The following is a 230,686-nucleotide window of genomic DNA, read 5'->3' on the forward strand; positions in this document are numbered from 1 at the left end:
AGTTGAGGTAAAAAAAATGACTGTAAAAATTAATACAAAAGATGGTCAAATCGAACTGACAGATGATGTGATCGCTACTGTTGTAGGTGGTGCAGCAACTGAGATTTTTGGTGTGGTCGGTATGGCTAGTAAAAATGCCCTCAAAGATAATTTCCAAGCCCTTCTTGGTAAGGAAAACTATTCTAAAGGTGTAGTTGTTAAAGCGGCTGAAGATGGTAGCATTGCAGTTGATGTATACACTGTCTTGAGCTACGGAACAAAAATCAGCGAAGTATCAAAAAACATCCAAGAGCGTGTACGTTTTAGTTTGGAAAATCAACTTGGAATCACTGCTCAGACTGTGAATGTCTTCATTCAAAATATCAAAGTTGCAGGAGAATAATCGTGTCAAATATTACTACAAGCTTATTTCAAGAAATGGTCCAGGCTGCTTCTACTCGATTAAATAAGCAAGCCGAATATGTCAATTCATTAAACGTCTTCCCAGTTCCAGACGGAGATACAGGAACAAACATGGGAATGACTATCGAAAATGGTGCTAAGGAAGTCGCAGACAAACCAGCTTCAACAGTTGGAGAGGCTGCAAGCATCTTGGCTAAAGGTCTTTTGATGGGTGCGCGTGGGAACTCTGGAGTTATCACTTCTCAACTTTTCCGCGGATTTTCACAAGCTATCAAGACAAAAGAAGAGTTAACAGGGAAAGACCTAGCTCTTGCCTTCCAATCAGGTGTTGAGGTCGCCTACAAGGCTGTTATGAAGCCGGTTGAAGGAACTATCTTAACTGTATCACGTGGTGCTGCCATCGGTGCTAAGAAAAAAGCAGAGCAAACAGATGACGCAGTTGAAGTGATGCGTGCAGCCTTGGAAGGAGCTAAAGCGGCCCTTGCTAAAACTCCAGAAATGCTTCCAGTCTTGAAGGAAGTTGGCGTTGTGGACTCAGGTGGTCAAGGTTTGGTCTTCATCTACGAAGGTTTCCTTTCAGCTCTTACTGGTGAATATAGTGCTTCTGAGGACTTTGTAGCGACTCCAGCTAATATGGGTGAAATGATCAATGCAGAACACCATAAGTCTGTTGCTGGACATGTGGCAACAGAAGATATCACATTTGGTTACTGTACTGAGATTATGGTTGCCCTTAAGCAAGGTCCAACTTATGTTAAAGACTTTGACTACGAAGAATTTCGTAACTACTTGAATGACCTCGGGGATTCTCTACTTGTTGTTAATGACGACGAAATCGTTAAAGTTCACGTCCATACAGAAGATCCAGGACTTGTTATGCAAGAAGGTCTCAAATATGGTAGCTTGGTCAAGGTTAAAGTCGATAACATGCGTAACCAACACGAAGCACAAGTAGAAAAAGAAGCTCAAGTCAGCAAGCCAGCTGAAGAAAAAGAATATGCTCTTATCGCAGTAGTAGCTGGACAAGGATTGGCAGACATCTTCCGTGCTCAAGGCGTGGACTATGTCATCGAAGGTGGACAAACCATGAATCCTTCGACAGAAGACTTTATCAAGGCTGTTGAGCAAGTCAATGCTCGCAATATCATCTTCTTGCCAAACAACAAAAATATCTTTATGGCAGCTCAAACTGCCGCAGAGGTATTGGAACAACCAGCAGTAGTAGTAGAAGCTCGTACACTTCCTCAAGGATTGACTAGTCTTCTTGCCTTCGATCCAAGCAAGTCTATCGAAGAAAACAAAGAACGTATGACTGCAGCCCTTGGCGATGTTGTCAGCGGTAGCGTAACAACAGCCGTTCGTGACACAACGATTGACGGCTTGGAAATTCACGAAAATGATAATCTTGGTATGGTAGATGGTAAGATCCTCGTATCAAACCCTGACATGCACCAAACCCTGACTGAAACCTTGAAACATATGTTGGATGAAGATAGTGAAATCGTAACCTTCTATATCGGTGAAGATGGAAGCGAAGAATTGGCTAACCAAATTGCCCAAGAAATCGCAGAAGAATTCGAAGATATCGAAGTAGAAATCCACCACGGTCAACAACCAGTTTACCCATATCTTTTCAGTGTGGAATAAAGATTAAATAATAGAAAAAAAGAAAGTTGAGAAATCAACTTTCTTTTTTTATGACATTTGTCATATCTCTTCATGACAGAAGCTTCTAGTGATTCTACCTTCAAAGAATTATACTAGATGTATCAAATGGAGGAAGAAAAAATGAAAGATAAAGTAATTGTCGCAATGAGTTTAGTAGCAGCAGGAGTCATGACTTATCTCATGTTCTCAGGATTGGACGAAGGTTTCTATCATTTCCCTTGGGAGTTATTTGCAAGTTTTGGAATCATGTCTTGGTTGATCCGAGAAGGCTTGAAATTGGTCTCAGATGTGAAAAAGGAGTTTGAAAAATGAAAAAAGCGATTCTCTATCTCTTTATTGGATTGTCACTAGTGGTATGGTTGGTCGAAATGTTTACAGGTTGGTTTGACCAAGCCTTCCTTCACCAATTCATCCGTGGTGCCTGGGGTCTAGGATTTATGATTTTTATCGCCTTTCCGATGGGGAAGGAGTGGTTGAAAGGAGAATATCATGAACATGATTAAGGTAGAAAGCTTAAATAAAAGCATTAAGAGCAAGGCTATTTTGAAGGATATTTCCTTTGAGGTGGCTGAAGGCGAATGCGTCGCCTTGATTGGTCCAAATGGCGCCGGTAAGACAACACTCTTGGACTGTTTGCTTGGAGATAAATTGGTCACCAGCGGTCAAGTATCCATCCAAGGCTTGCCAGTGACGAGCTCTCAGTTAGACTATATTAGAGGCTACCTCCCTCAAGAAAATGTCATCGTCCAGAAATTAAAGGTTAAAGAGTTGATTGCTTTCTTTCAAAGCATTTATCCAAATCCCTTGAACAACCAGGAAATCGATCAACTATTGCAGTTTGACAAGCAGCAAAAAGAACAATTAGCAGAAAAATTGTCAGGTGGGCAAAAGCGTCTCTTTTCATTTGTCTTGACCTTGATTGGCCGACCAAAGCTTGTCTTTTTAGATGAGCCAACTGCGGCCATGGATACTTCAACCCGTCAACGTTTTTGGGAAATTGTTCAGGATCTAAAAGCGCAGGGAGTTACCATTCTCTATTCGTCCCATTATATCGAAGAGGTAGAGCATACAGCGGACCGGATTTTGGTTTTAAATAAGGGAGAGTTGATCCGTGATACAACCCCTCTAGCCATGCGCAGTGAAGAGATTGAAAAGCACTTCATCCTACCTATGGCTTACAAGAAAGTCGTTGAGCGGTCTAACTTGGTTGAAAACTGGTCACAAAAACAAGATGCTTTGCAAGTAGTTACACGTGAAGCGGATGCTTTCTGGGAACTGTTAGTACAGGCAGGCTGTAGGATACAAGAAATTGAAGTTAATAACCGTAGCTTGCTGGATACAATTTTTGAAGAAACACAAAAGGGAGATGACTAAGATGAAACGATGGATCGCACTAAACAAGATAGAATTTCTATTGACCAAACGACAATTAGTCTATTATCTATTATCCGTAGGAATGCCGACGGCCTTCTATTTATTCTTTTCAGGCATGTACCAGGATACACCAGGTGGGCCGGCTAATTTTATGCGCGACTACCTCATCTCCATGACGGCCTTTTCCATGATGTCGACAGCTATCTTTTCATTCCCAGTTGTTTTACATACCGATAAAATCAACAACTGGCAGAAAACATTACGCCATACTCCAGTAAATATGGTAGAATATTATCTATCAAAGCTAACAAGTATGATAGTTGATTATTTGGTTTCAATCCTGGTTGTTTTCTCAGTTGGGCACTTGGTCAGAGGTGTGGATATGCCTTTAGGAAGCTGGATTGGGGCTGCGCTCTTGCTGATAGTAGGAAGTGTAGCTTTTGTAGCTCTTGGCTTGACCTTGACTCTCTTACCTTCTAGTCAGTTGATGTCTGTCGTAGGCAATCTTCTTTACTTTGGCTTGGCTGTGTTAGGCGGACTCTGGATGCCTGTCTCTTTATTTCCAGACTGGATGCAAGCAATCGGGAAGTGCCTACCAAGCTATCAGTTGATGGAGTTGCTCAAGACCTTCTTAAACGAGGGTGGCATCAATTTATCAGCCACAGTTTATCTACTTGTTTTTTCAGCAGTTTTGTTTGGTTTGACCATTTACCTTCAAGGTCATAAGGAGAATGCTTAATGCTTGAAAGACTGAAAAGCATAGACTATATGTACTGGGCCAGTTTGATTTTTATGGTTTTTCCCATCGTTCCTGTAATGACTGGGGAAATTCCTAGCTGGCATTTATTGATTGATATTCTATTTGTAGTGGCTTACTTAGGCGTTTTAACCACCAAGAGCCAGCGCCTATCTTGGCTTTTCTGGGGGATCATGCTGACTTATGTAGTTGGGAATACTGCCTTTGTTACTGTTAATTATATCTGGTTTTTCTTTTTCCTATCCAATCTCTTAAGTTATCATTTCAACGTAGGTGGTTTAAAGTCTTTACATGTCTGGACTTTTCTTCTTGCTCAAGTCCTTGTTTTGGGCCAACTTTTGATTTTTCAGAGAATCGAAGTTGAGTATCTATTCTATCTACTTGTAATTCTTGCTTTTGTCGATTTAATGACTTTTGGTTTGGTTCGGATTCGTATTGTGGAGGATTTGAAAGAAGCTCAGGCTAAGCAAAATGCCCAGATAAATCTATTGCTTGCTGAAAATGAACGTAGTCGTATCGGTCAGGATTTGCATGATAGTCTGGGACATACCTTTGCTATGCTCAGTGTCAAGACAGATTTAGCCTTGCAGTTATTTCAGATGGAGGCTTATCCACAGGTGGAAAAGGAATTAAAAGAAATTCACCAGATAAGTAAGGATTCCATGAATGAAGTGCGAACTATCGTGGAAAATCTGAAATCACGGACCCTAGCTTCAGAACTTGAGACTGTTAAGAAGATGCTGGAAATTGCTGGGATTGAGGTTCAAATTGACAATCACTTGGACAAGGCTAGTTTGACTCAGGATGTGGAGTCGACGGCTGCTATGGTTTTGTTAGAACTGGCGACCAATATCATCAAGCATGCCAGCGCTGAAAAAGCCTATCTAAAACTGGAACGTACAGATCAGGAATTGCTCCTGACAGTTAGAGATGACGGGAAAGGATTTGCAACTGTAAAAGGAAATGAACTCCATACAGTCCGTGACCGTGCTGCAGCCTTCTCAGGGCAAGTAGAGCTGGTCAGTTTGAAAGGTCCCACAGAAGTGCGCGTGCATCTGCCTTATAAGGAGAGAAAGTAGATGAAAGTATTAGTCGCAGAAGATCAAAGTATGCTGAGAGATGCCATGTGCCAGCTCTTAAGCTTTCAACCAGATGTGGAGACTGTCTTGCAGGCGAAAAATGGAGCCGAGGCTATCGAGGTTTTGGAGAAAGAAGCAGTAGATATTGCCATCCTTGACGTCGAAATGCCAGTCAAGACGGGATTAGAAGCACTCGAGTGGATCAAACAAGAAGTGCCTGAAACCAAGGTGGTTATCGTTACAACCTTTAAACGTCCAGGTTATTTTGAACGAGCAGTCAAAGCAGGAGTAGATGCCTATGTCTTGAAAGAGCGAAGCATCGCTGAGCTCATGCAAACCCTGCATACGGTGTTAGAGGGGCGCAAGGAATATTCTCCAGAGCTGATGGAAGTCATGATGACTCACCCCAATCCCTTGACCGAGCAGGAAGTCGCTGTTCTACATGGAGTAGCACAGGGGCTGTCCAACCAAGAAATTGCGGACAAGCTCTACCTCTCAAACGGCACCGTCCGTAATTATATGACCAACATCCTCTCCAAACTAGGCGCCAGCAACCGAACCGAAGCAGCCAAAACTGCCGAAGAAGAAGGCTGGTTGTGAGGATGAGAAAGAAAAAATCTCTTAGAAATCAATCTAAGAGATTTTTTGTGTTGTTCAGGTCTATTTTGCTACCCAGCCGATGGCATCGCTTGGTGGATTTTCGGTATCGATCCAGATGAATTCGATGCCGATTTCACCATTTTTAAACTTGGTCAATCGAATACCGTTGATTTCCAGTTCATTGAGTCGTTGACCTGTCAAGATTTCTCGTTCCTTCAACTGGAAAACACCACGCAAGATCCAATTTCCAAGAATTTCTTGCTTATCAGTGGATTGAATTGCCTTGCCAGCTTCTTGGTTGATATAGGCATTGATGACATCTCCAGAAGGTAAGAAGCGTAGCTTAAAGGTTCTTTCTTCTTTTGATAGAGCTAGTTTTTTAGTACCAGGTTCAAAAGTCCCAAATCCTGGACCAAAGAAATCAGGTCTTTCGTCATGGAAGTTCTTGGAGTCAGGCAGGGGAATGTAAACTTCACTAACTGGACGATACACTAACTGCTCAATTTCTTTAATAAGTCTTTCATTGCCAGTCTTGTGGACAAAGTGAATCAAGTCCTCACGAATAGCTTTCATCTGGGCTTTTTCTTCCTTACTGGTCCATTTCTTCAAAAGGATTTCTTCTAAAGAAAAAGTTACAAAAGCTAGTTCTTCTGGAGCCAGACTGTCTTTGAATTTTTCCTGAATCTTTAAAATTCGTGGCAGACGATATTTTTGGGATAATTTCGGCCCACTGTTAAAGGCATTGAAACCAGAGTTTTCTTTCACATTTCCATGCTTGTCTGTGATTACCCAAGATACTGTTTCTAAGATATCGGATTGTTCCTTTTCAGCTGTTAGTAAATGAAGATTTTCAAAGAGAGTAAAAGGATCTTCAATATAATGGACGTCCCAAGCATCTACCACAATGTCTTTATTATTAAAAGTCATGTGAAGCTGGCTGTCAGCTGCTGTATACTTGTAGTGGTGTTGTCCATCCGTAAATCGAAAATTAGTAGGATTGTTTTTGGTAGTTGATCCTTCAATGACTAGGTTATCAATATCGACTGGTAAATAAGATGTTTCACCTACAAAAATCTTCGGATTTTCTCCCTTTGGTGTTGGCATCAGAACGTGGTAAACAGCTTCAACATTGACCGAGTCAGAGTTGAATCCCTTGATTTGCGCCTTAGAGGACTCAATTCTCTGATTCCGCAGAGTCGCAATCTTTCGCGCCAACTCTTCATAGCGCTGATAGTTTTCCTTGTCTGCTGCTTCTTTATCTGCAGCAATATCTGCATGAAACTTGATGTCACCCAACAAGTCTGTCCAAGATTGAGAATCTTTCTTGAACTGGGCAATTTTTTGGTCTCCAGAATTAATCCCAAAAGACTTGATACCCACTAAGTATTTATGATTTTCATCCACAATGACGGAAGCATCATAGGAAGTATTGGCGATATCTTCCCCTACGGCATTAAAGGCTTTTTGAAAAACAGTCTCCTGGAATTTGGAGTTAACGATCGGAGCAACATACTGTTCTGTTTGTCTCTCGTCTTCGGATTCTGCCTTTTGAGAGAAAGCTTGACTCAAACTAGCGAAGTTGGTAATTAAGGTTTTGTATTTTTCTTTTTGTTCAGACTTTAGATGTTCCCACATATGCACCCTCTTTTCTATTTTCAGTATATCAAAAGAAGATTAGTTTTTCACTAATCCTCTTATATATTCGTTAATTAATACTGTAAAATTCGAGTTTACCTTGTTTTTTGACAAGTCTCAAATACTCTTCATCTGATAGAAGAGCTAAACCATCATCATAAGCCTTGATTTTTTCAAGAGCTTGGTCATAGCTATCCGCAAAGTCTTTCACATACGACTCGCCTTCAAACTGGCCATTCATCTTGGTGTAGATAATGGCAAATTTTCCTGAACGGTCAAGTTGAGACTGTCCTTGACTTTCATTCAAAGCTTTAGCAACATTCTCTGCGATGCGTTTAATTACGGGAACAACTACACTATTTCCAGCTTGTTTGTATAACTGACCGTTAGAAACCCCTTCAGGGATTTTGAAGGATTTAGGATAGCCTTGGACATTAAAGGTCTCTTTGGGAGTCAACTTACGAATCTCACCACTGTCTGTCAAAATCAATGGAACATTGTGTCCACCTGTTCCCATATTTGCTGTGAGGGTAGGAACAACGCCGTTTTTGTTTTCACGAACATACTGACGGCGCCATTGGTAAACCGTATCTTGACTGGTGACTTCAAACTTTAACTGGTCGTAGAAATTCTGCTTTCCTTCACGGTAGTAGTAGACCTCATCTAGCTTATCGCCAAAGTTAATCACATCTTGAAGAGTCGTTGTCAGCTTGATTTCCTCTGGGAATTCAAACAAATCATAAGCTTCCTTGGTATCAAAACCAACAATATAAATCCGCTCACGGTTTTGTGGGATATTCCCATAGTCTTTCCCGTTAAGAACCTTCCACTTGATAAAGTAGTTGTTCTCCGTCAAGGCTTCACGAATAACCTTAAATGTATTGCCGTGGTCATGACCGACCATATTTTTGACGTTTTCGATGAAAATGGCACGAGGTTTACGTCCTTCAATCATGCGAAGCAATTCAAAGAAAAGATCCCCACGATCATCATCAAAGCCCTTGCGATAACCTGCAATACTAAAGGCCTGGCAAGGGAAACCTCCCATAATCACATCCACGCGCTCAGCTGGAATGTCCTCTGGCTGAACATCGTGAATATCACGACCATCCAAATAGGTATCTGGATGGTTTAACTGATAAGTCTGACGCGCATACTTATCAAACTCATTGGCATACACCACTCTGAACTCGTTGGTCTGTTCAAATCCCAACTCAATCCCCCCGACACCTGAGAAGAAAGCTGCAATGTTGTACTTCTCAGGTCGGTTCGAACTTACAGAATTTGTCATGTAGTAACCTGCTTTCTAAAAATTAAAATTTGCTATGAGTCAATCATCTCAATTCATTTTGATATCATAATTTCAGTTGACTATTTCGGAAATAGTTATCATCTATGAAATCTAATATTTCTATAATACTACAAATTAATGATACATTTTTTTGTTTGGACTTATTAGATTTACGTTTAATAATATTAAGTGAAGAATAGACATAGTCTAACTTATATAATTCTTTAGATAATCCTATGGTTTTTATATACTCCTCCGCCAAACTTCTTTGCTCTTCTGGTAGATCATTATTTGGTACAATCGCTCCTCTATTAGTTCTATAAAATAATTTTTTATATTCTTCACCTAAAGGATCTAAATCAGAAGGAAGATCTCTATCATTTTTTGTTGTATTACATATTGGACAACTTAGTGCCAAATTACTATAATCATCTATTAAAGCATTGTTGCCTATTTGACTTTTAATGTGTTCTATATGAAAATTAGCCGCATCATATCGTTTACAATTCCACCCACAATAGATACACATTGCGCTAAAATCTTCAACTAAGTATCTTTTTATCAGTGGCCGTTGACTTTTTACAGAATATTTTTCAGTAACATTTTCTCGTCTAAATGGTAGAGATTCATATCCCCTATAATCTTTCTTATATAATTTTCTTATATAATTCACTATATATCTCCTGACTCATCAATAATTTTATATGCTATTTCTATTAAATTGTCTAAATCATTCGCAACATCATCCCTTATAAGACGAGGTTGAGTAATAGAAAATTGATGATCAATTTTCACTTCATTAATTGCAACTTCTGTTGAAAATGCATTTGATTTTTTCAAGCCTTGGTTGACTCTCTTAAGCGTATTTATATTTTCTATTCCTAATTTAACTTGTCTATCAATGTACTCTAACATATTATCGATTTCATCTTCCTTGGTGAATACCTCTCCATTTCCATCTTTAGAAAACTTCTTCTCTATTGATGGATCAATTTGGACATCATCACTATGTGAAGTATATATACAAACAGGAAAAAATGGATTTTGCTTTTTAATGGTTTCCCACAATTCAATAGCATCACCATAAATATTACTATTTGCTAAATCATAGTCCAAAATAACTCCATATTTTTCTTTTGAATACAGATTTTCCAAGAAATCTTCCTTTGATTTTTCATTTATTATTCCCAAAAATTCAACACTATAGCCCTTTTTAGAAAATTTTTGCTCTAATTCCCCTAATGTATACATAGCATCTTCATCATCGTCAATATAATAAATTGTTTTTTTATCAGACATTTTATTCCACTCCACCTTTTAAAGTCATTTTAATTTTAAAGCCTTTTTCCCCAGGTTTAGATAATAACTCTTTATCTCCTTTTAAATTAGATATAACTGAGGCTAAAATTGACATTCCCATTCCAGTCCCACCTTTATTATAAGATTTATATGGTTCGAAAATCAAATTTGGGTTTTCAATTTTCTTATTCAAACCATTACCATTATCTTCATAGGTAATCTTAATTAGTGTATCTTCCATAATTTCTAAAGAAATATTGATAATTCTATGGTTGATTTTATCCGGTGATTTAAAACTTTTATAAGAATTAGTTATTAAATTTAGGAAAATACTATCTAACTGCGTTTCACTTGCATAAACATAAATATTTTTTATTGCCTCAGGTAAAGATTCTAAAGAGGATTCCCCATTGATTAAATAGTCATACGAATAAAAATTATCTCTTATTGAATTATCCCACCAAGAATAAACTTTAAAAAGATAAGAAGATAGATTAATTTTTTCTTTCTTATCCCTTGTTGGATTATTGACACTACTTTCTATAAATCCTAATATATTGGTTGTTTTGCGTTCAACCGCTTCCGAAAAATCATATAAATTATACCTTTTCTTAATCTCATGAAAATCCGACTTAAAAAGTATTGAATAATGGTCTCCTATATCTTTTAAATTTTGAGGAATCGTTTTAAAGAACATCTTATCATTCTTAATTTGATGTGCAAAAGTTGACATAACTATTCCTTGAGTTGCCATAGTTCGTAACGTATCACCCTCACTAACAAGTGAACTATTCTCTTCCTCAGTAGTATCCTGTAATGAATACATCTCAAATAACGATTGTGGATTAGAGACTAGTGCCTCATACTCCGGATCTTTATAAAGCCCTTGTAAATTTCCCTGGTGTTTATTAACAAGATTGTCTAACTTTTTCTTTGTCTTCTTTCCTCTTTCACTAAAAAGCGGAACATCAGCTTTCTCTTTCAAAAAATCATTATATAAAATAATAATTTCTGAACGCACAGAAGAAAAATCTTTTATAATTCTGAGAATAACACTCTCAAGATATTCAAACTCTGCACTATTTTTTAAACCTTCACGATTAGCTTGATCTTCAAACCCTCCATTTTTTTCCTTAGTTATGTTTACATAACCACTCAACTGATTTGCTTGCATTATGTAGCTACTACGGCCAACACCAGCTGGATTTTTAGTTCTTTCTTTTTCAATTCCAACCCAGTCAAACCCAATAGTATCAACCTCACCATAAGGTCTAATCCTAAAACCATCTCTATATAATAAAATTCCGGGTTCAATATCAACAGTATTCGTTCCTATTGCTGGTCTTTTTAAAAAAGGATACTTATTAGAACCAGTTTTCTTTGTAAAATAGAGAACTCCATCAAAATCACCTATCGGATTATTAGGCATTTTATCAGGGATATACTCTGAAATTTTAAACTCTCTCTCAAAATGGTATCTACTTCTTTTTTTACCACTCTTTTCTTGAATATAATCTTTTAGTTTATCGAATTTCGCATTTACAAAATCCGGCGGTAATTGACTAATATCAATTTCATCAAAATACCCCTCTAAGATTAACATATCACTGTCGTGTGAAAAAGCAAACGAAATTTCTGCATCTGTTGAAACATCAGACAAAGAAGGCTCTATTTCTTCTTTTTCGTCAAAGTAGTCTAATATAATTTTAAATTCACCTGATTTTTCTAATTTAAGAGGGTTTTTTAATTTATTTAAAGTTAGCTTCAATAGAGAATAATTTGTTCCCGATTGTCCTTTATCTGATAGTAACCATTCATCTTTCAACTCACTGGCTATTAAAATTGTTCCTGAGCATTTTGGGTTTTCTAAACCTCTATTTGTATACTCTGAAATGAACTCATTCAATGATAATTGTTCAATATTTACTTTTACAGTATCTAAAGCTTCTCCCGTTATGAAGTTATTCCAATTGATACTAAATCTATATGCTTCGCTACCATCTGAAGTAATAACGGAGCTTATATTCCCAAGTCTACCAAGTGATAATCTACCTATTCCCATAGAACCATTCATCACACGCTCAGAATCTAGGTGTTTTATTGAAGTAGTATAAGTTTTATCATCCGTTCCCAATGTAAAAAAGACATTAATGATTTTATCCAAACTCATCCCTTGACCGTAGTCAATTATTTCTATAGAAGTAGCTTTTTTGTCTTTTCTTTTGTTAATAGTTATATCTTTTCCTATTATTCGAATATTTACTTGATTCGAAAATGCATCGTAACTATTTTTTACTAATTCTAATATCGCACTTCTGTAATCTAGTACATTATCTCTCCCTAAAAGGTTTACCGTTCTTGTTGTTGATTTAAAACTTACTTCTTTCACTTTTTCAGCCATTGTTCATCCCTCATACTCTTATTGGATAATTTTTTACATCATTCACGGATATACGAATTGATTTTCCACTCGCATTAATTGCTCTAGTTTCTATATAATTATAGAAATCTTCTGATTCAAGTATTTTTTTTGCATAATCAAGACCTTTTTCTGCTAATGGAATAATATAAAATCCCGAATATGGTATCATTTGAGAATCTAACTCGTATACATTTACTTTCTCAGTAATTACCGATGAAATCATTAATTTTTCCTGATTCATGAATTTCAAACCTTGTGATCGACCATACTCAAACCATTCCCCATCAGATTTTCTGTTATCTAAAACCTCTTTCCATTCTCGAAGATATCTAGTTGTTTTAGGAAAGATTCTTTCAAACTCTTCTCTAGGATATCTTCTAAGTTCATTATTTACAAACTTATATGGGAAAATAATTTTATCTACAATATTTTTCGATAACTTTCTTGGACTAGCCGCAGGTTTTAAAATTTCATCCTCCAAGTCCAAATCTTCTTGCTCAGGAATTAGAAATACCTTATTCGCTAATGTAGCTACGCTATTTGAGACTTTAAATAACTCTCCAAAGGTTAACTGATTAGCTTTAAAATCGATATTTTCAGTAAAATACCATTTAGACCCTAAATCTTCTTTTCTTATAAGAAAGGACTTATTAAAATCACTATCAATATATTCTAAGTAATTATATATTCTAGAATTATCAATGACCATAATTGCTGATGATGTTAGAATTCTCCCAAAAATATGCGTATGTCTGTAATCAATTAATTGTAGAATATTTTTTTTTAAGATTTCTCTTAGATTTTCAGCAAAAACATTTTTAAATATGCTATTAGGGATTAGATAACACATTTTTCCTGTCGTTTTTTTCAAATCTAGTAAACTCTTTTCGATGAAAGCATAACAATAATCAAATTTGCCTTTTTTACAAGAAGTAAAATTATTTTTCAAGAAACTTCTATCCATAGTATTAAGTTCTTGATAGGTGATATATGGAGGATTACCAACAATAAAATCAAATCTCATTTTAAGATTGTATCTTAAATAATCATCAGAAAGAATTTGCCAGTTTACCTCTTGAATTCCGTATTCCAAAGCAATATTATCTAAATTTCTTAAACAATTTTCCTTTAATTGAGGGGCAATTTCAAAAGCAACAAAGTATTTTTCTAAATCAGATTTTATGGATGAAGTGGAATATCTGTGCTTAAGTGCTACTTCAATGTATCTTTTAATTGCTACACACAAAATATTTCCTTCACCTACAGAATTCTCTAAAAAATATTTTTTAAGTATATTTTTCCCATCATATTCTACCTTATCAAGCATAAAATGAACATATTTTTCAGGGGTAAAAACTTGGAATTTTTCCATATTTATTATTTATAGATCGCTTTCTAACGTTTTATTTATTATATCAAAAAACACGGCATTCCGCCGTGTTTCTGTGTTTATTTCACCAACTTCTTCATCTCATCAATACGTGCGACCGTCGCGTCGTATTTAGCTTGGTAGTCGGCTTGTTTGTCGCGTTCTTTTTGGACGACTTCTGGTTTGGCATTGGCTACGAAGCGTTCGTTAGAGAGCTTCTTACCAACCATGTCCAGTTCTTTTTGCCATTTAGCAAGTTCCTTGTCGAGACGAGCGAGTTCTTCTTCGACATTGAGGAGGTCAGCGAGTGGCAAGTAGATTTCTGCTCCTGTGATGACGCTTGACATAGCGAGTTCAGGTGCAGGGATGGTTGATGCGATTTCCAAGTGTTCTGGATTTGTGAAGCGTTTGATGTAGTTGACATTGCTGTTAAAGAAAGCTTCCAAATCACTATCGCTAGTCTTCACAAGGATGGTGATTGGCTTGCTTGGTGCTACGTTTACTTCAGCACGCGCATTACGAACAGCACGGATCAAGTCTTTGAGGCTTTCGACACCTGTGTGAGCAGCGAGGTCTTCAAAGACTGGGTTGACAGTTGGGTATTCTGCTGTAACGATAGATCCTTCTGAGATTTGTCCAAAGATTTCCTCTGTCACAAATGGCATAATTGGGTGAAGGAGACGAAGGATTTTGTCCAAAGTATAGAGGAGAACAGAACGTGTGATGACTTTCTCTTCTTCGTTATCGCTATAAAGGACTTCCTTGGTCAACTCAATGTACCAGTCTGCAAACTCGTCCCAGATGAAGTTGTAGAGGATGTGTCCAGCTACACCAAATTCAAACTTGTCAAAATTTTCAGTGACTTTGCCGATGGTTTCATTGAGGTTGTGGAGAATCCAACGGTCAGTGACATTTCCAGCTTCCTTGTTGACAACTTTTTCGACATTGGCAGTTGCTTGCTCAAGGGTCAAGCCTTCATTGTTCATGAGGATGTAGCGAGAGATGTTCCAGATTTTGTTAATGAAGTTCCATGAAGCATCCATTTTCTCGTAAGAGAAGCGCACGTCTTGGCCTGGTGCAGAACCGTTTGAAAGGAACCAACGAAGGGCATCGGCACCGTATTTCTCGATCACATCCATTGGGTCAATCCCGTTACCGAGAGATTTAGACATCTTGCGTCCTTGCTCGTCACGAATGAGACCGTGGATAAGGACGTTTTGGAATGGTTGACGGCCAGTGAATTCCAAAGATTGGAAGATCATACGAGACACCCAGAAGAAGATGATGTCGTAACCTGTTACCAAGGTTGAAGTTGGGAAGTAACGTTTGAAGTCTTCTGAGTCGACATCAGGCCAACCCATGGTTGAGAATGGCCAAAGGGCAGAACTGAACCACGTATCCAAGACGTCTTCGTCTTGAGTCCATCCGTCACCTTCTGGAGCTTCCTCACCAACGTACATTTCACCCTCAGCATTGTACCAAGCAGGGATTTGGTGACCCCACCAGAGCTGACGAGAGATTACCCAGTCATGGACATTTTCCATCCATTGGAGGAAGGTATCGTTGAAACGAGGTGGGTAGAATTCTACCTTATCGTCTGTGTCTTGGTTAGCAATAGCGTTCTTAGCCAATTGGTCCATCTTGACGAACCACTGAGTAGACAAACGTGGTTCAACCACAACCCCTGTACGCTCTGAGTGACCAACGCTGTGGACACGTTTTTCGATTTTAACAAGGGCACCGATTTCTTCCAACTTGGCAACGACTGCCTTACGAGCTTCAAAACGGTCCATGCCTGCAAATTCGAAGGCCAAGTCATTCATGGTTCCGTCGTCGTTCATGACGTTGACTTGTGGCAAGTTGTGGCGTTGACCAACCAAGAAGTCATTTGGATCGTGGGCAGGTGTGATTTTCACGACACCCGTACCAAACTCAGGATCTGCGTGTTCGTCTCCAACGATTGGAATCAATTTATTAGCGATAGGAAGGACGACGTTTTTACCGATCAAATCCTTGTAGCGCGGGTCTTCTGGATTGACCGCAACGGCAACGTCCCCAAACATAGTCTCAGGACGAGTTGTCGCAACTTCAAGGGCGCGTGAGCCGTCTTCCAGCATGTAGTTCATGTGGTAGAAGGCACCTTCCACGTCCTTGTGGATCACCTCGATATCAGAAAGGGCTGTGCGAGCTGCTGGGTCCCAGTTGATGATAAATTCACCACGGTAGATCCAACCTTTCTTGTAAAGGTCCACAAAGACCTTGCGAACCGCTTTTGACAAACCTTCATCAAGGGTGAAACGCTCACGAGAGTAGTCTACAGAGAGTCCCATCTTACCCCATTGTTCTTTGATAGTAGTGGCATATTCGTCTTTCCATTCCCAGACTTTGTCAAGGAATTTTTCACGACCAAGGTCATAACGGCTAATGCCCTCACCACGCAAGCGCTCCTCAACCTTAGCCTGAGTCGCAATCCCCGCGTGGTCCATACCAGGAAGCCAAAGGGTGTCAAAACCTTGCATACGTTTTTGACGGATGATGATATCCTGTAAAGTCGTATCCCAAGCGTGACCAAGGTGAAGTTTCCCAGTTACGTTTGGTGGTGGAATAACGATTGAATAAGGCTTAGCCTTTTTATCGCCAGAAGGCTTGAAAACATCTTCGTCAAGCCATTTTTGGTAACGACCAGCCTCAACCTCGGCTGGATTGTATTTAGGTGAAAGTTCTTTAGACATGTGTGTGTCCTTTCTAGTTATTTCTATTTTTTAATGTTGGCCTTGATCTTCCCACTCACTCTTCAGCAAGCCGTATCTCAAATCATCACAGCGATTGCCTTGGGCATCTTTGCGGTCTCTTACGCGAGCTTCTAGAGTGAAGCCAAGCTTCTCTGCGACTCGTTGACTTTGGACATTGTAGCCAAAGCAAGACAATTCTACCTTGTGAAGCCCCAATTCTTTAAAAGCTAGGTCAATCAAGGTACGTGCCGCTTCGGGCACAAAGCCTCGGCCCCAATAGTCGGGGTGCAAGGTATAGCCAATCTCCAGCACATCGTCTTCGTGGCGATAGTTGAAATCAACAGAGCCGATGATTTTATCAGTCCCTTTGACCACAATTCCATAGCCTGCTGGGAGATTGTCTTTTTGATTGCGCTCAGGAAGGATGTGTTCTAAGTAATAGATTTCATCTTCCAAGGTATTGACAGGTGGAAAACCTGCTGGGTAAGAGACTTCTGGACGACTGGCATAGTCAAAGATAACCTCGGCATCAGCCACTGTACGGACTCGTAAGACTAGACGCTCGGTTTCGATTCGTTCTGGCAACTCTGCTTTTGTCATTCCTCCCTCGCTTTCTACAAAAAATCGCCCCTGTCATTAATCTGACAGGGACGAATGTGTTTAATCCGCGGTACCACCCAATTTCGGGCAGAGCCCGCAACTTTAATTTTCTTGTTTCACTTTTATGACGTCGTTAGCTCGTCTTGGCGTACTTGAGTACAGCCTGCAACTCGCTGCCTAGTCCTAAAAGGAAACAAAAAGATTTATATTTCAATTTTTAATTTCAACTCACTAGCAACCAGTTTTGACACATTTGTGGACTTCTCAGCTCCGCCACTTTCTGTAAAATGTGGGACTCAAAACACCTCTAATGGCTATATTTTAACAAGTTTTTTACGGAAATGCAAGGAACAAGAAAGATTACTTGAACTTGATGCCGTTTTCTTTTAATTTCTTGATTGTAGCTGGACCGATTCCTTTCAAAGCAAGGAGTTCTTTTTCTGTCCAGTTTTTGAAGTCAGCAGCAGACTTGATTCCTTCATCGTAGAAAGTTTTTGCACGGTCAAGTGGAAGTCCACCTAAGTTAGCTGCGAAATCTTCAACAGAAGTTGTAACCTTTTGGGCTTGCTCTTTAGTCGCTTCTACAGCTTTTTCTACTTGCTTAGAGACAGCTTTTCCAGCCTCGCTTGCTGCGTGCTCTGCATGTTTAACGACTTTCTTTGTTTCTTCGACAACCTTATTCACAGCATTTGAAAATGCACCTGAACGACGAAGGCTGTTTCTTAATTGTTTTTTACGTTGTAGTTTCTTTGACATGGTAAAATCCTTTCAATAAAAAACCCCTGTGATTGAACAAGGATTAATCTTTGTGTTTTTATTGTATCAACTTTCTTTTGAAAATGCAAGGTTAGAAATGATGCGCTTATTTGTAAACTATAGTAAATTCCCTTCTAGAATAAGCTATGAAGATAGAAGAAAAGCGAAAAATATGGTATAATGAAACGATAGATTTTTGAATAGGAATACAAGCATGTTTGGATTTTTTAAAAAAGATAAACCAATAGAAACTCCAGTACCAACAATGGTACCGTCTCATATCGGTGTTATCATGGATGGAAATGGTCGTTGGGCCAAAAAACGAATGCAACCTCGAGTTTTTGGACATAAGGCTGGGATGGATGCTTTGAAAAAAGCTGCAATTACAGCTAGTGATATGGGAGTTAAGGCCTTGACTGTTTATGCCTTTTCGACCGAAAACTGGGCTCGTCCAGATCAAGAAGTTAAATTTATCATGAACTTGCCAGTTGAGTTTTATGACAAGTACGTGCCTGAATTGCATGAGAGAAACATGAAGATTCAGATGATAGGTGAAACCAATCGTTTGCCTAAAGAGACTTTTGAAGCTCTGAAAAAAGCGGAGGAATTGACCCAGTCAAATACAGGCTTGATTCTTAATTTTGCTCTCAACTATGGAGGAAGAGCTGAAATTACACAGGCTCTCAAGTTGATTGCAGAGGAAGTTTCAGAAGGTAAGATAAGTTCTGCAGACATTAACGAAGAATTGATTGGAGACTATCTTTTTACAGGACATTTACCGAAAGAGTTTCGTGATCCAGATTTGATTATTCGAACTAGTGGGGAACTTCGTTTGAGTAACTTCTTACCTTGGCAGGCTGCTTATAGCGAGCTTTATTTCACAGATGTCTTGTGGCCGGATTTCGATGAGCAAGCTTTGAAGGAGGCTGTTGCAGAGTTCAATCGTCGTAACCGTCGATTTGGAGGAGTTTAGGAGAAATTATGAAAAAGGATTTATTAAAGAGAACCATCTTTGCCGCTTTGGCATTGGCTATCTTTATACCGCTCTTAATCTTGGGCGGCCTATGGTTACAGATTGCCATGGGATTGATTGCTATGTTAGGGGTTCATGAATTACTTCGTATGAAAGGTTTAAATACCATGACACCCGAAGGTTTGTTGACCTTATTAGCAACATTTGCTCTTACGATTCCCTTGGAAAACTATTTGACCTTCTTACCAGTAGATGGGAATGTTGTTGCCTATAGCGTCTTGATTTTTATCATGTTAGGTTGCACAGTATTTAGTAAGAATTACACGATTGAAGATGCGGTCTTTCCAATTGCCATGAGTTTTTACGTCGGCTTTGGATTTAATGCCTTGGTCGATGCTCGTGTAGCAGGTCTAGATAAAGCCCTTTTGGGACTTTGTATGGTTTGGGCAACCGATAGTGGTGCCTACCTTGTAGGAATGAATTTCGGTAAGAGAAAGCTAGCTCCAAGAGTCTCTCCAAATAAAACAATTGAGGGAGCTTTGGGTGGAGTCGTCACTGCTATGATAGCAACAGCCATCTTTATGATGGTAGATAGTACCGTTGCCCTACCTTACGGGATTTACAAAATGACTGTTTTTGCTATCTTCTTTAGCTTGGCAGGTCAGTTGGGTGACTTGATTGAGAGTGCCATGAAACGCCACTTTGGGGTCAAGGACTCAGGGAAATTCATCCCTGGACATGGTGGTGTATTGGACCGCTTTGACTCTATGTTAGCTATTTTCCCTATTATGCACCTATTCGGCTTATTTTAAGGAAAGGGAATCAGAAACTAAATGATTGGATTATTAACGTTTATCCTGGTTTTTGGAATCACCGTGGTGGTCCACGAGTTCGGGCATTTTTACTTTGCCAAAAAATCTGGGATTTTAGTTCGTGAGTTTGCCATTGGTATGGGGCCAAAGATTTTTGCCCATATCGGAAAAGATGGTACTGCCTATACGATTCGTCTCTTGCCACTAGGTGGTTATGTCCGTATGGCAGGTTGGAGCGAGGATGCTACAGAGATTAAGACAGGGACTCCTGTCAGTTTGACTCTTAACCAAGATGGTAAGGTCAAGCGGATTAATCTCTCTGGTAAGAAAATTGATCAGACAGCTCTACCTATGCAGGTAACTCAATTTGATTTTGAAGACAAGCTTTTTATCACAGGTTTGGTTTTAGAAGAAGAAAAAACTTTTTCAGTAGACCATGATGCAACTATTGTGGAAGCTGATGGAACGGAAGTTCGTATTGCTCCTCTAGACGTTCAATATCAAAATGCGACTGTCTGGGGCAAATTGATTACCAACTTTGCTGGGCCGATGAACAACTTCATTTTGGGAGTCATTGTCTTCTGGATTTTGATTTTCATGCAAGGTGGGGTTCGTGATACGCAAACGAATAACTTCAGTATTATTCCAGATAGCGCCTTGGCCAAGGTTGGTGTTGAACATACAGCTCAGATTACCAAGGTAGGAAATTATGAGATTTCAAACTGGTCTGACTTGATTCAGGCGGTTGAGGCGGAGACAAAGGACAAGACTGCACCTGTCTTGGATGTGACCATTTCTGAAAATGGGACTGAAAAACAAATAACCGTGACACCTGAGGAAAACCAAGGACGCTATATTCTAGGTGTTCAGCCTAGTCTCAAGTCTGATATCTGGTCTATGTTCATGGGTGGATTTACCTCTGCAGCTGACTCGGCTTTACGAATTCTCAATGCCTTGAAAAGTTTGATTTTCCAGCCTGACTTGAATAAGTTAGGTGGTCCAGTTGCTATCTTTAAGGCAAGTAGTGATGCTGCTAAAAACGGTCTTGAGAACGTCTTGTTCTTCTTGGCCATGATTTCCATCAACATCGGAATTTTCAACTTAATTCCTATTCCTGCACTTGACGGTGGTAAAATCGTGCTCAACATCATCGAAGCCATTCGCCGCAAACCATTGAAACAAGAAATTGAAACCTATGTTACTCTCGTTGGAGTTGTGATTATGGTTGTCTTGATGCTCGCCGTAACATGGAACGACATCATGCGCACCTTCTTTTAAGAATTAGGGGAGAAATATGAAACAAAGTAAAATGCTTATTCCAACGCTTCGCGAAATGCCAAGCGATGCTCAAGTTATCAGCCATGCTCTTATGTTGCGTGCTGGATATGTTCGTCAAGTATCAGCAGGAGTCTATTCTTACCTGCCACTTGCTAACCGTGTTATCGAAAAAGCCAAGAATATCATGCGTCAAGAGTTTGACAAGATTGGTGCTGTAGAAATGTTGGCTCCGGCCCTTCTCAGTGCAGACCTTTGGCGTGAGTCTGGCCGTTATGAAACCTACGGTGAAGATTTGTACAAATTGAAGAATCGTGAAAAATCTGACTTTATCTTGGGTCCAACTCACGAAGAAACCTTCACAGCTATTGTGCGTGATTCTGTTAAGTCTTACAAGCAATTACCACTGAACTTGTACCAAATCCAACCTAAGTACCGTGACGAAAAACGTCCACGTAATGGACTTCTTCGTACGCGTGAATTCATTATGAAAGACGGCTATAGCTTCCACGCTAACTACGACAGTTTGGATGTAACCTACGATGAGTACAAGTCGGCTTATGAACGTATCTTCACTCGTAGTGGCTTGGACTTTAAAGCTATCATCGGTGACGGTGGAGCCATGGGTGGTAAGGATAGCCAAGAGTTTATGGCCATCACACCTGCGCGTATAGACCTGAATCGTTGGGTAGTTTTAGATAAATCTGTAGCCTCGTTTGATGAAATTCCTGCAGAAGTGCAAGAAGAAATCAAGGCAGAATTGCTGAAATGGATGGTTTCTGGTGAAGATACCATTGCCTACTCAAGTGAGTCAAGCTATGCAGCTAATTTGGAAATGGCAACCAACGAGTACAAACCAAGTAACCGTGTTGTGACGGAAAATCAAGTGGCTCGCGTAGAAACACCAGGTATTAAATCTATTGATGAAGTAGCAGCCTTTCTAAACGTTCCAGAAGAACAAACCATCAAAACCCTATTCTACATGGCAGACGGTGAGCTTGTAGCAGCCCTTCTAGTTGGAAATGATCAACTCAATGAAGTAAAAATGAAAAACCACTTGGGAGCAGATTTCTTTGACGTAGCCACTGAAGAAGAAGTCGTAGCTGTTATCCCAGCAGGATTTGGTTCTCTAGGACCAGTCGGTCTACCTGAAAATATTAAAATCATTGCAGACCGTAAGGTTCAAGATCTTCGCAATGCTGTTGCTGGTGCAAACGAAGATGGTTACCACTTAACTGGTGTCAATCCAGGTCGTGATTTCACTGCTGAGTATGTCGATATCCGTGAAGTACGTGAAGGTGAAATTTCGCCGGATGGAAAAGGTATCTTAAACTTTGCGCGTGGTATCGAAATTGGTCACATCTTCAAACTAGGAACTCGTTATTCAGCAAGTATGGGAGCAGATGTATTGGATGAAAATGGTCGTGCGATCCCAATTATCATGGGATGCTATGGTATCGGTGTCAGCCGTCTCCTTTCAGCAGTTATGGAGCAACACGCTCGCCTCTTTGTTAACAAAACTCCAAAAGGTGAATACCGTTACGCTTGGGGCATCAACTTCCCTAAAGAATTGGCACCATTTGATGTGCACTTGATTCCAGTTAATGTCAAGGATGAAGACTCTCTTGCATTGACAGATCGTATCGAAGAAGCCTTGGTCAACAAAGGTTACGAAGTTTTGACGGATGACCGTAACGAACGTGTTGGTGTTAAATTCAGCGATAGCGACTTGATTGGTCTTCCAATCCGTATCACTGTTGGTAAAAAAGCAGCGGATGGTATCGTAGAAGTGAAGATCAAGGCGACAGGAGATACAATCGAAGTTCACGCAGATAGCTTGCTTGAAACCCTTGAAATCCTAACAAATAAATAAAATCTATAATCAGAAGAAAAACAAGACAAAAATGTAACTAGTTTTTGCCTTGTTTTTTCTTTATAATGAGATAAAATAAACATAAAAAGAGTAAATAAAGAGGTAGAGCTATGCTAAAATTTCCAATGGATTTTGTCTGGGGTTCCTCAACTTCTGGACCACAGACAGAAGGACGAGTTCCTGGTGACGGCAAGGGAGATAATCTCTGGGATTATTGGTTCCAAGTAGAGCCAAATCGCTACTACAATGGGATTGGACCTGACAAAACATCAACCTTCTATGAAAACTGGGAAAAGGATATCGACCTTTTGTTAGAAACTGGCCACACAGCCTTTCGTACCTCTATCCAGTGGTCTCGTATTTTTCCACAGGGGCGTGGAGAAGTCAACCCACAAGGTGTGGCTTTCTACCGTCAGGTCTTTGAAGCTATTAAGGCCAAGGGAATCCGCCTTTTAGTCAATCTTTATCACTTTGACCTGCCTTTTGCCCTTCAAGAAGATGGGGATGGTTGGGAAAATAAGGCGACCATCAAGGCTTATGAAGACTACGCTCGTTTCTGTTTTGAAACTTACGGAGACATGGTTGACCAATGGATTACCTTTAATGAGCCTATCGTTCCGGTAGAGTTCGGCTATTTCTATGATGCCCATTATCCTCACAAGGTGGATGCCAAAGCAGCGATTAAGGTTGCCTACCACACGCAATTAGCCAGCACTCTTGCGGTTAAGGCATGCCATGAGGTCTTGCCTGGTTCTAAGATTGGGATTGTCCTAAATTTGACTCCAGCCTATCCACGTAGTCAACATCCTGCGGATGTCAAGGCTGCACGCATTGCTGACCTTTTCCAAGCCCAATCTTTCCTAGATCCGTCTGTCTTGGGAACTTATCCAGAAGAGTTAGTAGAAATTTTAGCTGAGCATGATTTGCTGCCAGATTCTACAGCTGAGGAGCTGGAGCTCATTCGTGAACACACAGTAGATTTCCTTGGAGTCAACTACTACCAGCCTTTGCGTGTCATGGCGCCACGTTTTGCTAAGCATCCTGATAGTCCGCTCTTGCCAGAACATTTCTATGAGCCTTATGTCATGCCTGGTCGTAAGGTCAATCCGCACCGCGGCTGGGAAATCTACGAGCAAGGAATTTACCATATCGCTCAAAATATCAAGGAAAATTATGGCAATATCGAGTGGATGCTGACGGAGAATGGGATGGGTGTTGAAGGTGAAGATAAATTCCGTGAGAATGGTATGATTCAGGACGATTATCGTATCGACTTTGTCAAAGGTCATCTTCGTGAACTTCATCGTGCCATTGAAGACGGTGCTAATTGTAAAGGATACTTGATCTGGACCTTTATCGATTGCTGGTCATGGCTTAACAGCTATAAGAACCGCTATGGTTTGGTAGAGCTTGACCTTGAAACGCAAGAACGCCGTCTGAAAAAATCAGGCCACTGGTTCAAAGAACTCAGTGACAATAATGGATTTTAAAAGTAAAATAACCAATTAGATTAAGAAAAAACCATTGGAAATAAAGCTCTCTGAGAGAGTTTCCAATGGTTTTTATTTGTCTTAAAGTAATCCGATAAAAAGCAACAAAGCAGACAGAGCAATAAAAGCTAGGGTTGCTAGACCACGTTGCCCTGGGTTGTAAATCTTTCGTTCGCCTCGAACTGGGAAGACGATAGCTAGTAAGGCACCCCCGACAGCACCCCCGACATGTCCAGCAAGGCTGATGCCAGGCATTAAAACGCTACCTATTAGGTTGATGATTAAGAGGGAGAGATAGGATTGACCAAGCTGTTGAAGATAGGGGTTGTGTGTAGCATAACGAAGAACGACAATAGAAGCGAACATGCCGTAGAGGGCAGTTGAAGCACCTGCAGTAATAGCATCAGGGCTAAAAACGAGAACAAAGAGATTTCCCATCATACCTGACAGAAGGTAGATAAAGAAAAACTGTTTGGAACCAAAGATTTGCTCCATCTGACGTCCCAAAAAGTAGAGGGATAGCATATTGACGAAGAAGTGCTCCAAGCCAATGTGGACAAAGGTGGCTGAGAATAAGCGCCAGCTTTCTTCAGGCATGGCCTTGATAGCAGGGGGATACACAGCTCCGAACTGGTACAAGGTAGCTGCGCTGGTATAGTTGAAACCACTGGTTAGAAACATGAGTATGAAAACCAGGGTTGTCACAAGAAGAAAGAAGCTTGTGACGGGATAGCGACGATCAAAAATTTCTTTCATAGATGAGTACCTCCTCAACAGGAATATCGTGTGGATCAGGATGGAAGTCCTGAATCTGACAAGGATAAAGTGTACTGATAGTGTTGCCTGGGAAATGCTCCAAGTAGCGATCGTAATAGCCACCACCGTAGCCAATTCGATAACCAGAAGGATTGAAAGCTAAACCAGGAACATGGATCAAGTCAATCTGAGACGGCTCAAAGACAATAGTTTTCCCCTGTGGTTCAAGAAGTCCAAAAGAATTTCTTTCGAGTTTCTCTGGTTCATATAGAACAAAGTCCATTTTCCCATGTGGATAGGTTTTGGGAATGAGGATAGTCTTTCCATCTTTTTGAGCTTCTTCAATGAGTCTAGCTGTCTGAAATTCATGAGGAAAAGACAGGTAAGTGGCGATGGTTTTTGCTTCCTTGTAGAAGGGATGTAGAAGTAGTTGCTCAGTCAACCAAGCGCCCATGACTTCCTTTTCTTCTTTGGATAGAGATTTGAGTTCTTGCAAGACCTGCTTGCGTAAGGCTTTTTTCATTGTTTACTCCGCAGCTTTCTTGGCTAAAAAGCTTGATACAGCCTCAACACCGACAGCCAGAGCTTCTTCCTTAGGACTCATCTGTGGATGGTGAAGAGCATAAGGGCTGTCAATGCCAAGCCAGAACATGACACCAGGAACCCTAGAGAGAAGATAACCAAAGTCTTCTCCTGTCATAGCAGGTTCGATGTCGATCAGTTCAATGCCCTCTTTTTCATTAAAGAAAGTCATCAATTCCTGGGCTAATTTAGGGTTGTTTTCGACAGGTAGGTAACCTCCCTGCTTGAGTTCAACTTCAACTTCCATATCAAAAGCAGCTGCTACACTTTCTGCAATGGCTTTGACTCGTTTTTGTACCAGAAGGCTCATCTTATGTGTTAAAGCTCGGATAGTTCCATGCAAAAAGGCCTTATCAGTGATAACATTATTGGCAGTACCGGCTTGAAAGACACCAAAAGTTACAACCGCTCCCTCGATAGGATTAACATTACGGCTGACGACTGATTGGACTTGAGTTATAAAATAGCTCGCAGCAACCAAGGCATCCTTTGTTTCATGAGGAAAGGCTGCGTGTCCACCTTTCCCCTTATAATGAATCTTGACCTCGCATGTTCCCGCAAATAAAGTGCTTGTATTGGTCGCAATCTGTCCAACTTTTAAGTCTGGACGAACGTGAAGAGCGTAGAATTGGTCAGGCAACCAGTCTCCAAAAGCTCCATCCTCATACATGAGCATGCCACCTGCTTCGTTTTCCTCAGCAGGTTGGAAGAGAAAGAGGAGATTGTTTTTAGGTTGGTTTTTTAGAGCACGTTCGAGACTTCCAAGGGCAATGGTCATGTGAAAATCGTGTCCACAAGCATGCATACGGTCTGGGTGCAGAGAGGCAAAAGGAAGGCCTGTTTGTTCAAGGATTGGGAGTCCGTCAATGTCTGTCCGCCAACCAATGGTACGTTCTGGCTGACTTCCCTGCAAATAAACTAAAATACCTGTTCGCCAAGTACGAATTTGAACAAAATCCTTACCAGCTGTTAATTTATCAATGACGCTTAGTAAATAAGCTTGAGTCTTGAATTCTTCTAATCCAATCTCAGGGATTTGGTGAAGATCTCGTCGAATCTGAATTAAATCTAACATATTTAGTTCCTTTCTACTAGACAATAAAGAGGCAGAAATTCCGCCTCTGTCAATAATTACAAGGTACGAAGTGCATCTTCAAGCGCTGTTTTTTGTTGGGTTTGGCTGTCAATTTCTTTGATAATACGGGCCGGGACCCCAGCTACAACAACATTTTCAGGGACGTCTTGAGTCACGATAGACCCTGCAGCAACGACAGATCCGCTACCGATTTGAACACCTTCGATAACAACTGCATTGGCTCCAATCATGACATTATCTCCAACACGGACAGGCTCTGCACTTGCTGGTTCAATGACACCTGCAAGGACTGCGCCTGCACCAACGTGGCTATTTTTACCAACAATAGCACGTCCCCCAAGGATAGCACCCATGTCAATCATAGTACCGGCACCAATTTCAGCACCAATATTAATAACAGCTCCCATCATAATAACAGCGTTGTCACCAATTTCAACCTGGTCACGAATGATAGCACCTGGCTCGATGCGAGCATTAATATCGCGTTTATCAAGAAGAGGTACAGCAGAGTTGCGAGCGTCTTGCTCAACAACATAGTCTTTATTTTCTGTTAGTCCTTCAAGAAGTGGATCGATATCTTTCCAGTCTCCAAAGAGAACATTCCCAAGCTTGATAACAGAGGCAGGGATAGCTCCGGCAAGTTGCCCCTCAAAGGTTATCTTGACACTTGTCTTTTTCTCAGCATTTGCGATAAATTGGATAATTTCTTGTGCATTCATTTTTGTAGCAGTCATGGGGGTTCTCCTCACTCTTTGTAATGCTTACTATTCTACCAAAAAAGGCTTCAAAATAGAAGCCTCAACCATTAAAAGGAGGAAGATTCATTTCCTTCTTTTGCTTTTTCAACAGAGAGAAAAATCATAGGGATTATAATTAAAATCATGGAAATCAGTAAAAAGCTATCTAATACAAGGCCTAGAAATAGGACGCTGAGAATTGCAGATGACAGGGGCTCACTGGCACTAACGACAGATACGACTAATGGAGAAACCAGGGATACAGCTTTCATAGAGAGGAAAAAGGCAAAGGCAGTCCCTAAAAAAGCAATTGTTAAACAGATGGCAATACTGATCCAATCAAGCTGAAAGCTTATTTGATAGACAGGATAGAGAAAATTACTAAAAGTACCTGCAACAATCATTCCCCAACCGACAGTTGGAACAAAGCCATATTCTTTGGCAAACTTTTGTGGTAAAATCACATTAAACATGACTCCAAGGGCGCTGAGTAGTCCTGTAATTAAAGCTAAGGGTGTGATAGATAAGGTCGAAAAGTCACCTTTTGTAGTCATCAAGAAGACTCCGAACATAGCGATTAAGACATAGAGGATTGCATTTCTAGAAGCTTTCTTTTTATAGATAATCCGATCATAAGCTAAGATAAAAATAGGACTAATGAATTGGAGGATGGTAGCAGTCGTTGCATTTGAGTATTCGACGCAGAGATAAAAGAAAAACTGAACGGAGAAAATTCCCAATATAGCATAAGCAAGAAAAGAAAGATAATTCTTTTTATCCCGCCAGATATCGAATAAGTGAAATCTAAGTTTGGAAAAAGCCAAAACGAGTACAGAGCTACCGGCTATCAGAAGCCTCATAGAAGTAATCCAGCCTGAAGAAACCTGGTAGTGTGTAAAAAAGTATTCCCCTAAAATACCACATATTCCCCAAATTAAGCCAGATAAGAGAGAATAGATGGTTCCCTTAAAGATATTCTTTTGATATTTATTCATGAAGCTATTGTACCATGAATGAGAAAAAGAAAAAAGAGAGCGAGAATTATCATTTCTCGCTCTCCTATCGGTAAGAAACTTAGCGTTGTTGGTTATTGCTGTTATTGCTTCCATTATTATTGCTATTGCTATTACCATTATTGTTACCGTTATTATTGTTGTTACTTCTATTATCGTTATTATTGCTGTTATTGTTACCGTTATTATTGTTGTTGCTGTTATTGTTACCGTTATTATTGTTGTTGCTGTTATTGTTACCGTTATTATTGTTGTTGCTGTTATTATCGTTATTATTGCTGTTATTGTTGTTATTATTTTTATCTTTATTGTTTTGTTCAATTAGATTTCCAATAATAACGTTCCAAGCATGTCGATAGTCAGCATCAGTACCACCAATTGCAAAGCGGAAGGTCGTAGTTGGGGCTCCAGCTTTATTGGCCCAGTAACTTGTAACAGTTTCCCCACCGACTTCATAATCTTTTCCGTTGAGGTTAACTCGTCCAGGTTTTTGACCAGTTGATCTAAGGACTTGGGAAGAGGTTACACTAGGATCAAGGCTAAACCTCTCGGTTCCCCAAGCTGATGGGGAAGCTTGCTGGATAGCATTTACTAGGTAGGCCATATATTTAGCGTTACGGTAATATCCCGCTAAATTTTCTAATGGTCGATTATCATCGTGTCCCATCCAGCCTCCGAGAGTTAGTCTTGGAGTGGAAAGCATCAACCACATGTCACCATTTTCATTAGTTGTACCAGTTTTCCCAATCCAGTCAGCACTTGCTAAACTTGGGTTAATAGCTGCAAGGTTGTTTGCAAATGTTGTTGTGGCACGTGATGAAATAACATCTCGCAACAAGCTTTGCATGATAGTTGCAGTTGCTTTAGAGTATACCTGAACAGGCTCATCTTTATGCTCATAAATGACATCGCCATTGGCCTTTTCGATTTTTGAAATCATATGCTTCTTATGGTAAACTCCATTATTAGCAATTGTTTGGTAACCATTTGTATGTTGAGCTACAGTAACATCAATTCCTCCCCCCATAGGAAGACTTTCGATATCATACTCTGGGATATCATAGCCCATCTTTTCCATATAGGAACGAACATCAACCCCTTTTTCTCGAAGCATACGGTAAGTCCAGTAGGCTGGGATATTCCAAGAGTAATTGAGAGCTTCTCTCAGACTCATCATACCTGTACCAGGACTATTGACATACATGATTGGATTTCCATTAACAAATTTGGTTGGATAGTTGGACAAAACGCTAGCACTACCCATTAATCCTTGGTCAATGGCAATGCTGTAAGCCAAAATCGGTTTCGTAGTCGAAGCAGGAGAACGCTTAGTATCAAAGGCATGGTTATTTTGGTTGCTTTGATAATCTCGACCGCCTACAAATCCCAGAATAGCACCAGTTTGGTTATCCATTAAGACATTTCCAACTTCTGGTTGTCCTGTACTATCATTTAGTACGTAACCATAATCTGCAACTGCTTTTTGCATAGCTGTATGGATATTCTTATCAATGGTTGTAGTGATCAGATAGCCACCATTCTGAATTTCTTTTTCTGCTAATTCACGGTAGGATTGTTGAATGGATTCATTTTTTAATTCTTGCGTAGACACATTATCTTTTTGAACTAGATAATCATACATGAGGTTAGTAGCCTCATTAAGCGTAGCAAAGTAGAGGAATCCTTTTGAAGCGATATCCACATTTTCTGCAGGCAAGAAATCCTGTTTGATATCATAGTCTCTATAGGATTCATAGTCTTCCTTGCTTAGAAGACCAGTTCTATACATATTGTAGAGAACATCTTTAGAACGTTTAATACCTATAGCCATATCTTCTTCGCTTTTTTGCTCACCAGTAGATTCATATGGAGAGTACACGATAGGGCTTTGAGGCAATCCTGCTATGAAGGCAGCTTGAGGAACGCTAAGTTGACTAGCATCAACTCCAAAGATACCCATTGCTGCTTGCTGAGCCCCTGCGATATTTTGTCCCTTGTTATTACGACCAAAAGGTGCTACGTTAAGATAAGTTGTTAAGATTTCATCCTTGCTCATAGCACGTTCGAGTGCTAAAGCATTAACGATTTCATTAGCTTTACGGGCTAAAGTAGGAGCGTCTCCAACAACTTGCTGTTTGATAAGCTGTTGGGTTAGAGTAGATCCACCACTCGATGAGCCAAGCCCGATAAAGTTACCTAGACTAGCACGAATGATAGCCTTTGGAACAACTCCATTATGTTCAGTGAAATGTTCATCCTCTGTAGCAATGACTGCATTTTTAAGGTTGTCAGAAATACCTTCTGATGTAACTGATGTTCTTAGGAGGTCACTTTCGATAGAAGCAATCAAGGAACCATCTGCATAGTGAATTTCAGATATGGATGAAATATTATTAACTTGTTTGATCAAATCTTCAGTCTGAGGGACGCTAACTTTATCAAAAAGCGAAACGGCATAACCAAAAACAATACCTGTACCTAAAAGGCCACCAATAAAAGCTATAATGAATAAGATATTGAAGGTAGCTTTTATCCCAAATAAAATTTTAGCCAAAATAGCCCAGATATTGGAACTAGTATTGGAGTTTTCATTTGAGGTTTGGTTAGAATCCTTCGCTTGAATTTTATCAGTAATTTTTGATTTTAGAGACTGGAGTAAGGCCAGTCCTTTTTCTTTGAATTCAATTAATTTATTCTTCATTTCTTTCCTCACTCTTTTTATTATACCATAAAAGCTTTTATTGCAATAAATTAGGCTTATAATAGGACTATATAGCAGTTTGTATCTAAGATTTCAAAAAAGTCAGATTCTATTAGAATCTGACTTTTCACATAACTTACTCTTCTCCTGACAGTTCTTTTCCAAGATCAATCAAGTAGTCTTTCAAGTGGTCTTTAACTTGTGGATGTTTCAGTGCGTATTCAATTGAAGTCTTCATAAATCCAAATTTATCACCGACATCATAACGTGCCCCAGTAAATTCACGTGCAAATACTCTTTGAGTTTTATTGAGTGTATCGATTGCATCTGTTAATTGAATTTCATTTCCTGCCCCTGGTTTTTGATTTTCAAGGATATTAAAAATTTCAGGAGTTAGGAGGTAACGACCGATAATTGCTAGATCACTTGGAGCATCTTCGGGTGCTGGTTTTTCAACAAAGGTTTCTACACTGTATAGACCATCGATGCCTTCTCCTTGTGGAGCAATAACACCGTAGGATGAAACTTCTTCGTGTGGGACTGGCATAACAGCAATAGTAGAAGCATGAGTTTTCTCATAGTCATTCATGAGCTGTTTAGTCAATGGAATAGCTTTATCGTCGTTGATATCCATGAGATCGTCTCCAAGCATAACAACAAAAGGTTCATTCCCAACAAATGCTTTAGCCTGTAAGACGGCATCTCCAAGGCCGCGTGGATGTGTTTGTCGAATGAAATGCAGGCGCATACCAGTCGTTTCATCGACTAATTTCAAGAGATCGTCTTTCCCTTTTTCTTTGAGGTTATATTCTAATTCAAAGTTTGAGTCGAAATGGTCTTCAATAGAGCGTTTCGATTTACCAGTGACAACGAGAATATCTTCGATACCAGACTTAAGAGCTTCTTCAACAATGAATTGGATTGTTGGCTTATCTACGATTGGCAACATTTCTTTTGCCAAAGCTTTGGTTGCAGGAAGGAAGCGAGTTCCAAGTCCTGCTGCAGGAATGACTGCTTTTCTGACTTTCTGTGTCATATATTTCCTTTCTAACAATGGCTTAAGACCACTCGTTTTCCGCTTTAAATTCATTACTCATGAGTTCAGCTACGGCTTCTTTGATATCGACATTTTCATAAATAACTTTATAGATAGCTTGAGTGATTGGCATATAGACATCAAGTTCTTTTGCCAATTCAAAAGCTGCCTTGGTTGTTGAAATACCTTCGATAACCATTCCCATATTAGCTTCGATATCAGCTAAAGCTTCGCCCCGACCGAGAGCATCTCCTGCTCGCCAGTTGCGTGAATGGACAGACGTTCCTGTAACAATTAAATCCCCAACTCCTGAGAGACCGCTATAGGTAAGTGGATTTGCTCCAAGTTGAACACCTAGACGTGTAATTTCTGCAAGACCGCGCGTGATAATCGCAGCTTTTGCATTATCTCCAAAACCAAGACCGTGAAGGGCTCCAGCCCCAACAGCGATGATATTTTTGAGAGCTCCAGCTGTTTCAACTCCAATAACATCCGTATTTGTGTATAGACGGAAGTAGTTGTTGCTAAAGAGTGATTGAACATATTGTGCTGTTTGCAGATCTTTTGAAGCTGCTGTAATCAAGGTGATGTCACGGACAATGGTTTCCTCGGCATGGCTAGGTCCAGATACGACGACAATATCACTTCTTAATTCAGCAGGAATTTCTTCCTCTAAAACAGTTGAGAGACGCTTGTGGCTATCTGGTTCAAGTCCTTTGGAGGCATGCATGACAACCACTTTATGATCAAGAACTGCAGCGACTTGTTGAGCCACTAATCGGGTTACCTTGGTTGGTACCACAAACAAGATAGCATCAACATCCTTTAAGGTCTCTCCCAAATCATGATAGGCAACAATTTTTTCGTCTAATACAGCTTCCTTAAAATAGCGTTTGTTAGTATGTTGTGTATTGATTTCATCAATTTGATCAGGAATATTTCCCCAGATACGCACTTGATGTCCGTTGTCATTGAGGACTTGTGACAAGGCAGTACCCCAAGAACCAGGACCTAAAACAGCGATGGTTTGTTTATTCATATTTTCCTCCTTTGAGAAAGCACTTTCCTATATTTTACCATAAAAAGCCCCATTATGCACCTATATAACAGACTAAGTTCTTTTTGAAAAATTTAAATAGATATTTGTCGTCATAAATTGAATAAGAGAATTGATGAAAGTAATGATTTTAGAAGTTCCATCATCAAATTAAAGAAAAGAAGAGCCCAATTTCTCTCAAAAATGGTATAATAAAAACATCACGAAAATTGGAGAGATACCATGAGTTTTTACAATCACAAAGAAATAGAGCCTAAGTGGCAAAAACACTGGGCTGACAATCACACTTTTAAGACAGGAACAGACGCCTCAAAACCTAAGTTTTATGCGCTTGACATGTTCCCTTACCCATCTGGAGCAGGTCTGCACGTAGGACACCCAGAAGGCTACACAGCGACTGATATCCTTAGCCGTTACAAACGTGCGCAAGGTTACAATGTCCTTCACCCAATGGGATGGGATGCTTTTGGTTTGCCTGCAGAGCAATATGCTATGGATACAGGGAATGACCCAGCGGAATTCACAGCGGAAAACATTGCCAACTTCAAACGCCAAATCAATGCCCTTGGTTTCTCTTACGACTGGGACCGTGAAGTCAATACGACAGATCCAAACTACTATAAGTGGACGCAATGGATCTTTACTAAGCTTTACGAAAAAGGCTTGGCCTATGAAGCTGAAGTGCCAGTAAACTGGGTTGAAGAATTGGGAACAGCTATCGCCAACGAAGAAGTTCTTCCTGACGGAACATCTGAGCGTGGGGGCTATCCAGTTGTCCGTAAACCAATGCGCCAATGGATGCTTAAAATCACTGCCTATGCGGAGCGCTTGCTGAATGATTTGGATGACCTTGACTGGCCAGAGTCTATCAAGGATATGCAACGCAACTGGATCGGGAAATCAACTGGTGCCAATGTAACCTTCAAAGTAAAAGGAACAGACAAGGAATTCACTGTCTTTACGACACGTCCTGATACCCTTTTCGGTGCGACTTTCACAGTTTTAGCTCCTGAGCATGAACTAGTAGATTCCATCACAAGTCCAGAACAAGCAGAGGCTGTAGCTGACTACAAACATCAAGCTAGCCTCAAGTCAGACTTGGCTCGTACAGACCTTGCCAAAGAAAAAACAGGGGTTTGGACTGGTGCTTATGCCATTAACCCTGTAAATGGCAAGGAAATTCCAATCTGGATTGCCGACTATGTCCTTGCTAGCTACGGAACAGGTGCTGTTATGGCCGTACCTGCCCACGATGAGCGTGACTGGGAATTTGCTAAACAGTTTGGTCTTCCAATCGTAGAAGTGTTGAAAGGTGGAAATGTAGCAGAAGCTGCTTACACAGAAGATGGCCTTCACGTCAACTCTGACTTCTTGAACGGTCTCAACAAAGAAGAAGCGATTGCTAAAATCGTGGCTTGGCTAGAAGAAAAAGGCTTTGGTCAAGAAAAGGTTACCTACCGTCTCCGCGACTGGCTCTTTAGCCGTCAACGTTACTGGGGTGAGCCAATCCCAATCATTCATTGGGAAGATGGAACTTCAACAGCCGTTCCAGAAAGTGAATTGCCATTTGTCTTGCCAGTAACCAAGAATATCCGCCCTTCAGGTACTGGTGAAAGCCCATTGGCTAACTTGACAGACTGGCTTGAAGTGACTCGTGAAGATGGCGTCAAAGGTCGTCGTGAGACCAATACCATGCCACAATGGGCTGGTTCAAGCTGGTATTACCTCCGCTATATCGATCCACACAACACAGAGAAATTGGCTGATGAGGACCTTCTCAAACAATGGTTGCCAGTCGATATCTACGTGGGTGGTGCAGAACATGCTGTGCTTCACTTGCTTTACGCTCGTTTCTGGCACAAATTCCTCTATGACCTTGGTGTTGTACCGACTAAGGAGCCATTCCAAAAACTCTTTAACCAAGGAATGATCTTAGGAACAAGCTACCGTGACCACCGTGGTGCTCTTGTGGCAACTGACAAGGTTGAAAAACGTGATGGTTCCTTCTTCCATGTGGAAACAGGCGAAGAGTTGGAGCAAGCACCAGCCAAGATGTCTAAATCCCTCAAGAACGTGGTTAACCCAGACGATGTGGTGGAACAATACGGTGCGGATACCCTTCGTGTCTATGAAATGTTCATGGGACCACTTGATGCTTCTATCGCTTGGTCTGAAGAAGGTCTGGAAGGAAGCCGTAAATTCCTTGACCGTGTTTACCGTTTGATCACAAGTAAAGAAATCGTTGCGGAAAACAATGGCGCTCTAGACAAGGTTTACAACGAAACTGTTAAGTCTGTCACTGAGCAAATCGAGTCGATGAAATTCAACACTGCCATTGCTCAGCTCATGGTCTTTGTCAATGCAGCTAACAAGGAAGACAAACTTTATGTAGACTACGCCAAAGGCTTTATCCAATTGATCGCTCCATTTGCGCCTCACTTGGCAGAAGAACTCTGGCAAACAGTCGCAGCAACAGGTGAGTCTATCTCTTACGTGGCTTGGCCAACATGGGACGAAAGTAAATTGATTGAAGATGAAATTGAAATCGTCGTTCAAATCAAAGGAAAAGTCCGTGCTAAACTCATGGTTGCGAAGGACCTGTCACGCGAAGAATTGCAAGAAGTTGCTCTAGCTGATGAAAAAGTCAAAGCAGAGATTGATGGCAAGGAAATCGTAAAAGTGATTAGTGTACCTAACAAGCTTGTTAATATCGTTGTGAAATAAAAAATGATAAGTCTTCAAAGTTTTACTTTGGAGGCTTTTTTGGAAGCTTAGTACGGATATATGATATACTATTCACATCTTTAAACTTATAAGAGTGAGATAAGGAGAAAACTATGCCTGTAAATGAATATGGTCAGATGATTGGTGAACCTGTAGACGACACACCTGGAGTTTTGCCTTCACTTGTATGGATAGAAGGGCGATATACGACTATAGAAGCTCTATCGGTGGAAAAGCATGCAGAGGATTTATTAGCTGTTTATGGTCCAGATACACCTCGGGAGATGTGGACCTATCTCTTTCAATCACCAGTAGAAAATCTTGAAGAATTAATCGTCGCTTTAAAGCAGATGATTGAGTGCAAGGATCGTTTCTATTATGGGATTATCGATAAAGCGACTGGAAAGGTGCTGGGAACATTTTCTCTCATGCGCATTGACCGAGCCAATCGCGTGATTGAAGTTGGCGCGGTAACCTTTTCTCCGGCTCTCAAACAGACCAGGATGGGGACAGAAGCCCACTATTTGCTAGCTCGTTATGTCTTTGAAGAGCTCAACTACCGCCGTTATGAGTGGAAATGTGATGCACTAAATCTACCTTCCAGAAAAGCAGCAGAACGTTTGGGCTTTGTCTATGAAGGAACCTTCCGTCAAGCTGTTATTTATAAAGGGCGTACCAGAGACACGGACTGGATGTCTATGATTGATAAGAATTGGCCAAAGGTCAAAGCTCGTTTTGAATCGTGGTTGCGTCCAGATAATTTTGATGAAAATGGACAACAGTTGAAATCTCTTAGAGAATGTTAGAAAGGTTTGCTATGATTAAGATTACAAAAGAAACATCTGTTTCAATTGATGACGTTTTGCATCTCTATCAGGCAGTTGGTTGGACAAACTATACAAATCAGCCCCAAATGTTGGCCCAGGCCTTGTCTCATTCGCTAGCGACTTATCTTGCCCATGATGGTGAGAAAATCGTTGGTTTAGTGCGTTTGGTTGGAGACGGATTTTCATCCGTTTTTATCCAGGATTTGATTGTCTTGCCTACTTATCAGCGTCAAGGAATTGGTAGTAACTTGATGAAAGAAGTCTTAGCTGACTATAAGGGTGCCTACCAAGTACAACTAGCGACTGAACAGACTGAAAAAACATTGGGGTTTTACCGTTCTCTGGGGTTTGAAACCTTATCTACTTATGATTGTACAGGAATGATTTGGGTGGATCGAAAAAAATTAAAATAATTTTTTTATCTTAAGTTAACTTTAAGTTTACTCATGTATCATGTAATCATTAAGTAAAGACCTCCTAACTTTATTTAATAGAAATCCTAAACTTTTCTTTTTCATAATAATCTCCCTAAAGAAGCCACCAAATCAGGTGGCTTTTTTGTTTGTAGGCTGGATTTTTGCTATAATAGGAGCATGAGTAGAATTTTAGATAATGAAATCATGGGTGATGAGGAGTTGGTTGAGCGTACCCTCCGTCCCCAATATTTACGTGAATATATCGGACAAGACAAGGTCAAGGATCAGCTTCAAATCTTTATCGAGGCAGCAAAAATGCGTGATGAGGCGCTGGATCATGTTCTTTTGTTTGGTCCTCCAGGTCTCGGGAAAACGACCATGGCCTTTGTCATTGCCAATGAATTGGGAGTCAATCTCAAGCAGACGTCAGGTCCTGTCATCGAAAAAGCCGGTGATTTGGTAGCAATTTTGAATGACTTGGAACCAGGAGATGTTCTTTTTATTGACGAGATTCATCGCTTGCCCATGGCTGTTGAGGAAGTTTTATATAGTGCCATGGAAGATTTTTACATCGATATTATGATCGGTGCTGGTGAAACCAGTCGCAGCGTTCATCTGGAATTGCCACCATTTACCTTGATTGGTGCGACAACTCGAGCAGGGATGCTGTCCAATCCTCTCCGAGCTCGTTTTGGAATTACAGGCCATATGGAATACTATACCCATGATGACTTGACAGAGATTGTCGAGCGGACGGCAGATATTTTTGAGATGGAAATCACTCATGAAGCAGCTTCGGAGTTGGCTCTCCGCAGTCGTGGAACTCCTCGTATCGCCAATCGTCTCCTCAAGCGCGTGCGTGACTTTGCCCAGATTATGGGCGATGGCTTGATTGATGATGTCATTACGGATAAGGCTTTGACTATGCTGGATGTAGACCATGAAGGTTTGGACTATGTGGACCAGAAAATCCTTCGCACCATGATTGAGATGTATGGCGGCGGCCCTGTCGGTCTAGGAACTCTTTCGGTTAATATCGCCGAAGAGCGTGAGACGGTAGAGGATATGTATGAACCTTACCTGATCCAGAAAGGCTTTATCATGCGAACTCGTTCAGGACGGGTCGCGACAGCTAAGGCTTATGAGCATTTGGGGTATGAATATATTGAAAAATAAGGCTGAAATCTTAGACTCTTTTAGAGAAAATCCTGACATGATGGCTATTCTGACCATCATCCGTGACTTGGAGTTGAAAGATTCCTGGTTAGCAGCTGGTTCGGTTCGAAATTTTATCTGGAATCTCTTGTCAGATAAGCCAGCTTTTGACCGTGAAACGGATGTGGATGTGATTTTCTTTGACCCAGATGTGAGTTATGAAGAAACGCTGGCAATAGAAAACAAGCTGAGAGAGGACTTTCCCCAGTACCAATGGGAATTAAAAAATCAGGTCTATATGCACCAGCATAGTCCCCATACGGAACCGTATGTGAATTCCTGTGACGCTATGAGTAAATATCCCGAACGTTGTACGGCGATAGGACTTCGCTTGCAAGCTGACGCAACTTTAGAGCTCTTTGCTCCTTATGGTTTAGAGGATATTTTGAACTTTCAGGTTTCTCCAACTCCCCATTTTTTGGAAAATGACGACCGGATGAAGCTTTATCAACAGCGTTTATCTAAGAAAAACTGGCAAGTAAAATGGAAAAATCTGACATTTAAAAATACTTAAGGAAACTTTAAGATAGGAGCTGTATACTTATCTTATAAGTTAAGAAGACCTTAACTTAAACTCCTAAAACTTTTTCATAATAATCTCCCTATAAAAAAATTAAGTCGCCCAATTAGGTGGCTTTTTTTATTCTAAGGCCAAGAACTTTCATGATATAATTGTTTTATGAGATTAGATAAATTTTTAGTAGCCTGCGCTGTCGGGAGTCGGACTGAGGTTAAAAACTTTCTCAAGTCAGGGCGCGTGACGGTCAATGGCAAGAAAGAAAAATCTGCTAAGTCGCAAATTAATGAAGAGACAGACGAGATTTGCTTTGACGGGCAAAAGCTAGACTACGAGGAGTTTGTTTACTATATGATGAACAAGCCTCAAGGAGTTATCTCAGCGACTGAAGATCCTAAACACAAGACGGTGTTGGACTTGTTGGATGACTATGCACGTGCTAAGGAAGTTTTCCCAGTAGGGCGCTTGGATATTGATACGCATGGACTCTTGGTCTTGACCAATGATGGCAAGCTGGCTCATGCTCTACTTTCACCAAAACGTCATGTGGATAAGACCTATTTGGCGCAGATTAATGGAATCATGACAGATGCAGATATTGAGACATTTGCGCAAGGAATTCCGCTCAAGGACTTTACCTGTCAGCCTGCCAAGCTGGAGCTTGTGTCTAATGATACGGAAAAGGAAGAAAGCCTGGTCCGAGTAACCATTGCAGAAGGGAAATTCCACCAGGTCAAACGGATGGTGGCCTACTGTGGTAAGGAAGTTGCGGACTTGCAACGTTTAACCATGGGAACTTTGACCTTGGATGAGGATTTAAAACGTGGAGAATGGCGTCGTTTAACCAAGGAAGAGCTAGAAGCTTTGCTTGAAAGTGTTCAATAAAGTGGATAATCGGAAAAGGAAGGGAGAATATCCCTACCTTTTTCAGTTTTTGGTTGCTTCCTTTGTGAAAAGAGTTATAATAGACAGTAAGAAAAAAGGAGGATTTTATGAACGCGATTCAAGAATCATTTACAGATAAATTATTTGCCAACTATGAAGCAAATGTAAAATACCAAGCTATCGAAAATGCAGCTAGCCACAATGGAATTTTTGCAGCCCTTGAGCGTCGTCAAAGCCATGTAGACAACACACCTGTTTTCTCACTTGACTTGACTAAGGACAAGGTCACTAACCAGAAAGCATCTGGTCGTTGCTGGATGTTTGCGGCCCTCAATACTTTCCGCCACAAACTCATCTCTCAATACAAACTTGAAAACTTTGAATTGTCACAAGCCCACACCTTCTTCTGGGACAAGTATGAAAAATCTAACTGGTTCTTGGAGCAAGTCATTGCGACAGCTGACCAAGAATTGACAAGCCGCAAGGTTAGCTTCCTACTCCAAACTCCACAACAAGATGGTGGTCAGTGGGATATGGTAGTTTCTCTCTTTGAGAAATACGGTGTCGTTCCTAAGTCTGTTTATCCAGAGTCTGTTTCATCTAGCAGCAGCCGTGAGCTCAATGCAATCCTTAACAAATTGCTTCGTCAAGATGCTCAAATCTTGCGTGACCTCTTGGCTTCTGGTGCTGACCAAGCGACTGTTCAAGCCAAGAAAGAAGACCTCTTGCAAGAAATCTTTAATTTCCTTGCCATGTCACTAGGTCTCCCACCACGTCAATTTGACTTTGCTTATCGCGATAAGGATAACAACTACCAAAGCGAAAAAGGCATTACTCCACAAGAGTTTTACAAGAAGTATGTCGACCTTCCATTAGAAGACTACGTTTCTGTGATCAATGCTCCAACTGCTGATAAACCATACGGTAAATCTTACACAGTTGAGATGTTGGGAAATGTTGTTGGTAGCCGTGCAGTTCGCTACATCAACGTACCGATGGAACGCTTGAAAGAATTGGCCATTGCCCAAATGCAAACAGGAGAAACTGTCTGGTTTGGTTCAGATGTTGGCCAGCTCAGCAATCGCAAAGCCGGAATCCTTGCGACAGATGTTTATGACTTTGAATCAAGTATGGATATTCAACTGACTCAAGACAAGGCTGGACGTTTGGACTACAGCGAAAGCTTGATGACCCACGCCATGGTCTTGACAGGAGTGGACTTGGACGAAAATGGTAAATCAACTAAGTGGAAGGTTGAAAACTCATGGGGAGACAAGGTCGGTACAGATGGTTACTTTGTTGCCTCAGACGCTTGGATGGACGAATACACTTACCAAATTGTTGTCCGTAAGGAATTGCTGACAGCAGAAGAACAAGCTGCCTATGAAGCAGAACCAATCGTACTCGCACCATGGGATCCAATGGGTGCCTTGGCAGAATAAATGAGATATAAAAAGAATCAGTTGATAAACCTGATTCTTTTTTGTTTATATATTCTCACCGAGATTACATGATACCGAAGAAACGAGCTGCGATACCAACTGCAAAGAGGGCAAGGATGATTGTGATTGGAGATACTTTTTTCTTAAGCAACCACATGCAAAGGAAAGTAAGGAGAAGTCCCATCAATCCTGGAATCAATAAGTCCAACTGACCTTGAAGCGTTTGTGGTTGAACTCTATCTAGGCTCATACCACTAAGCGCTTGACCAAGAATGCCCTTCAACTCAGCTCCTGTAACAGGACCTTCTGGGAAGTTGATGTAGGCACCTTCTGACAATTGTTTGCCTGGAAGGTTGATAGTGAAGTTGATGGATACCCAACGTTGTACAAGAACGGCAAGGATGAACATACCAAGGATAGAAGCTCCTTTAGTGATGTCTTTCAAAATGCCACCTGACATGTCTTTAGTGATTTCAGATCCAGCCTTGTAACCAAACTCTTGTGTGTACCAAAGGAAAGACATACGGATTGCATTCCATCCAAAGAAGAAGAGAAGTGGTCCAACAATGTTACCAGTTGCAGCAAGTGATGCACCAAGGGCACCAAGAATCGGACGAACTGTAAACCAGAAGACTGGGTCACCGATACCAGCAAGAGGTCCCATCATACCGATCTTAACCCCTTGGATAGCAGCGTTATCGATTTCAGTACCGTTAGCGCGTTCTTCTTCAAGAGCCAATGTAACCCCCATGATTGGAGCAGCTACGTATGGGTGAGTATTGAAGAATTCAAGGTGGCGCTCAAGAGCAGCAGCTTGATCTTCTTTAGTTGTGTAAAGTTTCTTGATAGCTGGGATCAAAGAGTAAGCCCAACCCAAGTTTTGCATACGTTCGTAGTTCCATGAACCTTGAAGGAATTGTGAACGCCACCAAACTTTTTGGCGATCTGATTTTGATAATTGAATTTTTTCAGCCATGATTGTTCCCCTTTCTAGTAGTCTTCTAGGATATCACCGATTGGATCGTTAGAAGTTGCAGCTCCTCCGCCACCGTTTCCACCTTGTTTTGAAAGGTTGAGGTAGATGAAGGCAAGGGCAACACCGATGACACCAAGGGCAATCAAAGTCAATTGAGAGATTGCTGCAAGAGCAAAACCGATAGCGAAGAATGGCCATACTTCACGAGTTGCCATCATGTTGATAACCAAAGCGTAACCAACGGCAACGACCATGGCACCACCAACAGCCATACCACCGTTCAACCAGTCTGGCATTAAACCAAGAGCGTCTTGAACAGCAGAAGCTGGGATAGCGATAAGGAAGGCTGCAGGAACAGCGATACGAAGACCCTGAAGAATAAGGGCAAAGTAGTGAGCACGCTCAACAGCTGCAATGTTACCTTCTTTAGCGGCAGCATCAGCAGTGTGAACCAAGGCGACTGAAATTGTACGAACAATCATAGTCAAGAAAAGTCCAGCTACGGCAAGAGGGATTGCAGTTGCAGTTGCCACTGCTATACCTTCAGTAGTAAAGTTACCACCTTTAATCATGATGATTGCAGCGGCAACAGAGGCAAGGGCAGCGTCAGGAGCTACGGCAGCACCGATGTTTGCCCAACCTAGAGCAATCATTTGAAGTGATCCACCAAGCATAACCCCTGCTTCGAGGTTACCAGTTACAAGACCGATAAGGGTACATGCGACGATTGGTTGGTGGAATTGGAATTGGTCGAGGATACCTTCAAGACCTGCAAGGAAGGCAACAAATACGACCAAGATAGCAGAAATAATTGAAATATCTGACATGGTTTTATTCCTTTTCTATTTAATTATAATGAAGAGTATTATCATTCTTCTAATGATTCCTTAGAAGTAGATTTTGATTATTGAACGTTAGCTTTTTTGATTAAATCAAACAAATCTTTCTTAGTGTCGTTTGGTACTTTACGTACGTCAAATTCAACACCGAGATCACGCATTTTTTCAAATGTAGCAACGTCGTCTTTGTCCATTGACAATACGTTGTTGACCATTGTTTTACCAGTTGAGTGAGCCATTGATCCAACGTTAAGAGTCTTGATAGGCACACCGCCTTCGATAGCACGAAGAGCATCTTGAGGTGTTTCAAACAAGATAAGGGCGTGTGTTTCACCAAAACGAGGGTCTTTTGCAACTTCAATCAATTTTTGGATTGGAACAACGTTAGCCTTCACTCCGTTTGGAGCTGCTTGTTTGATCAATTCTTTACGAAGGTCATCTTTAGCAACGTTATCTGAAGCAACGATAATACGGTTAGCTTTTGAATCTGGTGTCCAAGCAGTTGCGACTTGTCCGTGAAGAAGACGAGTGTCAAGACGTGCAAGATTGATCTTAAGTTTTCCGTCTCCGATGACAGTTCCTTCTGGAATAGCAGCTTGGGCTACAGGTGTAGCTGCAGCAGTTGCAACTTCCTCAGCTGGATTTAGCTCTTCTGGAAGAGCCTTGATGCCATCTTTGGCCTCTTTAATGATGTTCGCAGCGACTTTGTCCACTCCAGCATTGGCGTCCATCAGGCGCTCAGTGTAGGCTTGGATTAACATCGGTAAGTTAAGTCCTGTGATGATAGCAAATTTACGTTCAGGGTTTTCTCCCATCACGCGGCTAGCTTGGTTAAATGGAGACCCACTCCAAAGGTCAGCCAAGACTAGAACCTCATCTTCTGCGTCAAATGCAGCCACAGCATTATTGAACTTCGCGTATAAATCGTCTGGACCTTCGTTTGGCATAAAGGTTACAACTTGAACCTTTTCTTGTTCACCAAAGATCATAGATCCTGACTGATGAATACCAGCGGCAAATTCACCGTGGCTCGCAATAATGATTCCGATACTCATTATTGTCATTCCTCCTTATAAAATGTTTGACTCGTAGTTTAAGAAAACTTTAAGACTATTTAAGTATAAATCGTTTTCATAAAAAAATCAACTACTTATACTAAACTTTCAAAAAATTGTGAAAATGTTTACTTTTAAAACATTGATATATCAATGTATTTAAATATAACATAAAAATAATAGTATAAAAATTAGTATAAAAGTTTTAAATGTCTTATTAAAATTAGGAAAGACATTTTTCAAGATGCTTCTGATTCAGTTTTTGATATAATAGATAGTAATTTATTTTTCTGGTTAGAGAATTTAGAGTGAGAGGTGTTTATGTCCCCTTCAATCCAGTTATTGAAAAACCGTTATTTAAAACATATTAAAGAAAATCCTGACTTATTTGTTGGAATTGAATTAGAGTTTCCTATCGTCCATATAGGTGGAAATCCTACTAATATTGAAGTTAGCAAGGAATTAATGCGATTCTTAGTAGAAGCTCTTGATTTAGAAGTTGAAAGATTGGATGAAGAGGGCAATCCAATTCAACTTGTAGAACCAATCAGTCAAGATCGTATTTTATTTGAGGTTTCCTACACGACCTTGGAGTTTGCCTTTGGTAGGGCTCAGAATATCCAAGAGGTTGAAGGACGTTTTCAGGCCTATATGAAGGTAATCCAAAGAAAACTAGGAGAAAAGCACCATGCTATCCAGGGATGGGGGATTCACCCGAACTGGGATATCAATGATAATAGACCTGTGGCTTATCCACGCTATCAGATGCTGATGGATTATCTGAGTATGGGGAGTCACCAAGAAAGTGCGCATTTACATGACTTTCCACAATACGGAGCCTTCATCTGCGGGAGTCAAGTCCAGTTGGATGTTTCGACCGCTAACTACCTACGTGTCATCAATGCTTTCACTCAGATTGAGTCAGCCAAAGCTTTCTTATTTGCCAATTCTGAGTTTTCGGGAGCAGACTGGGACACCCAGATTTCACGAGATATTTTTTGGGAAGAATCCATGCATGGGATTTATCCAGAGAATGTTGGTGTCAATACCAGACTCTTTAAAGATGAGGATGATTTCTTTGATTATTTAGACCATTCTGCGATTTTCACAGCAGAACGAGATGGAGAAACCTATTATTTTTCTCCGATTCAAGCTAGAGATTACCTAGCTACTAATGAGATTCATGCTTATACTATAAATGGGAAAGAGACTCTGCTTGCCCCTCAAGAGAAGGATTTCCAAACGCACCGTAGCTACCAGTTTCAAGACTTGACAACAAGAGGTACTGTTGAATTTCGTAGTGTTTGTACACAACCGCTAGACCGCACCTTTGCTTCAGCAGCCTTTCATCTAGGTTTGTTGGTGAATCTTGACAAGTTTGAAACTTACCTAGAAACAGCACCCTTCTTTGAGAGATTTGGTCGTGACTACAAGTCTTTGAGAAGACAGTTTTCTAAGAAGCAACTCACAGATGAAGAAACAGTTGGGATTGTCCAATTCTCCAAAGACTTGCTAGCGATAGCAGAGCAAGGACTTGAGATGAGAGGTCAGAGCGAAATGGCTTATTTAGTGCCTTTGAAAGAAGAATTGGGCCTATAATTTTCCGATAAAGGAAGAATTTTCTAAAAAATCATGTTATAATGAATAAGACTATAGATAAAGGATAGAGATTTATGACATTAGTTTATCAATCAACGCGTGACGCGAACAATACAGTAACAGCCAGCCAAGCAATTTTGCAAGGTTTGGCAACAGACGGAGGCTTATTTACTCCAGTTAGCTATCCAAAGGTAGATTTGGATTTTGACACATTAAAAGATGCTTCTTACCAAGAAGTGGCCAAGCTTGTCTTGTCAGCCTTCTTGGATGACTTTACAGCAGAAGAATTGGACTACTGCATCAACAACGCCTATGACAGCAAGTTTGATACGCCAGCTATTGCCCCTCTTGTGAAACTCGATGGCCAATACAACTTGGAACTCTTCCATGGATCAACCATTGCCTTTAAAGACATGGCCTTGTCTATCTTGCCATACTTTATGACAACAGCTGCTAAGAAACATGGCTTGGAAAACAAGATTGTCATCTTGACAGCAACATCTGGAGACACTGGAAAAGCTGCCATGGCTGGATTTGCGGATGTACCTGGAACTGAAATTATCGTCTTTTATCCAAAAGACGGTGTCAGCAAGGTGCAAGAGTTGCAAATGACCACTCAAACTGGGGACAACACTCATGTTATCGCCATTGATGGAAACTTTGATGATGCTCAGACAAATGTGAAGCATATGTTCAACGATGTGGCCCTTCGCGAGAAATTGGCAGCAAACAAGCTCCAATTTTCATCAGCCAACTCTATGAATATTGGCCGTTTGGTACCACAAATTGTCTACTATGTTTATGCCTACGCTCAGCTTGTTAAAACTGGCGAGATTGTGGCTGGTGACAAGGTTAACTTTACCGTACCGACAGGAAACTTTGGAAATATCTTGGCTGCCTTTTACGCTAAGCAAATCGGCCTACCAGTCGGCAAGCTAATCTGTGCTTCAAATGACAACAATGTCTTGACAGATTTCTTTAAAACTCGTGTCTACGACAAGAAGCGTGAGTTTAAGGTAACTACTAGCCCGTCTATGGATATCTTGGTCTCTTCAAACTTGGAGCGTTTGATTTTCCACCTTTTGGGAAATGATGCTAAAAAGACCGCTGAACTTATGAATGCCTTGAACACTCAAGGTCAGTATGAATTGACAGACTTTGATGCAGAGATCCTTGACCTCTTTGCAGCAGAATATGCGACAGAAGCAGAAACAGCTGCAGAAATCAAGCGTGTTTACGAATCAGATTCTTATATTGAGGATCCTCATACAGCGGTTGCCTCAGCTGTTTATAAAAAATACCAAGCAGCGACAGGTGATGCGACTAAGACTGTGATTGCTTCAACAGCTAGTCCATACAAATTCCCAGTCGTTGCAGTAGAAGCTGTGACTGGACAATCAGGTCTTAGTGACTTTGAGGCCTTGGCTCAATTACATGAAATCTCAGGAGTAGCAGTGCCACCAGCAGTTGATGGTCTCGAAACAGCTCCGGTTCGTCACAAGACAATTGTTGCAGCAGCAGATATGCAGGCTGCAGTAGAATCTTATCTAGGACTTTAAAACAGAGGAAGTAAACTCGGTTGGGCAACTAACTGAGTTTCTTTTCATCAGGAGGAAGGATTGTTTAAGAAATATAAAGACATTCTCAACATAGCCCTGCCAGCCATGGGTGAAAATTTCTTGCAGATGCTCATGGGAATGGTGGATAGTTATCTGGTGGCCCATCTAGGTTTGATAGCCATTTCGGGTGTGTCAGTAGCTGGTAATATTATTACCATTTACCAGGCAATTTTTATTGCTCTAGGAGCTGCGATTTCAAGCGTCATTTCAAAAAGTCTGGGGCAGAAGGACCAGTCTAGACTTGCCTACCATGTGACAGAAGCTCTCAAGATAACCTTGCTATTGAGTTTAATTTTAGGTGGCTTGTCCATCTTTGCAGGTCAAGAGATGATTGGTCTTTTGGGTACTGAACAGGCTGTGGCTGAAAGTGGAGGCTTATACCTATCTTTAGTTGGTGGGACAATCGTTCTCCTGGGGTTGATGACTAGTCTGGGTGCCTTGATTCGTGCTACTCATAATCCTCGGCTGCCGCTTTATGTTAGTTTTTTATCCAATGCCTTGAATATTGTCTTTTCAAGTGTCGCCATTTTTATCCTTGATATGGGGATAGCTGGTGTAGCTTGGGGGACTATTTTGTCTCGTTTGATCGGGGTTGTAATTTTGTGGTCACAATTAAAACTTCCATATACGAGGCCAAGGTTTGGACTGGACAAAGATTTGCTGACCTTAGCTTTACCTGCAGCGGGAGAGCGTCTCATGATGCGAGCTGGAGATGTGGTTATTATTGCCCTAGTTGTTTCCTTTGGGACAGAGGCTGTCGCGGGAAACGCGATTGGTGAAGTCTTGACTCAATTTAACTACATGCCTGCTTTTGGTGTCGCTACGGCAACAGTTATGCAGGTGGCACGAGCAGTAGGGGAGAATGATTGGGCAAGGGTGGACAAACTCAGTAGGCAAACTTTTTGGCTATCCCTCTTTCTCATGTTGCCCTTGACGCTTAGTATCTATGCTCTCGGAACACCACTAGGTTACCTCTACACCAGTGATTCTGCGGCTATTAAAGCCAGTGTTTTAGTGACGCTGTTCTCTCTACTAGGGACTCCTATGACGACGGGGACAGTCATTTATACAGCTGTCTGGCAGGGTTTGGGAAATGCCCGCCTTCCCTTTTATGCAACAAGTATCGGGATGTGGTGTATCCGTATCGGAACAGGCTACCTGATGGGAATTGTTCTTGGTTGGGGCTTGCCTGGTATTTGGGCAGGAACGCTTTTGGATAATGGTTTCCGTTGGATGTTCCTACGCTATCGTTATCAAGTTTATATGACATCGAAAGGATGAGAAATGCAAGAAACAGCTTTTATCTGGGATTTAGATGGGACCTTATTGGACTCCTATGAAGCTATTTTGTCAGGAATTGAGGAGACCTATGCACAGTTTTCCATTCCTTTTGACAAGGAAAAAGTTCGAGCTTTTATCTTGAAATACTCTGTCCAGGATTTACTAGTGCAAGTGGCAGAAGAAAGAGGCTTGGATGTTGATAAGCTCAATCAAGTCCGTGCTCATAGCTTGGCTGAAAAGAATGCCCAGGTCATCTTGATGCCAGGTGCGCTTGAAGTCTTATCTTGGGCAAAACAGCAAGGGATTCAACAGTTTGTCTATACTCATAAGGGAGACAATACGTTAACAATTCTAAAAGATTTGGGATTGATTCACTATTTTACTGAAATTTTAACGAGTCAGAGTGGTTTTGCTCGTAAACCAAGCCCAGAAGCAGCTATCTATTTATTAGATAAGTATTATTTAGATATAGATCAGACCTATTACATAGGAGATCGCCTTTTGGACATAGAATTTGCACAAAACAGCGGAATAAAAAGTCTTAATTTTTTAAGTTGTACTGAAGAAGGAAACCAACAAATAAGAGCATTAGAGGATATTATTACTCTCTTGAACGATCAATGATATCTGGAGCAATATGTCGACTTTATGACAAAAATCTAACAAACTATTTCAATTAATGTGGTTTGTTACAGAGTCTAAACAGTTTTGTTAAATAGCCCCCAAAGGGCTTTTTTTCTTTTTTCTTTGTGTTATGATAGACATGTACTACATTGAAAAAGGAGTTTGAATAGTATGAAGAAACGAATTATTTTAGCATCAACGGTAGCTTTATCAATTGCCCCTGCCTTGGTAGCTCAAGCAGAGGAAGTTGCATGGTCACCACGTACAATTGAGCAAATTCAAAACGATGTTGCTAAAAGTGAGAATAAAACAAGTTATACAATTAAGTATGGAGATACCTTAAGCACGATTGCGGAAGCTTTGGGAGTTGACTTAAATGTCCTTGCTAACTTGAACAAGATTACGAATATTGACTTGATCTTCCCAGATACTGTGCTTACTACAATTGTGAATGAACAAGAAGAAGTAACAGGTGTTGAGGTATACACACCTGAAGAAGTAGGTTCTGATGTAGCAAGTGCAACAGCAGATTTGAAAAAGAACCAAGTAATCGTAGATGACCAAACTGTACAAGTTGAAGATTTGACTAAACCAGTAGAAGAAACAGAAACTGTAGCTGATTCTGTAACAACTCAAACTGATGAAGAGCCTGCAAGTCCAGCAGTATCTGCCGAAGTTGCAGCTCCAGTAGCAGAAACAGTTCCTGCAGCAACAACAGAAGTTTCTCCAGAAGCGGTTCAACCAGTAACTGAAGCACCAGTTGTAGAAGAAACAACAGTTCAGCCAGTAGTTGAAACCACTACTGTTTCGGAGGAACCGGTAGCAGAAACAACGACTGTAGCTGAGCCAGCAACAACAGAAGCTGAACCAGTAACAACAACTTATCAGGCAGAACCAAGCCAAGCTTCATCGCCAACTTATGCGGCACCAGCGGCTCCTGATTATGCAACTATTGCAGCTACAAAATCTGAAAATGCAGGTCTTCAACCACAAACAGCTGCTTTCAAAGAGGAAGTTGCCAAGTTATATGGTATCACGTCATTTAGTGGTTACCGTCCAGGAGATCCAGGTGACCACGGAAAAGGTCTAGCGATTGACTTCATGGTTCCAGTTAGCTCAGCTCTTGGAGATCAGGTTGCTGAGTATGCGATTCAGAACATGGCTAGCCGTGGAATCAGTTATGTTATCTGGAAACAACGTTTCTATGCACCATTCCCAAGTAAATATGGACCAGCCTACACTTGGAATCCAATGCCAGACCGTGGTAGCGTAACAGAAAACCACTATGACCACGTTCACGTATCTATGAACTAATAAATGAGGAGAAGTTGGGAACTAATTCAGTTTCCACTTCTTTTTTTATTTTCAAATTCTTAGATAACGTAAATAAAATCCAGATATAAAATTTGGGAATATAGTTTTCTGGGATTGTAGCTAGGATACTAATTTAACGGATTGAGCAAAAGATTTGCATCGTCAATTTATTTGCAGTATACTTGATGAGTCAATTATTGATAAATCAAATATTGACAAAAGGAGAAAAATACTAAAAATGCATGAATTACTGTACCAGCTCCATTTAACAGATCAAACGATCACTCAACTTTTTGAGAAACAATTGGGAATTAGTTTGACCCGCTATCAAATTCTGCAGTTTTTATTGCAAAAGTCACCGTGTAACCAAACTGCCGTTCAAGAGAAGTTACAGATTGACCAGGCAGCTTTGACCCGACATTTTAAGGTATTAGAGTCAGAGGGCTATGTCAGTCGTAAGCGCAATCCGGTCAATCAGCGAGAAGTTTTAGTTGAATTAAGCCAAGAAGCTAAAAATCAACTCTTGCTTAGCCCACCTAAACATCACATGAAAGTGAAGAAACAGATGGAGAGCATTTTATCGATAGCTGAGCAGCAAGAACTGACGGCTTTACTGACTAAACTAGTATCAGGTCTAGAAAAAATAGAATTTTAAGGAGAAAACGATGTCAATCATTACTACTATCTTAGCAACTATCGTTGCCCTCGAGCATTTTTATATTTTTTATTTGGAAAGTATCGCAACCCAATCAGACGCAACCAGCCGTGTCTTTAATATGAACAAGGAAGAATTAGCACGACCATCTGTCACCTCACTGTTTAAAAACCAAGGAATTTATAATGCCTTGATTGGGGTATTTCTGATTTATGGGATTTATTTCTCACATAGCTTAGAAGTCGTAACAATCTTTGTATTGTTTGTCATAGGAGCAGCGGCCTATGGTGCCTTAACTGCAGATAAAAAAATCATTCTCAAGCAAGGTGGCCCAGCAATCTTAACTCTTTTGAGTATCCTTTTCCTAAAATAAAAACAACCAGCACTTTCTATGAAGGTGCTGGTTTTTAATAACTGATATTAAACTCTTCTTTGCTTGATTTCGAGTAACCTTTGATAGAAGAAAATTTGATTGCTATAAATATAGGGGTATATAGAAATACTTGCAATGCCAAAGCTAATCCAGATGAGGAAATACCATGGTAAGAGCTGTAAATCAAGGACAAAGCGTTGGAACTTGTAGCCTTTCATAAGGAAACGGCTGGTTTCAAGTGTACGAATTGGTTTGGCAATCCCTATTGCTAGAGTGTCGCAAAGTAGTAGTTCTACTTGGGAGTATGCATAGTATTGAGGAAGATAAAGAGCGGTTCCTATAAGTATCAGAAAGACACTGCCAAAAAAATAAAGTGCAAAAGTAAGCAGAAACTGTTCAATATCTGGATTCGTAAGATCGACAGATGGAAATTCAGGATGAAGTTCCACAAATTTTCGAGCCATTAGATTGCTGTAAAAAAGATAGTAAACTCCAAGTAGATTGGGTAGGCTCCATAAAAAGAGGTAGAAACGTTTCAGTAGAAGAGTTAGGAAAGTTTGAGTAAAGAAACGGTTGTCAAACAATGCCAAACTATCCTTGAAAGAAAGTTCTATCTCAGGAACTCTGAAGAGATTGAGGGTTGTAAAAAGAGCACCAACTAAGATAATGGAACTTGCAAAACCAAAAACTAGAGGAAAGAGGGAGGATTGAATGACCGTTATTAAAAAACTGAAAAAGGATTGCTCCAGAATTTCCTCATTAAGCAATGATAAGGGGCTTATAAAACTAGAGATAATCAAAAGGATGCTTGGTAATAAATAAACAATCATCAGTCTAGGATGTTCTGCTGAGAATTGTCGTGCTTGTTGCCGGACTTCTTTTAAATCAATCTTTGGGTATTTCATGCTTTCATTATACCATAGTTCGTGACAGTTCCTGTTTTTTTTGATAGAATCATACAGTATGCCCTTGGGTGCAGAGTAAGAACTAGGACTGTTTTTCCTAGTTTCGGAGGTAAAAAATGTCAGAATCACCAATCAAATATCGATTAATTAAGAAAGAAAAACATACAGGAGCTCGTCTGGGAGAAATTATCACACCACATGGAACTTTCCCAACGCCCATGTTTATGCCAGTTGGTACACAAGCAACTGTCAAAACTCAGTCTCCAGAAGAGTTGAAAGAGATGGGTTCAGGAATTATCCTTTCTAACACTTATCATTTGTGGCTTCGCCCTGGGGATGAACTGATTGCTAGAGCTGGTGGTCTTCACAAGTTCATGAATTGGGATCAACCGATTTTAACGGATAGTGGTGGCTTCCAAGTATATTCATTGGCTGATAGCCGAAACATTACTGAAGAGGGTGTTACCTTTAAGAACCACCTCAACGGTTCGAAAATGTTTCTATCACCTGAAAAGGCCATTTCTATCCAGAACAATCTAGGCTCAGATATCATGATGTCCTTTGATGAATGTCCTCAATTTTATCAACCTTATGATTATGTGAAAAAGTCAATCGAGCGTACTAGCCGTTGGGCTGAACGTGGGTTAAATGCTCACCGTCGTCCACATGACCAAGGTTTGTTTGGGATTGTACAAGGGGCAGGATTTGAAGACCTTCGTCGTCAATCAGCTCAAGACCTTGTAAGTATGGACTTCCCAGGCTACTCTATCGGGGGCTTAGCAGTTGGAGAAACTCATGAGGAGATGAACGCTGTTTTGGATTTCACCACTCAGCTGCTTCCTGAGAATAAACCTCGCTACTTGATGGGAGTGGGAGCGCCAGATAGCTTGATTGATGGGGTCATTCGTGGGATAGATATGTTTGACTGTGTCTTGCCGACTCGTATCGCTCGTAACGGGACTTGTATGACTAGTCAAGGTCGCTTGGTTGTAAAAAATGCTCAGTTTGCTGAGGACTTTACACCTCTTGATCATGAGTGTGATTGCTACACATGTAAGAACTATACTCGTTCCTATCTTCGTCATTTGCTTAAGGCAGATGAAACCTTTGGTATTCGCTTGACAAGTTATCATAATCTCTATTTCTTGCTTAATCTCATGAAACAGGTTCGTCAAGCTATTATGGATGATAATCTTTTGGAATTTCGTGAACATTTTATTGAAAAATACGGCTATAATAAATCTGGACGCAATTTCTAACATTTATTGATAATAAAGCTGAAATCCTAAGTTTTCTCTTAGGATTTTTCTCGTTTTTTTGATAAAATAAATGTATTATGGAATGAAAATTAGAAGACTTTTAAGCTTCTAATAAATGGAGAATAAACTCGTATGCGTATTAAATGGTTTTCCTTGATTAGGATTACAGGTCTGCTCTTGGTGCTTTTGTACCATTTCTTTCAGACGATTTTCCAAGGGGGATTCTTTGGTGTGGATGTCTTTTTCACTTTCTCAGGTTTCCTTATCACCTCACTATTGTTAGAGGAGTTTAGCCAAAAAGGGGAAATTGATATCATAGGTTTTTTCAGGAGACGCTTTTATCGAATATTTCCTCCTGTTGTGATGATGGTACTTGTCATCATGCCTTTTACCTTGATGGTTCGACAAGATTATGTAGCTGGAATTGGTGCTCAAATTGCAGGAGTTCTTGGCTTCATGACCAACTTCTATGAAATGTTAACAGGAGGGAGTTACGAATCACAGTTTATCCCTCATCTCTTTGTTCACAACTGGAGTTTGGCAGTTGAAGTTCACTATTATATTTTGTGGGGATTAGCAGTTTGGATCCTGTCCAAACGCTATAAGACAAGCAGTCAGTTACGAGGTACAGTCTTTATCCTCTCATCAGCTGCCTTTCTGATCAGTTTTCTTTCCATGTTCATTGGTAGTTTTATCGTAAGTTCATACTCTACAGTTTACTTTTCTAGTTTTACGCATGTCTATCCTTTCTTTTTAGGTAGTGTGTTGGCAACTATAGTAGGAGTTCGTCAAACAACACCGATTTTAAAACGATTAAATAAGGTTCTAGATTTGAAGCAAACCTTGCTAGTTTTTGCGGGAGGTCTAGGAGTATTGCTCTTACTAACTTTCTTTGTCAAGTTTACTTCCCTATTTACTTATTTGCTAGGTTTCTTGCTAGCAAGTCTAGCAACACTTGTTATGATAGTAGCGACTCGCCTTTTGCATGAGAAAACAGAGTCTATTGAAGAGCCTAAAATCGTCAGCTTTTTAGCAGACACTAGCTATGCTGTCTATCTATTTCATTGGCCCTTCTATATTATTTTCTCTCAATTAATGGGAAATCTATTAGCAGTTATCCTAACAACGATCTTCTCGTATCTTTTTGCGACACTATCTTTCTACGTGATTGAGCCTTTAATTGCAGGAAAGTCGACTTGGCTCTTGGAAAAAGCAAAAGAGATTCCGCATATTAAGCCTATTTTCGCTGGGAGCATTGGAGTGCTTGGGTTAATCATGCTGATTGTAGTGATATTAGCTCCACAAGTTGGTGCCTTTGAAACAGACTTGACTGTTAATGGGCTTAAACAAGCTCAAACAAGTCTAGCTCGAACCAAGACAATGGCAGATCAAGAAGAAGCAAGTCGATACAATATTGCTGAAGGTGTATCCATTATTGGGGACTCTGTAACCTTGAGAGCAACTCCTGGTTTACAAGAAGTTTTACCTGATGCTCAGACAGATGCGCAAGTTAGTCGAAATACTAAACAAGCAAGTGCTATCATGCTATATAATAGCCAAAATAAAGCTTTGCCTAAAGTTGTAGTAGTTGCTACGGGAGTCAATAATCCTGAGGATTATAAAGCAGATCTTGATTTCTTGATTTCGAATTTGCCAAAAGGACATCAGCTTGTCCTTGTGACTCCATATGAGGGTGATACAAGTCAAGAAACTCAGCCATATGTTGAAAAATATGCAAGCTATGCTCGTGAAGTAGCTCAACAATACCCATATGTTGAGATTGCCGACTGGAACCAAGTGTCTAAAGACAACCCAGATATTTGGAAAGGTACTGACCAGGTTCATTTTGGTAAAGATAATACCAAATTAGAAGAAGGTGCCAAGCTATATGCAGAAACAATTGCTTCTGCTATCAAAGCTCTTGAAGATAAGCCGGTCAAATCAAAATAATTACTTGTAAGCAGAGATAATCATCTCTGCTTTTTTAGTGTTAATGAAGGAGACAATAAACTAATATAGCATTTATGAAAAAACTTGCCAACTTTTTGGAATTATGAGAAAATAGAGAATATTTATCAGGTGGAGGAACTGCTATGAGAGACGATATCAAGATCAATGACCGTGCTCTAGCCTTGGAAAATCAGATTATTGAAAAACTAGAAAAAGTATATGATACTGATGTAGAGCTAGATGTATACAATCTTGGATTGATTTACGAGATTGACTTGGACGAAAACGGACTTTGTACAATAGTCATGACATTTACAGATACCGCTTGTGACTGTGCAGAAAGTCTGCCTATTGAAATCGTAGCTGGATTAAAACAAATTGATGGTATTGAGGATGTCAAGGTGGAGGTTACTTGGTCACCTGCTTGGAAGATTACACGCATTAGTCGTTATGGACGTATAGCCTTAGGGTTACCTCCACGTTAAATAATAGAGAGATATGGGATGGATTATGAATCGGGATTAAAGACCCGATTTGTATTTTCCTTTTTTTGTTTATTTATTTTATACAATAAACAAAAATTTTTGTTAAGAGTAGCCACTTCCTTCAAAAAAATGTTATTATAGTAGAAGTGATTATAATAAAAAGAACAAGGTAGGATAGATATGAAATTATCTGTAGTCATTCCGTTTTATAACGAAGAGAATATGATTCAAAAAATGTATGATGAATTGGTTAAAGAAATCAATCAAATTACAAAAGCGGAATTTGAAATTATTTTTATTAATGACGGTAGTAAGGATCGCACTTTTGAACGTATGTTAGCCATCGCAGCTGGCGATTCACGTGTTAAATATATCAGCTTCAGTCGAAATTTTGGGAAAGAAGCTGGAACTATTGCAGGACTAGAATACGCAACAGGAGAAGCAGTGATTCTAATGGATGGAGATTTGCAGCATCCACCAGCAATGCTTCCACAAATGATTGAAGCTTATGAGCAAGGATACGATGTCGTAAGTGCTCGTCGTACACGTACAGGCGAAAAACCTCACCGTACTTTTTTAGCCAAACATTTTTATAAACTTGCTAATAAAATGATGGATATCGAGCTAATGGACGGAGTCTCTGAATTCCGATTGTTTAGCCGTAAAGTTGTAAACGCCATTATTTCTATGCAAGAATACAATCGTTTTTCTAAAGGGATTTTTGCTTGGATTGGTTTTAACGAAAAAGTTATCGAATATGAAAACCAAGTACGTACAGTCGGTGAAACAAAATACTCATTGAAGTTCTCGTTGAACTATGCGATTCAAGGGATTTTATCATTCAACGATAAACCTCTTCGTATGTGTATTAATTTTGGTTTATTCTGCCTAGTAATTTCATTGGTTTATGTTCTTTGGACCTTTATCCAATACCTTGTAGTACCAGATTCACTCGTGAGTGGATACTTTACTACAATCTTCTCAGTAGTTCTCTTTGGTGGAATTCAATTGATTTCTATCGGGGTACTCGGAGAATACATCGGTAAGATTTATTATGAAGTGAAGAAACGTCCACATTATCTTGTTGACCAAACGAACATTACCGTGAAAGGAGAGCAAAATGACGACTAAGAAAAAAGTCTATCTAGCAAGTTTTATTGCGCCTATGGCCATCATGTTTGTGGCTTGGGCTATTGATGGCTTCTTTCCTTTCGGGACAAAGTCACTCATGGCGGTTGACTTTAATGCTCAGTATATTGGCTTATATGCTTATTTCAAACATTTATTTTTAAATGGCGATTGGAGTAGCTTCTTCTACTCTTTCTCTAAATCCATTGGAGGTGGGATGTTAGGGATTTGGGGCTTCAACCTGTTGAGTCCGTTTAACTTCCTGTTCCTACTATTTTCTGAGGAAAATTTCCAATGGGTGGTACCTATCGTTATTGCCTTACGTTATGGAGCGATGGGATTAACCATGGCACATTTCTTGGTTAAACGTTATGATGGATTAAAGAACAAAGCCTACTTGGTTCCAATCGTCGCTACCATTTATGCCTTAAATGGATTTAATGTTAGTTATCAAATGAACCCAATTTTCTATGATGGAATGGTTATGCTTCCGTTGGTTTTAATTGGGGTTGAACAAGTATTGGATAACAAGTCTCCAAAAGGCTACATTGGCATGCTTGCCTTATCTCTCTTTGTACAATTTTACATGGGTTATATGACCTGCATTTTTGTGGTCATTTATGCTTTGTTCTACATTATTCGTTCAGAGAACTTACGAAATAAAAAAGTTATTCTAACAAGACTGGGTAAATTAGCTGCCGCATCTATACTAGCTGTTGGTATAGTATCAGCTGTTTTGCTCCCAATTCTTATTAGTTTAGTGTCAACAAAGGGTGGTTTACAGAGCTCGCTTAAATTTGAATGGAAGTTACAGATTAACCCGTTTGAAATTTTAGCAAAACTCTTCTTAGGAGCTTTTGATAATACTTCTTGGCCAGCTGGTCCTAACTTGCCGAATATATACGTGGCTAGCTTTGGTATACTAGGAACACTTTATTACTTTATTTCTAGTAAGATTTCCAAATGGAGTAAAATTGCAGCGAGCTTTGTTCTCGTAGTGTTTTTGATTTCTTGTGCCCATGAATTCACAAGTAAGTTGTGGCATATGGGACAAAATCCTGCTGGATTTTTCTATCGCTTCTCATGGATTATTGCTTTCTTTTTAGTTTATTTGGCTTATCTAAGTCTACGAGAAGTGGAGAAATTTACTAAAAGAGAAGCTAGCTTCCTACTGATTAGCGGTACAGTTATCTTTTCTATTGTACAGTTACAACAACATTCTTTCTTAACAGTTTGGCAACGTCTTGCTACTATTTTTATTTTTGTGGCTTTGCTTGCAGCCTTATTCTATCCTAAAGTGAAACACTCTTGTATGATTATTGCTGCTTTGACTGTGGTTGAGTTAACAGCTAATGCAGCGCTTGTTCAATCAAGAGTTGGGTATACAGATGCCTATAAGTATCACGATGCAGTTTTACAATTAAAGGAAGCGATTAATCCAATTAGACCTGACCACAGTGATTTTTACAGAATTAATAAATCATTTAATCTAAGTAAGAATGATCCATTTATGGTGGACTATCCAGGGCTATCGGTCTTCAGTTCCAACTTGGAAAATAGTACACGTGACTTATTTGACCGTTTAGGAAATAACGGAATTAACGCAACGACCTACTATCAAGGAACTCCGTTCCAAGATGCTCTCTTCTCAGTAAAATACCTAGTGACTCCAAAACCGGTGACTAAAGAGGACTATCCTGATACGTCCAAACTGTATGTATTCGGAAACATGGTAACGCGTAAAGATATTACGACAAAAGAACCTGTTTATGAAGCTGCTAGAACAAAGACATTTGAGACAGGTTTGATTTTGCCAATTGCTTACGGTGTTAATGATGAAACGGTGAATCTAAAATTAGAGAACCATCAACCGATTCAAAATCAAAATAAGATAGTACAAGCAATGGGAGCAACGAGCGATTATTATTTAGATATATTAGCAGCAAATGAATTGAAATTGGATAATATGGAAGTTGTAGATCCATCTAAACCGGAAACCTATAGGCGTATTGATTCTTCAAAACCAGGAACGATTACCTATCATTTAGTTCCTCAATCTGCTGAGGATTATTGGGTAGCAATTCCGCAAAAATTATCTCATACAGATAAAAATAAAGTTCGTGTCATGTTAAATGGCAAAAATTATGAATTCCAAGATAAATTCCAACAAACACAGTTCATCCAGATTGCGCATAATTCTGCTGGCCAACCTGTAGATTTAACGATTGAAATTGATTCGGATAATGAGTATAATTTATCTGGATTGCGCTTGGCTCGTTCTAATAGTGCATTAGCAAATCGTATCATTCAAGAACGTCAGCTGCAAGGAATAAAATTAACGCATTGGAATAATCGTAGTTTTAAAGGAACAGTTAATATAACTGATGACAGTACTTGGATGATGACCAGTATTCCATATGAAAAAGGTTGGACTGTTAAAGTAGATGGAAAAGTAGTTGAAACTGCTAAAGTTTGGGATAGCCTGTTGGCATATAAAATTACGCCAGGTGAACATACAATCGAAATCAGTTATTTGCCAAACGGGTTTGTTGCAGGTTTTGTAATTTCAATCTTATCAACCTCTCTTTATGGATTTGCAATTTATAAAAAATGGATTTAATTTAGTAGGAGTAGACTATAATGAAAATTTCAAAAATGAATTTAAAATTTAGTTCGCTATTCTGTGTTCCATTTATGGGTATGTTAGGAGTCTTCCTTTGTTTAGGGTTGACTCCCTTTTCAGAAAAGTCGGTTCAGAATGGAGATTTCTTTTTGCAGTATTTCCCACTCTATATCGGATTACATAAACTATTTTGGAACGGCGATTTTAGCGGTCTGTTTTGGTCCTTCTCTAAATCCCTAGGAGGAGCAATGCCGAGTGTATGGGGCTTTAATAGTTTGAGTCCATTCACATTTTTATACGTAATTTTCCCAATTTCGACCTTTCATATTTTGACTTATGTGATTCCACTTATTCGTTTTGGAGTAATGGGAGTGGCGTTTGGATATTTTCTTGAGAAGAAATATCAGGGTATTAGCAAAAATTATTGGCTTTCATTAGGCTTATCAACATCGTATGCACTTAGTGGATTTATTGTTTCTCAGCATTTCAATCCTAACTTTTTAGATAATCTAGTTTATGTCCCTTTCATTCTTCTTGGTATTGAAGAAATTGTAGAAGGAAAACGATCGTTTAAATTACCTATTTTCCTTGCCGTCAGCTTGATTACGAATTTCTACACAGGCTATATGATGTGCCTTTTTGTGGTCCTCTATACATTCTATGTTGTTTTTTCAAAGAAAGCTTCCTTGAAAGACTACCTATTGTTAATCGGAAGGGTTGCTTTGTTTGCAATGATTGGAATAGGACTAGCAATGTTCTGGCTGCTACCAGTCTTTGGTGCCTTGGTAGAGAGTAAGGCAAGTGCAGGAAGTACATTTGAATGGTCTTCTAAAATCGTAAATGATCTTATAACTTTTCCTCAAAAATTCATTTTAGGTTCTTTTAGTCATAAAGAGTGGGGCGACTCAAAAGCCTTACCTCACCTTTTCATTGGTAGTTTAGGCCTCTTTGGACTGTTTGTTTTCTATGTAAAAAAAGAAATTTCTCTTCGTAGTAAATTATCTGCAACATTTGTTTTGTTAATCTTACTACTTTCTTTTAATATTAAAGGCTTTGATCAGATTTGGCATATGGGGCAACGTCCGGTCGGTTTCTATTTTAGAAATTCTTGGGTTGCAAATGCCTTTATGTTGGTTTTGGCTTCCGAAAGTTTGATGAAGTGGAAAAATAGCTTCCGCTTTAATGAGTTCTTGGTAGCTCTTCTAGGTTTTGGGTCAATTTTATTGTTCTCAATACTTGCTACACTTTCTTATGTAGAAACATCACAGAAAATTCTTGCATTCATTATTTATAGTATCGTTTTATGTGCATTTTTTCTTACAAAGGTGGATTTTTCTCGAAGACTACAAGTAGTTACAGGAGTTGTTATTGTAGAATTACTATTGGGTGCGTTTATTGGACTGAAGAGAGTACCATATTTCTTTTTTAATTCTAGTTTGAAGATTCAAATGGAGTATGCAATTGCTTTTGATGAAGAAGGTTACAGTAAATCAGATCAATTTACACGTATGGAGATGCATAAGGGTTTGTCGCATGCCAATTTCCCGATTGCTCATAATTATAATGGAGCCTCTCACTTTACATCGAGTTTAGAGCATACATTGATTGAAGAATTTAGTCACTTAGGACTTCCTGCCTCTCAATCAATTGTAAACTATACAGGGCGAAATATCATTTTAGATTCTATGTTTGGTTTTTCTCGTTTTATGATGGATGGAGATGAGAAAAGGATCTTTGCGGATGTTCGTGATTTATATACTAAAGAAGGGACGCTCAAGCACTATTTTGTGTATCAAAATCCATATGCTCTTTCCTTGGGTTATCTGACAAATAAGGATCTTGCAACAAATGTAAGTTTTGAAAAGAACAAACCTGTTAATAATTTAAATCAGTTGTTACAAGTTGTGGGGATTTCTGAGAAAGAAGGTCTTAAAGAAGTAAGTGTATCAGAAGCCCATGTTGAAAATTTAACGAAGAATGGAGACAAATATACAATTACGCAAGAGGGTACTCCGGTAAAAATTGAATGGCAATTATCTCTTGAACCCAATAAGTTGTACTTTGTTGAAATTCCAGAAAGACAAGCCGGTTCAGTCATTCAGTCAAAAGTGTTGGTAGATGGATTAAGTTATCCTTATGAAAATCGATTCCGAGAAAATCAACTATGGGTGGTTGGAAATGGCAACTTAAACAAAACGCTCACATTTACAATTGATGAAGGAAAAGCAAAAGAATGGGATCTTCGAGGTTTTAAATTCTATTCAATCGATATACCGACCCTAACCAATGCATTGACTCAGTTTAAAAAAGCAAATGATATCACCATTGATTCTTATTCAAATTCAACGGTGAAAGCTCACGTCAATGTTACAAATAGTGAAGAATCCTTTGCGACCTTTACTATTCCATACCACTCAGGTTGGAGTGTAACAGTAGATGGTCAAAATCAAGAAGTTCAAAAATCTCTTGGTTTCTTTATGGGTGTTTCACTAACTGAAGGAGAACACGAGATTGTATGGAGTTATAGCCCACCAGGGTTAAACACTGGAATAGTGCTTTCAATAACTTCTCTTATCGTGCTCATTTACTTGTGGAAAAAGCAAAAAGTGGAGTAGATAACATGCTTTGTTGCCTATTCCACTAAAAAAGGATGAAGTTCTTATGAACTTCATCCTTTTTGTGTGCCTATTATATTAGACTGTAATAAGGAAATTCTTTATAGAATAATATGAGAGCTTATTTTTTACCAGATTGTTCCATATTCCAAAAGTCTGTAACGGCACCACGTGATGCAGAAGATACGGTATGGGCATATTTACCGAGGACACCACGGCTATAAAGTGGTGGCAAGGTTGTTTCTGCCTTGCGTTTTTCAAGCTCTTCATCGGATACTGCCATGGAAATTTCTTTAGTATCTTGGTCAACCGTAACGATATCTCCTGTACGAAGGTAGGCAATTGGTCCTCCATCCTGAGCTTCAGGAGCGATATGTCCGACAACCAGACCATAAGTTCCACCAGAGAAGCGTCCGTCTGTCAAGAGGGCAACCTTGTCTCCTTGACCTTTACCAACGATCATTGATGAAAGTGATAGCATTTCAGGCATACCAGGACCACCCTTAGGTCCAACGAACCGAACCACGACTACATCGCCATCAACGATTTCATCTGTCAAGACTGCTTGGATAGCATCTTCTTCAGAGTCGAAGACCTTAGCTGGACCAACGTGACGACGAACCTTAACACCTGACACCTTGGCAACTGCACCGTCAGGAGCAAGATTACCGTTCAAGATGATAAGCGGACCGTCCGCACGTTTAGGATTTTCAAGTGGCATGATGACTTTTTGACCTGGAGTAAGATCTGCAAAGTCAGCTAAGTTTTCAGCGACAGTTTTACCAGTACATGTGATACGGTCTCCATGAAGGAATCCATTCGCCAACAAGTACTTCATAACCGCAGGCACACCACCAACTTCGTAGAGGTCTTGGAAGACATATTGACCAGAAGGTTTCAAATCGGCCAAGTGAGGCACACGTTCTTGGATGGTATTAAAGTCCTCAAGTGACAAGTCAACATTAGCTGCGTGGGCAATGGCGAGTAAGTGAAGAGTGGCGTTAGTAGAACCACCGAGTGCCATAGTAACAGTGATTGCATCTTCAAAGGCTTCGCGAGTCAAGATATCTGAAGGTTTGATACCCAGTTCAAGCATTTTGACAACGGCGCGTCCAGCTGCTTCGATATCTTCTTTCTTATCAACTGATTCAGCTGGGTGAGATGAAGAGCCTGGCAAACTCATACCTAGAACTTCGATAGCAGTCGCCATAGTATTGGCAGTATACATACCACCACAACCACCAGGGCCAGGGCAGGCATTACATTCGAGACGTTTGACGTCTTCAGCTGTCATATCACCGTGGTTCCATTTACCGATTCCTTCGAATACAGAAACCAAGTCGATGTCTTTACCATCCAGTTTTCCAGGGGCGATGGTACCACCGTAAGCAAAAATGGCTGGGATATTCATATTGGCAATGGCAATCATAGAACCAGGCATGTTCTTGTCACAGCCACCGATAGCTACAAAGGCATCCACGTTGTGACCACCCATAGCAGCTTCGATAGAGTCCGCGATGATATCACGAGATGTCAAAGAGAAGCGCATACCAGGCGTTCCCATGGCAATCCCATCTGCTACCGTAATGGTTCCAAATTGAACAGGCCAAGCGCCAGCAGATTTGATACCTTCTTTTGCCAATTTCCCAAAGTCATGCAAGTGGATATTACATGGCGTGTTTTCCGCCCAAGTCGAAATCACTCCCACAATCGGTGTTTCAAAGTCCTTGTCTGTCATACCAGTCGCACGAAGCATGGCACGGTTTGGCGATTTGACCATGCTGTCATAGACACTGCTGCGGTGGCGTTTATCTAGTTCTGTCATTATGTTCCCTCTCATATCAGTTTTTACCATTATAGCATATATTTGACAAGATTTACAGGGCAAAATTTTTAAATTTTCAGACAATTCAGCGGTGTACGATAAAAAAATACAACTTTTTTTGTCAAGTAACTTTACTTTACAAAAAAGTTTTGATATACTATTAAAGTTGATGAAAATCAAACCTAACTGAATTATATCTTAAAAGGAGAAAATAAAATGGCAGTACCTGCACGTCGCACTTCAAAAGCGAAGAAAAACAAACGTCGTACACACTACAAAGTAACAGCTCCATCTGTAAACTTTGACGAAACTACTGGAGATTACTCACGTTCTCACCGTGTATCACTTAAAGGATACTACAAAGGACGTAAGATCGCTAAAGCTGCATCAGCTGAATAATAGAAGGGAGATACCATGCGCGTAAATATTACACTTGAACACAAAGAATCTGGTGAACGCTTGTACCTTACTTCTAAAAACAAACGTAACACTCCAGACCGTCTTCAATTGAAGAAATACTCACCAAAACTTCGCAAACACGTTGTGTTTACAGAGGTTAAATAGTGGGTCATTACGTTTCAGTAGAAACGAAAAAACCTTGATTTAAGGCGATTCTTGAATTTTCAAATTTCAATGTATTGCAATAAAAATCAACCGAATGACTACATTTTTGACTACATTTTTTGTGAAATAAATTAGATGTTCGGATATATAAAAAACGCTCTAGTCATATTGTCTAGAGCGTTTTTTTAGTTTAGCTCTAATAGTCGTATATATTTTAAGTTATATAGATTTTACTATTTCCTCGGTTTTTTAAAACAGTGAATTATAGTTTTTAAAAATAGTTAAGGCAAGATAATATAGTAGAAGAAATTTTAAGATATAATTTTTTGTGATATAATTAATACTATAGTAAATCATAGTGATTTTATAGTATTGATAGATGAGAGACTTATAATTGTGGGAATTAAGATTTTTGAAACAAGAATTAATTTAGGAGCTAAGTTAACAAGCAGAGGGTTGAAAGCTAATAAAAATGAATTGGAAAAGGCTTTGGTTAATTATAATTATTTTGAGATGTTTAATGGAATTGAGTCGTTACTCTTAGATAATCGTACCCCTAAAAGGTATAAAGGAGTACACCTAAGAGATTTTTTAAATATATATGAATTTGATAAAAAATTTACTTCGGATGTGCTTGGTATACTTAATCAGGTTGAAGAGAGACTGAAAGCATCTGTTTCATACCATTTTTCTGAAGCTTATTGTTCTAATTTAAATGATACGATGCAGTATACAAATAAGAATAATTATATGAATCCGAGTGAGAATAATTCATCAAGTAATACTTATTGTAGTTTTTCAGCTTCTTATCCGTTTCTAAATGAACAGAATTATCCTATTTATAATTATTTTGATGACTTTGTGTTATTTAAAACTAACTTCTTGAAAAATCTTATTGATAATAATGATCATATTGATTATCGTTTTTATCAAGATGCCTCGTATATACCACCGCATGGTGTAGCTACCTATAATAATTCGACAGTTGCTGTACCATTGTGGGTAGCAATTGAAACACTTGATTTTGGGAAATTGTTAAGATTTCTGCATTATTTAAAAATTCCTGTATTAGAAGAGGTTATGAAAGACTTTGGGATTGAGCCGAGTAAAAGAGATCAATTTTTGAATATGCTAGACTTTTTGTTATGTTTAAGAAATAGTTGTGCTCATAATTCACTAGTTCAAAGGTTTAGAACACCGAATAAGTATAAAATTAACGGATTATTGATCAGAAGTTTTAACTTAAATCCAATCCATTTAGGTACTTTATCTTCTGGATTAAAACTTTATGATACGTTAAAAATTCTTAGTTTTTTTGCAGATATATCTATACTTGAAAGGCATTTAAGAAAAATATATATTGCTAATATTTTTAGTATGGGACTGAAAAAAGGCAAGTTGACAAATAACTTACTTCTTAAACGAATGGGCAATGAAAATTTTAGAGAATGGAAAGCTGTATTAAGAGGCCAAAAATATATTCTGTAAAATAGTTGACAATTTTCTTTTTATTTTGTATATTATTTATATATGAGACGCTCTTAAGAGCACAAAGCGATGGCGGCATTGCTTTAAATAAAAAAACCAGCAAAAATTAGTGCTGGTTTTTTTATTTAGAAGTAATTTTATAAAAACAACATAATCTACTAATTCAAATATTATAAAATTTAAAATAGAATATTAATAAAGTTGAGGAAAATTCATTATCGTTAAGATAATTGTTAGATTTGTTATATTTATAAAAGATTTCTAACGAATTAACAGTGAATTTTAATAATCAATTATATTTAGAAGAAGACGGGTGTGTTAAAAATACTACCTGGCTTTTTTATGTAAAATTTCTTCATACATCTCAAATAATCGTGGAACTGTCTCACTTTCAGTTAACCAAGTTCTCTTACCATCTACGACCCCCCAATAGTTCAATAATCAACAATCAAAAATTTTTGTGCAAAGACTAAAATAATTATAAATTTCTCATTATATCCATGAAGAAATTGGGGGAGGTAAAACCATCTATGGGAAACGAACAAACAATCAGATATTTTTCATTACTAAATAAAGGGAGTCCCGATAAATCAATAATAGAGAAAATTTAATTTATAAAAGAGGTGTTATCTATGATTAAAAATAGACGTTCGAATAAGTGGGCTTTCTTACTTTATCAAGATAGTATGCCGAACAACTATCTAGAGATTCTTGAGCATATGCGAGTTCCGTATGCGATTAGTCCTTGGCATGATATGGATGTAAACAAAGAAACTGGCGAAATCCTGAAACCTCACAAGTATGGTGTACTGTTCTTTGATTCTCTCAAAAGTTATTCTCAAGTTTCTGAATTGTTGACTGAAAATTTGAATACTCCAGCCCATGTTGAGATTGTGATGTCTCCATCAGGGTTGTATAATTATTTCACACATGCAGATAATCCTGAAAAAACCAAGTATGATGCCAATGATATCGAATGCGGTTGTGGGTTTGATCGAGAAAAATTTATTTTGGGAAATGATCATGAATTCTTCTTAGCTCAGGTGCTTGATGTAATTGATACAATGGGATTTGTAGAATTTGGTAGTTTAGTAAGTTATGCTCGCGCACACGATCCTAATCTTTTGCGATTGATCATGAATAAGAGCTATTTCTTTGCGAGGCTTATCGATTCAAAGAGGCATAGTAAGTACGAAAAACAATATAAAGAACTTGAAAAGCATAAGTTACTTCCGCGACTTACAAAAACTCAAAAAGAACGGGATGGAGAACTAGACAGATGAATTCTAGTGAATTAACAAAATTGAACCAAATTGAAAATTTATTAACTATTTTGTTGAGTCTAATTCAACGTTATAATCAAAAAAGTATGTATTGTAATATTTTAACTCAAAAAGAACTGCTTTCTATTCTTCATATTTCGCCCAATACTTTAAAAACTTGGGAAATGACAGGGCTAAAAAGATTAGAACCACCGATTGAGGGGACTAGAACCGTTTTTTACAAAATGGAGGATGTGCTGAACTATTTAACTCCCTAATTATAAAATTGTGCTAAAATAGTAATATCACATAAATAGTGTGAGGTTGTTATTTTAGCCTTTTATATATCCGAACGTGAAAGGCTACTATGCAGAAAGAAACTATCATTCACAACAATCGAAAAATCATTAAAACTACAAAGAGTAATGGGACTATTAGCTATACGCAACGTGGTGTGTATATTGGTGTAGATGTTAAAACTGGTAAAAAAGTTACATCGTCTATAACTGCTAAAACTCTAAAAAGTCTTGATAGGAAAATCATTCAAGCACGGATCGATTTTGAAGAGAAGGGCTCAACTCTAAAAGAGACCTTGTCGATTAATAACTTCGAGGAATTAGCAGAAGCCTGGTTTGTCAGTTTTGTGACTTGGGTGACTTCTCAGAATACGATTAACCGGGTTCGAAGCTATCTTGATACCTATCTTATCCCTAAGTTTGGAGAGTATAAGCCTGAAGAGATAAAATCTGCAGATATTCAGATTTGGGTTAATAAATTAGCTCAACAATCTAAAAAGTCTGTTGAATCGGGTGTTAAAAAATCCAAAAAGGGACACGCAAAAGATTTCGGTGCAGTTATCTATAAGCTCAGTGATATTTTCGATTATGGGATCACGAATTTTGAACTTTCTCATAATCCAGCTCGGACAGTAAAAATCCCTCCAAAACCGAAGGTGGTAAAGGAGAGAATCATGGTATTGCATGGAGAGGACTTGGCTACTTGGCTGCACTATCTTGATACTCTTCCTGATACTCGAGCAAATCGAAGATTTAAAGTTATCTGCGACACACTACTAGCTTCTGCGCTTAGAATCAATGAGCTTCTTGCTTTATCGATTCATGATCTTGATTTTGATTCTAATGAAATCATCATTAATAAGACGCTGATGTGGAAAGCTGGAAATAAAACACTTGGGATTAAGGGCGAGATTGTTTGTAAGAACAGTGCTAAGACTGATGCTGGTAACCGGCGAGTTGCAGTTCCGAGACAAGTTTTGGATGACTTGAAAGCTTTTCATGCTGAGATGAGTGATTACTTTGTGAGTCATGATTTACCAACTGTGGACTTGATTTTCCCGACAATTTACGGTAACTATATGTGTGATAGAAATGAACGTGCAACGCTTAAAAAGCGTTTGACTGAGTTGGGACTGCCAAACTATGGTTTCCACCTTTTTCGTCATACACATGCTTCTTTGATGTTGAATGCTGGTGCAAACTGGAAAGAACTCCAGTTAAGAATGGGGCATAAGTCGATTAAAACGACAATGGATACATATGCTGAATTGGCACCGAAAAAGAAGGCAGAAGCAGTTGAAATCTATCTCAAAGAAATTGCAAAATTGACAGCATAGCAAAATGACTACATTTTCTAAAGAATAATCTAAAAACGTTGATATGACGGCGTTTAAAGAGTGCTAAAATAACATTAACAACCTTTACAGAAGTGAAGTAAGCATTCAATACGAATCAATACATAAGAAAAACGCTCTAGTCATATTGTCTAGAGCGTTTTTTGTGTTGTTTTAAAAAATAGACATTTTATTAAAGCATATATTCGTGAGCATATAATTTGTGTGCGCTCTCATATCATGATATACTGAATGCAATCAAAAGAGCTTTTGTGAATTCAAAAGACAATTTTTTGGTTAAAAGAAAGGAGGCCCGTTATGTTGTGGTCAATTATTATCGGAGGCTTTATCGGTCTCGCTGCAGGAGCAATTACTAAAAAAGGTGGTTCAATGGGAATTATCGCAAATATTTTTGCTGGTTTAATTGGGTCATCCGTCGGCCAATCGCTTTTTGGGACATGGGGACCTTCTCTAGCGGGAATGTCACTTATTCCATCGATTGCTGGTGCGGTGATTGTTGTCGCTGTAGTATCATTCTTTTTGGGTAAAAAAGGTTAACTTTTTACTCAATCATAAACTATAGATTTAAATTTAGTATTGACGGGTAAACCTATAGTTTAGTGCTTTAATTGAAAGGATTTTATATGTCAAAATCAAAGAAAATATTATTACTTATTTTCTGTATTCTAATCTTGACAATTTTCCTTCCTATTTTGATAGATTACCACCAGGTTAGTGATTTAGGGATTCAATTGACTAGCTGGCGACAGACATCATTTGAATATTATCTTGCTAGATATATATTTTGGGGGCTTCTAGGCCTGTCTATCTTAGTTTTATTATGGATGTTAGTAATCCTGTTTTATCCTAGACAATATCTGGAAATAAAACTTGGAACTAAAGACGATAAATTAAAACTAAAAAATTCAGCTGTCGAAGGTTTTGTTCGATGCTTACTGAATGAACATCGTATGATTAAAGAACCAAAAATTCAAGTGCATACACGAAAAAAGAAATGTTTTGTTTATGTAGAAGGTACAGCTGTTCTTTCAGATAACATTGCTAACAAATTTGAAGTAGTCCAAAATGAAATAGCTCAAGGCTTAAAAGAGTTCTTTGGTATTGATCGAGAGGTTAAACTAGAAGTTTCAGTAAAAGAATATAACCCTCAAAAAGCAACTAAGAAGATTGTTAGTCGTGTAAAGTAAGGAAGTAAAAAATGGAATTGTTAAAAAAATACCAATATCCAATCTTATGTGGTATAGCTGGGATTCTTCTAGCTTGCTTCATCCTATCCTTCGGTTTCTTTAAAACACTATTTGTTTTAATTTGTGGGACATTAGGAATTGGATTCGGATACTATGTTCAGAAAAATTATTTAAATAAATAAAGGAGTTTTATATGTCAAACGTAGAAAAAAATGTAAATGTAGATACTGAAAAGAAAGATGTCGTTGTTTCTAAAGATGTTCGAGGAGAATTAACTTACGAAAATAAAGTTATTCAAAAAATCATCGGTCTTTCACTAGATAAAGTCCCAGGACTATTACATGTGGATGGCGGTTTCTTCTCAAATCTTACAGAAAAACTCGTCAATACTAACGATGTAACACACGGTGTTAACGTTGAAGTTGGTAAAGAACAAGTAGCAGTTGACTTGAACGTTATTGTGGAATACAGAAAAAACGTTCCAACTCTATACAAGGAAATCAAAGATGTTATCGTATCAGAAGTTGCGAAAATGACTGATCTAGAAGTAGTTGAAGTTAACGTTAATGTTGTTGATATTAAAACTAAAGAACAACATGAAGCAGATTCAGTTAGTCTTCAAGACCGTGTAACTGACGTGGCAGAATCAACAGGCGAGTTTGCGTCAGAACAACTATCTAGAGTGAAAGCTGGAATCGGTTCAGGTGTTGCAGTAGCACAAGAAAAACTTGGCGAAGGGGCTGAATTCGTTCAAGAAAAACTTGGCGAAGGCGTTGAAACTGTTAAAGATGCTGCAGCTCAAGCTAAACCACGTGTACAATAATTACTAATTTAGAAAAAAATAAAAGGAGGACATAGATATGTCTACAGAAGAAAAATTCAATCAAGCAGCAGGTGCTATCAAAGAAGGCGTTGGTAAATTGGTAGGCGACAAAGAACTTGAAAGCGAAGGAGCAACAGAAAAAGTTGTTTCTAAAGTTAAAGAAGTCGCTGAAGATGCAAAAGATGCTGTAGAAGGTGTCGTTGAAGATGCAAAAGATGCTGTAGAAGGTGTCGTTGAAGGTGTTAAAAACATGCTTCATAAAGACGATGCTAAATAATAAAATTTAGCTAATCTTGCTATTTTTCTTGAAAACACTCCCAGCTAGGGGGTGTTTTTGTCAATGTACATTTATCAGAGACAATATCGCAGCTAACATGGATTGCAATTTTCTAATTTAAACATCTTATAATATAAAATGTAGTAAGAGAAAATCTTACTACATTTTTTGAACTATAAACCTAGTTTACTAAATTAATTCAATCAATATTAACCTCTGGTATCTTTTTCAACTGATTTTAATAGTTTACTTGCAAGATAGGCTAAAAGAATAGAGAAAGCAACTAATAGAATCCAAGCAACTAATAAATTTACTTGTACTTTTGTTGAGGTGCTGAAAAATGATCCTCCCTCTTTAAAGTCAGCTAAGTCTAAAAGCCCATCGAAACTATAACGACTAAGTGTAAAATAAGATAAGAACTGTAAAAAGCCATTTAAGGGGATATTTCCGGCAAAGAGAAATTGAAGGAGAATGACAAAGGGCATTACAGTCATTGCCTTTTCGACATTTTTAACGATTGAAGAGACAAATAGACCTAAAGCATCTGCCGAATAAATGGTTAAAAATATAGTTAGGAAATAGGAGATGAATCGTAAACTATCATTATCCAAGATAGTCTTAAATTCTGAAATCGAGTGGTGATAGAATAAGAATAAAATACTGGAGAAAATAATAGCTTGAATTAGAGAAACAAGGGCTTGGAATAACATGTGAGCGAACATATACGATGACAGATTCATACCCCCTCGGTATTCGTGCTTAATAATATCTCTTTCTTTACAAATCAATGTAATAGAGTTAAAAACCCCTATCCAAATACAAGCACAAACAATAATGAACGAAGTGGATTTCACTTCTGCACCTAAGCCGGTCGAAAATCCGTCTTTTCCTGCTACAATACAAGTAACAAGGGCAATAATAGCAGTACTTATAAAAGAATACCACCCGTTAGAATTTAAAAAATTTCGTTTAAATTTACCCAAATAGATCAAAATTTGTTCTTTATTCGATGCGTAATTCATCTTAATCTCCTCTATATTCTCTATATTTTTCGATGTAGTAATCTGGAGTTTGCTCTACTTCCGATACAACAAGTTCAAGTTGGTTGACATTAAAGAATTTTAGGGTATCTTCTACAGAGCCATAAAAGGCCAGTTTACCGCACGATTCTTCCTCACTTTTAGCGAGAACTAATACTTTATCAAATAATTCTGGTGTTCGATCTGGACTATGTGAGATAACAAAAACAATCTTATTGTCATCTGCGATACTTCTTAAGCTAGCCATAATTGAACGAGCGTTACTGCCATCTACTCCAGAATCTGGTTCATCTAGAACGAATACAACCGGATCTGCGATATACTCAGTAGCAATACTCAATCTTTTTTTCTCTCCGCCGCTTAATTCAGATACCAAGGCCTCTTTTTTCTTTGTTAGTTTGACTGTTTCTAATACTTTTGAAATTTTTTCTTCTAATAAAGCAGAATCCTTGGTAAAGTCTCGTACGAGTTTCATCTCTGCGGCATTTTTTAGAGTCATATAAACACTATCTTTTTCACGATGAAGACTGAATTGGGGTACATTAGCAATCATTCTTCGAACTTTGTCAAATTGATTATAGATGTTTATATTTCCTAATAAGATATCAGCATCCGCTTTTTCTATGCCCATAATTGCATTGATTAGTGTGGTTTTTCCTGCTCCTGAACCACCTAAAATGAGCACGATTTCGCCAGAGGATACTTGAAAGTCAATCTCTGATAATAAAAGCTTCTCTCCTGCGAGACGCTTTCGAATTCGAACAGATAACTGTGTATCTTGTTCAATTCTATTGATATTATCTGCGAGACTCTTTTCTTGACTTTCAGTTAATTCATGTTGAAAAACTAAGGAATTATTATAAACGACGAAGAGTCGATGGTTTATGGATACTAAATCATAGTTATTTAGGTATGTTTTATCCTTAATTAGATGATTATTCAAATAAACCATGTCCCCTAGGGGGTGGACATATATATTCCCATTATCTAGGACTTCAAAATGCTTGTCCACTTTCTCTTCTAGACTTGTGTTGATTTCCTCTTGCTTCCATTCAATATCCTTCTGGTTCATGAGACTAAAAATATAAATAGTATCATCAACACGGAGGTTATCTCGATTATTTAGGTAGTGTTTTTTACCAATATCAATTTTTCTATTGTTTATATAGATGACATCTGTATTACTCTGTAAATAGTAACCAATATGATCTTTTTCTAATGAGATATTCTCATCATCATTCAAAATTTCAGTGATTTCTTTGGTAACAACGCTAGCTTCTTTGAGAACAAAGGTAAATAAGGAAATTGTATGATCTTGAACTTCCTCTCCTTTGTCTAATTTTTCAGAGATAGTTTCTTTTATCCTATCACCTACATGTTTGAAGGTTGATGGCATTTTGAAAGGAATATTTTTATTTTCTTGACCATTGTCTCTATAAATTCTATCGACATACTTTAAGTCCACTTTGGGTTTTGTATTATCTACATGCTCTCCACAAAAAGGACAGAATTTCCAACCGATTCCAATATTTTTGAAACAGCTTGGACATTTTGATCTTACAATATAATCCTTCATTTCGACTCTACTTTACTACTTTTCCACAATTGATGCAAAATTCGAAGCTTTTTGATAGACTTGTTCCGCAATGGGGACAAGAAACCAAATCCTGGCCAGATGAATCAATAGATTTTTGAAGAGAAATCTGTTCTTGAAAGAGCTTAGTGATTTCAGCTATTTCAGTTGAATAGAGAGGATTTTCCTTTATTTCTTCTAAATGTTCTTCAACAAATTTGATGCCTATTAATCTATACAAGTCATTGATTTGATATTGTAGTCCTTGAATTTCCTTTTTCTTGCGAAGGTTTTCTGCATTTTGTTTTCCTTCTGAAATGACAGTACTAGTTGTCTCTTTGACAAGTCTAGCTCCATCTTTCAACTGATCTAAAAAAGCCATTTTTTCTCCTCGACTATGCTTGTTTTAAGTATATATTTCATTTGATTCCAGTATAACACATATGATAATATTATCAAAATTTCTCAATGTTCTAAATTGTAATTTCCATACTGTTATTTTCCAATCTTGGAATCTTGTTCTTATTTTTGAGAGCGCTTGAAATATGTTATAATAGGACTAGATTATTTTTAGGAGGCAAACCGTGGGAAATTTTCTTGAGCTAGTCTTTCATCGTTTCTTTTTAGGAATGATTGTAGCTGCTTATTTCTGGCTATTGACCCTGGCAGGAGGTGTGTTCTTTGGTGTGGCACCAGCTAGCGCAACTATTATGAGTTTATACGCAGAACATGGCTACTCTTATCGTTCTTATCGTTTTAGAGAAACCTGGTCTCTCTATAAGAGCAACTTCATAAAAAGCAACCTGACTTTCTATACATTTTTAATTTTTGGTTTTGTGATTATCTATGGCCTCTATCTTATGATTCAATTGCCAAATCAAACCATTCTACACTTAGCAGCAACTTTTCTAAATTTATTTATCTTAACAACGGTGTTCTTGGCTTATACAGTTTCCTTGAAATTACAGGTTTATTTTGAGTTGTCTTACCAAAATACTCTAAAGTTAGCTTTTATTGGAATTTTTATGAGTTTATCTGCCGTGGTTAAAGTGCTATTGGGCAGTGTTTTACTCGGAGTTATTACCTATTACATGCCAGCCCTTTTCTTCTTTGTAGGGATTGGAATGTGGCATTTCTTTATTAGTGATGTATTGGAGCCTGTTTATGAAAGCATTCATGAAAAAATGGCAAGTAAATAAGACAAAACAGTTTCGTCTCCACTCGCTTCTTAGAATCTATAGCTTGGTCATGATTGCCATCATTTCCGGTTTTGCTCTATTACTAGCCTATGCAGACTGGGATGCTCGTGAGAAGGAAGCTGATCGAGTAGGTCAGCGGGTTCTAGCAAGGACCATTAGCGAAGTTGAGTACTATTATCGAGAGTCATCTCGTCTTGCTCAGGCTTTGGTAGAGAATCAAGCTAGAATTGAGGGCATTTATAAATACTTTAGCCTCAGTACACCTGATTATTTCTACTGGCAGTTGGAGCGCAAAGCATCGCCCTATATTTCAGTGTCAATTTATGAAAACATCGATGACCTCTATGTTCGTAATGACTTTGTGACGGGGGTTTCGATTGTTTTGCAAGATTCAACGGAGGTCTTTGTATCCAAAAGGGACAACAGAGGTGGATACAAAGTTTTAGCAGAAGATTTTAAGCCGGATGCTGATAGCTTTGCTATCCCTGTATCTGATCCTGTATCTGACCAAGCCTTAGGTGTTATTTATATTTCTATTCAGTCAGAAGTGCTATACAAAGCTGTTGACAATACAAGAGGTACAGTTCCCATAGCTGTAACAATCACCTCACCTTTTGAAACAGACATGTTTCATCTGGGTGAAAAAGGCCCTAATGAAGATTGGCTAGTAGGAATTACCTCTCATGGCTATCAAGTCCAAGTTGCAGTGCCTCAAAGTTATGTCTTGAAGGGGAGTTTAGCAAGTTCAGCTCTAATACTAGGCTTAAGCGCGCTTTTTATCGTTATATTACATATAACTTTGAAAAAAACTTTTTCAGATTATCAAGATCAGGTAGTTGATTTAGTGGATTCGATTCAGGCTATTGCAAAAGGTGAGCAGACCAAGAGAATTGATACGTCTAAAAAGGACCAAGAATTGCTTTTAATTGCTGATACAACAAATGATATGTTGAATCGTCTGGAAAAAAATATCCACGATATTTATCAATTGGAACTTAGTCAGAAGGATGCAAACATGCGAGCTCTCCAAGCTCAGATAAATCCGCACTTTATGTATAACACTCTTGAATTTTTAAGGATGTACGCGGTTATGGAGAGTCAAAATGAACTGGCAGATATTATTTACGAATTTAGCAGCTTACTTCGTAATAATATTTCTGATGAGCGTGAGACTACACTTGAAAAAGAAGTAGAGTTTTGTCGAAAATACAGTTATCTCTGTATGGTTCGCTATCCAAAATCAATTGCCTATGGATTTAAAATTGATCCGAGTATAGAGGAGATGCGGATTCCAAAATTTACCCTACAACCATTGGTGGAAAATTATTTCGCTCATGGAGTGGACCATCGAAGATCCGACAATGTCATTAGTATTAAAGCATTGAAAAAGGATGGATATGTTGAAATTCTAGTGGTGGATAATGGACGTGGGATGTCTGCTGAAAAATTAGCTGAAATTAAAGTTAAACTAGCCAAACGAACTTTCGAACCTAATGAGGATTATAGTAGCGGACGGAAGTCTATCGGTATTGTCAATGTACATGAGCGATTTGTACTTTACTTTGGGGAACGCTACCAGATTAGTGTAGAATCTGGTGAACAAGAAGGCGTACAATATCGAATCACCATTCAAGATGAGGAGAAAGGTTAAAGATTAAACATGTATAAAGTACTATTAGTAGACGATGAGTACATGATTACGGAAGGACTCAAGCATTTGATTCCTTTTGAAAAATGGGATATGGAAGTCGTCGCGACTGCCAATCATGCTGACGAAGCTTTAGACTACGTTAGAGAACATCCTGTGGATATTGTTATTTCTGACGTCAATATGCCTGATAAAACGGGCCTTGAAATGATACAGGAGATGAAGAACATTCTACCAGATAGCTATTATATCCTTCTATCTGGCTATCAGGAATTTGACTATGTAAAAAAAGCGATGAACCTCAGCGTGGTAGATTATCTGGTTAAACCAGTGGATAAAGTCGAATTAGGCAATCTACTTGAAAAAATTGCCACTCAACTAGGTGAAAAAGTTGAAGAACCCGTGATCTTAAGTCAGAAACTAGATGAAGAAGCTCTTCTTGCTCACATATCTCATAAAGAAAACTGGTGGATTGGACTGTCGAAAGACAAGCAGGGTGATTTCCTTATTCCATATTATGTGCTCGGACAGGATTGGCAAATTGTATTTGCTGATAGAGAGTTTGAGGGCTTGCTTGTTATACCTTTTGAAAAACCATATCAAGAGAATTTTGAAAAATGGAAGTTGGATGTAGAGAAGACTCTCTTCTATGGTTCAGTTAATCTGGATCAATCTGAAAGTCTATTTTCTTATTATGAACCAATCTATCGAGTTATTATCCAGGGCAATCTCCAACAGATTATTGATGAATTGACCTTGCTTGAACGGATTGTGTTAGAGAATACGCCAAGAGTTTCGATCACTAAACAGCTATTTACTCAATTTATTATGGATGTTTTCCATCTTTTTGAACATCTGAAAGCAGATGATATGACAGATATTGTCAAGAGAATACATGCTATTGCACATTTTGAGGAACTAGTTGCATTTACCAAGGAAACCTTGACTTCTTTCTTTGGACAATATCGAATGAATGAAAATGTCGTTAGTGTCTTAGAGGTCATTGGTAGAGACTACCAAAAAGAGCTCTCTCTTAAGGATATTAGTAAGGATCTTTTCATCAATCCAGTTTATCTGGGACAGTTGATTAAAAAGGAAACCAATTCCACATTTGCAGAGCTCCTAAATAAGCAACGGATAAAAGCAGCTCAGCAACTCTTGCTGTCAACCAATGATAGTATCGAGGACATTTGCTATACAGTTGGTTATAGTAACGTAGGTTATTTTTATAAAGTGTTTCGAAAACTTTGCGGCAAGTCTCCGAAGGCCTATCGAAAGCAGATTGAGGTAACCGTATAATAATTGTTTTGCATCTGTAAAAATGCTATAATACTAATAATTATTTTAGGAGGTTATTCTTATGCAAAAGAAACCAATTTATCTCTGGGTTTTACTGATTTTATCAGCCGTACTTTCGGCTTTATCACTATTTGGAGTTTTATCACCAGTTCCTACTGCAGATAGTATGGCTGGACTTGAAACATCAGGAGTAGATACAACTTATGCTCAGGAATTAGTTGCATATACCATTAAAGTAACGGAACATTCTCACTCTGTTTTCAATATTATCTTGGTTATTTTGTCAGCTATCTTGGTTACTGTAGCCTTGGTTTTCTTAGTTCGTCAAAATATCCAATTAGCAAATTATACTTATGTAGCTTATGTTTTGGTTGCTATTGTTGGTTCTATTTATAATTTTATGGGAGTACAGGATGCGCTTTTACTGTTTACTGAACCAAACGTCCGCTTCGGCGCAGAACTTGGTGCCAAAGGGGCTACAATTTTAGGAATTGTGATTAATGTTATTTTTCTAGGCCTTGTATTTTATAAGATATGGCAGCAACAAAAAGAATTAACAGAATCTCAAGAAGAAGAACTCGTCTAAGAGTTGACAAAGGATGACTATCAAGATACAATCTTGGTAGTTATTTTTATGATTCAAGAAAGAGGGAGGGAAAGATGAAAAAAATTTCCTTAGTTTATATCAGTTTGAGTGGGAATACTGAAAGTTTCGTAACACGTTTAAAAACTTATTTGATGGAGCAGTATAAGAATATTGATGTTGAGAAGATTGACATCAAAGAGTTGGTCAAGGAAGAACGAGGATTCTATGAAATGTCAAATCCTTTTGTCACTTTTTTACCAACTTATTTAGAAGGTGGGAATGGTGTTGACAATGGAGATGTGGAAATCTTAACGACACCTGTAGGTGACTTTATCGCTTATGGTGATAATGCCAGTAAATGTTTTGGAGTCGTAGGGTCTGGTAATCGTAATTTCAATAACCAATACTGTCTGACTGCAAAACAATACAGTCAACGCTTTGGTTTTCCAGTCCTAGCCGATTTTGAAATGCGTGGTATGCTGGGAGATATTAAAAAGATTGCAGGTATTATTGCTGAGCTTTATGAACTAGAATCCTTGTAAGAGGATAGAGTTGCTGGGCTAGATTTTTGTCCCATGGATTATAGAATTATTTCAAAAGAGAACAGTTCAAATGAGTAAATTCCTTAGATTTTTCTACCATAAGAAAAGTAAACCAAGTTTTAAAAATATTATGCTATGTAGTGCTTTGTTGCTCTTGGCAATTAGTCTGATGATGTTCTCTGATAAAATTTTTGATGAAAATATAGCACCAGTTGGAACTATGGTATCACTAGGGATTGTTATCTTGGTGGGAATCTTAGCTGTCAGAAATAAATAAAAAAGACTCGAGAAATGGTATCTCGAGTCTTTTTGTTATTTGCGAATTTCGTCAACAATTTCTTTTGAAATGGGAATTCCTAAACGGTAACCTTTGTTGATGTAAGCAATGACATCATTAATGTTTTCTATCGTTTGGAGTTTCTCTTCGATAGTTGCACGAAAAGCTTGGTCTTTCAATAGCTGGTCTTGAAGTAGTCTTTGAAGTTTCTCTTTTTCATATTTATTGACAAGAAATAGAAAAACAAGACTGATAACAACTAAGATATAAGCATATTGGCTCATAAAAATTCTCCCTAAGTGATAAAGAAGTAGGTGGTAAGAGAAAAGCGAAGTATCTTTGCCTTTCGAGTGATAATACTGTAAGTGCTAGCTATTTGTTATTTGTTTAGATGAATTAGTAAAGCGTTTAGGCAAGTCGCTTCATTTACGACGTCGTGGTCCCTAAATCGATTATATTTAGGAACCACGACTAGTGAAGCAGTTAGCTAGTCTGCATAAAAGCGGCTAGCGTCCAACAATTAGGAACTTTAGTACCAATTGTTGGTACTGAATCACATCTTCTCTGGTGCCTCTACACCCAGCAAACGAAGGGCTTCTTTAAGGACGACTGCAGTTGCATAGCTAAGGGCTAAGCGACTGTCACGTTCTGGACTTTCATCCAAGATACGAGTGTGGGCATAGTATTTGTTAAAGGCTTGGGCTAAGCTGATTGCAAATTTAGCGATGATAGACGGCTCATAGTTATCAGCTGCACGTTTAATGATACGAGGGAAGTCTTGGATTAGCTTGATGATTTCCCAACTTTCAGCATCGTTCAAACTATAGTTGGCACCTGCTTGAGGTTTGAAATCAGCTTTACGCAAGATTGATTGGATACGAGCATAAGCGTATTGAACATAAGGACCAGTTTCCCCTTCAAAGGATACCATGGCTTCAAGGTCAAAGTCATAGCCATTTGTACGGTCAGTTTTAAGGTCATAGAATTTAATGGCCCCAACTCCAACAGCATGAGCAACTTGGTCTTTGTTTTCAAGTTCAGGATTTTTGGCTTCAATTTGCGCTTTAGCACGGCTGATGGCTTCTGCGACAGTTGGCTCTAGCAAGATAACATTTCCTTTACGAGTAGAAAGTTTTTTCCCTTCCTTTGTTACTAATCCAAACGGAACATGGACAATGTCTTGGCTCCAATCATACCCCATCTCTTGCAAGACAGCCTTGAGTTGTTTGAAGTGAGCAGATTGCTCTTGACCAACAACATAGATTGATTTGGCAAATTGATATTCGTTTTTACGGTAGAGAGCTGCAGCTAGGTCACGTGTGATGTAGAGAGTCGCGCCGTCAGATTTCTTGATAAGAGCTGGGTGTTCAATTCCGTATTTTTCAAGATTCACAACTTGGGCACCTTCTGATTCGACCAAAAGTCCTTTTTCAGCGAGGATATCTACAACTGCATCCATCTTGTCATTGTAGAAGGCTTCCCCGTTATAGCTGTCGAATTCAACTTGTAATTCATCGTAAAGGCGGTTAAATTCTACCAAGCTTTCATCGCGGAACCATTGCCAAAGAGCAAGAGCTTCCTCATCTCCATTTTCAAGCTTGCGGAACCATTCGCGCGCTTCTTCATCCAAGCTTGGGTCGTTCTCAGCTTCAGCATTAATGCGGACATAGAGCTTGAGGAGTTCATCGATTGGATGGGCTTTGACAGCTTCCTCGTTACCCCATTTCTTGTAGGCAACAATCAGCATCCCAAACTGTTTACCCCAGTCTCCCAAATGGTTGACCTTGACAGTTTTATATCCTATTTTTTGGAAGATATGTGACAAGCTATCTCCGATAACTGTTGAACGAAGGTGACCGATTGAAAATGGTTTAGCGATATTAGGGCTAGACATGTCAATGACAACATTTTCTTGATTACCAATCTCTTGGTCAGCGTAGTGCTCTTTTTCAGTGATAACGTTTTGTAGAACTTGACCAGAAATGGCAGCCTTATCAAGGAAGAAGTTTACGTAAGGACCTGTTGCTACAACCTTTTCAAAAGCTTGGCTATTGATCTTTTCAGCTATGTCAGCAGCAATCATTTGAGGAGCTTTACGTTCAACCTTTGCCAATGAGAAGGCAGGGAAGGCGATATCTCCCATATCTGAGTTTTTAGGTGTTTCTAGTAAATTTAAAATAGCCTCTTGGTCCAGGCTATCAATGACGCTAGACAACTCACTAGCAATCAATTCTTTTGTATTCATTTTAGGCTCCTTTTGGGCTTTTCTACTATTCTATCACAAATTTAAGGAAAGACGAAAATTTTTTTGAAATATGCAGTTTTTTTGGTATAATGTTCTTGCTAAATAAATGCAAAATGTAAATAAATATTCATTTGAGAGGATGTTATGAGAAAAAAAGATCGTCATTCGCTGATTAAGCAGATGATTACGGAAGAAAAACTAGGGACTCAAAAGGAAATTCAAGATCGTTTAGAGGCTCGGAATGTCTTTGTAACCCAAACAACCTTATCACGAGATTTACGAGAAATCGGCTTGACCAAAGTTAAGAAAAATGACATGGTCTACTATGTCTTGGCCAATGAGACAGACAAAATTGACTTGGTTGAATTCCTTTCACATCATCTTGAAGGTGTAGCGAGAGCTGAATTTACTTTAGTTCTCCATACAAAGCTTGGAGAAGCTGCGGTATTAGCAAATGTAGTAGATTCAAATAAAGATGGTAGGATCTTAGGTACAGTTGCTGGAGCGAATACCTTGTTGGTTATCTGTAAAGATCAACATGCAGCTAAAGTCATGGAAGAACGCTTGGTAGAGTTAATGGAAGATAGATAAGGTCTTGAGAGCTTCTCTCAGGACTGTTTTTACAAGGAGAGAGTAAATGACTACTGAAAAATTATCACCTGGGATGCAACAGTATGTGGACATCAAAAAACAATATCCAGATGCCTTTTTGCTCTTTCGAATGGGTGATTTTTATGAGTTGTTTTATGAAGATGCCGTCAATGCCGCTCAGATTCTAGAGATCTCGTTGACCAGTCGCAATAAAAATGCTGAAAATCCAATTCCTATGGCAGGTGTACCCTATCATTCTGCCCAACAGTACATAGATGTCCTAGTTGAGAGTGGCTACAAGGTTGCCATTGCTGAACAGATGGAAGACCCTAAGCAAGCTGTTGGTGTTGTTAAGCGCGAGGTTGTTCAGGTCATTACACCAGGTACAGTGGTTGATAGTAGTAAGCCAGATAGCCAAAATAACTTTTTGGTAGCTATTGACCGTGATGAGTCTCGATATGGTCTAGCCTACATGGATTTGGTGACAGGTGATTTTTATGTGACAGGTTTATCTGATTTTACGCTAGTCTGTGGTGAAATTCGAAATCTAAAGGCCAGAGAAGTGGTGATTGGCTACGAATTGTCTGAAGCGGAAGAGAAGATTCTCAATCGTCAAATGAATCTAGTGCTTTCCTATGAACAAGAAACATATGAAGACGTTCATCTGTTGGATTCAAGATTGGCAACTGTTGAAGGAGCAGCTAGTGGGAAACTTCTTCAGTATGTTCATCGGACGCAGATGAGAGAGTTGAATCACTTAAAACCTGTTATTCGTTATGAAATCAAAGATTTCTTGCTGATGGATTTTGCGACCAAGGCTAGTCTTGATTTGGTTGAAAATGCTCGCTCAGGCAAGAAACAAGGCAGTCTTTTCTGGTTGCTAGATGAGACCAAGACCGCCATGGGGATGCGTCTTCTACGTTCTTGGATTCAACGTCCTTTGATTGACAAGGACCGTATTTTAGAACGTCAGGAGGTTGTTCAGATTTTCCTAGACTATTTCTTTGAGCGCAGTGATTTGACAGAAAGTCTCAAGGGAGTCTACGATATCGAGCGTCTGGCCAGTCGAGTGTCTTTTGGGAAAAGTAATCCTAAAGACCTCTTGCAATTAGCGACTACCTTGGGAAGTGTTCCACGAATTCGCGCCATTTTAGAGGGAATGGAGCAACCAGCTCTAGCTTATCTAATTGAACAACTAGATGCTATTCCTGAGTTGGAAAATCTCATTAGTGCTGCCATTGCTCCTGAGGCTCCTCACGTGATTACCGAGGGTGGCATTATTCGAACGGGCTTTGATGAGACCTTGGATAAATACCGTCGCGTGCTGAGAGAGGGGACCAGCTGGATTGCTGAGATTGAAGCCAAGGAAAGAGAAAACTCTGGCATCAATACTCTCAAGATTGATTACAATAAAAAAGACGGCTACTATTTCCATGTGACCAACTCGCAGCTAGGTAATGTACCAGCCCACTTTTTCCGCAAAGCTACGCTGAAAAACTCTGAGCGTTTTGGGACAGAGGAGTTGGCGCGTATCGAGGGAGAAATGCTAGAGGCGCGTGAGAAATCAGCAAACCTAGAGTACGAAATCTTTATGCGTATTCGTGAGGAAGTTGGCAAATATATCCAACGTCTACAGGCTTTGGCTCAAGGAATCGCTACTGTCGATGTCTTGCAAGGCTTGGCAGTAGTTGCAGAAAAACAACACCTGATTCGACCAGAGTTTGAGCAAGATTCTAGAATTGATATCCAAAATGGTCGTCACGCAGTTGTTGAAAAGGTTATGGGAGCGCAGACCTATATTCCCAATAGTATCCAGATGGATGAAGACACTAGCATTCAACTAATTACAGGTCCGAACATGAGCGGGAAGTCAACCTATATGCGTCAACTAGCCATTACAGCGGTTATGGCTCAGATGGGTTCTTATGTTCCAGCAGAAAGTGCTCGTTTGCCAATCTTTGATGCAATTTTTACCCGTATCGGGGCGGCAGATGACTTGGTTTCAGGTCAATCTACTTTTATGGTAGAGATGATGGAAGCTAATAATGCCATTAGTCATGCGACAAAGGATTCATTGATTCTCTTTGATGAGCTTGGCCGTGGAACCGCAACCTATGATGGTATGGCTTTGGCCCAGTCTATTATCGAGTACATTCATGAGCATATTGGAGCCAAGACTCTCTTTGCGACCCACTACCATGAATTAACTAGTCTGGAGACTAGTCTTGAACATCTAGTTAATGTTCACGTGGCTACGCTAGAGCAAAATGGTCAGGTTACCTTCCTTCACAAGATAGAACCAGGACCAGCTGACAAATCATACGGTATCCATGTAGCCAAGATTGCTGGACTACCGGCAGACTTGCTAAAAAGAGCTGATACCATTTTAGCTCGGCTAGAGAGCCAAGGTCAGAAGAATCCTTCCAATCAAAGAAACACTGTCAATGAGCAAATGTCTCTCTTTGATGAAAAAGAAGAAAATCCTATCCTAGCAGAATTGGCTGAAGTAGATGTGTACAATATGACGCCTATGCAAGCCATGAATCTCTTGTTAGAATGGAAACAAAAATTATAAGTCAAAACCCACTCAGCCTTTTGAGTGGGTTTCTGTTGTATTATTTTTTATTAGTCAATAGTTGGTTGATGTGGGCAACCTTCTTTGATTCTCTTTTATAGAGAATCGCCCAAATGATGAGGTAGACAATTGCAAACTCTGGGATGAGTTGAAGGATGAAAGTCCAGTGAAGCGGGAACCAGCCTGCTAGGATTGCTAAAGGTACAAAACCTAGCAACATAAGGAAAAAGTGAGTGACAGTCGCACGAAGAAGGCTCCAATCTTGAGCAAATAGACGGCTACCAAAACTAAAGAGTACTCCAATAGCTGCCCAGATAACCGTAGAGTAAAGTAAGGCTAGTGAGCCATGTACCTGATGTTGGGTCATGAATTGACCAATCAAAGAGTTGGGGCTGAGAGGTGCGTAGTTACTTGGTGAGTGGATAAACGAAAAGATAATAGATAGGATGAGGCCGATGAGGATGCCAGTTGTAGCATCGTGAAATACTTGTTTTTTCATAGTTCTAATTTCTCCTTAATAGCTTTGAGGTAACGGCGAGATGAGTAGGTAAAACTGTCGTTTTTGAGATGAATTTCAATTAAGCCGTTAGAGGTTAGTTTAAGATGACTGATAGCGTCAATGTTGACAATTTCAGATTGGGAAATTTGGATAAAGGAAGCAGGTAAGATTTCTACTGCTTGGTAGAGACGAATGTCGAGTGCATAGGTTCGACTACCCGTTTCAGCCAAAACTTTACGATTTTCAATGTAAATTCGCTGGATCTTGCTAATCTGAATCAAGTAGACCTGGTCTTGAAATTTTCCTTTGATGGTCTCCTTTTGATCCAGAGATTGGACAAAGTCCTGAACTTTTTGAACTCGAGTGGACAAGGTTGGCGCTTCGATTATGATTTGTTCTTCAGTATGTTGTGCATCAATGTCAAGTCTGACTTTCATAATTTCTCCTTTATAAAGTTGTAATAGAGATCTCTTGCTTACAAATCTATTAAACACCATTTTGTCGACAATTACAAGAAGCTTTGTCTATGTGGTCGATTGGAGAACCTATCTGGTAGGTGAGCGTTTTCAGATGGATTTATGATCTAAGAAGTCAAAAAATAAGAAGAAATATATTGACAAAAATAGAAAAAACGTGGTACAATGTTAGACGGTACTTTTTACTTTTGGTCTCTCAAGAGTGTACAGGGACGTGCTGACAAATGTTGCAAAAGTACACACAGATGATAGCTGTCACCAAGTGTATCATCACCAAAAATAAAAAAACACAGGAGAATGTAGATGCCTACAATTAACCAATTGGTTCGCAAACCGCGTAAATCAAAAGTAGAAAAATCTAAATCACCAGCTTTGAACGTTGGTTACAACAGTCATAAAAAAGTTCAAACAAACGTTTCTTCACCACAAAAACGTGGTGTTGCAACTCGTGTTGGAACTATGACACCTAAAAAACCTAACTCAGCTCTTCGTAAATTTGCTCGTGTACGTTTGAGCAACCTTATCGAAGTTACTGCTTACATCCCAGGTATCGGACATAACTTGCAAGAGCACAGCGTGGTGCTTCTTCGCGGTGGACGTGTAAAAGACCTTCCAGGGGTACGTTACCATATCGTCCGTGGTGCACTTGATACTGCAGGTGTTAACGATCGTAAACAAGGCCGTTCTAAATACGGTACTAAACGTCCGAAAAAAGCATAAGGAAAGGGGATAAAGAGAAATGAGTCGTAAAAATAGAGCTCCAAAACGTGAAGTATTGCCAGATCCGCTTTACAATTCACAATTAGTTACTCGTCTTATCAACCGCGTTATGCTTGACGGTAAACGTGGTACAGCTGCTTCAATCGTTTACGGTGCTTTTGAACAAATCAAAGAAGCTACTGGTAACGATGCACTTGAAGTATTTGAAACAGCTATGGAAAACATCATGCCTGTACTTGAAGTACGTGCACGTCGTGTTGGTGGATCAAACTACCAAGTCCCAGTTGAAGTTCGTCCAGAACGTCGTACAACTCTTGGACTTCGTTGGTTGGTAACTATTGCTCGTCTTCGTGGTGAGCACACAATGGTTGACCGCCTTGCTAAAGAAATCATGGATGCTGCTAACAACACTGGTGCAGCAGTTAAGAAACGTGAAGACACTCACCGTATGGCTGAAGCTAACCGTGCCTTCGCACACTTCCGTTGGTAAAATTATGATACCAAGAGCGGCAAAGGTCCAAGGCAAAAATAGGAAACTGATGCAGTGTTCCGTGAACACAAAGCAGTTTATCTTTTTTGCACCGGGCCTCGCTCGGGTTCAAATAAGTTAACTTGAGCTTTTAGCCCGAGTTCAATTCAACTTAACATCTCGTAAGTTGAAACCAACAATAACATGAGACATTGAGAACGGGTGGGTCCTGCCTATCCGTTTTTATTGAAAAAGTGTTATCAATAGAATAGAAATTAAAAAATAGGAGAAAAAACCTCATGGCACGCGAATTTTCACTTGAAAAAACTCGTAATATCGGTATCATGGCTCACGTTGACGCCGGTAAAACAACTACAACTGAGCGTATCCTTTACTACACTGGTAAAATCCACAAAATCGGTGAAACTCACGAAGGTGCGTCACAAATGGACTGGATGGAGCAAGAGCAAGAACGTGGTATCACTATCACATCTGCTGCGACAACAGCTCAATGGAACAACCACCGCGTAAACATCATCGACACACCAGGACACGTGGACTTCACAATCGAAGTACAACGTTCTCTTCGTGTATTGGACGGTGCGGTTACAGTTCTTGACTCACAATCAGGTGTTGAGCCTCAAACTGAAACTGTTTGGCGTCAAGCAACTGAGTACGGAGTTCCACGTATCGTATTTGCCAACAAAATGGATAAAATCGGTGCTGACTTCCTTTACTCAGTAAGCACACTTCACGACCGTCTTCAAGCAAATGCACACCCAATTCAATTGCCAATCGGTTCTGAAGATGACTTCCGTGGAATCATCGACTTGATCAAGATGAAAGCTGAAATCTATACTAACGACCTTGGTACAGATATCCTTGAAGAAGATATTCCAGCTGAATACCTTGACCAAGCTCAAGAATACCGTGAAAAATTGGTTGAAGCAGTTGCTGAAACTGACGAAGAATTGATGATGAAATACCTTGAAGGTGAAGAAATCACTAACGAAGAATTGAAAGCTGCTATCCGTAAAGCAACTATCAACGTTGAATTCTTCCCAGTATTGTGTGGTTCTGCCTTCAAGAACAAAGGTGTTCAATTGATGCTTGATGCGGTTATCGACTACCTTCCAAGCCCACTTGATATCCCAGCGATCAAAGGTATCAACCCAGATACTGAAGAAGAAGAAACTCGTCCAGCATCTGATGAAGAGCCATTTTCAGCTCTTGCCTTCAAGATCATGACTGACCCATTCGTAGGTCGTTTGACATTCTTCCGTGTTTACTCAGGTGTTCTTCAATCAGGTTCATACGTATTGAACACATCTAAAGGTAAACGTGAACGTATCGGACGTATCCTTCAAATGCACGCTAACAGCCGTCAAGAAATCGACACTGTTTACTCAGGTGATATCGCTGCTGCCGTTGGTTTGAAAGACACTACAACTGGTGACTCATTGACAGATGAAAAAGCGAAAATTATCCTTGAGTCAATCAACGTTCCAGAACCAGTTATCCAATTGATGGTTGAGCCAAAATCTAAAGCAGACCAAGACAAGATGGGTATCGCCCTTCAAAAATTGGCTGAAGAAGATCCAACATTCCGCGTTGAAACTAACGTTGAAACTGGTGAAACAGTTATCTCTGGTATGGGTGAGCTTCACCTTGACGTCCTTGTTGACCGTATGCGTCGTGAGTTCAAAGTTGAAGCGAACGTAGGTGCTCCTCAAGTATCTTACCGTGAAACATTCCGCGCTTCTACTCAAGCACGTGGATTCTTCAAACGTCAGTCTGGTGGTAAAGGTCAATTCGGTGATGTATGGATTGAATTTACTCCAAACGAAGAAGGTAAAGGATTCGAATTCGAAAACGCAATCGTCGGTGGTGTGGTTCCTCGTGAATTTATCCCAGCGGTTGAAAAAGGTTTGGTAGAATCTATGGCTAACGGTGTTCTTGCTGGTTACCCAATGGTTGACGTTAAAGCTAAGCTTTACGATGGTTCATACCACGATGTCGACTCATCTGAAACTGCCTTCAAGATCGCTGCATCTCTTGCACTTAAAGAAGCTGCTAAGACTGCACAACCAGCTATCCTTGAGCCAATGATGCTTGTAACAATCACTGTTCCAGAAGAAAACCTTGGTGATGTTATGGGTCACGTAACTGCTCGTCGTGGACGTGTAGATGGTATGGAAGCACACGGTAACAGCCAAATCGTTCGTGCTTACGTTCCACTTGCTGAAATGTTCGGTTACGCAACAGTTCTTCGTTCTGCATCTCAAGGACGTGGTACATTCATGATGGTATTCGACCACTACGAAGATGTACCTAAGTCAGTACAAGAAGAAATCATTAAGAAAAACAAAGGTGAAGAATAATTCACCGTCACTTTAAAAGAAGTCACTTTGTGGCTTCTTTTTCTGTTTGGTAGAAATAGCTAAAATGGCCTCAAATATGGTAAAATAGAAGGAGTATATTGTGAGGAAAATGGATGTCAACCACTTTTGAAATTTTAATGAATCAGTTGGGAATCCCCGCTGAGATAAGAAATCATGAGGCCTTCTCCGAGGCAGAGATTGAACAAGTTATTGTACACAAACAAAGTAAAATTTGGGAGTTTCGTTTTGCTTTTGAGAATATTCTGCCATTTGAACTCTTTTTAGCATTGAAGAAGGGATTGAAAGAAGAATTTTCAAAAACAGGAAATCAAGCGACTTTCGAGATAAAAACTCGCCATCAAGACTTTACAAAAGAGCTTTTACAAGCCTACTATCAAGAGGCTTTTTCAGATGGGCCTTGTTCTAGCCAAGGATTTCGGACTATGTATCAGGATTTTCAGGTTCGATTTGAAAATGATCAATTGATTATTGAGGCTTCTGAAGCAGCAGATACAGAACATTTTAGAAAAAACCATCTACCAAATCTCAGTAAACAGCTGGAACTTTTTGGCTTTCCTAAATTCACTTGTGTTTTAGAGAAAAATGAAGATTTGACCAAGGAAGAACAGGACGCTTTTCATTCTGAAAATCAAATGATTGTCCAAGCTGCCAATGAAGAAACTCTTCGGGCCATGGAACAGTTGGAGCAGATGGCGCCACCTCCTCCAGTAGAGGATAAGCCTGTCTTTGATTTTCAAGCTAAGAAGGCAGCTGCCAAGCCAAAACTAGACAAGGCAGAAATTACTCCAATGATTGAGGTCAATACTGAGGAGAACCGTCTGGTCTTTGAAGGAGTTGTCTTTGATGTTGAGCAGAAGGTGACTAGAACAGGTCGTGTTTTGATTAACTTCAAGATGACTGACTATACTTCTAGTTTCTCTATGCAAAAATGGGTCAAAAATGAAGAAGAAGCTCAGAAGTTTGACATGATCAAGAAAAATTCTTGGCTCCGTGTTCGAGGAAATGTCGAGGTCAATAATTTTACACGAGATTTGACCATGAATGTTCAGGACGTGCAGGAAGTTGTTCACTATGAACGTAAGGACTTGATGCCAGAAGGTGAGCGTCGCGTTGAGTTTCATGCCCATACCAACATGTCGACCATGGATGCTCTGCCTGAGGTCGAAGAAATCGTTGGAACAGCAGCCAAATGGGGTCATAAAGCGGTAGCAATCACAGACCACGGAAATGTTCAATCCTTCCCTCATGGCTATAAGGCAGCTAAGAAAGCTGGCATCCAGCTAATCTATGGGATGGAAGCCAATATCGTAGAAGACCGTGTTCCTATCGTCTATAACGAAGTTGAGATGGATCTTTCTGAAGCAACCTATGTGGTCTTTGACGTGGAAACGACAGGACTTTCAGCTATCTATAATGATTTGATTCAGGTGGCGGCTTCCAAGATGTATAAGGGTAATATCGTCGCAGAATTTGATGAATTTATCAATCCTGGGCATCCTTTGTCAGCTTTTACAACTGAATTGACAGGAATTACGGATGACCATGTAAAAAATGCCAAACCCTTGGTTCAAGTTTTAAAAGAGTTCCAAGAATTTTGTAAGGATACCGTTCTTGTAGCCCACAATGCAACCTTTGACGTTGGCTTTATGAATGCCAATTATGAACGTCATGGTCTTCCAAAAATCACTCAGCCTGTCATCGATACGCTAGAATTCGCAAGAAATCTCTATCCTGAGTATAAACGTCATGGTTTAGGGCCTTTGACCAAGCGTTTTGGTGTTGCCCTAGAACACCACCACATGGCCAACTATGATGCGGAAGCAACGGGCCGTCTGCTCTTTATCTTTATCAAGGAAGTGGCAGAAAAACACGGTGTGACAGATTTGGCACGATTAAACCTTGATTTAATCAGCCCAGATTCGTATAAAAAAGCTCGAGTCAAGCATGCGACCATCTATGTGAAAAATCAGGTGGGTTTAAAAAATATCTTTAAGCTGGTTTCTCTCTCAAATACCCAGTATTTTGAAGGAGTTCCACGAATTCCACGTACGGTTCTGGATGCCCATCGAGAAGGTTTAATCTTGGGATCGGCTTGTACGGAAGGAGAAGTCTTTGATGCAGTCGTGTCACAAGGAGTAGATGCGGCAGTCGAAGTAGCTAAATACTATGACTTTATCGAGGTGATGCCTCCGGCTATCTATGCACCTCTGATTGCCAAGGAGCAGGTTAAGGATATGGAGGAACTCCGCACCATCATCAAGAGCTTGATTGAGGTTGGAGAGCGCCTTGGAAAACCAGTTCTTGCGACAGGGAATGTCCACTATATCGAACCTGAGGATGAGATTTATCGTGAGATTATCGTGCGAAGTCTAGGTCAGGGTGCCATGATTAACCGAACTATCGGCCATGGAGAAGCTGCTCAACCAGCTCCGCTACCCAAGGCGCATTTTAGAACAACCAATGAAATGTTGGATGAGTTTGCCTTTCTAGGAGAAGATTTGGCTCGTAAGATTGTCATTGAAAACACCAATGCCCTGGCAGAAATCTTTGAACCTGTGGAGGTTGTAAAGGGTGATTTGTATACACCTTTCATTGAACAAGCAGAGGAAACGGTCGCCGAGTTAACCTATAAAAAAGCTTTTGAAATCTATGGAAATCCACTGCCAGATATCGTTGATTTACGGATTGAAAAGGAACTAACCTCTATCTTGGGGAATGGATTTGCCGTGATTTATCTGGCTTCACAGATGCTAGTGCAGCGCTCCAACGAACGAGGCTACTTGGTTGGTTCCCGTGGGTCTGTTGGATCTAGTTTCGTCGCGACCATGATTGGTATTACGGAGGTTAATCCTCTCTCTCCTCACTATATCTGTGGTCAGTGTCAGTACAGTGAGTTTATCACAGATGGTTCTTATGGTTCAGGTTTTGATATGCCAGATAAAGACTGTCCAAACTGTGGCAACAAGCTTAGCAAGAATGGACAGGATATTCCTTTCGAGACCTTCCTTGGTTTTGATGGGGATAAGGTACCTGATATCGATTTGAACTTCTCTGGTGAGGATCAACCAAGCGCCCATTTGGATGTACGTGATATCTTTGGGGAAGAATACGCCTTCCGTGCAGGAACGGTAGGTACGGTGGCAGCCAAGACAGCCTATGGATTTGTCAAGGGTTACGAGCGTGACTATGGCAAGTTCTACCGTGAAGCTGAAGTAGAGCGCCTAGCCCAAGGAGCTGCCGGTGTCAAACGGACAACTGGTCAGCACCCAGGGGGAATCGTTGTTATTCCTAACTATATGGATGTCTATGACTTTACTCCAGTACAGTATCCTGCAGATGATGTGACTGCTGAATGGCAGACCACTCACTTTAACTTCCACGATATCGATGAGAACGTCCTCAAGCTCGATGTCCTAGGACATGATGATCCGACTATGATTCGGAAGCTCCAGGACTTGTCAGGCATTGATCCAAATGATATTCCGATGGATGACCCTGGTGTCATGGCTCTCTTTTCGGGCACAGATATCCTTGGAGTGACACCTGAACAAATCGGGACTTCAACTGGTATGCTTGGTATTCCAGAGTTTGGAACTAACTTTGTTCGAGGGATGGTTGATGAAACCCATCCAACGACCTTTGCGGAGTTGCTTCAGCTTTCTGGTTTGTCTCACGGTACCGACGTATGGTTGGGAAATGCCCAAGACTTGATTAAGGCTGGAATTGCGGACCTGTCAACCGTTATCGGATGTCGGGATGACATCATGGTTTACCTCATGCACGCTGGCCTAGATCCAAAAATGGCCTTTACCATCATGGAGCGTGTGCGTAAGGGAATGTGGCTTAAAATATCAGAAGAAGAGCGCAACGGTTATATCGAAGCCATGAAGGCCAACAATGTACCTGAGTGGTATATCGAATCTTGTGGAAAAATCAAGTACATGTTCCCTAAAGCCCACGCGGCAGCCTACGTTATGATGGCCCTTCGAGTGGCCTACTTTAAGGTTCACCACCCGATTTATTATTACTGTGCATACTTCTCAATCCGTGCTAAAGCCTTTGATATCAAAACTATGGGGGCAGGCTTGGATGCTATTAAACGTAAGATGCAAGAAATTGCTGAAAAGCGCAAGAACAATGAAGCTTCAAACGTAGAAATTGACCTTTACACAACACTTGAAATCGTCAATGAAATGTGGGAACGTGGCTTCAAATTTGGCAAGTTGGACCTCTATCGTAGTGATGCGACCGAATTCATCATCGACGGAGCTACCCTCATCCCACCGTTTGTCGCTATGGATGGTCTAGGAGAGAACGTTGCCAAGCAATTAGTTCGTGCTCGTCAAGAGGGAGAATTCCTCTCTAAAACTGAATTGCGCAAGCGTGGAGGACTCTCATCAACCTTGGTTGAAAAGATGGATGAAATGGGAATTCTCGGCAATATGCCAGAGGATAACCAGTTGAGTTTGTTTGATGATTTGTTTTAAGAACTTGGAGGATATTTCATGAAACTAAGAATTTTTGCGGAAGATAAGCCAGCTGAGAAGGTATTTGAATATCAATTAGAAGTTGCTGATCAGACAATTCTTCTATCGACAGCGCTTTTGTCAGGCGCTATTGCTTTAGCAGGATTATTGTCTGCTTTGAAAGAAAAATAAAAATAGAAAAGAGAAAAGAAAATGGTTTTACCAAATTTTAAAGAAAATCTAGAAAAATACGCTAAGTTATTGGTTGCAAACGGAGTGAACGTGCAACCTGGTCATACCTTAGCTCTCTCTATCGATGTGGAGCAACGCGAGTTGGCGCATTTAATTGTCAAAGAAGCCTATGCACTTGGAGCCCACGAAGTTATCGTTCAATGGGCAGATGACTTTGTAAACCGTGAGAAATTCCTTCACGCGCCGATGGAGCGTTTGGACAATGTACCAGAATACAAGATTGCTGAGATGAACTACCTTCTTGAAAACAAAGCTAGTCGTCTCGGTGTCCGTTCTTCTGACCCAGGTGCCTTGAGCGGAGTGGATGCTGAAAAACTCTCAGCTTCTGCTAAAGCTATGGGAATTGCTATGAAGCCAATGCGTATCGCAACTCAATCTAACAAGGTTAGCTGGACTGTAGCAGCTGCTGCTGGACTAGAGTGGGCTAAGAAAGTCTTTCCAAATGCTGCAAGCGACGAAGAAGCAGTGGACCTCCTTTGGGATCAAATCTTTAAGACTTGCCGTGTCTACGAAGAAGATCCAGTTAAAGCTTGGGAAGAACATGCAGCTATCTTGAAGAGCAAGGCTCAAATGCTCAACAAAGAGCAATTCTCAGCCCTTCACTATACAGCCCCTGGAACAGACTTGACACTTGGCTTACCGAAGAACCACGTTTGGGAATCTGCCGGAGCGATCAACGCTCAAGGCGAAGGATTCCTGCCAAATATGCCAACAGAAGAGGTCTTTACAGCCCCTGACTTCCGTCGCGCAGATGGTTATGTCACTTCTACAAAACCTCTTAGCTACAATGGGAATATCATCGAAGGCATCAAAGTGACCTTTGAAAATGGTCAAATCGTTGATATCACAGCTGAAAAGGGAGATCAAGTAATGAAGGACCTCGTCTTTAAGAATGCTGGTGCGCGTGCCTTGGGTGAATGTGCCTTGGTACCAGATCCAAGCCCAATTTCACAGTCAGGTATTACCTTCTTTAACACTCTTTTCGATGAAAATGCTTCTAACCACTTGGCTATCGGTGCAGCCTATGCAACGAGCGTTGTTGGTGGAGCAGAGATGAGCGAAGAAGAGCTGGAAGCTGCAGGACTTAATCGTTCAGACGTTCACGTTGACTTTATGATTGGTTCGAACCAAATGGATATCGATGGTATCCGTGAGGATGGGACACGCGTACCACTCTTCCGCAATGGAGATTGGGCAATTTAAGGAGAAACTATGCTTGGAAGTATGTTTGTAGGTCTTTTAATCGGACTATTAGCTGGAGCTATCACCAATCGTGGCGAACGTATGGGATGCTTCGGGAAAATGTTTCTGGGTTGGATTGGTGCTTTCCTGGGTCAAATGCTTTTTGGAACTTGGGGGCCTATCTTAGCTGATACGGCTATTATCCCATCAGTTTTAGGCGCCATGATTTTATTAGCCATCTTTTGGAAAAAAGACAGCTAGTTTTAACTTGCTAGAACAGATAGAGAGGTTGGAAATCTTCCAACCTCTTTTTTATGAGCTGCAAAAAGACTGATATGCGACTAGCTTCGCTTTCAGTGACTGGTCCTTTTTATATTGCCTCAAGTATGGTACAATAAAAGCATGAGAATTCAACAATTACACTATATTATCAAAATCGTAGAGACTGGTTCCATGAATGAGGCTGCCAAGCAACTTTTTATTACACAACCGAGTCTATCAAATGCAGTTCGTGACCTAGAAAATGAGATGGGAATTGAGATTTTTATCCGAAATCCTAAAGGAATCACCCTCACACGTGATGGGATGGAGTTTCTATCCTATGCCCGTCAGGTTGTCGAACAAACCCAACTCCTAGAAGAACGTTATAAGAACCCAATCGCTCATCGCGAGCTTTTTAGTGTGTCTTCGCAGCACTATGCCTTTGTAGTTAATGCCTTTGTTTCCTTGCTCAAGAAAAGTGATATGGAAAAGTACGAGCTTTTTTTGCGTGAAACCAGAACTTGGGAAATCATTGATGATGTCAAGAACTTCCGCAGTGAAGTAGGAGTCCTCTTTTTAAATAGCTATAACCGAGACGTCCTTTCTAAGATGTTAGATGACAACCATCTGGTTGCCCACCATCTCTTTACAGCCCAACCCCATATCTTTGTCAGCAAGACCAACCCTCTTGCTAAAAGAGACAAGGTGCAGTTGGCAGACCTAGAAGACTTCCCATATTTGAGCTATGACCAAGGTACCCATAATTCCTTCTATTTCTCAGAGGAGATTTTGTCTCAGGAACATCACAAGAAATCCATCGTTGTTAGTGACCGTGCGACCTTGTTTAATCTCTTGATAGGTTTGGACGGCTATACCATCGCGACAGGTATCCTTAATAGTAATCTTAATGGAGACAATATCGTTTCTATTCCACTTGATATTGATGATCCCATTGAACTGGTTTATATCCAGCATGAGAAAACTAGCTTGTCTAAGATGGGTGAACGCTTCATCGAGTACTTACTTGAAGAAGTTCGCTTTGATAAGTAATTTGAGTAAATGAGAAGAGAAAAGAAGAATGACGACATTAAATACAAATGATTTTGATTTTCACTTGCCAGAGGAATTGATTGCTCAGACTCCTTTGGAAAAGCGCGATGCCTCTAAACTCTTGATGGTCAATCGCCAGACTGGAGAATTTCAAGATCGCCACTTTCACTCCATTATTGAAATGCTAGAGCCAGGTGATGCCCTGGTTATGAATGATACCCGCGTTTTGCCAGCTCGACTTCATGGTCAAAAAGAAGAAACAGGGGGCCATGTTGAACTCTTGCTTTTGAAAAATACAGCAGGAGACGAATGGGAAGTCTTGGCAAAACCTGCCAAACGTCTCAAGGTCGGCACCCGAGTTATTTTTGGTGATGGTCGACTTAGCGCAGTCGTGACTGAGGAATTAACCCATGGCGGTCGTATTGTCCGTTTTGAGTATGAAGGAATTTTCCTAGAAGTACTTGAAAGTCTTGGAGAAATGCCTTTGCCTCCTTATATTCACGAAAAATTGGATGACCGTGAACGTTACCAGACAGTCTATGCCAAGGAGAGTGGATCAGCAGCAGCTCCAACTGCAGGGCTACATTTCACCAAGGAATTACTGGAAGAAATCCAGCAAAAAAGAGTTCATCTTGTCTACCTGACCTTGCATGTTGGACTTGGGACCTTTAGACCTGTTTCAGTAGATAATCTGGATGAGCACGAGATGCACTCAGAGTTTTATCAATTGTCTGAGGAAGCTGCAGCGACCTTGCGTCAGGTCAAAGAAAATGGTGGCCGTGTCATTGCTGTAGGAACAACCTCTATCCGTACGCTAGAGACTATCGGAAGTAAGTTTGATGGGCAAATCCAGGCCGATTCTGGCTGGACCAATATCTTTATCAAACCGGGCTATGATTGGAAAGTGGTGGATGCTTTTTCTACTAATTTCCATTTGCCGAAGTCTACCTTGGTCATGCTTGTCTCAGCTTTTGCAGGTCGTGAATTGGTCCTCCAAGCCTACCAACATGCTATCGATGAAAAATACCGTTTCTTTAGCTTTGGCGATGCCATGTTTATCTACTAAAAAGTAATTAAATAAAGACTAGAGAAAGAAGGGCTAATTCCTAATAGGATGAGCCTTTTTTCTATGTAGGGTAGCTATTGAATAAAAACGAAATAAATGATACACTGAAAGCAATGAGTTAGCCATCAAAATTATATGTAAAACTAGGCTAGCCACTTTAAACGACCATATTTCAAAGGAGATTTTTATGACTAACACAACATTGCGCTATACAAGTCTATCAGTACTGACCTTGTTAGCTGCTATTACATTAGCTGCTTGTGGTGGAAAGGCTGACAAGAATACTTCAGCTTCAAATCAAAAGGAAACAACAACTCAAGTAACGACGGCTTCAGCAAGTAAAACAGAAGCAGGCAAAAAAGAGGGGCAGAAGTCTGAGGCAAGTAGTGTGTCAGATGCTAAAACGACTCAAGCAGAACAAAAGGAAGATAAGCAAAAGTCACAAGAAGCTTACGCTAAATTTGTGGGAACTTGGGAAAATTATGCAGGAACAACTGCAACAGTTACATCTGATGGAATTGTAACGATCCAAAGTTCAAAAGGAACCTTTAATTATGAGATGGGTCGAGTAGAGGAAAAAAATGGTTATTACTCAGCAGGCATCCAACGCGTTGATGGTGGAGAAGGTGCCCGCCTTATCTACACTCCAGAGGGAGTCCAAAATGAATTGACAGGTACAGATGGTAGCCAAGAAGTCTTGTCTATTGGCCAATCACCAAGTGACAAAGATAGTCATTTTTACCGTAACTAAGAATACCAGTAAGAAGTAAGGGTGTAGAAACGCCTTTGCTTTTTAAACAGTTTTAAAAGGAGTATAAAATGATAATGCCTTTTGTTTTTTTCTTTATCATCTTTATGTTATTCATCTTTGTTATAGCAGGGATTGTTTATTGGGCCATTAGCTACGCCAATACACACAACAAAGAATACCAAGCATTTGCAACTGCGCATGGCTATCAATTTGACCAAGCTCAAGGTAGAGACAACTATAGGGATTACTCAAGCGGAACGATGTCTAGTACGCTTACTATAACTCCTACACAAAGTCCCTATGTAGAAAAATATGCTAATTTTAGCCATTTTCCTTTTGGGTGTGGTCATGAGAGAAAAGTTGTCTATGTCATCTCTGGTAACTACAATGGGAAGCAATTTCGGGCTTTCACTTATCATTTTAGAGGCAATACAATTGAGGGGACAGGAACAGGTGGTGTCTTTAATGTTGTCATGATTGAATGCCCAGATACACCAAAAGGTCAGCTTTCAGAGCAAGTTTTCTACGAAAATGGCTTTCTTTGTGAATATCAACATGGAAATTTAAATGTGGAAACCATTCATGATCGAGTGAACCAACTAGGAAATATTGCTCAAGGTTTATAATTCTTTCATTTTTTTATCTCTCTTTGGGAAAAAATCTATCAATTGTGTCATAAAATTGGAGGAGTAAATGAAGAAAAAATCCCTTTTTCAGGCAAGTTTTGAAGAGAGTCTGAATCTTGAAGATGATGGTTTTAGAAAGTTACAGCAGGAGCAACATGATAAGACTGCGAAATTTTTTAAGAATGGCCATGCTTCCCTTTGGTTTTGTATTCGAAGTTTTATTTTAAGCCTTATTTTTCCTGTCGGCTTTAACTTTATCTTGCTGGCTATCTCTATGGAGTTCCATGAAAGTGATACGTTGACCCTTCCAATAGCTAAGCACGAGTCTTTAACAGTAAATGTTTTTCTGATTTTACTTATTATCTGGTTATCCTTGGTTGTGATTGGAAAATTTATTAAACGAACGTACTTATTACCGTATCGTTATCAGTTTCATGCTTTTACATTTATGATTTGGTTCTTATTGGAAATGGATCTAATATTTTTAGACTTTCTGCTAGCAAATTTGGCCTCTTGGGAAATTATTGGTATAGTTGGTTTCATTGTGATGATTATTTACTGGATGTTTAATATTGAGCTAGCGGGGTTAAGGAAACTCATGTATGGTGAGGTGTTGAAAGAGACATTTCGGAATAAGGTGGCAAAAGTGATTACTCTCTATGGTATGGGATTTTAGGAGTAGCTATTATCATAAAGCATCTTTTGGGATTTTTTGAAATAGATATTTTAAACTCAATAAAAGGCTTTGGTTTTTTGCTGTTATGGATTTTTTGTAACTTTGTATTGTTCGCCATCGTTATTTTTATCGGTTTTCCTTATTTCCTCCATGCCTATTATAAGTGGAAATACCCAGAAGACTACCGTGAGTGGGAGGGCCAGTCTGTCAAAGAATGGTATGGGAAGGCCTACATGAAGAAGCATCCAGAGCTCTTGGAAAAAGATTCTGGAGAAAATTAAAAATCAAGCTAGTTTTAGATGAGGATATCATTTCAGGAAGATCAGTTGGTTAGAGGAGAAAGGAAAGCATGTTTTTTAGGAAAGTGATTTATATAGGAGAGAGCCAAGGTCAGGCCATATATGTCCATGTCAATGAGCCACGAAATCCTCTAGCAGCTCCTAAGAGTAAACTCTTAAATACAGATGCGGCGCGTGGGAATCGAAAACATATCATCTTGTCGATTTGTACTCTTTTAGCGGTTAGTAGCATCCTGCAGTTTTTTCCCGCAACACGCTTTTTTACGGGTGTCTATAGCTATGGAACTCTGATTTGTTTTCTGCTAATTTGGTTGCTGGAAGCCATTTTACTATTGGTGATCGTGGAGCGAGCACTCTACAAAAATGTTGCCTTAGCGCAACCTACCAGCAAGGAAAACTTCAGAAGAGCCGTCAATAGCAATCTCTTTTGGAATAATTTTTCAGATAAGAAGGTTACCCTTGGCAAGAAGCTATTTGCCTGGATTTTCACAGTCTTTATAGCTGTCATGGGATTGGTGGGTCCGATTTCTGTCCTTTCCATGCTCGTTTTGAAGATGATGGGAACACAAATCGGCAGTGAGCTATTCCCTTTAAGTCTGATGGGGATATTGCCAGCTGTCGCAGTTCTATTGCTGTGGCAAAATAATATGATTCGATGGCTGAAGGCAGTTGAACGGTACAGAAATAGTCGAGTTAAGAAGGAAATATAACAAAGGAAATAGAAAGAGGTCAATATGTTTTTTCTCGGACGCCGTCGTGTCTTTATCGGCGAATGTGACGGTCAAGCTGTTTATTATGACCAAAAGACAGGAGAGGCTTTAGCTGCTCCAAAGAGTAGGTTGCTCAATACTGAAAAAGCTGGTGAAACGAATGCCTTTATTCCTGATTTGGTAATTCTCTTACTAGCAGGTGGGCCTGCAATTTCGGGCTTCTTTTCCCTCAAGTTTATTGGTGTCTATAACTGGTTTAGTCTAGCTTGTATTTTTCTATTTTGGTTGATGCAGTTTTTCTCGTTGGTTACTTTACTTGAACGAGCACTCTATAAAAATGTTCGCAAAGCACAGCCGACGACAGAGAAAGCCTTTTACTATGCCGCATCACATAATTTGTTTGTGAAAAACCAGTTTGATCCTAGACAACTGTCTGCTTTACCTTTTCGATTTGCCCGCTTTGCAGTAAATATAGTGTCCATCTTTTATTTTTTGTATTTCTTGACTCTTCCTCTAAAATTTGGTCAACCAATTAATGAAGGCTATGGTTTGTGGTTTGCTGGTATGTTATTCTTTTCAGTATTTCTTTTGTATAACCAAAACAATCCAGTTCGCTTTGTGAAGATTATGAGATTATACAGCCAAGGAAAAGTACGATTTAAGGAAGAAGTGGAACATTGAGAAACTATCTTGGGATTCTGCTAAATATCTAGAGAAAATCTTTTAGAAAAACAAAAAAGCCTTGTAAATCAAGGCTTTTTCCTGTTGTTTAGATGCCCCCTGCAGGCTCTTTGAAAGAAACTTAGAAAAATCTAAAATGAAATTATTTCAAAATGGGGTAAAAGCAAAATTTCCCTCCCTACTTTCTCAATTATTCCTAATTTTAGTTCCAAAAAGCTTCAATTCATAATCTAATTATAATATGGGTAATGGGTACTATCTTATTACATTCAGATTTTTGTTCTCTTCAAAGAGTTATGTAGGCTTTATGGTTTTAAATAGGTAAAAAGTTGAACTATAGTGAGTATTGTGTCATAATAGATAGTATATAAATCATTAATAGAATAGAAATAATATTTTCTTACCTTTACAAGTAGTATTGGTTAGACATTTTTTCGTCTCAATTGTACTTATCTCTCAAGTTTAGCTAGTTTTTAAAAGCTCTGATTTCGACTCAATAAAACAAATTTCAGAAGTGCAAAAGACAAGATGGTGACATTGCTACAGTCAGTCGCCATGTCTTGCTGGCACAGGCTGTTTGTGCCGTCAGCTATTTACCAGTCAATTTGATCAAAGGGCTTAATTATTATTTTTGAAAGGTCTTTTATGGAAAAAATTCTTTCTTTAGGTCTGACAGGTAAGAAATTACTTGTTCAGGGTTTCTTGTTTGTTCTGCTAGGTCTTATCTTGATGGTCACGGGAACTTGGTTGCCAGTGACGGTTATTCGACTGGTTCTGTTTTTAGCTTGGATAGCAACGGTCTTAGATTTAGTATTACGTATTTTCAAAAAAAGTCAGTCAACGGACACCTTGGGAGTTGCACTGGTTAAATTGTTAGTGCTGGGATATTTGCTTGGCTCCAATCTTGCGACGGATGTGCCGATTTATATTTTGGCTCTTGTGATTGGAATTTATCAGATTTTTCATGCTAGTATCAACCTTGTCACCTATGTTCTCTACCGCAAAAACAAAATTCGACCTCGTTTTCGTCTCTTACTAGATGGACTCGTACTAGTTTTTCTTGGTGGGACTAGTCTTTTGTCCTCTACAGGAAATTCTGTCTTTCAACTCTTTGTATTAGGGGCTTATTTTTTCCTTTATGGTCTGTCCAATATCCGTGATGGTTTCTTGTTTGAGGAGGAAATTGGGAAAAACCATCTCAAACGTCGTGTAAGAATGAGCTTACCTATTGTCCTAGCCGCTCTCATCCCTGCAAGAACTTTAGCAAAAATTAACAAATTTATGCTGGAAAATGCTGATGAGGAAGAAGATATCCATCTTGGAATAGTGAAGTCTGGTAAGACAGCGGAGCTTGAAATTTTTGTTCATACAGCTGAGACCTCTCTGTTTTCGGCAATTGGTCATGTGGATATCTGCTATCAAGGCCGTGTTATTTCTTATGGCAACTATGATCCGTCTTCTGAGACCTTATTTGGCATGGTAGGAGATGGTGTCTTATATTTCTGTGATCGTGACAAGTACATTGACCTATGTAAACGTGAGAGTCAAAAAACGCTTTTTGGTTATGGGATAGATTTGACGCCTGAAATGGAAAAAGCAGTTCAGAAAAAGTTGGCTGAATTGAAACAACTGACGATTCCATGGGAGCCAAGTGCAGATAAAATCATGACAGGGGATGGTAAGGAAGACTACACCTACGCTTATAAAATCAGACATGAGACAGATGGGGAACTTTATAAATTTATCAAATCTAAGTTTAAATCCTACTTTGTCTTATCTACAAACTGTGTGCTCTTGGCTGATACCATAGTCGGTCAAGCTGGAACAGATATCCTCTCACCAAAAGGATTTATCGCTCCAGGAACTTACCAAACCTACCTTAATCGAGAGTTTGAAAAACCAAATAGTATAGTCGTATCTAAACATGTTTATTAAGGAGAATTTATGAACTTAGTAAAAAAATACACCCCGTTAATACTTTTTATAGGGCTGGTTGCTCTTGTAATTCTGAATGCATCGAGCTTTATATCAGGAGCAATCTCTCTCTTTGATGTAATATCAACCTTGATTTATGGTGCTGTTATTGCTTTTGTGCTCAATGTTCCCATGAAAAAAATTGAACAGTACTTAGTTAAATTGAAGGTAAAGGCAGAGTTGCGTCGTCCGATTGCCATGGTACTTGTTTTCCTAGCTCTTATCTTAATCGTGATTGCTCTTTTGGTTTTGGTGCTGCCAACCCTAGCCCAGACTATTAGTCAGCTGGGAACAGTCCTTTCAACAGTCCTTACTCAACTTGGGAAATTGCTAGGCAGCTCGGAATTTGTAACCAAAGACATGTTGTCAACTATCGTATCAGGCATACAGGGACAGTCTAGTTCTATTAGCCAAGCTTTGATAGGTTTTTTATCAGGTCTGACTAGTAATATCGGCAATATTTTTTCAAGTTTGATGAATGCCTTTTTGATTATAGTCTTCACCTTTTTATTTTTATCCAGTAAGGAACATTTGGCAGCGATGACGAGTCGACTTCTAAAAGTTTTTCTTCCAGAGAAGGTGGTGATAAAGTTGACTTACATTGGACAAGTAGCACTAGAGACTTATGACCAATTTTTGATGAGTCAGCTGATTGAAGCAGTTATCATAGGAGTTATGATAGCGGTTGGTTACAGCGTGTTTGGGATACCCTATGGAGTAATGACAGGTATCTTTGCAGGAGTGCTATCGTTCATTCCTTATGTAGGGCCTATGATTGCTTGTGTTGTGGGAGCGATTTTTATCTTCACAGTGAGTCCTACTCAAGCCTTACTTTCTCTTCTTCTATATCAAGTTATACAGCTGATTGAAGGAAACCTTATTTATCCTAGAGTTGTAGGTCAGTCTATTGGTTTGCCAGCTATTTTCACGCTTGCGGCTGCTAGTATTGGAGGCAATCTCTTTGGCTTACTTGGGATGATATTCTTTACACCGATATCTGCTGTTATCTATCGATTGGTTAAGGAATTTGTCGTTGCAAAGGAAAATCAGGTAGATTGAGAAAGACTGAATTTAATAAGATATACTAAGAAGAGAGTGAAAGATTCTCTTCTCTTTTATTTCTAAATGACTTGCTCTTGTTCTGTTGCGAAAATTTATGAATTCATAATAGCCCATTTTAATCTCTATGCGGATTGGCCATGTAATATGGGCACAAATTAGTATAGTTTAGTTAATTATAGACTAGCTCTGTACTGTAAAAAACAGTTGGTCTTATCAAATATTGCTAGCAATTGATTGAGAATAAATGATAAGTTTGATAAGGTTGGAAAACCTTTATAATGATTTGCTACAAAAAGTTATTTGACATCAAAAAAGCCTTGAAATCAAGGCTTTTTCCTGTTGTTTAGATGCCCCCTGCATGAATTTGTAAGAACTTTTCATATTGAAAATAAACAAAAGTGTTGAAATATAGCTGATTTTAGGGAAATACTTTTAGGTGTTTTCAATGTCAGGATTTAAAAATGGGGCAAAAGTGGGGCAAAAACGAATGACTCACATTTGGTTTGAAAACCTATAATACCTAATGATTATGCCATACTAGATATATAGTGTTGTTATAAATAAATGTCAGTGCGAGTTCAAATCGGGATACTGTCAATAATTATGTGTAAATACTCAAGTAGAGTTACGGAGTGTTAATCAAATAATTATTGACAGTATCGAATTTTTCTGGTAGAATGGCTTCGGTTAATATCTAAATGTTGTGTAGTTTTCTATCAACATAGTCAGGAGAAAAGGAACTTATGCTAAAAAAATTTAATGAATTGTCACTGAAAGATAAGGCTTATCTAATTGGCGGTTTGATCTTATTAGTCATTGTGATCTGCTTTGGTCTGCTCAATCGTCAAACAGTAACTGTCAGTCTTGTCTTTACACAACTATCTGCTTCCTTGATTTTGGTGATTTTTACTTGTCTAGTAATCGGAATCATTGCTGGTAGTGTTATTGGTATTAGCTATCACCATAGCAAGACTCAAGATCTGAGAAGCCGCATTGCTGAAGCAGAAGCGACTATCAATATAAAAGACAAGGAGCTTGTCCAGTACGAGGAACAGGTGCAACAATTAAAACAGGAAGCCAAACAATAAGTGTAGAAATCAAAAAGTTCCAGAGTCAGGTGAGACTTTGGAACTTTTTTGGGATAAGAGTGTCCCGTCTTAACAGAGCAGGTGTTTATTAGCAAGGATGAAGTCGATAAACCGTTGGCTGGCTAAGGGAAGAATACTCCTATCTGTAAAAGCAATAGAAAAAGGTCGGCAAATAGGTGGTTTGGTACTGCGTTGGACAATATTATAATTGACTTTCCGACTCAGAAAGATGCAAAAGATTTTCAGTTATTTTTCATTACACAAGTTAATGAAAAATAAACATATGTGGCTTTCGTGTTAGATAAAGACCTTATTTTAATTTATTCTAACTATTCTCAGGATAACGACATGAATTTGTAAGAACTTTTCATATTGAAAATAAACAAAAATGTTGAAATATAGCTGATTTTAGGGAAATACTTTTAGGTATTTTCAATGTCAGAATTTAAAAATGGGGCAAAAATAACGAATGACTCATAGAGGTTTCCTATTTGGTTTGAAAATCTATAATACCTAATGATTATGCCATACTAGATATATAGTGTTGTTATAAATAAATGTCAGTGCGAGTTCAAATCGGAGGATAAAATGGAAAAACAAATTTCTACGCAGAATGGAATGCGAAAAAGTGATAATTAAAGAGACAAAAAAGCTGAGAATATGATTTCCCAGCTTTTTTGAATGCGATAGAAATAGCAACTAGACTATTTACGAAAGGCCTCAATAATGTAGGTGAAGCCAGTAACTAAAACTGAAAAGGCAATGACATAAACGACAAAGACACCTGTAGCCACTGGATTGAACAGAATCACTAGACCTAGTAAAAATTCAAGCAAGGCTACCCACGTGATATTGCTACCAATAATAGGGAAAATCAATCTTAGACGATTGCCTTTAAAGAAAGCAATAATGGCTTCTACAATTAACCAAATTCCTACAATGGTCGGAATGACGACCGGCAGGGTCACAAAGCCATAAGCAACGAGGTAAAGAGCTAAGAGAAGACTAACAAATCCTTGGAAAAGATAAACAGGTGAGCGAAGCTCTTTTGGTGCAGAGAAATAGCCTAAAATAGCTGCTATAGAAGAAACCAGTAAACCAAATGAAATCCACCAGCTGTAAGCAACAAGATTAGCTACTGGGTTTGTAAATAGGAAAAGTCCTAAAAGGACAAAAACAACTCCTGCAAGGAATAGCAGTAAACGATTAGAAAATTTCATTTCAATACCCCCTATATAGTATAGTATAGTTTGTTAATAAAACTATTGTACTTATTTTTATAGAAAATGTCAATAAAATAAATAAACAATTTGGAAGTTTCAGTCTGACTTACAAAAAGAAAAGGAGTTTTCACTCCTTTTCACAGATTTAAGACAAAGTCCTTATAAAAGTGTCTTCTAAAGATTTTAACTTCAATCTGAAGCGAGGTTATCCTCGCTTTTTCTATTTATCAAACAATTCCTTATTTTCAATTAAGAGCTCTAGTGGAGATTTATCTCTTGCTTCAATAAAACCAGGTTCATATTGGGTATGAAGTGTTCTTTTCTGAGAAGTTGGATCAATATACAACTCTTTTCCATCTTCTGTGTATAGTTGGTTGCCTCTTGTTAGGTAAAGTAAATCCTCTAAGTACTGTCCATCAGTATGTAGGAAATGCTCGATGTATTTGACAGCTTTTAAGATTTCACTTACTTTATCAGAGTATTCATTAGATTCAAGAACACTCTTTTCTAACTCAATCTCTTTACTCGTTCCAAAGAGTTGGGTTGGAGTTGCATTAAAATATTCCGCTATCTTATCCAAATTTGCAAAGGTAGGATAGCTTTTTTGTTTTTCATAATCAGAGATGTCTGGAAAGATTGCTCATAAAAAAAATGTGGGGCAAATGATGGGGCAAATCAGTTATAGACAAGCAAAAAAGCCTTATAAATAAAGGCTTTTTCCTGTTGATTTAGATGCCCCCTGCAGGGCTCGAACCTGCGACCCATAGATTAAGAGTCTACTGCTCTACCAACTGAGCTAAGGAGGCAAATAAAAAGCTGTATTGGTGCCGAAACTTCACGGTTTGTATTGAACCCGCGCAATTAAGCAGGTGGGCAACTCGCTCTAACTGAAGCTGTTTCCGTGTGAGACGGCCTACATGCTGTTAGAAGACTTTTGTTTCCCTAATAATACAAAAAATAGTCGGTCAACACTTAAATGTGAAGTCGTACACCACAGCGTTTCTATGATTATATGATACCACTTTTTCAAAAAAAATCAAGGGAAAATTAAAAATTTTGAAAAGGATTTCATAAGTTTCGTAATTTATCAATGGTTTCCTTGCGTTGAGCCAGGGCACGTTCGTATTTTCCACTATCTTCTGGAGAAAAGTAGTGATGGTCACGGATTTTTTCTGGTAGGTATTCTTGCTTGACCCAGTGACCAGGATAATTATGTGGATAGAGATAATTTTGGGCGTTACCTAGTTCCTTGCTACCGCTATAATGTCCATCTCGCAAGTGACGTGGAATCGGTAGATGCCCCGATGTTTTAAGGTCAGACAAGGCCTTATCTATAGCCACGTAGGCTGAGTTAGACTTAGGTGAAAGTGCCAGATCAATGACGACATTGGCAATGAGGATGCGGGCTTCTGGGAAACCGATTCTTTGCGCAGCATCCAAAGCAGTTACGGTATGAATCTGCGCTTCTGGATTGGCTAAGCCAATATCTTCATAAGCAATAACAGTCAAACGACGAGCTAGACTAGGAAGGTCACCTGCTTCTATCAAGCGAGCAGCATAGTGGAGACTAGCATCGACATCGGATCCACGGATGGATTTTTGCAGGGCAGATAGAACATCATAGTGTCCGTCTCCATCCTTGTCCATAGTGATGTAGCTTCTCTGAAGACTATTTTCCATGATGTCGAGCGTGATGTGGCGGACACCGTCATCATTTTCTGGAGTGGAGAGAACTGCCAAATCAAGTGAATTGAAGGCAGACCGGAGGTCTCCATTGGTAGATGTCGCGATAAAATCAAGGGCATCATCATCTAATTCAACAGGGAAATCAAAACCACGTTCAGGATCTGTCAGGGCTATTTGAATGGCCTTTTTGACGTCTTGATTGGATAAGGGTTCTAATTCAAAAATCTGAACACGGCTACGAATGGCTGGAGTGACAGAAAAGAAAGGATTTTCAGTCGTGGCTCCAATCATGATGACCAGTCCACTTTCCAAGAGAGGCAAGAGGAAGTCTTGTTTAGTCTTGTCAAGACGATGAATCTCGTCTAGTAGCAGTACAAGGCCACCTGAGAATTTAGCTTCCTCAGCGATTTCTTGGAGGTGTTTTTTACTATCAACTGTCGCATTGAAGGTCCGAAAAGCATACTTGGTCGTTCCAGCGATGGCTGAAGCGATACTGGTTTTTCCGATGCCTGGAGGTCCGTAGAGGATCATAGAGGATAGGCGATTGGCTTCCACCATACGGCGGATAATCTTGCCAGGTCCAACTAGATGCTCCTGACCGATGACCTGGTCGATGGTTTTGGGGCGCATACGAAGCGCGAGATTGTCTGGCATAGCAGTCCTTTCTAACATGGATTTTCTGATACTAATGTGGTAATATGGTAGTATCTATTTTAGCATATTTCCGAGTATTCGGGGCGATTGAAGAGTCGTATAGAAAGAGGACAAAATGGCAACATACGGATTTTTAGATGTTTTACAGGAAGAGTTGGACAAGAACTTTCCTTTTGATTATGAGATTAGCTGGGACAAGCGCAATCATGCAGTTGAAGTGAGTTTTTTGCTAGAAGCGCAAAATCCTGCAGGAGTGGAGATGCTGGATGAGGACGGAGAGGTGTCATCAGACGATATCCTTTTTGAGGAAGCGGTACTCTTTTACAACCCTGCCAAGTCAACTGTTAATGAGGAAGACTATTTGACAGTCATCCCTTACCTGCCTAAAAAAGGTTTTTCTCGTGAATTCTTAGCTTATTTTGCGCTATTCCTCAAAGATACTGCAGAAGTTGGACTAGATGCTCTCATGGACTTTTTGGAAGACCGAGAAGCAGAAGAATTTGTCATGGAATGGAACCAAGAAGTCTTTGAAGAAGGAAAAGCAGGCTTGGAAGAGGGAGAATTCTACCCTTATCCGAGATACTAGAAAAGATTCTAAGTGGACATTTTTAAATAATGAATTCAAGGAGAAGGGGGAGACTATGCTAGAAAAAGTCAAACAGTTTTTCAGGAGAAGGTCAGCTAAAACTGAGCCGTCAGTTGATATTCTTCCCCGCAATCGCTTTGCGGATTTAGATTTTGAGCGAGTATTGAAGTCAGGAACTCGTTGTTGTGTTGATGAAGATGGGCACTATGTTGAGGATGGTAAAATCACATTATTTGAATTTTCTATAGACTTTGCAGAATTTGAGTTCATAGGTGATTTCAAAATTGAGGAGGAAGATCAGTTCCAACAACTATTAGCTCGTTTAAATAGTATTGACAATGCCATTCAGTCCTATTTGGAAAGTGAGATGCAACAACCCATCCCTCAGTATGCCAAGGATCTCGGCTATACTCAGAAGAGATGGGAAAGGACATTTTACTTCCATCCTTGGATATTAAATGGTGAGGAAAATCCGCCTAATCTTCGATATGTTGCAGATTATGTAAATGATGAGTTTACGGTTTATTTTGCTAAAAAACATGGTAGATGGCAGGCGTACTGGGATGCAGAGTGCCAAAAAGTAATCGAAGAAAGCTAGCTCGTATTTTCCTAGAGAGTAATTGTTATCATAGAAAAGAGTAAATATCATGGAATTATTAGATAGCAGAATGGATTTCCAAGGTTGCAAGATTGCCTTGATTTGTGGGGATAAGGTCTTGACTATCTTACGTGATGACAAGGACGATATCCCTTGTCCCAATATGTGGGAGTTGCCAGGTGGTGGCCGTGAAGGGGATGAAAGTCCCTTTGAATGCGCAGCGCGTGAAGTTCATGAAGAACTGGGAATTCATTTAAATGAAGATTGTTTGCTTTGGGGAAAAATTTATCCTAGCGTAATCTTTGAAGGCAAGCAATCGGTCTTTATGGTTGGTCAGCTAAGACAAGAACAATTTGACAATATTACCTTTGGAGATGAAGGGCAGGGCTATAAACTGATTCCTATTGAGGAGTTTTTGAAGTCTAAACAGGCAGTGCCTCAGCTACAGGGGAGATTGAGGGATTATTTAAAAGAAAGTGAATAGAAAGGATGGTTCGGTTAAATTTCTAAACTGAACCCGCCCTAAACACTGTGCCAAAAAGATAAACTTCTCATAGACACAAGCGTCTTCAGAGAATTTCCTATTTGGCTTTGTGCATGACGGGCTTGGTATCTTAATGATGGAAACATGGCAAGAGTTAAAAGTAACAGTGAAGCGTGAGGGAGAGGAGCTGGTCTCTAATCTCTTGATTGAACTAGGCGCCCAGGGCGTTGCAATTGAAGACAGCATGGACTATGTGGGAAATGTGGACCGCTTCGGTGAGATTTTCCCAGAGGTCGAGCAACAAGAAGAAATTGTGGTGACCGCCTACTATCCTGATACGGTTGATGTAGCGGCAGTGGAGACTGATTTGCAGGCTCGTCTGGCAGAATTGACCGACTTTATGGATCTGGGTGAGGTTAAGATTGGCACGACAGCCTTGGCTGAGGAAGACTGGGCAGATAATTGGAAGAAATACTATGAACCAGCTCGTATCACCCATGACTTGACTATCGTTCCGTCATGGACAGACTATGAGGCGACTGCTGGCGAGAAGATTATCAAGCTGGATCCAGGTATGGCATTTGGAACAGGAACCCACCCGACGACTAAGATGAGTCTCTTTGCCTTGGAGCAGGTTCTTCGCGGTGGCGAAACAGTGCTAGATGTAGGGACAGGTTCAGGCGTCCTCTCCATTGCTAGCTCGCTACTTGGTGCCAAGGAAATCTTCGCCTATGACTTGGATGACGTAGCGGTTCGTGTCGCTCAGGAAAATATTGAGCTCAATCCTGGTATGGAAAACATCCATATAGCCCCAGGAGATTTGCTTAAAGGCGTGGAAATCGAGGCAGACGTCATCGTGGCTAATATCTTGGCGGATATCCTTATTCACCTGACGGATGATGCTTATCGTTTGGTCAAGGACGAAGGCTATCTCATCATGAGCGGGATTATCAAGGACAAGTGGGGCATGGTGCGTGAGTCGGCTGAGTCAGCTGGATTTTTCCTTGAAACCCACATGATCCAAGGAGAGTGGAATGCCTGTGTCTTCAAAAAAACCAAGGATATATCTGGTGTGATTGGAGGCTAGCATGCAACAGTATTTTGTAAAAGGTTTGGCTAGCTCACCTGTCACCATCGAGGACAAGGAAACCAGCAAGCACATGTTTCAGGTCATGCGTTTGAAAGAAGACGATGAAGTGACATTGGTCTTTGATGATGGCATTAAGCGTTTGGCGCGTGTGGTAAATGTAGAGGCCCGTCAGTTGGAGCTGATTGAGGAATTAGCAGACAATGTGGAACTGCCAGTCCAAGTGACCATCGCATCAGGCTTTCCCAAAGGAGATAAGCTGGAGTTTATCACTCAAAAAGTAACTGAATTAGGTGCTAGCCAGATATGGGCCTTCCCTGCAGACTGGTCAGTCGCCAAATGGGATGGCAAAAAATTGGGTAAAAAGGCCGAAAAACTAGAAAAAATCGCCCTTGGAGCGGCAGAACAAAGCAAGCGGAATCTTGTCCCAAGCATTACCCTTTTTGAGAAAAAGGCAGACTTTATAGCCAAACTTGACCAGTTTGACCGCATCGTAGTGGCCTATGAAGAGTCGGCCAAAGAAGGCGAATCAGCAGCGCTCATACAAGCAGTATCGGGTCTTGAAAAAGGAGCTAAACTGCTCTTTATCTTTGGTCCAGAAGGAGGTCTGTCACCTGCAGAAATCGAATCTTTTGTAGCTAAAGGAGCGATTCTCGCAGGACTTGGGCCTCGCATCCTACGAGCTGAAACAGCACCACTTTATGCCTTATCAGCCATCAGTGTTTTGCTAGAATTAAAGAAATAAGAGGAAGAAGATGGAACAAAAACACCGTTCAGAATTTCCCGAAAAGGAACTTTGGGACTTGACAGCCTTATATCAAGACCGTGAGGACTTCTTGCGTGCGATTGAAAAGGCGCGTGAAGACATCAATCAATTTAGCCGTGACTACAAGGGTAATCTTCACACTTTTGAAGATTTTGAAAAGGCCTTTGCAGAATTGGAACAAATCTATATTCAGATGAGTCATATCGGGAATTACTCCTTTATGCCTCAGACGACGGACTATAGTAACGAGGATTTTGCCAATATCGCCCAAGCTGGGATGGACTTTGAGACAGATGCAAGTGTTGCCTTAACTTTCTTTGACGACGCCTTGGTGGCTGCAGATGAGGAAGTTTTGGACCGTTTGGGTGACTTGCCACATTTGACTGCAGCCATTCGTCAAGCAAAAATAAAAAAAGCTCACTATCTTGGGCCTGATGTGGAGAAGGCCTTGACCAATCTGGGTGAAGTTTTCTATAGTCCGCAGGATATCTATACTAAAATGCGAGCTGGGGACTTTGAAATGGCTGACTTTGAAGCCCATGGAAAAACCTACAAAAATAGCTTTGTAACCTATGAGAATTTCTACCAAAACCACGAGGACGCGGAAGTCCGTGAAAAATCCTTCCGTTCTTTCTCAGAAGGACTACGTAAGCACCAAAATACAGCTGCGGCAGCTTACCTTGCTCAGGTCAAGTCTGAAAAATTGTTGGCAGATATGAAAGGTTATGACTCAGTATTTGACTATCTTTTAGCTGAGCAAGAAGTGGACCGTGCTATGTTTGACCGCCAGATTGACCTTATCATGAAGGACTTTGCGCCAGTCGCTCAGAGATATCTCAAGCATGTTGCTAAGGTTAATGGTCTTGAAAAGATGACCTTTGCTGATTGGAAATTGGATTTGGACAGCGCTCTGAATCCAGAGGTTAGCATTGAGGATGCCTATGATTTGGTCATGAAGTCAGTAGAACCTTTGGGACAAGAATATTGTCAAGAAGTTGCTCGCTATCAAGAAGAACGCTGGGTGGACTTTGCTGCCAATAGTGGTAAGGATTCAGGTGGGTATGCAGCTGATCCCTACCGTGTGCATCCATATGTCCTCATGAGCTGGACAGGTCGTTTGAGCGATGTTTATACCTTGATTCATGAAATCGGGCATTCTGGTCAATTTATCTTTTCGGATAACCATCAGAGTTACTTCAACGCCCACATGTCGACCTACTATGTCGAAGCGCCATCAACCTTCAATGAATTACTTTTAAGTGATTATTTGGAACACCAGTCTGACGACCCTCGTCAAAAACGCTTTGCCCTTGCTCACCGTTTGACAGACACCTACTTCCATAACTTTATAACCCACCTCTTGGAAGCAGCCTTCCAGCGCAAGGTTTATACATTGATTGAAGAAGGAGAAACCTTCGGAGCAAGCAAACTTAACAGCATTATGAAGGAAGTCTTGACAGAATTCTGGGGTGATGCTATTGAGATTGATGATGATGCAGCCTTAACATGGATGCGTCAAGCTCACTACTACATGGGCTTGTATAGTTATACCTATTCAGCGGGTCTGGTTATCTCAACAGCGGGTTACTTGCATCTGAAAAATTCTGAAACTGGAGCTGAAGATTGGCTCAAACTCCTCAAATCAGGAGGTAGCAAGACACCGCTTGAGTCAGCAATGATCATCGGAGCAGATATCTCAACAGATAAACCACTTCGTGATACGATTCAGTTCTTGTCTGATACGGTTGATCAGATTATAGCTTACAGTGCAGAGTTGGGCGAGTAGGACAATGGCAAGTGATGAGGTTCTATGATGTTATTGATAGGATTATTGGAAGTTGTTATTTTTGCTTTATTTGTAGTAATTGTTAAAAAAAGTATTGAAGGTCGTAATTGCAAAGAGGAGCTTATAGCTGAGTCGGTATTGCTATTCATCTTCTTCATATTATATTTGATTGTATTTAATTAAAAATTCTAGGTTTAAAGAATATAAAGTCATCTGAGAATTTATTTTTAATGTAAAAATCCTCTCTAAAGGGGTGACTGATTCTCCGAGTATATTTTCCAAGCGTTTTTCTTGAAACCCTTTCCTTCTTCTGATAGACTAATAGATAGTTTGAAAAAAAAGGAGACTTAACATGAAAAAATTTGTTGCTGAATTAATCGGTACATTTATGCTTGTGTTCATCGGAACAGGAGCTGTTGTTTTTGGAAATGGTGTTGAAGGTCTTGGACACCTTGGAATTGCTTTTGCCTTTGGTTTGGCAATCGTAGTCGCAGCTTTCTCAATCGGAACTGTTTCAGGTGCTCACTTGAACCCAGCTGTTTCTATCGCTATGTTTGTTAACAAACGTTTGTCATCTTCAGAACTTGTAAACTACATCCTTGGTCAAGTAGTTGGTGCTTTCTTAGCATCTGTTTCTGTATTCTTCCTCTTGGCAAATTCAGGTATGTCAACTGCAAGTCTTGGTGAAAATGCCTTGGCAAACGGTGTAACTGTATTTGGTGGTTTCTTGTTTGAAGTCATCGCAACATTCTTGTTTGTTTTGGTGATCATGACTGTAACATCAGCAAGCAAAGGGAATGGCGCTATTGCTGGTTTGGTGATTGGTTTGTCATTGATGGCTATGATTCTTGTTGGATTGAACATCACTGGACTTTCAGTAAACCCAGCTCGTAGCTTGGCTCCTGCTGTATTGGTAGGTGGCGCAGCTCTTCAACAAGTTTGGATTTTCATTCTTGCACCAATCGTTGGTGGAGTTCTTGCAGCTCTTGTTGCTAAAAACTTCCTTGGAACTGAAGAATAATTCAACTATATCGTAAAAAATCCTACTCTCCATCTTGGAGGGTAGTTTTTTATATATAAAAAACACTCCCATAACCAAATGTGGGAGTGTTTTGTGATTAACTCAATTCAGCAACGATGGCTTTGATTTGTTCTGCGGTGTGGACACCTGCCACTTGTTTAACAACTTGTCCATCTTTCTTGAAGAGAAGAGTAGGGATAGACATGATACCAAATGCACGAGCTGTGTTTGGATTTTCGTCAACGTCCATTTTAACGATCTTCAAGACATCTTCTGAAAGTTCTTCAGACAATTTTTCCAAGATTGGACCTTGCATACGACATGGACCACACCAAGTAGCCCAGAAGTCTACCAAGACCAATCCGTCTTTAGTTTCTTGTTCGAATGTTGCATCTGTAATTGCTTTTGCCATAGTATTTCTCCTTTTTAATTATATTGGCTTAAATCTTGTTTCATGAGATAGAAGAAAACATCTCCATAAGTCCCATGGTAGTCCAAATCATGTCCCTTGTAGGTTACTTTTTGGACAGGGTAGTAGTCTGCGACACCAATCAGGCAGGCATGTTGAGAACGTTCAAATTCTTCGTATGACTCGAAGGTCATGGTTCTCTCTTGCTTGCTGGCATCAAGATAAGTGATTTCAATCATAGGATTCTCCTTTGCTAAATCATATCTTCATTTTACTCCTTGGAAAAAGGAATGTCAAGAAAATTGATTGCGCACGCAAGTTTTTTTGTAAAAATTTTAGGAAAGCCAACTTGCTTTTGTTTCAAGGCTTTCTTCTACAGCTTTTTGTAGATAGGCAAGAGTTGTCTGACCCTCCTTAGTGAGGCAGATAAAACTAGCTCGCTTATCCTGGTCACAACATCTCCGACTAAGTAGAGCACAGTTTTTGGCTTCTAGGCGTGCCACCATTCGTGATACAGCACTTGGACTCAGATGGAGTTTGTCAGGCAGGTCAATCTGTCTCAAAGATTTTTCTTGAGCCTGATTTAAAAAGTGCAAGAGATAGAATTCTTTGAGCGTTAGGCTTTGGTCACTCTGCTCAGCAATCGTTTGCTCTAAAAGAGCTTCTAGCTCTACTTGTCGTCGGTTGAAGTCAAACCATTTTTCTAAGTATGTCATATCAATCTCCTTTCTATATAGTAGTTATAAACAGATTTGCCTATCTGAGATGCTTGCGCACGCAATTAGTATACAACTTTTTAATCTAGATAGCAAGAGGAAGGATTTTTAAGGGCTTCCTTGAAATTTTCTGAAAAAAGAGTAAACTGGTAATCAGAAAGTCTAATTCGATAGGGAGTATTTGATGAAACTATATGTTCAACTGATGATTTTACTGGTGATCTCGTTAGTGGGAGAGGGAATCTCAACTTTCTTTAATCTTCCCATACCTGGGAGTATTATCGGTTTAATAATTTTATTCCTAGCCCTGCAGTTTAAGTGGCTGCGGCTACGTCATGTCAACATGGTTGGGAATTTTCTGCTAGCCAACATGACTATCCTCTTTTTGCCTCCTGCAGTTGGGATTATGGAGAAATTTGATGTGATTGCTCCCTATTTATTGCCCATTGTCTTGATTGTCTTTTTTGCAGCAGTTATCAATATTATTTTGATTGCTCTTGTAGTTCAGTTTATCAAAAAGCGTTATGAAGGTGATTACGAAGAAAGAGGTGCCAAATGAGCGAATTTGTATCCAATCCACTTTTTGGTATAGCCTTGTCTATTTTGGCTTATCTTGGAGGCATGATTATCTTTAGACGGTACCCTCATCCTCTGACCACTCCCTTGCTGCTAGCAACTTTATTTATCATTGTTTTTCTAAAACTGACTGGTATTTCTTATGTTGCCTATTATCAAGGTGGGGTCTACCTCAATAACTTGATTGTTCCTTCAACAGTAGCTTTAGGAATTCCTCTTTATAAGAGTTTTCACCTCATGAAACACCATGTTAGAAGTATTCTACTCAGTAGTTTCCTTGCTGTTGTTGTAAATACAGTTTTTACAGCTTTAGTTGCAAAATTTTTCGGTATGGATTTCTTCTTGGCGATTTCGCTTTTCCCAAAGTCTGTAACGACGGCCATGGCAGTTGGAATTACGGATAAGCTACAAGGGATAGCGACGATCACCTTGGTAGTTGTGGTAGCAACTGGCATCTTGACTAGCGTTATTGGACCAACGCTCTTGAAATGGCTAAAAATTGAAGACCCAGTAGCTGCTGGTCTTGCTCTTGGAGGAACTGGTCACGCCGTTGGAACTGGTGCGGCCTTTCGCTATGGACCAGTTGCGGGAGCTATGGCTGGTTTGGCAATCGGTGTTACTGGTATTCTCTATGTATTTGTGAGTCCGATTGTAGCTAATTTAATATTGAGTTAAAAACCAAGGAATTTTGATTTCCTTGGGTAAAAATAAGCCCCTAGCTTTTATTTGCTAGGGGTTCATTTATTATTGTAAGTTTACTTTGTTCTTTAAGATATAGTAGGTTCCAAGATAGAAGACAAGGCTAAGGATTAAATCCTTGAGAATTTCAAAGGATATCATCCAATTGTAGTCAAAATCGATGCGAAGATTGAGGGTGATAAATCCAAGTATAGTCTGGATGACGATGTAGGCTACAACTGCAAGAGCTGTACGGTATTCATTAAAGAGTTGACCGATAGAGATAGACAAGTAGATGCAGAGAATTCCTGCCACTGTACTAAAAATATATGAAATCAGAGATAAACCGATACTATCTAAATAATGGCCAAAAAAGTATCTGATCATATAGGCATCAATAATTTGTGGGTCTACTGTCACTAAAAAGATATAAATGCTTAGAATGAAAACTACAGCACTAAGCAAAGACCAGAGGAAAGCCCCCAAGAGTTTTGCTAGGATGATTTGGTGTTCAGATACAGGTAGGGTTAAAGTTAGGTATCCTTGACGCTCATAAACACTACCCTTGAAGCGACGGATAATCAATATCAAGGTTGAAATACTCATGGTAATGATTAGTCCTCCGAAAATAAAGGCCTGAAATACTAGCATGATTGATTCTTGATCTTGAGAAGATAGCATTTTGATGGCACTAGCCTGTAATCCAATTATGACAGAAAGTGCCAATACAGCACCATAAAGGGCTAAATACCATTTGTTAACATTTTTAAATTCATAACGAACTAAATTCCAAAACATAATAATCTCCTTTATCTAGGCTTTGAATTCATGACGAAAGAGTTGGTCTATTGACTCTCCTGACTCATAACGAATATCATCAACATTTCCTTGACGGACGACTTTTCCATCCTTGAGGAAAATAATCTCATCCAAGATTGGTTCGATGTCGGAAATCAAGTGAGTTGAAATCAAGACAGTCGAAGTTGGGGAATAGTTGTTGATGATGGTGTTCAAGATATAGTCACGCGCTGCGGGATCGACACCACCAATTGGTTCATCAAGGATATACAAACGAGCATCACGACTCATGACCAGAATCAACTGAACCTTTTCTTTGTTCCCTTTTGAGAGTTTTTTGAAACGACTATTTTCATCGATGCCAAGGTCACGAAGAAGACCTTGAGCGCGTTCCAGATTGAAGTCTTTGTAGAAAGTCTTGAAATAGGTAAGAGCCTCTTTAACCTTCATTTGCTCGTTGAGATAGGTCGTATCAGGTAAATAAGAAACAATCGCTTTAGTTGCTGGACTTGGCTCCATGCCATTGATCAGAATACGCCCTTGTTCAGGTTGAAGTAAACCGTTGATGAGTTTAATCAAGGTTGTCTTACCAGAGCCGTTTGGGCCAAGGAGACCAACGATTTTTCCAGCTGGGATTTCAAGGGAAACATTTGCAAGAGCAGGACTTGCTCCATAGGATTTTGACACATTTTCAAAAGTTAACAGGGTCATAGTTTAAACTCCTTCAATATAATCTCTTAAAACAGTCGGTAGTTCTTCTTTTTTATAGCCAAATTCTACCATGCCTGTTACAAACTGTTGCAACTGTTCTTCAGAAAGTTGCTTTCGGGATTGGAGAATTAAGTCCAAATCCTCCGTGACAAAGCGACCGGAAGTTCGTTTGGAATAAACGAAGCCTTCCCTCTCCAATTCAGATAGAGCACGCTGGATAGTGTTAGGATTGACTCCTGCTTCGCTAGCTAGTTCTCTAACAGTCGGGAGTTGTTGGTTGGGTTCGAGTTTATGGGAAACAATTTGTAATTTGATTTTCTCCATAATCTGCATATAGATGGGTTTGTTGTTATCAAATGTCCAAGACATCGCGGTCTCCTTTCTACCTCCTCTTGTGTTAATTCAATAATACAACAAAACAAAAAACTTGTCAAGCCAAAAAGAAAATTATTTTGGGAATTGTTCAAAAAATGGTATAATGAGAAGAAAACGACAAGGAGGGGAAGGCATGCGTTGTCCAAAATGTGGCGCTACAAAATCAAGTGTAATTGACAGTCGTCAAGCTGAAGAAGGAAATACTATCAGAAGAAGACGTGAGTGCGAAGAGTGTCAACATCGTTTCACAACCTATGAACGAGTTGAAGAGAGAACACTGGTAGTTGTCAAAAAAGATGGAACTCGAGAACAATTCTCAAGAGATAAAATCTTTAATGGAATTATTCGTTCAGCTCAAAAACGACCCGTTTCCAGTGATGAAATTGGGATGGTCGTCAATCGTATCGAGCAAAAACTCCTCAGTCGCAATGATAATGAAATTCAAAGTGAAGATATTGGTTCTCTCGTTATGGAAGAGTTGGCTGAACTAGACGAAATCACCTACGTTCGTTTTGCTAGTGTCTATCGTAGTTTTAAAGATGTGAGCGAGCTAGAAAATCTACTCAAACAAATTACGCAATCTTCAAAGAAGAAAAAGGAAAAATAAATGAAGCCCAATGATCGTTTTTCTTTTCTAAAGAATAATCGGGTGTCGCAAGATCCCATATCCCTGGTGCAGTGCTACCTCCCGATTATCGGTCAGGATGCGCTGAGTCTTTACCTTTATACCTTAGCTTTTTGGGATGATGGACAAAAAGAACACCTTTTTGCTGCCATCCTCAATCATCTCAATTTCGGGATGGACAGACTCTTAAAAGCTTTTAAAATTTTATCAGCTTTCAACTTGGTTACCCTCTATCAAAAGGGTGGCGTCTATGAAATCGCCATTCATCCAACACTTTCTAGTTCAGATTTCTTGCGTCATACGGTTTATCGAACTTTATTAGAGAAAAAAATTGGTGATACAGCAGTTTCTGATTTGCGCCAAGAGCAGGCAGGCGGAGAGCCTTTGACTGTTCCTTTGAGTCAGGCCTTTCCAGAGATAGAAGAATTGGCTAGTCATGATGAGATGCCAGTAAGAACTAATTTCAAGAATGATTTTGATTTGGATCATTTTCGTCAGCTCATGGCTCGAGATGGTCTCCGTTTCCAAGATGAACAGTCAGATGTTTTAGAGTTGTTTAAAATCGCTGACGAGAAAAAATGGACCTGGTTTGAAACCTATCAGTTAGCTAAAGGAACAGCTGTTTCACAAGTTGTTTCTGTCAAGCGCATGCTTGAAAAATTAGCGCAAAAGCCAGTTTCGTCGGATTTTAGTCCTCAAGAAGCGACCATTATCCGAGAAGCTAAAAGTAAAACGGCCCTAGAATTTTTAGCGGGAATCAAACAAACCCGAAATGCTGGAATTATCCAAGCTGAACGTGATTTGCTAAAACAGATGGCAGACCTAGGCTTGCTTGATGAAGTTATCAATGTCGTTATACTATTGACCTTCAACAAGGTTGATTCGGCCAATCTCAATGAAAAATATGCCATGAAAGTGGCCAATGATTACTCTTATAACAAGATTCATTCTGCTGAAGAGGCAGTACTTAGGATTCGAGAGAAAAATCAAAAAGGGCAGGCGCAGAAATCAGCTAAGACTGCTCCAGTGAAAACCAATGTCCCTAAATGGAGCAACCCAGAGTATAAAAACATGTCATCAGCTGAGGAATTGGAAGAAATGGAACGCCAAACCCTAGAATTGTTAGCGAAATTAGATAATGGAGGTGAATAGATGGAAAGTGTAGGAGATGTGCTAAAAGGTCAGCCCAGCCGTTTTCAATACCAGGACCTGGTCCAGCAAATTGTAAAAGATCCTGATGTTACGGCTTTTATCCAGAAGGAATCTCTCAGTCAAGAGGAATTGAATCGTAGTATCTCTAAGTTTAACCAATACATCACCGAGCGTGATAAGTTCCTTCGCGGAGATACAGACTATATTGCGCGTGGCTATAAGCCTATTCTAGTCATGAATCATGGTTACGCAGATGTATCCTATGAGGAAACTCCGGAACTTATTGCGGCTGAAAAAGAAGCAGCTATTAAGAAACGTCTAAACTTAATCAATTTGCCATCTAGTTTGAAAAATGTCAGCTTTTTAGATGTTTATCGTGATGACGTTGCGCGGTTAACTGTTCTAAATAGAATGATTAAATTTGTTAATGATTATCCAGGCAATCGAAAAGGTCTTTATCTTTATGGAGACTTTGGTGTAGGAAAGAGCTTTATGGTCGCTGCCCTAGCCCATGATTTATCAGAAAAACGTGGCGTTTCATCAACTCTGCTCCATTATCCTAGCTTTGTCATTGATGTCAAAAATGCTATCGGTGATGGAAACGTTAAGACTTTGGTGGATGAGATTAAGCAAGCTGAAGTTTTGATTTTGGATGATATTGGTGCTGAGCAATCAACACCTTGGGTACGTGATGAAATCTTGCAGGTCATTCTTCAGTATCGTATGCAGGAAGATTTACCAACCTTTTTCACTTCCAATTTCAATTTTGAAGATTTGGAAAAACATTTTGCAAAAGGCAAGAACGGAAACGATGAAACTTGGGAAGCCAGACGTGTCATGGAGCGTATCCGTTATTTAGCAGAGGAGACAAGATTAGAAGGAGAAAACCGTCGATGACAGAAACGATTAAATTAATGCAAAGCCACTCATCAGTGCGCAGATTTAAGGAGCAAGAGATTCCTCAAGAGAACTTGAATGAGATTTTGAAGGCTGCCCAAATGGCTTCAACTTGGAAAAATTTCCAATCTTATTCAGTGATTTTAGTAAGAAGTCAAGAGAAGAAAGATGCTCTTTATGAACTAGTTCCTCAGGAAGCTATTCGTCAATCTGCAGCATTCTTGCTTTTTGTTGGTGATTTAAACCGTGCAGAAAAAGGAGCTCGTCTCCATACCGATACCTTCCAACCTCAAGGTGTGGAAGGTCTCCTCATTACTTCTGTGGATGCTGCTTTGGCTGGACAAAATACCTTGCTTGCGGCAGAAAGCCTAGGCTATGGTGGAGTGATTATTGGTTTGGTGCGTTATAAATCTGCTGAGTTAGCAGAATTGTTCAAGCTTCCTGACTATACTTATCCTGTTTTTGGGATTGCACTGGGTGTACCTAACCAAAAACATGACGTGAAACCAAGATTGCCACTTGACCAGCTTGTTTTTGAAGAAGAGTATCAAGAATTGTCAGTGGAAGCAATTGAAGCTTATGATCGTGTACAAGCAGAGTATGCTGGTGCGCGTGCGACTACAACTTGGAGTCACGTCTTGCAGAGCAATTCGGTAATCCAGAACCAAGTTCGACTAGAGAAAATCTTGAACAGAAGAAGTTATTGTAGAAAGTGAGAAAACATGGCCTTACCAACTGTTGCCATCGTAGGACGTCCCAATGTTGGGAAATCAACCCTGTTTAACCGTATTGCAGGGGAACGCATCTCAATCGTAGAAGATGTCGAAGGAGTAACACGGGACCGTATCTATGCTACTGGTGAATGGCTCAACCGTTCTTTCAGTATGATTGATACAGGAGGGATTGATGACGTTGATGCTCCATTTATGGAACAAATCAAGCACCAGGCAGAAATTGCCATGGAAGAGGCTGACGTGATCGTCTTTGTAGTTTCCGGTAAAGAAGGAATCACGGATGCAGACGAATACGTAGCACGTAAACTATATAAAACCCATAAACCTGTTATCCTTGCAGTTAACAAGGTTGATAATCCAGAGATGCGAAATGATATCTATGATTTCTACGCTCTTGGCTTGGGCGAACCTCTACCAATCTCGTCTGTACACGGTATTGGGACAGGGGATGTACTGGATGCTATCGTGGAAAATCTCCCACATGAAGTCGAAGAAGAAAATCCGGATGTCATTAAATTCAGCTTGATTGGTCGTCCAAACGTTGGAAAATCAAGCTTAATCAATGCTATTTTGGGAGAAGATCGCGTAATTGCCAGTCCTGTAGCTGGTACAACTCGTGACGCTATCGATACGCACTTTACAGATGAAGATGGTCAAGAGTTTACCATGATTGATACAGCTGGTATGCGTAAGTCTGGTAAAGTCTATGAAAATACAGAGAAATACTCTGTTATGCGTGCTATGCGTGCCATTGATCGTTCAGATGTAGTTTTGATGGTCCTCAATGCCGAAGAAGGCATCCGAGAGTATGATAAGCGTATCGCTGGATTTGCCCACGAAGCAGGTAAAGGGATGATTATCGTTGTCAACAAGTGGGATACACTTGAAAAAGATAACCACACCATGAAAAACTGGGAAGAAGATATCCGTGAGCAGTTCCAATATCTGCCTTACGCACCGATTATCTTTGTTTCTGCTTTGACCAAGCAACGTCTCCACAAACTACCTCAGATGATCAAGCAAATTAGTGAGAGTCAAAACACTCGTATCCCATCAGCAGTCTTGAATGATGTCATCATGGATGCTATCGCCATCAACCCAACACCGACTGATAAAGGGAAACGCCTCAAGATCTTCTATGCGACTCAAGTGGCGACTAAACCGCCGACCTTTGTGATTTTTGTCAACGAAGAAGAGCTCATGCACTTCTCTTACTTGCGTTTCTTGGAAAATCAAATCCGCAAGGCCTTCGTCTTTGAAGGAACACCGATTCATCTGATCGCAAGAAAACGAAAATAAAATGATAAAAAGAAGAAGGTTCTTGGACCTTCTTTTTTGGAAATGACATCAGGAGACTAGAGCTGAATTTGTCATCAAAATAACATCATTTTCCTAGTCCTTGTCACGGATTTGTAATGGAAACGTACTTTCTTTGTAAAATTTAAAGTGCTATAATTCTCTAAATCAATTTTCCTAATATAGGGAGGTTATGATGAAAAAAGATAGATTGTTAAAGAATCCATTCTTGGTGGGCCTACTTGGATTACTGATGGCATTTTTCTTCCTATCAGCATTCACTGCTCCTGAAAAACCAGACTACGGTATTTATGACCCAAATCATTATTTGACAGAGGAAGTAGTTACTCAGATTCGTGATTTGAATGAAGCCAATAGTCAAAAGGCAGAAAAGCTTCAAATAGGTGTCTATATCGTAGATAGTCTGGAGGGAGAAAGCATTGAAACGGTGGCTAATGAAACCGCTAGGGCTTGGAAGATTGGCTATTCAGGAGATAATTTTGGAAGTCTTATTGTAGTAGCCGTTCAAGACCGTAAATCAAGAATTGAAACCAGTAATAATACTGCAATTAGAATAACGGACTATCAAACCAAGCAGATATTGGCAGCTAGTCGTACGGACTTTAAAAATGGAGACTATAGTAAGGGGATTCTGGCGATTGCCAAAGGTTTGGATAATCAGTTTTATAAAGGAACGGGAACCTTCTCGTCTGATGGCGACTCCTCTGATATCAAACGTTATTCTGAAAGCATCAGTGGGAAAAAATCTAATCGAGATAGAAGCGATTCATCAAGTCGCCGACAAAAAAATGACCCCATAAAAGATTTCTTTATGTTCCTGACGATAATATATTTCATTGGAGTCATTATTGCCATTATCAGAGGTAGAGGTGGCGGAGGAGGAGACTCCTCTGACGGCGGCTGGTGGTTTAGTGACTCATCCGATTCGGGTTCATCTTGGTCCGACTCAGGCTCAGATTCTTCTAGTAGCTGGGACGGCGGTGGCTTTGATGGTGGAGGTTCATTCGATGATTGGTAATGTTCGTGTAAAAATTAAAGAAATGAGTAGGTTTAGATATGAAAAATAAAGGAATCATTTATGTATTGAGCATTTTACTAGCAATTATCTTGCTGGGAGGTTGCTCGGTCGTAGGTACTTATAACGGTCTTGTCTCCGAACAGACCAAGGTAGAACAAGCTCAAGCAAATGTAGCGACAGCCCTTCAACGTCGTTCAGACTTGATTGGAAATCTGGTAGAGTCTGTTAAGGGACAAATGAACCATGAGACAGAGGTCTTTACCCAGATTGCAGAAGCACGAGCAAAAATTGGGAATGGCTCTGTTACTTCAAAGGAAAACCAAGAGGCTCAAGGGGAGTTGAGTTCAGCTATTTCACGTCTGCTTGTGTTGACGGAGAACTATCCTGAGCTTAAGAGTAATCAAAATGTTGAACAACTCATGACGGAGTTGGCTGGAAGCGAAAATCGTATTTTTGTAGCCCGTAAGGATTACAACCAGGCAGCAACTGACTACAATCAAAAATTAAGAAGCTTTCCAACTGTTCTCTTTGCTAATATGATGAACTTTAAAGAAGTAGAAACCTTCAAAGAAAGCGAAGAAGTCAAGACAGCTCCAAAGGTTGACTTTAACAATTCAACATCTCGATAGATCTTTGTTGAAGTTCAACAAGTCAAGAAATAAATCAATCAAAAGCCTAGAACATTTGTTCTAGGCTTTTTGTTAAAAAGGACTTTGGATGAGAAAAAATGCTAAAGGTTTTTGTATGGATGGGAAGTTTAAATAAAAGTAGGACTAAAAGACAAAAAAATGTTAAAAAAGTGATAAAATCAACCTTTTTCTGCCTATAAAGATGTATTCTTTGTTGAAAAAGATTGGTGAATATGTTACAATGAAAAGAACGTTTTAAAATATTAAAAATTCGAAGTAAGGAAAAAAATGGCAAATTTACTAAAAACAATTATCGAAAATGATAAAGGTGAACTTCGTCGTCTTGAAAAGATGGCTGACAAGATTTTGAAATACGAAGATGAGATGGCTGCAATGACAGATGAGCAGCTTCAAGCGAAAACGGAAGAGTTTAAGCAACGTTATCAAAATGGTGAAACGTTAGATCAGCTCTTGTATGAAGCATTTGCGGTTGTCCGCGAGGGAGCAAAACGTGTCCTCGGTCTCTTCCCATATAAGGTTCAGGTTATGGGTGGTATCGTTCTTCACCATGGTGACGTTCCAGAAATGCGTACTGGTGAGGGTAAAACCTTGACAGCGACTATGCCAGTTTATTTGAATGCTTTGGCTGGCCAGGGAGTTCACGTAGTTACGGTCAATGAGTATCTAACAGAACGCGATGCAACAGAAATGGGTGAACTATACTCTTGGCTTGGTCTTTCTGTAGGTATCAACTTAGCAGCTAAATCTCCGATGGAGAAAAAAGAAGCTTATCTGTGTGATATTACGTATTCAACAAACTCAGAGATTGGTTTCGACTACCTTCGTGACAACATGGTTGTTCGTGCAGAAAACATGGTTCAACGTCCACTTAACTATGCCTTGGTCGATGAGGTTGACTCAATCTTGATTGACGAAGCTAGAACTCCATTGATTGTTTCAGGTGCTAATGCAGTTGAGACAAGCCAACTATATCATATGGCAGACTACTTTGTTAAGTCATTGGATAAAGAAGATTATATTATTGATATTCAATCTAAAACAATCGGTTTGTCAGATTCAGGGATTGATAAGGCTGAAGACTACTTTAAGCTAGAAAACCTCTACGATATTGAAAACGTAGCTCTTACTCACTTCATCGACAACGCTCTTCGTGCCAACTACATTATGACATTAGATATTGACTATGTGGTTAGTGAAGAACAAGAAATCTTGATTGTCGATCAATTTACAGGACGTACCATGGAAGGTCGTCGTTATTCAGACGGATTACACCAAGCTATTGAAGCTAAGGAAGGTGTGCCAATCCAAGATGAAACGAAGACTTCTGCATCTATTACCTACCAAAACTTATTCCGTATGTATAAAAAATTGGCTGGTATGACTGGTACTGGTAAAACAGAAGAAGAAGAATTCCGTGAAATCTACAACATTCGCGTTATTCCAATTCCAACCAACCGTCCTATCCAACGTATCGACCACTCTGACCTTCTTTATGCTAGCCTCGATGCGAAATTCAAGGCTGTGGTTGAAGACGTTAAGGCTCGTTACCAAAAGGGTCAACCAGTCTTAGTAGGTACTGTTGCGGTTGAAACTAGTGATTTCCTTTCTAAGAAATTAGTAGCTGCAGGTATTCCTCACGAAGTTTTGAATGCTAAGAATCACTATAAAGAAGCGCAAATCATTATGAACGCTGGTCAACGTGGTGCAGTTACGATTGCAACCAACATGGCTGGACGTGGTACCGACATTAAGCTTGGCGAAGGAGTTCGTGAGCTTGGTGGACTTTGTGTTATCGGTACAGAACGACATGAGAGTCGCCGTATTGATAACCAGCTTCGTGGTCGTTCAGGACGTCAAGGAGATCCAGGTGAATCTCAATTCTACCTATCTCTTGAAGATGATTTGATGAAACGCTTCGGTTCAGAACGTTTGAAGGGTGTATTTGAACGTCTTAACATGTCTGATGAAGCTATCGAATCACGTATGTTGACTCGTCAAGTGGAAGCAGCCCAAAAACGAGTTGAAGGAAATAACTACGATACTCGTAAACAAGTCCTTCAATATGATGATGTTATGCGTGAGCAACGTGAGATTATCTACTCTCAACGTCATGATGTTATCACTGCTGATCGAGATCTTGCTCCAGAAATTCACGCTATGATTAAGCGTACAATCAACCGTATTGTCGACAATCATGCTCGTGCTAAGCAAGAAGAAAAATTGGAAGCAATTCTTAATTTTGCTAAGTATAACTTGCTCCCAGAGAACTCGATTTCCCTTGAAGACCTTACTGGTTTATCTGACCAAGCTATTAAGGATGAACTATACAAACGTGCCTTGGAAGTATATGATAGCCAAGTAGCTAAATTACGTGACGAGGAAGCTGTTAAGGAATTCCAAAAAGTATTGATTCTGCGTGTTGTGGACAGTAAATGGACAGACCACATCGATGCGCTTGACCAGTTACGTAATGCTGTTGGGCTTCGTGGTTATGCTCAGAATAACCCAGTTGTAGAATACCAAGCGGAAGGTTTCCGTATGTTTAATGATATGATTGGATCAATTGAATTTGATGTTACTCGATTGATGATGAAAGCTCAAATTCATGAGCAAGAACGTCCTCAAGCGGAACGTCATATCAGCACTACAGCTACCCGAAACATTGCAGCTAAACAAACAAATCTTCCAGATGATTTGGACTTAAGTCAAGTGAAACGCAACGACTTATGCCCATGTGGTTCAGGTAAGAAGTTTAAAAACTGTCACGGGAAAAAATAATTAGACTGAATAATTTTTAGGCGGATGCATAGTGAAAAGTAAATTTTTGCTCGGCGTCCGTTTGCTTTATAAGGAGACGAGTTATGGTATTTACAGCTAGAAGCCCTAAAATAAATATAGAAGAAGTTCGTAGTGTATCCAAATTAGAAGGCCAAGCACTGGCTAAAAAAATGCAACGAGATCAAGAGTTAGAAGCTATTATTCGTGGAGAAGATCAACGTGTTTTGTTAGTAATTGGACCATGTTCATCTGATAATGAAGATGCCGTAATTGAATACGCTAAACGCTTGTCAGCCTTACAAGAAGAAGTCAAAGACCGCGTCTTTATGGTCATGCGTGTCTATACTGCTAAACCACGTACTAACGGTGACGGCTATAAGGGATTGATCCATCAGCCAAATGCTAAGGAAGCTCCAAGTCTTATTAATGGTATTAAGGCAGTTCGCCAACTCCATTATCGTGTTATCACAGAAACAGGGATGACAACAGCAGATGAAATGCTTTATCCAGAAAATCTTCCTTTGGTAGATGACTTGATTTCTTATATGGCAGTTGGTGCGCGTTCGGTAGAGGATCAACAGCACCGTTTTGTAGCCAGTGGAGCTGATTTCTCTACAGGATTTAAAAATCCAACTTCAGGAAATCTAAATGTGATGTTCAATGGTATTTATGCTGCTCAGAATAAGCAGAGCTTCCTTTTCTTAGGAAAGGAAGTAGAGACTACGGGTAATCCTCTGTCTCACGCTATCCTTCGTGGAGCCCTTAATGAATACGGGAAAAACATCCCTAACTACTACTATGATAATTTACTAGATACAATTGCTCAGTATGAAGAAATGGGTTTGGAAAATCCGTTTATTGTTATTGATACCAACCATGATAACTCAGGTAAGAAATATCTAGAACAGATTCGTATTGTTCGCCAAACCTTAATCAACCGAGCTTGGAATGAAAAGATTAAAAAATATGTACGTGGTTTCATGATTGAATCCTATTTAGAAGATGGACATCAAAATGAGCCAGAGGTCTTTGGGAAATCTATCACAGATCCTTGCCTTGGTTGGGAAAAAACAGAAGCTCTAGTTCGAGAAATCTACCAAACACTAGGAGATTAAGATGGTATTTATCGAAAAAGGTCAAGAAATCGATATTCAATCGATAAAGGCTGACACACAGCTATCTGCTGAAGCCTTACATCACAAGAATAAACGTGATCAAGAACTGGCAAATATTATTGCTGGTAAGGATGACCGTCTTTTATTGATATTAGGACCTTGCTCGTCGGATAATGAAGAAGCTGTTCTAGAGTATGCTCGTCGCTTATCTCGTTTACAGCAAAAAGTAGCCGATAAAATCTTTATGGTCATGCGTGTATACACAGCCAAACCTCGGACCAATGGAGATGGTTATAAGGGCTTGGTTCATCAGCCAGATACATCAAAAGCACCAAGTTTAATCAATGGCTTACAGGCAGTTCGCCATCTTCATTATCGGGTCATTACGGAGACAGGATTGACAACGGCAGATGAAATGCTCTATCCATCAAATTTAGTGATGGTCGATGATTTGGTGAGTTATCATGCGGTGGGAGCTCGGTCGGTTGAGGATCAGGAACACCGTTTTGTGGCCTCAGGTATTGATGCTCCAGTCGGTATGAAAAATCCAACATCTGGTAATCTAGCTGTTATGTTTAATGCTATCTATGCAGCGCAAAACAAGCAAACTTTCCTCTACCACGGACAAGAAGTAGAGACTTCAGGAAATCCTTTGGCACATGTCATTCTTAGAGGTGGCCTAAATGAGTATGGGGACAACAAACCCAACTTTTATTATGAGACCTTACTAGACTCTATTGAAGGCTATGAGGAGATGGGTTTAGAAAATCCATTTATTATCATTGATACTAATCATGATAATTCAGGTAAAGAATACCTAGAACAAATTCGTATTGTTCGACAAAGTCTTTTGAATCGTGAATGGAATGAAAAAATCAGGAAAACAGTTCGTGGATTTATGATTGAATCCTATTTGGAAGATGGACGTCAAAATCAGCCTGAAATTTTTGGATGTTCTATTACAGACCCTTGTTTGGGCTGGGATAAAACAGAATCCTTGGTAGAAGATATTTATGCTACTTTAACAAAATAAGAGAAAAGGATGGAGTTGGGGGGATCTCAACTCCTTTTGATAAAAATGATACTTGGACATGGAATCGATATTGAAGAGTTAGCTTCAATACAAGTGGCGGTTGAAAAAAGGGAAAGTTTTCCTCTGCGAGTCTTGACGGCAAAAGAGATGGAACGTTATACTAGTCTTAAAGGCCGTAAGCAAATTGAATATCTAGCGGGGCGCTGGTCTGCTAAGGAAGCTTTTGCCAAGGCTATGGGAACAGGAATAGGAAAGATTGGCTTTCAAGATTTAGAAGTCTTGAATGATGATAAAGGTGCCCCTTATTTTAACCAAGCTCCTTTTTCAGGGAAGATATGGCTATCCATCAGCCATACAAATCAGTTTGTGACAGCCAGTGTCATTTTGGAGGGAGATCATGAAAACTAGTCCACATAGACCGACCAAAGCTCTGATTAACCTTGGAGCTATCCGATATAACATCCAACAAATGGGAGCTCATATTCCACAAGGGACTCTTAAGTGGGCGGTCGTAAAAGCTAACGCATATGGGCATGGAGCAGTAGCAGTCGCTAAAGCTATCCAATCGGATGTAGATGGTTTTTGTGTCTCAAATATTGATGAGGCTCTGGAACTACGTCAGACAGGCATTACTAAGAAAATTCTTATTCTAGGCGTATCTGAGGTTGAGTCAGTTTCACTAGCGCAAGAATTTGATATTACCATGACGGTAGCAGGGCTAGAGTGGGTTGAGGGCTTATTAGCTAGTCATTCAGACCTATCTGGTTTGACTGTTCACCTCAAGATTGATTCAGGTATGGGACGAATCGGTTTTAGAGACGCTCAAGAAGCCCAAGAAGCTCAAGTTTTGCTTCGAGAACATGGGGCCTATGTTGAGGGGATTTTTACGCACTTTGCGACAGCAGATGAGCGGTCTGAGGCATACTTTGACCAGCAATTAAAGTGTTTCAAAGCGATTCTAGCAGAATTTAAAGACTTACCGGAACTGATCCATGCTAGCAACTCAGCAACGACTCTTTGGCATGCAGAAACAATTTTCAATGCAGTCCGGATGGGAGATGCCATGTATGGGCTCAATCCTAGTGGACGAGTCTTGGAGTTACCGTATGACTTGAAGCCGGCATTGAGCCTGGAGTCTGCTATTGTACATGTAAAAACGCTTCCAGCGGGGGTTTGTGTAGGCTATGGGGCTACGTATGAAACTGGTAGTGAACAAGTGATTGCTACACTGCCAATTGGCTATGCTGATGGTTGGACAAGAGATATGCAGAATTTCTCAGTTTTGGTGGATGGACAATTGTGCCCTATTGTGGGTCGAGTTTCCATGGATCAAATAACTATTCATCTACCTCATATCTATCCGTTGGGAACGAAGGTGACTTTGATTGGTTCAAATGGTGATAAGGAAATCACTACTACAGAGGTGGCGACCTATCGGGGGACTATCAACTATGAAGTTGTTTGCCTCCTAAGTGATCGCATCCCGAGAGAATATTATTAAGGACAAATAAGGAAAGGAGAGCAAGATGAATCTACATCAACCCTTACATGTCTTACCGGGTGTAGGGCCCAAATCAGCAGAAAAGTATGCTAAATTAGGCATTGAAAATTTGCAGGATCTCTTGCTCTACTTTCCTTTTCGTTATGAAGATTTCAAGAGCAAGCAGGTGCTAGAGCTGGAAGACGGTGAAAAAGCGGTCCTGTCTGGTCAGGTCGTAACTCCTGCCAGTGTCCAGTATTATGGTTTCAAGCGTAATCGCCTACGCTTTAGTCTGAAACAGGGAGAAGTTGTGTTTGCAGTCAACTTTTTCAATCAACCCTATCTAGCAGACAAGATAGAGCTCGGTGCTACCCTAGCAGTTTTTGGTAAGTGGGATCGTGCTAAAGCTAGTTTGACAGGGATGAAAGTCTTGGCTCAAGTCGAGGATGATCTTCAGCCAGTCTATCGTTTGGCTCAAGGAGTTAGTCAGGCAGGATTGGTCAAGGTTATTAAAACGGCCTTTGATCAGGGCTTGGATCTCCTACTGGAGGAGAATCTCCCTCAAACTTTACTAGATAAGTACAAGCTTATGCCACGTGGACAAGCTGTGCGTGCTATGCATTTCCCCAAGGATTTGGCGGATTATCGTCAAGCTCTTAGGCGGATTAAGTTTGAGGAACTTTTCTATTTCCAAATGCAATTGCAAACCCTCAAATCAGAAAATATGGTTCATGGTAGTGGCCTAGTCATAAACTGGTCTCGTGAAAAATTAGAAAAAGCGAGGGGAAGCCTGCCTTTTTCCTTAACTCCAGCTCAGGAAAAGAGTTTGGAAGAAATTTTGACTGATATGAGTTCTGATCGCCATATGAATCGTCTTCTACAAGGAGATGTAGGTAGTGGTAAGACAGTTGTTGCAGGACTAGCTATGTATGCTGCTGTGACAGCAGGCTACCAGGCTGCTCTGATGGTGCCAACAGAGATTTTAGCTGAACAGCATTTTGAGAGTTTACAGGAACTATTTCCGAATTTAAGACTAGTTCTTTTGACAGGCTCTTTAAAAGTTGGAGAAAAGCGGCAAGTTTTGGAAAAGATTGGCAAGGGTGAAGTTGATTTTATTATTGGAACCCATGCTCTAATTCAAGATGGTGTAGATTACGCTAGACTAGGTTTGATTATTATTGATGAGCAACACCGCTTTGGCGTAGGGCAAAGGCGCATCTTGCGAGAAAAAGGAGATAACCCAGATGTCCTCATGATGACGGCGACTCCAATTCCACGTACCCTGGCTATCACAGCTTTTGGAGATATGGATGTGTCTATTATTGACCAAATGCCAGAGGGGCGAAAACCGATTATTACGCGTTGGATTAAACATGAACAACTGCCTCAGGTTTTGACTTGGCTAGAGGGAGAAATTCAGAAGGGTTCTCAAGCCTATGTTATTTCTCCATTGATTGAGGAGTCTGAAGCTCTTGATCTGAAAAATGCTATTGCCTTATCAGAGGAGTTGACGACTCATTTTGCTGGAAAGGCAACAGTAGCCCTCTTACATGGAAAGATGAAGAGTGACGAAAAAGACCAGATTATGCAGGACTTTAAAGAGAAGAAGACCGATATTCTTGTTTCAACGACGGTTATCGAAGTTGGTGTCAATGTTCCAAATGCGACAGTCATGATTATCATGGATGCCGACCGTTTTGGGCTCAGTCAACTCCATCAGCTCAGGGGTCGAGTTGGTCGGGGGCATAAACAGTCATATGCTGTTCTTGTAGCTAATCCAAAGACAGATTCAGGTAAGGATCGTATGAGGATTATGACTGAGACTACAAATGGCTTTGTTCTTGCTGAGGAAGATTTAAAAATGCGAGGTTCTGGTGAAATATTTGGAACTAGACAATCAGGTTTACCAGAGTTTCAAGTTGCAGATATTATCGAAGACTTTCCAATTCTTGAGGAAGCTCGTAAGGTTGCTAGCTATATCAGCTCCCTCCCTAACTGGCAAGAGGATCCAGAGTGGCATATGATAGCTCTGAATCTACAAAAGAAAGAACATTTAGATTAAGCATTTTCTAAGAAAACTATAAGGTATGTTTTAGATAAGGTGCCTATACTAGAATCATCAAAAAGAAATAAGAACTCTCATATGATGATTAAGGTAAATGATTAAAAAACATTTCAAGTGAAACAAGTACCTTCTCCTAAATACTAAGAAAAAGAGCGGAAACGCTTTTTTTCTATAAAGTGAGCTTAGACTAGGAATTAAAATAATTATCGGACTAGTCTATTTACTATTGTGGTAAAGGTTGCTATAATGAAGAAAACTAATCAATACACTTCTGAAAGGAGTTCGCATGACATTAGAGACAAGAAATGTTGCAATTCAGGATACATACGGGGAAAGATTTCAACACTGTTGGGGTTGTGGACCTAAGAATGATTTAGGATTGCATTTGAAAACTTATCCAAGTGTAGAGGGCACAAGCTGCATTAGCCGTATCAAGGTAGACCAACAGTATACAGGAGGTGTCCCTGCAAATCTATTTGGTGGCATGATTGCTGTGATTTTTGACTGTCATGGAACAGCGTCTGCTGCATGGTTCGCTCATCATCAAAAGGGTTTGGAATTGACAGCTGAAACAGTTATCGGACGCTTCATCACAGCTCATTTAGAAGTTGATTATCTTAGCCCAACCCCAATTGACGATGAGATTGTCGTTACTTCAACATTGGAGGAACTAGGGGAAAGAAAAGCCATCGTTTCTATGGAAATGTCAGTGGCAGGTAAAGTGCGTGCAAAAGCTAAAATGGTTGCCGTAGCAGTTAAGGACAACATGTAAACGTATAGATAAGCTAGTGAGAGCAAGGATTTGCTCTCATTTTTAGTTGTGTGATATAAACTGAAAATTAATCACGGATTTTTAAGAAAGAGTCTACTTGAAACTACTTTTAGTCTAACTTGAAATGAAAGAATAACCTAAAAAAACTTTCTGATTTAAGGTCATTCTTGCATTGCATTTCTAGATGTGATACAGTTATGATAACGGTTACAAAAACAAGGAGAATTTTATGAGAAATCCAGCATTAATAGAAGAAATGAAAACTTATAGAGGGCGAGATGAAGTACCACTCGATTTTGACACTTTTTGGGATGGCGAGATTAAAAAGTTATCGGCCTTACCAGATTATCAATTAAAGGAGCGTGATTTTCATATTCCAAATGTTGAGTGTTACGAACTAACCTTTAAAGGAACTGGTAATGGAATCGTTTATGCAAGAGTTGTTTTGCCTAAACTAGATAAGAAGGTTCCTGTTATTTTCCATTTTCATGGATATATGGGCCGTGGTTGGGATTGGACAGATATGCTTGCCTATACCGTAGCAGGTTATGGTGTGGTATCCATGGATGTCAGAGGGCAGTCTGGTTACTCTCAAGATGGTATGTGTTCTCCTCTAGGGAATACCGTTAAAGGGCAAATTATTCGAGGAGCTGTAGCGGGAAAAGACCAGTTGTTCTTCAAGGATGTTTATCTAGATATTTATCAGTTGGTTGAAATTATTGCAAGTCTTCCTCGAGTTGATGAAGAACAATTATCTAGCTATGGAGCATCTCAAGGTGGGGCTTTAGCTATAATTGCAGCGGCTCTAAACCCAAAAATCAAGCGTACAGTTTCCATCTATCCATTCTTGTCTGACTTTAGACGAGTGTTAGAGATTGGTAATACTAGTGAAGCTTATGATGAGCTCTTTAGATATTTCAAATTTCATGATCCTTTCCATGAAACGGAAGAGAAGATTATGGCAACCTTGGGTTATATCGATGTGAAAAACTTTGCCCATCGTATTAAGGGTGAGGTTCGCATGATTACGGGACTTGATGATGATGTCTGCTACCCAATCACTCAGTTTGCTATTTACAATCGTCTAACCTGTGAGAAGAGCTACCGTCTTATGCCTGAATACGCGCATGAGGCTATGAATGTTCATGTCAATGATCAAGTTTATAATTGGTTGTGTGGTAGTGAAATACCTTTTACCTATGTAGGGCAATAGAATAGTTTTGAATATCCCTATAGCTTCGATTGAAGTGGGGGCTATAGTACAACAGAATTGAGTTTAAATATAGATGTGCTAGTTGATAAATCTGTTTTTTATAAATAAAAAAAACAGTAGCAACTGAAACTACTTTCAGAACAAATTGTTACACAACATTATTTTGAAACTTCAATCTATTGTATAACAAAATATTGAAAGCGTTTTAAAAATAGTATATAATGAGAACATAAGAAAAGAGAAAAGGAGGAAAGTGGATGCCAAAAATTACAAAAGAAGCTTTGATTGAGCAGATTAAAAATGGAATCATCGTTTCTTGTCAGGCACTTCCTCACGAACCGCTTTATACAGAAGCGGGAGGGGTAATTCCCTTGCTAGTCAAAGCGGCTGAGCAAGGTGGAGCAGTAGGTATCCGGGCTAATAGTGTCCGAGATATCAAAGAAATTAAGGAAGTAACCAAACTTCCAATTATAGGGATTATCAAACGTGATTATCCTCCGCAAGAACCATTCATCACTGCCACTATGAAAGAGATTGATGAATTAGCAGAACTTGACATCGAAGTAATTGCTCTTGATTGTACCAAACGAGAACGTTATGATGGTTTGGAAATTCAAGACTTTATCCGACAAGTCAAAGAAAAGTATCCGGATCAACTTTTGATGGCTGACATCAGTACCTTCGAAGAGGGATTGACAGCAGTAGAAGCAGGAATTGATTTTGTCGGTACAACCTTATCAGGCTACACATCTTACAGTCCAAAAGTAGATGGCCCAGATTTTGAATTGATTAAGAAGCTCTGTGATGCAGGGGTGGACGTCATCGCAGAAGGAAAAATTCATACACCAGAACAAGCCAAGCAGATCCTAGGTTACGGGGTGCGTGGAATTGTTGTCGGTGGAGCCATTACTAGACCAAAAGAAATCACGGAACGTTTTGTTTCGGGTCTTAAGTAACACAATCTTTAAAAAGTTGAGGAGAGTGGTTGATGAGTAGACAAAAATGAAAACGTATACAATAACAATGTTTCCCATTATCCAAATTGGATATCGTCATTATAAATAAATTTAGGAGAATACATATGAAATTCAGAAAATTAGCTTGTACAGTACTTGCAGGTGCTGCAGTTCTATCTCTTGCTGCTTGTGGTAAAACAGACACTAACAAAGAAGCAGCTAAATCAGGTGGCGACTCTGCTGCTGCAACTACAGAAATTACTTGGTGGGCATTCCCTGTCTTCACACAAGAAAAAACTGGTGACGGTGTTGGAACTTATGAAAAATCTATCATCGAAGCTTTTGAAAAAGCAAATCCAGATATTAAAGTTAAGCTAGAAACAATCGACTTCAAATCTGGACCTGAAAAAATCACTACAGCAATCGAAGCTGGAACTGCTCCAGACGTACTCTTTGACGCACCAGGACGTATCATCAATTACGGTAAAAATGGTAAATTGGCTGAGTTGAATGACCTCTTCACAGACGAATTTGTTAAAGATGTAAACAATGATAATATCATCCAAGCAAGTAAAGCTGGTGATAAAGCTTACATGTATCCAATTAGTTCTGCACCATTCTACATGGCTATGAACAAGAAGATGTTGGAAGATGCTGGTGTAGCTGACCTTGTTAAAGAAGGTTGGACTACAGATGACTTTGAAAAAGTTTTGAAAGCTCTTAAAGACAAAGGATACACTCCAGGTTCATTGTTCAGTTCTGGTCAAGGGGGAGACCAAGGAACACGTGCCTTCATCTCTAACCTTTACGGTGGCTCTGTAACAGATAAAGAAGTAACTAAATACACAACTGACGATCCTAAATTCGTTAAAGGTCTTGAAAAAGCAACTAGCTGGATTAAAGATGGTTTGTTGAACAACGGTTCACAATTTGACGGTGGTGCAGACATCCAAAACTTTGCAAATGGTCAAACATCATACACAATCCTTTGGGCACCAGCTCAAAACGGTATCCAAGCTAAATTATTGGAAGCAAGTAAAGTTGAAGTGGTAGAAGTTCCATTCCCATCTGATTCTGGTAAACCAGCTCTTGAATACCTTGTAAACGGATTTGCAGTATTCAACAACAAGGATGAAAAGAAAGTTGCTGCAGCTAAGAAATTCATCCAATTCATCGCTGATGATAAAGAGTGGGGTCCTAAAGACGTAGTTCGTACAGGAGCATTCCCAGTTCGTACTTCATTTGGTAAACTTTACGATGACAAACGTATGGAAACAATCAGTGGTTGGACTAAATACTACTCTCCATACTACAACACAATCGATGGATTCGCTGAAATGAGAACTCTATGGTTCCCAATGTTGCAAGCAGTATCTAATGGTGACCAAGAACCTGCTGCAGCTTTGAAGACATTCACTGAAAAAGCAAACGAAACTATTAAAAAAGCAGCTAAAAAATAAGTCCTAAATAAACCTTACAGTCCCCCCTTTTCCCTGTGAACATTCGTACACGAAAAGGGGGACTTTTGTTTGAAAATGTAAGCAACTGACAAATCAAAATTAAAATGAAGTTCTTACATAGGCTTATCGTGGAAAAAATTTCATTTTGATTTTACATCAATGTCAGGTGACAAACAAAATAATAAAATAATTGAAAGTGAGGTACCGACAGTGAAAGTCAATAAAATTCGTATGCGGGAAACAGTGATTTCCTATGCTTTCTTAGCACCAGTGCTAATCTTCTTTACTGTATTCGTTTTAGCTCCAATGATTATGGGGTTCATCACTAGTTTCTTTAACTATTCGATGACAAGCTTTGAATTTATAGGATTGGACAACTATATCCGTATGTTTAAAGACCCAGTCTTTGTAAAGTCTTTAATCAATACCGTTATCTTGGTTATTGGTTCTGTACCTGTAGTTGTACTCTTCTCGCTCTTTGTAGCATCGCAAACTTACCAACAAAATGCTGTTGCTAGATCTTTCTATCGTTTCGTCTTCTTCCTCCCTGTTGTAACAGGTAGTGTTGCCGTAACGGTTGTATGGAAATGGATTTATGATCCTCTATCAGGTATTTTGAACTTCGTGCTTAAGTCAAGCCATATCATTAGCCAAAACATTTCTTGGTTAGGAGATAAAAACTGGGCTTTGATGGCGATTATGATTATTCTTTTGACAACATCAGTTGGTCAACCAATCATTCTTTACATCGCAGCAATGGGAAACATTGATAACTCTCTTGTTGAAGCAGCGCGTGTCGATGGAGCAACTGAATTACAAGTTTTCTGGAAGATCAAATGGCCAAGCCTTCTTCCAACAACTCTATATATCGCAATCATCACAACCATCAACTCATTCCAGTGTTTCGCTTTGATTCAGCTTTTGACTTCCGGTGGTCCAAACTACTCAACAAGTACACTTATGTACTACCTATACGAAAAAGCCTTCCAATTGACTGAGTATGGCTATGCCAATACAATTGGTGTATTCTTAGCAGTTATGATTGCCATTGTCAGCTTTGTTCAATTTAAAGTACTTGGAAACGACGTAGAATACTAATAGAAAGGAGACAGCTATGCAATCTACACAAAAGAAACCTTTAACAGCCTTCACTGTTATTTCAACCATCTTCTTGCTTTTATTGACTGTACTGTTTATCTTTCCATTCTACTGGATTTTGACAGGTGCATTCAAATCACAACCGGATACCATTATGATTCCACCACAATGGTTCCCTAAAGCTCCAACTATGGAGAACTTCCAACAATTGATGGTGCAAAACCCAGCAATCCAATGGATGTGGAACTCAGTATTCATTTCATTGGTAACAATGTTCTTGGTTTGTGCCACTTCATCCCTAGCTGGTTATGTATTGGCTAAGAAACGTTTCTATGGACAACGCATTCTCTTCGCTATCTTTATCGCTGCCATGGCTCTTCCAAAACAAGTTGTTCTTGTACCATTGGTACGTATTGTCAACTTCATGGGAATCCATGATACTCTTTGGGCAGTTATCTTGCCTTTGATCGGATGGCCATTTGGGGTCTTCCTCATGAAACAGTTCAGTGAAAACATTCCTACAGAATTGCTCGAATCTGCTAAAATCGATGGATGTGGTGAGATTCGTACTTTCTGGAGCGTAGCCTTCCCTATTGTGAAGCCAGGATTTGCAGCTCTTGCAATCTTTACCTTCATCAATACATGGAATGACTACTTCATGCAGTTGGTTATGTTGACTTCACGTCAAAACTTGACTATCTCACTAGGGGTTGCAACCATGCAGGCTGAAATGGCAACCAACTATGGATTAATCATGGCAGGTGCTGCCCTTGCAGCTGTGCCAATCGTAACAGTCTTCTTAGTATTCCAAAAATCATTTACTCAAGGTATTACTATGGGAGCGGTTAAGGGTTAATCGAGAGTATTTGATTATTTTGATACATTCTACAATTAGAAATAGTATCATAGAGAAGAGAGTAGAATATGATTTTTGATGATTTAAAAAATATAACCTTTTACAAAGGACTTCATCCGAATTTAGATAAGGCTATTGATTATCTTTATGAACACCGCAAAGATACTTTCGAATTTGGAAAGTACGATATTGACGGAGACAAGGTCTTTCTAGTAGTTCAAGAAAATGTTCTCAATCAAGAAGAAAATGATCGCTTTGAATACCATAAAAACTATGCAGACTTGCATTTGTTGGTTGAAGGGCATGAATACTCAAGTTACGGTTCTCGTGTTAAGGACGAGGCAGTAGCATTTGATGAAGCTAGTGACATCGGCTTTGTTCACTGTCACGAACAATACCCACTTTTGTTGGGTTATCACAATTTTGCAGTCTTCTTCCCAGGGGAGCCTCATCAGCCAAACAGTTATGCAGGTATGGAAGATAAGGTTCGCAAGTATTTGTTTAAAATTTTAATCGATTAGTAAGTTAGGAGGAGCAAGCAATGGCACAAAAGGGCTCAGGATTAATTAAAGCAGCATTTGATACTGATAATTTTCTCATGCGTTTTAGTGAGAAAGTCTTAGATATTGTGACGGTTAATCTACTCTTTGTTGTGTCTTGTTTGCCAATTGTGACTATTGGGATAGCCAAGATTAGTCTTTACCAAACAATTTTTGAAATCAAGAACAGTAGACGAGTTCCAGTATTTAAAACCTATATTAGAGCCTTTAAACAAAATTTAAAATTAGGTCTGCAATTGGGTCTACTGGAGTTGGGAATTGTTCTGATTAGTGTTCTTGATCTATATCTGTTTTGGGGACAAGAAGGTCTTGCATTTCAGTTGCTGAAAGTGATCTGTCTAGGGATTTTAATCTTCCTGACCTTAGTGATGCTAGCAAGTTATCCTATCGCAGCTCGTTATGAATTAGCATGGAAAGAGGTTCTTCAGAAAGGTTTGCTTCTAGTAAGCTTTAACTTTCCTTGGTTCTTCCTCATGCTTGCAATCCTCTTCTTAATTGCTATGGTTCTATATCTATCAGCATTTACTCTTCTACTTGGTGGTTCGGCATTTTTACTATTTGGATTTGGGCTTCTTGCTTTTTTGCAGGCTGTATTAATGGAAAAATTGTTCGCAAAGTATCAAGCTGAATGAAATAGGTATGAAACTACTTTCAATTGTAAAAATTTTCAAACAGCAAGAAGAAATTAAAATCTAAGTGGCCGGGAGATATTGAAAGCCATTTTTACAAGGTGTATACTAATACAGTGAAAATTAATCTGCCCAGTGCAGAAAATAAGAAATCTTAGGAGAAATCTATGTCAGATTTGAAAAAATATGAAGGTGTCATTCCAGCCTTCTATGCATGTTATGATGATGCGGGAGAAGTTAGCCCAGAACGTACTCGTGCCTTGGTACAATACTTTATTGATAAAGGTGTTCAAGGGCTTTATGTCAACGGTTCTTCAGGTGAATGTATCTACCAAAGCGTAGAAGACCGCAAATTGATCTTGGAAGAAGTGATGGCAGTTGCTAAAGGCAAGTTGACTATCATTGCTCACGTGGCTTGCAACAATACTAAAGACAGTATTGAACTGGCTCGTCATGCAGAAAGCTTGGGAGTAGATGCTATTGCAACAATCCCACCAATTTACTTCCGCTTACCTGAATACTCAGTTGCAAAATACTGGAACGACATCAGCGCTGCAGCTCCAAACACAGACTATGTCATCTACAACATTCCCCAATTGGCTGGTGTTGCTTTGACTCCAAGTCTTTATACAGAAATGTTGAAAAACCCACGTGTTATCGGTGTTAAGAACTCTTCAATGCCAGTTCAAGATATCCAAACTTTTGTCAGCCTTGGTGGCGATGACCATATCGTCTTTAACGGTCCAGATGAGCAGTTCTTAGGCGGACGTCTTATGGGAGCAAAAGCGGGTATCGGTGGTACTTATGGTGCTATGCCAGAACTCTTCTTGAAACTCAACCAATTGATTGCAGATAAAGATCTAGAAACAGCACGTGAATTGCAGTATGCAATCAACGCTATTATCGGTAAATTAACTGCAGCCCATGGAAATATGTACTGTGTCATTAAAGAAGTCTTGAAAATCAATGAAGGACTTAACATCGGATCAGTTCGTTCTCCACTTACACCAGTGACCGAAGAAGATCGTCCAGTTGTTGAAGCAGCTGCGGCATTGATTCGTGAAACTAAGGAGCGTTTCCTCTAATCAACAGGAGGCTTTATGACTAATTACGTTGCAATTGATATTGGTGGAACTAATATCAAGTACGGTTTGATTGACCAAGATGGACAACTTGTAGAGTCTCATGAAGTTCCAACTGAGGCGCACAAGGGTGGTCCACACATCTTACAGAAAACAAAAGATATCGTAGCTAGCTATCTAGAAAAAGGAACGGTGTCAGGTGTAGCTATTTCCTCTGCGGGAATGGTTGATCCTGATAAGGGTGAAATCTTCTATGCCGGTCCGCAGATTCCAAATTATGCAGGAACTCAATTTAAAAAAGAAATTGAAAGTAGCTTTGGAATCCCATGTGAGATTGAAAATGATGTCAACTGCGCAGGTCTTGCAGAAGCCGTTTCAGGATCAGGAAAAGGAGCAAGTATTACCCTTTGCTTGACTATCGGAACTGGTATCGGTGGTTGTTTGATCATTGATGGACAAGTTTTCCATGGCTTCAGTAATTCTGCCTGTGAAGTTGGTTATTTGCATATGCAGGATGGTGCTTTTCAAGATTTAGCCTCTACGACAGCACTTGTTAAGTATGTGGCCGATGCACATGGTGATGAGGTAGAACAGTGGAATGGTCGCCGAATTTTCAAGGAAGCAACCGAAGGTAACAAACTCTGTATGGAGGGGATTGACCGCATGGTAGATTACCTTGGAAAGGGTCTCGCTAATATATGTTATGTTGCCAATCCAGAAGTTGTCATCCTTGGTGGTGGCATCATGGGACAAGAAGCAATTTTGAAACCTAAAATTCGGAAGGCTTTGAAAGATTCGCTTGTTCCAAGTTTGGCAGACAAGACTCGACTTGAGTTTGCACATCATCAGAATACTGCTGGGATGCTAGGTGCATATTATCATTTCAAAACAAAACAATCCTAAATTGGCAAGGCCAATTTAGGATTTTTAAATAAAGGCAAATACTAACTTGCTTACTGATGGCAAGGTATCTTGCATTTTTGACTTCGATATAGTATATTTAAGTTAATTCAAATATATATCAGTAACCCCAATAGATATGGACTAAAGGAGAGCAATCATTGACCTATAATCAACAAGAAAAATATAACAGTAAAGTAAGCTCCCCTGAGGATCAAGAAACAGAAATTACGGCCTTTGGACCACTTCCGAACAAGGCTCAATTGGACTACCACAAGGAAGAATTGGCTGCCTTCATCCACTATGGTATGAATACCTATACTGATTCTGAGTGGGGGGATGGTCAAGAAAATCCTCAAAATTTTAATCCGACTAACCTTGATACAGATCAGTGGATTAAGACTTTGAAGGATGCTGGATTCAAACGAACAATCATGGTTGTCAAACACCATGACGGATTTGTAATCTATCCTTCTCAATACACAAAACATACCGTAGCTGCTAGTCCGTGGAAAGATGGTAAGGGAGACCTTCTCGAAGAAATCTCTAAATCAGCAACTAAGTATGACATGAATATGGGTGTTTACTTATCACCATGGGATGCTAACCATCCTAAATACCACGTTGCAACTGAGAAAGAGTACAATGAATACTATCTCAACCAACTCAAGGAAATCCTTGACAATCCTCAATACGGTAACAATGGTAAATTCATTGAAGTATGGATGGACGGTGCGCGTGGTAGCGGAGCTCAAAAAGTAACTTATACCTTTGATGAGTGGTTCAAGTACATCAAGGAAGCTGAAGGAGATATCGTTATCTTCTCTGCTCAACCAACAAGTGTTCGATGGATCGGTAATGAACGTGGTATCGCCGGAGATCCAGTTTGGCATAAGGTCAAGAAAGCTAAAATCACTGATGATGTGAAGAATGAATATCTCAACCATGGAGATCCAGAAGGAGATATGTACTCAGTTGGTGAAGCAGACGTTTCTATCCGCTCAGGTTGGTTCTACCATGACAATCAACAACCAAAATCAATCAAAGATTTGATGGATATCTACTTCAAGTCTGTTGGTCGTGGAACGCCACTTCTCCTCAATATTCCACCAAACAAAGAAGGTAGATTCGCTGATGCAGATGTGGCTCGTTTGAAAGAATTCCGAGCAACCTTGGACCAAATGTATGCAACTGACTTTGCTAAGGGTGCAACTGTAACTGCAAGCTCTACTCGTAAGAATCACTTGTATCAAGCAAGTCACCTAACAGATGGTAAGGATGATACCAGCTGGGCACTAGCGAATGATGCTAAGACAGGAGAATTCACTGTTGATCTAGGTCAAAAGAGACGCTTTGACGTAGTTGAACTCAAAGAAGATATTGCTAAAGGTCAACGAATCTCTGGATTCAAGGTTGAAGTTGAACTCAACGGTCGTTGGGTACCATACGGTGAAGGTTCAACTGTTGGTTATCGTCGCCTTATCCAAGGTCAACCAGTAGAAGCACAAAAGATTCGCGTGACCATTACTGGTGCACAAGCGACTCCAATCTTGACAAACTTCTCTGTTTATAAGACACCAAGTAGTATCGAGAAAACAGATGGTTACCCTCTCGGACTAGATTACCATTCAAATACCACAGCTGATAAAGAAAATACAACTTGGTATGACGAATCTGAAGGTATCCGCGGAACATCTATGTGGACTAACCAAAAAGATGCTAGCGTTACCTACCGTTTCACTGGAACAAAAGCATATGTAGTGTCTACAGTTGATCCAAACCACGGTGAAATGTCAGTTTACGTGAATGGTCAAAAGGTTGCAGACGTGCAAACCAATAATGCAGCTCGCAAACGTAGCCAGATGGTTTATGAAACAGATGACTTGGCTCCAGGTGAACATGCCATCAAACTCGTTAACAAGACTGGAAAAGCCATTGCAACTGAAGGCATCTACACGCTCAACAATGCCGGCGAGGGTATGTTTGAGATGAAAGAAACAACTTATGAAGTTCAAAAAGGTCAACCAGTTACTGTAACCATTAAGCGTGTTGGTGGTAGTAAAGGAACAGCAACAGTCCATGTCGTAACAGAACCAGGAACAGGGGTTCATGGTAAAGTGTATAAGGACACAACAGCTGACTTGACCTTCCAAGATGGTGAAACTGAGAAAACAATCACTATTCCAACGATTGACTTTACAGAGCAAGCTGATTCCATCTTTGATTTCAAGGTGAAAATGACCAACGTTTCTGATAATGCTCTTCTTGGATTCGCTTCAGAAGCAACGATTCGAGTGATGAAAGTAGGTTTGCTTTCAAAAGAGAATTGAGTTTTGATAAATTTGTTATAAGCACATTTGAGTGATAAAAAAATCCTAAATTGTTACATCAATTTAGGATTTTCCATTTTTACGATTTCTACGATAACCATTGAGTTTTTTATTTTCCCAATAGCTATTAAAAATCTTTTCTTTACTTTCACGATCAATTTCTAAGAAATAAGCATAAAGCAAGTCAATGACAAAGAGCATAGGAAGCTGGGCAGAAAGCCGTTGAATATATGGGGATTGACCTTGATTTGCTACAAGTACAATCTCAGTAAAATCCTGAGTCTCCTTGCTAGGCATACTGGTAAATAGAACAGTTTTTGCTCCCATATCCTGAGCATCTAGTAGACTATCGATGACGGAAGTTGTTGTTCCTGAAAGAGAAAAACCAAATACGAGACAGTTCTTATCCAAAATACTTGTAGTCCAAGCGAAACCATCTGGATCTGTTATGGCTTCACAGACTACACCCAGTCTCATGAAGCGAAATTTCATTTCCCGAGCGACTAAGCCAGAACTTCCAGTTCCAAAGAAGTAGACACGCTCAGCCTGTTCAATCATTTGGGCTACGCGTTCTAGTTGTTCTTCATCAATCAGTTCTCGAGACATTTCTCGGAGATTAGTATAGCTTCTTAAGACTCTTTGTGTCAAGGGATTCATATCTGGTTGTAGGAGAGTTAGGGCATCTTTTTGTTGTTGATATTTAAAGATAAACTCACGATAACCTTTGAATCCGCATTTTTTTGCAAAACGTGTGAGAGCAGCTTGTGAGATATGTAGTTTTTGGGTGACCTCTTGCGAAGACAAGTCGTCATGAATTGTTTCAACTTGTAAGAAATAACGGGCAATCACTTGCTCTAATTCCGTCATTTCCTCAAAATGAAGATTAATAATCGTAGAGATGTCTTGCTTGTTCATGTGACTCCTTGGTTGATAGTATTACAACAGATTTAATGAGTGTAAAAAAATCTAGAATTAGGATGATTATTTTTATTATATCACATCTATTTTTTTAAACGTAGATATTTGACTAAAAAGCAAAACTCTTCCCTTTTTCCATAATTTTCTCCTCAAATTATGGTACAATGTAGAGTGAGATTTTGATTAGAAACGAGACTGATTTGTATGAGAAAATTTAATAGCCACTCGATTCCGATTCGGCTAAATTTATTGTTTGCAATCGTCATTCTATTGTTTATGGCGATTATTGGACGCTTGCTCTATATGCAGGTTTTGCATAAAGATTTTTATGAAAATAAACTAGCTTCAGCTAGCCAAACTCGTGTTACAACAGGATCTGTGCGTGGTGAAATCTACGATGCCACAGGAAAACCACTGGTCGAAAACACTGTCAAACAAGTGGTTGCTTTTACACGTAGCAACAAGATGACAGCGACAGACTTGAAAGATATTTCTAAAAAACTGTTAAACTATGTATCTGTTACTTCTCCTGAGCTGACTGACCGGCAAATTGCGGACTACTATCTAGCTGATCCAGCCATCTATAAAAAGACGGTAGAAGCTCTTCCAAAGGATAAACGTTTTGATTCAGATGGGAATCTACTTTCAGAATCTGAGCTTTATAACAATGCTGCTGAGAGTATTGCTTCCGATCAAATGAGCTATACAGAGGATGAGAAGAAAGCCATTTATATCTTTAATCAGCTTAATGCTGTCGGGAATTTTGCAACTGGCAATATCCAAACAGATCCATTAGATGATACCCAGATAGCAGTTATCGCTTCTGCCTCTAAGGAATTACCAGGGATTAGTATCTCAACTTCTTGGGATCGTAAGGTTTTAGATACATCACTTTCGTCAATTGTTGGTAGTGTTTCGAGTGAAAAATCTGGTCTTCCAGCTGAAGATGTTGATGAATACCTTAAAAAAGGTTATTCCCTCAATGACCGTGTAGGAACTTCCTATCTAGAAAAACAATACGAAGAAATTCTACAAGGGAAGCGCACTGTTAAAGAAATTCATCTTGACAAACATGGAGACATGGAAAGTGTGGAGAATATTGAGGAAGGTAGTAAGGGTAAAAATATCAAACTAACCATTGATTTGGCCTTCCAAGATAGCGTTGATGAGCTGTTGAAAAGTTATTTCAAATCAGAATTAGCGAACGGTGGAGCTAAATATTCAGAGGGTGTTTACGCAGTAGCACTTAATCCGAAGACGGGGGCAGTGTTAGCCTTATCAGGGATGAAACATAATGTGGATACTGGTGAGTTAACTCCGGATTCTCTTGGAACTGTGACCAATGTATTTGTTCCAGGATCTGTCGTTAAGGCAGCAACCATTAGTTCTGGTTGGGAAAACGGAGTTTTATCCGGCAATCAAACCCTAACAGATCAACCGATTGTGTTTCAGGGGTCTGCCCCTATCAATTCTTGGTATACAGTTTCGACTGGTTCCTTCCCGATCACGGCCGTTGAAGCCTTAGAGTACTCGTCAAATACCTATATGGTGCAAACGGCACTGGGAATGATGGGTCAAACCTACAAGCCGAATATGTCAGTTGTAACCAATCAGCTAGACTCAGCTATGGGGAAACTACGTTCAACTTTCGGAGAATATGGTTTGGGTGTTTCTACTGGAATTGATTTACCTGATGAATCGATTGGATTTGTTCCTAAAGAATTTGATTTGGCCAATTACCTAAATAATGCTTTTGGTCAGTTTGACAACTATACACCTTTGCAGTTGGCCCAGTATGTTGCTACCATTGCTAATAACGGTGTCCGCCTAGCTCCACACATTGTTGAGGGAATCTATGATAATAACGATACAGGTGGACTTGGAGAATTAATCCAAGAAACAGAGACTAAAGAAATCAATCGAGTTAATATTTCAAAGTCAGACATGGCCCTCTTACAACAAGGATTCTATCAGGTTTCTCACGGAACTAGCCCTCTTACAACAGGTCGTTCCTTCTCAAATGGAGCAACTGTTTCTATCAGTGGAAAAACAGGTACCGCCGAAAGTAACGTAGGAAATGGTCAAAAAGCTACCAATACCAATGCGGTTGCCTATGCCCCGTCTAATAATCCTCAGATTGCAGTTGCTGTGGTCTTCCCACATAACACCAATCTCACAAATGGTGTTGGGCCTTCTATTGCTCGTGATATTATCAATTTATACAATAAACACCATCCAATGAATTAGAAAGGAAGCTATGCTCTATCCAACACCCATTGCTAAGTTAATTGACAGTTATTCTAAGCTTCCCGGTATCGGGATTAAGACAGCGACCCGATTGGCCTTTTACACGATTGGAATGCCTGATGATGACGTTAATGAATTTGCAAAAAATCTTCTTTCAGCTAAACGAGAATTAACTTATTGTTCCATCTGTGGACGTTTGACAGACGAGGATCCTTGCTCTATCTGTACAGACCCTAGTCGTGATCAGACAACTATCTTAGTTTTAGAGGATAGTAGAGATGTGGCAGCTATGGAAAATATCCAAGAATACCACGGACTTTATCATGTATTGCATGGCTTGATTTCACCAATGAATGGTATCAGCCCTGACGATATCAATCTTAAGAGCCTCATGACTCGTCTGATGGATAGTGACGTTTCAGAGGTCATTGTTGCAACTAATGCGACAGCTGATGGCGAAGCGACTTCTATGTATCTATCTCGTTTGCTTAAACCAGCGGGAATTAAAGTTACTCGTCTAGCACGAGGGCTAGCAGTAGGAGCTGATATTGAATATGCAGATGAAGTCACTCTTCTTCGAGCTATTGAAAATCGGACAGAACTATAGTCTCTAAGGGTAAAAAAAGAGGCAAGCACTTAGTAAAGTAAAAACAAGAGTGAGGCTAGACCTAGTTTTGTCCCAGCCTCTTTTGTTTTTGAATATACAAGTTTAAAAAAATAGACAAATATGATATACTAAAGAGCAAGTATTCTAGTAGAAATAGGACATCCATATGAAACAAACAATTATTCTATTATACGGTGGACGCAGTGCAGAACGCAAAGTGTCTGTGTTGTCAGCGGAAAGTGTGATGCGTGCGGTTAACTATGATTGCTTCATGGTAAAAACTTTCTTCATTAGCCAGTCTGGTGACTTTATTAAAACACAAGAATTTACCCAAACTCCAAGTCAGGATGATCGTCTCATGACGAATGATAGCATTGACTGGGACAAGAAAATTACTCCAAGTGCTATCTACGAAGAAGGAGCAGTCGTCTTTCCAGTCCTTCATGGACCGATGGGAGAGGACGGCTCGGTCCAAGGTTTCCTAGAAGTCTTGAAAATGCCTTATGTTGGGTGTAACATTTTGTCATCAAGTCTTGCTATGGATAAAATCACTACCAAGCGTGTCTTAGAGTCTGCTGGAATCGCTCAAGTACCTTATGTAGCCATTGTTGAAGGGGATGACTTGTCTTCTAAGATTGCAGAAGTTGAAGAAAAATTAAGGTACCCAGTCTTTACTAAGCCATCGAATATGGGTTCTAGTGTAGGTATTTCTAAGTCTGAGAATCAAGAGGAACTTCGCCAAGCTTTAGATCTTGCCTTCAAGTACGATAGTCGTGTTTTGGTGGAGCAGGGTGTAACTGCGCGTGAAATCGAAGTTGGACTTTTAGGAAACTATGATGTCAAAAGCACGCTACCTGGTGAAGTTGTCAAAGACGTAGCCTTCTATGACTATGATGCCAAATATATCGACAACAAGATTACCATGGATATCCCAGCTAAGATTAGCGATGAAGTGGTATCGGTTATGCGCAAGAATGCCGAAACTGCCTTCCGTGCTATCGGTGGACTTGGATTGTCGCGTTGTGACTTCTTCTATACAGATAAAGGTGAGATTTTCCTAAATGAGCTAAATACGATGCCAGGTTTTACGAAATGGTCTATGTATCCCTTGCTTTGGGACAATATGGGAATTTCTTATCCAGAATTAATTGAACGTTTGGTTGATCTTGCTAAGGAAAGTTTTGACAAGCGTGAAGCGCACCTATTGTAAAGACAGACATAAGGGCGGGGAAGGACTCCTTGCCCCTTTTTAAAGGAGTAAATATGAAACTTACAATTCACGAAGTTGCGCGTCTTGTTGGTGCTAAGAATGATGTATCAGTCTATCCGGATAGTCCGCTAGTTAAGGCAGAATTTGATAGCCGTTTGATAGCGGAGGGCGACTTATTTGTTCCTCTCAAGGGAGCGCGTGATGGTCATGACTTTATCGAGACGGCTTTTGAAAACGCTGCTGCTGTAACCTTGTCAGAGAAGGAAGTAGAAGGACGTCCCTATATTCTAGTAGATGATGTCTTAACTGCTTTTCAAACTCTAGCAGCTAGCTATCTTCAAAAAACAGGAGTAGATGTCTTAGCTGTTACAGGTTCGAACGGTAAGACAACGACTAAGGACATGCTGGCGCATTTACTTGCTACGACTTTTAAAACGTATAAAACTCAAGGAAATTACAATAACGAGATTGGACTACCTTATACAGTTCTTCATATGCCGGATGACACTGAGAAATTGGTCTTGGAGATGGGGCAGGATCACTTGGGAGATATTCATCTCTTGTCTGAATTAGCTCGTCCAAAGATAGCTATTGTGACTCTGGTCGGAGAGGCTCATTTGGCCTTCTTCAAGGACCGTTCAGAGATTGCCAAAGGGAAATTACAGATTGCTGATGGTATGGAGAGAGGTAGCTTGCTCTTGGCGCCAGCTGATCCAATTGTAGAGGATTATCTACCAGCTGATCAAAAGGTAGTTCGTTTTGGTCCAGGTGCCGAACTCGAAATTACAGATTTGATTGAGCGTAAGGATAGCCTAACTTTCAAGGCTAATTTCTTGGAGCAACCCCTTGATTTGCCTGTGACTGGTAAGTATAATGCGACCAATGCCATGATTGCATCTTATGTAGCTCTTCAAGAAGGAGTGACTGAGGAGCAGATTGGTCAAGCCTTCAAAAATCTTGAGTTGACCCGCAATCGTACCGAGTGGAAAAAGGCTGCCAACGGTGCAGATATCTTATCAGATGTCTATAATGCCAACCCAACAGCTATGAAGTTGATTTTAGAAACTTTCTCTGCTATCCCAGCTAATGAAGGTGGCAAAAAAATAGCAGTTCTGGCGGATATGAGAGAACTGGGAGACCAGTCTGTTCAACTCCATAATCAAATGATTTTGAGCCTGTCACCTGATGTACTTGATACCGTTATTTTCTACGGTGAAGACATTGCGGAATTGGCCCAACTAGCCAGTCAAATATTCCCAATCGGTCATGTTTACTACTTCAAGAAAACAGCTGAGGAAGACCAGTTTGAAGCCATGATTAAGCAGGTCAAGGAGAGTCTTGGTGCACATGACCAGATTTTGCTTAAAGGTTCGAATTCTATGAATCTAGCTAAGCTAGTAGAAAGTTTAGAAAATGAGTGCAACTAATTTTGCTAAGAATCTACAGAGGATGTTGGCTATCACTGATACTGGTTTGACCTATACAAAGGACCCCTTTGACCGTGAACGTTATGAGGATTTACGTCAGATTTTATGGAGCCTATTACAGGATCAAACAGAGCTCAATCAAGAGGAATTGACTGCGATCTTAAAACCAACAGCTAGCTATGCAACTCCCTTGATGGATGTAAGGGCTTGGATTGTTCAAGATCAGAAGATTTGCCTGGTTAGAGGACAAGGAGAGGATACTTGGGCATTACCTGGTGGCTTTGGTGAAGTAGGCTATTCCCCTAAGGAAAATATCCGAAAAGAAGTTCAGGAAGAAACAGGCTTTTTTGCAGAAGTAGGCTCTTTATTGGCTGTTTTTGATACCAATCGCTTTCAAATGCAGAGTAAGCAGTATGCCAAGTTTGTATTTGATTGTCGACTATTGGATGGGGACTTTCAAGAAAATCAAGAAGTTGCTGAATTAGGATTTTTTGACATTTCGGCTCTCCCTCCCTTATCTAAAAAAAGAATAACCAAGGAACAAATGGATATTCTATGGCAGGTTTATCAGGGTGAGCGGAAACAATATATTGATTAGAAGCTTTGTTTTATCTTAAGGCCACTAGCTTCTTTTGAACAAAAAAATATTAGAAATAAATGTAAGCTAGGCTCTATGTAGATAAGTAAGAGATCGGCTTATATAAAGATGAGGAAAATTATATGAATGTTTGGGATGCTTTATTTACCACCCAGGCTACGGAGCCACCCCAATTTGGATTTACTTGGTACGCAAGCACATTTGCCTTACTGTTTTTAACAATTTATCTTGCTCACCGCTATCGTGATAATAAGGTTTGTCAACGATTTTTCCAGATAATACAGGCAATACAGTTAATCGCGCTTTATAGCTGGTATTGGATTAATCAGTTCCCGCTGTCAGAAAGCTTGCCTTTTTATCATTGCCGATTAGCCATGTTTGTAGTTCTACTACTACCAGGTGTTTCAAAAACCAAACAGTATTTTGCTTTGCTTGGAACCTTCGGGACGATTGCAGCTTTTGTTTATCCAATCCCAGACGCTTACTCTTTCCCACACATCGTTATTTTGTCCTTTATTTTCGGACATCTAGCCCTTCTTGGAAATTCCTTGATTTATCTTTTAAACAACTACGATGCTCGTCTGTTGGATTTCAAAGGTATTCTTATACTGACCTCTTTACTCAATGGTTTGATTTTTATAGTCAATTTAGTGACGGGTGGAGATTACGGTTTTATGACAAAACCACCATTGGTGGGAGACCATGGTCTTGTGGTTAATTATATCATTGTCACTCTATTTTTGGCTTGTGCTATTTTCCTCTTCTATAAAGGTTTTCAAGTCATCACTCAGGAGAAGGCAGAAAGAAGATTGAAAATCTGGCAGAAATAAAAAATATTTTCCCAACCGCTTGACTTTTATCTGAGAATTTTGATACAATAGTAGGCGGTATTGTTTACCCCATTTGTAAGGCCCCGGAACCTTTCAAATAACTTGCGGACCGGAACATCCGCCCTGTAAACAAAAACGATATTCATATAGGAGAAATCATGAACAAAACTACATTCATGGCTAAACCAGGCCAAGTAGAACGCAAATGGTACGTTGTTGACGCAACTGATGTACCTCTTGGACGCCTTTCAGCAGTTGTTGCTAGCGTACTTCGCGGAAAAAACAAACCAACATTTACACCACATACTGATACAGGTGACTTCGTAATCGTTATCAATGCTGAAAAAGTTAAATTGACTGGTAAAAAAGCAACTGATAAGATCTACTACACTCACTCAAACCACCCAGGTGGATTGAAACAAATCTCTGCTGGTGAACTTCGTTCTAAAAACGCAGTTCGTTTGATCGAGAAATCAGTTAAAGGTATGCTTCCACACAATACTCTTGGCCGTGCTCAAGGTATGAAATTGAAAGTATTTGTTGGAGCTGAGCACACTCACGCTGCACAACAACCAGAAGTTCTTGATATTTCAGGACTTATCTAAGGAAAGGAACAATAAAGTATGTCACAAGCACAATATGCAGGTACTGGACGTCGTAAAAACGCTGTTGCACGCGTTCGCCTTGTTCCAGGAACTGGTAAAATCACTGTTAACAAAAAAGATGTTGAAGAGTACATTCCACACGCTGACCTTCGTCTTGTCATCAACCAACCATTTGCAGTTACTTCAACTGCAGGTTCATACGACGTTTTCGTTAACGTTGTAGGTGGTGGATACGCTGGTCAAGCAGGAGCTATCCGTCACGGTATCGCTCGTGCCCTTCTTCAAGTAGACCCAGACTTCCGCGATTCATTGAAACGCGCAGGACTTCTTACACGTGACTCACGTAAAGTTGAGCGTAAGAAACCAGGTCTTAAGAAAGCTCGTAAAGCATCACAATTCTCAAAACGTTAATCAATACGATTATATCAACGTTTACAGACATTCAAGAATTATTTCTTGGATGTCTTTTTTGTTTCAAAAAATCAAAGTTCACCCCAAAATTCACCCCATATTCACCCCATCAATTTTTTAAACTACGAAAAGCAATATCACCTACAGTCTGATTGACTTTATCTTTGATATTAACGTAAGTTTTTGTAATCTCTTTATCACTATGAGTAAGAGCTTCTGAGAAGGCTTCAAGAGAAACCCCAGCTTGTTTTGCGAGTGTCGCACCAGTATGTCTTAGTTGTGTGGGGAAGCTGGTGCTAGTTCAGGGTGCCTGCGTCTGACTGATTTCATCTTGATAAAACTTAAAATCTTTCTAATTATAACAAAGCATAGTCAAAAAGCTATGACCTCTATATTCACAAAAAAATCCAGACCAATACTAGTCCAGATTTCTTGTCTATTAAACACTCTTTTCAAAGAATGGAAGAACGGCTGTAACGGATTTGTCAACGCAATTATTTAACTGTGAGAATCCGACGCACATAAATTTTAAATGGTGTCTCAGTCACATTTAAATTTATGAGACGCTTAGACGTTAGGCTTTCAATTTATCAAATTTTGATTTGATGTTTGCCTTGAACTCTTCAAGTTTGGCCTTGCGATCTGCTTTACGTTCAGCCTTCATTTGCGCACGCGCTTGGTTGTAGAGGTCTTCTTGGACTTGCAGGGCTGCTTCAACTTCAGCTACGACGGTTGCTACATCCCAACGCACGATTTGGGTGTCGTACTTGGTGAAGTAAGCATCGATGACTGCTTCGTTGTTTTCTTGCACCAAGGCGACAACGGCTGTTTCGCCGTCGATCAATTTTTGAGACACAACGTCAATCAAGCCAGCTTCTGCCGTATCAACGGTATCACCAGCAGCCAAACCATAGAGGCTGCCAATACCATAACCAAACAAGACGCCGATAGGACCACCCAAAAGCCCGATAACTGCACCGAGCAAGCCACCTTCTAGGGTTGCATCCGTCGTTGAATCTTCAAAGTCATAGCGTTCTTTTTCAACGATGTGACCGTTTTCATTTTTGACCAAGGCGATTTGAGCAACCTTGGTCGTCTGAGTTTGGCGGAAAGCCTTCAAATCCGCAAAGGACTGATAAGCTTCGCTTTCAGTGTTAAAGACTGAAACTACTAGGTTTTCCATAGTTAGTACCTCTTTTCTAAATATACACATTCATTATAATACAGTTTCAATCATTTTTCAATCATTTTAGTGCGACATTTTAATTGATATGTCGCGTTTATCAGCGTTAAAGAACAGTTTCAGGCAGCGGTATATCTTTGCCATATCCCAGCCCAGACACTCTGGAGACTCTGAGTGACTATCAAGAAAGATGTCCATCAGATTCTTAAAGCCTCCCGTGCAAAAAGTAAATAAATAGTGTTTTTCCTGTATGCCTGTCACACGGCTAAAAGACCGCTTGACCAAATCTTCCAGAAAATTATAGCAGATATTATGTACCAGCTCTGTGTAGCGAGTCTGATGAGCGTGCCGAATCACATCGACGCTTTTATAGAATCTGCCAACTGTTTCCTTATGGTCGAATCCTTGAAAGAAGTCGCTTTATTTGTCGGTCAAGACAATTAATTTGGCTGGTGCAACTGATTCGCCAAGCTATGAATAAGCAATTATTACCTTTTGAAAGCGAAAATGGCAATTATGAAGGTGAAGCTACTCAGGTCTTAGTTCTTCTATCTAATTACTATGCAGACAAAAAACTATTTGATGAAAATACAGATGAATATGGAAATATCTTGATTTTAAAGGATTCATCCATCATTTCTAAATTATCGGCTATCCCAGATTTATTAAAAAGGGGATCTAGTAGGTAACAATAATATCGAATATATCAAAGTACGCAATATTAGGATTTCTTCAGAGGTTGAGTTAGAGTCAGATGTTGATGGGGATAAGTCGGATAATCTGCCAGTAGATATAAAAATACTAGAAAACAGGCTTGAAAAAGGCTCGTAAAGCTAGCCAGTTCTCTAAACGTTAATTCGTTGCTGGACAGCAGAATACAAACGAAAACACTTTGCATCTTGCAAGGTGTTTTTTTCTATGAGAACTGGCGGTGCGCAATTAGGATAGCTCTAGCGACTTTAGTCGCATAGAGATATGCTATGCACAGTTGCCCCAAGAAAACAAGCGAAGCGATGTTTGATTGGATGGCAACCACTGCACTCAAAACGTTAATCAACACGATTATATCAACGTTTACAGACATTCAAGAATTATTTCTTGGATGTCTTTTTTTGTTCAAAAAACTAAAGTTCACCCCAAAATTCACCCCAAGTTCACACTATTACTTTTTGAGACTTCTAAAGGCTATTTCTCCTGCTGTTTGATTTACTGTTTCAGTAGTATTGACATAAGTCTTCGTTATTTGGATGTCACTATGAGTAAGTGCTTCTGAAATAGCATTTAATGATGTTCCAGCCTGTCTTGCCAGAGTTGCTCCGGTGTGTCTTAATTTGTGAGGAGATGCTGGAGGAAGTTCCGGATGTCTTCTTCGAATAGAATTCATTCGATGATTAAGATAATCAATATGAAGTGGAACGTTAATACCGTTTGTTCTATTATTGTATGTGAAAACGAATTGCTTTTCATTCTGTCTGATTCCAAACAGCTTTAGTTGCTTTTTTTGTTCTATTTTCCAATCGGTCAGGATATTCATTAGTTCTTTAGGTGCTTTAAATAGAGTTTTTTTATTTCCTTTGGTTGATTTAACATTCCCGAATTTGTCTAATGCTTGTTCAATGAGAATTTCATTTTTTTCAAAATTGATATGTTTCCATTGGAGAGCGTAGGTTTCTGATTTTCTATCTGATAAAAAGAATGTCGTATAGAACAAAGCATAATCTTTTAATTCCATTCGATCATTTTTTAGATCGTCATCAAATGCTTGTAGCCATTGTTTAAGTTCTTCCTCATTTAATGCTAGGTCTTCAAACTTTTTACTTTCTTTGAGGGCTAATTTTTTATTAGCTTTAATTCTACTGATTGTCTTTTTTACCTTATTGACTTGAATATATTCAAGCTCTTCTGCCCAGTCCAAGACAGAATTGACGTACCCTCTAATGGATTTAAAATTGGCATAAGAATTCGATAGTGGAGTAAGAAGTGACAAAACTAGTTGTTTATTTTCATTGAGATGATCAATAGAATAATTACCTAGGACTGGAAGAATTTGCAAACGGAAGAGATTTTCTGTCTGACAGACAGTTACTGCTGTAGGTGGTTTAATAGTAGCAGTGGCTTGCCCTGCTTTATAGGGTTCAAGCCAAATATCTTTGTAAAAATCTTTGAATAGGATGTCTCCTTTTCTTTGAGATAAAGTAGATGACCTTCCTAAACGTGCATTTTCAATGTCAACCGCTAACTTTATTTCTGCTTCCTTTGCTTCTCTGCGAGTTTTGAATCTTTTTTCAAATCGTTTTCCAATCCCCAGCTTTCCTTGGACGTCGTCGGGTATATATACCCTAAGCCTATAGGATCCATTTTTTGTTTTTGAAATGCCCATTTTTGCCTCCTTATGCGCTTATCTCTAATCGAGTCATCCACTGATTGATACTTTCTTTGTTAAAACGAATTGATTTTCCAATTCTAATATAAGGGAGTCCCATAGCAATCCAGATATCTAAAGTATTATTAGATACACCCAGATAATTACAAGTTTGCTTTTTATTAAGAAAAGGACTGTCTGCCCCGATATCTTCTTTAAAGTGATGGATTTCATTTTTCAAGAGAGTTGCAATCATTTGTTGAATTTCTTGAGTTTGTTCATCAGGTAATTGTACTAACATATTTTCTCCTTTCTAATGTCCCAAGACATATGTAAATTGTTTAGCTGATTCTGCATCGAATGTTCGATAGCTGACTATTCCGAGTCCCTTAAAATTCGATTCGGAAATAAGTATAGAACCATCAGATTTAACTTGCTCTACAAACGCTACATGCCCGTATACTGGATCTGCTCCAGCTTGACTTGATGAGAATGATAGTGCAGAGTGTTCTGTAGGTGTTTTAGTGGTTGAATACCCAGATTTTTCCATCCATTGATTACCGTTCCCCATGTAGGGATCGAATGTAATTCCAAGTTGTTTTGCCCTATTATAAACAAACCAGGTACACTGGCCCCAGGGATAGCTACTAGCTATGTAATTAGTCGTATCAATGGTTTGTGTGATGCTATATCCTGATGGAATTTCACTTGAGCTGACTCTGGTTCCAGTATCATTTGTTTCCTTCGGAGCTGTTGGAGTTCCTCCATGTTCATCTATATACTGGTCGAGTTTTTGCATGGTTTCTGCTCTCCGTTTTCCGGAACCGCTAGTGTCTGTAAAATATACTCCACCATCTATAGAACTATTAAGAGTTCCATTCGCATACTTGAGAGCTTTATCGTCCTGTATTTTAAAGGTTTCGTTTTTGTTTCCAATAATTGTTTGCTTAGTTAAACTAACAACTGCTATATCATCATTAAAGTTCTTCGCGTTGTCTGGATTGGAGTCAAATGCACCAAAGCCAAACATATTAGCGCCAGGATTTCGTGCTACACCAGCCGTTCCTAGTGAACTTTCATTTAATGCGATTGCTACAATTCCACGAACATCTAAGTTAGACTTAGCTTCCCATTCTAAAAGTTTTCTCCCGTTAATACGGTTTCGGTCAAAGGAGATTCCTAATGTATCTAAAAAGCCGTCTAATTGTTCAGCCTTGATACCATAACGATGAACAAGGAGATTATGTGTATATGGATCTCCATCTGACCAGTGTTCAGCATATTTGAAATCTTTTGATGTTGTGGAAGAACTATTTGCACTTCCTCCAATTACTCCCATGAAGATTATAATTACAAAGACTGGAATTATTAATGGAATGAGGAAGGACAATAGATACCATTTTAGTTTTCTCATAGAATCTCCTTTCTAATTTTAGTGTTTAATATAAGCAGTAAATAAGACAGTTCCAAATCTCCATTTAGCATCCAAAACGACAGCATGAGATATAACTTGGTCAATAATTTGTTCTTGCTCTTCCTCTAAAACAGGAAATAAAAGAAGGAAATCGACAGATCGTTTTCCTTCTCTATAAGCTTGGTAAAGTGCTTCTTCAAGAATTTTTGGGAAGGCAGTTCTTGAGTGTATTTTAATGTTCATTTAATTCTCCTCTCAGTTGATTTAGTCGTTGAGTCAGTCTATTTCGTCGTTCGATATTTGCTTTCAATTTGTTATCTCGTGTCATTGTTTTACGATAAGCACGAGTGAAAGCATTTGAACCTTGTGCTTTATACATTGACTGAGTATCTTTATATTTTTCTAATTGTTGTTCAATATTATTGATCCTATGCTGCTTGAAAGGTGAAATTCTTTCTTCCTTCAGAGTTTGAAATTCATCATTGGATGTCGGAGTAGCTGTTTGTTGGTTAGTGGAATGAACCGCTGGTTTTTGAGTGTTTTTATGAATGATTTCTATTTGAGGATCAGTTATTTCAGAAGGGTTTGGAGAAATTGGATTTTCAGTTGGTTTAGACTGCGAATTCTCTATAGGTGAAGTTGTGTCTTTTTGTGTAAAATAGGAGCCAATATTTTGGAAGTGGCTCTTGCTATTCATCACCATACCACTAGCAAATCCAGCACCTGCTAGAGTAAAGTTTCCAAGATGTTGAGCTGTCTTCAAGCTTTGAGTTGGAATTTGAGATGTAATTTCTTTTGTTTTTATGACGCCACTCTCAATCTTATTACCAATATCAGATGTTACTAATCTAGCTTTAGAACCAAGGATAAATTGAATTAATTCAGCTTTGTACTTCCAGATCAGGAAGTAGATGACACCTTTAGCAACTACCGAAACTAATAACTTAAAGACTAGACCGAGTAGAACTAAGGATGGCAGATTCTTCAAAATAGTATCAAAACTAGTGATAATCATATTTTCTACAATTTTTTCAATGTAGAAAATTAACAAGATTAATAAACTAGAGATTATTGGAAAGGCTAAACCTCCCAACATAACTTTAAGAACCCCAAAAATTAATTCTTGCATTCGAGGAATAAAAGAAATAAGAAGAACGATTGGGAATATGAGAATCATTGTTAACACTATAATTTGTGCGATTATATTTAATAATTGAATAACAATGATTGGTAGTGCTAAGACAAATGCTTCTAATACCTTAAAGATGACATAGAATGTGCGTATAAAGATAAAATCTGGCATTGCAGAAACCCAACGATTCTTTTCACCATCCTCATTAGCACCATTCCCTAGTTCGTCCAAATATTGAGAACGTTCTTTTGTTTTTACCGCAGTGAAATGTCCTTTACTATCACTAGTTCCAAGGACCTTGCTATCATCGAAATCTTCTTCTTTTCCATTTTGACTGTTTTTGTATTTGCCGTTCTCTTGGCCAGTATTTACAAAAAGATAGGCTTTATATGAAGTTTCAGCTATATAGCTATCGGACATAGACTCACCAACTTTTACAGATTTGTCTTTTGCATAGTCCACCTTAATACTTACAATTTTTTGTTTGACATCTTTCGAGACATTGTTGATGGTATCAAGAAGATAAAGTCCGCCGGAAGTTCTAGCAATTGTACCAAAGTAACCAAATCCTAGTAGAATGACTAGACAAACATGAAGAAGAGTTTTAGCAAATGAGCCTTTAGAAAAGAAGTACTGGTAGAAGAGATAAAAACCAAGTATCAAAAGAAGTAATGCAACTAATGATTGATCAGTGACATTCCCTTTTGTTGAACCAGTAAAACCATTCCATAGACTCTTTGCACCGTTAAAAACATAAGTTTTATATGAGCTGTAAAGATCGATACTTTCAAGGATTCGGATGAACAAAGAGAAAAAGCCAACAACAGCATTGAGGATGAAAAAGAAGAGATTGACAAAAAGTTCATTGATGAGAACCCAAGCACCATTAAAAGAAGCATAGCCTGTTGGTTCCATGTAGGATTTTAGAGAGAAAATATCCACTCCCTTTAGCTTGTCAAAAGCCTCTTGCATAGATTCACCTCCTAACTAGCGTATTTGTTTTCGAGACTTGAAGATACAGTGGCTTTCATTGGTTTCAAAAGCATATCGATATCTTCAAATAGATTGTGAATTGAAATCATGTTAAGATTTCCGTAGACATCATAATAAAGACATTGACCAGAAATCATATTATCAATCCACTCTAGATTGTTTTCAGTAACTTCGAGATTTACATGTTTTAGAATATCTTCTCGCTCTGATTTTTCATAGAATGCAAAGATTGTTCCGAAACCAGTTGTATCATCATCGTTTTCTGCATCATGAACAGATTGTGTAATCAGTGCTAAAGTATTATTTTTAGAGCGTCCAATACGGCGCATATTTTTAATTACAGCTTTTCCTTCTGCGGATTTCATTAGAATCCAAGCTTCATCGAAGAACTCAATTGTATCTTCATTTTCATTTCGTTCTCCAAAATGAGTACAGAAAGCACCAAGCGCAAACATGAGAGCTATGGAGTTACGCTCATGGTCGGAGATTTTTGTGGAGTCGTCTTTAGGGAGTTTGAGATTGTTGACTTCTAAAATAGTCACTCGTGACTCATAGTCAAGGCCTTGGGTAGTTCCATCAGAAAAAGCTAATTCTAAAATAGAATTAGTCACTATTGACGTTAGATATCTTCCTACTGAAGCAATTTCAGGAGATGAGGAGCTTCTCAGAGATTCTAAAACGTGCTTGAATCCTACTTTTTCACCTGTTGCTCTACGTTCTACGATAGCATTGATTGCTTCTGTGATTGCTGTCTTCTGATCCATTGAGACATCATCAACAGCTTGTAAAAGAAACTCTAGCATATTTTTAGAAACTTCTACGGATTGTTCTTTCTCAAGAACTATAATTGGATCTAACACGCCATGATTTGATGGGAGAGAACTGTCGAGAGTTACAAAATTGAAGTTTTCAATTTGTTTCTTTCGTTCTGGGTATAGTTCGGAAAAATGAGGAGAATTAATTACTTCATGATAATGATTTCTAAGTTCACGTTTTGGATCGATATAGAGTGTTTTGACATTTTGTAGAGCAACACTCAAAAAAATAATCTGAGCCAGGAAAGATTTTCCTTGTCCTGTTGCCCCTGTAATGATGATGTGTGGGTTTTTAGTGATCTTACCAGCGATATCTTCCTTGTTTCCAACAGTGGCATTATAGAGGACGATATTCTTTGAAGAATCGATAGCTTTTTCGATATTATCCCAGCGTCCAATCCAGTTATCTACACGGCCGATATACCATCCAATACGATTTCCTGAGGAAGTACTTGTAAAGGGCATAAGTTCGGAGAAACCTCTGCATGTGACCATGTGTGTCCATGCTCGAGTTTTTTTCTGAAGAGATTCTCCATAAAGAAGGGCTTGAAAGAGGTAAGGGGCATCCTGAGAAGCTTCGCTAATTTCAACTCCCATATCATCGAAGTAATTTAGAATAACTTGTCTTCTTTGACGGAGTTGATTTACGCTTGAGGCTGATACAACAAGGTAGGCTCCGTATTCGATGATTTCTTCCTTATTTCCCACTTTTTTCATGAGATCCTTTAGGGAAATGGAACCCATAATAATTTCGTCTTGTTGAACAGTATCGGTGTTTTCTGCCTCTTCCATAATATTCCTAAAGCGAGTGTTAGAGCGTCCCATTTTCCCTTTGATTTTGTTGGAATCAATGAATTCTGCCTTTATTCGTAGTTCTACAGGGAAGTTTAATCGTTGGACAAACTCTCCTAAATGAAAACCATTGAATTGCACAGGATATTTCCCAATTGGAAGGATAGTAACAAAGGACGAACCATAAGGACTTTCAAGTTTGAGGAAACCACCTTTAAGGACTTTGATTAGAGTGTCTGTAATATTGAATTGAGAACGATTGGCAAGAACCTCTTTCTTATAGTGCGGGATATAGCGAAGGTATTGCATGCGTTGATAATAAAAGAGTTCTTCATCAGTAAGACGATTAGCACGAAGAGTAGATAAAGCTTGAAAGATAGTTTCTTCATCGCTTTTATAATCGTCATACCAATTCAGATCTGTTTTGAATTCATATCCAAATCCATTAGCAATTTTCTCAGAGAATTCAGTGAAGCTTTCAAGAGCTAGTTCTTTTAGGGTTGCACCATTGTTTTGTTTACGTAACTTGATTCCTATAACCCAATCGTACTGATAGGGAATTTCCATCTCATCAGTTAGTCTATCAACGGTATAGAGAAGAAGTTCTTCTCCAAGTTTCCGACTATCATTCGCTAGAGCTTCAGAAAAGTCTCGCAATTTCTCTTCTAAGAGGTAATCTTTTGGAATTAGTGAAATCTCAAAGTGCTTATTTTTCTTTAGTTTCTTCATGATTTGAGAAACGGTTATCTTGTGTTTCTCTTTTTTATATTCATCCGTAATGGTGATAGGAGTGTTAGGAATACGATAGTAAGCAACAACTGATTGATCTTTTTTGAGTGCTAAATTTTTGTTGGTTGCTTTAATTGGGTAAGTTAAGATAATACTCATAAATCCTCCTTTTCTATAAATTTGTTTTTTCAAAAACTATTTCATCTATTGGGTTTATTCTATCTTCGTGGTAGATTGCTTTTTTGTTTAATTTAAAATCAAAAAGATAAATGATATAGTCTCCAATGAAGACATGCATTTTCTTACCGTGAGGTTCATATTCGGTATAAAATTTAGCTAATTTATAAGGAATATACCAATAGAGTAGTAGTGAAATAGAGTGTGTGAATTGTGCGATTGGAATCAAAATAAATCCTCCAAAAAGCAACATCATCACAAAAATGAAGATGAAGACAATAAAAAAAGATAACTGCATTGGTGTTGCGAAATACCAAATTCGTGTACCTTGCTTCGTTTTTATTTCTTGAATCCAATAAGGGGCATTGAGCCCCTTACTGTAGTCATATAGTTTTTCTTCATTCATGATTAAAGACCTGTTTCAATTCCGAAAAGTCTAAGGAACCAACCAAAAGCTTTCAAGATATCTTGTCCTTTGGTCAGGGAGACGATGACGGCATAAAATCCTAGTACGGAAAGGAGTTGAATCCAAGAACTATTGCGCCAGGCTTTAATGGCTAATAGAACAGCAATAGCTCCTAAGATCCAAACGGCATCACCTTGAAGAAATGTTCGTAGATTTCCAGTATTCATATGTTTCTCCTATTCTTTATCGTTCGCATAATTTAATGGAATGGTGTGTTCTAATTTTGTGACATAGTACGTCTGTTCTTTTTCTGAGAGGGTAAAAGTAAAGTTTTCTGAGTGAGTACTTCCTCCAACTGCAAAAGTAGCTTGCACATAAGCAATGAGGGAGTCTCCTTCATTTTTAAGATAGATGTAGTCAATAGATTTAAATTTTGTATTAGACACAACAGTGATATCTGGTGCAATTAAATTTAAATTATCTTGATTGCTAGTATAATTTGTAAAGAAAATCGTAAGAAATTTCTCTACCTTCTTATGTTCTGAGTCAGAAAATTGATCTGTCGCAGATAATTTTAGTTTTTCTTCTTCGTTAAACTGTCCAGCTTGATAAGATGTTAAAGCAGAGAACCAAGGTAGTCCGGATATAAAGAATTTTCCATCTTTTCTTCCAAAAGGTATGTTGAAACCGGTCTGGTATTCTTTAGCATTCTCATTATTAATCTTTTCTTTATATTTAATCTTATACCTGGCAATATTATCTTCTACAGTCAGTAATTGAGCTGAGACAAGTTCACTTGGGTTTCGAATTTGGCCTTGTGATTTGATATCAGGAACAAAGTTGTAGAAGATTTCTAATCGTTTAACTTGCTCGTGTTGCTTATCGGTATCTTGTGAGAGAGTAAAATAAGCATAAACATAGTCATTCAGATAGTATTGAAGTTGATAGTTGTATTGATCGGACTCCGTTTTAGTTTGATTTGAAGTGGTGTCTATGCTTTTAAGACTTTCTTGTAGAGAAGTAACTTGATTTGAAAGAGTAATAGCTCGGAAAGAACCCATTAGACCAATAAAAAGGAGGAAAAGAATTCCTCCAATCAGGGCTATGTTTACAGTCTTTTTATTTACAATTTTTAATTTTGGTGGTTTTCCTTTCTTCTCTTTCTTTTCAAAATTTGAGAGATAATCTCTAATTTTTATTAGGTAGTTCTTTGATTTATTCATAGACACTCCTTTTAAATATTGGCTAATTCAATAAATTTTGAACCTTTTGCATAAAGCCGTTTATTGGCTTTTTCAATCTCCTCGTTGATGAAGTAGTATCCTCGCAATTCATTTTGTAGCTGCTCTACTAGATCTTGTTTTAGTTCTTTAACTTCTTCTTTTTTGAGGAGAGCATTTAACTCACCAGCTTTTGTCCAAGCCTGATTGTGGTCCTTTTTCTTGAGCAATTCCCCAAATTCATAGGAAAGTTGACAGACTTTCTTTTCAAATTGTGTTTTTGTAGCCATAATTACTTCCTTTCTAAATGTTTCTTGATTGACTTTAATAGTTTTTTGAATATAGGTTATGAGAGAAGGGCGCATGTTTAAGTTGAAATTAATTAACTCACCATCTATTGTGAATAGCGCATGGTCGTATGTATAAAATCCTTTTGAGTTAGGAGATTCTTCTCTAGATTTTGCGGCACATTCATAGTAATAATCTTTTCCTTTTCGTAAAAGAATATAGAATGTCCAAAATTCTTGATCAGGTAATAGAAAAAAATCTTCTCTATATATTTTCTTAAACATTAGTTTTCTAATAGGTCTTCGTAACCTAATGCTTGATAGATAAAGTCAGAGTCAAACCAGAGCCAGTCATTAATTTGTACTTCGGTTGGTATGTCTCCGCAGAAAATTTCTTCACAGATAGTGGTTAAGTCATCCATTCCTCCTCGTTCTCGAACGGTGTTTAATGTATTTAGTGCACCAGACCAGGCTTTAAAGCCTTCAAGTGAGCTTAATTCTACTTTATATTCCATGGATAATTCCTTTCTATGTTTCGTATTGTTTATTTGCTTTAATAAGATTTAGCATTGCATTTCCTCGGTCTGTGATTTCTCCGCTGTTTTGAATCATTTTCATGTATTCCGTCTGCATGATTTTATCCGCTTCATTCATGAGTGCTAAGGAGTTCGACACCTGATGGGTTAGCCAGCGAATAGTACGCTCAAAACTATATGGTTGTGGATTTGTTGATAGTTTTAAAGGCTCAACACCTCCAAAAAGTGTTTGCCATTTTTCGTCTGGTTTATAAGCTCCGAATTGATTAGTGCCATTATATACTTGAATTTCTTTATTAACGATACCACGGGCAATTTCTCCAAGATCTACTCCATTGACATATTCCTCAATTGTACCTTGTGCTTTTTGGTCGGAAAAGCGAATTTCATAGCGATTCCAGATACCAAAAATCTCCAAGGATTCTTCCAAGGAGATGTTTTCCTGTTGAGCAAGTTCGTAGCGTTTTTCATAGAAGTTGAAGTAGAGTTGACTTTGACGGGAACCAAAATAAATAGATAGTCCGTGATTTGCTTCCATGTCTTCATTATTTGTAAAGGAACCTCCACCAGTCACATTCCATTTTTTAAGTGACTTTAGGACGATTTCTTTTGCGTATAGGCGTTCTATTAACTCAGGGAGATGTATTTGTTCATCCTCTCTGTCGAACCCCTTGTAGAGTTCATCTAGAGCGATATCTAGTCGTTTAATCCGACAATCCTCATAAGCATAGAGAAGATTTTGAAAGAATGTCTGCCAGGTTACTCCTTTATGTTCTAAAAGAACTTCCATCTCACGGCATCCTTGACCGGATAATTGAAGACAAGCTTGAAAATCTTTTGTTTCTGCTTTATCAAAGAAATCAAAGATTCAAATATTTCCTCGTTGCCAGAGATGAGTGTAATTCATGAGACGTGTTTCTTGTTCTGTGAATTCTGTGAGATGACAATAGAGAAAGTTACTACAAAAGCTTTCTAGATCTCGTAGGGATGGGAATGAGATTCTTACATAGTCAATCCTAGCACGCAAGCTATTTTTTTCGTATTCTTTATGAAACCCCAATTTCTCTTTAAGATTTCGGAACTTTTCGATAGTTAAACCTCGTTCTCCAGATTCATATGAACGGTAGGTTCTAATTGGAAGATTAATAGCTTCTGCAAATTGTTTTTGACTCATTCCAGTTTCTTGACGAAATTTTTTAAGATTGAATGGGCTGATTTTATCCATTCATGAGTATACCTCCTTTTTTAGAGTGACACACTTTTTTAATGAAAGTTACACACTTCTTGAAATCTGTAAACTCAACTCCCATAAGGGATAAAGAGGGGTGGATGTAGCATTTTTGCCAAATGTAACCCCCCTGTTAGAAACCGGGGGTTGAAGTTTCATCATGGACTAGGAACGTCGGTCTACGGTCTGCGCCTGACCTGAGGTCAGGCTTGCCCTTGCCCTTGTCCTAGCCCATGATGATTAATAATCGCTTCAACAGCTTTTGGATAAGATTTACGTCCGTCCTCATCAAATTGTGAGAGAATTTCAAGAAGGAGTTTTTCTTGGAAAGGCTCTACTAAAATAGCAGATTCGGAACGTTCAAAAGTCATTCCTTCTTCCTCTAATAGATAGATTATTTTCCGTAGTGTTGCCATTTTTAGATTGTACTCATCAGAAAAGTCTTTAAGGGTACGATTAGTAGTTTCAAGTTCCGTATCAGACTCCTGTGTCTCTTTTTTAGTTTTAGTTTGCAATTGGAATTCTTCAAAGGCAGAGAATTCTTCTCCTTCAAATTCGATAACTGGTATTTGTGAGTAAGCTTCATAGAAGGAGAAGCCTTGATCAAGAGGAACGTAAGGTGAGAAAAATTCGCCTGCTAGTTCACCGTTGTTAGCAATATACCCCCGACCTTTGATACGGATTCCGTTGATTTCATCGAGTTTTTTAAATTCTTTTGTTTTATTTGCATCTCCAAACATCATGTCATATCCTGTTGATTCTAAATGACCGACGGAGAGACGCTTCATAAAGTTATCTCTAAGAGCTGTTTTGATAAACTCACCATCAGGCCGTTGCATTGCAAAAATGATGAATACGCCGGCTTGACGACCCTCTAGGACGAGTTGAGATAGATATTCCATGAGTTCGGCTTGTTGGGTATAGTCACGGTCGATTTTTGCCATGAGAGCTGCCCACTCGTCTACTAAAATGAACTTTGCTTTCATATCATAATGCTTAAAATTCTTACCAGCTTGGAACTTAGGGGAAGAAGACATCAATTTATAGCGTTTTTCCATAAATTCTACATTTTCTTTAAAACAGTTAATGATATCCTCTTTACTAGTAAAGACTCGGTTATGGAAAACAGCTATCTTTTTTAAACCAGCTAGGTCAGAGTTTTTGGGATCACAAATATCAATAAATCCAATTTTAGCGAGTGCATAAATGATGGTCATGAGGACAACAGTCTTCCCTCCACCAGTTCCACCACCAATGAGAAGGTGAGGTTCTTCAATGAAGTCCCAAGTCACATCTTTCATGAGTTGTAGTTTTGAACCTTTAACTATAACATTATCAATAGAAATACGACTATCAATACGATTGACGGCAATTTCATATTTGATAAAGCGTTTATCGAAAGTCTTATTTCGAAAATCTCCATTAAACATGACTTCCAGAGTGGAACCAAGGTTTAAGAAACGATCTTGAAATTTATTTCCTTCTAAGATAAAGCTAATTTCAATTTTATATGGTGATTGTTTTAGATAAACTTGGGGAAGTTCAATCTTTTCACTAATCTTATTTTCTCGTTTAATTTTTTTTGATAGATAGAGATTATTCTCTAATAAAAAACGAGATAAAATACGTAAGCTATTCATTTTTTGAAAGAAGAGCAACTTCTCGTAACAAAGCTGATTAATGAACCAAGCAAGAATAGAAGAACTAAAGAATACAGCGCCTATAAAATAAGCTTGTGGTAGGGGATGAATTTTAAATTCTTCTAGATGAATGTAAGTATAAATGCCAATAGCAAATAAAAAAGGGACCCACAGAATTAACCACGTGACTCCCTTAATTTTTCGGTGGATGATTCGAACTCTTTGTCCTCGATAGGTAAAGAGTCTCATAATGTCTCACCTCCTAATTTTCTTTTTTATGTTCTACAGATTTATTTTCCTTGGACGGAGTTCCTCCTGTTTTTTTCTTGATTTTAGAAGCAAACAGTTTGAAGATATCGTTTCGATTTACATGAGTATGCGTAATGACAATATCTTCTAGTTCAATCTCTTCACGATATTTTAGGCCAAGATCTTCAATTTCGGATTCGGACATATCTGCAATAGTAAAGAAGAGTGTTTGATGTTGTTCAGAAGAATGAATTGCAACAACAATACCACGAACTTCTCCGGTATTAATTTGAGCAAATGAACCATCAGGGTTTCTTTGTGAACGATCCTCTTCGAAGATAATATCAGGTCCTTCAATACCCCGAAAAGTCAATTTGCCCAGAACTTGAGGAACGTCTAATCCATCAGTGATGACGCGATAAGTTTTGTCAGCAATTTGTAGTTTTTCTCCGTAGTTTAATCCAATTTTAGCCATGTAATTTTCTCCTTTGTTTAGTTATTTTTTCAGTACTAGTTTTTCAGCAAAAACATTGAGTGCAGGTGCAACAGAATTTCCATTTAGAGAAGTATCTGATAGGAAGATAGGACTAACAACTTCTACAAGAGCATCTTCTGGGAAGACTGTGGTAGAAGCAGGTGTGATAACATGGAAGGAACCATGTGTTTCACTGTTTAGAATATGACGTTGATATTTACCCTCTTTTCCAAAGATAAAACGTGGAGCATTCCCCAACTTTTCATAGTAAGCAGGGCCGATAAATTCTGGTTTCATTTTTAAAGTTTCTGGGATCATAAGTGATTTCCTTTCTGATTGTAAAATAAAAAGAGTTAAGCTAATTGCTTTACTCCTGAGTAATAGTGGATAGAGAGTTTATGTTTGAACATTTTAGTATAAAATTGTACTTCACTTTGAGAAAAGCCAGTAGCTAATGATTTTTTAGCTATTGTGTTTAAATTATTTAGAGTTTGAGAGTACAGTTGTGCTCTTAGCTTCTCAGATGAACGGAACATTCTATAAGTGAAGAGGTAATTATTGTAAAGTCTTTTACATTGTAATGCGAAAAAAGTTTGTCATAGTTTTCTCCTTTATTGTGAAATTAAAAAAGCTACCAAGAAATTAGGGATAACCTAGTAGCTTGAGAGTAAGTCTATCTAATAAGGATAGACAGTAGTAAAGAAAAGTTATTTGGTTAGAAAGAAAACTCTTTCCACGGTGGCAACGTTTAGCAAGGTGCTTTGCGTAAATTACCATCGCTTTCCCAGCCAATCTCAAAAGGTAGTCATTATCATACCCCATGGATTCTCTTACGCCCTTTGGCGAAGCCAGTTCACTTTACTATACGGAAAAGTGCGAAAGTCCGAAATGCGTGGAAGCCCACAAAAATGTTTTATATCTTCACTTCAACCATAAGAGACTTGACTTTTCTTTCCAAAACATTTACAATAAAGGTACGAAGTTTAGTGTAGTTTTGGCAATCAGTCCTCTGGTTGTCAGACGCACTTTTTATTAAATTTTCAAGGATCGTGATGCTAAAAGATAAGCATTATTATTTTTATAACTATTATAACCAACAGCTATATTTAAATTATATAACCAACAGTTATATTTGTCAAGAGATTTTTGAAAAATTCTTTAAAAATTTTAAGAGGAATACAATGGAATTTTCGGAACGCTTAAAAAAACTAAGAAAACAAGCACAATTAACCCAAGTTGATGTTGCTGAAAAACTAGGAATTTCGCAACCTGCTTATGCTTCATGGGAGCGTGGGGTCAAAAAACCAACACAAGAAAATCTTGTTAAGATTGCCAAACTCTTCAATGTATCTGTCGATACCTTGGTATCAAATGATAAAACTGATGATATTGGCTTGTCAGAAGTAGAATTGCTCTTCAGAACCACATCAAATGGTATGAGCAATGAAGAAAAAAAAGTGTTCAAACAGGAGCTGCTTCAGTTTATGGAGGAGCGGAAGAAACTGTTTGATGACAAAAATTAGAATTTCTACACTTTTTTAAAATTTTTATTAATAGATAGACAAAACTATTAATAAGGAGTAGGGAAATACAATTTTTAAAAGAACTTAGAAAATCAAAAGGACTAACCAGAAGTGAACTTGCCAAATAATTTGGTGTATCAGTACGTACAGTGGCCCGTTTGAAAAATGGAGAGACGGATATGTATCTGAGTACGGCTTTTAATTAGCTTAATTTTATGGAGTTAGTATAAGTAAGGAATATATATTATGTTAGGAACTATTGCCAATTTAGTGACGATTTTAGGGTTAGGCTCGCTTTTTTTGGGAGCTTTGGAGTTTTTACAAGAGAAAAAAGAAATTAAGAAAACTAGATTATTAGAGAAAAAATTGGAGCAACTAATTTTACTTTCAACTATGCGTGGCGTTGTTAAAAAATTTTCTGATAAAAAGAAAGATGAACTAAACGAGTATCGTTTTGGGCAAGATTTAGAAAATAAGATAGAAACTATGGCTAACGAAGATGAAATGAATCTTCATTACTTGGCTTATTTAAGAAATTGTTATGATGGTATATCTCCTGGAGATGAAGATTCATCTGGATTCGATGAGTTGAATTCTGTAATTCCTGAACTACTTAAATTATTGTTAGAGAAACAACAAGAATTGCTAACAGTTTCAACGAGTGAAAACACAATACACTTTTTAAATTCTGTTTATTCTATGACTAAATCTTGGAATATTTATGATTTTCAAAAAAATGAAGATCAGTTCTGGGAAGTAACAGGAGATATTCTAAACCAGCTTTATAATGTTTACTATTATAATTATAAGGCTACAGAAAATGAGAGTACTAATATTATTGATAAAAAAGGTTGGTTTCAGGATTTCCTGAGAAAATCCCCTGATTGGATTAAAAAGGTATCAACATACATGCTACAATTTATTAAAGGTTTATATAATCTACTTATTCTGTTTGTTTCTGTTTTAGCAATAGTTGTTTCAGTTAATACTTTCAATATTGACCAAACAAAAACTCAGTTAGAGTCTTTAGAAAAATACAGCGGTGAATACATTTCTAATTTGAATAGATTGGATATATATTATTTGGAGCGACTAGAATCTCCATCTAATAGAAATAGGCAAGAAGAAAGCGTGACAAGAATAAATACTGACTTCTTGTACAGGATGGGTACAAACTCTATTAATGATGATAATAAGTATGCTGAGGAACTAAAACAAGCACTAAAAAATGTGAAGAGATACCATAAATTACAGGTGCTAATACTTGATGGTAACTACTACTTGAACAATTTAAAAAGTACAAGTGATGGAAAGGGAGAGAAAGAAGATAACTTGATCTCTGAACAAACTGAACGGATTGAAGAATATAAAAAAGAAATGATGGAACTTCGAGGTTTGAAGCAGATGAGTGATTTGGTTAATAAAGAAATCCCAACTCCTGATGATGTTTTTAATGATGTTTTGGTCAAATATCATATTGAGGAGGATAAGAATAACAAATTTAATTTATTTGCTTTTCTCAAATAGATTTTTGGTGGACAATCGTCCACTTTTTCTATATAATTATTGTTAGTTTATAAAACAACAAAACCTTCGAGGAGGTATTATGAATACACGATACAGCCAAATTAAGGAAGTTGCAAATCGTTATATTTACAAGTATATCAAGGAAAATGACTCATCTCTTTTAGGTTATGACTTTGAAGGTTTCTTCAACCATGTGGTTGAGAGTCACAATATCAAGGTAATGGAGCATCATTTTTCCAGCCGCAAGATTGAGGGACTGACCTTGATTGATGAGAGCGGTGTTTCTTTTTCCTATGAAAAGGAAAATCCGCAAGTGAAACAGAACTTTACTAAGTGCCATGAGTTGGGACATTTTCTGCTAAAGCATACTGGCTATTTTTTCACAGAGCTAAAGGATGAACCTGACTCCATCTTTGAGAGTGAAGCAAATCTCTTTTCAGCATTTGTGCTTATGCCAAGTATTGTTTTGTTGTCAAAGATATTTTATAGGCATGATAGTTTTTTACGAGTGATAAATGATTTAAAGGTTTCAACTGAAGCCTTGATCTATCGCTTGGGAGACCTATTCAGTCATGAAACGACTTATTCATTAGATGAGGTTAACCGTGCTATTCAAGACTATAAAAACGGTCAGTTGGATAAGATTGTAGATATGTTTGGCTTGTTGAAGTTCTCTATTATCGCAGAGTACCAGCAAGTTATCATAGATATGCTGGCCAAGGTCGATCACTTGCTGACTAGAGATGGCTACTTGTCAGATAGACAAATCTATGAATTGAAGGATAAAGAGTTTAGACAGACTTTGGAAGCTGAAAAAACAGATATTTCTTGTGGTCAACTTTTTGATTATGGAAAGGTCATTTATTTTGCTTGGAAAAAGGAAAAGCTAACAGAGAGACAAGCTGTTAGTAACGCTAAAACACAACTACTGTTAGAAAGGACATGAGATGTTCAACGGTGCAAAATTAAAGCAAAAACGTGAAGAGTTGGGAATGAAACAAAGTGAGGTTGCACGGCTTCTTGATATTAACCGATCTTCTTATTTCTCTTGGGAAAATGGCAGAGCAGTCCCAAACAAGACCAACTTGAAAAAGATTGCTGGGATTTTAGGAGTGACAGAAGAGTTCTTCTATGAGGAAGAAATCACTATGCTTTATAAGCAACTGAATCCTTCTAATCAAATCAAGGCTATGAACTATGTTAAAGACTTAGTAGATAAGCAGTCTAACATTGTTGCTATGCCTACCTTCCCTTATCGAGTCTATGAAAGCCTGTCAGCTGGTATTGGTTCATCAGTTTATAATGATCAGGACTATGATACTGTTTATTTTGATGAAGAACTTGCTCATGATTTTGCTTCCTGGATTTCAGGTGATTCTATGGAGCCTACCTATCATAACGGATCCGTTGCTCTCATCCGTGAGACAGGATTTGACTATGATGGAGCAGTTTATGCGGTAGTTTGGGATTCACAGACCTTTATCAAGAAAGTTTACCGTGAGGAAGAAGGGCTACGCCTAGTTTCCATTAACAAGGATTATAAGGATGTCCATATTCCTTATGATGAAAATCCTCGTATCGTGGGCAAAATCGTAGGTAACTTTATGCCATTAAAGGTATAAGTTGTGAGAATACCATGGGAATGATATATAAAGATAAACTAGAAGAAGCTAAGATGAGGAATATTTGAAGTCAAATCTGACAAGAGAAGAGAGCGATACACAGGGCAAGTAACAGAAATCACAATAAAAACGCTGATAAGTATCAGCTGCTTTAAGTATATGATACTTAGGGAGTCAGTTTAATGGAGGAATTGAACGATGAGTAGGAGAGAAATTTATAAAGATAAATTGCAGTTTGACTATTTCTCGGATTCTTATATTAAGTTTGAAGAAGACTTTTACAAGTATTCAGCTATGGATGTACCTTTGACATTCCTCACTGATGATATACTCAGAGAAATGGCCATGAGTCAAAAGAACTATTTCAAACTCAATAAAGAAAACAGTAAAGATGGACGAGATCACTATTTCTATTTCAGAATCGAAATGAGTGATGAAAGTAAGATGGTCAGGAAATATCAGTATTTGCAGGTGTTTACTCAGATGCTATAAAAGAGAATTTTTACGTTGTTAAAGAAATTCAATTTCTGGTATAATAGGAGAGACACGGATTTCTCTTAAGTACTCGAAAAAAAATAAAAATTGAAATCTAAAATACAGCTTATGAATTGGAGAAAATAATGAATTATGTTGAACTTTTTTCGGGAGCAGGAGGATTAGGCTTAGGATTTGAAGAAGCGGGTTTTAAGAATGTATTTGCGGTAGAGTATGATCCACAGATCTCTAAAACTTATCAAAGAAATTTCCCTCAAAATAAATTGATTGTAGCTGATATTAAAACTCTCAACGATGAGGAAATTTTGAAACTTTCTGAAGGGAAAAAGATTGATGTTGTTATTGGTGGCCCGCCATGTCAAGGGTTTAGTCTTGCTGGTAACATCGGTCGAACTTTCGTTGAGGACGAGAGAAACTATTTATTTAAAGAATTTGTCAGAGTTGTATCCTTGCTGAAACCTACGATTTTTGTAATGGAGAATGTTGCACGTATGGCAAGTCATAATAAAGGAAAAACAATTGGAGAGGTAAAGAAATCATTTGAGGATATAGGATATAAGGTCCAGTATCAAGTCCTTCAGGCTGCTGACTATGGAGTTCCTCAAAAAAGACAAAGAATTTTTGTTGTAGGAACACTAGGGCGAGACTTTTTTTATCCAGAAAAAACTTTGTCTGATTATATGACCGTAAAAGAAGCTATTGATGATTTACCTCCGTTGCAAAGCGGAGAAGAGAGTGAAGTTCCCAATCATTTTGCTATGAAACATAGTCAGCAAATGCTTGAAAAAATGTCTTATGTTAAAGATGGCGGAGATCGAAATAGTATTCCAAGTGAAATTCGACCAAAATCTGGAGACATCAGAAAATACATCCGTTATGATAGCAATTCACCAGCCGTCACAGTGACTGGAGATATGAGAAAGGTTTTTCACTACAATCAAAACAGAGCCTTAACACCTAGAGAATTAGCACGTTTACAAAGTTTTCCAGATGAATTTGTATTTGAAGGTAGTAGTATAAATATTCAACAACAAATTGGTAATGCAGTTCCGCCCAAATTAAGCTATGCAATTGCAACTGAGGTAAAAAGAAGTTTAGAGGAGAAAAAAAGTGACTACAAAATATCCAAAAGTTAATTACATTGGTAATAAAGAAAAATTAGTTACTTGGATCGTTGATAATTTTCCGATTGAGGGTGGAATAGTATTAGATGCTTTTTCTGGTGGCTGTTCTGTTTCTTATGAATTAAAAAAAAGAGGATATGAAGTCATTACAAATGATGTCTTGTACTCGTCTTTTGTCGTAGCAAAATCTATTATTGAGAATAAAGATGAGCAGTTAGATGAAGAAGAGATAAAAAAAGCATTATCAATTCAGATTACTTCAGAAGTTCGTGAACAATACTCTTGGATTGAGAATAAATTATATTTCCCAGAAGAAGTTGATGAGTTAGTAAAGTTAGTGGAATATTCAAAGTCATTAGATTGCAATAAGAAATATATTATGCAATCATTAATTCGCCGTGCAATGATTAGGAAACTACCTTATTCACGAATGAATGTCCCGTGGAATAATATCGTTAAATTAAGAGATGAGGATTATTCTTATGAAAAATATGGGCGTCGTAGAGCATATCACAATGTTCCGTTTTCACAACATATTCTTGAAAATCTTTCATCATACAATGCTTCAGTTTTTGATAATGGATTAAATAATACCTCACATCAAGAAGATATTCTGAAACTTGCTGACACTATCAAATCAGTTGATTTAGTATATCTAGATCCACCTTACCCTGGTACCATGAATAAGTACAAATCTTTTTATGGTTCCTTTGATAGACTATTTGGTAAGGAAATTAGTCATATGGATTTAACTAAGAAAGAAACATTTTTGGAAACAATGTTGGAAGTGGTTAAGGCTTTTAAAAATAAAACTAGATACATAGTTTTAAGCCTTAACTCTAACTCCACTCCAAGTATTTCTGAAATTTCAGAAGCTTTTAGTAAATTCGGGACTATTGAAGTAATTGAGAGAAAACACAATTATCAAGTAAGTGGAAAGAAAAATAAAAATAATAACTTGGAACAGTTGCTGATTTTGCAACTAGATAATTAGGAGATTGTATACGATGAAAAAACATTCTAAAAAAGCTGCACAGAATCAAGAATATGAAGGGTATTGGAAGTTGACAGTTGAATATTCTGATATAAATGGATCTAAATTTAAAAATACTCTAAACCTAATTATCCGATATATTGATTCTCATCCTGAATTGAAAAACTTAGATACAGATAGTAATGAATTTTCTGCCAAATATGAGGAACTTCAAGATGCTGTATATTCAGTATATCCAAAAGCTGATAAGGCTTCTACTCGTAAATCAATAAATCAGATGGTAAAATTGGGATTTGTTAAGCCTTTTTTACAAGGATATCATCCATTAACGAAAAAATTTCTATCTGCACCTAACGATGAGAGAAGAACCTTGGTCTTCTCTGAAATCTTTTATAAATCAGCAAATTTTCAATCTGCTGTAACTACTGATGACTCGGAAGTGAAACCAATTAACTTCTTCTTAATGACTTTGATGTATCATCCAAAACAGCGACTTAATAGGGAAGAGATTATTGCCCTAATGACAACTAATATTAAAGATTATACTAGAGGATACTTGACGATTGAAGAATTAAACTCATGCGTCAAGTACTCTAAGGCAATTGATTTTGAAGATAGAAAGTATAATCAAATCAATTATCTGTTAAAATTTTTACAATATGTTCCTGGAATTTCAGTTAGTCCTGATAAAAACTGTGTGTTTTACACTGAGGATGCGACAATTCAACTAAGAGGGGAAGTAAGTCTCAAGAGAGATCCTACTTTGTTTAGGATTATGCGTGAAAACATTAAACAAGAGAGTATTGAAAAATACGGTAAGGTTGTATGCTATCTAACTAAACAGGAGTTAAAAGGTCTAGTTGTTTCCCATATTGTTGGGTCAGCAGAAGCTCTCCGAAATATGGATATTGAAACAGCATATGACTATGAGAATGCTCTGTTATTGGAACCAAACTCTGATGCATATTTTGATAAACATGATTTGACTTTTGCAGAAGAAGGAACACCAGTGTATGGCAATGATGTTTCAGAGGACTTTATTAAAGGTAAGCAAGGTATGAAGTTAGACGACTTCATTTTGACAGAGAAAAGGCTTGGATATCTTGTTGAGCATAGAAATAAATTTAATTCGAAAAACAACATTCCTCAATAAGTATTTGAAGTATAATTAGAGAGGCTGGGACAAAAAGATTTTGATTTTAGGCATTCTTTATTATAAATTTTTAAAATCGATAAATTAGACAAAAAAGCGAACAAGACAGAATTCTGAGTATCAGATAACTCGTTTTGTTCGCTTATTATATTTAAGGTTAGACTTTTGTCCCAGACTCTTGTCAAATTAAGTATTATTCATAATATTCAATTTTAGACGGCTCAATAATCACATTATAGAAATTCTCAACGCTCATTAAGACCTAACCTTTTGATTGGTCGGGTGTTGCTAAGATGAGTTCTTCCTAAGAAAGTAGAGTCGTAATGTAATTTAGCAAGACATTCAGTTCTTTAGTCTTGCATAGTTGGAATATATCATTGTTGAAAGTTGATAGTTGTTCTGAGTGATTAGAATGAAAGACATTCTTTTGGATTCTGATTTCTAGGTTTTGGATAAAATCATATAGAATGTCATAGATTTTTTCATTTATTTACATTCAGATAATTTATTTTTACGTTAATTAATATACTTCGTCTCTATCCAGATTTGGATAGGGTTTTTCATCATTCCAAATTCGAATTAAAATTTCAACACTTGCTTTTAAATGGAATAGTTCAGCTGTTATATCGCTGTTAGAGTGGTTGTTTTCTATATGGTAACAATGGCGTTTGATATGCCACAATGCTTTTTGGATGTTATTTTCTTTTGTATTTTTCATGGTTATATCATATCAAAAGAGATTCTATAATTCCTCTAATAATTCTCAAATGATTAAAAATAACTCTGAACTGTCTATATAGATTATAAACAAGTATTTTAAAATTTATTACGGATATAAAAAAGAACACTCGAGTGTAGTGTTCTTATGAATTAAGCAAAGTCTTCCCTAATTTTAGAGTATATTATTGATAGCCATATTTTTTTAAAGCTTCTTGATAAGCCTTGCTATCTTTTTTATAGTAGTCGTGTTTCATACCTGAAATATCTACAGTAAATACATCATCTTTAAAAGTATAACTTTTCGTAAGTTTAATGATATTTTCTCCTGATAATTGAATTGTTGATTTTTCTTTGTCTATAGTAAACCCTTCGGCCTCTCCATGTTTAATATTTCCCGTATCCCCAGATATAACAAAAGCTACTTCATTTCTATTTTCGTTTATCCAGTAATATTCTCCATCTAAGGAGTTATTTGATTGCTTAGAACAGGCGATTAGCAAAAATGCAGATATAGATACCAATATTAATGCGATTAATTTTTTCATTTTATTTCCTCTTTTCTATATTATATCAAAGAAATATTACAAGAATAAAATAGATATTATTATCTAATATTCTATATCTTTTGAGAAAACATTTTTTTCAGAAAGGTGATCCAGATAATATGATGTATATGTAGGAGATATAACTTATAGATACATATAACTTATTGTTTACTGAATTGCATTTAGAACGGATAATGGATGAATAAGTTGGTCAAACTTAAAGAAAAATTCTACAACTATGTTTAATATTATGTTTTAAATTAATCAAAAATTGAAATAGTTAAATTACTAAAATTAAGGAGTGAAGAAATTTTATAAATTCTTTTCATTTTGTAATATTATTGTATAATAATTATGTATACATTGATTATAGGAGGCCCTATCGTGACAAATAATCTAGATGAATTGACTTATTACGCAAAACTGTTGACGAAACTTCGTAATAAGAAGTATGAATTCTATGTTGTATCTAGAATAATTCATTTATTAAATGATACAGAAATCCAATTTACAACTCAACAACTCATTAGAAAAAAAGACGGGAAAAGATATCTTATAGATTTATATTTTCCACAATTCAAAATAGCTGTTGAAATTGATGAGAGTCATCATTTATCCAATGAGGAAGCTGATAGAGCAAGAGAAAGGGAAATAATTTCTTATGTAGATGTGGAATTTTTCAGGATTAAATGTGATAACAATTCCAATATTGAATCAGTACATAAAAGAATTGATACATTAATTGATAAAATCCGACGTCTAAAAAATAATAAAGATTTCAGACCATACTCATATCAAGATGAATTTTCAATAGATCAATGGTTGAGAGCTGGGAAATTAACCATATCCGACGGAGCAAAATTCCGAACACATGCCGATGTCTTGAGATTATTCGGGAAAAATTTTCGTCTCCATCAAGCAGGCTCCTCTCCTTTAAATGAGAAAGTACAAGTGTGGTTTCCAAAACTATACAACAATAATGATTGGATTAATTCTATTTCTCCGGATGGTAAGATAATCGAGCAAACTAGAGTTGGAAACGATATGGAGATAAAAGAAATTAAAGATTCAATTGTATTTGCACACCAAAAAGATGTTTTGGGAAATATCTATTATTCTTTCAAGGGGATTTTTAGATGTACAAGACATACAGAAAATGACATCCACTACGAGAGAATTGCTACAGAAGTTGTTTTTTCTGATTATGAAAATAAAAAGATTAAGTAAATCTTATTAAAGATATGGCAAATTTATTAAATATTTTCAATTCATTTGATTAATCCTGAAATTAGAGTTCCTTCTGTAGAGGATACTGCAATAAGTAGTAAACTTATTAATTATATAGGGACAACGATATGTAATGAAATATCCCTCGGTCAAACTAGATTTTAAGTTTTCATGAAAAATGTTAATAAATCTAGATGTTGTTTCAATCTCTACCTTTTTCTCTACTTTTTTTCAAAAATAGTAAGAATTGCTGATATAATAAGGCCTATAATGGGACTATTTAATTTTTACAGACCTAAACTATTCCCCTATTTAAAAAATAATGATTCATATTTTATGAAATTAATTAGTAGATATAGTTCTGAAAAGCCGTTATATTACGCTGTTTTTAGTCCAACTGAAATCCATACTTTCCAAACCAGGCTTGAAAAAAGCTCGTAAAGCATCACAATTTAGTAAACGTTAAAACTTATTTAAACTTATTGAAAGCATTTCGTATCAAAAATACGGGATGCTTTTTCTGTTCACCCCAAATTTTTGTAACTAGGTGATACTTGAAATTAATACAAATTTGGTTGTTTTTGATAAATCTAAGCAACACTACATGATGAAGTGAAAGGGGATGAATCTTTGATAGTATTCACTTATTGTGAAATATGATATATTTATTAATTAGATGGATGAATACTTCTAGAGTTAAATATAGTATAATAGGGACATACTTTTTGGTTTATTTTTGTTTGTAGTCGGATTATGAAAGAATATCCAATATTATGCGATAAGATAGAATGTTACAAAAAAGAAAGGGGATGCAATCCGATGAAGAAAGACAGATTAATTGTATTGACAGATGCTGTTCTAGCAATTATTATGACCATCTTGGTTTTAGAGTTAGAAAAACCAACAACACCAAGTCTTGAAGCTTTTTGGGATTTACGGCAAAATTTCTTTGCTTGTTTTCTTTCCTTTTTCTGGTTGGGATCGTTATGGATGGCACTAAACACATTATGGGAAAAGGTTGAGAAAATTTCCTCAGAAATTATTTGGTGGAATTTGTTTCTACTCTTGGAGCGGCAGGAGTTCTCTTTGGAGAATTTCATGCCATCCAAGATACCAGTCTGAATGATGTGGTGGACCGGATCTATATAAATGTCAAGGATTTACCGTTTCAGTCCTTGGGAGCTTTAGCTAATATCCTGTCTGATATTAAGAAGGGACTGATTCAAGACAGTCATATCTGGTCTTTCTTCCAGTCATTTTTCAAACAATATCAGTTGATAATCAGCTTAAATCAGATCTATCAGTTTGTCTATCTTTCTCTGATGGAGATCATGTCCTATCTTCACTTTGATTATTGGAAAAAAACGGCTCGGTCAGGAGCTAGTATGAATAAGGAGAACAAATGAAACGTTTAAAAATGTTATGGCATATTATGCAGGTTACGGGTTTTACTCGGTTTGCTCTGAGTTTTGTGACCTTTGTTTTTGGGTCAGGAGGCGTGCTTTTCCTAGTTGAACCTGCTATCACAAATTACGGAGACGGTCTTTGGTATGCTTTTGTGACTTCGACGACTGTCGGCTACGGGGATCTCCTAGCTGTGACCTTGATTGGAAGGATTACCAGTGTCTTCTTGACGATTTATGGGCTCATATTTTTTGGCTGTTTATCAGCTGTTATTTTTAATTATTATACCAATTTAAATAAGGAAAGAGGAGAGGACAAATGACTGCCAATTATTCAACACGGGAATACCGTGAGAAATTATACGATGACCTTCATGTTCGATTGAGAGATACAGCGATTTTGATGTGTGCAATTTTTATTGCCTCTATCGGACTAAATATGAATTCAACAGCTGTCATTATAGGAGCCATGTTGATTTCACCTCTCATGACACCGATTGTTGGACTGGGATTCGGTTTAGCTATTTTTGATACGCGTTTAATCAAGCAATCTCTAGAGGTTTTATTGACTCAAGTGTTGGTCAGTTTGCTTGTCTCGACTCTGTATTTCTGGATTTCTCCCTTGTCTTATGCAAGTAGCGAGTTGATTGCACGAACCTCTCCAACCATTTGGGATGTCCTCATTGCTATTGCTGGTGGGATTGCTGGTGTGATCGGTTCAAGGAAAAAAGAAGCAAACAATATCGTGCCAGGAGTAGCCATTGCTACAGCTCTGATGCCGCCTATCTGTACTGCTGGCTATGGTTTAGCTAATGGGAATGTACGATTTTTATTGGGGGCTCTCTATCTTTTCTTGATCAACTGTGTCTTTATCATGCTAGCCAACATTGTTGGAACAAGAATTTTGATGAGAAAATCTCCTTTAACTTCATTTAAAGAGCTGAGCATTAAAATGAGAATTGGCTTGATATCTTTGATTGTATTGTTGATTCTTCCAGCTAGCTATTCGGCAGTTACTCTGACAATAGAACAAGCGCGCAAAGAAGGGATCAAACAGTTTGTAGGAAAAGAGTTCGCCAATTATACGGTTATTAATCAAGTCTACAAGTCAAGTAACAATGAATTGGTCTTGACGGTTGTTGGAGATCCGATTTCAGAAGAAGAATTAGAAACACTCCACCAAAAACAAGCCTCTTACGGTATTCAATCTGTTCAATTGAAAGTGAATCAAGTTCAGAACTCGCCAACATTAGATAGTGAAGCGACCAAGGAATTTTATGAAAACATTGACAAGTATATTGATCAAAAACTCTCTGAAAAAGATTCACAAAACGATCTCGTAAAAGAAAATGAAGCAGACAAGGATTGAGGACAATGAACTGAATCGGTTTTTACGCCGTGTTTTTCTTGTATCTTCCTCTTTCTTACTTATAGCAGGTTGTTTTTGCTTGAATAAGAAATAAATTAGAAGTTCTATCATCTAAGAAAAATGATGAACAAAAAATCATTTAACTAATGGTGTGAACGTTTAGTGTTTATCAGCTCCATTCTCTGTAATTTTGGGGGTAAAATCCACACCATTCGGATAAAATTAGTTGAATTTGATTGGAAAAAAGCTTTTATAAAAGCGGAGAAAAGTCTTGATATTACGCTGTTTTTAGTCCAACTGAAATTCATACTTTCCAAACCAGGCTTGAAAAAGGCCCGTAAAGCATCACAATTTAGTAAACGTTAATTCGTTACTGGACAGCAGAATACAAACGAAAACACTTTGCATCTTGCAAGGTGTTTTTTTCTATGAGAACTGGCGGTGCGCAATTAGGATAGCTCTAGCGACTTTAGTCGCATAGAGATATGCTATGCACAGTTGCCTCAAGAAAACAATGCTTCTTGGTCCACCCTGTTAGACAAGCTTCAAAACCAAGGAATCCAACAGATTTCTCTTGTAGTTACAGATGGCTTTAAGGGGCTTGAGCAGATTATCAGTCAGGCTCACCCATTAGCTAAACAACAATGTTGCTTAATTCATATTAGTCGAAATCTAGCTAGTAAAGTGAAACGAGCAGATAGAGCGGTTATTCTGGGGCAATTTATAATGATTTATCGTGCTGAAAATTTAGAAATGGCAGGACAAGCTTTAGAGGACTTTCTCGCCGAATGGAAACCAAAGTATAGGAAAGTCATGGAAAGTCTGGAGAAGACGGATAATCTTTTAACTTTTTATCAGTTTCCCTACCAGATTTGGCACAGCATGTATTCGACAAACCTCATTGAGTCTCTTAACAAAGAAATCAAACATCAAACGAAAAAGAAGGTTCTTTTTCCTAATGAGGAGGCTCTGGAACGTTACTTAGTTACGTTGTTTGAAGATTATAATTTCAAGCAAAGTCAACGAATCCATAAAGGGTTTGGTCAATGTTCTGATACACTTGAAAGCTTATTTAATTAACACTCCGTAACTCTACTTAAGTGTTTACACATAATTATTGACAGTATCAAAAAATAAAGTATATTGTTTTCATCATAATATAATTAAATATCAGTATAGAGAATTTTATCTATATATCAGATATCAGCAATTGCTTTTGCTGTCATTTTTCGCTACAATAGTTACAAGGAGGAAATAAACATGTTAAAAGAAGTATTAAACGTCGCAAAAGTTGCGAAAAAATCATCTCTCTTCTTAGGAGGGGTAGCATTTGGGACGCTTGGCTTGAAAGTCTTAGCAAGTAAAGAAGCTAAGAAAGGCTATTCTAAGGCCTTGGCTAAAGCTTACAAATTGAAAGATGGACTGGATGCATCTGTTTCTGTTGTAAAACAACACGGTGATGATGTTTTACAAGACGCTAAATATTTATACGAACAGGAAAAGAAAGAAGAACAATTAGATAGCCTGACAGGTGAATAATATGTCTTTTAAAGTGCTACACAGAGGATATCAACATATCCGATTATCGTCCTCGTTTTCACTGACCTTGGATATTCAAGATTATCTTCGTTCCTTGGCTAAAGATGAAAAAGGGATCGACTCTATTCAGTTTTATATGGATCAGCAGCACTTTACTCTACGTATGAAAGAAGGCTTCTCTGTATTAGAAAATGCAGAGGCCTTTTTAAAAAAAATTGACAAGGGGAAAGTTTCGGACTTGATGACTCTTCCCATTCGTAGAGAAGAGAGTGCTTATTCAATTGTATCGGGTGCAGCGATTAAGCGTTTGCTGTTTCGAAGTTTTGTACCCTACCCTATTCGTTATATTTGGACTTGTTATCAGGCTTTGGGTTATGTCAAAGAAGCCTATCAAACTTTAGCGCGCAAGGAACTAACCATGGAGGTCTTGGACTGTTCGGCCATTTTGTTGTCCTTGTTTATGAACCAATCCAAGACAGCTAGCAACATCATGTTTATGCTTGATTTGGGTAATCATCTGGATCAGTGGTCTTTAAAAAAAACAGCAACAGATTTGGAACAAAGCCTTCTTGCTAAAGAAAGTGATGTTTTCTTAGTGCGGGGAGACATGGTCATCAGCATCAAGAGTTCTGATGTTCAAGTAGGTGATGTATTAGTTGTCTCCCAAGGGAATGAAATCTTGTTTGACGGCCAAGTGGTTTCAGGATTAGGCATGGTCAATGAGAGTTCCTTGACTGGAGAGAGCTTCCCTGTTGAAAAGAAAGAGGGAGATTCTGTATGTGCGAATACTGTTTTGGAAACAGGAGAGTTAAGAATTCGTGTGACTGATAATCAGATAAACAGTCGTATTTTGCAACTCATCAATCTGATGAAAAAATCTGAAGAGAGTAAGAAGACAAAACAACGTCATTTTATTAGGATGGCAGACAAGGTTGTAAAATATAACTTCTTAGGTGCTGGTTTGACTTATCTGTTAACAGGTTCGTTTTCAAAAGCCATTTCCTTTTTATTGGTGGATTTTTCATGTGCTCTAAAAATATCCACACCTGTAGCCTACCTTACGGCCATAAAGGAAGGTCTAAATCGAGAAATGGTTATTAAAGATGGTGATGTATTAGAAAAATATCTGGAAGTGGATACTTTCTTGTTTGATAAAACGGGTACCATCACGACGAGTTATCCTTTGGTTGAAAAGGTTCTTCCTTTCGGAGATTATACTGAGAAAGATATTTTAAGAATAAGTGCATGTTTGGAGGAACATATCTATCATCCTATTGCCAATGCAATTGTTAAACAAGCTGAAATTGAAGGCATTGAACACGAAGAAATGCATGGCAAGCTTCAGTATGTTGCAAGCAAAGGGATTAAATCGCAAATTGATGGTCAATCGGTTGTCATTGGAAATTATGTACTAATGCAAGACGAACAGGTAAGAATTAGTTCTGAGCAGCTGGCCTTGATTGAGCAATATAAGACTCATTACAATTTATTGTTTTTGGCTTATAAGAAAGAATTAATTGGGATGTTTTGTATCCACACTCCCTTGAGAAGCGAGGCGAAAGTTGCATTGAAAAAGCTAAAGCGCCAAGGGAAAAAACTGATTCTGGCAACTGGTGATACGTTGGCTAGAACAGAAGAGTTGGTTAAAGATCTGCCATTTGACAACGTTTATACTGATTTAAAACCAGATGGTAAGTTTCAGTTGGTTCAGGAATTACAGAAAGCTGGCCGAACTATTTTGATGGTTGGAGACGGGTTAAACGACTCTGCTGCCTTGACGCTTGCAGATATTGGGGTTGTGATGAATGAAAGTGCTGATATTTCTAAGCAGATGAGTGATATTTTATTATTAGATAATCGTTTAGATTTCTTCGAGGAATTGAATTCTTTATCTGAATCGTTGCAGAAATTAATTCAAAGAAATATTCAAGAAACAGTTGTAATAAATGGAAGTTTAATTGGATTTGGGTTGTTAAATTGGTTAAGCCCATCTAATCTTTCGATATTGCACAATCTGACTACTTTAAGAATCGTCCTTCGTAGTCTTTCTATTAAAAGTAGGTAAGAGACCGAGAAGCTGAGGTTATAAAAACTAAAAGGAGTTGTCTCATTTGAGAATAACGGCTCTTTGTCAACTGTAGTGGGTTGATGGAAAATTATACCCTGGAGAGGACCAAATTGGTTCTCTCCTTTTAAATATTGAAAAAACCATTGGCAGTGGACATACTTTAAGACTATATATTTCTGAAACTAGTTTCACAATACAAATATTGACATGCAATTATTAATTGGTGGATTTTAAGTTGACATCTACAAAGTTTAATGTTAGAATACATTCAAAAATATATTTGAATAAGGTGTTTTATGATTCAAAATATTGTTACTTCAATAATCCTGTATTCTGGGACAGCCGTAGACTTACTTATTATCCTAATGTTATTTTTTGCCAAAAGAAAAAGCAGAAAAGACATCATTAACATCTATTTAGGACAATTTCTAGGCTCTGTTAGTCTAATATTGCTAAGTTTACTTTTTGCATTTGTCTTAAATTATATTCCTAGTAAAGAGATTTTAGGTTTGCTCGGTTTGATTCCAATTTTCCTAGGACTCAAAGTTTTGCTTTTAGGAGATTCTGATGGAGAAACTATTGCAAAAGATGGTTTGCGCAAAGATGATAAAAACCTGATTTTTCTAGTCGCTATGATTACTTTTGCAAGTTGTGGTGCTGACAATATTGGTGTTTTTGTCCCATATTTTATTACCTTAAATTTAGCGAATTTGATAGTGGCTTTACTTACTTTTCTAGTCATGATTTATCTCTTGGTTTTTTCTGCACAAAAATTGGCACAAGTCCCTTCTGTTGGAGAAACTTTGGAAAAATATAGCAGATGGTTTATTGCCGTTGTTTATTTAGGATTGGGGATGTATATCCTGATTGAAAACAACAGCTTTAACATACTAAGGACTGTGTTCGGCTAGGAGAAAAAATTATGAAAAAAGATAGTATATGCCAAGTGAATATTATTAATCAACAAAATGTTACAACCGCAACGAACTACCTTGGAAAGGAAAAAGTCCAAAAATCACTTCGCATTTTATCAAAATTTACCGATAATAAACAGATAAATATCATCTTTTATCTCCTTGCTGTTGAAGAACTCTGTGTCTGTGATATAGCCTGTTTACTAAATCTCAGTATGGCATCTGCCTCCCACCATCTTCGTAAACTAGCCAATCAAAACATCTTGGACACTAGAAGAGAGGGGAAAATTATATATTATTTTATAAAGGATGAGGAAATCAGAGATTTTTTTAATCAACTAGGATAACAACTATTTTTACTACTTTTCCATGATTATAGGGAGATTATATATGAAATTTTTTGATGAAAATTACTCACAAGAAATACCTACTCGTATCAAATGTTTAAGAAAAAAGTATAATTTAAAGCAAAGCGACCTAGGTAATGCAGGTCAAGTTAGCCAAGTTGAAAAGGAAGAAATTTGAAAGAATTTGTATCTTTTATTTTTTGTTTCATTTATGCCCTATGCTACTGGAATAGTTAGTAGTCATTTCATGAATCATACGGCACAGCTCTTTTATGGACTGATCGTTATTGTTTCAACGGTAGCAAACTGGTTTTTACATAAAGTAATTGATAAACCCAATATAGATCAGAAAGAATTACTTGAAGCTACCGCACAATATAGGAAGTTATTGATACCTGACCTAATAATTAAAGGAGTGGGATTGATTCTGTCCTTAATTCTCTATCCTCCGATTATGATGTATAGTGTTTTAATTGCGGCATTTTACATCATAACTTTAAAAACACTATCCGAAAAAAGAGTGAATAACTAAAAAACGGTGACCAAAGTTAGGTGTATTATTTTAATGATTACAGACCTAAACTATACCCCTATTTATAATCTATTGATTCAGATTTTATGAAATTAAAAAGTAGATATTGTTCAGAAAATCCTTGATATTACGCTGTTTTTAGTCCAACTGAAATCCATACTTTCCAAACCAGGTCTTAAGAAAGCTCGTAAAGCATCACAATTTAGTAAACGTTAATTCGAAAGAATTACTATACTTACAAAGAGCACCTTTCGGGGTGTTCTTTTTAAATCCTTAATAGAGAGTTCACCCCCAAAAATCACACCAGTAGTCATTGTCTTATATAATTTGTTCCTAGTATCAGTTTAGTGTGTTATAATTAGGGTTAGAAGAATCGAAAGGAGTTATAAATGAAAATCGGAAAGATAATTAAAAGAATTGAAGATACTGTTTATATCGGTTATAATAATGGAAGTTTTCAAAAGTCTGCTATTGAAAATTGTGAATTCGAGCCCAAAATTGGTGATATTGTTCACATTTATGAGGACCTAGTTGTAAAACTTGAAGCTAAAAATGCTGCTTTTACTTATAAACCGAAGCATAAGATCATCAGCATTGAAGATGGGCTTGCTAGAATACAGCTGAATACAGGGGATGAGCTAACAATTCCAATTCGTGAGATGAATTTTCAGCCTAAATTGAATGAATTAGTTGAGATTTATCAGGATGATCAAGAAATCATTGTTCTGCAGTCGAAAGAAAAAGGCATCAACTGGCTGTTGCTTATGTTATGTTCCTTAATCCCTATAGCGCTGATAAGTTCTCTCTTCCTCTTTAATCATAAGAAACAAGATACAGAAGCAGTAAATGCTACAACAGAGCTGGTTTCTACTACTAGTACGACAGCAACTAGTACAATAACCACTAGTTCAACGACTACTCAAGATAGTGTTACGACTACGGAGGAAAAACCTTCGACACAAGAAGAGCAAACGAATGCTGAATCACAAAAAATAGATGAGCAAGCTATTCTAAATGGAGATTTCTCTACTCTAGTTGGAACTTGGAGAAATGGACTTGGGAAAGAGTTTACATTCGATAAAAATGGGCTAGTAGACAGTGGAAATATTGAAAAAGTGAGTATAGGTAACGATGGAAGTATTAATTTCAGTATTAGAGCTGGTTTCTCAGGGTATGGAATGAGTGTTTATCCTGCTGGGACTACTATGAAGTGGGTTGATTCTGATTCAAGTAAAAACAGGCTTATTGCTGGTCAAGCTGCTCCAACAAGCTCAGAACAAGTTTTTTATAAAGTGGACTAAATGATTAACCATCTCATCAAATTTGAGATGGTTTTCTTCTTTATTTGTAAGTCATGATTATTTTATGAAGCTGAAGCAGGTAGGGTTTAAAGTGGAATTTTCCCACTAGACATTCGTCTACTTTTTTTATATAATAAAACTAAACCAAAATGGTTGAATTTTAAAAATAAAGTCAACCTGCAACGAAAGCATCAGACTAGGAGGTAAGTCATGTACCAACCAGAAAAACTTAAGGCTCGGAGAAAAGAGCTAAAACTAACACAAAAAGAGATTGCAGAGCGACTTGGGATTAGTTTTCAGGCTTATTCAGCTTGGGAACGTGGAGTCAAGGAGCCTTCTAAAGAGAAGGTTGCTCAACTAGAAGATCTTTTAAAAGTACCAAAAGGCAATTTTACCCAAATCGAAATTGTCCGTCTCTATAATAGCCTTTCCAATCAAGGGAAAGAGAAGGTGGTGGTCTATGCTCGCAACTTGGCTCAAGAAGAACAAGCCAAGAAGGTGACTGCTATTTCAGAAAAACTCTACGAGTATCATGTCTATGAACGCATGTCAGCTGGGATTGGTGCTTCGGTTTATGATGATCGAAACTTTGATACGGTTTACTTTAATGAAGAACTAGCCCACGACTTTGCTTCCTGGGTATCAGGAGATTCCATGGAACCTAAATATCAAAATGGTTCAGTGGCTCTGATTCGGGAGACCGGATTTGATTACGACGGTGCTGTCTATGCAGTGGTTTGCAATAACCAGACCTATATCAAACGGGTCTATCGAGAAGAAGATGGTCTGCGTTTGGTCTCCATCAATCCTAAATATAAGGATATTCACATTTCTTACGAAGAAGATCCTCGGATTGTGGGAATTATCGTAGGTAATTTTGTACCTATGGAGGGATAGCCTATGGGCTACTTTGATTATTCCAGAGAGCCCCAAAGTGATATTGCCTTTGTCGATATGAAGTCCTTTTATGCTAGTGTTGAGTGTGTAGAAAGAGGACTCCATCCCCTTAAAACCTCCCTTTGTGTTATGAGTCGGGCGGATAATTCTGTTGGGCTGATTCTTGCCTCCTCTCCTATGTTTAAAAAGGTTTTTGGGAAAGCAAATGTTGGTCGTGCCTATGACCTCCCCTTTGATATCAAGACGCGTAAATTTTCCTACTATAATGCCAAAAAACAAGCTTTACGGACAGACCCGGCCTATGTGAAATTTATCGAAGATTGGGCTCGGGTGACCGTGATTGTCCCTCCTAGGATGGATAAGTATATCGCAGTTAATATGGAAATCCAAGGAATCTTTCAGAACTATGGCAGTCCAGATGATATTTATCCTTATTCAATTGATGAAGGCTTTATTGACCTAACCAGTTCGCTTAATTATTTTGTCCCGGACCAGCAGATTTCTCGAAAAGATAAGCTAGATATGCTTTCGGCTCGTATTCAGAGGGATATTTGGCGACAGACAGGGATTTACTCGACGGTCGGTATGTCGAATGCCAATCCCCTGCTTGCTAAGTTGGCCTTGGATAATGAAGCCAAGCACACACCGACTATGCGAGCCAATTGGTCTTACCAGGACGTGGAAGATAAGGTCTGGTCCATTCCAAAGATGACCGACTTTTGGGGGATTGGTCATCGGATGGAGAAGCGCTTGAATAGCTTGGAAATCTATTCGATTAAGGAATTAGCCAATAGCAATCCTGATGTCCTGAAGAAGGAGCTTGGCCAAGCTGGACTTCGCTTGTGGTTCCATGCCAATGGGATTGACGAGAGTAATGTTCATAAACCCTATAAGCCAAAATCTCATGGCTTGGGCAATTCGCAAATTTTACCGAGAGACTATGTCAAGCAGCGAGATATCGAAATTATACTCCGAGAGATGGCGGAGCAGGTGGCTATCAGGATTCGAAGAGCTAGTAAAAAGGCGACAGTGGTATCTATTCATCTTGGTTTTTCTAAGCAGGAACAAAAACGTTCCATCCATACCCAGATGAAGATTGAGCCAACCAACAGCACTAGTCTTTTGGTCAGCTACGTGCTGAAATTATTCCATAGCAAATACACTTCTGGGGCCGTCAGAAGTGTTGCTGTCAATTATTCAGGATTTGTGGACGAATCCTTTGCTTTGATTTCTCTTTTTGATGATGTTGATAAAGTAGAAAAAGAAGAAAGGCTCCAGACTGCCATTGATTCGATTAGAGAGCAATTCGGCTTTACTTCTCTCTTGAAGGCGACTGCTTTAGAGGACGCATCGAGAAGTATTGCCAGAAGTAAGCTGATCGGAGGGCACTCTGCTGGAGGATTAGATGGACTAAAATGATTGATCGTTCTTATTTGCCCTTTCAATCCGCGAGGGATTATCAGGATCCGGGCATGCAGAAGTGGATGGGCTTTTTTCTATCGGAGCATACCAGTTCACTCAGTGCAGAAAAAAATCGTGTGGATTTATCAACAGATTTGAATCCAGTCGAGAAGTTGTTGCTGCTTTCCCAGCTCTACGTTGGACGACTAAAAGGCTCTTTTATGGTCAAGGAGAAAAATCATAAAAGCACGATATTGGGTGAAGTAAGAGAATTATCTCCTCAAGAAGTCTCTGTTAAAACGAATGAGGGCTATAGACTGCTAAGAGTAGATGATATTCTCACAATCCAACTTTGTCAGGAGGAAGTTGATGACTAGAAAAGAGTTATATGAAAACAAATTGCAGATGGACTATTTCTCAGATGACTATATTCGTTTCGAGGAAGATTTTCAAAAATACTCTGCCATGAATGTGCCTCTGACTTTTCTGATTGACGACATTCTACGCACCATGGCCATTAACCAAAAGGACTACTTTGTCTTAAACAAGGAAAATGCCAAAGATGGTAGGAAACATCGGTTTTATTTTAGAGTGAAGATGGAAAAAGATTGTCCAGGTACTCGAACCTATACCTATCTTGGGTTGGGGCGAAATCATTAGTAAAAATTCTTATCTTAGATATATTTGTTGCAATGATAACACTGCAAACAACTATAATTTCCAGCCGTTCAAGAGCTGTTTCTTGAATGGTTTTTTGTTTGCTGTTTAAAACCAATTGAGCTATACCAATTTTTATTCTTGACAAGATAAAGAAACAAGTATATACTGTTTTTGCTGATTCTGTAAAGCAAGAATTAGACTATACCAATTTAAGGAGAAAACACAGTTTATCTGTGTCGTATATACTATGTGTGGAATTGTTGGTGTTGTTGGAAACACAAATGCAACTGATATTTTGATTCAAGGGCTTGAAAAGCTCGAATACCGTGGTTATGATTCTGCGGGAATTTTTGTCCTAGGTGGTGATGAAAACCATTTAGTTAAGGCTGTTGGTCGTATTGCAGAATTATCTGCTAAGACAGCTGGTGTTGAGGGAACAACTGGTATTGGACATACGCGTTGGGCGACTCACGGGAAACCAACGGAAGACAATGCTCACCCACACCGCTCTGAGACAGGACGTTTTGTCTTGGTGCACAATGGGGTGATTGAAAACTATCTCGAAATCAAAGAAGAATACCTTGCAGGTCACCACTTCAAGGGACAAACGGATACTGAAATCGCCGTTCACTTAATTGGGAAATTTGCGGAAGAAGATGGCTTGTCAGTACTTGAAGCCTTCAAAAAAGCCCTTCACATCATCCGTGGATCTTATGCCTTTGCCTTGATCGACTCTGAAAATCCAGATGTTATCTACGTGGCGAAAAACAAATCACCGCTTTTGATTGGTCTTGGTGAAGGCTACAACATGGTCTGCTCAGATGCCATGGCCATGATTCGTGAAACTAACCAATACATGGAAATCCATGATCAAGAATTGGTGATTGTGAAGGCTGATAGCGTCGAAGTGCAAGACTATGATGGTAACAGCCGTGAGCGTGCTAGCTATACTGCCGAGCTTGACTTGTCAGATATCGGTAAGGGGACTTACCCTTACTACATGCTCAAGGAAATTGATGAGCAACCAACAGTTATGCGTAAGCTCATCCAAGCCTACACAGATGAGGCTGGTCAAGTTGTCGTAGATCCAGCTATCATCAAGGCTGTTCAAGACGCTGACCGTATCTACATTCTTGCAGCTGGAACATCTTACCACGCAGGATTTGCTTCTAAGAAGATGCTAGAAGAATTGACAGATACGCCTGTTGAACTTGGTATCTCCTCTGAGTGGGGCTACGGCATGCCACTTCTCAGCAAGAAACCACTCTTTATCTTTATCAGCCAATCTGGTGAAACAGCTGATAGCCGTCAAGTTTTGGTTAAGGCTAATGAAATGGGAATTCCAAGCTTGACAGTGACAAACGTGCCAGGATCAACCCTTTCACGTGAAGCCAACCATACTATGTTGCTTCACGCAGGTCCTGAAATTGCCGTAGCATCAACTAAGGCTTATACAGCACAAATCGCAACCCTTGCCTTCCTTGCAAAAGCAGTTGGTGAAGCAAATGGCAATGAAAAAGCCAAAGCTTTCGATTTGGTTCACGAGTTGTCTATCGTGGCTCAGTCTATCGAATCAACCCTTTCAGAAAAAGAATTGATTGATGCTAAAGTTCGTGACCTTCTTGAAACAACACGCAATGCCTTTTACATCGGACGTGGTCAAGATTACTATGTAGCCATGGAAGCCAGTCTCAAGCTCAAAGAGATTTCTTACATCCAGTGTGAAGGTTTTGCGGCTGGAGAGCTCAAGCACGGAACCATTGCTTTGATCGAAGATGAAACACCTGTCTTGGCCCTCTTGTCAGACCCAGTCCTTGCCAACCATACTCGTGGAAATATCCAAGAAGTGGCAGCGCGTGGTGCTAAGGTCCTCACCATCGCAGAAGAAAATGTTGCCAAAGATACAGACGATATCGTCCTTACAACGGTCCACCCTTACCTCTCGCCAATCTCAATGGTGGTACCAACGCAACTAGTCGCTTACTTTGCAACCCTTCACCGTGGACTCGACGTGGATAAACCACGCAACCTTGCCAAGTCAGTAACGGTAGAATAAGGGAAATCCTGCTGTTACTTTTCAATTTTTCTTGTCATCCTATAAAAATCTTGTTATACTATTGAAAAGTAGTAAATAGTGAAGTATAAGGAGATTGAAGCCTAAATGAAAAAAGGGAAAATTTCAACTATCATAGGACTCTTGTTTGCAAGTTCGTTTTTGATTCGGACTGTCATTATTCATCAAATGAGAGCTTCAAAGAAACAAGAGAGTGAAAAGATTGCTGCAGTTCAGAAATTTATCAAATCTCAAGAACAGGCAGAGTCAGAAAAACAAAAAGGTTTTTATACGGATATCCTTCGAAATGGATCAGAAACTTCTGAACCAAGACCTAGCTACGACAAAACTATATTTGTGAATCAACAATACAATATTGGTGTTCGAGACGGAGCCTATTATCTACTGACACTCAGTAGCAACAAAGAACTCTTGCTAGAAGGGGTCGATGATGCCTATGCCCTAGCAGTTAGAAATGAAGATAAAAACAAACAAGAAGTTGCCATGGTTGTTCATAAAGATGGAGCTTGGCATATTATAAATGGTGAAGGGGAAGTCACAACAACCCTTGATCGTCAATATATAACAGCTCATACTAAGCTTGTGATTAAGGACCAAACACTTGATTTTGAATAATGTGATTATAGAAATACATAGATTTCAAAAACCTCCTAGATTTTTCTAGGAGGTTTTATAACTATAAATCTTGGATGGAGATTTTATTTAGTTCATTTACAACTTGCAAAATAGACATTCTGCTGATATTCATAATATTTGGGTGAACCAAGCCCTTGAGATCAAAATTAGTAATGATGGCATCATAGTTCATCACTTTTATTTCGTTGAGATTTAAGGAAGGCTTGTCCCAAGTTTCATATTGAATGTTATTAGAAGTATGGAACTGGTATAGAGAAATCAGGAAGTGAGGGTGAGCGAAGTCGTATTCACTTAAAACTAAAACCCTAACCTTCTTTTTTGCCTCAAATAACTGGTCGATAATGCCTTCAGCGTGAGTGAAGAAAGTATATACTAGGTGTACAACGTTTCGAGATTTTTCCTTCTGACCAATGCTGGTCTTATATCTCATCATTTCTATCACTGTTGCTTCGTAGAATTTAGGGAAAATCTTTTTAATTTTGCTCAGGGTATAAGATTTATTACGGCTGATAATCGATTCGGAATTGATTTCTTTGCGTTCTAAAAGAGCAGTATTGTGTAAGTTCCAGATGAGCGCATCTGTATTTGAGAATTGAACTCCAAATTTACGAGTGAGATTATCTAGTATGTCACGAGCTGCATGGTAAGAGTGATCTACTTGTTCGCAGAGGGCGCGAGCTGCCAAAAAGTCATCAATTGTGAAGAAAAGGGAAAGCTCAGCAAATGGACTAAAAATCTGGTCAAGATTTTCACGTGTAAATTCAATTCCTATCTTTTGTGAGAAAGCTTGTAATTGGTGCTCAAACTTAGGCAACTGGTCATAGAGAGGGAACTTGCAAGAGCATTCAGTGGATAACTGAACGTAGTTTCCTGTATTGATTCGATGAATGTTAATAGCTGCTTGAGTTTTAATTTGGTAAAGATTTTGATATTTTGCAGGGAATTTTGCCAACTTAAGAAAGAAAGAAACAAAATTTTCCACATCTTCTTCTTGGACATGGGAAAAAGGCCAGTCTAAAAAACCATAAGCTTCATGAAAGTATTGGGAGAAGAAGAAGCGGATATCCTTTTCATCTCCAATGATAGAAATCGGTGTAACTTTTAACTTGAAATTGTAATTTCCATTAAGGATCTTGTTAATTTCAGCAACTTTTTTCCGAAGTGCGGGAAGAGATACATCTAAAGATTCAGCAAGATGTTCATAAGTAAACGGAGCATCTAATAGGAAGAAAGCTTTTAAGACTTTAAAAAAATCAGAGGTCTGCAAAAAATATTGGTAGATTTTCTCAATACCAATATTTTGTACATTTACCATCATAATTCCAGCGGTAGAGTGTTTGATGCTAAAATCAGGAAGTATATCCCGTAATTCCTTGATGTCACTCTTAATAATTCTGGGATTATTGCCAATGATTTTAGATAAATCATCAAGATAGATCCAATCTGAATTTTCAAATAAATACTCTAAAATCTTTAATTGTCTTTGTTCTTTTTGAGTGAGTAATTCTCTCATGAATAATAAACTCCTGCGATAAATTAATATCTACTTATAAATAAATTGCAATTTCTTACAATTATATCACTAGAATATTAAAAAACAATGAAATTTAATATGAATTTTGTAAAAACTGGCAAAATAAATACCGATTTATAAAAATAAAGTCTTTATAAGATGGAAAATTTCTAAATAATAAAGAAAATAGATAAAATAATCCGCTTTCTTTTTCAGTTTTTGATAATACATGTTTGTAAAAAACATAGAGAATGATTTTCTATCCCTTGAATAAGAAATAACCCCTCAAGAAGTTATAGAGAAGAAGCCTCTTGGGGGTAATTGCATATAAGTATGATATTTAAAGCTTATTTTCGATACAAGCGATCATATTGATAGTAGGGGTCAAAGGTTACGTTGATTCCTAGTTTGCGAAGGACGTTTTTATCTTCATCTGTCAAGATAATGGTGGAGTGAGCTTCGCTTCCTTTGAGATTTCCTAATTCTTTCATGGCACGATCTGCATCTGGATTTTCCATGGCTGTAATGGCAAGAGCGATAAGAATTTCATTTGAATGCAGACGAGGGTTTCGACTTCCTAAGTGGTTGATTTTTAAGCCTTGAATTGGTTTGACCACTTCTGGTTCAATCAATTTAGTTTCTTTATCAATATTGGCTAATTTCTTGATAGCATTAATCAAGACAGCAGCGGTTGGGCCAAAGAGCTCGGAGTTTTTACCTGTAACAATCTCTCCTGATGGTAGTTCAAGTGCCAGAGCTGAACCACCTGTTTCCTCTGCCTTTTGGCGAGCAACAACGGCAACTGTACGATCAGCTGGTGTAATTCCCAGGTCATTCATAAGAAGTTGAATCTTCTTAACTGCAGTTTCTCCAACCTTTTCAGCCTTGAAGTCGAGGACTGTCTGGTAGTAGCGACGGATAATTTCTTGTTTGGATGCTTCGATAGCCGCATCGTTATCAATGATAGCAAAACCAACCATATTAACACCCATGTCCGTTGGAGATGCATAAGGAGACTTCCCTAAGATACGTTCAAGCATGCGCTTAAGGACAGGGAAAATCTCAATATCACGGTTATAGTTGACTGTAGTTTCTCCATAAGTTTGGAGATGGAATGGGTCAATCATATTGACATCGTCAAGGTCTGCAGTAGCAGCTTCATAGGCTAAGTTAACCGGATGATGGAGAGGTAGATTCCAAACTGGGAAGGTTTCAAACTTAGCATAACCAGACTTGATGCCGTTGAGTTGGTCGTGGTACATGTTAGACATACAAGTTGCCAACTTCCCTGAACCAGGTCCAGGAGCTGTCACGACAATCAAGTTACGACTAGTTTTGATATAGTCGTTTTTCCCCATACCTTCAGGTGAGATGATGTGATCCATATCTGTCGGATATCCCTTGATTGGGTAGTGGAGATAAGAGTCAATCCCATTTTTTGCTAATTGATTACGGAAGGTATCTGCAGCAGGTTGACCGGCGTATTGTGTGATAACAACAGAACCTACAAAGATACCAAGTTCATTGAATTTATCAATCAAACGAAGCACTTCTTGGTCGTACGAAATACCCAAGTCACCACGAGCCTTTGAGTGTTCGATATTGCTAGCGTTAATGGCAATAACAACCTCGACTTGTTCTTTCAACTCTTGTAAAAGTTTGATTTTGTTATCTGGCTCATATCCAGGGAGGACGCGGGCGGCGTGGAAATCTTCCAACATCTTACCACCAAACTCTAGATAGAGCTTACCATCAAATTGATTGATACGCTCCAAAATATGGTCGCGTTGTAAGTTTAAATATTGTTCAGAACTAAAAGCTTGTTTTTTCATTTTTTTACCTCTGAACTCTATTATATAAAAAAAAGAGAAGATAAGAAACTGAGGAGTGACGAAATAAGAAAAAATATTGGGTAAACGTTTGCATAAAATGAGAAAAAAGTCTATTATGGAGTATAGAATATTATAAAAAGAGGTAGAGATATGAAAGAGAAATGGTGGCATAATGCAGTCGTTTATCAAGTCTATCCAAAAAGTTTCAAGGATAGTAATGGGGATGGAATCGGAGATTTAAAAGGGATTACCAGTAAACTAGACTATCTTGCTAAGCTTGGAATCACAGCTATATGGCTTTCGCCTGTCTATGATAGTCCTATGGATGATAATGGTTATGATATTTCAAATTATCAAGATATTGCTGCTATATTTGGCACTATGGAAGACATGGATGAATTGATAGCTGAGGGGAAAAAGAGAGATATTCGAATCATCATGGATTTGGTGGTCAACCATACCTCAGACGAGCATGCTTGGTTTATTGAAGCGCGTGACAATCCCCAAAGTCCAGAACGAGACTACTATATTTGGAGAGATAAACCCAATGATTTAACCTCTACTTTTAGTGGTTCGGCGTGGGAATATGATGAAAAGTCTGGTCAGTACTATCTACACTTTTTCAGTAAGAAACAACCGGACCTCAACTGGGAAAACGAAGAGCTTCGTTATAAAATCTATCAAATGATTAATTTCTGGATTGACAAGGGTATCGGTGGATTCCGTTTGGATGTGATTGATATGATTGGCAAGATTCCAGATGAGAAGGTCGTTAGCAATGGTCCTATGCTCCATCCTTATCTCAAGGAGATGAATAAGACAACCTTTGGTGACAAGGATTTACTGACTGTTGGTGAAGCTTGGGGAGCAAACCCAGAAGAGGCTAAGCGTTATTCGAATCCAAAAGGTCAAGAGTTGTCTATGGTCTTCCAATTTGAACATATTTGTCTTCAGTATCAGGAAGGGCAACCTAAGTGGCACTACCAAAAAGATTTGGATGTCTCTAAGTTGAAGACCATTTTTAATAAGTGGCAAACTGAGCTCGGAGTAGAGGATGGTTGGAATTCCCTGTTTTGGAATAACCATGATCTTCCACGCATTGTTTCCATTTGGGGGGATGAGGAGAAATACCGTGAGAAATCAGCCAAAGCATTTGCGATTTTACTGCATTTAATGAGAGGAACTCCCTATATTTATCAAGGTGAAGAAATCGGTATGACTAACTTTCCGTTTGAAAGCTTGGAGCAAGTAGAAGACATTGAGTCAGTCAATTACGCCAAAGAAGCACTTGAACAGGGTGTGCCGTTAGAGCAAATTATGGATAGTATCCGAGTAGTGGGTAGAGATAATGCTCGTACTCCAATGCAGTGGGATAATACTGCTTATGCTGGATTTTCAAGTGCGAAACCTTGGCTATCTGTAAACCCAAGTTATGACAGTATTAATGTTGAGTCTGCTCTAGATGACCCTAACTCAATCTTTTATACCTATCAAAAACTAGTCCAGATTCGCAAGGAAAACAGCTGGTTGGTTCATGCAGATTTTGAATTACTAGAGACAGCTGAAAAGGTCTTTGCTTATATCCGCAAGGATGGTAAGCGTCGTTTCCTAGTAGTGGTTAACCTTTCTAGTCAAGAACAAGAATTTCACTTGGATGCAGTCCTTAAGTCAGTCTTAATCGCTAATACCGATGTTCGAGATAAACTCGAACAACTAACACTATCTCCTTGGGATGCATTCTGTGTCGAATTAATTGATTAAATGGAAAATCTCAAGTATCTTTAGGTGCTTGAGATTTTTTGTATCAAAGGAAAAAACCATAAAGAAGATTTGTTTGAATTTTCTAAAAAATCGTATGAAAACCCTTGCTTTTATAAAAAAATAGGGTATAATGGTGAAAATAACTATTTAAAGGAGAATACCAATGAAATCGAAAAAGTGGCTAGCAATAGCAGGGATTACGATGAGTGCAGCACTACTTTTAGCAGCTTGTGGGAAGACTGAGAAAAAAGCAGAAGCTCCGACAACATTCTCGTATGTATACGCTATCGACCCTTCATCCTTGGACTATAGTATTACTAGTAAAAGTTCAACATCTGACGTTATCGCAAACGTTGTAGATGGTCTTTTGGAAAATGACAAGTACGGAAATTTGATTCCATCTCTAGCTGAGGATTGGTCAGTTTCACAGGACGGTTTGACATACACTTACAAACTTCGTAAGGGTGTTAAATGGTATACTTCTGAAGGTGAAGAGTATGCAGAAGTTAAGGCTCAGGATTTTGTAACTGGTTTGAAACATGCAGCTGACGGTAAATCGGATGGTTTAACTCTTATCCAAGATTCTATTAAAGGATTGGCAGAATATGTCAGTGGTGAGAGCAACGACTTCTCAACAGTAGGAATCAAGGCAGTTGACGATTATACTGTTCAATATACCTTGAATCAACCTGAAAGCTTTTGGAATTCTAAGGTAACAACTGCACCAATGCTTCCTGTTAATGAAGAATTCCTCAATTCTCAAGGTAAAGATTACGGAACACCAACACCTTCATCTATCCTCTATAATGGGCCATATATCTTGAAGAATCTAACGTCAAAATCCGTTATTGAATACGAAAAGAATCCAAATTATTGGGATAAGGACAATGTTAAAATCGATAACATTAAGTTGACTTTCTATGATGGTTCTGACCAAGAGTCATTGATTCGTAGTTTTACAGCAGGCTCGTTCACAACAGCTCGCCTCTTCCCGACTTCTTCAAATTTTGAATCAACCAAGCAAGAATACGGTGATAAAATTGTCTACAGCCCGCAAGAAGCGACCAGCTATTACCTTACATTTAACGTAAACCGTCAATCTTACAACAAGACAGCTAAGACTGATGATGCTCAAAAAACATCAACAAGAGAAGCTCTTCTTAACAAGAACTTCCGTCAAGCCATCAATTTCGCGCTTGACCGTCATTCTTATGCAGCGCAGTTAAATGGCGAGGAAGGGGCAGATAAGATTATCCGTAATAGCCTTGTGCCTTTTGACTATGTTCAAGTTGGTGAAAAAACCTTTGGAGAACTAGCTCAGGAACAACTGGTTACATACGGAGACCAGTGGAAAGATGTAGCTTTGACAGATGGTAAAGACACTCTTTACAATCCAACAAAAGCAAAAGCAGCCTTTGAAAAAGCCAAGTCAGAATTGCAAGCTAAGGGCGTAACCTTCCCAATCCATTTAGATATTCCAGTTGAACAGACAGATGTGATTGCTGTGCAACAGACAAACTCACTCAAACAATCTATCGAATCAGCGCTTGGTACTGAAAATGTCGTTATCGATGTGCTTCAAATGACTGATAATGAAAAAATGAGTATTACATCTCAAGCTAAGGTTCCTTCTCAAAAAGACTATGACTTGAATGGTACTGGATGGGGACCAGACTATCAAGATCCAGCTACCTATCTAAATATCCTGGATGCTAAGAAGGGTTCTGCCCTTAAACACTTGGGTATCACAAAAGGAAAAGATCCAGAAGTCATGGCTCAAGTTGGACTTGATGAGTACAAGAAACTCTTGGATGATGCAGCATCTGAAACAACAGACCTTAACAAACGCTATGAAAAATATGCTAAAGCACAAGCTTGGGTATCTGATAGCTCACTCCTTATTCCTGTTGCTTCTTCAGGTGGTTCTCCGACTGTGAGTCGTACAGTGCCATTTACAAAAGCCTACTCTCAAGTCGGAATTAAGGGTGATCCATTTGTATTCAAAGGTTTGGAATTGCAAAATGATATTGTAACCACTAAAGAATACGAAGAAGCCTTCAAGAAATGGCAAAAAGAGAAAATTGAAACAAATGCTAAATACCAAAAAGAGTTAGCGAACCACATTAAATAGCCTTCATAAAATATATCTTGACAAAGAATTCCTAATACATTAGGAGTTCTTTGTTTTTATATAAGAATAATTGCTTGTAATGTCAAAAAATTATATAACTTTACTTTTTAGCCAAAATTTGATAAAATAGTTACATGTCATAAAACCTAACATAAAAGGAGAAGATGAATCATGAGACTTAAAAAACGCTTATTGGGAGCGGGTTTGACTCTTGCTACTACTGTATTGCTGGCAGCATGTGGTCAGTCTGCATCGGACGATAAGACCTACTCATCTACATTTGGTGCTGATCCAACTACTTTTAACTATCTTTTGGATTATGCTGGTGACAATACCAATGTTATCACCAACTTAGTTGATGGTCTTTTGGAAAATGACAACTATGGGAATCTTGTTCCTGCCCTTGCAGAAGATTGGAGTGTCTCTAAGGATGGTCTGACCTATACTTATAAACTTCGCCAAGATGCTAAGTGGTTCACTGCTGATGGGGAGGAATATGCGCCTATCAAAGCTCAGGACTTTGTGACGGGTGTTAAATATGCTGCTGATAATAAGAGTCAAGCGCTAGATTTGATTCAAAACTCAATCAAAGGTTTGGATGATTATGTGACAGGAGCAAACTCAGACTTTTCAAATGTTGGTGTTAAAGCCTTAGATGACCATACTGTCCAATACACCTTGACACGTCCTGAATCTTTCTGGAATTCTAAGACAACTAACAGTATCTTGTTCCCAGTCAATGAAGAGTTCTTGACTTCTAAAGACAAAGAATTTGGAGAACTAAAACCAGACAGTATTCTCTATAGTGGTCCTTATTTGTTAAAAGAATTTACATCTAAGTCATCACTTGAGTATACGAAAAACCCTCATTACTATGATCAAGAAAAAGTGACGATTGAAAGAGTTAAGTTGGCTTATGTTGATGGTTCTGACCAAGACATGACGATTCGTAACTTTGAAAGTGGAGCTTATTCGTCTGCAGGTGTTTATCCAAATAGTTCAAATTTCGCCAAGATTAAGGAGAAATACAAGGATAATATCGTCTATAGCTTGCAAGGTGCAACTTCTTGGTATTATAACTTCAACGTAAATCGTCAAGCCTATAACCATACAGCCAAGACCAGCGATGAACAGAAACAAGCTACAAAAACTGCAATTTTAAATAAAAATTTCCGTCAAGCTATTAACTTCGCCCTTGATCGTACAGCCTACTCAGCTCAGTCTAATGGAGAAGAAGCTGCTAAAAACACTCTTCGTAACACACTTGTACCACCTACTTTTGTGCAAGTAGGAGATAAAACTTTTGGTGAAACAGTTGCCTCTAAATTAGTGAATTACGGCACAGAATGGACTAATATGAATCTCGAAGATGCCCAAGATGGCTACTTCAACAAAGAAAAAGCGCAAGCTCAATTTGCAGAAGCTAAAAAAGAACTAGAGGCTCAAGGTGTAACCTTCCCGATTCATTTAGATTTACCAGTGGATCAGATCAATAAAACTCTTCTTCCTAAGCTTTACTCACTTAAACAATCTGTGGAATCCACTCTTGGAGAGGAAAATGTAGTGATTGATGTAGTTTTAGTTTCAACTGAAGACTATGCCAATGCGACTTTCCAAGCACCAACGCCAGCTGATCATGACTATGATTTGAACTTGGATGGATGGTCAGCGGACTACCAAGATCCATCAACTTACCTCAATCCTTTTAACGCAGAAGATGGTTTCTATCTTAAGATTTTAGGGCTTGATCCAAGTAAGGATGCTGACAAGATTACAAGTCTTGGAATGGATCAATATACTCAGAAATTGAAAGCGGCGGATGCAGAAAGTTCAGATGTTGCAAAACGTTATGAAAATTATGCAGATGCACAAGCTTGGTTGATTGATAGTTCGCTTCTTATTCCTGTGAATTCAGATGGTGGCGTAGCTTCGGTGACCCGTGTAACGCCATTTACACGAGCATATTCACTTGTTGGAATCAAAGGGACTGGAAGCAACTACAAATACATGAGACTGCAGAAAGATGTGGTTACTATTGCCCAATTTGACGAAGCCAAAGCCAAATGGGAACAAGAACGCAAAAATTCAGTCGAAAAGAATCAAAAAGAGCTTGAAAATCACGTCAAATAATTATAAAAGAGTTTCTCTTGGAGAAGCTCTTTTATTTGTGATAAGGCGATAAAATATTTATTATAAATTAAAACGTTATCAAGTTATATGTTAATAGCCTTGAGGGCTAGTTTATGATATAATGAAGATAAAAAGTTATTTAGAGGTGAAACGTGAGTAAACGTTCAAAATTAAGTAAATCTGGTAAAGTTCAGCAGAGCTTCAACATTGGTTTCTTTGTAATCTATGTAGTTCTTGCTTGTTTTTTATTGTTTTTAGTATATCGTTATCATATTCTGGCTGTCAGTAACTTGAATATTATTCTGACAGCTGTTATTGTGCTAATTGCATTGGTGTTTTTAACTTTAATCATAAAGAAAAAAGCTAAGATTTTCACCATGATAAGTCTCATCATTTCAATTGCTTTAAGTTTAGCTGCTTTAGTTGGAGTTCAACAGTTTGTCAGCTTAGCAAATCAATTTAATGCTTCGTCTAATTATTCAAGTTATTCGATGAGTATAGCTGTTTTAGCAGATAGTGAGGTAGATGATATTTCTCAATTGACAAGCCTTGCGGCTCCTATGGCGACTGATGGCGAAAACATTCATAAACTTATAGATGATATCAAAGCAAGTCATAGTAAAGAACTGACTGTTGAGGAGGTTAGTTCTTATCAAGCGGCATATAAGAGCTTGCTTGCTGGCCAAACAAAAGCAATTGTATTAAATGGTGTTTTTGAAAATCTGATTGAACAAGAAGATCCGGATTATGCTAAGAAAATTAAAAAGATTTATACTAAGGATCTAACAAAGACAGTTGCAGCTCCTAAAGTGGCAACAAATAATACTTTTAATGTCTATATTAGCGGGATTGATACCTATGGTCCTATAAGTTCCGTATCACGTTCAGATGTCAATATCATTATGACCGTCAATCAGGATACTAAGAAAATTCTATTGACGACAACACCTCGAGATGCCTATGTGCCGATTGCTGATGGTGGGAATAATCAAAAAGATAAACTGACACATGCTGGGATTTATGGGGTGGATGCTTCTATTCATACCTTGGAGAATCTCTATGACATTGAATTGAATTATTATGCTCGTCTCAATTTCACTTCTTTCTTGAAATTGATAGACCTTCTGGGCGGTGTAGATGTTTACAATGACCAAGAGTTCACATCACGTCATGGCAACTATCATTTCCCAGTTGGAAATGTTCATCTAGATTCTGAACAAGCTTTAGGTTTTGTTAGAGAGCGTTATTCATTAGCAGATGGCGATGGTGATCGTGGTCGTAATCATCAAAAAGTGATTGCTGCTATTATTCAAAAATTGACCTCTGCAGAAGCCTTGAAAAATTATGATGCCATTATCCAAGGTCTACAGTCTTCGGTTCAAACCAATATGCCACCAGAAACTATGGTTGGGCTAGTCAATTCTCAACTAGCAAATGGCGGCAAATATACTGTTACAACTCAAGATTTAAAGGGAACTGGTCGTATGGATCTTCCTTCATATGCAATGCCAGATAGTGCCTTGTATATGTTAGAAGTGGATCAGAATAGTTTGGAAGCAAGTAAGACAGCTATTAAAGATATCATGGAAGGGAAATAAAATGATTGACATCCATTCACACATAGTTTTTGATGTCGATGATGGACCTAAAACTATAGAAGATAGTCGAGTATTGCTTGAAGAAGCATATGCACAAGGGGTTCGGACTATTGTTTCAACTTCTCATCGACGAAAGGGAATGTTTGAGACGCCAGAAGATAAAATTGCTGCTAATTTTAAGATCGTTCAGGAACTGTCTAAGGAAATAGCTCCTGACCTAACAATCTTATACGGTGCTGAAATCTATTTTACTAGCGACATCTTAGATAAATTAGAAAATCACATCATCCCTAAACTCAATGATACACGGTATGCCTTGATTGAATTTAGTATGAATACACCTTATCGTGAGATTCACAGCGCCTTGTCTAAGGTTCTCATGTTAGGCATAACGCCTGTGATTGCTCATATTGAACGCTACCACGCTTTGGAAAATGATGAAAAAAGAGTGAGAGAGCTTATCAATATGGGATGTTACACGCAAATTAATAGTTCGAGTATTCTAAAGCCAAAACTATTTGGCGATACCTATAAGTTTATGAAAAAACGAGCTCGCTATTTTTTAGATAGAGATCTAGTTCATATCGTGGCAAGTGACATGCATAACTTAGTTGATCGACGACCTTATATGAAGGAAGCCTACGAATTGGTTAGTAAAAAATATGGCCAAGAAAAAGCCCAAGAGCTTTTTACGACCAATCCTGCAAAAGTGATTGAAAATCAAATATTATAGGAGTTACAATGAAAGACAAAGATAAAATCGAAATTGATGTAGTACAAATGTTAAAAGTATTGTGGAAGCGTAAATTATATATAGCTCTGGCGGCTATTATTACAGGAGCAATTGCTTTTGCCTATAGTTCATTTGTAGTTAAGCCCGAATATACAAGTACTACACGTATCTACGTTGTTAATAGAAATCAAGCTGATAAACCTGGATTAACTAACCAAGATTTGCAAGCAGGTTCTTACTTGGTAAAAGACTACCGTGAGATTATCCTTTCTCAGGATGTATTAGAAAAAGTAGTGGCTGGGCAAGGATTAAATTTTGATGCGAAAGCTCTTGCTAGAAAAGTTCAAGTAACAGTTCCGGCAGATACACGTATTGTGTCAATTTCTGTACGTGACAGTAAACCTGAAGAAGCAAGCCGTATTGCAAATGCTCTTCGAGAAGTGGCTGCTGAAAAAATTATTTCTGTTACGAAAGTATCAGATGTAACGACCTTGGAAGAAGCTCGTCCTGCTGTATCACCATCTTCACCAAACATTCGTCGCAACACAATCTTGGGTGTAGGTGCAGGAGCAAGTGTTGTGATTCTATTGGCTCTATTAGTTGAACTATTGGATGATCGAGTGAAACGTCCAGAAGATATTGAAGAAGTAATGCATCTCTCGCTTTTGGGAGTTATTCCAAATCTAGAGAAATTAAAGTAAGGGAGTAAACATGGCAAAGTTAGAATTATCAGAAAAACGCCAAGCGTTTGTAAAAAAAGCAGAAGAATACTACAACGCTCTACGCACAAATATTCAATTGAGTGGAGATAAGTTAAAGGTTATTGCAGTGTCCTCAGTTAGACCTGGAGAAGGAAAATCTACGACATCAACCAACATTGCATGGGCTTTTGCGCGTGCTGGCTACAAAACACTCCTTATTGATGCAGATATTCGAAATTCTGTTATGTCTGGGGTCTTCATGTCAACTGAAAAAATCACTGGTTTGACAGACTACTTGTCAGGTACAAAAGATTTATCACATGGTTTGTGTGAGACAAATGTGGAGAATTTGTTTGTTATCCAGTCTGGAGCTATTTCTCCTAATCCAACAGCTCTTCTTCAAAGTGAAAAATTTGAAGTCATGATAGAAACACTACGTAAGTATTTTGACTACATCATTGTAGATACAGCTCCAATTGGAGTAGTTATTGATGCTGCGATTATTGCTCAAAAATGCGATGCCTCTATTTTAGTAACGGAGGCTTCTGCTACGAAACGTAGAGAAGTTCAAAAAGCTAAGACACAATTAGAGCAAACAGGCGTACCGTTCTTGGGAGTTATTTTGAATAAATTCAATATCCATCTTGAAAAGTATGGTACTTATGGTACATATGGTGGATATGGGAATTACGGTGCCTACGGTAAAAAATAAGTTTAGGGAGGAAATATGGAAGGAAGGGGTTTCTATAACGTAACTCTAGCGTTTTTGCAGAGTATACTCGTTAGTGTATTAGCTTATATACTGATTTCTGTTACAGAGACAGAGATTGTTGCAAAAACTGTGTTTGTCCTTTATTTTCTTCACTTTGCAGCCTTCTATATTAGTGGCTATGGTAAGGATTTTTTCAAGCGAAGTCAGTCGGTTGAATTGATAGAGACAATAAAATACATCATATTTTTTGCATTATTAATTAGTTTCTCTAGTTTTTTCCTTAAAGATCAATTTGTTATTTCTAGAAGAGGAATGATCTATTTCCTTTCTTTATACGGGATTCTAAATTATATTCTTAGTTTTGTTATAAAAAAATACTGGGTTCAATTTAATCATAATTTAAAAGGTAGCCGAAAGATTCTTTTGATTACAGCGACATCTCGGATTGAGAAGGTAATTGAACGTCTTTTGACAGCAAATGACGTGTCTGGGAAATTAGTAGCAGTCAGTGTCTTAGATAATCCAGATTTTAAACATGACAAGGTTACTGTTGTTCCACCCAAAAATCTTATCAATTATGCAACTCATGAGGTAGTTGATGAAGTCTTTGTAAATCTACCTAGTGAGGATTATGATATTGGTAGCATTATCTCTCAATTTGAAACGATGGGAATTGATGTTACTGTTAATCTAAATGCCTTTGACAAGAATTTAGGTAGAAATAAACAAATCCATGAGATGGCTGGATTGAATGTAGTAACTTTTTCTACAAATCTATACAAACCAAGCCACATAGTTGCCAAACGAATGATTGATATTTTAGGAGCAATTGTTGGACTGATCATCTGTGGGTTGGTAAGTATAGTCCTTGTTCCAATGATTCGAAAAGATGGTGGACCAGCAATCTTCTCTCAAACCCGAGTCGGTAAAAATGGTCGCTATTTCACATTTTATAAATTCCGTTCCATGAGGGTAGATGCAGAAGAAATCAAGCAGCAATTGATGGATCAGAATACCATGCAAGGTGGTATGTTTAAAATGGATAATGATCCTCGAGTTACAGAAATTGGTCGTTTTATACGTAAAACTAGTATTGACGAGTTACCCCAGTTTTGGAATGTACTGATTGGGGACATGAGCCTAGTTGGAACTCGTCCTCCAACAGTGGATGAGTATGAAAAGTATACTCCTGAGCAGAAACGTCGATTGAGTTTTAAACCAGGCATTACTGGGCTATGGCAAATTAGTGGTCGAAGTGGAATTACCAATTTTGACGATGTTGTCAAACTAGATGTAGCTTATATCGATGATTGGACAATTTGGAAAGATTTCGAAATTTTATTAAAAACAATAAAAGTAGTGCTGATGAGAGATGGAGCAAAATGATTCTATGAATAAAGTGAGAGAAATTCAATTAGGAGAGTTAACTCTTTTAGAAAGTTATATTGATCTTTGTAAAAGACATAATTTGCGTTATTACGCCTTAGGTGGGACATTACTAGGTGCCATTCGTCATAAAGGATTTATCCCATGGGATGATGATATGGATTTAGGAATGCCTAGAAAAGATTATGAAAAATTCTTGTCAATCTGTGAGAAAGAGCTTCCTGAAAGTGTTATTTTAAGACTTCACGACGATAATCTAGGTAATACTTCTATTATGGATACTTCAATCCAAATTCAATTTGGCAATGAATGGTGTAGTCCCTTTATTGATATCTTTCCCTTAGATGGTTATCCAGAAGATGGGATCCATTACTGGTTGCATACGAATAAAATAAAGTTCTATCGTGCCTTGTCTAAAATTTCTGTCATCGATCGTTTGCATGAAAGAGATAGAGGCTCGTTCGAAAATGCAATTGTGAAAGTTTCCAAAGCCTTAAAATTAAATAAGCTCTTAAACACTTCAAAAATTAATAAAAAATTACAAAATATCATTAAACAATATGATTACGAGACTAGTACCATGGTTGGAAATGTCTTAGGTTCTTACCGCGAGCGAGAACTCGCAAGAAAAGAAGTGTTCGGAGAACCGCAATTACTAGAGTTTGAAAACTTAAAAATTAGTTGTCATGCAAATCCTGATGAATATTTGACAAAAATATATGGTGATTACATGCAACTACCAAAAGAAGCTGAGCGTAAGGGTCATTTTGAGTCTACGTGGGGAGATTAAATTGAATAGTTTTGATTTAATGGGGGTCAGAATTGACCCTTTAACAATGGACGAAACTGTCCAAGCTGTTGAAAAATTTGTTCTTGATCAACGTCCGCTCCATCTAATGGGAGTGAATGCAGACAAAATCAATCAATGTCAAACAGATGAATCTATTAGAAAGATAGTGAACGATTCTGAAATCATTAACGCAGATGGAGCTTCAGTTGTTCTTGCTTCCCGCTTTTTGGGTTATCAAGTTCCTGAGAGAGTTGCTGGGATTGATTTGATGCAAAGATTGCTCTTATTGGCCAATGAAAAGTCTTATTCAGTTTATTTTTTTGGTGCCAAGGAAGAAGTTTTAATAGACATGCTAGAAATCTTTAAGAAAGACTATCCAAATTTACGAGTCCTTGGATATCGTAATGGTTATTTTTCTGAAGAAGATGAATACGGTATTCAAGAAGATATCCGAGAGAAAAATCCTGATTTTGTTTTTGTTGGGATTACCTCTCCCAAGAAAGAATACATCATTCAAAAATTTATGGATCAAGGTGTTAATTCTGTCTTTATGGGAGTTGGAGGTAGCTTTGACGTTTTATCTGGCCATATTAAACGAGCTCCTCTCTGGATGCAAAATGTGCATCTTGAATGGCTGTTCCGAGTGGCAAATGAACCTAAACGTCTCTTTAAACGTTATTTTGTAGGGAATGCCACTTTTATTAAGCGAGTTTTAGATGAAAAACGAAAATCGAAAAAATAATATTTTACATATTTCGCGTACCATGGATATAGGTGGTGCAGAGCGTATTGTTTACCAGTTGAGCTCAGATTTGAAAGATGAGTTTGACAGTGTTCATGTCGCATCCACGGGTGGGCTTTGGGAGAGCGAGCTTTCTGCTAAAGGGATCCAACATCATAAAATTTTAGATATTGATAGTAAAAATCCACTGACAGTATTAAAGCTTCTAACTAGTATTCGTCAAATAATCAAAAAGAATGAAATTACCATAGTCCACACTCATCATCGGATGGCTGCTTTTTATATCCGTCTATTAAAACTTGTTCATCCAAAATTGATACACGTTTATACAGCCCACAATGTCTTTAAAGATAAACTGCCTCTATATGGATTTGCTTTAAAAAATGCCAAAAGCGTGGCAGTGGGAGAAGCAGTAAATAAAAACCTAAAAGAAGATGTAGGTATTACCGATAGCAGGGTTATTTATAATGGAGTCGTTTTAAAAGAAACGGATGACCAGGTCGATGAGATTATTAGTTATGGTGGGATTAAACTTGGTTGTATTGCCAGGTTATCTGAGCAAAAAGGCTTGACTTATCTCCTTGATGCCATGTCTTTATTGACTGTTAAGGATATTCGATTGTTTATCGTTGGTGATGGTGAACTTAGAAATGAACTTGAGAATAAGGTTAAAGAGCTAGACCTTCAAGATTCGGTAACTTTTTTAGGATATCGTAAGGATATTGTGGAATGTATCAATAGTTTTGATTTTTGTGTTTTACCTTCAGTATTTGAAGGATTTGGCTTAGTTGCCATTGAGGCATTTATGAATAGTAAAACCTTAGTTGCGACGGATATACCGGGATTAAACGAAGTTGTAACAAATAAAAATGGGATTCTAGTTCCAGCAAAAGACCCTACTGCTCTGGCATCTGCTATTGATAAATTAGCTATGGATGCAACATTAAGACAGGAACTTGCTAGCCAAGCAAAGAAAGACTATGAAAATAAATTTAGTTATCCTTTATTCTTGGAGAACTATAGGGAACTGTATAGAGAACTAAAGGGAGAATCAAAATGAAAAAAGTCATGTTGGTTTTTGGGACGCGCCCAGAAGCAATCAAAATGTGTCCTTTGGTAAACGAGTTGAAAAAAAATGACTCGATTAAGACACTTGTCTGCGTGACTGGACAACATAAGGAGATGCTTGAGCAAGTTTTGGATGTCTTTAAAGTCGTTCCTGATTATGATCTGGGGATTATGAAGGCGAATCAAACCCTATTTTCAATTACGACCAGTATTCTAGACAAAATTCAAGCGGTGCTTGAACAAGAAAAACCAGATATTGTACTTGTTCACGGAGATACGACGACAACTTTCGCAACGGCCTTGGCAGCCTTTTACATGGGAATAAAAGTTGGACACGTGGAAGCAGGTTTAAGAACCTACAATCTTCAAAGTCCATTTCCTGAGGAGTTCAACCGTCAGACTACTTCTATTATTGCAGATTATCATTTTGCACCAACAGAAGTGGCTAAAGACAATCTTCTAAAAGAGGGAAGAGAGAATATTTTTGTAACTGGTAATACGGTTATTGATGCCCTAAAGACAACTGTTCAGGATGATTACAATCACCCAATTTTAGAGTGGGCTAAGGGTAGTAAGTTGATTATGTTGACAGCTCACAGACGTGAAAATCTTGGGCAACCAATGGAAAATATGTTTAATGCTGTTAATCGTATTTTAAATGAATTTGAAGATGTAAAAGTTGTTTACCCAATTCATAAAAACCCTAAAGTTCGTGAATTGGCAAGTAAAGTCTTTGGGGATAATGAACGCATGAAGATCATTGAACCTTTAGAAGTTATTGATTTCCATAATTTCATGAACCAAAGCTACATGATTTTGACAGATTCCGGTGGTGTGCAGGAAGAAGCTCCGTCTTTAGGGAAGCCTGTTTTAGTTATGCGTGATACAACTGAACGTCCAGAAGGGATTGCAGCAGGAACTTTGAAATTAGTTGGAACAGAAGAAGAAAATATTTATAGGAATTTTAAGCTTCTTTTGGAAAATGAAGAGGAATACAACAAGATGAGTAAGGCAAGCAATCCTTATGGGAATGGAACAGCTTGTCAACAGATTGTAGAAGTTATCATGAAGGGATTAGTATAATGGGGAAAGTTTCGATTGTTGTTCCAGTATACAACGTTGAAGATTATTTGAAATATTGTGTTGATAGCTTAATTAATCAATCGTACAAGGATATTGAGATTATTTTGGTAGATGATGGCTCTACTGATGATTCTGGAAAAATATGTGATAAGTATGCCCAAGAAGATGACCGTATTAGAGTCTTGCATATTGAGAATGGAGGCCTTTCTAATGCTCGAAATACGGGTGTAAAGTTTGCTTCTGCTGAGTGGATAATTTTCATTGATTCTGATGATTACTATGATCGTAGAACTGTTGAGTATTTAGTGCAACTTCAAAAGAAGTATGATGTTGATCTTGTTGCAACTTCCGTCATCGAAGTTAGGGACTTCCAAAGTGAGGATTTTTTAGGTTCATTAACTAACATAGATTCTTTGAAATTAGATCGCTATACAGCTTTGAAAGAGATGTTTTATGGAAATATAGTTGGAACTCATCCAGGGGGAAAACTATACAAAAAAGAAATCTTGATGAAGTTTCCTTTTCCAGAGGGTATGATCTATGAAGATTTGGCTGTCTCTTTTGAGCATATCGGAGCATGCAATGAAATTGCCGTAGGATGCATCAATTTATACAAATATTATAGAAGACCTGGAAGTATTGTCAATTCTTCTTATAGTGATAAATTTTTAGACTTCTATAAGGCTATAGAGATGAATAGAGAATTTGTTCAGAGAGATTATCCTAATGATAAGGAAATGAAGAAAGCACTTACTGTACGTTATGTCTTTAAGGGGTTACATGTAGTACATGCTATGCTTAGTTCAAAGATGTATTCGGATGTCAATAAAATCAGAAAAGAATACACTAGTTACTTCAACGATATTATTCCTAATCCAAATATAACAGGAAAAAATAAAGTGAAATACCTGATGCTTTTGGTTTCTCCAAAACTGTATGAAAAAATTAGAGAGAAGATGGGTTAGGTAAGAATGAAGGTTTTAAAAAATTATGCATATAATCTTTCTTACCAGCTTTTAGTCATAATTCTTCCTATTATAACAACACCTTATGTAACTAGGGTATTTAGTTCAACTGATTTAGGTACTTATGGTTATTTCAATTCAATTGTTACCTACTTTATTTTATTGGCGACATTGGGAGTGGCCAATTATGGTACAAAAGAAATTTCAGGCCATCGTAAAGATATCCGAAAAAACTTTTGGGGCATATACACCTTGCAGTTTGGTGCGACCATTCTGTCGATATGCTTATACATTCTCTTATGTCTGTCCTTGTCATTTATGCAAAATCCCGTTGCATATATTTTGGGCTTGAGTCTGGTATCTAAAGGGATGGATATCTCCTGGTTATTTCAAGGGTTAGAGGATTTTCGCAAGATAACAGTTAGAAATATTACTGTTAAACTGGTCGGTGTCATTTCAATCTTCTTATTTGTAAAATCAGCAAATGATTTATATCTTTATGTGTTTTTGCTAACAATATTTGAATTATTGGGGCAGTTTAGTATGTGGTTGCCAGCTAGAGAATTTATCGGGAAACCACATTTTGATTGGTCCTATGCTAAACAACACTTGAAACCAGTTGTTCTCTTGTTTTTGCCGCAAATAGCTATTTCGCTATATGTTACTTTGGATCGTACTATGCTAGGGGCATTAGCCTCAACTAAAGACGTCGGAATTTATGACCAAGCCTTAAAATTGGTCAATATTTTGCTTACACTAGTGACTTCGTTAGGAAGCGTAATGCTTCCTCGTGTTGCCAATCTCCTATCAACTGGAGATCACAAGGCTGTAAATAAAATGCATCAGATGTCTTTCTTAATATACAATTTAGTCATTTTTCCTATAATAGCAGGAATGTTAATTGTTAATGATGATTTCGTGCAATTTTTCTTAGGACAGGATTTCCAAGATGCTAAATATGCGATAGCAATTATGATTTTTAGAATGTTCTTTATTGGCTGGACAAATATTATGGGTATTCAAATTTTGATTCCACATAATAAAAATAAAGAATTTATGATTTCGACAACTATTCCAGCTATTGTGAGTGTCGGTTTAAATTTATTATTACTACCTAAATTAGGTTATATCGGAGCAGCCATTGTTTCTGTATTAACAGAAGCCTTAGTATGGGCTATTCAACTGTATTTTACAAGAAACTATTTAAAGGAAGTGCCTCTTCTTGCTTCGACAGTTAAAATTATAGGAGCATCAGCTCTTATGTACGGTGTACTATTCGTTGTAAAAACTACAGTGAATTTTACGCCTGTTATAAATGTTATGGTATTTGCTACAATAGGAGCGATACTTTACATTTTTCAAATACTATTCTTAAAGGTAATTAATCCAAAAGAGTTGAAACAGCAGTTATTGAATAAGTGAAATTGAAAGGAATAAATAGAAATTTCAGTAGCTTATAGTCTTATTGTAAAATGAACTCTTGTATAGATTAAATTCGCTTTGGTTGATTAAATAGTTAGGAAAGGGAGGATAGAAGAGTATAAGTGAACTAGAAGATTAAAGAAATATTATTTTTTCTCATTCAATTCCATATTTCTTTTTCTTATAATTCACCCTGTATGATTCTTTTTCAAAAAGTATGATAAAAATTAAATTTGAAAACCTACTAGTCAGCATTGTTGTATCCGTAGTGGTGATTTTTAATACCATATCAACTACGATGCTGGATAGGACTTTTTTTCAAGTTAAAGTAAATTTCCTATTTTTAGTTGTATTACTTTTAGGGCTTCGTTTTTTGTATAAAATGCGGGTCTCATACAAATATCTAATACTTTCTATTCTATTGTTGCTTTCGGGGGTTTTAGTGTATTTTCAAACGAATAGACTTAACTTTCTAGTCTATTCTATGCTATTAGTCCTCTTGGTTAATGTGGATATGAAAGTAGTTTTGAGGAACTATGTAATTGTAGCTGGTATCCTTGTAGTTGGAGTTTTTCTTTTATCGCTTGTTGGCATGGTTCCTAATTTACAATATAATCGTGCGGGTGTTATTCGAAATTCATTTGGGTTTATCTATCCTACGGACTTTGCATCACATTGCTTCTATCTATTTTTAGCAATTTCTTATCTTTTAAAAGATAAATTTATATGGACCAGATCTCTGTTTGGAGTCTTGCTATCGGTTTTCATTATAAAATACTGCGATGCACGTTTAAATGCTCTGTCAATCTTGTTAGCGACAGTTATTTTCATTTATTTTTATTATAGTAATGGGAAAAAACTAAAGATATTTGCCTTGCTTCCATATTCGGCTGTTGTATTTGCATCAGTTGTTACCTATTTATCTTATAAGTTTTCATGGTCTAATTCATTTTTAGTATCGATTAATAAATTAATTACTGGGAGGTTGGCTCTAGGTAGAAATGCATTTGATACGTTTGGAGTTCATTTATTTGGAACAAGAAATGTTCAATTTATCGGGTCGGGTGGAAAGACAGAATCTGTAATAGGTTATAACTATGTAGATTCCTCCTATGTACAGATGTTGTTTACATATGGAATAGTACCTGTGGTACTATTACTAATAATTTATGTTGTCGCCTCAAGGAAACAGTATAAGGAGGGGCAATATTTATTAGTTGCAATTCTATCATTGATTGCTTTTAACTGTATGATTGAAGCCTTTTGGTTTGTTCCTACATATAATATATTCATGTTTTTACTATTTACAACAAATACCTTTAGTGAAAAAGAATCAAATGATATTATTGCAAAAAATGAGACCTAGCTCTAGTACTAGATTTTAGGTGGGTCTAATACATGATATGATACCTTTCTAAAAAACAACTAACTTTTGCTGATCCTGAGTCGGCAATAATAAGAAATGTAAAGTTCATTAACGGAGTTTTAATTTAATATGTATGACTATTTAATTGTAGGTGCAGGTTTGTCTGGAGCAATCTTTGCACACGAAGCTACAAAATGTGGCAAAAAAGTAAAAGTGATTGATAAACGTGATCACATTGGTGGGAATATCTATTGTGAAGAGGTTGAAGGTATCAATGTTCACAAGTATGGTGCCCACATTTTCCATACGTCCAACAAAAAGGTTTGGGATTATGTTAATCAGTTTGCGGAGTTTAATAACTATATCAATTCACCGGTAGCTAACTATAAGGGAAGTCTTTACAATCTTCCGTTTAATATGAATACCTTCTATGCTATGTGGGGAACAAAGACTCCTCAAGAAGTCAAAGACAAGATTGCCGAGCAAACAGCTGATATGAAGGATGTTGAGCCGAAAAACTTGGAAGAGCAAGCTATCAAGTTGATTGGTCCAGATATCTATGAAAAGTTGATCAAGGGCTACACAGAAAAACAATGGGGACGTTCTGCAACAGACCTTCCACCCTTTATCATCAAGCGTCTCCCAGTGCGTTTGACCTTTGATAACAACTACTTTAATGACCGTTACCAAGGTATTCCAATCGGTGGATACAACGTCATCATTGAAAACATGCTTGGTGATGTGGAAGTAGAGCTTGGCGTTGATTTCTTTGCCAATCGTGAAGAGCTTGAAGCTTCAGCTGATAAAGTTGTCTTTACAGGAATGATTGATCAGTACTTTGATTACAAACATGGGGAATTGGAATACCGCAGTCTTCGTTTTGAACACGAAATCTTGGATGAGGAAAACCATCAAGGAAATGCCGTGGTCAACTACACAGAGCGTGAGATTCCTTATACTCGAATCATTGAGCATAAGCACTTCGAGTATGGAACTCAGCCTAAGACAGTCATCACCCGTGAGTATCCAGCTGACTGGAAGCGTGGAGATGAACCCTACTACCCAATCAACGATGAAAAGAACAATGCCATGTTTGCCAAGTACCAGGAAGAAACCGCCAAAAATGACAAGGTTATCTTCTGTGGACGTTTGGCAGACTATAAATACTACGACATGCACGTGGTCATTGAGCGTGCTTTGGAAGTTGTAGCAAATGAGTTTGATTGAAAGAAACAATAATCTATGAAATACTACTTAAAAGAAGAATTCCTGCATGATGTCAACGCAAAGAACGCGGGAAATAAAGCGCGCAATGACGTAGAAAGTATTGTGAAAGAAGAAGGCTATCACCCCTTGGTCTTGTCCGTCGACAATTGGTATCAAATGAGTACCCTTGCGGCTCAACGCCATAAGGCAAAGGCTTTTGGACAAGCCTTGGATCAACTAAAGCAAGGAGATGAGTTGTTGATCCAGTTTCCCATGCTCCACCATAGCTTTTTCTCCACCCATTTGGTCAAAAAAGCGCAAAAAAGAGGGATTAAAGTCTATCTTTTGATTCATGACCTAGAAGTGCTCCGCCATGCCAACATGACTTCACTGCCTTTAAAACACAGAATTCGGATGTACCTCCAAGAAGCAAGTTTTCTCAAAGCAGCTGATGGAATCATCGCCCACAACCCGGTTATGAAATCTGTTTTGGTGGATAAAGGAATTGCGGAAGATAAGATTGTTAGCCTTGGCATTTTTGACTATTTGATTCCTAATTTCCAAGAGAAGATCGTTCAAACAAAAGACCAGCCGATGATTGTGGCAGGTAATCTAGCACAAGAAAAAGCTGGTTACTTGTATAAATTGCCGGCAAATCCTGCCTATAACCTCTATGGTGTTGGTTTTGATGAGAGTAGAGCTTTAGAGAATGAAACTTACTTTGGTTCTTTTCTGCCTGACGAGCTTCCTGTAGCCCTTGAGGGTGGATTTGGACTCGTATGGGATGGGGATAGTGTTGAAACCTGTAGTGGTGTCTTTGGCGAGTACCTTCGCTACAACAACTCTCACAAGGCATCCCTTTACTTGGCATCTGGATTCCCGCTTGTAGTGTGGAAGCAGTCAGCTCTCTCTCATTTTGTTCTAGTGAAAGAGTGTGGTATCGCAGTCGAGTCACTACATGACTTGCCGCAAGTAATAGAGGAGTTAACTTTAGATGACTACCAGACTCTATTAGAAAACACCAAGCGTGTAGGAAAAGAGATTCGAGAAGGATATTATTTACGTACTGCATTAAAACAGTTGAAAATGTAAAAGAAGTTAGAAACCCTAGCTTCTTTTTTTATTGTTCTGTAATTAGTTTTTTTAAAACACATTTAAAAAAAACGAATGATTTCAAAAATGATAGCTAAAAGTTACGTGAAAAACGAAATCAAAAAACAGAATTCCATGACTAGAAAAACCGAACGTTCATCCAATTGATGATAATTTCACACATTTTAGTATTGTTTTTAATTTTAGTTTTATAATAAAGTTATTTTTTAAGAAATTTTTGCCTTTTTTTCTTCAAAAACATGCTATAAAATCATAAAAAATTAAGCACGAATATATTTTTTATGATATAATATTCTGTGAATAGCTATGCCTTCTTGTAGCTATTAAAAAAACAAAGTGTGAAACTTGGAAGATAGAGAGGATGCAGTGTAATGACTAGAAATGGTTTTTTTACAGGCTTAGATATTGGAACGAGCTCTATTAAAGTGTTAGTTGCAGAGCTTGTAGATGGTGAAGTAAATGTAATTGGCGTTAGTAACGCAAAAAGTAAAGGTGTCAAGGATGGAATTATCGTTGATATCGAGGCTGCAGCGGCAGCTATTAAATCTGCTATTTCTCAAGCAGAAGAGAAAGCAGGAATTTCTATCAAGTCTGTAAACGTTGGTCTTCCAGCGAACTTGTTGCAAGTTGAGCCAACGCAAGGAATGATTCCTGTAACATCAGACACAAAAGAAATTACAGATCAAGATGTTGAAAATGTAGTCAAATCAGCTTTGACAAAGAGTATGACACCAGATCGTGAAGTGATTACTTTTGTTCCAGAAGAGTTTGTTGTTGATGGCTTCCAAGGAATTCGTGATCCACGTGGAATGATGGGAGTACGCTTAGAAATGCGTGGGCTTTTATACACAGGTCCAAGAACCATTCTTCACAACCTTCGTAAAACTGTAGAACGTGTTGGAGTTCAAGTTGATAACGTGATTATTTCACCGCTTGCAATTGTCAACTCTGTTCTTAACGAAGGCGAACGTGAGTTTGGAGCGACTGTTATCGATATGGGTGGTGGCCAAACAAGTGTTGCAACTATTCGCAATCAAGAATTGCAGTACACTAATGTATACCAAGAAGGTGGCGAGTACGTCACAAAAGACATTTCAAAAGTCCTAAAAACTTCTAAGAAAATTGCTGAGAGTTTGAAACTAAACTATGGTGAGGCATACCCACAATTGGCAAGTAAAGAAACTTTCCAAGTTGAAGTTATCGGTGAAGTTGAACCAGTAGAAGTGAGTGAAGTCTACCTTGCGCAAATTATTTCAGCTAGATTGAAACATGTCTTTGAACAAATCAAGCAAGATTTGGAAAGAAGACATTTGCTTGACTTACCAGGTGGAATTGCCTTGATTGGTGGAAACGCTATTCTTCCAGGGGTTGTTGAGTTAGCACAAGAAGTATTTGGAGTACGTGTTAAACTTTACGTTCCAAACCAAGTTGGTATCCGTAACCCTGCGTTTGCGCATGTAATCAGCTTGTCAGAATTTGCTGGTAGCCTTACTGAAGTAAATGTACTAGCTCAACGTGCTATTAGAGGTGATGAAACATTACGTCATCAACCAATTGACTTTAGATCAAATCAACCAAAAGCAACTGCTTCTCAAAGCTCAGTTTTCGGATCAACTAGTGGTGCTGATGAACCTGTCTACACGACAGAAGCATCACTCAACCAATCGGAAGAAAAACCGAAAGAAAAATTAACTGATCGTTTCCGTAGCTTGATTGGAAGCATGTTTGACGAATAAAGTAGAGGAAAAATAATATGACATTTTCATTTGATACAGCAGCAGCACAAGGTGCGGTAATTAAAGTTATCGGTGTTGGAGGCGGAGGCGGGAACGCCATCAACCGTATGGTTGAAGAAGGTGTTTCTGGTGTTGAGTTTATTGCAGCTAACACGGATGTACAAGCTTTAAGCAGTACAAAAGCTGAAACTGTAATTCAACTTGGCCCTAAATTAACTCGTGGACTTGGTGCAGGAGGTCAACCTGAGGTTGGTCGTAAAGCTGCTGAAGAAAGCGAAGAAGTTCTAACCGAAGCAATCAGTGGAGCTGATATGGTCTTCATCACTGCTGGTATGGGTGGTGGTTCTGGTACAGGTGCTGCACCAGTTATTGCTCGTATCGCTAAAGGTCTTGGTGCCTTGACTGTCGGTGTTGTGACACGTCCGTTTGGTTTTGAAGGAAGTAAACGTGGCCAGTATGCAGTGGAAGGTATTAACGAACTTCGTGAGCATGTTGATACACTGTTGATTATTTCAAATAACAACCTATTGGAAATCGTTGATAAGAAGACACCGCTTCTTGAAGCTTTGAGTGAAGCGGACAACGTTCTTCGTCAAGGTGTACAAGGTATTACAGACTTAATTACTCGCCCAGGGTTGATTAACTTGGACTTTGCAGACGTTAAGACTGTTATGGCAAACAAAGGTAATGCCCTTATGGGAATTGGTATTGGTAGTGGTGAAGAGCGTGTTATCGAAGCAGCTCGTAAAGCTATCTACTCTCCACTCCTTGAAACCACAATCGATGGTGCAGAAGATGTTATCGTAAACGTGACTGGTGGTCTGGACTTGACCTTGACAGAAGCAGAAGAAGCTTCAGAAATTGTCAACCAAGCTGCAGGACACGGTGTTAATATCTGGCTTGGAACGTCTATTGATGAAACAATGAAAGATGAAATTCGAGTAACTGTTGTAGCTACTGGTGTTCGTCAGGATACTGTTGAAAAAGTTGTAGCTCCTAAGCCTAGACAAAATGCTTACCGTGAACCAGTTAAAACTGGACGTACTCATACCTACGATCGTCACTTTGATTTGAATGAAACTCCAGAAGTTCCAGTTGGCACTTCTCGTACTCCAGAAGCACCTAAAGCATCTGCATTTGGTGACTGGGATTTAAGACGTGACACTATTGTTCGTCAAGGAGATTCATTGGTATCACCAGTAGAGCGATTTGAAGCTCCTTCTTCTGATGAAGATGAGTTGGAAACTCCACCATTCTTTAAAAACAGATAATTCAAATGAATTTAAAAGAGAATACAAACCTTGTTTTTCAGCAAGTTACAAAAGCAGTTCAAGAAGCCGGTCGTGAAGTCGACTCGGTTTCTGTCATTGCTGTAACTAAATATGTCAACGCATCAACTGCTTCACAATTGGTTGATCAAGGGGTAAGACATATAGGAGAAAATCGTGTTGATAAATTTCTTGAAAAATATCAGGTCCTAAGTGATAGGGATATAACCTGGCATTTAATAGGAAGTTTACAACGGCGAAAAGTCAAGGATGTGATTGCCTACGTTGATTATTTCCATGCTTTAGACTCTTTAAAACTAGCAGAAGAAATACAAAAACGTGCAAATCGCAAGATAAAGTGTTTTTTACAAGTAAATATCTCTGGTGAAGAAACTAAGCATGGTTTTTCAAAAGAGGAGTTAATGAATCTGTTGTCGGATTTAGCAAAGTTAGATAAGATTGAATATGTTGGTCTTATGACAATGGCTCCTTTTGAAGCTGAAACTGAAGAGTTACAATCAATTTTTAGAGAAACACAAGAGTTACAAAAAGAAATTCAACAAAAACTAATCCCCAATATGCCAATGTCAGAACTAAGTATGGGAATGAGTCGTGATTATAAAGAAGCGATTCAATTTGGTTCAACTTTTGTTCGTATAGGTACATCATTTTTTAAGTAGGAAAAAACCATGTCACTAAAAGATAAATTTGATAGATTTATAGATTATTTTACTGAAGATGGAGAAAATATTTCTGATGAAGTAGTAACTGCGTCATCAGAGCGTTCATTGTCAGCAGTTCCACCAAGAAAGGAATTGCCACAACAGACTCAAGTTTCTTCAGAATCTGATGCCAAGGAAAAAAATATTAGACGCCTTCATGCACGTCAACAAGAATTAGCAATTGAAAGTCATCGTAGTACTGAAAAAGTGACAATTGATGTCCGTTATCCTCGTCGATATGAAGATGCAACAGACATTGTTGATTTGTTGGCAGGAAATGAAAGTATTTTAATTGATTTCCAATATATGACTGAAGTTCAAGCTCGCCGTTGTTTAGATTATTTGGACGGAGCTCGTCATGTTCTAGCTGGTGAACTTAGAAAAGTTGCAAACACAATGTATCTTTTAACTCCAGTTGGTGTCGTGGTTAATATTGAAGATATTCGTTTGCCAGAGGAATCTCAAACTGAAGATTATGACTTTGATATGAAGAGAAATAGAGTACGCTAATGTTTCTAATTGCTCGATTTATACAAAATGCTACAGATATCTATTCACTGATACTTGTAGCTTTTGCTCTATTATCATGGTTTCCTAATGCATACAATACACAGTTAGGTCGGTTTTTGGAAACTTTAACGAAACCAATTCTTCAACCATTAAGACGTCTTCCCCTACAATTTGCTGGACTTGATTTTACTGTATGGATTGCAGTTATCTTACTCCATTACATCAGTCGTTATCTAATTAATATTCTATTGATGATATGAGCAAGGATATTTACCAACATTTTGCAGTCGAAGATATACCCTTTATTGATAAAGGATTGGAATGGATAAACCAGGTAGAAGAGCAATATGCTCCCGTGTTAACTTATTTTTTAAATCCGCATCAAGTTTTCATTCTTAAAACATTGGGTGGGAATGCAGGTATTCGAGTCTATAGTAGTGAGGATTTTATTCCTTCTGAATATGCAAGGGTTATTCTCGCTCCAGAATATTTTATCCCAACACTTTCAGATTTTGAAATGACTTTGTTAGAGATTGTTTATCCAAATAAATTTTCACAATTAACACATGCTAAAATTTTAGGAACAGTACTTAATCGTTTAGGCATTGAGCGTAAATTATTCGGTGATATTTTAGTTACTGATCAAAGAGCGCAAATCGTTGTGAATCAAAATTTTAAAAATTTGTTTGAGGATGGGATACAAAAAGTTTCAAAAATCCCAGTTTCCTTAGAAGAGCGTTCTTTTTCAGAGAAGGTTGTTCCAAGAGAAAACTACCAGGAAAGGGATGTCTTGGTTCCAAGTATGCGTCTGGATGCCTTTTTATCCAATGTTTTGAAACTTTCTCGTTCTCAAGCCACTGCTCTCATTGATAAGAAGCTTGTTCAAGTAAATTATCATGAAGTTGAAAAAACGGATTTCCAACTTAAACTTGGTGATTTAGTAAGTGTCAGACGTTTTGGTAGAATCACTATTCTTCGTGAAAACGGTCAGACAAAAAAAGATAAGATAAAATTAACAGTGCAGTTACTATTAAGTAAGTGAGAGAAAATATGTCAATTAGACCACAAGAAATTATTGATAAAGCTTTCTCGATTAAATTCAGAGGTTATAATAAGGAAGAAGTGGACGAATTTTTAGATAAAATCTATTTTGACTATGAAGAATTAGTCCGCTATAAGGATGAAACTGAAATCTATGTCAAAAAACTAGAAGAACGTCTTTCCAATTATACGAATGATATTCCTAAGAGAACAGTAACAAACGACCAAGAACCAGAAGCAATTAATGATTCTATTTTTTATTAAATAAGTGAGGAAAATTATGCCAATTACATCATTAGAAATTAAGGATAAAACCTTTGGATTGCAGTTTAGAGGATTTAATCGCGATGAAGTTGATGAATTCTTAGATATTGTTGTTCGTGACTATGAAGCACTTGTGCGAAGCAATCATGAAAAAGAACAACACATTAAAAACTTAGAAGAACGTTTGTCATATTTTGATGAGATTAAAGATTCGTTGAGTCAGTCTGTTCTGATTGCTCAAGATACAGCTGAACGTGTAAAACAGGCAGCAAATGAGCGATCAAATAATATTGTTCATCAAGCTGAGCAAGATGCACAACGTCTGTTAGATGAAGCTAAATATAAAGCCAATGAAATCTTGCGTCAGGCTACAGATAATGCTAAGAAGGTTGCTGTTGAAACAGAAGAGTTGAAGAACAAGAGTCGTGTCTTCCACCAACGCTTGAAATCAACAATCGAAAGTCAATTAGCTATTGTTGATTCATCAGATTGGGAAGAAATTTTGCGTCCGACTGCAACATATTTGCAAACTAGTGACGAAGCCTTCAAGGAAGTAGTCGAAGAGGTTCTAGGTGAAGATGTATCTTCTTACCAGGAAGAAGAGCCGATTGACATGACTCGTCAATTCTCCCCAGAAGAGGTGGCGGAACTTCAAGCACGTATTGAAGCTGCAAATAAAGAATTACTAGAATCAGAAGCAAAAGAATCTTTTGAAGGAGAGCTTGATCCTGCTGTTGAATCTCATTCTGATTCAGATCATGAAGCTCAAAAAGAGTCTGTTCAAATTTTATAAGAATCTCATTAGAGAACAAGAATTTATCAATCACATTTCTAGCGAGTAGGAGATGGTGAAAGTCCTACAATCCCTGTTGGTAAATTTATCCTCTCTTAGTATCAGGTCTGAAATGAGTAAGATTTGACGTTGCCCACGTTACGGGAAAAGAGGGAAAAGGACTGAGTCTTTTTCCGAATAAAGGTGGTACCACGATTTTCGTCCTTTTTGCGAATCGTGGTTTTTAATTTGTCTATATATAAAGGAGATACAATGAAACTCAAAGAAACTTTAAATCTAGGAAAAACTGAATTTCCAATGCGTGCTGGCCTTCCAACCAAAGAACCTCTTTGGCAAAAAGAGTGGGAAGAAGCAAAACTTTATCAACGTCGTCAAGAGTTAAATGAAGGAAAACCACATTTCACGCTTCATGATGGCCCTCCATACGCTAACGGGAATATTCACGTTGGACATGCCATGAACAAGATTTCTAAAGATATCATTGTTCGTTCAAAATCGATGTCAGGATTTTACGCACCATACATTCCAGGTTGGGACACACACGGTCTGCCAATCGAGCAAGTTTTGGCAAAACAAGGTGTTAAACGCAAAGAGATGGACTTGGTTGAGTACTTGAAACTTTGTCGTGACTATGCCCTCTCTCAAGTAGATAAACAACGCGAAGATTTCAAGCGCTTGGGTGTTTCTGGTGACTGGGAAAATCCATATGTAACCTTGACGCCAGACTATGAAGCAGCGCAAATCCGTGTCTTTGGTGAAATGGCTAATAAAGGCTACATCTACCGTGGAGCGAAGCCTGTTTACTGGTCATGGTCATCTGAGTCAGCCCTTGCTGAGGCGGAAATCGAATACCACGACTTGGTTTCAACATCTCTTTACTATGCTAATAAGGTCAAAGATGGCAAAGGTGTCCTTGATACAGATACTTACATCGTCGTTTGGACAACAACTCCATTCACCATCACGGCTTCTCGTGGTTTGACTGTTGGAGCTGATATTGACTATGTTGTAGTTCAACCTGCGGGTGAAACTCGTAAGTTTGTTGTAGCTTCAGAATTGTTAAATAGCTTGTCAGAAAAATTTGGTTGGGCGGATGTTCAAGTTTTGGCTACTTACCGTGGTTCAGAATTGAACCAAATTGTGACAGAGCACCCATGGGATACAGCAGTAGATGAGCTCGTTATCCTTGGTGACCACGTTACAACAGATTCTGGTACTGGTATCGTCCATACAGCTCCTGGTTTTGGTGAGGATGACTACAATGTCGGTGTTGCTAATGGTCTAGAAGTTGCTGTGACTGTTAACGAACGCGGAATCATGATGGCCAATGCAGGTGCAGAGTTCGAAGGTCAATTCTATGATAAGGTTGTGCCAACAGTTATTGAAAAACTTGGAAACCTTCTTCTTGCTCAAGAAGAAATCTCTCACTCCTACCCATTTGACTGGCGTACAAAAAAACCAATCATCTGGCGTGCCGTGCCACAATGGTTTGCCTCTGTATCTAAATTCCGCCAAGAAATCTTGGACGAAATTGAAAAAGTCAAATTCCACTCAGAGTGGGGTAAAGTCCGTCTCTACAATATGATTCGTGACCGTGGTGACTGGGTTATCTCACGTCAACGTGCTTGGGGAGTTCCACTTCCTATCTTCTACGCAGAAGATGGCACACCAATCATGACAGCTGAAACCATAGAGTATGTAGCCCAACTCTTTGAAGAACATGGTTCCATCATCTGGTGGGAACGTGATGCCAAAGACCTCTTGCCAGAAGGATTTACCCATCCAGGTTCACCAAATGGTGAGTTCAAGAAAGAAACAGACATCATGGATGTATGGTTCGACTCAGGTTCATCATGGAATGGTGTCGTGGTTAATCGCCCCGAACTTAAATATCCAGCAGACCTCTACCTAGAAGGTTCCGACCAATACCGTGGTTGGTTCAACTCATCTCTCATCACATCTGTGGCTAACCACGGTGTAGCACCATACAAACAAATCTTGTCACAAGGTTTTGCCCTTGATGGTAAAGGTGAAAAGATGTCTAAATCTCTTGGAAATACCATTGCTCCAAGCGACGTTGAAAAACAATTTGGTGCAGAAATCTTGCGTCTCTGGGTAACCAGTGTAGACTCAAGTAACGACGTACGTATCTCTATGGATATATTGAGCCAAGTCTCTGAAACATACCGTAAGATCCGTAACACCCTTCGTTTCTTGATTGCTAACACATCTGACTTTAACCCAGCTGAGGATTCAGTCGCTTACGAAGAACTTCGTTCTGTTGATAAGTACATGACCATCCGCTTTAATCAGCTTGTCAAGACTATTCGTGACGCTTATGCTGACTTTGAATTCTTGACAATCTATAAGGCGCTTGTTAACTTTATTAATGTTGATTTGTCTGCCTTTTACCTGGACTTTGCCAAAGATGTTGTCTACATCGAAGGTGCAAAATCTCTCGAACGCCGTCAAATGCAAACAGTCTTCTATGACATCCTTGTCAAAATCACTAAACTCTTGACACCAATTCTTCCTCACACTGCTGAAGAAATCTGGTCATATCTTGAGTTTGAAGCTGAAGACTTCGTTCA

Annotated in this window: 217 protein-coding genes, 1 tRNA gene and 9 pseudogenes (1 of these 227 running past the window's edge); 166 read left to right on the forward strand and 61 right to left on the reverse strand. The window is 38.5% G+C overall.

The genetic code is table 11. The annotated features are described in order from the left end of the window. The first annotated feature begins 16 nt into the window (after window positions 1–16). From QM847_RS05640 to QM847_RS05675, 8 genes are all read left to right on the forward strand, one after another. Window positions 17–382 carry an Asp23/Gls24 family envelope stress response protein gene (locus QM847_RS05640; protein ID WP_075565532.1) on the forward strand — a complete coding sequence of 122 codons (366 nt, stop codon included), beginning with the start codon at window positions 17–19 and terminating at the stop codon, window positions 380–382. A 2-nt stretch (window positions 383–384) separates the two neighbouring features. After that, a complete protein-coding gene (locus tag QM847_RS05645; protein ID WP_414354435.1) occupies window positions 385–2,049 on the forward strand; it encodes a DAK2 domain-containing protein in 1,665 nt (554 codons plus the stop codon). A gap of 126 nt (window positions 2,050–2,175) precedes the next feature. After that, entirely contained in the window at window positions 2,176–2,382 is a 207-nt protein-coding gene (locus QM847_RS05650; RefSeq protein ID WP_414313802.1) for a hypothetical protein, read from the forward strand. After that, window positions 2,379–2,573 carry a hypothetical protein gene (locus tag QM847_RS05655; RefSeq protein ID WP_006146175.1) on the forward strand — a complete coding sequence of 65 codons (195 nt, stop codon included), beginning with the start codon at window positions 2,379–2,381 and terminating at the stop codon, window positions 2,571–2,573. The genes QM847_RS05650 and QM847_RS05655 overlap by 4 nt, the downstream gene beginning before the upstream one ends. Continuing rightward, window positions 2,560–3,444: an ABC transporter ATP-binding protein gene (locus tag QM847_RS05660; RefSeq protein WP_414354438.1), complete on the forward strand. Its 885-nt coding sequence runs from the start codon at window positions 2,560–2,562 to the stop codon at window positions 3,442–3,444. Before QM847_RS05655 ends, QM847_RS05660 begins: the two co-directional genes overlap by 14 nt. A 1-nt stretch (window position 3,445) precedes the next feature. Continuing rightward, window positions 3,446–4,183 (forward strand): ABC transporter permease, encoded by a 738-nt coding sequence (locus tag QM847_RS05665; RefSeq protein ID WP_414354440.1) that lies wholly within the window; start codon window positions 3,446–3,448, stop codon window positions 4,181–4,183. Next, window positions 4,183–5,280 carry a sensor histidine kinase gene (locus QM847_RS05670; protein ID WP_414354442.1) on the forward strand — a complete coding sequence of 366 codons (1,098 nt, stop codon included), beginning with the start codon at window positions 4,183–4,185 and terminating at the stop codon, window positions 5,278–5,280. The genes QM847_RS05665 and QM847_RS05670 overlap by 1 nt, the downstream gene beginning before the upstream one ends. Next, a complete protein-coding gene (locus QM847_RS05675) occupies window positions 5,281–5,880 on the forward strand; it encodes a response regulator transcription factor (protein WP_000866708.1) in 600 nt (199 codons plus the stop codon). 60 nt (window positions 5,881–5,940) lie between these two features. Here the strand turns inward: QM847_RS05675 and QM847_RS05680 are convergent, their stop codons facing one another. The 9 genes from QM847_RS05680 to QM847_RS05720 form a co-directional block, all read right to left on the reverse strand. Further along, the gene (locus tag QM847_RS05680) at window positions 5,941–7,515 is read right to left on the reverse strand and encodes a hypothetical protein (protein ID WP_414354444.1); all 1,575 of its coding nucleotides are present in this window, start codon (window positions 7,513–7,515) and stop codon (window positions 5,941–5,943) included. 70 nt (window positions 7,516–7,585) lie between these two features. After that, window positions 7,586–8,806 carry a DNA cytosine methyltransferase gene (locus tag QM847_RS05685; protein WP_414354446.1) on the reverse strand — a complete coding sequence of 407 codons (1,221 nt, stop codon included), beginning with the start codon at window positions 8,804–8,806 and terminating at the stop codon, window positions 7,586–7,588. A 64-nt stretch (window positions 8,807–8,870) separates the two neighbouring features. Further along, window positions 8,871–9,479: an HNH endonuclease gene (locus tag QM847_RS05690; protein WP_414354448.1), complete on the reverse strand. Its 609-nt coding sequence runs from the start codon at window positions 9,477–9,479 to the stop codon at window positions 8,871–8,873. Further along, the gene (locus QM847_RS05695) at window positions 9,479–10,105 is read right to left on the reverse strand and encodes a response regulator receiver domain (RefSeq protein ID WP_414354450.1); all 627 of its coding nucleotides are present in this window, start codon (window positions 10,103–10,105) and stop codon (window positions 9,479–9,481) included. The genes QM847_RS05690 and QM847_RS05695 overlap by 1 nt, the downstream gene beginning before the upstream one ends. Window position 10,106: 1 nt before the next feature. Continuing rightward, a complete protein-coding gene (locus QM847_RS05700; protein ID WP_414354452.1) occupies window positions 10,107–12,506 on the reverse strand; it encodes an ATP-binding protein in 2,400 nt (799 codons plus the stop codon). A 10-nt stretch (window positions 12,507–12,516) separates the two neighbouring features. Further along, window positions 12,517–13,899 carry an Eco57I restriction-modification methylase domain-containing protein gene (locus QM847_RS05705; protein ID WP_414354454.1) on the reverse strand — a complete coding sequence of 461 codons (1,383 nt, stop codon included), beginning with the start codon at window positions 13,897–13,899 and terminating at the stop codon, window positions 12,517–12,519. A gap of 77 nt (window positions 13,900–13,976) precedes the next feature. Then, window positions 13,977–16,628: a valine--tRNA ligase gene (locus tag QM847_RS05710; RefSeq protein WP_414354456.1), complete on the reverse strand. Its 2,652-nt coding sequence runs from the start codon at window positions 16,626–16,628 to the stop codon at window positions 13,977–13,979. Between the two features lie 30 nt (window positions 16,629–16,658). Beyond that, window positions 16,659–17,228: a GNAT family N-acetyltransferase gene (locus tag QM847_RS05715; RefSeq protein ID WP_414354458.1), complete on the reverse strand. Its 570-nt coding sequence runs from the start codon at window positions 17,226–17,228 to the stop codon at window positions 16,659–16,661. Between the two features lie 360 nt (window positions 17,229–17,588). Then, window positions 17,589–17,984, reverse strand: coding sequence for a helix-hairpin-helix domain-containing protein (locus QM847_RS05720; protein ID WP_269797574.1), 396 nt, complete (start codon window positions 17,982–17,984; stop codon window positions 17,589–17,591). Window positions 17,985–18,198: 214 nt separating this feature from the next. On the opposite strand from QM847_RS05720, the gene QM847_RS05725 reads away from it, so the two are divergent. The 5 genes from QM847_RS05725 (at window position 18,199) to QM847_RS05745 (ending at window position 24,407) form a co-directional block, all read left to right on the forward strand. Then, window positions 18,199–18,957, forward strand: coding sequence for an isoprenyl transferase (locus QM847_RS05725; RefSeq protein WP_414354461.1), 759 nt, complete (start codon window positions 18,199–18,201; stop codon window positions 18,955–18,957). A gap of 8 nt (window positions 18,958–18,965) precedes the next feature. Next, window positions 18,966–19,769, forward strand: a complete 804-nt coding sequence (locus tag QM847_RS05730) for a phosphatidate cytidylyltransferase (RefSeq protein ID WP_414354463.1) — start codon at window positions 18,966–18,968, stop codon at window positions 19,767–19,769. Window positions 19,770–19,790: 21 nt separating this feature from the next. Next, window positions 19,791–21,047 (forward strand): RIP metalloprotease RseP, encoded by a 1,257-nt coding sequence (gene rseP, locus QM847_RS05735; protein ID WP_414354465.1) that lies wholly within the window; start codon window positions 19,791–19,793, stop codon window positions 21,045–21,047. A gap of 16 nt (window positions 21,048–21,063) precedes the next feature. Beyond that, window positions 21,064–22,917 (forward strand): proline--tRNA ligase, encoded by a 1,854-nt coding sequence (locus tag QM847_RS05740; RefSeq protein WP_414354466.1) that lies wholly within the window; start codon window positions 21,064–21,066, stop codon window positions 22,915–22,917. Window positions 22,918–23,027: 110 nt separating this feature from the next. Then, entirely contained in the window at window positions 23,028–24,407 is a 1,380-nt protein-coding gene (locus tag QM847_RS05745; protein WP_414354468.1) for a glycoside hydrolase family 1 protein, read from the forward strand. Between the two features lie 81 nt (window positions 24,408–24,488). On the opposite strand, the gene QM847_RS05750 is transcribed toward QM847_RS05745, so the two are convergent. From QM847_RS05750 to QM847_RS05785, 8 genes are all read right to left on the reverse strand, one after another. Next, the gene (locus QM847_RS05750) at window positions 24,489–25,163 is read right to left on the reverse strand and encodes a rhomboid family intramembrane serine protease (RefSeq protein WP_414354470.1); all 675 of its coding nucleotides are present in this window, start codon (window positions 25,161–25,163) and stop codon (window positions 24,489–24,491) included. Continuing rightward, on the reverse strand, window positions 25,147–25,686 hold the full coding sequence (locus QM847_RS05755) for a 5-formyltetrahydrofolate cyclo-ligase (RefSeq protein ID WP_414354472.1): 540 nt from the start codon (window positions 25,684–25,686) through the stop codon (window positions 25,147–25,149). The genes QM847_RS05750 and QM847_RS05755 overlap by 17 nt, the downstream gene beginning before the upstream one ends. Window positions 25,687–25,689: 3 nt before the next feature. Then, window positions 25,690–26,820, reverse strand: coding sequence for an N-acetyldiaminopimelate deacetylase (locus QM847_RS05760; RefSeq protein WP_414354474.1), 1,131 nt, complete (start codon window positions 26,818–26,820; stop codon window positions 25,690–25,692). 56 nt (window positions 26,821–26,876) lie between these two features. Then, the gene (gene dapD / locus QM847_RS05765; protein ID WP_414354476.1) at window positions 26,877–27,575 is read right to left on the reverse strand and encodes a 2,3,4,5-tetrahydropyridine-2,6-dicarboxylate N-acetyltransferase; all 699 of its coding nucleotides are present in this window, start codon (window positions 27,573–27,575) and stop codon (window positions 26,877–26,879) included. Between the two features lie 71 nt (window positions 27,576–27,646). Next, on the reverse strand, window positions 27,647–28,573 hold the full coding sequence (locus QM847_RS05770) for a DMT family transporter (protein ID WP_414354709.1): 927 nt from the start codon (window positions 28,571–28,573) through the stop codon (window positions 27,647–27,649). 79 nt (window positions 28,574–28,652) lie between these two features. Further along, window positions 28,653–31,292, reverse strand: a complete 2,640-nt coding sequence (pbp1b, locus tag QM847_RS05775; protein ID WP_414354478.1) for a penicillin-binding protein PBP1B — start codon at window positions 31,290–31,292, stop codon at window positions 28,653–28,655. A gap of 136 nt (window positions 31,293–31,428) precedes the next feature. After that, window positions 31,429–32,328: a UTP--glucose-1-phosphate uridylyltransferase GalU gene (galU, locus tag QM847_RS05780; protein ID WP_414354480.1), complete on the reverse strand. Its 900-nt coding sequence runs from the start codon at window positions 32,326–32,328 to the stop codon at window positions 31,429–31,431. A gap of 22 nt (window positions 32,329–32,350) precedes the next feature. After that, the gene (locus tag QM847_RS05785) at window positions 32,351–33,367 is read right to left on the reverse strand and encodes an NAD(P)H-dependent glycerol-3-phosphate dehydrogenase (RefSeq protein WP_269797586.1); all 1,017 of its coding nucleotides are present in this window, start codon (window positions 33,365–33,367) and stop codon (window positions 32,351–32,353) included. 240 nt (window positions 33,368–33,607) lie between these two features. On the opposite strand from QM847_RS05785, the gene leuS reads away from it, so the two are divergent. From leuS to pepC, 7 genes are all read left to right on the forward strand, one after another. Further along, window positions 33,608–36,109, forward strand: coding sequence for a leucine--tRNA ligase (gene leuS, locus QM847_RS05790; protein ID WP_414354482.1), 2,502 nt, complete (start codon window positions 33,608–33,610; stop codon window positions 36,107–36,109). Between the two features lie 113 nt (window positions 36,110–36,222). Continuing rightward, window positions 36,223–36,915: a GNAT family N-acetyltransferase gene (locus QM847_RS05795; RefSeq protein WP_414354484.1), complete on the forward strand. Its 693-nt coding sequence runs from the start codon at window positions 36,223–36,225 to the stop codon at window positions 36,913–36,915. A gap of 11 nt (window positions 36,916–36,926) precedes the next feature. Then, on the forward strand, window positions 36,927–37,349 hold the full coding sequence (locus QM847_RS05800; protein WP_414354486.1) for a GNAT family N-acetyltransferase: 423 nt from the start codon (window positions 36,927–36,929) through the stop codon (window positions 37,347–37,349). Window positions 37,350–37,529: 180 nt separating this feature from the next. Next, window positions 37,530–38,528 (forward strand): Holliday junction branch migration DNA helicase RuvB, encoded by a 999-nt coding sequence (gene ruvB, locus QM847_RS05805; RefSeq protein WP_414354488.1) that lies wholly within the window; start codon window positions 37,530–37,532, stop codon window positions 38,526–38,528. After that, a complete protein-coding gene (locus tag QM847_RS05810) occupies window positions 38,509–39,081 on the forward strand; it encodes a nucleotidyltransferase family protein (protein ID WP_414354490.1) in 573 nt (190 codons plus the stop codon). Before ruvB ends, QM847_RS05810 begins: the two co-directional genes overlap by 20 nt. Window positions 39,082–39,246: 165 nt before the next feature. Beyond that, the gene (locus QM847_RS05815; protein WP_414354492.1) at window positions 39,247–39,969 is read left to right on the forward strand and encodes a pseudouridine synthase; all 723 of its coding nucleotides are present in this window, start codon (window positions 39,247–39,249) and stop codon (window positions 39,967–39,969) included. A gap of 107 nt (window positions 39,970–40,076) precedes the next feature. Continuing rightward, the gene (gene pepC, locus QM847_RS05820) at window positions 40,077–41,411 is read left to right on the forward strand and encodes an aminopeptidase C (protein WP_036758066.1); all 1,335 of its coding nucleotides are present in this window, start codon (window positions 40,077–40,079) and stop codon (window positions 41,409–41,411) included. 64 nt (window positions 41,412–41,475) lie between these two features. On the opposite strand, the gene QM847_RS05825 is transcribed toward pepC, so the two are convergent. The 3 genes from QM847_RS05825 to QM847_RS05835 form a co-directional block, all read right to left on the reverse strand. Further along, a complete protein-coding gene (locus QM847_RS05825; RefSeq protein WP_414354494.1) occupies window positions 41,476–42,387 on the reverse strand; it encodes a PTS system mannose/fructose/sorbose family transporter subunit IID in 912 nt (303 codons plus the stop codon). 14 nt (window positions 42,388–42,401) lie between these two features. Next, complete coding sequence (locus QM847_RS05830; RefSeq protein ID WP_250307691.1) at window positions 42,402–43,214, reverse strand: PTS mannose/fructose/sorbose transporter subunit IIC; 813 nt, start codon at window positions 43,212–43,214, stop codon at window positions 42,402–42,404. A gap of 77 nt (window positions 43,215–43,291) precedes the next feature. Further along, window positions 43,292–44,281: a PTS sugar transporter subunit IIB gene (locus tag QM847_RS05835; protein WP_414354496.1), complete on the reverse strand. Its 990-nt coding sequence runs from the start codon at window positions 44,279–44,281 to the stop codon at window positions 43,292–43,294. A 321-nt stretch (window positions 44,282–44,602) separates the two neighbouring features. Between QM847_RS05835 and QM847_RS05840 the strand changes: the two genes are divergently transcribed. From QM847_RS05840 to QM847_RS05870, 7 genes are all read left to right on the forward strand, one after another. Further along, window positions 44,603–45,880, forward strand: coding sequence for a gamma-glutamylcysteine synthetase (locus tag QM847_RS05840; RefSeq protein ID WP_414354498.1), 1,278 nt, complete (start codon window positions 44,603–44,605; stop codon window positions 45,878–45,880). A 74-nt stretch (window positions 45,881–45,954) separates the two neighbouring features. Further along, complete coding sequence (thrC, locus tag QM847_RS05845; protein WP_414354499.1) at window positions 45,955–47,439, forward strand: threonine synthase; 1,485 nt, start codon at window positions 45,955–45,957, stop codon at window positions 47,437–47,439. 60 nt (window positions 47,440–47,499) lie between these two features. Beyond that, complete coding sequence (locus QM847_RS05850; protein WP_414354501.1) at window positions 47,500–48,780, forward strand: MATE family efflux transporter; 1,281 nt, start codon at window positions 47,500–47,502, stop codon at window positions 48,778–48,780. A gap of 3 nt (window positions 48,781–48,783) precedes the next feature. Then, window positions 48,784–49,404, forward strand: coding sequence for an HAD-IA family hydrolase (locus QM847_RS05855; protein ID WP_414354503.1), 621 nt, complete (start codon window positions 48,784–48,786; stop codon window positions 49,402–49,404). Between the two features lie 171 nt (window positions 49,405–49,575). Continuing rightward, entirely contained in the window at window positions 49,576–50,718 is a 1,143-nt protein-coding gene (locus QM847_RS05860; RefSeq protein WP_414354505.1) for a LysM peptidoglycan-binding domain-containing protein, read from the forward strand. Between the two features lie 238 nt (window positions 50,719–50,956). After that, window positions 50,957–51,373, forward strand: a complete 417-nt coding sequence (locus QM847_RS05865; RefSeq protein ID WP_414354506.1) for a MarR family winged helix-turn-helix transcriptional regulator — start codon at window positions 50,957–50,959, stop codon at window positions 51,371–51,373. A gap of 10 nt (window positions 51,374–51,383) precedes the next feature. Further along, window positions 51,384–51,746, forward strand: a complete 363-nt coding sequence (locus tag QM847_RS05870) for a DUF1304 domain-containing protein (protein WP_414354507.1) — start codon at window positions 51,384–51,386, stop codon at window positions 51,744–51,746. A 47-nt stretch (window positions 51,747–51,793) separates the two neighbouring features. Here the strand turns inward: QM847_RS05870 and QM847_RS05875 are convergent, their stop codons facing one another. After that, entirely contained in the window at window positions 51,794–52,651 is an 858-nt protein-coding gene (locus QM847_RS05875; RefSeq protein WP_414354509.1) for a DUF975 family protein, read from the reverse strand. 116 nt (window positions 52,652–52,767) lie between these two features. On the opposite strand from QM847_RS05875, the gene tgt reads away from it, so the two are divergent. The 6 genes from tgt to QM847_RS05905 all read left to right on the forward strand — a co-directional run bounded on the left by tgt (window position 52,768) and on the right by QM847_RS05905 (window position 62,711). After that, window positions 52,768–53,910: a tRNA guanosine(34) transglycosylase Tgt gene (gene tgt, locus QM847_RS05880; RefSeq protein WP_414354511.1), complete on the forward strand. Its 1,143-nt coding sequence runs from the start codon at window positions 52,768–52,770 to the stop codon at window positions 53,908–53,910. 132 nt (window positions 53,911–54,042) lie between these two features. Continuing rightward, window positions 54,043–55,860: an acyltransferase family protein gene (locus QM847_RS05885; RefSeq protein WP_414354513.1), complete on the forward strand. Its 1,818-nt coding sequence runs from the start codon at window positions 54,043–54,045 to the stop codon at window positions 55,858–55,860. A 143-nt stretch (window positions 55,861–56,003) separates the two neighbouring features. Next, window positions 56,004–56,345: a metal-sulfur cluster assembly factor gene (locus QM847_RS05890; protein WP_142558788.1), complete on the forward strand. Its 342-nt coding sequence runs from the start codon at window positions 56,004–56,006 to the stop codon at window positions 56,343–56,345. Window positions 56,346–56,525: 180 nt separating this feature from the next. Then, window positions 56,526–57,476, forward strand: a complete 951-nt coding sequence (gene pgfS / locus QM847_RS05895; protein WP_075565641.1) for a glycosyltransferase PgfS — start codon at window positions 56,526–56,528, stop codon at window positions 57,474–57,476. Then, entirely contained in the window at window positions 57,466–60,093 is a 2,628-nt protein-coding gene (locus QM847_RS05900) for a YfhO family protein (protein WP_414354515.1), read from the forward strand. The genes pgfS and QM847_RS05900 overlap by 11 nt, the downstream gene beginning before the upstream one ends. A 20-nt stretch (window positions 60,094–60,113) precedes the next feature. After that, complete coding sequence (locus QM847_RS05905; RefSeq protein WP_414354517.1) at window positions 60,114–62,711, forward strand: YfhO family protein; 2,598 nt, start codon at window positions 60,114–60,116, stop codon at window positions 62,709–62,711. A gap of 121 nt (window positions 62,712–62,832) precedes the next feature. Here the strand turns inward: QM847_RS05905 and ilvD are convergent, their stop codons facing one another. Then, window positions 62,833–64,536: a dihydroxy-acid dehydratase gene (gene ilvD, locus QM847_RS05910; RefSeq protein WP_414354519.1), complete on the reverse strand. Its 1,704-nt coding sequence runs from the start codon at window positions 64,534–64,536 to the stop codon at window positions 62,833–62,835. 216 nt (window positions 64,537–64,752) lie between these two features. Here ilvD and rpmF point away from each other — a divergent pair, with 216 nt between their 5' ends. The 11 genes from rpmF (at window position 64,753) to QM847_RS05965 (ending at window position 71,788) form a co-directional block, all read left to right on the forward strand. Further along, complete coding sequence (gene rpmF, locus QM847_RS05915) at window positions 64,753–64,935, forward strand: 50S ribosomal protein L32 (protein WP_000290417.1); 183 nt, start codon at window positions 64,753–64,755, stop codon at window positions 64,933–64,935. Window positions 64,936–64,950: 15 nt separating this feature from the next. After that, window positions 64,951–65,100, forward strand: coding sequence for a 50S ribosomal protein L33 (gene rpmG, locus QM847_RS05920; protein WP_001265622.1), 150 nt, complete (start codon window positions 64,951–64,953; stop codon window positions 65,098–65,100). Between the two features lie 396 nt (window positions 65,101–65,496). Beyond that, window positions 65,497–66,588 carry an Abi family protein gene (locus QM847_RS05925; protein ID WP_414354521.1) on the forward strand — a complete coding sequence of 364 codons (1,092 nt, stop codon included), beginning with the start codon at window positions 65,497–65,499 and terminating at the stop codon, window positions 66,586–66,588. A 632-nt stretch (window positions 66,589–67,220) separates the two neighbouring features. Next, window positions 67,221–67,871 (forward strand): replication protein, encoded by a 651-nt coding sequence (locus QM847_RS05930; protein WP_414354523.1) that lies wholly within the window; start codon window positions 67,221–67,223, stop codon window positions 67,869–67,871. After that, window positions 67,868–68,128: a hypothetical protein gene (locus QM847_RS05935; protein ID WP_414354525.1), complete on the forward strand. Its 261-nt coding sequence runs from the start codon at window positions 67,868–67,870 to the stop codon at window positions 68,126–68,128. Before QM847_RS05930 ends, QM847_RS05935 begins: the two co-directional genes overlap by 4 nt. Before the next feature lie 89 nt (window positions 68,129–68,217). Beyond that, the gene (locus QM847_RS05940) at window positions 68,218–69,483 is read left to right on the forward strand and encodes a tyrosine-type recombinase/integrase (protein WP_414354527.1); all 1,266 of its coding nucleotides are present in this window, start codon (window positions 68,218–68,220) and stop codon (window positions 69,481–69,483) included. A gap of 315 nt (window positions 69,484–69,798) precedes the next feature. Next, window positions 69,799–70,038: a GlsB/YeaQ/YmgE family stress response membrane protein gene (locus QM847_RS05945; RefSeq protein WP_414354529.1), complete on the forward strand. Its 240-nt coding sequence runs from the start codon at window positions 69,799–69,801 to the stop codon at window positions 70,036–70,038. A gap of 86 nt (window positions 70,039–70,124) precedes the next feature. Next, a complete protein-coding gene (gene amaP / locus QM847_RS05950) occupies window positions 70,125–70,688 on the forward strand; it encodes an alkaline shock response membrane anchor protein AmaP (protein WP_414354531.1) in 564 nt (187 codons plus the stop codon). Between the two features lie 11 nt (window positions 70,689–70,699). After that, complete coding sequence (locus QM847_RS05955) at window positions 70,700–70,870, forward strand: DUF2273 domain-containing protein (protein WP_414354532.1); 171 nt, start codon at window positions 70,700–70,702, stop codon at window positions 70,868–70,870. Window positions 70,871–70,881: 11 nt separating this feature from the next. Then, window positions 70,882–71,511, forward strand: coding sequence for an Asp23/Gls24 family envelope stress response protein (locus tag QM847_RS05960; RefSeq protein ID WP_414354534.1), 630 nt, complete (start codon window positions 70,882–70,884; stop codon window positions 71,509–71,511). A gap of 37 nt (window positions 71,512–71,548) precedes the next feature. Beyond that, complete coding sequence (locus QM847_RS05965) at window positions 71,549–71,788, forward strand: CsbD family protein (RefSeq protein WP_414354535.1); 240 nt, start codon at window positions 71,549–71,551, stop codon at window positions 71,786–71,788. A 209-nt stretch (window positions 71,789–71,997) separates the two neighbouring features. Here the strand turns inward: QM847_RS05965 and QM847_RS05970 are convergent, their stop codons facing one another. Genes QM847_RS05970 through QM847_RS05980 form a run of 3 tightly spaced genes read right to left on the reverse strand, consistent with a single transcriptional unit; the run spans window position 71,998 to window position 74,783 of the window. Continuing rightward, complete coding sequence (locus QM847_RS05970) at window positions 71,998–72,810, reverse strand: ABC transporter permease (protein ID WP_269797619.1); 813 nt, start codon at window positions 72,808–72,810, stop codon at window positions 71,998–72,000. A gap of 1 nt (window position 72,811) precedes the next feature. Further along, window positions 72,812–74,404, reverse strand: coding sequence for an ATP-binding cassette domain-containing protein (locus tag QM847_RS05975; RefSeq protein WP_269797620.1), 1,593 nt, complete (start codon window positions 74,402–74,404; stop codon window positions 72,812–72,814). Window positions 74,405–74,411: 7 nt separating this feature from the next. Continuing rightward, entirely contained in the window at window positions 74,412–74,783 is a 372-nt protein-coding gene (locus QM847_RS05980) for a zinc ribbon domain-containing protein (RefSeq protein WP_269797621.1), read from the reverse strand. 202 nt (window positions 74,784–74,985) lie between these two features. Here QM847_RS05980 and QM847_RS05985 point away from each other — a divergent pair, with 202 nt between their 5' ends. From QM847_RS05985 to QM847_RS06010, 6 genes are all read left to right on the forward strand, one after another. Next, the gene (locus tag QM847_RS05985) at window positions 74,986–75,600 is read left to right on the forward strand and encodes a YesL family protein (RefSeq protein WP_414354538.1); all 615 of its coding nucleotides are present in this window, start codon (window positions 74,986–74,988) and stop codon (window positions 75,598–75,600) included. Further along, window positions 75,578–77,251: a sensor histidine kinase gene (locus QM847_RS05990; RefSeq protein ID WP_414354540.1), complete on the forward strand. Its 1,674-nt coding sequence runs from the start codon at window positions 75,578–75,580 to the stop codon at window positions 77,249–77,251. The genes QM847_RS05985 and QM847_RS05990 overlap by 23 nt, the downstream gene beginning before the upstream one ends. Window positions 77,252–77,260: 9 nt before the next feature. Further along, a complete protein-coding gene (locus tag QM847_RS05995; protein ID WP_414354542.1) occupies window positions 77,261–78,547 on the forward strand; it encodes a response regulator in 1,287 nt (428 codons plus the stop codon). A gap of 61 nt (window positions 78,548–78,608) precedes the next feature. Continuing rightward, a complete protein-coding gene (locus QM847_RS06000; protein ID WP_269797625.1) occupies window positions 78,609–79,133 on the forward strand; it encodes an ABC transporter permease in 525 nt (174 codons plus the stop codon). A 74-nt stretch (window positions 79,134–79,207) separates the two neighbouring features. After that, complete coding sequence (gene nrdI, locus QM847_RS06005) at window positions 79,208–79,675, forward strand: class Ib ribonucleoside-diphosphate reductase assembly flavoprotein NrdI (RefSeq protein ID WP_269797626.1); 468 nt, start codon at window positions 79,208–79,210, stop codon at window positions 79,673–79,675. Window positions 79,676–79,745: 70 nt separating this feature from the next. Further along, a complete protein-coding gene (locus QM847_RS06010; RefSeq protein ID WP_269797627.1) occupies window positions 79,746–79,952 on the forward strand; it encodes a hypothetical protein in 207 nt (68 codons plus the stop codon). Window positions 79,953–79,987: 35 nt separating this feature from the next. Here QM847_RS06010 and QM847_RS06015 read toward each other — a convergent pair whose 3' ends face one another. Next, window positions 79,988–80,236: a MarR family transcriptional regulator gene (locus QM847_RS06015; protein ID WP_414354544.1), complete on the reverse strand. Its 249-nt coding sequence runs from the start codon at window positions 80,234–80,236 to the stop codon at window positions 79,988–79,990. 269 nt (window positions 80,237–80,505) lie between these two features. After that, window positions 80,506–82,197 carry an arginine--tRNA ligase gene (gene argS / locus QM847_RS06020; RefSeq protein ID WP_414354545.1) on the reverse strand — a complete coding sequence of 564 codons (1,692 nt, stop codon included), beginning with the start codon at window positions 82,195–82,197 and terminating at the stop codon, window positions 80,506–80,508. Between the two features lie 144 nt (window positions 82,198–82,341). Here argS and argR point away from each other — a divergent pair, with 144 nt between their 5' ends. Together argR and mutS are read left to right on the forward strand one after the other, a co-directional pair. After that, on the forward strand, window positions 82,342–82,788 hold the full coding sequence (argR, locus tag QM847_RS06025) for an arginine repressor (RefSeq protein ID WP_414354547.1): 447 nt from the start codon (window positions 82,342–82,344) through the stop codon (window positions 82,786–82,788). Window positions 82,789–82,834: 46 nt separating this feature from the next. After that, complete coding sequence (gene mutS, locus QM847_RS06030; RefSeq protein ID WP_414354548.1) at window positions 82,835–85,363, forward strand: DNA mismatch repair protein MutS; 2,529 nt, start codon at window positions 82,835–82,837, stop codon at window positions 85,361–85,363. A gap of 40 nt (window positions 85,364–85,403) precedes the next feature. On the opposite strand, the gene QM847_RS06035 is transcribed toward mutS, so the two are convergent. Further along, window positions 85,404–85,862 carry a DUF3021 domain-containing protein gene (locus QM847_RS06035; protein WP_414354550.1) on the reverse strand — a complete coding sequence of 153 codons (459 nt, stop codon included), beginning with the start codon at window positions 85,860–85,862 and terminating at the stop codon, window positions 85,404–85,406. After that, window positions 85,859–86,299: a LytTR family DNA-binding domain-containing protein gene (locus tag QM847_RS06040; RefSeq protein WP_414354552.1), complete on the reverse strand. Its 441-nt coding sequence runs from the start codon at window positions 86,297–86,299 to the stop codon at window positions 85,859–85,861. The genes QM847_RS06035 and QM847_RS06040 overlap by 4 nt, the downstream gene beginning before the upstream one ends. A 342-nt stretch (window positions 86,300–86,641) precedes the next feature. On the opposite strand from QM847_RS06040, the gene rpsL reads away from it, so the two are divergent. From rpsL to QM847_RS06125, 17 genes and pseudogenes are all read left to right on the forward strand, one after another. After that, window positions 86,642–87,058 carry a 30S ribosomal protein S12 gene (gene rpsL / locus QM847_RS06045; RefSeq protein ID WP_001142333.1) on the forward strand — a complete coding sequence of 139 codons (417 nt, stop codon included), beginning with the start codon at window positions 86,642–86,644 and terminating at the stop codon, window positions 87,056–87,058. Window positions 87,059–87,077: 19 nt separating this feature from the next. Beyond that, a complete protein-coding gene (rpsG, locus tag QM847_RS06050; protein WP_142558742.1) occupies window positions 87,078–87,548 on the forward strand; it encodes a 30S ribosomal protein S7 in 471 nt (156 codons plus the stop codon). Between the two features lie 278 nt (window positions 87,549–87,826). Beyond that, entirely contained in the window at window positions 87,827–89,908 is a 2,082-nt protein-coding gene (fusA, locus tag QM847_RS06055) for an elongation factor G (RefSeq protein WP_414354553.1), read from the forward strand. Between the two features lie 113 nt (window positions 89,909–90,021). Beyond that, on the forward strand, window positions 90,022–94,416 hold the full coding sequence (locus QM847_RS06060; RefSeq protein WP_414354554.1) for a PolC-type DNA polymerase III: 4,395 nt from the start codon (window positions 90,022–90,024) through the stop codon (window positions 94,414–94,416). 18 nt (window positions 94,417–94,434) lie between these two features. Then, complete coding sequence (locus QM847_RS06065; protein WP_269798426.1) at window positions 94,435–94,587, forward strand: hypothetical protein; 153 nt, start codon at window positions 94,435–94,437, stop codon at window positions 94,585–94,587. A 21-nt stretch (window positions 94,588–94,608) separates the two neighbouring features. Next, on the forward strand, window positions 94,609–95,850 hold the full coding sequence (locus QM847_RS06070) for an aminopeptidase (protein WP_414354556.1): 1,242 nt from the start codon (window positions 94,609–94,611) through the stop codon (window positions 95,848–95,850). Between the two features lie 9 nt (window positions 95,851–95,859). After that, window positions 95,860–96,090, forward strand: a complete 231-nt coding sequence (locus QM847_RS06075) for a GlsB/YeaQ/YmgE family stress response membrane protein (RefSeq protein ID WP_004250730.1) — start codon at window positions 95,860–95,862, stop codon at window positions 96,088–96,090. 141 nt (window positions 96,091–96,231) lie between these two features. Next, window positions 96,232–97,140, forward strand: coding sequence for a LysR family transcriptional regulator (locus tag QM847_RS06080; protein ID WP_004250738.1), 909 nt, complete (start codon window positions 96,232–96,234; stop codon window positions 97,138–97,140). Between the two features lie 28 nt (window positions 97,141–97,168). Beyond that, window positions 97,169–98,206: a tRNA preQ1(34) S-adenosylmethionine ribosyltransferase-isomerase QueA gene (gene queA / locus QM847_RS06085; protein WP_414354558.1), complete on the forward strand. Its 1,038-nt coding sequence runs from the start codon at window positions 97,169–97,171 to the stop codon at window positions 98,204–98,206. Between the two features lie 187 nt (window positions 98,207–98,393). Further along, a complete protein-coding gene (locus tag QM847_RS06090) occupies window positions 98,394–98,957 on the forward strand; it encodes an ABC transporter substrate-binding protein (protein ID WP_269798429.1) in 564 nt (187 codons plus the stop codon). Window positions 98,958–99,028: 71 nt separating this feature from the next. Then, complete coding sequence (locus QM847_RS06095) at window positions 99,029–99,583, forward strand: hypothetical protein (RefSeq protein ID WP_269798432.1); 555 nt, start codon at window positions 99,029–99,031, stop codon at window positions 99,581–99,583. 67 nt (window positions 99,584–99,650) lie between these two features. After that, window positions 99,651–100,540 (forward strand): annotated as a pseudogene (locus QM847_RS06100) (hypothetical protein). A 68-nt stretch (window positions 100,541–100,608) separates the two neighbouring features. After that, window positions 100,609–101,268, forward strand: a complete 660-nt coding sequence (locus QM847_RS06105; protein WP_414354560.1) for a hypothetical protein — start codon at window positions 100,609–100,611, stop codon at window positions 101,266–101,268. Window positions 101,269–101,292: 24 nt separating this feature from the next. Then, the gene (locus QM847_RS06110; RefSeq protein ID WP_414354562.1) at window positions 101,293–101,949 is read left to right on the forward strand and encodes a hypothetical protein; all 657 of its coding nucleotides are present in this window, start codon (window positions 101,293–101,295) and stop codon (window positions 101,947–101,949) included. Window positions 101,950–102,594: 645 nt separating this feature from the next. Continuing rightward, complete coding sequence (locus QM847_RS06115) at window positions 102,595–103,884, forward strand: DUF308 domain-containing protein (RefSeq protein ID WP_414354564.1); 1,290 nt, start codon at window positions 102,595–102,597, stop codon at window positions 103,882–103,884. Window positions 103,885–103,893: 9 nt separating this feature from the next. Next, the gene (locus QM847_RS06120; RefSeq protein ID WP_036758387.1) at window positions 103,894–104,982 is read left to right on the forward strand and encodes an AI-2E family transporter; all 1,089 of its coding nucleotides are present in this window, start codon (window positions 103,894–103,896) and stop codon (window positions 104,980–104,982) included. A gap of 746 nt (window positions 104,983–105,728) precedes the next feature. Then, entirely contained in the window at window positions 105,729–106,073 is a 345-nt protein-coding gene (locus tag QM847_RS06125) for a lipopolysaccharide assembly protein LapA domain-containing protein (RefSeq protein WP_004250751.1), read from the forward strand. A 704-nt stretch (window positions 106,074–106,777) separates the two neighbouring features. On the opposite strand, the gene QM847_RS06130 is transcribed toward QM847_RS06125, so the two are convergent. From QM847_RS06130 to QM847_RS06145, 4 genes are all read right to left on the reverse strand, one after another. Continuing rightward, complete coding sequence (locus QM847_RS06130) at window positions 106,778–107,293, reverse strand: HdeD family acid-resistance protein (protein WP_006150850.1); 516 nt, start codon at window positions 107,291–107,293, stop codon at window positions 106,778–106,780. 223 nt (window positions 107,294–107,516) lie between these two features. Then, window positions 107,517–107,933, reverse strand: coding sequence for a helix-turn-helix domain-containing protein (locus QM847_RS06135; RefSeq protein ID WP_235084148.1), 417 nt, complete (start codon window positions 107,931–107,933; stop codon window positions 107,517–107,519). Between the two features lie 96 nt (window positions 107,934–108,029). Then, window positions 108,030–108,102: transfer RNA gene (locus tag QM847_RS06140), tRNA-Lys, on the reverse strand. Window positions 108,103–108,364: 262 nt separating this feature from the next. Further along, a complete protein-coding gene (locus QM847_RS06145; RefSeq protein ID WP_414354566.1) occupies window positions 108,365–109,636 on the reverse strand; it encodes a replication-associated recombination protein A in 1,272 nt (423 codons plus the stop codon). 115 nt (window positions 109,637–109,751) lie between these two features. Between QM847_RS06145 and QM847_RS06150 the strand changes: the two genes are divergently transcribed. The 7 genes from QM847_RS06150 to QM847_RS06180 all read left to right on the forward strand — a co-directional run bounded on the left by QM847_RS06150 (window position 109,752) and on the right by QM847_RS06180 (window position 115,964). Continuing rightward, entirely contained in the window at window positions 109,752–110,222 is a 471-nt protein-coding gene (locus tag QM847_RS06150) for a DUF3013 family protein (protein WP_414354568.1), read from the forward strand. A 55-nt stretch (window positions 110,223–110,277) separates the two neighbouring features. Then, entirely contained in the window at window positions 110,278–110,820 is a 543-nt protein-coding gene (locus QM847_RS06155; protein WP_414354570.1) for a hypothetical protein, read from the forward strand. Between the two features lie 49 nt (window positions 110,821–110,869). Beyond that, a complete protein-coding gene (locus QM847_RS06160; protein WP_269798012.1) occupies window positions 110,870–111,304 on the forward strand; it encodes an NUDIX hydrolase in 435 nt (144 codons plus the stop codon). 136 nt (window positions 111,305–111,440) lie between these two features. Then, complete coding sequence (gene prmA / locus QM847_RS06165; protein ID WP_269798060.1) at window positions 111,441–112,391, forward strand: 50S ribosomal protein L11 methyltransferase; 951 nt, start codon at window positions 111,441–111,443, stop codon at window positions 112,389–112,391. A 1-nt stretch (window position 112,392) separates the two neighbouring features. Beyond that, on the forward strand, window positions 112,393–113,136 hold the full coding sequence (locus QM847_RS06170) for a 16S rRNA (uracil(1498)-N(3))-methyltransferase (protein ID WP_269798013.1): 744 nt from the start codon (window positions 112,393–112,395) through the stop codon (window positions 113,134–113,136). A 10-nt stretch (window positions 113,137–113,146) separates the two neighbouring features. Continuing rightward, window positions 113,147–114,943 carry an oligoendopeptidase F gene (pepF, locus tag QM847_RS06175; protein WP_269798014.1) on the forward strand — a complete coding sequence of 599 codons (1,797 nt, stop codon included), beginning with the start codon at window positions 113,147–113,149 and terminating at the stop codon, window positions 114,941–114,943. Window positions 114,944–115,295: 352 nt separating this feature from the next. Continuing rightward, window positions 115,296–115,964 carry an MIP/aquaporin family protein gene (locus QM847_RS06180; RefSeq protein ID WP_269798015.1) on the forward strand — a complete coding sequence of 223 codons (669 nt, stop codon included), beginning with the start codon at window positions 115,296–115,298 and terminating at the stop codon, window positions 115,962–115,964. Window positions 115,965–116,061: 97 nt separating this feature from the next. On the opposite strand, the gene trxA is transcribed toward QM847_RS06180, so the two are convergent. From trxA to QM847_RS06195, 3 genes are all read right to left on the reverse strand, one after another. Beyond that, on the reverse strand, window positions 116,062–116,376 hold the full coding sequence (gene trxA, locus QM847_RS06185; protein ID WP_125827523.1) for a thioredoxin: 315 nt from the start codon (window positions 116,374–116,376) through the stop codon (window positions 116,062–116,064). Between the two features lie 14 nt (window positions 116,377–116,390). Beyond that, a complete protein-coding gene (locus QM847_RS06190) occupies window positions 116,391–116,612 on the reverse strand; it encodes a DUF4649 family protein (RefSeq protein WP_004250771.1) in 222 nt (73 codons plus the stop codon). Between the two features lie 96 nt (window positions 116,613–116,708). Continuing rightward, window positions 116,709–117,089, reverse strand: a complete 381-nt coding sequence (locus QM847_RS06195; RefSeq protein ID WP_006149405.1) for a MarR family winged helix-turn-helix transcriptional regulator — start codon at window positions 117,087–117,089, stop codon at window positions 116,709–116,711. 184 nt (window positions 117,090–117,273) lie between these two features. Between QM847_RS06195 and QM847_RS06200 the strand changes: the two genes are divergently transcribed. Beyond that, window positions 117,274–117,648, forward strand: coding sequence for a CidA/LrgA family protein (locus tag QM847_RS06200; protein ID WP_414354573.1), 375 nt, complete (start codon window positions 117,274–117,276; stop codon window positions 117,646–117,648). Then, window positions 117,645–118,340 (forward strand): LrgB family protein, encoded by a 696-nt coding sequence (locus tag QM847_RS06205; protein WP_414354574.1) that lies wholly within the window; start codon window positions 117,645–117,647, stop codon window positions 118,338–118,340. The genes QM847_RS06200 and QM847_RS06205 overlap by 4 nt, the downstream gene beginning before the upstream one ends. A gap of 69 nt (window positions 118,341–118,409) precedes the next feature. Here the strand turns inward: QM847_RS06205 and QM847_RS06210 are convergent, their stop codons facing one another. Genes QM847_RS06210 through QM847_RS06220 form a run of 3 tightly spaced genes read right to left on the reverse strand, consistent with a single transcriptional unit; the run spans window position 118,410 to window position 120,221 of the window. Continuing rightward, window positions 118,410–119,141 carry a hypothetical protein gene (locus tag QM847_RS06210; RefSeq protein WP_414354576.1) on the reverse strand — a complete coding sequence of 244 codons (732 nt, stop codon included), beginning with the start codon at window positions 119,139–119,141 and terminating at the stop codon, window positions 118,410–118,412. Between the two features lie 15 nt (window positions 119,142–119,156). Next, window positions 119,157–119,852: an ABC transporter ATP-binding protein gene (locus QM847_RS06215; protein WP_414354578.1), complete on the reverse strand. Its 696-nt coding sequence runs from the start codon at window positions 119,850–119,852 to the stop codon at window positions 119,157–119,159. A 3-nt stretch (window positions 119,853–119,855) separates the two neighbouring features. Then, a complete protein-coding gene (locus QM847_RS06220; protein ID WP_075565800.1) occupies window positions 119,856–120,221 on the reverse strand; it encodes a GntR family transcriptional regulator in 366 nt (121 codons plus the stop codon). Between the two features lie 139 nt (window positions 120,222–120,360). On the opposite strand from QM847_RS06220, the gene nrdR reads away from it, so the two are divergent. From nrdR to QM847_RS06340, 24 genes and pseudogenes are all read left to right on the forward strand, one after another. Then, the gene (gene nrdR / locus QM847_RS06225; RefSeq protein WP_004250782.1) at window positions 120,361–120,834 is read left to right on the forward strand and encodes a transcriptional regulator NrdR; all 474 of its coding nucleotides are present in this window, start codon (window positions 120,361–120,363) and stop codon (window positions 120,832–120,834) included. Beyond that, a complete protein-coding gene (locus tag QM847_RS06230) occupies window positions 120,835–122,004 on the forward strand; it encodes a DNA helicase (protein WP_414354581.1) in 1,170 nt (389 codons plus the stop codon). Then, window positions 122,005–122,901: a primosomal protein DnaI gene (dnaI, locus tag QM847_RS06235; RefSeq protein ID WP_414354583.1), complete on the forward strand. Its 897-nt coding sequence runs from the start codon at window positions 122,005–122,007 to the stop codon at window positions 122,899–122,901. After that, window positions 122,898–123,610 (forward strand): annotated as a pseudogene (locus tag QM847_RS06240) (NADPH-dependent oxidoreductase). Before dnaI ends, QM847_RS06240 begins: the two are co-directional and overlap by 4 nt. Before the next feature lie 13 nt (window positions 123,611–123,623). Continuing rightward, window positions 123,624–124,934, forward strand: coding sequence for a ribosome biogenesis GTPase Der (gene der / locus QM847_RS06245; protein ID WP_075565809.1), 1,311 nt, complete (start codon window positions 123,624–123,626; stop codon window positions 124,932–124,934). Between the two features lie 193 nt (window positions 124,935–125,127). Next, the gene (locus QM847_RS06250; RefSeq protein WP_414354585.1) at window positions 125,128–125,970 is read left to right on the forward strand and encodes a TPM domain-containing protein; all 843 of its coding nucleotides are present in this window, start codon (window positions 125,128–125,130) and stop codon (window positions 125,968–125,970) included. Between the two features lie 38 nt (window positions 125,971–126,008). Further along, window positions 126,009–126,599, forward strand: coding sequence for a LemA family protein (locus QM847_RS06255; protein ID WP_414354587.1), 591 nt, complete (start codon window positions 126,009–126,011; stop codon window positions 126,597–126,599). 288 nt (window positions 126,600–126,887) lie between these two features. After that, window positions 126,888–129,398, forward strand: a complete 2,511-nt coding sequence (secA, locus tag QM847_RS06260) for a preprotein translocase subunit SecA (RefSeq protein WP_414354589.1) — start codon at window positions 126,888–126,890, stop codon at window positions 129,396–129,398. Between the two features lie 83 nt (window positions 129,399–129,481). After that, entirely contained in the window at window positions 129,482–130,513 is a 1,032-nt protein-coding gene (locus tag QM847_RS06265) for a 3-deoxy-7-phosphoheptulonate synthase (protein ID WP_414354591.1), read from the forward strand. A gap of 1 nt (window position 130,514) precedes the next feature. Beyond that, window positions 130,515–131,546, forward strand: coding sequence for a 3-deoxy-7-phosphoheptulonate synthase (locus tag QM847_RS06270; protein WP_414354593.1), 1,032 nt, complete (start codon window positions 130,515–130,517; stop codon window positions 131,544–131,546). A gap of 9 nt (window positions 131,547–131,555) precedes the next feature. Continuing rightward, window positions 131,556–131,954 carry a holo-ACP synthase gene (gene acpS / locus QM847_RS06275; RefSeq protein WP_414354595.1) on the forward strand — a complete coding sequence of 133 codons (399 nt, stop codon included), beginning with the start codon at window positions 131,556–131,558 and terminating at the stop codon, window positions 131,952–131,954. Continuing rightward, window positions 131,944–133,047, forward strand: a complete 1,104-nt coding sequence (gene alr / locus QM847_RS06280; RefSeq protein WP_414354597.1) for an alanine racemase — start codon at window positions 131,944–131,946, stop codon at window positions 133,045–133,047. The genes acpS and alr overlap by 11 nt, the downstream gene beginning before the upstream one ends. A 25-nt stretch (window positions 133,048–133,072) precedes the next feature. Then, the gene (gene recG, locus QM847_RS06285; protein ID WP_414354598.1) at window positions 133,073–135,088 is read left to right on the forward strand and encodes an ATP-dependent DNA helicase RecG; all 2,016 of its coding nucleotides are present in this window, start codon (window positions 133,073–133,075) and stop codon (window positions 135,086–135,088) included. Between the two features lie 289 nt (window positions 135,089–135,377). Beyond that, the gene (locus QM847_RS06290) at window positions 135,378–135,863 is read left to right on the forward strand and encodes an acyl-CoA thioesterase (protein ID WP_006154562.1); all 486 of its coding nucleotides are present in this window, start codon (window positions 135,378–135,380) and stop codon (window positions 135,861–135,863) included. A 229-nt stretch (window positions 135,864–136,092) separates the two neighbouring features. After that, on the forward strand, window positions 136,093–137,076 hold the full coding sequence (locus QM847_RS06295) for an alpha/beta fold hydrolase (protein WP_414354599.1): 984 nt from the start codon (window positions 136,093–136,095) through the stop codon (window positions 137,074–137,076). A gap of 257 nt (window positions 137,077–137,333) precedes the next feature. After that, a complete protein-coding gene (locus QM847_RS06300; RefSeq protein ID WP_414354601.1) occupies window positions 137,334–138,032 on the forward strand; it encodes an N-acetylmannosamine-6-phosphate 2-epimerase in 699 nt (232 codons plus the stop codon). 125 nt (window positions 138,033–138,157) lie between these two features. Then, entirely contained in the window at window positions 138,158–139,492 is a 1,335-nt protein-coding gene (locus QM847_RS06305) for an ABC transporter substrate-binding protein (protein WP_414354603.1), read from the forward strand. Between the two features lie 231 nt (window positions 139,493–139,723). Further along, complete coding sequence (locus tag QM847_RS06310) at window positions 139,724–140,590, forward strand: carbohydrate ABC transporter permease (protein WP_075566090.1); 867 nt, start codon at window positions 139,724–139,726, stop codon at window positions 140,588–140,590. 16 nt (window positions 140,591–140,606) lie between these two features. Continuing rightward, window positions 140,607–141,446, forward strand: coding sequence for a carbohydrate ABC transporter permease (locus QM847_RS06315; RefSeq protein ID WP_250307614.1), 840 nt, complete (start codon window positions 140,607–140,609; stop codon window positions 141,444–141,446). 68 nt (window positions 141,447–141,514) lie between these two features. Then, complete coding sequence (locus QM847_RS06320; protein WP_414354605.1) at window positions 141,515–141,967, forward strand: YhcH/YjgK/YiaL family protein; 453 nt, start codon at window positions 141,515–141,517, stop codon at window positions 141,965–141,967. A gap of 20 nt (window positions 141,968–141,987) precedes the next feature. After that, window positions 141,988–142,638 (forward strand): YesL family protein, encoded by a 651-nt coding sequence (locus QM847_RS06325; RefSeq protein WP_414354607.1) that lies wholly within the window; start codon window positions 141,988–141,990, stop codon window positions 142,636–142,638. A 164-nt stretch (window positions 142,639–142,802) separates the two neighbouring features. Continuing rightward, on the forward strand, window positions 142,803–143,720 hold the full coding sequence (locus QM847_RS06330) for a dihydrodipicolinate synthase family protein (RefSeq protein WP_049548138.1): 918 nt from the start codon (window positions 142,803–142,805) through the stop codon (window positions 143,718–143,720). A 15-nt stretch (window positions 143,721–143,735) separates the two neighbouring features. Then, window positions 143,736–144,620: an ROK family protein gene (locus QM847_RS06335; protein ID WP_414354609.1), complete on the forward strand. Its 885-nt coding sequence runs from the start codon at window positions 143,736–143,738 to the stop codon at window positions 144,618–144,620. 194 nt (window positions 144,621–144,814) lie between these two features. Beyond that, a pseudogene (locus QM847_RS06340) lies at window positions 144,815–146,947 on the forward strand (alpha-L-fucosidase); the annotation flags it as partial. A 63-nt stretch (window positions 146,948–147,010) separates the two neighbouring features. On the opposite strand, the gene QM847_RS06345 reads toward QM847_RS06340, so the two are convergent. Next, entirely contained in the window at window positions 147,011–147,862 is an 852-nt protein-coding gene (locus QM847_RS06345; protein ID WP_414354611.1) for a MurR/RpiR family transcriptional regulator, read from the reverse strand. A gap of 207 nt (window positions 147,863–148,069) precedes the next feature. On the opposite strand from QM847_RS06345, the gene pbp2b reads away from it, so the two are divergent. The 8 genes from pbp2b to rpsI all read left to right on the forward strand — a co-directional run bounded on the left by pbp2b (window position 148,070) and on the right by rpsI (window position 155,800). Beyond that, window positions 148,070–150,112: a penicillin-binding protein PBP2B gene (gene pbp2b, locus QM847_RS06350; RefSeq protein WP_414354613.1), complete on the forward strand. Its 2,043-nt coding sequence runs from the start codon at window positions 148,070–148,072 to the stop codon at window positions 150,110–150,112. Window positions 150,113–150,122: 10 nt separating this feature from the next. Then, window positions 150,123–150,719: a recombination mediator RecR gene (gene recR / locus QM847_RS06355; protein WP_269798040.1), complete on the forward strand. Its 597-nt coding sequence runs from the start codon at window positions 150,123–150,125 to the stop codon at window positions 150,717–150,719. A gap of 166 nt (window positions 150,720–150,885) precedes the next feature. After that, window positions 150,886–151,929 (forward strand): D-alanine--D-alanine ligase, encoded by a 1,044-nt coding sequence (locus QM847_RS06360; protein WP_414354615.1) that lies wholly within the window; start codon window positions 150,886–150,888, stop codon window positions 151,927–151,929. A 53-nt stretch (window positions 151,930–151,982) separates the two neighbouring features. Beyond that, on the forward strand, window positions 151,983–153,356 hold the full coding sequence (locus QM847_RS06365) for a UDP-N-acetylmuramoyl-tripeptide--D-alanyl-D-alanine ligase (RefSeq protein WP_414354617.1): 1,374 nt from the start codon (window positions 151,983–151,985) through the stop codon (window positions 153,354–153,356). After that, window positions 153,343–153,954, forward strand: coding sequence for an NUDIX hydrolase (locus QM847_RS06370; protein ID WP_269798042.1), 612 nt, complete (start codon window positions 153,343–153,345; stop codon window positions 153,952–153,954). Before QM847_RS06365 ends, QM847_RS06370 begins: the two co-directional genes overlap by 14 nt. 122 nt (window positions 153,955–154,076) lie before the next feature. After that, window positions 154,077–154,784 carry a TIGR02206 family membrane protein gene (locus QM847_RS06375; RefSeq protein ID WP_414354619.1) on the forward strand — a complete coding sequence of 236 codons (708 nt, stop codon included), beginning with the start codon at window positions 154,077–154,079 and terminating at the stop codon, window positions 154,782–154,784. Between the two features lie 158 nt (window positions 154,785–154,942). Then, window positions 154,943–155,389 (forward strand): 50S ribosomal protein L13, encoded by a 447-nt coding sequence (gene rplM / locus QM847_RS06380; RefSeq protein ID WP_001044624.1) that lies wholly within the window; start codon window positions 154,943–154,945, stop codon window positions 155,387–155,389. An 18-nt stretch (window positions 155,390–155,407) separates the two neighbouring features. Then, window positions 155,408–155,800, forward strand: a complete 393-nt coding sequence (gene rpsI, locus QM847_RS06385; protein ID WP_002893764.1) for a 30S ribosomal protein S9 — start codon at window positions 155,408–155,410, stop codon at window positions 155,798–155,800. A 109-nt stretch (window positions 155,801–155,909) separates the two neighbouring features. Here the strand turns inward: rpsI and QM847_RS06390 are convergent. Both QM847_RS06390 and QM847_RS06395 read right to left on the reverse strand, forming a co-directional pair. Further along, window positions 155,910–156,133 (reverse strand): annotated as a pseudogene (locus tag QM847_RS06390) (tyrosine-type recombinase/integrase); the annotation flags it as partial. A gap of 241 nt (window positions 156,134–156,374) precedes the next feature. Then, entirely contained in the window at window positions 156,375–156,983 is a 609-nt protein-coding gene (locus QM847_RS06395; RefSeq protein WP_000429535.1) for a DUF1269 domain-containing protein, read from the reverse strand. 350 nt (window positions 156,984–157,333) lie between these two features. On the opposite strand from QM847_RS06395, the pseudogene QM847_RS06400 reads away from it, so the two are divergent. Further along, window positions 157,334–157,477 (forward strand): annotated as a pseudogene (locus QM847_RS06400) (IS982 family transposase); the annotation flags it as partial. A 3-nt stretch (window positions 157,478–157,480) separates the two neighbouring features. Next, a pseudogene (locus QM847_RS06405) lies at window positions 157,481–157,814 on the forward strand (diacylglycerol kinase family lipid kinase); the annotation flags it as partial. 331 nt (window positions 157,815–158,145) lie between these two features. Here the strand turns inward: QM847_RS06405 and QM847_RS06410 are convergent. The 15 genes and pseudogenes from QM847_RS06410 to QM847_RS06480 form a co-directional block, all read right to left on the reverse strand. Next, on the reverse strand, window positions 158,146–159,363 hold the full coding sequence (locus QM847_RS06410; RefSeq protein WP_000512968.1) for a tyrosine-type recombinase/integrase: 1,218 nt from the start codon (window positions 159,361–159,363) through the stop codon (window positions 158,146–158,148). Between the two features lie 10 nt (window positions 159,364–159,373). After that, window positions 159,374–159,646 (reverse strand): helix-turn-helix domain-containing protein, encoded by a 273-nt coding sequence (locus QM847_RS06415; RefSeq protein WP_000960973.1) that lies wholly within the window; start codon window positions 159,644–159,646, stop codon window positions 159,374–159,376. A 12-nt stretch (window positions 159,647–159,658) separates the two neighbouring features. After that, the gene (locus tag QM847_RS06420; protein WP_414354622.1) at window positions 159,659–160,759 is read right to left on the reverse strand and encodes a CHAP domain-containing protein; all 1,101 of its coding nucleotides are present in this window, start codon (window positions 160,757–160,759) and stop codon (window positions 159,659–159,661) included. 18 nt (window positions 160,760–160,777) lie between these two features. Continuing rightward, window positions 160,778–161,002: a hypothetical protein gene (locus QM847_RS06425; RefSeq protein ID WP_001022027.1), complete on the reverse strand. Its 225-nt coding sequence runs from the start codon at window positions 161,000–161,002 to the stop codon at window positions 160,778–160,780. After that, window positions 160,992–162,863: a conjugal transfer protein gene (locus tag QM847_RS06430; RefSeq protein ID WP_414354624.1), complete on the reverse strand. Its 1,872-nt coding sequence runs from the start codon at window positions 162,861–162,863 to the stop codon at window positions 160,992–160,994. The genes QM847_RS06425 and QM847_RS06430 overlap by 11 nt, the downstream gene beginning before the upstream one ends. Before the next feature lie 11 nt (window positions 162,864–162,874). Beyond that, window positions 162,875–165,379 (reverse strand): ATP-binding protein, encoded by a 2,505-nt coding sequence (locus tag QM847_RS06435; protein ID WP_414354626.1) that lies wholly within the window; start codon window positions 165,377–165,379, stop codon window positions 162,875–162,877. Between the two features lie 13 nt (window positions 165,380–165,392). Beyond that, window positions 165,393–165,803: a conjugal transfer protein gene (locus QM847_RS06440; protein ID WP_049496147.1), complete on the reverse strand. Its 411-nt coding sequence runs from the start codon at window positions 165,801–165,803 to the stop codon at window positions 165,393–165,395. Window positions 165,804–165,805: 2 nt separating this feature from the next. Then, window positions 165,806–166,030 carry a TcpD family membrane protein gene (locus QM847_RS06445; RefSeq protein ID WP_001091687.1) on the reverse strand — a complete coding sequence of 75 codons (225 nt, stop codon included), beginning with the start codon at window positions 166,028–166,030 and terminating at the stop codon, window positions 165,806–165,808. A 9-nt stretch (window positions 166,031–166,039) separates the two neighbouring features. Then, window positions 166,040–167,026, reverse strand: a complete 987-nt coding sequence (locus QM847_RS06450; RefSeq protein ID WP_414354629.1) for a conjugal transfer protein — start codon at window positions 167,024–167,026, stop codon at window positions 166,040–166,042. An 11-nt stretch (window positions 167,027–167,037) separates the two neighbouring features. Continuing rightward, on the reverse strand, window positions 167,038–167,595 hold the full coding sequence (locus tag QM847_RS06455) for a conjugal transfer protein (protein ID WP_414354630.1): 558 nt from the start codon (window positions 167,593–167,595) through the stop codon (window positions 167,038–167,040). Then, window positions 167,595–167,825, reverse strand: a complete 231-nt coding sequence (locus QM847_RS06460) for a hypothetical protein (RefSeq protein ID WP_036755074.1) — start codon at window positions 167,823–167,825, stop codon at window positions 167,595–167,597. The genes QM847_RS06455 and QM847_RS06460 overlap by 1 nt, the downstream gene beginning before the upstream one ends. Before the next feature lie 13 nt (window positions 167,826–167,838). Beyond that, a pseudogene (locus tag QM847_RS06465) lies at window positions 167,839–169,071 on the reverse strand (replication initiation factor domain-containing protein). Window positions 169,072–169,277: 206 nt separating this feature from the next. Beyond that, entirely contained in the window at window positions 169,278–170,963 is a 1,686-nt protein-coding gene (locus tag QM847_RS06470) for an FtsK/SpoIIIE domain-containing protein (protein ID WP_414354632.1), read from the reverse strand. Between the two features lie 13 nt (window positions 170,964–170,976). Continuing rightward, window positions 170,977–171,438 (reverse strand): conjugal transfer protein, encoded by a 462-nt coding sequence (locus QM847_RS06475; protein ID WP_414354633.1) that lies wholly within the window; start codon window positions 171,436–171,438, stop codon window positions 170,977–170,979. A 21-nt stretch (window positions 171,439–171,459) separates the two neighbouring features. Further along, window positions 171,460–171,756: a cytoplasmic protein gene (locus QM847_RS06480; protein ID WP_414354635.1), complete on the reverse strand. Its 297-nt coding sequence runs from the start codon at window positions 171,754–171,756 to the stop codon at window positions 171,460–171,462. Window positions 171,757–172,619: 863 nt separating this feature from the next. Here QM847_RS06480 and QM847_RS06485 point away from each other — a divergent pair. The 8 genes from QM847_RS06485 to QM847_RS06520 all read left to right on the forward strand — a co-directional run bounded on the left by QM847_RS06485 (window position 172,620) and on the right by QM847_RS06520 (window position 179,876). After that, window positions 172,620–172,961 (forward strand): helix-turn-helix domain-containing protein, encoded by a 342-nt coding sequence (locus tag QM847_RS06485; RefSeq protein ID WP_414354637.1) that lies wholly within the window; start codon window positions 172,620–172,622, stop codon window positions 172,959–172,961. A gap of 246 nt (window positions 172,962–173,207) precedes the next feature. Next, a complete protein-coding gene (locus QM847_RS06490) occupies window positions 173,208–174,488 on the forward strand; it encodes a hypothetical protein (RefSeq protein WP_414354639.1) in 1,281 nt (426 codons plus the stop codon). A gap of 79 nt (window positions 174,489–174,567) precedes the next feature. Next, window positions 174,568–175,434, forward strand: a complete 867-nt coding sequence (locus QM847_RS06495) for an ImmA/IrrE family metallo-endopeptidase (RefSeq protein ID WP_414354641.1) — start codon at window positions 174,568–174,570, stop codon at window positions 175,432–175,434. Window position 175,435: 1 nt separating this feature from the next. Then, a complete protein-coding gene (locus QM847_RS06500; RefSeq protein ID WP_414354643.1) occupies window positions 175,436–176,110 on the forward strand; it encodes a S24 family peptidase in 675 nt (224 codons plus the stop codon). A gap of 198 nt (window positions 176,111–176,308) precedes the next feature. Then, complete coding sequence (locus QM847_RS06505) at window positions 176,309–176,602, forward strand: DUF5960 family protein (protein ID WP_414354645.1); 294 nt, start codon at window positions 176,309–176,311, stop codon at window positions 176,600–176,602. Window positions 176,603–176,730: 128 nt separating this feature from the next. Beyond that, window positions 176,731–177,741 (forward strand): DNA cytosine methyltransferase, encoded by a 1,011-nt coding sequence (locus tag QM847_RS06510; RefSeq protein ID WP_414354647.1) that lies wholly within the window; start codon window positions 176,731–176,733, stop codon window positions 177,739–177,741. After that, window positions 177,716–178,723, forward strand: a complete 1,008-nt coding sequence (locus QM847_RS06515) for a DNA adenine methylase (RefSeq protein ID WP_414354649.1) — start codon at window positions 177,716–177,718, stop codon at window positions 178,721–178,723. Before QM847_RS06510 ends, QM847_RS06515 begins: the two co-directional genes overlap by 26 nt. Before the next feature lie 13 nt (window positions 178,724–178,736). Beyond that, window positions 178,737–179,876: an HNH endonuclease gene (locus QM847_RS06520; RefSeq protein ID WP_414354651.1), complete on the forward strand. Its 1,140-nt coding sequence runs from the start codon at window positions 178,737–178,739 to the stop codon at window positions 179,874–179,876. Between the two features lie 520 nt (window positions 179,877–180,396). Here QM847_RS06520 and QM847_RS06525 read toward each other — a convergent pair. Then, the gene (locus QM847_RS06525) at window positions 180,397–180,594 is read right to left on the reverse strand and encodes a hypothetical protein (RefSeq protein WP_414354653.1); all 198 of its coding nucleotides are present in this window, start codon (window positions 180,592–180,594) and stop codon (window positions 180,397–180,399) included. 184 nt (window positions 180,595–180,778) lie between these two features. Continuing rightward, window positions 180,779–181,141: a hypothetical protein gene (locus QM847_RS06530; RefSeq protein WP_414354655.1), complete on the reverse strand. Its 363-nt coding sequence runs from the start codon at window positions 181,139–181,141 to the stop codon at window positions 180,779–180,781. A gap of 384 nt (window positions 181,142–181,525) precedes the next feature. On the opposite strand from QM847_RS06530, the gene QM847_RS06535 reads away from it, so the two are divergent. From QM847_RS06535 to QM847_RS06625, 19 genes and pseudogenes are all read left to right on the forward strand, one after another. Next, window positions 181,526–182,368 carry an AbaSI family restriction endonuclease gene (locus tag QM847_RS06535; RefSeq protein WP_414354657.1) on the forward strand — a complete coding sequence of 281 codons (843 nt, stop codon included), beginning with the start codon at window positions 181,526–181,528 and terminating at the stop codon, window positions 182,366–182,368. A gap of 819 nt (window positions 182,369–183,187) precedes the next feature. Next, window positions 183,188–183,490: a TMEM175 family protein gene (locus QM847_RS06540; protein ID WP_006151097.1), complete on the forward strand. Its 303-nt coding sequence runs from the start codon at window positions 183,188–183,190 to the stop codon at window positions 183,488–183,490. Next, window positions 183,415–183,774, forward strand: coding sequence for a hypothetical protein (locus QM847_RS06545; RefSeq protein ID WP_000397555.1), 360 nt, complete (start codon window positions 183,415–183,417; stop codon window positions 183,772–183,774). Before QM847_RS06540 ends, QM847_RS06545 begins: the two co-directional genes overlap by 76 nt. Continuing rightward, the gene (locus tag QM847_RS06550; protein WP_000825751.1) at window positions 183,771–184,094 is read left to right on the forward strand and encodes a potassium channel family protein; all 324 of its coding nucleotides are present in this window, start codon (window positions 183,771–183,773) and stop codon (window positions 184,092–184,094) included. The genes QM847_RS06545 and QM847_RS06550 overlap by 4 nt, the downstream gene beginning before the upstream one ends. Then, window positions 184,091–185,140: a DUF389 domain-containing protein gene (locus QM847_RS06555; protein ID WP_000126416.1), complete on the forward strand. Its 1,050-nt coding sequence runs from the start codon at window positions 184,091–184,093 to the stop codon at window positions 185,138–185,140. The genes QM847_RS06550 and QM847_RS06555 overlap by 4 nt, the downstream gene beginning before the upstream one ends. 489 nt (window positions 185,141–185,629) lie before the next feature. Continuing rightward, window positions 185,630–186,220, forward strand: a pseudogene (locus QM847_RS06560) (transposase); the annotation flags it as partial. Window positions 186,221–186,400: 180 nt separating this feature from the next. Beyond that, window positions 186,401–186,679 (forward strand): DUF6110 family protein, encoded by a 279-nt coding sequence (locus QM847_RS06565; protein ID WP_002893755.1) that lies wholly within the window; start codon window positions 186,401–186,403, stop codon window positions 186,677–186,679. 1 nt (window position 186,680) lies between these two features. Continuing rightward, entirely contained in the window at window positions 186,681–188,744 is a 2,064-nt protein-coding gene (locus tag QM847_RS06570) for a heavy metal translocating P-type ATPase (protein WP_002893754.1), read from the forward strand. A 299-nt stretch (window positions 188,745–189,043) separates the two neighbouring features. After that, window positions 189,044–189,658: a CadD family cadmium resistance transporter gene (locus tag QM847_RS06575; protein WP_414354659.1), complete on the forward strand. Its 615-nt coding sequence runs from the start codon at window positions 189,044–189,046 to the stop codon at window positions 189,656–189,658. An 11-nt stretch (window positions 189,659–189,669) separates the two neighbouring features. Then, window positions 189,670–190,008, forward strand: a complete 339-nt coding sequence (gene cadX / locus QM847_RS06580) for a Cd(II)/Zn(II)-sensing metalloregulatory transcriptional regulator CadX (protein WP_414354661.1) — start codon at window positions 189,670–189,672, stop codon at window positions 190,006–190,008. A 43-nt stretch (window positions 190,009–190,051) separates the two neighbouring features. After that, a complete protein-coding gene (locus QM847_RS06585) occupies window positions 190,052–190,186 on the forward strand; it encodes a hypothetical protein (protein WP_000667627.1) in 135 nt (44 codons plus the stop codon). Between the two features lie 69 nt (window positions 190,187–190,255). Next, on the forward strand, window positions 190,256–190,540 hold the full coding sequence (locus QM847_RS06590; RefSeq protein WP_014334291.1) for a hypothetical protein: 285 nt from the start codon (window positions 190,256–190,258) through the stop codon (window positions 190,538–190,540). Window positions 190,541–190,929: 389 nt separating this feature from the next. After that, the gene (locus tag QM847_RS06595) at window positions 190,930–191,841 is read left to right on the forward strand and encodes a DUF6287 domain-containing protein (RefSeq protein WP_414354663.1); all 912 of its coding nucleotides are present in this window, start codon (window positions 190,930–190,932) and stop codon (window positions 191,839–191,841) included. A 210-nt stretch (window positions 191,842–192,051) separates the two neighbouring features. Next, window positions 192,052–192,738: an XRE family transcriptional regulator gene (locus QM847_RS06600; RefSeq protein WP_269798280.1), complete on the forward strand. Its 687-nt coding sequence runs from the start codon at window positions 192,052–192,054 to the stop codon at window positions 192,736–192,738. Between the two features lie 3 nt (window positions 192,739–192,741). Beyond that, window positions 192,742–194,157: a Y-family DNA polymerase gene (locus QM847_RS06605; RefSeq protein ID WP_269798279.1), complete on the forward strand. Its 1,416-nt coding sequence runs from the start codon at window positions 192,742–192,744 to the stop codon at window positions 194,155–194,157. Continuing rightward, a complete protein-coding gene (locus QM847_RS06610; protein ID WP_269798278.1) occupies window positions 194,154–194,516 on the forward strand; it encodes a hypothetical protein in 363 nt (120 codons plus the stop codon). The genes QM847_RS06605 and QM847_RS06610 overlap by 4 nt, the downstream gene beginning before the upstream one ends. After that, window positions 194,509–194,799: a DUF5960 family protein gene (locus tag QM847_RS06615; RefSeq protein ID WP_269798277.1), complete on the forward strand. Its 291-nt coding sequence runs from the start codon at window positions 194,509–194,511 to the stop codon at window positions 194,797–194,799. Before QM847_RS06610 ends, QM847_RS06615 begins: the two co-directional genes overlap by 8 nt. Window positions 194,800–195,046: 247 nt before the next feature. Beyond that, window positions 195,047–196,855 carry a glutamine--fructose-6-phosphate transaminase (isomerizing) gene (glmS, locus tag QM847_RS06620; RefSeq protein ID WP_414354666.1) on the forward strand — a complete coding sequence of 603 codons (1,809 nt, stop codon included), beginning with the start codon at window positions 195,047–195,049 and terminating at the stop codon, window positions 196,853–196,855. A 105-nt stretch (window positions 196,856–196,960) separates the two neighbouring features. Beyond that, on the forward strand, window positions 196,961–197,488 hold the full coding sequence (locus QM847_RS06625) for a hypothetical protein (protein WP_414354668.1): 528 nt from the start codon (window positions 196,961–196,963) through the stop codon (window positions 197,486–197,488). 61 nt (window positions 197,489–197,549) lie between these two features. Here QM847_RS06625 and QM847_RS06630 read toward each other — a convergent pair whose 3' ends face one another. After that, entirely contained in the window at window positions 197,550–199,022 is a 1,473-nt protein-coding gene (locus QM847_RS06630; protein ID WP_414354670.1) for a M protein trans-acting positive regulator PRD domain-containing protein, read from the reverse strand. 347 nt (window positions 199,023–199,369) lie between these two features. Beyond that, complete coding sequence (locus tag QM847_RS06635; RefSeq protein WP_414354672.1) at window positions 199,370–200,854, reverse strand: DUF1846 domain-containing protein; 1,485 nt, start codon at window positions 200,852–200,854, stop codon at window positions 199,370–199,372. A 150-nt stretch (window positions 200,855–201,004) separates the two neighbouring features. Between QM847_RS06635 and QM847_RS06640 the strand changes: the two genes are divergently transcribed. The 27 genes and pseudogenes from QM847_RS06640 to ileS form a co-directional block, all read left to right on the forward strand. Then, a complete protein-coding gene (locus tag QM847_RS06640; protein WP_414354674.1) occupies window positions 201,005–202,615 on the forward strand; it encodes a glycoside hydrolase family 13 protein in 1,611 nt (536 codons plus the stop codon). 163 nt (window positions 202,616–202,778) lie between these two features. Continuing rightward, window positions 202,779–204,746, forward strand: a complete 1,968-nt coding sequence (locus QM847_RS06645; protein WP_269798271.1) for a peptide ABC transporter substrate-binding protein — start codon at window positions 202,779–202,781, stop codon at window positions 204,744–204,746. 171 nt (window positions 204,747–204,917) lie between these two features. Next, complete coding sequence (locus tag QM847_RS06650; RefSeq protein WP_414354676.1) at window positions 204,918–206,876, forward strand: peptide ABC transporter substrate-binding protein; 1,959 nt, start codon at window positions 204,918–204,920, stop codon at window positions 206,874–206,876. Window positions 206,877–207,028: 152 nt separating this feature from the next. Beyond that, the gene (locus QM847_RS06655; protein ID WP_414354678.1) at window positions 207,029–208,474 is read left to right on the forward strand and encodes an LCP family protein; all 1,446 of its coding nucleotides are present in this window, start codon (window positions 207,029–207,031) and stop codon (window positions 208,472–208,474) included. 1 nt (window position 208,475) lies between these two features. Next, window positions 208,476–209,207 (forward strand): capsular polysaccharide biosynthesis protein Cps4B, encoded by a 732-nt coding sequence (gene cps4B, locus QM847_RS06660; RefSeq protein ID WP_269798268.1) that lies wholly within the window; start codon window positions 208,476–208,478, stop codon window positions 209,205–209,207. 8 nt (window positions 209,208–209,215) lie between these two features. Further along, window positions 209,216–209,908: a CspC family polysaccharide chain length determinant protein gene (locus tag QM847_RS06665; protein WP_414354680.1), complete on the forward strand. Its 693-nt coding sequence runs from the start codon at window positions 209,216–209,218 to the stop codon at window positions 209,906–209,908. Window positions 209,909–209,918: 10 nt separating this feature from the next. Next, entirely contained in the window at window positions 209,919–210,620 is a 702-nt protein-coding gene (locus QM847_RS06670; protein ID WP_269798266.1) for a tyrosine-protein kinase, read from the forward strand. A gap of 15 nt (window positions 210,621–210,635) precedes the next feature. Continuing rightward, entirely contained in the window at window positions 210,636–212,006 is a 1,371-nt protein-coding gene (locus QM847_RS06675; protein ID WP_414354682.1) for a sugar transferase, read from the forward strand. Window positions 212,007–212,010: 4 nt separating this feature from the next. Continuing rightward, the gene (locus QM847_RS06680; RefSeq protein ID WP_414354711.1) at window positions 212,011–212,796 is read left to right on the forward strand and encodes a LicD family protein; all 786 of its coding nucleotides are present in this window, start codon (window positions 212,011–212,013) and stop codon (window positions 212,794–212,796) included. A gap of 19 nt (window positions 212,797–212,815) precedes the next feature. Then, window positions 212,816–213,538: a WecB/TagA/CpsF family glycosyltransferase gene (locus QM847_RS06685; RefSeq protein ID WP_414354713.1), complete on the forward strand. Its 723-nt coding sequence runs from the start codon at window positions 212,816–212,818 to the stop codon at window positions 213,536–213,538. Then, the gene (locus tag QM847_RS06690; RefSeq protein WP_414354684.1) at window positions 213,513–214,598 is read left to right on the forward strand and encodes a glycosyltransferase family 4 protein; all 1,086 of its coding nucleotides are present in this window, start codon (window positions 213,513–213,515) and stop codon (window positions 214,596–214,598) included. The genes QM847_RS06685 and QM847_RS06690 overlap by 26 nt, the downstream gene beginning before the upstream one ends. Continuing rightward, window positions 214,595–215,689, forward strand: a complete 1,095-nt coding sequence (gene wecB, locus QM847_RS06695; RefSeq protein WP_414354686.1) for a non-hydrolyzing UDP-N-acetylglucosamine 2-epimerase — start codon at window positions 214,595–214,597, stop codon at window positions 215,687–215,689. Before QM847_RS06690 ends, wecB begins: the two co-directional genes overlap by 4 nt. Continuing rightward, complete coding sequence (locus QM847_RS06700) at window positions 215,689–216,654, forward strand: glycosyltransferase family 2 protein (RefSeq protein WP_269798261.1); 966 nt, start codon at window positions 215,689–215,691, stop codon at window positions 216,652–216,654. The genes wecB and QM847_RS06700 overlap by 1 nt, the downstream gene beginning before the upstream one ends. A gap of 6 nt (window positions 216,655–216,660) precedes the next feature. Then, window positions 216,661–218,076, forward strand: a complete 1,416-nt coding sequence (locus tag QM847_RS06705) for a flippase (RefSeq protein ID WP_414354688.1) — start codon at window positions 216,661–216,663, stop codon at window positions 218,074–218,076. A gap of 217 nt (window positions 218,077–218,293) precedes the next feature. Beyond that, window positions 218,294–219,442: an O-antigen ligase family protein gene (locus QM847_RS06710; RefSeq protein WP_414354689.1), complete on the forward strand. Its 1,149-nt coding sequence runs from the start codon at window positions 218,294–218,296 to the stop codon at window positions 219,440–219,442. A 129-nt stretch (window positions 219,443–219,571) separates the two neighbouring features. After that, window positions 219,572–220,669 (forward strand): UDP-galactopyranose mutase, encoded by a 1,098-nt coding sequence (gene glf / locus QM847_RS06715; protein WP_414354690.1) that lies wholly within the window; start codon window positions 219,572–219,574, stop codon window positions 220,667–220,669. A 15-nt stretch (window positions 220,670–220,684) separates the two neighbouring features. Beyond that, window positions 220,685–221,740: a galactofuranosyltransferase gene (locus QM847_RS06720; RefSeq protein ID WP_414354692.1), complete on the forward strand. Its 1,056-nt coding sequence runs from the start codon at window positions 220,685–220,687 to the stop codon at window positions 221,738–221,740. A gap of 392 nt (window positions 221,741–222,132) precedes the next feature. Beyond that, window positions 222,133–223,324 (forward strand): annotated as a pseudogene (ftsA, locus tag QM847_RS06725) (cell division protein FtsA); the annotation flags it as partial. Continuing rightward, window positions 223,315–223,497, forward strand: a complete 183-nt coding sequence (locus tag QM847_RS06730; protein WP_414354715.1) for a hypothetical protein — start codon at window positions 223,315–223,317, stop codon at window positions 223,495–223,497. The pseudogene ftsA and the gene QM847_RS06730, both read left to right, overlap by 10 nt. A gap of 17 nt (window positions 223,498–223,514) precedes the next feature. Next, window positions 223,515–224,768 carry a cell division protein FtsZ gene (ftsZ, locus tag QM847_RS06735; RefSeq protein WP_414354694.1) on the forward strand — a complete coding sequence of 418 codons (1,254 nt, stop codon included), beginning with the start codon at window positions 223,515–223,517 and terminating at the stop codon, window positions 224,766–224,768. Window positions 224,769–224,773: 5 nt separating this feature from the next. Then, window positions 224,774–225,445 (forward strand): YggS family pyridoxal phosphate-dependent enzyme, encoded by a 672-nt coding sequence (locus tag QM847_RS06740; RefSeq protein WP_414354695.1) that lies wholly within the window; start codon window positions 224,774–224,776, stop codon window positions 225,443–225,445. A 9-nt stretch (window positions 225,446–225,454) separates the two neighbouring features. Then, on the forward strand, window positions 225,455–225,997 hold the full coding sequence (locus QM847_RS06745; RefSeq protein WP_414354697.1) for a cell division protein SepF: 543 nt from the start codon (window positions 225,455–225,457) through the stop codon (window positions 225,995–225,997). Continuing rightward, complete coding sequence (locus QM847_RS06750; RefSeq protein WP_414354699.1) at window positions 225,997–226,257, forward strand: YggT family protein; 261 nt, start codon at window positions 225,997–225,999, stop codon at window positions 226,255–226,257. The genes QM847_RS06745 and QM847_RS06750 overlap by 1 nt, the downstream gene beginning before the upstream one ends. Further along, complete coding sequence (locus QM847_RS06755; RefSeq protein WP_414354701.1) at window positions 226,254–227,039, forward strand: RNA-binding protein; 786 nt, start codon at window positions 226,254–226,256, stop codon at window positions 227,037–227,039. Before QM847_RS06750 ends, QM847_RS06755 begins: the two co-directional genes overlap by 4 nt. Before the next feature lie 8 nt (window positions 227,040–227,047). Continuing rightward, entirely contained in the window at window positions 227,048–227,302 is a 255-nt protein-coding gene (locus QM847_RS06760; RefSeq protein WP_414354703.1) for a DivIVA domain-containing protein, read from the forward strand. A 16-nt stretch (window positions 227,303–227,318) separates the two neighbouring features. Then, window positions 227,319–228,095 (forward strand): DivIVA domain-containing protein, encoded by a 777-nt coding sequence (locus QM847_RS06765; protein ID WP_414354704.1) that lies wholly within the window; start codon window positions 227,319–227,321, stop codon window positions 228,093–228,095. A gap of 252 nt (window positions 228,096–228,347) precedes the next feature. Further along, on the forward strand, window positions 228,348–230,686 hold the 5' portion of the coding sequence (gene ileS / locus QM847_RS06770) for an isoleucine--tRNA ligase (protein ID WP_414354706.1). Its footprint extends 454 nt past the window's final position; only the first 2,339 of its 2,793 coding nucleotides appear in the window; its start codon is at window positions 228,348–228,350; the stop codon falls past the right edge of the window.

The organism is Streptococcus timonensis (assembly GCF_047463455.1).
Lineage (GTDB): Bacteria > Bacillota > Bacilli > Lactobacillales > Streptococcaceae > Streptococcus > Streptococcus timonensis_B.

Bases quoted from the DNA above. Each gene is read 5' to 3' on its own strand.
- QM847_RS05640 (WP_075565532.1), top strand. From the start codon at position 17: ATGACTGTAAAAATTAATACAAAAGATGGTCAAATCGAACTGACAGAT.
- QM847_RS05650 (WP_414313802.1), top strand. From the start codon at position 2,176: ATGGAGGAAGAAAAAATGAAAGATAAAGTAATTGTCGCAATGAGTTTA.
- QM847_RS05655 (WP_006146175.1), top strand. From the start codon at position 2,379: ATGAAAAAAGCGATTCTCTATCTCTTTATTGGATTGTCACTAGTGGTA.
- QM847_RS05660 (WP_414354438.1), top strand. From the start codon at position 2,560: ATGAACATGATTAAGGTAGAAAGCTTAAATAAAAGCATTAAGAGCAAG.
- QM847_RS05665 (WP_414354440.1), top strand. From the start codon at position 3,446: ATGAAACGATGGATCGCACTAAACAAGATAGAATTTCTATTGACCAAA.
- QM847_RS05670 (WP_414354442.1), top strand. From the start codon at position 4,183: ATGCTTGAAAGACTGAAAAGCATAGACTATATGTACTGGGCCAGTTTG.
- QM847_RS05675 (WP_000866708.1), top strand. From the start codon at position 5,281: ATGAAAGTATTAGTCGCAGAAGATCAAAGTATGCTGAGAGATGCCATG.
- QM847_RS05680 (WP_414354444.1), bottom strand. From the start codon at position 7,515: ATGTGGGAACATCTAAAGTCTGAACAAAAAGAAAAATACAAAACCTTA.
- QM847_RS05685 (WP_414354446.1), bottom strand. From the start codon at position 8,806: ATGACAAATTCTGTAAGTTCGAACCGACCTGAGAAGTACAACATTGCA.
- QM847_RS05695 (WP_414354450.1), bottom strand. From the start codon at position 10,105: ATGTCTGATAAAAAAACAATTTATTATATTGACGATGATGAAGATGCT.
- QM847_RS05700 (WP_414354452.1), bottom strand. From the start codon at position 12,506: ATGGCTGAAAAAGTGAAAGAAGTAAGTTTTAAATCAACAACAAGAACG.
- QM847_RS05705 (WP_414354454.1), bottom strand. From the start codon at position 13,899: ATGGAAAAATTCCAAGTTTTTACCCCTGAAAAATATGTTCATTTTATG.
- QM847_RS05710 (WP_414354456.1), bottom strand. From the start codon at position 16,628: ATGTCTAAAGAACTTTCACCTAAATACAATCCAGCCGAGGTTGAGGCT.
- QM847_RS05715 (WP_414354458.1), bottom strand. From the start codon at position 17,228: ATGACAAAAGCAGAGTTGCCAGAACGAATCGAAACCGAGCGTCTAGTC.
- QM847_RS05720 (WP_269797574.1), bottom strand. From the start codon at position 17,984: ATGTCAAAGAAACTACAACGTAAAAAACAATTAAGAAACAGCCTTCGT.
- QM847_RS05725 (WP_414354461.1), top strand. From the start codon at position 18,199: ATGTTTGGATTTTTTAAAAAAGATAAACCAATAGAAACTCCAGTACCA.
- QM847_RS05730 (WP_414354463.1), top strand. From the start codon at position 18,966: ATGAAAAAGGATTTATTAAAGAGAACCATCTTTGCCGCTTTGGCATTG.
- rseP (WP_414354465.1), top strand. From the start codon at position 19,791: ATGATTGGATTATTAACGTTTATCCTGGTTTTTGGAATCACCGTGGTG.
- QM847_RS05740 (WP_414354466.1), top strand. From the start codon at position 21,064: ATGAAACAAAGTAAAATGCTTATTCCAACGCTTCGCGAAATGCCAAGC.
- QM847_RS05745 (WP_414354468.1), top strand. From the start codon at position 23,028: ATGCTAAAATTTCCAATGGATTTTGTCTGGGGTTCCTCAACTTCTGGA.
- QM847_RS05750 (WP_414354470.1), bottom strand. From the start codon at position 25,163: ATGAAAGAAATTTTTGATCGTCGCTATCCCGTCACAAGCTTCTTTCTT.
- QM847_RS05755 (WP_414354472.1), bottom strand. From the start codon at position 25,686: ATGAAAAAAGCCTTACGCAAGCAGGTCTTGCAAGAACTCAAATCTCTA.
- QM847_RS05760 (WP_414354474.1), bottom strand. From the start codon at position 26,820: ATGTTAGATTTAATTCAGATTCGACGAGATCTTCACCAAATCCCTGAG.
- dapD (WP_414354476.1), bottom strand. From the start codon at position 27,575: ATGACTGCTACAAAAATGAATGCACAAGAAATTATCCAATTTATCGCA.
- QM847_RS05770 (WP_414354709.1), bottom strand. From the start codon at position 28,573: ATGAATAAATATCAAAAGAATATCTTTAAGGGAACCATCTATTCTCTC.
- pbp1b (WP_414354478.1), bottom strand. From the start codon at position 31,292: ATGAAGAATAAATTAATTGAATTCAAAGAAAAAGGACTGGCCTTACTC.
- galU (WP_414354480.1), bottom strand. From the start codon at position 32,328: ATGACACAGAAAGTCAGAAAAGCAGTCATTCCTGCAGCAGGACTTGGA.
- QM847_RS05785 (WP_269797586.1), bottom strand. From the start codon at position 33,367: ATGAATAAACAAACCATCGCTGTTTTAGGTCCTGGTTCTTGGGGTACT.
- leuS (WP_414354482.1), top strand. From the start codon at position 33,608: ATGAGTTTTTACAATCACAAAGAAATAGAGCCTAAGTGGCAAAAACAC.
- QM847_RS05795 (WP_414354484.1), top strand. From the start codon at position 36,223: ATGCCTGTAAATGAATATGGTCAGATGATTGGTGAACCTGTAGACGAC.
- QM847_RS05800 (WP_414354486.1), top strand. From the start codon at position 36,927: ATGATTAAGATTACAAAAGAAACATCTGTTTCAATTGATGACGTTTTG.
- ruvB (WP_414354488.1), top strand. From the start codon at position 37,530: ATGAGTAGAATTTTAGATAATGAAATCATGGGTGATGAGGAGTTGGTT.
- QM847_RS05810 (WP_414354490.1), top strand. From the start codon at position 38,509: ATGAATATATTGAAAAATAAGGCTGAAATCTTAGACTCTTTTAGAGAA.
- QM847_RS05815 (WP_414354492.1), top strand. From the start codon at position 39,247: ATGAGATTAGATAAATTTTTAGTAGCCTGCGCTGTCGGGAGTCGGACT.
- pepC (WP_036758066.1), top strand. From the start codon at position 40,077: ATGAACGCGATTCAAGAATCATTTACAGATAAATTATTTGCCAACTAT.
- QM847_RS05825 (WP_414354494.1), bottom strand. From the start codon at position 42,387: ATGGCTGAAAAAATTCAATTATCAAAATCAGATCGCCAAAAAGTTTGG.
- QM847_RS05830 (WP_250307691.1), bottom strand. From the start codon at position 43,214: ATGTCAGATATTTCAATTATTTCTGCTATCTTGGTCGTATTTGTTGCC.
- QM847_RS05835 (WP_414354496.1), bottom strand. From the start codon at position 44,281: ATGAGTATCGGAATCATTATTGCGAGCCACGGTGAATTTGCCGCTGGT.
- QM847_RS05840 (WP_414354498.1), top strand. From the start codon at position 44,603: ATGTCCCCTTCAATCCAGTTATTGAAAAACCGTTATTTAAAACATATT.
- thrC (WP_414354499.1), top strand. From the start codon at position 45,955: ATGACATTAGTTTATCAATCAACGCGTGACGCGAACAATACAGTAACA.
- QM847_RS05855 (WP_414354503.1), top strand. From the start codon at position 48,784: ATGCAAGAAACAGCTTTTATCTGGGATTTAGATGGGACCTTATTGGAC.
- QM847_RS05860 (WP_414354505.1), top strand. From the start codon at position 49,576: ATGAAGAAACGAATTATTTTAGCATCAACGGTAGCTTTATCAATTGCC.
- QM847_RS05865 (WP_414354506.1), top strand. From the start codon at position 50,957: ATGCATGAATTACTGTACCAGCTCCATTTAACAGATCAAACGATCACT.
- QM847_RS05870 (WP_414354507.1), top strand. From the start codon at position 51,384: ATGTCAATCATTACTACTATCTTAGCAACTATCGTTGCCCTCGAGCAT.
- QM847_RS05875 (WP_414354509.1), bottom strand. From the start codon at position 52,651: ATGAAATACCCAAAGATTGATTTAAAAGAAGTCCGGCAACAAGCACGA.
- tgt (WP_414354511.1), top strand. From the start codon at position 52,768: ATGTCAGAATCACCAATCAAATATCGATTAATTAAGAAAGAAAAACAT.
- QM847_RS05885 (WP_414354513.1), top strand. From the start codon at position 54,043: ATGCGTATTAAATGGTTTTCCTTGATTAGGATTACAGGTCTGCTCTTG.
- QM847_RS05890 (WP_142558788.1), top strand. From the start codon at position 56,004: ATGAGAGACGATATCAAGATCAATGACCGTGCTCTAGCCTTGGAAAAT.
- pgfS (WP_075565641.1), top strand. From the start codon at position 56,526: ATGAAATTATCTGTAGTCATTCCGTTTTATAACGAAGAGAATATGATT.
- QM847_RS05900 (WP_414354515.1), top strand. From the start codon at position 57,466: ATGACGACTAAGAAAAAAGTCTATCTAGCAAGTTTTATTGCGCCTATG.
- QM847_RS05905 (WP_414354517.1), top strand. From the start codon at position 60,114: ATGAAAATTTCAAAAATGAATTTAAAATTTAGTTCGCTATTCTGTGTT.
- ilvD (WP_414354519.1), bottom strand. From the start codon at position 64,536: ATGACAGAACTAGATAAACGCCACCGCAGCAGTGTCTATGACAGCATG.
- rpmF (WP_000290417.1), top strand. From the start codon at position 64,753: ATGGCAGTACCTGCACGTCGCACTTCAAAAGCGAAGAAAAACAAACGT.
- rpmG (WP_001265622.1), top strand. From the start codon at position 64,951: ATGCGCGTAAATATTACACTTGAACACAAAGAATCTGGTGAACGCTTG.
- QM847_RS05930 (WP_414354523.1), top strand. From the start codon at position 67,221: ATGATTAAAAATAGACGTTCGAATAAGTGGGCTTTCTTACTTTATCAA.
- QM847_RS05935 (WP_414354525.1), top strand. From the start codon at position 67,868: ATGAATTCTAGTGAATTAACAAAATTGAACCAAATTGAAAATTTATTA.
- QM847_RS05940 (WP_414354527.1), top strand. From the start codon at position 68,218: ATGCAGAAAGAAACTATCATTCACAACAATCGAAAAATCATTAAAACT.
- QM847_RS05945 (WP_414354529.1), top strand. From the start codon at position 69,799: ATGTTGTGGTCAATTATTATCGGAGGCTTTATCGGTCTCGCTGCAGGA.
- amaP (WP_414354531.1), top strand. From the start codon at position 70,125: ATGTCAAAATCAAAGAAAATATTATTACTTATTTTCTGTATTCTAATC.
- QM847_RS05955 (WP_414354532.1), top strand. From the start codon at position 70,700: ATGGAATTGTTAAAAAAATACCAATATCCAATCTTATGTGGTATAGCT.
- QM847_RS05960 (WP_414354534.1), top strand. From the start codon at position 70,882: ATGTCAAACGTAGAAAAAAATGTAAATGTAGATACTGAAAAGAAAGAT.
- QM847_RS05965 (WP_414354535.1), top strand. From the start codon at position 71,549: ATGTCTACAGAAGAAAAATTCAATCAAGCAGCAGGTGCTATCAAAGAA.
- QM847_RS05970 (WP_269797619.1), bottom strand. From the start codon at position 72,810: ATGAATTACGCATCGAATAAAGAACAAATTTTGATCTATTTGGGTAAA.
- QM847_RS05975 (WP_269797620.1), bottom strand. From the start codon at position 74,404: ATGAAGGATTATATTGTAAGATCAAAATGTCCAAGCTGTTTCAAAAAT.
- QM847_RS05980 (WP_269797621.1), bottom strand. From the start codon at position 74,783: ATGGCTTTTTTAGATCAGTTGAAAGATGGAGCTAGACTTGTCAAAGAG.
- QM847_RS05990 (WP_414354540.1), top strand. From the start codon at position 75,578: ATGAAAAAATGGCAAGTAAATAAGACAAAACAGTTTCGTCTCCACTCG.
- QM847_RS05995 (WP_414354542.1), top strand. From the start codon at position 77,261: ATGTATAAAGTACTATTAGTAGACGATGAGTACATGATTACGGAAGGA.
- QM847_RS06000 (WP_269797625.1), top strand. From the start codon at position 78,609: ATGCAAAAGAAACCAATTTATCTCTGGGTTTTACTGATTTTATCAGCC.
- nrdI (WP_269797626.1), top strand. From the start codon at position 79,208: ATGAAAAAAATTTCCTTAGTTTATATCAGTTTGAGTGGGAATACTGAA.
- QM847_RS06010 (WP_269797627.1), top strand. From the start codon at position 79,746: ATGAGTAAATTCCTTAGATTTTTCTACCATAAGAAAAGTAAACCAAGT.
- QM847_RS06015 (WP_414354544.1), bottom strand. From the start codon at position 80,236: ATGAGCCAATATGCTTATATCTTAGTTGTTATCAGTCTTGTTTTTCTA.
- argS (WP_414354545.1), bottom strand. From the start codon at position 82,197: ATGAATACAAAAGAATTGATTGCTAGTGAGTTGTCTAGCGTCATTGAT.
- argR (WP_414354547.1), top strand. From the start codon at position 82,342: ATGAGAAAAAAAGATCGTCATTCGCTGATTAAGCAGATGATTACGGAA.
- mutS (WP_414354548.1), top strand. From the start codon at position 82,835: ATGACTACTGAAAAATTATCACCTGGGATGCAACAGTATGTGGACATC.
- QM847_RS06035 (WP_414354550.1), bottom strand. From the start codon at position 85,862: ATGAAAAAACAAGTATTTCACGATGCTACAACTGGCATCCTCATCGGC.
- QM847_RS06040 (WP_414354552.1), bottom strand. From the start codon at position 86,299: ATGAAAGTCAGACTTGACATTGATGCACAACATACTGAAGAACAAATC.
- rpsL (WP_001142333.1), top strand. From the start codon at position 86,642: ATGCCTACAATTAACCAATTGGTTCGCAAACCGCGTAAATCAAAAGTA.
- rpsG (WP_142558742.1), top strand. From the start codon at position 87,078: ATGAGTCGTAAAAATAGAGCTCCAAAACGTGAAGTATTGCCAGATCCG.
- fusA (WP_414354553.1), top strand. From the start codon at position 87,827: ATGGCACGCGAATTTTCACTTGAAAAAACTCGTAATATCGGTATCATG.
- QM847_RS06060 (WP_414354554.1), top strand. From the start codon at position 90,022: ATGTCAACCACTTTTGAAATTTTAATGAATCAGTTGGGAATCCCCGCT.
- QM847_RS06065 (WP_269798426.1), top strand. From the start codon at position 94,435: ATGAAACTAAGAATTTTTGCGGAAGATAAGCCAGCTGAGAAGGTATTT.
- QM847_RS06070 (WP_414354556.1), top strand. From the start codon at position 94,609: ATGGTTTTACCAAATTTTAAAGAAAATCTAGAAAAATACGCTAAGTTA.
- QM847_RS06075 (WP_004250730.1), top strand. From the start codon at position 95,860: ATGCTTGGAAGTATGTTTGTAGGTCTTTTAATCGGACTATTAGCTGGA.
- QM847_RS06080 (WP_004250738.1), top strand. From the start codon at position 96,232: ATGAGAATTCAACAATTACACTATATTATCAAAATCGTAGAGACTGGT.
- queA (WP_414354558.1), top strand. From the start codon at position 97,169: ATGACGACATTAAATACAAATGATTTTGATTTTCACTTGCCAGAGGAA.
- QM847_RS06090 (WP_269798429.1), top strand. From the start codon at position 98,394: ATGACTAACACAACATTGCGCTATACAAGTCTATCAGTACTGACCTTG.
- QM847_RS06105 (WP_414354560.1), top strand. From the start codon at position 100,609: ATGTTTTTTAGGAAAGTGATTTATATAGGAGAGAGCCAAGGTCAGGCC.
- QM847_RS06110 (WP_414354562.1), top strand. From the start codon at position 101,293: ATGTTTTTTCTCGGACGCCGTCGTGTCTTTATCGGCGAATGTGACGGT.
- QM847_RS06115 (WP_414354564.1), top strand. From the start codon at position 102,595: ATGGAAAAAATTCTTTCTTTAGGTCTGACAGGTAAGAAATTACTTGTT.
- QM847_RS06120 (WP_036758387.1), top strand. From the start codon at position 103,894: ATGAACTTAGTAAAAAAATACACCCCGTTAATACTTTTTATAGGGCTG.
- QM847_RS06125 (WP_004250751.1), top strand. From the start codon at position 105,729: ATGCTAAAAAAATTTAATGAATTGTCACTGAAAGATAAGGCTTATCTA.
- QM847_RS06130 (WP_006150850.1), bottom strand. From the start codon at position 107,293: ATGAAATTTTCTAATCGTTTACTGCTATTCCTTGCAGGAGTTGTTTTT.
- QM847_RS06145 (WP_414354566.1), bottom strand. From the start codon at position 109,636: ATGCCAGACAATCTCGCGCTTCGTATGCGCCCCAAAACCATCGACCAG.
- QM847_RS06150 (WP_414354568.1), top strand. From the start codon at position 109,752: ATGGCAACATACGGATTTTTAGATGTTTTACAGGAAGAGTTGGACAAG.
- QM847_RS06155 (WP_414354570.1), top strand. From the start codon at position 110,278: ATGCTAGAAAAAGTCAAACAGTTTTTCAGGAGAAGGTCAGCTAAAACT.
- QM847_RS06160 (WP_269798012.1), top strand. From the start codon at position 110,870: ATGGAATTATTAGATAGCAGAATGGATTTCCAAGGTTGCAAGATTGCC.
- prmA (WP_269798060.1), top strand. From the start codon at position 111,441: ATGGAAACATGGCAAGAGTTAAAAGTAACAGTGAAGCGTGAGGGAGAG.
- QM847_RS06170 (WP_269798013.1), top strand. From the start codon at position 112,393: ATGCAACAGTATTTTGTAAAAGGTTTGGCTAGCTCACCTGTCACCATC.
- pepF (WP_269798014.1), top strand. From the start codon at position 113,147: ATGGAACAAAAACACCGTTCAGAATTTCCCGAAAAGGAACTTTGGGAC.
- QM847_RS06180 (WP_269798015.1), top strand. From the start codon at position 115,296: ATGAAAAAATTTGTTGCTGAATTAATCGGTACATTTATGCTTGTGTTC.
- trxA (WP_125827523.1), bottom strand. From the start codon at position 116,376: ATGGCAAAAGCAATTACAGATGCAACATTCGAACAAGAAACTAAAGAC.
- QM847_RS06190 (WP_004250771.1), bottom strand. From the start codon at position 116,612: ATGATTGAAATCACTTATCTTGATGCCAGCAAGCAAGAGAGAACCATG.
- QM847_RS06195 (WP_006149405.1), bottom strand. From the start codon at position 117,089: ATGACATACTTAGAAAAATGGTTTGACTTCAACCGACGACAAGTAGAG.
- QM847_RS06200 (WP_414354573.1), top strand. From the start codon at position 117,274: ATGAAACTATATGTTCAACTGATGATTTTACTGGTGATCTCGTTAGTG.
- QM847_RS06205 (WP_414354574.1), top strand. From the start codon at position 117,645: ATGAGCGAATTTGTATCCAATCCACTTTTTGGTATAGCCTTGTCTATT.
- QM847_RS06210 (WP_414354576.1), bottom strand. From the start codon at position 119,141: ATGTTTTGGAATTTAGTTCGTTATGAATTTAAAAATGTTAACAAATGG.
- QM847_RS06215 (WP_414354578.1), bottom strand. From the start codon at position 119,852: ATGACCCTGTTAACTTTTGAAAATGTGTCAAAATCCTATGGAGCAAGT.
- QM847_RS06220 (WP_075565800.1), bottom strand. From the start codon at position 120,221: ATGTCTTGGACATTTGATAACAACAAACCCATCTATATGCAGATTATG.
- nrdR (WP_004250782.1), top strand. From the start codon at position 120,361: ATGCGTTGTCCAAAATGTGGCGCTACAAAATCAAGTGTAATTGACAGT.
- QM847_RS06230 (WP_414354581.1), top strand. From the start codon at position 120,835: ATGAAGCCCAATGATCGTTTTTCTTTTCTAAAGAATAATCGGGTGTCG.
- dnaI (WP_414354583.1), top strand. From the start codon at position 122,005: ATGGAAAGTGTAGGAGATGTGCTAAAAGGTCAGCCCAGCCGTTTTCAA.
- der (WP_075565809.1), top strand. From the start codon at position 123,624: ATGGCCTTACCAACTGTTGCCATCGTAGGACGTCCCAATGTTGGGAAA.
- QM847_RS06250 (WP_414354585.1), top strand. From the start codon at position 125,128: ATGAAAAAAGATAGATTGTTAAAGAATCCATTCTTGGTGGGCCTACTT.
- QM847_RS06255 (WP_414354587.1), top strand. From the start codon at position 126,009: ATGAAAAATAAAGGAATCATTTATGTATTGAGCATTTTACTAGCAATT.
- secA (WP_414354589.1), top strand. From the start codon at position 126,888: ATGGCAAATTTACTAAAAACAATTATCGAAAATGATAAAGGTGAACTT.
- QM847_RS06265 (WP_414354591.1), top strand. From the start codon at position 129,482: ATGGTATTTACAGCTAGAAGCCCTAAAATAAATATAGAAGAAGTTCGT.
- QM847_RS06270 (WP_414354593.1), top strand. From the start codon at position 130,515: ATGGTATTTATCGAAAAAGGTCAAGAAATCGATATTCAATCGATAAAG.
- acpS (WP_414354595.1), top strand. From the start codon at position 131,556: ATGGAGTTGGGGGGATCTCAACTCCTTTTGATAAAAATGATACTTGGA.
- alr (WP_414354597.1), top strand. From the start codon at position 131,944: ATGAAAACTAGTCCACATAGACCGACCAAAGCTCTGATTAACCTTGGA.
- recG (WP_414354598.1), top strand. From the start codon at position 133,073: ATGAATCTACATCAACCCTTACATGTCTTACCGGGTGTAGGGCCCAAA.
- QM847_RS06290 (WP_006154562.1), top strand. From the start codon at position 135,378: ATGACATTAGAGACAAGAAATGTTGCAATTCAGGATACATACGGGGAA.
- QM847_RS06295 (WP_414354599.1), top strand. From the start codon at position 136,093: ATGAGAAATCCAGCATTAATAGAAGAAATGAAAACTTATAGAGGGCGA.
- QM847_RS06300 (WP_414354601.1), top strand. From the start codon at position 137,334: ATGCCAAAAATTACAAAAGAAGCTTTGATTGAGCAGATTAAAAATGGA.
- QM847_RS06305 (WP_414354603.1), top strand. From the start codon at position 138,158: ATGAAATTCAGAAAATTAGCTTGTACAGTACTTGCAGGTGCTGCAGTT.
- QM847_RS06310 (WP_075566090.1), top strand. From the start codon at position 139,724: ATGCGGGAAACAGTGATTTCCTATGCTTTCTTAGCACCAGTGCTAATC.
- QM847_RS06315 (WP_250307614.1), top strand. From the start codon at position 140,607: ATGCAATCTACACAAAAGAAACCTTTAACAGCCTTCACTGTTATTTCA.
- QM847_RS06320 (WP_414354605.1), top strand. From the start codon at position 141,515: ATGATTTTTGATGATTTAAAAAATATAACCTTTTACAAAGGACTTCAT.
- QM847_RS06325 (WP_414354607.1), top strand. From the start codon at position 141,988: ATGGCACAAAAGGGCTCAGGATTAATTAAAGCAGCATTTGATACTGAT.
- QM847_RS06330 (WP_049548138.1), top strand. From the start codon at position 142,803: ATGTCAGATTTGAAAAAATATGAAGGTGTCATTCCAGCCTTCTATGCA.
- QM847_RS06335 (WP_414354609.1), top strand. From the start codon at position 143,736: ATGACTAATTACGTTGCAATTGATATTGGTGGAACTAATATCAAGTAC.
- QM847_RS06345 (WP_414354611.1), bottom strand. From the start codon at position 147,862: ATGAACAAGCAAGACATCTCTACGATTATTAATCTTCATTTTGAGGAA.
- pbp2b (WP_414354613.1), top strand. From the start codon at position 148,070: ATGAGAAAATTTAATAGCCACTCGATTCCGATTCGGCTAAATTTATTG.
- recR (WP_269798040.1), top strand. From the start codon at position 150,123: ATGCTCTATCCAACACCCATTGCTAAGTTAATTGACAGTTATTCTAAG.
- QM847_RS06360 (WP_414354615.1), top strand. From the start codon at position 150,886: ATGAAACAAACAATTATTCTATTATACGGTGGACGCAGTGCAGAACGC.
- QM847_RS06365 (WP_414354617.1), top strand. From the start codon at position 151,983: ATGAAACTTACAATTCACGAAGTTGCGCGTCTTGTTGGTGCTAAGAAT.
- QM847_RS06370 (WP_269798042.1), top strand. From the start codon at position 153,343: ATGAGTGCAACTAATTTTGCTAAGAATCTACAGAGGATGTTGGCTATC.
- QM847_RS06375 (WP_414354619.1), top strand. From the start codon at position 154,077: ATGAATGTTTGGGATGCTTTATTTACCACCCAGGCTACGGAGCCACCC.
- rplM (WP_001044624.1), top strand. From the start codon at position 154,943: ATGAACAAAACTACATTCATGGCTAAACCAGGCCAAGTAGAACGCAAA.
- rpsI (WP_002893764.1), top strand. From the start codon at position 155,408: ATGTCACAAGCACAATATGCAGGTACTGGACGTCGTAAAAACGCTGTT.
- QM847_RS06395 (WP_000429535.1), bottom strand. From the start codon at position 156,983: ATGGAAAACCTAGTAGTTTCAGTCTTTAACACTGAAAGCGAAGCTTAT.
- QM847_RS06410 (WP_000512968.1), bottom strand. From the start codon at position 159,363: ATGGGCATTTCAAAAACAAAAAATGGATCCTATAGGCTTAGGGTATAT.
- QM847_RS06415 (WP_000960973.1), bottom strand. From the start codon at position 159,646: ATGTTAGTACAATTACCTGATGAACAAACTCAAGAAATTCAACAAATG.
- QM847_RS06420 (WP_414354622.1), bottom strand. From the start codon at position 160,759: ATGAGAAAACTAAAATGGTATCTATTGTCCTTCCTCATTCCATTAATA.
- QM847_RS06425 (WP_001022027.1), bottom strand. From the start codon at position 161,002: ATGAACATTAAAATACACTCAAGAACTGCCTTCCCAAAAATTCTTGAA.
- QM847_RS06430 (WP_414354624.1), bottom strand. From the start codon at position 162,863: ATGCAAGAGGCTTTTGACAAGCTAAAGGGAGTGGATATTTTCTCTCTA.
- QM847_RS06435 (WP_414354626.1), bottom strand. From the start codon at position 165,379: ATGAGTATTATCTTAACTTACCCAATTAAAGCAACCAACAAAAATTTA.
- QM847_RS06440 (WP_049496147.1), bottom strand. From the start codon at position 165,803: ATGAATGAAGAAAAACTATATGACTACAGTAAGGGGCTCAATGCCCCT.
- QM847_RS06445 (WP_001091687.1), bottom strand. From the start codon at position 166,030: ATGAATACTGGAAATCTACGAACATTTCTTCAAGGTGATGCCGTTTGG.
- QM847_RS06450 (WP_414354629.1), bottom strand. From the start codon at position 167,026: ATGAATAAATCAAAGAACTACCTAATAAAAATTAGAGATTATCTCTCA.
- QM847_RS06455 (WP_414354630.1), bottom strand. From the start codon at position 167,595: ATGTTTAAGAAAATATATAGAGAAGATTTTTTTCTATTACCTGATCAA.
- QM847_RS06460 (WP_036755074.1), bottom strand. From the start codon at position 167,825: ATGGAATATAAAGTAGAATTAAGCTCACTTGAAGGCTTTAAAGCCTGG.
- QM847_RS06470 (WP_414354632.1), bottom strand. From the start codon at position 170,963: ATGAGACTCTTTACCTATCGAGGACAAAGAGTTCGAATCATCCACCGA.
- QM847_RS06475 (WP_414354633.1), bottom strand. From the start codon at position 171,438: ATGGCTAAAATTGGATTAAACTACGGAGAAAAACTACAAATTGCTGAC.
- QM847_RS06480 (WP_414354635.1), bottom strand. From the start codon at position 171,756: ATGATCCCAGAAACTTTAAAAATGAAACCAGAATTTATCGGCCCTGCT.
- QM847_RS06485 (WP_414354637.1), top strand. From the start codon at position 172,620: ATGGAATTTTCGGAACGCTTAAAAAAACTAAGAAAACAAGCACAATTA.
- QM847_RS06490 (WP_414354639.1), top strand. From the start codon at position 173,208: ATGTTAGGAACTATTGCCAATTTAGTGACGATTTTAGGGTTAGGCTCG.
- QM847_RS06495 (WP_414354641.1), top strand. From the start codon at position 174,568: ATGAATACACGATACAGCCAAATTAAGGAAGTTGCAAATCGTTATATT.
- QM847_RS06500 (WP_414354643.1), top strand. From the start codon at position 175,436: ATGTTCAACGGTGCAAAATTAAAGCAAAAACGTGAAGAGTTGGGAATG.
- QM847_RS06505 (WP_414354645.1), top strand. From the start codon at position 176,309: ATGAGTAGGAGAGAAATTTATAAAGATAAATTGCAGTTTGACTATTTC.
- QM847_RS06510 (WP_414354647.1), top strand. From the start codon at position 176,731: ATGAATTATGTTGAACTTTTTTCGGGAGCAGGAGGATTAGGCTTAGGA.
- QM847_RS06520 (WP_414354651.1), top strand. From the start codon at position 178,737: ATGAAAAAACATTCTAAAAAAGCTGCACAGAATCAAGAATATGAAGGG.
- QM847_RS06525 (WP_414354653.1), bottom strand. From the start codon at position 180,594: ATGAAAAATACAAAAGAAAATAACATCCAAAAAGCATTGTGGCATATC.
- QM847_RS06530 (WP_414354655.1), bottom strand. From the start codon at position 181,141: ATGAAAAAATTAATCGCATTAATATTGGTATCTATATCTGCATTTTTG.
- QM847_RS06540 (WP_006151097.1), top strand. From the start codon at position 183,188: ATGAAGAAAGACAGATTAATTGTATTGACAGATGCTGTTCTAGCAATT.
- QM847_RS06550 (WP_000825751.1), top strand. From the start codon at position 183,771: ATGAAACGTTTAAAAATGTTATGGCATATTATGCAGGTTACGGGTTTT.
- QM847_RS06555 (WP_000126416.1), top strand. From the start codon at position 184,091: ATGACTGCCAATTATTCAACACGGGAATACCGTGAGAAATTATACGAT.
- QM847_RS06565 (WP_002893755.1), top strand. From the start codon at position 186,401: ATGTTAAAAGAAGTATTAAACGTCGCAAAAGTTGCGAAAAAATCATCT.
- QM847_RS06570 (WP_002893754.1), top strand. From the start codon at position 186,681: ATGTCTTTTAAAGTGCTACACAGAGGATATCAACATATCCGATTATCG.
- QM847_RS06575 (WP_414354659.1), top strand. From the start codon at position 189,044: ATGATTCAAAATATTGTTACTTCAATAATCCTGTATTCTGGGACAGCC.
- cadX (WP_414354661.1), top strand. From the start codon at position 189,670: ATGAAAAAAGATAGTATATGCCAAGTGAATATTATTAATCAACAAAAT.
- QM847_RS06585 (WP_000667627.1), top strand. From the start codon at position 190,052: ATGAAATTTTTTGATGAAAATTACTCACAAGAAATACCTACTCGTATC.
- QM847_RS06590 (WP_014334291.1), top strand. From the start codon at position 190,256: ATGAATCATACGGCACAGCTCTTTTATGGACTGATCGTTATTGTTTCA.
- QM847_RS06595 (WP_414354663.1), top strand. From the start codon at position 190,930: ATGAAAATCGGAAAGATAATTAAAAGAATTGAAGATACTGTTTATATC.
- QM847_RS06600 (WP_269798280.1), top strand. From the start codon at position 192,052: ATGTACCAACCAGAAAAACTTAAGGCTCGGAGAAAAGAGCTAAAACTA.
- QM847_RS06605 (WP_269798279.1), top strand. From the start codon at position 192,742: ATGGGCTACTTTGATTATTCCAGAGAGCCCCAAAGTGATATTGCCTTT.
- QM847_RS06610 (WP_269798278.1), top strand. From the start codon at position 194,154: ATGATTGATCGTTCTTATTTGCCCTTTCAATCCGCGAGGGATTATCAG.
- QM847_RS06615 (WP_269798277.1), top strand. From the start codon at position 194,509: ATGACTAGAAAAGAGTTATATGAAAACAAATTGCAGATGGACTATTTC.
- glmS (WP_414354666.1), top strand. From the start codon at position 195,047: ATGTGTGGAATTGTTGGTGTTGTTGGAAACACAAATGCAACTGATATT.
- QM847_RS06625 (WP_414354668.1), top strand. From the start codon at position 196,961: ATGAAAAAAGGGAAAATTTCAACTATCATAGGACTCTTGTTTGCAAGT.
- QM847_RS06630 (WP_414354670.1), bottom strand. From the start codon at position 199,022: ATGAGAGAATTACTCACTCAAAAAGAACAAAGACAATTAAAGATTTTA.
- QM847_RS06635 (WP_414354672.1), bottom strand. From the start codon at position 200,854: ATGAAAAAACAAGCTTTTAGTTCTGAACAATATTTAAACTTACAACGC.
- QM847_RS06640 (WP_414354674.1), top strand. From the start codon at position 201,005: ATGAAAGAGAAATGGTGGCATAATGCAGTCGTTTATCAAGTCTATCCA.
- QM847_RS06645 (WP_269798271.1), top strand. From the start codon at position 202,779: ATGAAATCGAAAAAGTGGCTAGCAATAGCAGGGATTACGATGAGTGCA.
- QM847_RS06650 (WP_414354676.1), top strand. From the start codon at position 204,918: ATGAGACTTAAAAAACGCTTATTGGGAGCGGGTTTGACTCTTGCTACT.
- cps4B (WP_269798268.1), top strand. From the start codon at position 208,476: ATGATTGACATCCATTCACACATAGTTTTTGATGTCGATGATGGACCT.
- QM847_RS06665 (WP_414354680.1), top strand. From the start codon at position 209,216: ATGAAAGACAAAGATAAAATCGAAATTGATGTAGTACAAATGTTAAAA.
- QM847_RS06670 (WP_269798266.1), top strand. From the start codon at position 209,919: ATGGCAAAGTTAGAATTATCAGAAAAACGCCAAGCGTTTGTAAAAAAA.
- QM847_RS06675 (WP_414354682.1), top strand. From the start codon at position 210,636: ATGGAAGGAAGGGGTTTCTATAACGTAACTCTAGCGTTTTTGCAGAGT.
- QM847_RS06680 (WP_414354711.1), top strand. From the start codon at position 212,011: ATGAATAAAGTGAGAGAAATTCAATTAGGAGAGTTAACTCTTTTAGAA.
- QM847_RS06685 (WP_414354713.1), top strand. From the start codon at position 212,816: ATGGGGGTCAGAATTGACCCTTTAACAATGGACGAAACTGTCCAAGCT.
- QM847_RS06690 (WP_414354684.1), top strand. From the start codon at position 213,513: ATGAAAAACGAAAATCGAAAAAATAATATTTTACATATTTCGCGTACC.
- wecB (WP_414354686.1), top strand. From the start codon at position 214,595: ATGAAAAAAGTCATGTTGGTTTTTGGGACGCGCCCAGAAGCAATCAAA.
- QM847_RS06700 (WP_269798261.1), top strand. From the start codon at position 215,689: ATGGGGAAAGTTTCGATTGTTGTTCCAGTATACAACGTTGAAGATTAT.
- QM847_RS06705 (WP_414354688.1), top strand. From the start codon at position 216,661: ATGAAGGTTTTAAAAAATTATGCATATAATCTTTCTTACCAGCTTTTA.
- QM847_RS06710 (WP_414354689.1), top strand. From the start codon at position 218,294: ATGATAAAAATTAAATTTGAAAACCTACTAGTCAGCATTGTTGTATCC.
- glf (WP_414354690.1), top strand. From the start codon at position 219,572: ATGTATGACTATTTAATTGTAGGTGCAGGTTTGTCTGGAGCAATCTTT.
- QM847_RS06720 (WP_414354692.1), top strand. From the start codon at position 220,685: ATGAAATACTACTTAAAAGAAGAATTCCTGCATGATGTCAACGCAAAG.
- ftsZ (WP_414354694.1), top strand. From the start codon at position 223,515: ATGACATTTTCATTTGATACAGCAGCAGCACAAGGTGCGGTAATTAAA.
- QM847_RS06740 (WP_414354695.1), top strand. From the start codon at position 224,774: ATGAATTTAAAAGAGAATACAAACCTTGTTTTTCAGCAAGTTACAAAA.
- QM847_RS06745 (WP_414354697.1), top strand. From the start codon at position 225,455: ATGTCACTAAAAGATAAATTTGATAGATTTATAGATTATTTTACTGAA.
- QM847_RS06750 (WP_414354699.1), top strand. From the start codon at position 225,997: ATGTTTCTAATTGCTCGATTTATACAAAATGCTACAGATATCTATTCA.
- QM847_RS06755 (WP_414354701.1), top strand. From the start codon at position 226,254: ATGAGCAAGGATATTTACCAACATTTTGCAGTCGAAGATATACCCTTT.
- QM847_RS06760 (WP_414354703.1), top strand. From the start codon at position 227,048: ATGTCAATTAGACCACAAGAAATTATTGATAAAGCTTTCTCGATTAAA.
- QM847_RS06765 (WP_414354704.1), top strand. From the start codon at position 227,319: ATGCCAATTACATCATTAGAAATTAAGGATAAAACCTTTGGATTGCAG.